The following is a 230,686-nucleotide window of genomic DNA, read 5'->3' as shown; positions in this document are numbered from 1 at the left end:
AATAGGGTAGCTAAAAATCAGCTACCCTATTTTTTATTTTGCTCCTATCCCCGCCAATGTTTTTCAATTATTCAATTTTCAATGGAGGATACGATTTATTTTCTGTAAAGACTCCTGGCTCCTTACGATCTGTTCCATTAATGTTCTATCCCACTAACACCACCGGAAACAACAAGTTTCATGGCATCGGTTGGCGACATATCCAATTTACGAACCTTGTCCGCACTAATGATAACAACCTGTCCCGCAAAAGAATAAGAGTAAGGAAAATAAACCATCACCTCGTCCTCCAGCCCAATCTTCTTTAGATCATGCTGTGTCAGAAATCCTATTTTTTTCAACCCGTATTCATTTACGGTCACCAACACAGGTTCATTGAATTTTTTAGCATCACCTACGAATGCTTCCGTAAAATCTTTGATCGAAGTATATAAGGTGTTCAGAAGCGGTATTCTTTTGATCTGGTGATTGATCCACACTTTAATCGGATCAGTCACAAAATTGGTAAATATGACCCCTGCAAGAACAAGGATCAGAATCACGGTTAAGATACCAATTCCGGGAATATATAATGGATGACCTTTTTCATCCTCCAAAAAATGTTCAGTCAGATTAAGCGCAGAGTCTATCGATGCAAAAATCCACACAATTAGAAAAACTGCACCAGCCAAAGGTACAACGACGAGGATACCCCGAATGAGATAATTAATAAATCCCCTGAATAATTTGCCAAACATGAATTAGAAAATCAAATGTATTTATACAAAAATGCAGAATATCCTTTATTATTCATAAAAATATACTCTTTTTACCCGCTGTGAAATACTCGTTAACAGTTCGTAAGGAATCGTTCCGATAGATTTGGCAGCGCGCTTAATATCAGGATAAACAATCACTTCGTCTTCTTCTGCTACTTCGATATCTGTCACGTCAAGCATACACATGTCCATACAGATATCCCCCACAGTTGGTACAAGACAACCATTAATCATCATTTTACCCACACCATTTCCAAAACGTCTGTCATAACCGTCTGCATAGCCAATTTTTATTGTCGCAATTTTGCTGTCCCGATGTAATATGCCGTGCCGATTATAGCCTACCGTTTCTCCCGCAGGCAAGTATTTTATTTGCGTCACATTGGTCTTTAAGCTGCTGACCTCCCTAAGCGGAAGATCATGTCGTTCGATATCGATACCATATAAACCGATCCCCAGTCGAACCATGTCAAAATAGGCCTGCGGCCATAGTTCGATTCCTGAAGTTGCAGCAATATGCCGTAAGAATGAATAGCCAAGGCCTTCTTCAAGACGTTTGGTAAATTGATCCAAAAGATCTATCTGCTGTTGGGTAAAAGCGTTATCCTCTTTATTTCCCGCGGAGGCCAAATGGGAAAATGCGGACTTGACTTGCAGTATCGAGTCGGCCTTTAAAGCTGCGATCAGCTTATCTACTTCGTCAGGCATAAATCCCAAACGATGCATTCCCGTGTCTACTTTGATATGAACCGGAAAAGATGAAATTCCCCGCCCTTTAAGATAATTCAGAAATGAAGCCAGTACTCTGAAGCTATAAATTTCAGGTTCAAGATGATGCTGAACGATCGATTCAAACGTATTTTCATCTGGACTCATCACAACGATAGGCAATGTTATTCCTGCTCCCCGCAGATCGACCCCTTCGTCGGCAAATGCAACAGTCAGGTAATCTACCCTATTGAACTGTAAAAGATTCGCGATCTCAAAACTACCACTGCCATAAGAAAATGCTTTGACCATCGACATCAATTTCACCTGTTTTGGCAACAGCTGGCGATAGACATTCAGATTATTTTCCATGGCATTCAGGTTGATCTCGAGCACCGTATCATGTGATTTGGCAACCAACAAGCTACTGATTCGTTCAAAGTGGAATTCTCGCCCCCCTTTTAATAAAATAGTTGAATCCTCAAATCGAATAGCCTTGATATCTTCCAAAAATGCCGTTGTGCTCGGGTAAGATACCGACGGAACATCAAATTGACCGGCCACCTGAGGTAGAATCTCCCCGATCAGGATCAGTTTGTCCAAACGGTATTCAGAAAGTAAGCGCTTCAATTTTGACAAACTTTTCTCGTCCGTTATATTCACTCCCGGTATATCGGACAAGATCAAGATTTTTCGGGGATGCTGCCCCTGTTGATTTAAAAATTCAAGCGCGATCTGCAAAGCATCCAAATCGTTGCTGTAAGAATCATCAATAATCGAACTATTTTTTTTCCCTTTTTTCAGCTCAAGCCGCATGGCAACAGGCTGCAGTTCTTTTATTCTCGATGCAATCACCTCTTTTTCATAGCCAAAACGCAACATAACCGCAACGCAGTTGATGGCATTTTCCACATTCCCTTTATCCACAAAAGGCACTTCAATAGCAAATGTCCGCCCGGCATAAAAAAGTGTCGCTACGGTATACTTATCGTCGACCTGCTTGAGCGAATAAACCTCTAATGAAAGTCCTTCATCAAATCCCCATGAAAACTTTCGGGGTCTATAAGGCAATTGAATATCTTCCAGATAACGGTTCGGAAAAATCATTGTTTCAACGTCCTTAAATAGGTTTATTTTTTCATAGACCTTTTCATTCTTCGATTCAAAACCAGCTTTGTGAGCCACCCCTATATTCGTTAGCAGGCCTATTGTTGGTTTTATCATATTTTCCAGCTTTACCATTTCGCCTTTCTCCGAAATGCCAGCTTCGATAATCGCCAAATTATACTGATCTGATAAGCCCCATAATGAAAGTGCTACGCCTAATTGTGAGTTGTAGCTTTTGGGGCTACGGTAGATCTTATATTCAGGAGACATCAGCTGATATAGCCATTCTTTGACGATGGTCTTTCCATTGCTACCGGTGATCCCTATCACCGGAAAATTAAACTTCTGCCGATGAAAAGCTGCCAATAACTGCATAGCCTGGAGGCTATCCGATACCCAGATCAAATTTGCGTCCGGAAATACCAGTTCCTGTTCTTCATCCATCTGAAGCACAAAATTTCTTACGCCCTTATCATAAGCCTCTTTGATATAATGATGGCCATCCCTGCTCTTCTGGAGCGCAAAAAACACACCATTATCTGCCTGAACGATCTTCCGGCTATCGTAGAATAAGTGCTGAACTAAAGAATTGGGATCGGTGATAAATGTGCGATTAGGGTGTAAAATCTGGACGATTTCCGATATTTTATACATTCTCCTGATATTTTGATTGGATCAAAACTGAACATTTTTTTAGTTATTTCATATTATTTTTGAAATTTTGACAATATGTTCGAGGAAGATAAAAAAAACAGGAAGATCCTAACACCGCGTCAGGCTCAGCTAAAGGCCGAAAGCTATTGTGCCTACCAGGAACGATCCCAGCAGGAAGTACGGGACAAACTTTACGGTTGGGGACTCCATGAGGCCGATGTCGAAAATATTATCGCAAATTTAATAGCAGAAAACTTCTTAAATGAGGAACGTTTTGCGATAGCCTATTGTCAGGGCAAGCTCCGAATGAAAGGATGGGGTAAAATCAAAATCAAGCAGGCTTTAAAAGGGAAACGAGTTTCTGAACCATTGATAAAAATTGCATTCAGGCAAATCGACCCCGATGAATATGAGACGATATTGGAAAATATAATTGACAAAAAAATTCGGGAAATCAACGGTAAGGATTCATTCATCGTAAGGAACAAAGTCTATCAATTTGCCTTGTCCAGGGGATTTGAAAGCGATTTAATTTTTTCTATACTGAATTCAAAGGAGTTATAAAAAACAACAAAATAAAGTAAACAAATATTTTGCAATATTAAATTTTCGCTCTATATTTGCATCACCAAAAAGGAACACGAGGTTCTTTTTAAAGTTGAAATAAAAATTCCATGCGAAAATAGCTCAGTTGGTAGAGCACAACCTTGCCAAGGTTGGGGTCGCGAGTTCGAATCTCGTTTTTCGCTCACCTGCCTAGGTGGTGGAACTGGTAGACACGCAGGACTTAAAATCCTGTTCCCGTTAAGGGAGTGCGGGTTCGATTCCCGCCCTAGGTACAAGAAAGCTCATCTCACGATGGGCTTTTCTTGTTTCATGACAACAGATAAAGCAAGCTCCCATACAGCAAACTCAAAAGTATAAGCTGTAACATTCCGACGCGATAGCTATACAATAAAAAAAGCGATACATTCTACGAACATATCGCTTTTCACCTCAGGAAAAAGCCCTGATAATATTATTTTTTATCCAAAATGGTTACTTCCACCCTTCTGTTTTTCTGACGTCCTTCTGGGGTTTTATTATCGCCCACAGGATTTGACTGACCAAAACCCTTAGCGGTAATACGAGATTCCTTTACCCCCGAATCTACTAGAAACTTCTTTACAGATGCAGCACGTTTATCTGAAAGCCATTGATTATATTCGACTGTACCGGTCGCATCCGTATAACCATCAACTTTAATTTTATTGGTATTCTCATTCAAAATTACGGCCAGCTTACTTACTTCAGCTTTTGCTTTTTCAGACAGATAGGAAGAATTTGTCGGGAACAATAGATCGGATGAAATACTGAATTTAATCCCCTCTTCTGTCCTTTTCGCATCATTAAAATCTTTTTTCACATTTTTCAGACCATCATCAGTCCCATCTTTTGTGACAACAGCGCCAGGATTAACTACAATAGCCTGTTGTTTACAAGAAAATAATGATAAACTTGCGCACAACGCGAGTAGTCCCAAATTAATTTTTCTAAGCATCGTTTTTAACGTATTTATTGTCGATTTAAGCATGGTAAATATAAGGAAAAAACTCCAAAAAGGAGCTTCTTTTCCTTATACAGCATCGTAACAAATCTATTTCTTCAAATAAACGCTATCCAATGTCTTTTTAATCTCAGGAATCCTTTCGTACAACTTCCAGATCATTCCCGAATTGGCATTTTCGAGCATTACGGCAATTGTCGCCTGATTCCTTGCTCGGTAGTTTTCAGAAACATCATTGTTTTTCAGGTCGATCCATGCCCTGAATCCATACTGCGTAAATAGCACATCGGCATATTCTTCGTAAAATTTGCGCAAGGCCTTTAGGCCGACCTCCCTTTCAAATGGATAAGAAGCAATTGAAATGGCCGGATTGACAAGATATCCCTGACCAAAATTGTCTATATGTTCAACACCCCAAATATCCGTAAACCTCGTCCCGATATTCAATTCATTGTCCCTTCGCTTATAGGCTAGTATATAATCCGACAGATACTTTTTATAATCCACAAAATTATCCACTTTTCCTCTAGGATCCATGATTAAGAACGGCCGATAAACTGACATCAGTGATTCTGTCAGATTGCCTCCGGCGATATTCTTCGCGAAGATCACCTTATCATCCGAATAAATAGAGGCAGGTGTATCCCAGCCACTACCGATCAGAGGGTTGTTACTTATAGATCGCGCGATCGAATCATTTAATTTCGTTTTTATTTCGGTAGCCAAAGGACTCAACTCATCTCCAAAATCCATTACATCTGCATGTTTGGTTGCGAATCCATTCATATAGGCTGACGCCGCTAAAGGATGTGTAGGAGAAGACATCGCCAGCAGATAAGTACTTAGGCTCTCGTTAAACCCGCCCAATGGACGCGATCTTGCCGTACTATCGATAGGTGACCATTTGTTCCAGAGGATATCTGCATTATTTCGGTCTGTAAAATAGCTCCAATTGATTCTTTCCCACAAGCTTGTAATGGATTTTCGCAAGGACTGCTCCTGCGGATCATCCTTATCAAAATATTCACGGGCAATTAGCAACGATTCCATCAAATGTGAAGTTCCTCTAACATCGTAGGTTGGTACAGAATCCCGATAATAGGGCACACCCAGTCTTCCATCATAAAAAGCAGTAAAAATACCCTGATGATTCTGCGCCGCTCCCAGGAATTTCACCATCCGTGTCATCCGCGACAATAAGGCCTGTCTGGATATGAGTTGATTTTCAGCGGCAACAAGTAGCCCCAAAATGGCGTAGCCTGTTTCATTGGTTGAAACGATAGCCTGTCTATTTCCGCGGTCAGGAAGATACATACCACTATTTACGTCGTAATTATCAATAAAATAATTGACGTGCGCATTCCGAATAAAACTCAGCATCTCAGCATCCGTCCCTTTTTTTGTCTGTATTTCTTTTACTTCCGAAAATGGCGACTCTACATAGTTGAAGTCCACCCATGCTATTTTATAATAATAATGCTTATTATACTCATTCACCCGGTCGAGACACTTCTGCACATAGACCGGCAAAATTGCAATTGGCTGAAAATTCAGTTTATCCTCTGATCTATAAATTTTCACATAGCGGATGCTTGGAGTTAACGGCAGTTGCCATACCAGTTCAACCTGTTTATCTACCGAACCTATTTTAGATAAAATCGCTGCTGACGACAGTTTTACTTTTGGGTAATTTTTTGGCAGAAACTCTATTTGATCTATAAAAAGCTGATGTGTAGTTGTGCTTGTTCCATTTTGTTCCAACAGTAACGAGGATACGGCTTTACCAATGGTAATTCCTTCAAATTTCGACACCGGGATAGAAACATTAAGCCAGGTATCATAGGCAAAATCTTCAATATAATGCGCAATATCCAAGGCAGTGCTTCGCACATCGTTTTGTTGCAGGGCAACTTTAGGCAACTGTCCTTTTTCGGTATTACTTTGGACAAACAGTTTAAAGGTTAAATGATCATCCTTCGCGATCATATACTGAAATTTTTGCTTATCACATAATATACCAGCCTCCCATGTGCCATTTGGGGAAGAAACGTAACGTAGGGAAAGCGAATTTCCAGGCGTAAAAAACAAGCTGTCCGAAACTGGAAGACTATGATTCACATTCTGGATCCAGGACTCCCCATTGTAATGCGCCATGCTTCGCGCATAACTTCCATTGATTATACTATTGTCAAAGAGCACCTCGGGATAGCTTTCTGATTTGGCGAGTATGGGTAAAATCAATAGAAAAAGAAAGTATAAGTATTTTTTCAGCATAAGTCAACATTTTTTCACAGGCTAACAATCAAAAACTAAGCCACGCCAATGATTATAACGCAAATGTAACAAAGGATTTCCAATGATATTCTACGCGCAAATTTTAATTTCGGAAAAAATGCGCTAAATTAGCCCTCTGAATATTTTCATAAAATAGATATATGAAAACCACTTTTGATTTTGAAAAGCCAATTGCAGATTTGCAATTGCAGATTGAAAAGGTAACACAGGTTGCCGAAAAAACTCAAGTTGATATGAGCGCAACCGTTCGTGAACTTGAGGAAAAACTTGCTTCTACGGAAAAAGAAATATACAGCAATTTAACAGGATGGCAGAATGTTCAAATGTCGCGTCACCCAGATCGTCCACAGACCTATGATTATATCGAAGCTATCTGCGATGAGTTTATCGAATTGCATGGTGACCGTACTGTAAAAGATGACAAAGCAATTGTGGGCGGTATGGCATCCATCGATGGTAATCCCGTTATGATCATTGGTCATCAAAAAGGTAAAAATACCAAAGAGCGTCAATACCATAATTTTGGTATGGCTAATCCGGAAGGTTACCGCAAAGCATTGCGCTTAATGAAAATGGCCGAAAAGTTCAATAAACCAGTCATTACGTTGATCGACACTATGGGGGCCTACCCAGGGCTGGAAGCTGAAGAGCGCGGTCAGGGTGAAGCTATTGCACGCAACCTTATGGAAATGGCCGTACTTAAAGTTCCGATCATCTGTGTGGTTATCGGCGAAGGTGCTTCGGGTGGCGCCTTGGGTATCGGAGTAGGTAACCGTGTATATATGATGGAGCATACCTGGTATTCCGTTATTTCTCCAGAATCTTGTTCTTCCATCTTATGGAGAAGCTGGGATCACAAAGAAAAAGCAGCAGAAGCATTGAAATTGACCTCAAGCGATATGTTAAGCAATGGCTTGATAGATGGTATCATTCCTGAGCCATTGGGTGGTGCCCATCAAGATCCAGCACAGGCTGCGGCAAATCTGAAAGAACAATTATTGAAAGATTTAGCCGAATTGACTGCGAAAGACAGCGATACATTGGTCAAAGAACGCATTGACAAATTCAGTAATATGGGTGTTGTGACTGAATAATGTTACCTCCTTTATTCCTCAAAATAAAAAAAGTTGGCAGCCCATGCCGACTTTTTTTATTTTAACGGGCTTCCAATTGCAAAAAGTACAAAAACGAGCTGATCAAAATCGCTCGATTTACAATCGAATCCACCATGGTTCAAAGGACAAACCGGACAACCAGGAAAAATAAACAGGTAATTTATAAACCGTTATAAATTATTCAAACAAAAACAACAAAAAGATTTGGACACAACCACATATTTTCATACCTTTGCATCACTTTCAAAAACAGAAAGGATTCCGTAGCTCAGCTGGTAGAGCAATACACTTTTAATGTATGGGTCCTGGGTTCGAATCCCAGCGGGATCACAAAGGAAAAGCTAATCAAATGATTAGCTTTTTTTGTTATAGAGGTAAGGATTCGAAAGAAGGGTCAGCCGGGTTCGACCTTATGGAGGCTCAGGGATACGCGCGGGAAATGTGCGGCTGAGCCAATCCCAGCGGGATCACAAAAGGAAAAGCTAATCAAACGATTAGCTTTTCCTTTTTAGTGGTATGAGGGTTCTCCTCTCCTCCTCATAAGCTATTTTAATCATTTGTTAGGACAACTTCCAAAAACTTCACCGCCTCCCCGCCTACAATATTTTTTGCACGCAGTTGCACGGATTGTTTTCCGGACGGCAAGTTTATCCGCTCAAGCTCAAGCGAGTTTCCCCGTACACTTGTAGCTGATGCGGGATCAATTGAAAAATCCAATGTTTGTCCACCAATCTCCAATACCATATCCCCACCTGTATTTTCCACATCTTTAACGTAGCGTATGACAACATCAAATTGCGCTGGCTCCAATACATCGATATTCCATCCAAGATATTGATTACTACTTTTCCATCCGGACACATAGTAACGATCTCTTTTACCGTCTCCAAACTTCATCGGTTGCCCATACTGTTTTGCATAGAAAGACAATAATCGATTTTCGGCACTATGTGCATCCACATAAATCAGATCATTGGCTTGGGGAACAATATTATCTTCTTTTAACCGGACGACAATAACTTCATCTGCTGAATCAGCGGCTATTTGATCCAATGGAATATGAAGTCCTATGGCATCTGAAGTGTATGCTTTAATATTCTTCTTTGAAGACAATAAAGAGATGGATTTGACCGCAGCAGTAAGACCGCCCACAGTCAATTGTTCTCCTTTTGGTTTATTGAATACATGCAGATACAATATATCCTTTCTTTTTGTGATCACCCCCCATTGTTGACGCGGTAGCGGAGCAGGTTCAACGCCAATAACACTCGCTTTATTTTTTGTCATCCATCCGCCTATTCCCCTTAAGATAGCCACATCAGGGGCATCAATACTACCATCTCCTTTGGGGCCTATATTCAATAAAATATTCCCTCCCATGGCCTTCGCCTTCGCCAGCAATTGAATAAAATGTGCCGTTGGTTTGTGGTTTACATCCGTTGACGAATACCCATATGAGTCATTGGTTGTCGGAATCGCTTCCCAATTAGCACCTTTAGCAACAGGATAAAACTCTTCAGGGCGGTCAGCAGTGTTTAAATAATCACCGTAATTCTTTTCTGCTGTCCGCGCTAACCGCCCATTGACAACAATCGATGGATCAGTATCCCAGATCGCTTTCAGGATCCTTAGATTTTCTGACAAAGGCAGCTTATGCGGCGTATCAAACCAAAGCAGATCAGGCCTGTACTGGTGGATCAGCTCTTTTATCTGGGGAATAGCTTTTTCGCCCACATAGCGCTGTGCCTTGGGCAACCATTCGGGATGGTTGTCAAACCAGTTTGCTCCTCCCAATAGTTTATCTCCGCCCGGATTAGCATAATCCCAGTCATTGCCGGGAGCATCAGGATGCTCCCAATCAAAAGCGTGGGAATAGTAAAATCCAAATAACAAACCATGTTTACGGCAGGCATGCGCAAGTTCGGCCAATGGATCCCGTTTGAAAGCCGTGCTCTTGACAGAATAAGTACTCGAATACCGAGATGGATATAGCGCAAAACCGTCATGATGTTTGGCCGTGATGATAAAGTATTTCATGCCTGCATTTTTCGCCAGGAGCACCCATTCCTCCGCATCAAATTTTTCTGGATTAAATCTTGCCGCCGAGTCCAGGTATTCCTGACGGGGAATCTGCATGACACGCATAAGGTGTTCGGCATAGCCACCTCCTTTTTTGCCCTTCCATTTATTACCATATTGCGAATAAACGCCCCAGTGGACAAACATGCCAAAAGCGGCTTCTTTCCACTTTTTGATACGCTGTTCCTGACCAGCCAATGACGCTTTCCACCAACCGGATTCCGCCTCAGCGATCGCGTTTCTATCCCTTGTTCCCGGGTCATTAAACATATCTGCGACTTCATTGCCCTTATTGGCATTATGAACCTGTCCCATTGCCGCCATGACAGTGATTGAAAGCATTAAAATAAGGTAATACCTGATTTTTATCATAAGTTTCGATTTCGTTATTTTAATAGCTGAACTAACATGCAAAGGAAGGCAATAGCTCAACAGAAAAATTGTAATGGTATCAAAAATAGCTCAAAAAGCGAGCGATAGGGTGCATTTTTTGTTCAATTTGGGGTAAAAACAATCAAAAGTCAAAAAAATAAAACCTATTCGTCTCTGCGATGTTTATTTTATATTATAAACTTAAGGACACATAAACAATAAGCCTACCGACCACGTTTCCCCACTGGCAGGCAGCGATGGCATTTCGGGGGGGGCAATAAGCAAATACAAAACAGCATCTTTACACGCATCTTCCTACACCGGTTTTGATTATTTTTATGCTAAACTGATACAAGCTATTGGTATTTATATAATATTTGTCTAAAATTCAGAATATGGAAAAGCTAACCGCAAAAGCAAGTATTCAGATTCAAAAACCCATCAATGAAGTTTTTGAAGCCATAGTTGATCCCAATAAAATGAATCACTATTTTATTAAGTCCTCAACAGGCCGTCTAGAGACCGGAAAAACAGTAGAATGGAATTTCCCTGAGTTCCCCGACAGTTTTCCTGTAACCGGAAAAACAATCCGTCCAGACGACTATATTTCCTTTGACTGGAGTGGCGGATTAGCAAATCAACTGGTTGAAATCAGCTTATCTTCCTTCGGCGAGGGCTCCACTGTTGTCAAAATTACAGAACATGAAATGAACAACGATGAGGAAGGCATTTTGATTATGATGCGTCAGACCGAAGGGTGGGCAAATTTTCTAGCCTGTATGAAGGCATACCTCGAATATAACATCAATCTTCGTAAGGGCGCATTTGATTTTATGTTTTGATAGCGGCAAAAAATGACAGCGAATAAAACCTTCTACAACGAAAAAAGTGTCGATGACTTTATTCAGGAAATACCTGATATACAAAAGCGGGAAGACAGCATCCAATTGATACAATTGATGCAATCTGTTTCAAAGGAGGCCCCAAAGATGTTTGGTGGATCCATTATTGGCTTTGGACAATATTATTATAAATATCCTAGCGGACACGAAGGATATGCACCTTTAATCGGATTCAGTCCTCGTAAAGCGGCCATTTCACTCTATGTATATACTGGACTTGAGGAACATCGGTCATTCATAGAACAACTAGGCAGATTTAAAATGGGTAAAGCCTGTATTTATATCAAAAAACTGAGTGATATCAATACAGCGCGTCTGATCGTATTAATGCAACAGACCATTCAATTTATAACAACGAAATACACTAGGATCAAAGATTAGAAGCAGGATTATGACAAGTAGCATTTCAACAATTGACGCATATATAGACCAATTTGAAGGCGACAAAAAAGCTTATCTCATTCAGGTCCGGCAACTGATTGCCGGAGCAGTTCCAACTGCAGCAACAGAGACCATTTCCTATCAGATGCCTACATTTCGGTACAACGGCAATCTGATCCATTTTGCAATGAATAAACAACATCTCGGACTATACCCCGGTTCAACCGCCATCGAGCACTTTGCTACAGAGCTCAAAGGTTTCAAAACCTCAAAAGGCGCAATACAGATCCCGATCGACCAACCCCTGCCCGAAAAAATCATTCTTGATATTGTAGCCTTTAACATCGAAAGGCTAAAAGATAAACAAGCTCCCAATTGGCATATCAATCGTGGAAATTGGCTCGAAGCCGAGGAGCTGATGCAACAGATTATGCTCAAAATCCCATTAAAAAAAGAGTTCAAATGGGGCAGTGACATCTATACACACAAAGGGAAAAATGTCATCGGATGGGGTGGTTTTAAAAACTTCTTTTCACTTTGGTTCTACAATGGTGTGTTTTTAGAAGATAAAGAAAATGTTCTGATCAGCGCCTCCGAAGGCAAAACCAAAGCACTTCGACAATGGCGTTTTAGGGATGTCAGCGAAATGGATAGCGCCAAAATCGAGGCTTACATCCAGGAATCTATCCGAACCATTGACGAGGGAAAAGAAATTAAACCAGCCAAAAGCGAGCTTATACCTCCCACTGGACTGCTTTTGGAAGCGCTCCAGGCAGATCCGATATTTCATGATCACTTCAAGGCCCTCACACCGGGAAGGCAAAAAGAATATATCCAATATATCGACGAAGCAAAACAGGAAAAGACCAAATTATCCAGGGTAGAGAAAATCAAACCCATGATTATCGCAAAAAAAGGATTACATGATAAATATAAATAAGTGAGTTTTAACTTAAAAATCGACGCTCATGGAAAATTCAATTATACCGTCCATCTGGTTTGATCAAAATGCGAAGGAAGCTTTTGATCTATACAGCCAGACCTTCCCGAACAGCCAAGTCACAGGCAATTCCCCGATTGTTGTTGAGGCGCAGCTCAATGGCGTAAAATTTATCGGCATCAACGGCGGGCCGATGTTCAAACCAAATCCGTCCATATCCTTTATGGTGATCTGCGAATCCAAAGAAGAGGTTGACCGTATCTGGAATGTATTTTCGCCGGATGGTAGTATATTAATGCCTTTAGACAACTATCCTTGGAGCCCTTATTATGGTTGGGTAGCGGATAAATATGGTGTAAACTGGCAATTATACCAAGGTAAAGTCAGTGACACCAATCAGCAAGCAATTGTTCCCACCCTGATGTATTGCGGCCCTCAGCAGGGTAAATGTGAAGCCGCACTAAAGTTTTACGAGGAATTATTTAAAGACTTCCGTAGCAATGGCATCATGCGCTACGCGACAGGTGAATATGATGGCCAGATCCAACACAGCCAATTCCTTGTCAACGGGTTTACCTTAATGGCCATGGACAGCGGAGTCACACAAAACTTTACTTTCAATGAAGGCATCTCCCTCACCATCATCTGCCAAGATCAGGCAGAAATTGACTATTACTGGAACCGCATTACCCAAAGGGGACAAGAAAGTCGCTGTGGCTGGTGTAAAGATGAATTTGGCGTAAGTTGGCAAATTGTACCGGCACAGATCTCCAGCTACCTTCAAAACCCAGGGGCCGGAGAAGCGCTCATGAAAATGAATAAGATCATCATTAAAGATTTATTGGGATAAGCCCGCCAAACAATGGCGATACTCATTTAGAGGCATAAATAAAGGGGATAATGATATCCCCTTTATTTATGTAGGCTAGGCATTGACTTGCAATGCCAATGCGTATAATTTCATTTGTTTGATCATCGACAATAAGCCGTTAGCACGGGTTGGCGACAAGTGTTCTTTTAAACCTATTTCATCCACAAAATACAGGTCAGCATCAACAATTTCTTTTGCCGTATGCCCAGAAAGTACTTTAACCATCAGGCTAACCAAGCCCTTGGTGATAATCGCGTCACTATCCGCTGTAAAATACACCTTTCCGTCTTTAACCTCCGGGTACAGCCATACTTTGGACTGACAGCCTTTAATAATATATTCTTCCGTCTTATATTGCTCATCAATTAAAGGAACCTCTTTCCCGAGCTGAATGATGTACTCGTATTTTTCCATCCAATCCGTAAAGAAAGCGAAATCCTCAATTAATTCATTTTGTATTTCATTAATCGTCATAACCGTTTTTATTACACCAACATATTGACTGCGCGTTGAATACCTGCAACCAAAATATCGATCTCTTCCTTTGTATTATAAAGTGCCAATGAAGCCCGGATCGTTCCAGGGATACCAAAGCGATCCATCACAGGTTGTGCACAGTGGTGCCCCGTACGCACAGCTATACCCAATTTATCCAATATTACCCCAACATCATAGGGATGTGTACCTTCAATGATAAATGAAATCACAGAACATTTCTGATCTGCGGTACCTATAAACTTCATTCCCGGAATCTGGGCTAATTTTTCCTGTGCATATTCCAGTAATTCATGCTCATAGGATTCAATATTTTTTAAGCCAATCGAATTGATATAGTCAATCGCCTCATTCAAGCAGATTCCAGCTTCAATATTTGGAGTTCCGGCTTCAAATTTAAAAGGCAATTCATTATAGGTTGTCTTTTCGAAGGTTACTTCTTTGATCATATCCCCACCACCTTGATAAGGAGGCATTGCGTTTAAGAGCTGTTCCTTACCATACAACACACCGACACCTGTAGGGCCATACATTTTATGTCCGGAGAAAACTAAAAAATCAACGTCAAGATCCTGCACATCAATTTGTATATGTTGGACAGCTTGTGCAGCATCCACCAATACCACCGCTCCTCCTTGATGTGCAATCGAGATAATCTCCTTTACAGGATTGATCGTACCTAATGCATTGGAAACATAAGTTACGGCAACTAGCTTCGTCCTTTCGTTCAGCAGTTTCCGATAGGCATCCATATCGAGCTCGCCCTTATCATTCATTGGAATAACACGGATCTTACAGCCTTTTTCATCACATAGCATCTGCCAAGGAACAATATTCGAATGGTGTTCCATCGCAGAAATAATAATTTCATCTCCAGCGTTGATAAATGCTCTACCATAGCAGGTAGCAACCAAGTTAATACTGTCTGTCGTACCTTTGGTGATAATCACCTGCTTGTCTTCAGGAGCATTGATAAAAGATTGAAGCTTTTTGCGGGTTACCTCAAAAGCATCTGTCGATATCTGACTCAGGTAATGAACCCCACGGTGTACATTGCTATTCATATCCTTATAATAGTGTGCGATAGCATCAATTACCGTTGTCGGCTTCTGTGTCGTCGCACCGTTATCCAGATACACCAAAGGTTTGCCATTTACCTGTCTTTTTAGAATAGGAAAATCTGCGCGTATTTTATCTATATTATATGTTTCCAAAGTCGTCTCCATAATTTATACAAAGTTAATAGTATTTTATCGAATACAGGGCCGACAATCTGTTTTTTATGTCATTATCAATCATCTGGATTTAATGATCAACCAAAATAAACATGACTTAATATGACAAAAGCGTCCCTTTCTACGCATCCTTTGCCATTTTAAACAATTCTATTCTGCTTTTATAATTTATTGCTGCTATTTATTTACCTTTGTATTGATATGCAAGAATTACCTCTAAATTTACCAGAAGGCTCACGTAAAGAAGTGATGGCCTACTTGGAGCCTTTCATGTTAAATGAAATGAGCGAATACCTGAAGCCTGTAGAAGAAATGTGGCAACCTGCTGATTTCCTTCCAGACGCTTCAAGGGATACTTTTTTTGAGGAAATACGAGATTTACAGGAAAGTGCCAAAGAACTATCGTATGATTTGGTCGCGGTATTGATTGGTGATACAATCACCGAAGAGGCCCTTCCTACCTATGAGTCCTGGTTGACCATGGTTGAGGATGTCGATAAAAACGAACAAGGTGGATGGATGAAATGGGTTCGTGCATGGACTGCCGAAGAAAACCGTCACGGAGACCTGTTGAACAAATATCTTTATCTATCAGGTAGAATAGATATGCGTCAGTTTGAGATGTCGACACAGTATCTGATCCAAGATGGATTCGATATCGGCACCGGAGCTGATCCCTACCGCAACTTTATATATACTTCATTCCAGGAACTTGCAACCAACGTATCCCACCGTCGGGTATCAGGACTTTCTAAAAAAAGTGGCGATAAGCTTTTGGCAAAGATGTGTGGAGTCATTGCTTCGGACGAAGCTCGTCATGCGAAGGCATATATGTCTTTCATTTCAAAAGCCATGACCGTAGATCCGAGCGAAGTGATGATTGCGTTTGAAGATATGATGCGCAAGAAAATTGTTATGCCAGCGCAGTTTTTAAGGGAAGCAGGCGAACCCCAAGGTGAAGCCTTTGCACATTTCTCGGATGCTGCACAGCGATTAGGCGTATATACTGCATTAGATTATGTTGATATCCTGAAAGAACTTAATAATGAATGGAAGATTGATCAGGTTTCGGGACTAAATGATCAGGGTGAAAAAGCAAGAGATTATCTGCTAAAATTACCGGACCGTCTAGCAAGATTGGCGGATCGTATGAAGGTTCCTGAAAAAGAATATAAATTCAAATGGATTTACGGATAACAAAAACGCTTGACCAGAAAAAGTCAAGCGTTTTTGTTTTATGGCTCGTTCTCCAATGCAGCAAAATGCAATTTCCGATCAGGTATGCTTTCCAGAAAGCAAGGATATCATACAACGATTGTTTTAGAAGCACTTATTTCGCTAAGTTATATTTATAGGTATTCTATACAATTATATAATAACACCTAAATAAATGTGTTTTATCATATATAAATAAAATACATTATTAAATTAAATAACAACATATAATCTGATATTAAAAACATCTATATTTATTTTCAGAACGGAGTCCGAGTATTATAGGAAATTCAGTTATCCTTCGCCTATTTAATGGGATCGATTCGCCCCTTATTCGGCCCTGAGAGCAGGTAAGAGCATTATGCTGCCGGGATGTCTATACCGTGAGACCGTGTTTGACACGGACTCACCACGGACTCATGGTGCTCTCATCATGGACGCATTTCGAAGCTGATACGATGTTGTCCCGAAGCAGCTGTGGACAACTAGCCTAGCAGTGTGGCGGAAACCAAATGTTTGCATATACTTGTCGTTATCCCTTTTCTCAGTGACCAACAAAGTATATCCAGTCCCAGAAAGCCATAATGAAAAATTTGCTTACAGCAAGTAGTATAAAATATGCACAATCATAAGTTTAAAAAAAGGAGCAGATTCCTGATGAATCTGCTCCTTTTTTATTGCCCTTACTATAAAGGCTGGCTCAAACTGTAAAAACGCGCTATAAGATGCGTCTTCGGTGAATATTGTGTCAGGGATTATTTTACATTTCCCATTAATTTCCGAACAACTGGTGACAATGCGATAAGTACGACACCGGCAATTAAAGAATACAGTCCCAATTGCTTATAACTTTCTGTATAAGTCATTAAGTTATCCGCTAATGAGCTTCCCGCTTTTGCTTCAGCCATACTCGCACCGATCAAACCTGCAACATATTGTCCATAGGCACTTGCCAGGAACCACATTCCCATCATAATACCCTGCAACCTTGCCGGGGATAGTTTCGTCATAATGGAGAGTCCGATTGGAGAAAGGCACAATTCCCCAATGGTAATAACCAACAGTGCAAGCGTAAAGATATCCAATGAGGTCATGCCATCGTGGGAAAAAAGGCGTGTAGCAAAAAGCACGTAATAACCTAAGCCCAGAAAAACAAAGCCCAGGCCAAACTTGATAATGGTATTCGGTTCAAGCTTACGTCTTCCAAGCCAGATCCAGAATAGACCGAATAATGGCGCCAACGCAATAATAAATAATGCACCGCCAGAATTATTCACGCCATTAGGATCGAGCGTCATTACACCAAGTAGAGAATCATTCAGGTGCTCGGCAGCGAAGATACTCAGCGAACCGCCGCTTTGTTCATATATACCCCAAAAGATAATGGAAAATAGGATGAATACCAGCGCAGCAATTAATTTGTTGCGTTCTTCCTTGGTCACTCTTGACATTTCATAGAAAAGATATAAGAGTGTCAAGGGTCCTATGGTATACATAAAGTAGTCCGTATATTGCGTTTTGGAGACCATGATCTGAATGACAGGTATAAAGATCAGGGTCAGCGCATATACAGCATATTCAACCCATTTAGGCAGAGCTTTCGTCTTTACAATAGCATCCGGATGCCCGGGCTGAAGTCCGATAGGTCCCAAATGTCTTTTGGTAAAGTGAAAATTGATCAAACTTGCCAACATCCCTATTGCGGCTAAACCAAAAGCAACATTCCAACGGTGAGGCTCGGAGATAAACGAACTCAGCATATAACCTTTACCAATGGCGACACAAACATATCCCCCCAAAAATGCACCTAGGTTAATCCCGGCATAGAATAAGGAAAAACCACCGTCACGACGGTTATCCCCATCCCGGTAGAGTTCTCCCACCATCGTAGAAATATTGGGTTTAAAGAAACCCGTACCAATAATAATAAATGAGAGGCCAAAAAAGAAATATTGATGTGGATCTGCTGCGAGGAAAAGACTTCCGACAATCATCAATAAACCGCCCCAAAATAGTGATTTTCTAAAACCTAAAATTTTATCGGCAAAAAGTCCACCAATAAATGTAAACGCATAGACAAATGCCTGTGTAGCCCCATATTGTAAATTAGCCTCTTTCTTTGCAAAGTCTAACTCGTTAATCATAAAGAACACCAACATGCCCCGCATGCCATAAAAGCAAAACCGTTCCCACATTTCCGAGAAAAATAAGCTCCAGATCTGCCTTGGGTACTTTCCCTTAAAATTTTGAATCTCCTCTAACGATTCGCGTGTACTCGCCTCCATACTGTATTTATTATTAATCAAAAAAGCTTCTTTCGTAAAAGAAGCTTATATAGTTATTATTTAATTCCGTGCATCAATCTTTTGATCAAAGGATTGAATAGTATCACTAACAATCCCGCGAAAGCTGGAATAGCTGTAAATAAAAAGAAAAAATGGCTCAATGAATATTCCTGCTGAATTGTTTCCACCTGTCCTCCCAATACCGCAGCAACTTTTTGTGCGATAGCAATAGCCAGATACCAGATACCGAACATAAAAGCCAACATCCGTGCAGGCACTAGTTTAGAAACATAAGATAAGCCCACTGGCGAGATAAACAATTCCCCCAGTGTGTGAAATAGGTAAGTCAAAACAAGAAATACCATGGAGATCTTCACTCCCGGCGCTACTCCCCATGAGCCCAGCCCGATAATCAAGAATCCGATCGCAACTAAGATCAACCCAAATCCATATTTAAATGCAGCCGAGGGATTATATTTAGACTCCCATATCTTAGATACTGTAGATGCCAGCGCAATGATAAAAAATGAGTTGAGAATTGAAAACCAGGATACTTTGATTTCTGAAGCTTCTTTATTAAATTCCTGATAAAGCATCCAGATTGCCGCACCCCAGATCAGTCCAAAACAGACAAACAATACGATATTGGAAATAGCGATCTTGTCCCAGGTCACTTTGGCCAGTTTTATTAGAACCCAGCTGATAATTGATAAAGGAACGATCGTCAATAAACCATTGACCACATTAAATGTTGTCAATGCCGTGCCTGTAAGTGCTCTATCGATATTATCACGTGCCACAATCACCAAGGAGGTGGCTCCCTGCTCGAAACTCATGAAAAAGAAGATGAGGAAAAACGCCAAAAGCATTACGGCAAACATTCTGTCCCTAACGGTTTTGTCGTAACGCAAAATCCGCGAAACGATGAGATAAATAAATAGGATCAATGCAATAATGACCATAATATACTGTCCTCTCAAAAAAGATGTATCCAATCCGGCAAAGACATCGATAATCCCATTTTTCGACAATGGATCATTAAAGGCATATACAAAACCTATTATCGATACAATACCGATCAACACATAGTCCTTTACCGTAAATGGATTTTTGGTATCTGTATCGGTCTCGGTGACTGCTTCCTTTTCGCCTACAACAGACTTGTCCAAAATACCGAGGTTACCCATGAGCGGTTTTGCGAAAACAAATTGTAATGTTCCGAGCAGCATAAAAATACCCGCCAGGCCAAATCCCCAATGCCAACCATAGGTTTCGGCAATATAACCACAGAGCATCATCCCGAAGAAAGCGCCCGCATTGACGCCCATATAAAATATGGTGTATGCGCCATCCTTCTTTTCAGGAAGGTCTTTATACATTTCGCCAAGGATTGAAGGCATGTTTGGTTTGAAAAACCCTGTTCCGATCACCAGGCAGATCAATCCCAAGAAAAACATGATTGCTGTATCAAAGGCCATTGCAGCATGTCCCAATGTCATGATTGCCGAACCGATAATAACCGCTTTTCGGGATCCAATGTATTTATCGGCAATGATTCCACCAAGTATTGGAGTCAGATAAAGCATCATGGCATATGTCCCATACAAGGCTCCAGCCTGTTGTGCTGTCCAGGCCCAACCAGAGAATGGGCTTCCCTGTATGACCGCTGCAGTTAAAAATTGCATCAATAGGACGCGCATTCCATAGAATGAAAAGCGTTCCCACATCTCCGTAAAGAAAAGTACGAACAGCCCTGAGCGCTGTCCCAGTACATTTGATTTAAAAAAATCATTCGACGGGCTAGTAGTTATATCCCCGTTTAATCTCCCCATAAGTAATCAACCTTATTTTTATAAAATACTTACAAAGAAACAAAAACAAAATCACTTTTGGCCAAAATAAAGTTGCATAAACAAAAAAAGACAATCCCTTTGGATTGCCTTTTCAGTAACATTTTTAATATGTCCTATCTTTTGTGCAATTGTTCGTAAAGATCAATGACCTTTTTCTGAAGCTCGATCACTTCGCCATCACGTTGTTGCAGCTTTTGCGTTAACGCATTGACTTCATTGACATACTCTTTATCTTCTTCTGAATCCGAAGTAGATAATAGTTGAACAACTGTCAAATTGAATAATTTTGAGATTTGATTCAAGCGCGACAGATTCACATCTGTAATTCCTGTTTCAATTTTAGAAAATGCTGGGATTGAGATATCCAATCGCTTTGCAACATCCTCTTGACTCCACCCTTTTTGGTGTCTAAGTAATCTAATTTTTTTTCCTAATGCATTCATCTGGTAGATATTTTAAACAAAAATAGCAAATAAAAATTAATTTACATTAAATTATAATATTTTCTTTAAAAATCTCTAAAAAAACGATCAGCAAGCACCGAGAGATTAACCCCATTATAATTATTTAAACTCATAAGTAGTAAATTGTAACCTCTGGACTTAACCCCATCTAAAAACGAATACAGCCCATCCAAACTCACAACAACCTCTAAATCAGGATTATTAAAGCTCCGTTTGATATTCTCAGGCACGCGTTCAATATCCTTGTTCATTTCCTTGCATGAGTTGATATTCACGTAGACTACAGAGACATCCGATTCCCGCATGGAGTCCGCATATTGTAACAAAAAGGATGAATCTAAGCTATCATATGAGTTTAATTCAATAATTGTGACCAATTTCTGATTAGGAAATTGTTCTTTTACGGCATGGATACTTGACCGAACTTTATCTGCATTGCAGGCGTAATCCTGATAGACCACTGATCCTTCCGAACTGGCCACAAACTCGAGATAACGAATAGAAGTATTAAAGCTCTTTATTGCGTCAAAGAAATCTTTCTTTTTAATTCCCAACCATTCACAGACCGTATAAGCGCCTGCAATATTGGACAGATTATGTTTTCCAAATACCTGCAAAGGAACATCTCCATCCGCAGTATTCAAATAGGTAACCCCTTTATTGATCGTATAATCAGGAATTTTATAACCATGTCTGTTGATCTTACAATCTTTAGTATCCTGCAAAACCTTTTGGAGAACGGCATCTTCTTTATTATAGATCAGTGTTCCTTTGGGAGGTATAGAATCAATAAAATCTTCAAATTGTTTAATATATTCCTCTTGAGATATTTTGGAATTGAATTCATTCCATACGATACCCGAGATTAGCGCAATATTGGGCTTATAATACAAGAATTTGGACTTGGAGTCAATTTTGGACGAAACATATTCATCTCCCTCGATAATAATAATCTTATTATGCTTGGTAATATCCACAAGTTTATCAAAGCCTCTTAATTGCGCCCCGACCAGGTAATCAAAATCTTTACCTAAGAAGCGCATGACGTGCATGACCATACTCGTAATCGTGGTTTTCCCATAGCTACCTGCAATAACCACACGGATTTTATCCTGTGAAAGTTCTTGTATAAACTCAGGAAAAGAATAGATTTTCAGGCCTAATTCCTGCGCCCTTTTTAATTCGGGATTATCTGCTTGCGCATGTGCTCCTAAAATAACAGCATCAATATCTTCTGTCACCTTATCGGCAAACCATCCCAATTGATCTGGCAATAATCCAGCTTCGATAAGATGGGAACGGGAAGGCTCCACAATCTGATCATCAGATCCAGTAATCTGGTGCCCCTGCTTTGCCAAGGAAATGGCAAGGTTGTGCATCACACTACCACCTATCGCTATAAAATGAATACGCATCGCTCTATTACCGTTTCACAAACTTGGCTGCACACCAATTATTTAAAACTTTTTTGGAGATAAATTCAAAACCTAAAGACTCAGCTGTCTCACGTAACATGGCCAAATCTTCCTGTTCATAGAATCCGCTTAAGTACAACTCTCCATTTATATTGATACTTAAAGCGTATTGGGGCAATTGTTCCAATAGAATATTCCGATTGATATTTGCTAAGATAGTATCAAAAACACGGCCTTTTAAAACCTCAAAAGAGCCACAGATAGCCTCGATATTGGTTACTGTATTAAGCGCGCTATTTTCGATCACACTGTCCACGCAGATTTCATCGTAATCTACTGCCAATAAAGCATCAGCCCCTTTTTTTGAAGCCAAGATCGCCAGGATCCCCGTACCACAGCCCATGTCCAGGACCTGTTTACCCTCAAAATCATTTTCCAGAATATACTGTAGCATCATCGATGTCGTCTGATGGTGCCCTGTACCGAAGGACATTTTGGGGTCGATGATTATTTCATAGGGAAAATCAGGCCTTGCCTCATGAAATGTAGCACGAACATAGCATTGTCCACCTACTTCAATGGGATTAAAATTACTCTCCCAGAGCTTATTCCAATTCTGATTTTCAATTTCCTGGACTTTATAGCTTACTTCAAGTCCTTCATCAAGATGTAGCATTAATGTTTCTAATGCCTGCAAATCTAGATTTGCAGCTGGAATATAAGCTGCAAATCCAGATTCGGTATCTTCAAACGTATCAAAGCCGATGTCTGCCAAATCAGATACCAATAGATCTTTTTGCCATTCCTCGCCCGATAGCATTTGAAAGATAACCTCTATGTATTTCATTTCTAAAAATTAGCCGTTAAACACTTTGGCAATATCAATAAAATCTCTCGATTTCAAAGAAGCTCCTCCAATCAAACCACCATCGATATCTGCTTGAGCAAACAGATCTTTTGCATTACCCGGATTACAAGAACCACCATACAGAATACTTGTATTATCCGCTGTTTCCTGACCATATTTCTCTGCGACGACCTGACGGATAAATTGATGAACTTCCTGTGCCTGCTCCGGACTAGCCGTAAGACCCGTGCCGATCGCCCAAACTGGCTCATAGGCCAATACCACTGTAGCGAAAGCTTCATTGGACAGATGGAACAATCCAGCAGTCAATTGTGTTTTAATTATTTCAAAGAAATCACCGGACTCGCGCTCTTCTTTGGTTTCTCCAATACAAAATATCGGCGTCAGGCCATGTTTCAACGCGATATCTACTTTCGCAGCCAACAAAGCGTCTGTTTCTCCAAAATAAGCACGTCTTTCAGAGTGACCTAAGATCACATGTGAAGCACCGACCGATTTTACCTGTCCTGCTGAAATTTCACCAGTGTAAGCTCCAGACTCCGCCTGATGAATATTTTGTGCACCGATATTCACGTTAGCCACATTCTTGGAAAGTTGCCCAAGACTTGACAAGTGAATGAAAGGGCTGCAAACAACCAGTTCCTGATTTCCAATAACTTCATCTTTGGCCATATTGATAATTTCAGAGAATAAACTTAATCCGGATTGATAGTCTAAATTCATTTTCCAATTACCAGCTACGATTTTCTTACGCATGATTTTTACGATTTAATTATATTTTTTGTTAAGTTGATTCAATTCCCTTGTGAGCCTTTCCGGCAGTTCCTCATTTTTGGACACATATAGCGTTTCCAGGTACTCCATAAACTTGTCAAAGTTATAGATCTGTGTATCCCCATTGAACAGCCAGGCAAACGACGGTACAAATTTAGCATAAAAACTTGTATCTGCCAGCATACTTGCAATTCCAATTACGGTTCCGGTATTAAAAGACGAGTTAATCCCCGTCCGTGTATAGTCACCTATAAAAACACCACACTTTAATAAGCCTGTATCCCTAAAGTCTTCGAGGCTATAATCATAAATTGATACCGTTTTTAAATTGTTTTTAAGATTCGAATTGGAGGTCCCGGCACCAAGATTACACCAGTCCCCTATGACCGAGCAGCCAAGATAACCATGATGTCCTTTTGCGGAAAAGTCCCCGATAACGGAATTTCCGACCTCACCTCCGACGACACTTTGTTTTCCCACGGACACATTGCCATAGATCGTTGCCCCCATTTTTACGACAGCTCCTTTTCCCAGATAGAGTGGCCCCCGCAGATGAGCCCCCTCCATAATCGTGGCTCCCTCGTCAATGTAAATAGGGCCAGTGGTCGAGTTGAGTGTCGCACATTCCATCGAGACCTGTTCAGCGACGTAAATATCTGTCCCCAGCAACTGGTTTGTCGGGGAGACAGCCTCAACGGCAGTCTTTTTTGCCAAAAGGTTAAAATCATTTATATTTTCTGCCCCCGTTAATACGAACAAATCTTCCACGCCTTTCAACAAAGAGATGCTATCATCTGCATCCTTTAACTTCAAAGCCCCCGCAGTATGATACCGCCAGGCAATGATCATTTCCCCCTGTCGCAGGATATCGCCTTCCTCCATCGCCAAAATAGCCTGTACCAGCAGCTCAGAGGGAACAACATGCTTGGTCACCCAAACAGCTCCTTCCTCACAACTATTGCCCTCGGCAAGCTCCAGATTGAACGCGGAAGCCAACCTATGCCATTTCTCCCTTAAGGTGAGAATACCGACACGTAAGTCTAGACAGGATTTAACGAAGGTAAAAGGATATAAACTCTTTTTATCAAAAGAAGTCAACGGGAAAGTGAGCGTATCCAACGGCCGGATAGCATCAAAACAATCTACAAAAAAGATTTTCACAAAATAAAAATAACAAAAAAAACCCGACAAATAACATTTATCGAGTTCTTAATATTGTAATATACAGATCTGCTACAATTATTTTTTGTTGTAACGGCTACGGAATTTGTCGATACGTCCAGCAGTATCAACCAATTTCATTTTACCTGTATAGAAAGGGTGTGATGTATGAGAAATCTCTAATTTTACAACTGGGTACTCATTACCATCTTCCCACTGAATAGTCTCTTTCGTGTCAACACAAGATTTAGTAATAAAAGCATAGTCGTTTGACATATCTTTAAATACAACTAATCTGTAATTTGAAGGATGCAAATCTTTTTTCATTATTATTATGATTACGTATATTCAATTATTGAGGTGCAAAGATAATTTATAAAAATGTAATTTGCAACAATTGCAAAGAATAATTCACTGAATTTTTCCACACTTTCAGTTACCTGCACTTAAACGGTTACAAATGTAACAATCTTTATTTATCCCTCAAGAATTATTTTGTTTTCCAACTTTTTTCGCTTAACTTAACTTACTACAATTAAATCATTTACATAATTATGAGCAAATTAGATGAAAAAATTGCTGCATATACTGCAGAATCAAAAAAACTAGGGTTATCACTCGATGATGCGTTTATTGCAAAAGTGACAAAAGGGATGGGACCTTCCATTTACAATGCAGATTCAGAAACTATTGCAGCGTCAGATCCCGAAGAGCTTAAACGTGTCAAGCAAAATTTTCTGATCAAAAAATTAGGGCTCAAAGATGGTCCTGATTTAGACAAAGCATTAGAAGAAGTTATTACCACTATTGGTAAATCCAATAAAAATAAATACCGTGTTTTGGTGTATGCTTTATTGGCAAAAAAATTCAAAAAAGAATCTGTTTACCAATAAGCAACAACATTTTATTAATCCAACTTCTATCCAAAAATCAGTTCGCCAAAAAACTGAGGTAAATGGAAATTAGGAGTTGGATTATCTACTTTACTCCAGGAGAGAAAATGCGGATTTTTTAGGTTGTCACCACACTTGTAAAAGTTCCCATGTATTTTCTTCCCTTTCAGCTCACTTGTATCATTAAATTTAAAGACAGCCAGTGGAATGACCTGGATCATGCTCCAGCGTCTATCTGTACCGCTATGCCGCTCGATCATGGAGAATGCCTGCACCGTCTCAATCTCTGCCGCACTGAGCCTGCTTCTCGCTGATTTATCAGGAGTACCGTAGCCGATCAACCCTGTTCCGATCAAATTAAACTCTATATTATAATAATGCTTGCGATCATCAAACGAAACGAAAAACTCTACGCAACTATCCTCCCAAACATTTTGGTTTGCTTCTGCGTAATTTCCGCGCAATTGCTCCTCAGCGACATCAAACTGTAGCAGCAATTCATTTTGCGTATAACCTATTTTAAATCGCACCTGCGGCTTATAAGGATACGAATCGCTCCAATTACTCTGCTCCAATGTATTCCACTCCAAATCTTTTAGAAGATCCGAAAGCTGATTAAAATTGTGGCTGCCGGTCAAATCTGATGCAATGGGCAGAATGGTTAGTTTCTTCATATACAGTAAAGTTAAGAAAAAGAAGCTTCATCATTAGATGGAAGCTTCTCAACATATTAAAGGTATAAAATCGTTAAATACAATCAAAAATTACCTTTCGCATAAATTCTTCATTCTTTTCCATCTCTTCCACCAATTTTAGCTGCGTATTGGTACGTACCAAATTATGTTCGTCATATTTGGTTTTATAGTAATGGTCTCCCTCAATGTAATCGGTCAGGAAGCGTACGCCTTGCATATAAGGTAATAAAAACGCCCCATCAACCAGCGTTTCTTTTTCCGCTGTGGTCAAAAACTCGTTTGCTTCTTCCAGATAGCCTTCTGCATAGGCCTTGTATAATGATAGGTTCAGCACGATTTTCGATATATCCTTTTCATCTTCGGCTACGGGATTAATAATGGTACGTATGGCATCTCCAAAATCATAGGCAACGTACCCTGGCATAACCGTATCCAGATCAATCACACATTGCATTTTATCGTGGACATCAAGTAATACATTATTAAATTTTGTATCGTTATGTGTGATACGCAAGGGCAATGCACCTTTATTTCCCAAATCCAGGATTGTCTTCATACGGTCTTCACGGCTAAAGATAAAGTCCAGTTTATCCTTTACCTGTTCCACACGTTGGCAGACATCTTGCGCAATCGCTTTTCGAAGATTATTGAGTCGGAATTCTACGTTATGAAAATTAGGCAGTACTTCAACAATACGGGAAGCATCCAGGTCAGAAAGCTGTTTCTGAAACAGTCCAAAAGCACGTCCACCCTCTGCCGCCTGCACTTCTGTTTCCACAATATCATAACTCTTTGTATCCTCAATCAGGATAAACATACGCCAGTAATTCCCTTCGCTGTCCTTCGTATATAACTTGCCTTCCAGTGTAGGAATAATCGTCAGGACATGGTCACTGACCCGCTTGCCTTCGGCAACTTTTACTTTTTTACTGAGATGTTTTGTTACGATTTCAATATTATGCATCAAGCCTTCAACATTTGGAAATACGTGATGGTTGATGCGTTGCAATAAATGCGATATCCCGCTATTTATGGAGGTAGTTACACGATAAGTATCATTGATATGACCAGAACCAAAAGGCTGCACTGAAATGATATCTCCTTCTAATGTGAATTGTTTTGCTGCGTTCTCTACTACTAATTGGTTAAAATCAGACATTAAACTATGTTTTTAAATCATCAATGTGCTTGCAATATCACAAATTGAATTAATAAATGATAATTTTTATTTCAATCAAACGTTTGCATGAAATTTAATAAATTTAAACAATCGTTTGCACTTTCTTTTATAGCAAATGAAATAATATATTTGTTGATAGGAGCCAGTCAAATAGCTGGTTCTTCACTAAGATAAATAACTAATATACAAACTCCTCATATCTCAAAACAATGGATAGAAGAAATTTCATTAAGTCAACTGCCATCACTACCGCTGGACTCGGCGTTCTTTCAAGTACTGACTTATTCGCCCAAACAAACGGGAAAATCAAAATCGGCTTTATCGGGGTAGGTCTTCGTGGACGGAATCACGTTCAGATCGCCTTAAACAGAGACGATCTAGAAATTGTGGCCGTATGTGATACACAAGAAGAATCTCTTGCACAATGCCGTAAACAGTTCAATGCGAAAGGCACCAAACTTCCAAAAGAGTATACAGGAGGCGTCGATGCTTACAAAAAAATGTTAAGCAGCGAAAAATTAGATGCAGTTATCATTGCAACACCTTGGCAATTTCACAAAGACCAAGCTATTGATGCCATGAAAGCAGGTTTATATGTAGGTTGTGAAGTTATCGCTGGCTTAACCGTACAAGATCACTGGGATGTCGTAAAAGCTTCTGAAGAAACCGGAAAACCTTACATGACATTGGAAAATGTTGCTTTCCGTCGTGATGTACTTGCGGTACTAAATATGCACAGACAAGGTTTATTCGGTGAATTGTTACATCTTGAAGGTGGTTATCAACATGATTTACGTGAAGTTTTATTCAATGATGGTAAGAGTTATTATGGCCATGGCGTTGAATACGGACCTAAGGCACTTTCTGAGGCGCAATGGCGTACACAGTTCAACATTGACCAAGATGGTGACCTTTATCCGACACACGGTTTAGGACCTATCATGCAGTTTGTTGATATCAACAAGGGCAATAGATTTACGCATATTACATCTTACTCAAGTAAGGCGCGTGGTCTAGCGGCTTATGTTAACAAAGTATCGCCCGGACACCCAAACAGTAAGCTAAACTATAAAAACGGGGATATCACTCAAACGATGCTACAATGTGCAAATGGTGAAACCATGTTGTTAACACACGACACGCATTTACCAAGACCCTATTCCATCGGTTTCCGTGTACAGGGAACGGAAGGTATTTGGATGGATGTCGCTAAAGGGATCCACATCGAAGGAAAATCAAAACCGCATACCTGGGATCCAGCAGACGAATGGGTTAAAAAATATGATCACCCGATCTGGAAAAAATACGAAGAATTAGCGACAGGTTCAGGCCACGGTGGTATGGACTGGTTTGTATTCAATGCATTTATCCAAGCTGTAAAACAAAAAGTTCAAACGCCAATTGACGTTTATGATTCAGTAACGATGAGTGCGGTATTCCCACTTTCTACAGAATCGATCAAAAAAGGTAATAAAACTTTAGAGTTCCCGGATTTCACAAAAGGAAAATGGAAAACAAAGAAAAACACCTTCATGCTTGACGATAGCGGCATGTAATCATAAAAAAAGTATAAACCAAAGAAGCTGTATCCCGAAAAGATACAGCTTTTTTCGTTAGGCTATTTAATATAATCCCAATAGTTCTACCATTTAGGCCGCCTTTTTCTTAAATTAGCTTTCACAAACAATTTTTCCATAACATTATGCTCACCGAAGCAATTATAATCTTAGTACTCATTATCTTAAATGGAATCCTTTCTGCTTCCGAAATTTCAATCGTTTCCAGTAGAAAAGCCCGCTTACAGGCGGAGAGCGACAAGGACAATCCTGCCGCCAAGATTGCGTTACATCTCAAAGAATCACCCAATAGTTTCCTATCAACCGTACAGATAGGCATCACTCTAATTGGCATCTTAACAGGTTTCTTTTCAGGCGGCAGCATTTCAACCTATCTGATTGAGATTTTTAATCAATCGAGTTTACTCGCACCTTATAGCCAACAGTTGGCAGTCATTTTGGTGGTATTCATCATAACTTATTTCTCGTTGGTTCTCGGCGAACTGGTGCCAAAACGCATCGGAATGGCTATTCCCGAAAAATATGCCATGCTCATTGCTTACCCGATGAATTTACTCAGCAAAATTGTCAGGCCGTTTGTCTGGCTATTGAGTGCTTCTACAGAATTTATTGTCAAGCTGCTCAATATCAAAAGCACGGGAAATAGTGTAACCGAAGAAGAGATCAAGGCATTGGTGGACGAGGGGGTAGATAGTGGTGTGATTGAAGGTATTGAACATGATATCGTGGATCGTCTCCTCAGTCTGGGAGACAAGAAAGCCATCAATCTAATGACCCACCGCAAGAATATTGTATTTCTGGATCTGGAAGACAGTTTTGAGGAAAACAGGCAGATTATCCTGGACAATGATCATTCCATTTACCCCGTCTGCGAAGGTGGGCTCGACAATATCAAAGGCGTCGTCCATGTTAAATCCTTGCTCAGACAATGTTTTGAAAACAAACCCTTTGACCTTCGGAAACTCCTGCTTCCGATCAAATTTGTCAATGAATTCAGCTCTTCTTATAGCATTATGAATACATTGCGAACATCTCAGGTACACCAGGCGGTTGTCATCGACGAATACGGCTCCCCTCAGGGCATTATCACCCTGCGCGATATTGTCGGCGATTTAGTTGGCAATATTACCGAAAGCGATATCAGCGTACGTCCAACAATCCGTCAGCTCGAAAGTGGCGATTATGTCGTAGATGGGCAGTATCAGATCGAGGATCTTCTGGATGAATTTGAAATAGGTCTTTCCGAGGAGGACGAGGACGACATCAACAATGTCACGACTGTAGGCGGATTGGTTTTCTTACTCTTAGACCACGTCCCAGAGGAGGGCGAACGTGTACGTTTCAAAAACATGATTTTTGAAGTATTGGATATGGATGGCAATCGTATCGACAAGCTTTTATTAAAAATAGAGGAATAAAAAGGATGCTATCCGATTTCATTTAATACACAAAGGGCCGATCAGTACTGATCGGCCCTTTGTGTAAACTATTTTTATGAGTCTATCTAATTGATGCCATGCATCATCTTTTTCAAAATCGGATTGAAAACAATCAGTAATAGCGCGGTCACGCCTGGAACAATGGCAAAAATCATAAAGAAATAAGCCATCGAGTGCTCTGCTGTAATTTTATCGATGTACGAACCTAAAAATCCACCAATGAAATTAGCGATAGCTGAAGCACAAAACCAGCAGCCAAAAAGTAAACCTAAAAACTTCTTTGGAGAGAGTTTACTGACATAGGAAAGTCCTACCGGAGATAGACAAAGTTCTCCAGCTGAATGGAAAAAATAGGCGATAACAAGCCAGATCATGCTAACTGAGGCAGTTTTCGCCCCCTGTGGGATATCACTTGCGCCATAAGCCAGCGCGGCGAAGCCAATACCGACCAAGATCAGGCCCAAAGCAAATTTTACCGGTCCAGAAGGATTCCAGATTTTTTCCCAGAATTTGCTGAAGGATGAGGCCAACGAAATAATAAAAAATGCATTCAATATCTGGAACCAAGAAGCGCCAACTTCGGAACCGGTTATACCAATCTCACGAAACACTTTCCACAAGCCCAAGCCCCAAATAATTCCAAAGGAAATCGCTGTGAACAAAATGGTCAAAGGAAATTGTTTGTAAATCTTTCTCGCAAGCGCAGTCAATACAATGGTTACTATGATAATGGGAGCGATCGTTAATATTGTATCTATCCATTTAAAGGCAACAGCTGAATCTCCCGATAACACGCGTTGTGTATAATCTTTGGCAAAAATAGACATGGACCCTCCTGCCTGCTCAAAAGACAAAAAGAATACGATACTAGCGAGCATGAATATTGTAACGACAACAAGACGGTCTCTTACAACATTTCTAGGGATAATCTCATCAACTTCCTCATTATTTTTAACCTTTGCGTCGTGATGCGCCTGTAGAGCCTTGGGTGTATCGCCAATAATTCCAAATATTTTTTGACCAAAATAGAATTGTAACATCCCAAAAAACATAAAAACTCCCGCTAGCCCAAAGCCATAATGCCAACCGATCTTCTCGCCAATATAACCGCACAAAAGCATCCCCAGAAATGAGCCGGCATTAATACCCATATAGAAAATGGTATAACCAGCATCTTTCTTCGCACTTTTATCTGGGTATAAGTTTCCAACCATAGAAGAAATATTCGGTTTAAACATTCCATTTCCCAAGATCATCAAAAGCAGACCTAAGAAGAAGAAGCCTGAATTGACAGCCTCAAATGCCATAGATAAGTGACCTAGTGTCATAATCAATGCACCGATCAGAATAGCCTTTTTAAAACCGGTTAACTTATCCGCAATCATACCACCGATCAACGGAGTCAAATAAACAAAACCTGTATATGCGCCATATAATTTCATGGCGCGTTCATTGCTCCATTCCCAGCCGCCGTCAGCGATCGTACTGATTAAGAACAACGTCAGTAACGCACGCATACCGTAATAGCTGAAACGCTCCCACATCTCAGTAAAGAATAGCACAAATAATCCGGCAGGATGCCCATTTACCATCTTGTCATCTATCCCCTGCTTGGCCAGATGTGCTACAAGAACTTGATCTTTTTCTTGATTCATATAATTTCAATAATTGTTTTATAACTCAGGTTTTGTTTTTAATTTGATAAAAATCGCTTGAAGATACACTATTTTTCTATGAATTAGTCAATACCATGCATCATCTTTTTTATTTTTTTATTTCCCAGCAGTAGGAATACAGCCGCTATCATAGGTATGATCGTAAACACGGCAAAGAAAAATGACATGGAATGTGATTCGGTAATCCTATCTATATAAGAGCCAATAAATCCACCAATAAAGTTAGCGATGGCATTGGCACAAAACCAAAAGCCAAATAGCAGGCCCAGGAATTTCTTTGGCGACAATTTACTCACATATGATAAACCTACCGGACCAATACACAACTCTCCCACCGTATGGAAAAAGTAAGCTAAAACCAACCAGATCATACTGACCGAAGCGGTCTTTGCTCCCGTTGGAATCTCAGCACTCCCTATTGCCAGGGCGGCAAAGCCAACACCAACCAACGTTAGGCCCATCGCAAACTTAATCGGCCCGGAAGGATTCCATACACGCTCCCAGATCTTGCTGAAAGAAGTGGCCAGTGTAATGATAAAGAACGAATTGAGCATTGGGAACCAAGAAACGGTCACTTCCGAATTCATACCATGATATTCGCGGTAAACCTTCCATAAACACAAAGACCAGATCATCACAAATGAGATACTGGAGCAGAGTATGATCATAGGATACTTTCGGACTATTTTTTTCGCCAAGACAAATAACACGGCGGTAATCACAACAATAGGCACAATCGTTAACGCAGAATCTGCCCATTTGAAAATGGTCGCAGCCTCGCCGCTTAATACGCGTTGGGTATAGTTTTTAGCAAATATGGTCATCGAACCTCCAGCCTGCTCAAAAGCCAAATGGAATACAATACTTGAAAACATAAAGATCGCGATAACCAATAGCCTGTCACGAACGATATGCTTTGGATGTTCGTCTTCCTGTCCCCGCTCCGCCAAAACTATATTTTCCTTTTCTGGTGTATTGCCTATTTTTCCGAAGATGCGTTGGGCAAAATAAAATTGCAACATCCCTAAAAACATAAATATACCCGCAAGTCCAAAACCATAGTGCCATCCGATTTTCTCACCGATGTAACCACATAACATCATTCCCAAGAAGGCTCCACCGTTGATCCCCATGTAAAAAATCGTATATCCAGCATCTTTTTTACCGCCTTTATCGGGGTATAGTTTCCCCACCATCGAAGAGATATTGGGTTTAAACAGGCCATTTCCCAGAACAATAAGCACCAGTCCCCCAAGAAAGAAGTTTTTATTGAATCCCTCCATAGCCATAGCAATATGGCCTAGGGTCATAATGATAGCTCCCACCATAATGGACTTTTTATAGCCTGTCAAACGATCTGCAATAATTCCGCCGAATAAAGGTGTCAAAAAGACCATCCCCGTATAAAGCCCGTACAACTTCATCGCCTCCGAATTTGTCCAGCCCCAGCCATGCTGCGCAATTGTCGAAACCAAGAAGTTTACCAATAATGCACGCATGCCATAGTAACTAAAGCGTTCCCACATCTCGGTAAAAAACAAGACAAATAAGCCAGCGGGATGCCCTTTCACCAATACTCGTTCAGCGCCCACCTGGTTTAAGTGAGCTTCCAGAACAGCATCTTTTTCAAAATTCATGTTTTTCTAATCGTTATTTTTCAATATCAGGTAGTGTGATTTCAATTTATCCATTGTTTATCCAGACCCGATCGTCCTATGTTCATAGTTCGATAACGTAGATACTGCAATCAAATCGGTTGACAAAATAATATGGACAAAATTTAGATTTACCTCAATAGGATATCGCCTATCGATTAAATTCTCGGTTAAAAACAAAGTTCTTCCCAATAGCATGAAAAGAACTTTGTTTATATCCTCATTATATTAGATCAAGGGACGCAAGCGCTCCAATAATTTTTTAGTTGCGAAGATTCCTTCCTCTTCACTCAGTTTACTTCCTTCGTATTCAATCCCAACATAACCTTTGAATTTCGCCTTTTTCACGATTTTTAACATGCGTTCGTAGTCAATCTGGGTTTCATTACCATTCGCATCAAAATCATGTGTTTTGGCACTTACACCATGCGCATAAGGCATCAGATCTGTTACCCCCTGATAACGGTCATATTCATAGAAATTACCCAAATCAGGTAAGCTTCCACAATATTTGCTTCCTACAGCTTTCAGGGTTTTAGCCAACCAGTCACCATGCGAGGAAATACCACCATGATTTTCAACGATAATACTGATACCTGCTTTCTTTCCGATATCCGACAGCGTAGTTAAACTCTCAACAACACGTTTGCTTACTTCATCAGGTGTACCTTTACCAGCTGCGTTTACGCGGATGGCATGACAACCCAAAAAGTTGGCTGCTGAAATCCATTTGTAGTGGTTCTGTACAGCCTGTTTTCTTTTGGTCTCATCTTCGTCACCAAGATTTCCTTCACCATCAACCATAATTAACACATTCCTTACACCATTATCTTTTGCACGCATGTTCAATTCAGTCAGGTAATTGTTATCATTAGCCTTATCTTTAAAGAATTGATTTACATATTCCACGCCATAGATACCATATTTTTTAGCAGCTACAACAGGGAAATCCAAATTGTTCAGATCACCTTTAAACAAAGTTTTGTGCAATGACCATTCAGCCAGGGAAATGTCAAACCAGTCTTTCTTTGCTACAGCAAAGCTCTCCAACGATGGCGCCAATGCTACACCAGCAGAAGCTAATGCAAGGTTTTTAAGAAAATCTCTTCTAGAATTCATGTGTTTAGATTTAAAGTGTGTTATTTATATATTTCCCCATCCGGTAGTCAGTACATCCACGAGATGCATGGTCTGGATGGGTAATTTATGTTTATCAATATATGCCTGCAGCTGCAACAAACAGGACGAATCTGTTGAAATTATATAGTCAGCATTCAATGCCATGGCATTTCGGACTTTTTGTTCCGCCATAGCGGCAGATATCCCTTCAAACTTAACGGCAAAACTTCCGCCAAAACCGCAACAGGTTTCACTATCTTTTACTTCCACCATTTCCAATCCCAGCACTTTGCTGAGCAGCTTTCTCGGTTCATCTTTGATCTTGCACTCACGCAGGGCTGAACAAGAATCATGATACACAGCCACGCCTTCCAATTCAGCACCAAAATAATCCTTTTTCAATACATTGACCAAGAAATCGGAAATCTCCATGACCTGTTGTTGTATTTTATGACATTGGTGGGAATCTGCAGAATTTGCGAATAGGTCGCTATAACTGTTTCTGACCATACCGGTACAGGAGGCCGAAGGAGAAATAATGACGTGATCTCCCGAAAAATCTTCTAAAAACTTTTTTCCTACCTGCTTCGCATCGTCCCAAAACCCAGCATTGTAGGCCGGTTGCCCACAACAGGTCTGATTGGGATTATAACTCACCTCACAACCTACCTTCTCCAGTAAACGAATCGTGTTAAAAGCCGTTTCCGGATAAAGCTGATCTATAAAACAAGGAACAAAAAGTTCTACCTTCATATTTAATTCAATCAATAAAATTAAGATTTATTGGATACTAATATCCGCACTAAAAGTAACAATCCAATTACAAAAAATAAAGAAAGTACCAGTGCAGAATAGCGAATATTGTGTGTGATCTGTTCTATCAGGCCAAAGGAGAACAAGCCAATGACGATAGCCACTTTTTCTGTAACATCATAAAAGGAGAAAAAAGCCGTCGTATCCTTGATATCCGTTGGGATCAATTTGGAATAGGTTGACCTCGATAAAGATTGAATTCCGCCCATGACCAAGCCGACCAATGCGGCAATAATATAAAACTGCATTGCTGTAGCCAAGTAGAATGCAGCGATACAGATCGCGATCCAGATCATTACAACGACGATCAGCACCTTAATATTTCCAAAAAGCTTGGATAAGTACGACATCAAAAACGCCCCTAAGATCGCCACAAGCTGAATTAAAAGAATTGTCGCAATCAATCGCTCAGCGCCCAGATGGAGTATTTTCTCTCCAAATGATGAGGCCACGATCATTAGCGTCTGCACCCCGATGGCATAGAAGAAAAAGGCCGGTAGAAACTGTTTTATCTCAGGTATACCTTTAATTTCCCGGATAACATGACTAAACTCATCGCGTACATTCTGTACAAAACTTTTGCCGACATTATTACCTGTTGCTTCAATTTTAGGTAAATATTTAAATGGAATCATGGAGAACCCTAACCACCAGAGTCCTACCATCAAAAACGATATGCGGGCAGGTAAAGAGGGGTCTGTAATACCAAACCAGTCAGGTTTCAATACCACGATAAAACAAAGTATCTGTAAAGTAACACAACCAATATAACCAAAAGCAAATCCCTGGGCGCTCACTCGGTCCTGTTGATCTACGGTCGCGAGCAGTGGTAAATAGGAGTTATTGAACAACACACCCCCGATATAGCCCATTGCAGCCAAAGCAAAACAGATAATACCGATCTCCAGGGTATCGAGTTTAAAGAAAAACAGGCACATGCATGAAATTGCCCCCATATAGGTAAAAAATTTCATGATCGGCTTCTTTAAGCCTTTTGCATCTGCATAGGATGAGATAAAGGGCAAAGAAAATGACATCAACAAATAAGCGACAGCCAGTGCAAAATTAGAAAGCGCAGTATTGACAATCTCCAAACCAAAAAAATTAACAACATCACCATGTTCCTTTGTCGTAGTAATTGCAGTATAATATACTGGGAATATGGTTGAGGTGATCACAAGGTTGTAAGCGGAATTGGCCCAATCAAACATCGCCCATGAGCGAATGAGTTTTTTATTGTTTTTTACAATTGCTTCCATTTAAATTGGCTTAATAAGTTTGACGAATATAAGTAATTATTTTAGCCATTTCTTTACGAATTTCACTTGCGCGATCGTCGATATAATTATTGTTCATAAAAGAGAAAGCGAGCCGTCTTCCCGACCTCGTGACTAGATAACCGCTCTGGTTATATACAGAAGTAATTGTTCCTGTTTTTGCAAAAACAAAAGCTTCGCCCTGGTCTTTACTATAGGTTCTTTTTAATGTACCATCCACTCCACCAGCGGGAAACAGTCGAAAACGTACCCGCTCGTCCGGTATCTTATTTTTCAGGAGCACCAGCAGGTCAACATTATTTTGTGGTGTGACTTTGTTATAGGAAGACAATCCCGAACCATCAAAAATAGCCACCTCGCTCGAAAAAAATTTATAAACCTTATTTTTCATCCAGTCCCGAACCAAGTAGGTGTCAAATTGACCAAACTGCTTCCATGAGCACATCATTAAGAATTGTTCAGCGATAAAATTATCGCTGGGCAGCATCATTTCCCGAAGAAGGTTTTTGGTTTCTCCGGAATATAATATCTTGGTATCATTGGGCTTTTTATAGGTCGTCAGATTTACTTTTTTGCCCAGTGTGTCGGACAGCAACTTCACAAACAGACTATCAGAATAAATAAAGGGCACCTCATTGACATAATCGTTTGGTACTGGTCGTTTTGACATCCAAAAAACATTACTTCGAAATGAGCGTGAGAGCTCAAAATCGCCGACTTTGGGTTCAGGTAGAAAATTTAGGTCTTTCTGAAAAACCCCAGGAGAAGTATTTAAATGATTATAACCTCTTTGACGGAAAGTGACCACATTGCCATAGATCGGAAAAGTGCTGATTTCGGGCTGATAGTATGCTTCGAAGTCTTCTATTGCCCAACCGTGGGCATAGAACTTATTTTTCATTGTTCCCGGCACAACGTAAATCGTTTTGTTCGTCCGTTTTAGAAAGTTGTAGACCACCCTGGTATCGAGTCTGTTATGCAAGAAAGTAGGGTCTCCCGTTCCCCAAATTAATAAGGAATCTCCCCTTTCGACATACTCCAGGCCTGGGATAGAATCTCCCAGCAGCTCCAGTGTAGCATAGGTTGTATACATTTTGGTATTCGAAGCTGGTGTAAAATGTTTATTGCCATTGATATCCAGTACATACTTATTTGCGTTTAAATCATACAGTGAAAATCCATAGAAATGATCATTTAATATTTTGGATTCCTGAAGCATCCGATAGACGTCTTCAAAATCCTGTGACTTAACAATAAGGGTAGAAAATGGGATAAGCCAAAGCAGGAATATCGTGCGCAAGAAATTTTTCATTAGTTCAAACATACAAAAAAGAGCAACAACTCTTTTTCTCTTATTGCCAAAATTCAGATACAAACTATTTAAAACGACAAAAGGAGGAAATTCACTCCTCCTTTTGCTGTCTTTATATCAACGATTAATAACCGGGGTTTTGCTTTAAAGCACCACCACTTCGGTCAATCTGTGCCTGTGGAATTGGCAGATATACATTATGATCCTTAAAATTTAATCCTTTATAACGGGCCATAAAACCACCTTCAAAATTAGCATAACTCTCCAGAACGGATTTGGCTTCGCCCCATCTTACTAAATCATAAAAACGATGTCCTTCCATCGCTAATTCCAGACGGCGTTCAAAACGGACAGCTTTGCGTGCAAAATTTTGATCCGGGAAAGATGGGTAAGGTTTCACGTCATATGCAGCAGCCGGAACATTATCTCCCGTCAGTTTCGGCGGTAAGCTAGCCGCTCTTTCTCGGATTGCATTGACCGATTTCAGTGCTCCATCCAGATCTCCCAGTTCAACCTGGCATTCGGCCGCCATCAGAATAACGTCAGCCAAGCGGATAATATTTACATCTAGATCGGTGATATAAGCTGCTCCCGCAGCTGTATGGCCACCATGTAAACTTTTTGGGATCATCGTTTTGATACCCACAAAAGGTCCTCCAGAACCTACTTCACGGATCCAGGCATCTCCCGGCATTACACCATAATCATAGAAATGTACACCTCTACGACCTACCGTATAATCCAAACGAGGGTCAAAACGCAAGGTAACATCCAATTTGTATTTTTCTTTCTCTGCTGTAGATAAACCAAAGTCAGATTTATAGGGATTATTGCGATAGGTATCGAACATTGGCAAACCTTTAGCATCAACTTTATAAGCATTGACCAAGTCTATTGTTGGTTGATAAAATCCACAACAACCAACGGGATTATTTCCGTTCAATCCGGACAGCATATCGCCTACATTGGCATTGTCGCCACTCCCGTCGGGGTTGATCGCGTGTTTTGCCACCAAAAGTGATTCAGGACCATCTTTGGTCAGCACATCGAAATTATTTTGATATGGCATTGTACGAATATCCTTCCCGCCAATGACCTCCTTAAATAAAACCAATGCTTCCGCATATTTCTTTTGATACAAATACACTTTACCTAAATAGGCCTGTGCAATGCGTTTATCCATACGCCCTGACTGCTTATTTATTTTTGTTTCGGGAAGGTTAGCGATACCAAATTTCAGGTCATCAATAATTTTAGGGACAACATCGTCTGTATTTGGTTTTACCTTAGCATCATCAACAGATGTATTTTCGTCTACATAAGCCAAATTTTTGAAAACCCGCCACAGGAAGAAGTAATAATGTGCGCGTAGCACCTTTGCCTCGGCTTCAATTTCCTTGGCTCTCGCCTCAGGCACTGTTTTGCCTTCTGCCTGATCTAACTTCAGTAGGCGTAGTGTATTATTTGCCCGTGATACCCCTTCATAATACACTTCCCACATCGTGCTCAGATTATCATTAGAGCTATTGGGCGTATGGAATTCGATCATATTCATATTGGGCTGATCCGTCGCTTCGGAGCCTTTATGTGCATTATCGGCTCCTACTTCACCAAATAACCATTGGCTCGGCGCAGAGGAGTAATTTCCCCAGGTTCCATTCACATTTCCATTCATGATGCCGTAAGCTCCTATTAAAGATCCTTCGATCCCTTTGGAATTGACAACCTGACTTTCAGGAAGCTCGCCCTGCGGATCTCTTTCCAGAAAAGATTTACCACATGAGCCCAATAACATCAATGATATACCTAGAACTGTAATTATATTTCTTTTTTTCATTTCTATCAAATTTTAACGTAATTCATTCCATGCTTAAAATCCAAGACTCACACCCAACATGTACTGACGAGCCTGCGGGTACACCCCAAAGTCAACACCCAATGCGGAATATGTTGACGGTGTCGCACTGACTTCCGGATCCAACCCTTGATATTTCGTAATGGTAAACAGATTTGTGACTCCTATATAGGCTCTTAATTTCGTTATGCCGGTATTTTTACCAAATACCTTGTTGGTATCAAAATTATATCCCACCTGAAGATTCTTTAACTTTAGAAAACTAGCATCCTGCACATAATAGCTTGAAGACGCATATTCATAGGCCGAAGCATTGTTCACCTGCGATGGTATCATACTTGAAGGATTATTCTTCGCATCCCATGCATCCAGTACACGTTCACTTTTTTGTCCTCTAAATACACCGAAATCTGTGAAATAACGCGTGGCTTCATAGTTTTTATTTCCTTTTGATCCATAGAAATAAGCCATAAAATCAAAATTCTTGTACCCCGCATTGATATTTAATGAATACACAAAATCAGGATGAGGACTGCCGATTATTGTACGGTCATTGGCATCAATTTTTCCATCACCATTAACATCTTCATATTTGAGTGCCCCCGCTCTGGATTTTCCATCTTCATACTTCGCGACCGATGTGTTGGCCATATCCGCCTCAGAATAGATTCCGATTACCTTATAGCCATAGAAAGAACCTATTGCTTCACCTGGTTTAAGGATCGAGGTTTCCATACTTCTAAAACTTCCATAGACCTGTTGGCTAACAGAAGGGGCCAATGATACAATCTTATTGACATTCCGTGAGATCGTACCTGACAAATCCAGCGTAAAGGCGCTCTCCTGACGTCTGCCATAATGATAATTTAAAGACAGTTCGATCCCTTTATTTTCCATATCACCGATGTTGACATACGGTGATGCGGCACGACCTGCCGCAACTGCCGGCAAAGGAAGTAGGTACAACATATCTTTGGTTTTTTTATTATACCAGTCGAAGGATCCATCAAAATCACCTTGCAATAAGGTAAAGTCCAAACCAAGGTTCAACGCGGAGACTTGCTCCCATTTAACATCTGGGTTGCGATAAGCATTATGCCACATTCCTGAGGCCAGATTTCCGTCGATCGGATAAGATGAGGAGTTAATTGCGACCTGATAACGATCTAAGTATTGGTTGGCGGGAATACGTTGATTTCCCGTAACCCCATAGCCGGCCCGGATTTTCAGATCAGAAAGCCAAGATATACCTTTCATAAATTCCTCTTGGGATAAACGCCAGGCTGCACTTGCTCCCGGAAAAGTACCATATTTATTGTTCGATCCAAAATTGGACGAACCGTCCCGACGTACTGTCGCACTCAAGATATAACGATCTTTGAATGAATAGTCAACTTTTCCAAAAATAGAGAATAAGGAACCTACAGAACCACCACCTTCACTCACACGGCCTGTTGATGCCGCATCCAGATAAAGGTAATCCAGGGTCGACATGGTAAAGAATCCATTTCCTTTACCCCTGATCTGTCTATTTCTATTCTGGATAGCTTCGGTACCTGCTAAGATCGCCAAACTGTGATCTTCATTAAATGTGGCTTTATAATTTAAGGTATTTGTCCAGGTCCATTCTTTATTTAATCCAAAATATTCATTAATTCCATTGTTAAAACTTCCCTCTGTAAATTCCGGATTCGGATATGTATAGGATATACCGTTGTAGTTTTCATACTTCATACCAAAACTACTGCGGAATGTTAGCCCGGAAAAGATATCATATTCCCCAAATACATTTCCAAAGAACATATTGCTCTTATTCTTATTATCCTTTGCGCGATAGGCAATAGCAACAGGATTTTCACCGTTACCAAACTGTCCACCCACAGATCCCGCGAAATTTCCGCCCATATCATAGACTGGAATAATATTATGGATACGATAAGCAAAACCAAGGGCACTTCCCTCACCGATATAGTCACCTGCGGTATTTGTATTCACCCCGACCCCGAAACCTTCTGTGAAACTATATTGCATATTTTCTCCAAAACGCAACTTGTTATTGAATGCAGAAAACCGTGTATTTGAGCGAAGATTATATTTTTCAAAGCCAGTATGGATAATGGTACCCTTTTGTTTCAGATAGCCTCCCGAAATGGCATAAGAAGCGTTCTCTCCACCGCCGAGCACACTTAACTGATGAGATTGTGTGGGCGCATTTTGGGATAATGCATCAAACCAGTTTGTACCCGCCTTATTTGCTTTTGTGATCTGAAAGAAGTCAGCACGGCTATTGGCGTCAAATTTATACTTCGACATGTCGATATCAGCATCTGTAATCACATCTTTCCCACCTACTTTCGGACCGTTTATAAGATAATCAGGCAACTTTTTACTTTCGCCGTTTAATAAATTTTCGATATCCAAGGTCTGTTGCGGAGACAACATCTTTGGAAAACGGGAGCTGTTTGGTACTTGTACACCATAGTAAGAATCAAGGTTAAATTGAGGTTTTCCCTCCTTGCCGATCTTTGTGGTAATGATAACCACACCATTATTTGCACGTGAACCATAGATAGAGGCTGCTGAGGCATCTTTCAGCACCTGCATGGATTCGATATCGCTTTGATTAAGCCAACTTAATTTTCCTTCATAAGGAACACCATCTATAATATAAAGCGGTTCATTATTGTTGATCGTACTGTAACCCCGAATCTTAATCTGTGGGGTTGATCCCGGTGCACCATCCACAACAATCTGAACGCCCGTCGCCCGTCCCTGCATAGATTCTACAGCACTGGCTGCGGGGGTTGTTTTAAGGTCTTTTACGCTAACAACCGCAACAGCACCTGTCAGATCCTTCTTGCGTTGAGCGGAATAACCGGTAACCACAACCTCTTCTAATGCCCCTTCAGTAGAATTTAATGAAATGGCCAAATCCGCCTTTCCTGAGACGGTAATTTCAGCGCTTGAGTAACCGATGTAACTAACGACCAAAACATCACCAACCTTTCCCTGGATCGTAAATGCCCCATCCGCATCGGTTGATGTTCCTTTACTGGTCCCTTTGATTTTAACTGATACCCCGGTAATCACCTGGCCTGTCGCAGCATCTTTCACTACTCCCTTAATAGGTATCTCCTGTAAACCTTTCGTTTTCACTAGTGAAACGACTTCAACTCGACCATGAGCAACAGCCCCTTTGACAGACAGCTGAGCAGTCATTCCGCCTGCGATGAGAAGAGAACTCATCAGCAAGAACCTCTTATTGAACTTTTGGCCCAATATGAGATCAAAACAGCAATTTTTGTCCGTTTTTTTCATCATAATTTTAAATAGGTGGTTTAAAAAATTTATGTTTATTTATCTGTTTGTCTATTTTTGGTATTGGTTTATTAAGTTTTGGTCGTTTAGCCCTAGCCGAAACAACACGCGTTGCTACTGACTATGAGCCACTTTGGTTATCATTTTTCAATTTCAGTTTGGTTATTTTCCAGAAATGTTAAAATCTGTTAAATAAATGTAAAGAATAAAAAATATAAAAAAAAGAAAATTTACACTTTAAATCGCAAGAAGCTATAAATCAGGTTATTGTATTTAATACACTAAGTGTACTATCAATATTTTTGTTACAAAATAAAGCCAGGCAAATTGAGGTGATTTATTTCAATGCATATGAAGCATGAATGTCAAATATTCGGCAAATACCTTTAAATACGCTAAAAGGTACTTATATTTGTTTTGATGAATGTAAGTAGTTTATTAGAACGGGCGCTCCGATTTGAGTTCCTTTCCAAGGAAGAGGGTGTATTTTTATATCACAATGCACCTACAGCTGATTTGACTTTCGTAGCCAATGAATTGCGCAAGATACAAGTACCACATGGTAAGGTAACCTGGCAGATCGACAGAAATGTCAATACGACCAATGTTTGTGTTGCAAACTGCAAGTTCTGCAATTTTTTTCGTCGCCCCGGTCATGAAGACAGTTACATCACCGATATCGAGAGTTACAAACAAAAGATCGAAGAGACCTTTAAATATGGCGGCGATCAACTTTTATTACAAGGAGGTCACCACCCTGATTTAGGTATTGAATTCTATAAAAATCTATACAAACAGTTAAAGGAACTTTACCCTACACTGAAACTCCACTCACTCGGTCCACCGGAAATTGCCCATATTTCGAAACTGGAAAATATGAGCCATATCGATGTACTGACTCAGCTGAAAGAAGCGGGGCTGGATTCATTGCCTGGAGCCGGCGCTGAGATTCTTAATGATCGCGTGCGACGTTTGATATCCAAAGGAAAATGTGGTGGTAAGGAATGGCTTGATGTAATGCGTGCGGCGCATAAGATCAATTTGCCGACTTCGGCCACGATGATGTTCGGTCATATCGAAACCATAGAAGAGCGTTTCGAACATCTGGTATGGATCAGAGAAGTGCAAGATGAAAAACCCGAAGATTCTTATGGTTTTATTGCCTTTATTCCCTGGCCTTTCCAGGATGATGGCACATTATTAAAAAGACTTCGCGGCATCACCAACGATGTAACCAGTGAAGAATATATCCGTATGATTGCACTAAGCCGGATCATGTTACCGAATATCAAAAATATTCAGGCCTCTTGGCTTACGGTTGGAAAACGTACTGCCCAGCTATGTTTACATGCTGGAGCAAACGATTTTGGATCTATTATGATCGAAGAAAATGTCGTTTCGGCAGCGGGGGCGCCCCATAGGTTTACTTCCAGATCTATACAGGAAGCTATTTTAGAAGCCGGTTTTGAACCACAGTTGAGAACACAAAAATATGATTTCAGAGAACTGCCTGCTCATATGGTCGAACAGGTCATTAACTATTAATACCCTACATTGAAAGACGTCATTAGAAATATTGAAGCAATTATTTTTGCTTCTGCGGAAGGAATAGATCTTGCCGACATCAAACAGATTCTACAGGAGGCTTTGGCTATTGAAGTATCGAAAGAAGAGCTACGTGAATTGATTAAAAAGATAGAAGACAAATATCAGGATGAAGATCATGTATTGGAATTGCGGTATATCAATAATTCGTATCAGTTTTTGACCAAAGCGGTCTATCATGAGGCGATACAGCAATTACAAAATCATAACAACAAACGCAAGCTCAGTCAATCGGCTTTAGAAACACTTGCCATCATCGCCTATAGGCAGCCAATTACCAAGCTGGAGGTCGAACAGATCAGAGGTGTCAGCTGTGATTATTCTATTCAGAGACTACTGGAAAAGAAATTGATCAAAATAGCTGGAAAGGCAGATACCATAGGTAAACCATTACTGTATGCAACCAGCCAACAATTTATGGATCACTTTGGAATCAACGGCGTTCGCGACCTTCCGCAACTAAAAGATATCGTTACGGAAGATAACGCAATTGGTGAAACAAATGAGTAAATAAAATAAAATAAATTTTTATTTTCAAAAAACAGTTCAACATATTGATTAACAGAAAAATAAAGGGCGATATTTTTTTAAAAAAAAGTTTTAAAAAATAGTTTTCTTCTCTAATTTTACAACATTGAATAAAAAACAATAAAGCATTATTTTATGAACACGGCAATATTAGCTAACGAAGATCTTGAAGAAGTAAAATTCGCGTCTTTCAATGGACCTGATGACGATGATGATGATTTCGATAACGATGATTTCGAAATCTCAGAAATTGAAGGATTAGATGACTTCGATGATGACGATGAATTTTAATATTTAGTGCATATAACACTACCTATTAAAGCCAGAGAATCATTAAAACAATAAGGCGTTCAATCAAATTGAACGCCTTATTGTTTTACCATCGATTTACTTTGCCTGGTCGATCAACTTATGCAATTCCATCTTTGGGATCATCCCACTCTGACGCCATAGCTGTTGTCCATTTTTAAACAAGATAAAAGTAGGTACCCCACTCACTTTATAAATGGAGGCTATTTTCGGATTTTTATCCACATCTATTTTGATAATAGATAGGTCCTCCTGATAAAATTCTTTTACCTCCTGTAACACCGGCGCCATTGTTTGGCATGGACCGCACCACGTTGCAAAAAAATCCACTAAAACCAGCGAATTTGATTGAATAATCTGGTCAAAAGTTGCCATTACTTAATTCTCCTTTATTTCCTCTTTCAATGCCTTATATCCACCCTGAATATTGCATATATTTTTATATCCTTTTGCACGCAAAATAGAAACCGCAACCGCACTACGATATCCCGATTGGCAATGCACATAGAGCGGCATATTATCTTTTTCTAGCGTGTTACCAAAATTAGCGAAATCTATTAACGGAATGTTCATTGCATTGTCAATATGTCCTTTATCAAATTCTTTCACTGTCCTCACATCCACAATATGACCTGAACCTGATCTTTTTCCAAATTTTCCGGCACTCAGATTTGTGATTGAATCGGTAGATTCCAGTCTCTTCCAACCATCTATCCCGCTATCCAATACCCCCATTGCACCGGTATATCCCAACTGCGATAAACGCTCAGCCACTGTAAAACGATCCTGATCCTCAGCAACAATGAGGAGCTTTTGTTTTTTATCAGGGATAACCTGTTCCAAAAAAGCATCAAATGGACCCTTAAAACCGATATTGACAGACCCTGGAATAAAACCTTTTAGGAAGTCATCACCCGAACGTGTATCCAAAACAAGTACAGAATGTTGTTTGCGTAGTTTTTTAAATTGCTTCAAAGAAAGTAAGGGCAACTCAACTATGTGGTGATGTGACTCTTGCTGCTTTATATTGAACGCTGCATTCGCTGGCAGAGCACTGGTACATATCAAGGTCGCACCCAGCAAGGCGGCTACTAAAATTCTGTTCATTTTATTTACTATTTAAAGGGGATAAGTAATTTTTCCAATTCCGTTATTTTACCATTATAGATATTCAAATCGACATTTCCACGGATACCGGTTACTGTGCCTTTTTCCGAAAACTGCCAAAATGCCCAATGGTCTTTTGGATTTTCGATCCAAAAATTGTAGTTCGCGATCCAGAGGGTATAATTCGCGAATTCCTTTTCCAAAAAATCACTATAGAATTTATCTCCGGAGTACAGGATGGGTTTAACTTTATAATGCGCTTCCACCTCATCGAGCCAGCGTTTTAATCCCACTTTCAAACTATCCATGGATTGCTGTTTCGGATGTTCTTCGATATCTAGTACAGGAGGTAGATCACCTGGATTGAGTCTTACTTTCCGAATGAAATTCTTTGCTTGTTTAACCGAATTTTCATTAGGCCTAAAGTAGTGATATGCACCCCGTAAAATTGCCCGATTATGTATTTTGGACCAATTGCGACTAAATTTATCATCTACCCCTTTCTCCCCCATTGTTGCCCGGATAAATACAAAGTCGATAGGAAATTGGTCGTTGATCGTATTCACTTTCTGCCAATCAATATCTTCCTGATAGGTCGAAACATCAATACCAAAGACCTTATCATCGTGCTTACTCATTATTTCGATGTTTCGAATATCATATTTAGCCTCCTTCGCCAGCGCTTTATTTTTTGATGTTGCTACGCGGAAGTAGTATATAATTCCAGCTTTATAATGCCAGGCAACAAGCCCTAAGAAAAACACAAGCATCCCCACGATCATCCAAATCCATTTGGCCTCTCGGGATTGCTGTTTCTTCCTAGCGGTTTTTGTTCGTTTCGATTGCTGTTGCGCCATACGATGATGAAGTTACGGGAATCGCAATTAACTCGCAAAATTTTCGTAACAATTTATATTTTTGTATATGATCGTATACAACCCTAAAGACTGGCTTTCAGCAACTTTCAAATTACATAAATCAGACACTTTTAAAAAACTGTTACCATTTCTTATTTTAATCGCTATCTACTCATGGGGTATTGCGTACCTTGAGCTGGAATACCTCAAATTAAGTGAGCGGAGTTGGGTCAAAAATATTACGATTGTTCATAATCTATTAGGTTTCGTCATCTCTTTACTATTAGTCTTTAGGACGAACACAGCTTATGACCGTTGGTGGGAGGCCCGCAAGCAATGGGGCACGTTGACGAATGTCAGTCGGGCCTTTGCGTATAAGCTCAACGCCATTCTTGATGAAGAAGACAAGGTCAACCGTAGCTTCTTTCGAAAAAGTATCCCGCTCTTCGCAGAAACCTTGTACGATTTTTTGCGATCTGACTACACAAAATTTATGCTCGATGAAAATGAGCATCCCGAACTTAAATCATTGGACAACAAGAAACATGGTCCGAATCAGGTTTCCAATATGATTTTTCAGAAGATAAACCAGCTCTATAAGGAAGGTATAGTCAGTGGAGACCAATTGATCATACTCAACGAAGAGCTGGTGTCCATGACCAATGTTTGTGGCGCCTGTGAGCGGATTAAGAATACGCCAATACCATTAGCATATAGTGCGTTTATTAAGAAGTTCATCATCTTCTATACGATGACACTTCCCGTAGGCTATGTTTTTTCAATCGGATATTTTGTTGTTGTTGCCGTTCCGTTTATCCTGTATGTGTTAGCTTCACTCGAGTTGATCGGAGAATCTATAGAGGAGCCCTTTGGTATAGACCAGGACGATCTACCTATCGATAAAATAGCTGCGAATATCAAAAAACACTGCCTTGAAATTATCCCAGCGTAGTATTTTTAAAATAATCTAGCTCATTTTCAAACCATAAGACATCGTCGCAAAAATAAGTTTTGCAAATCTATTCAGAATTTCTACTTTTGTCGCGGAGAGTTGGCAGAGTGGTCGAATGCGGCGGTCTTGAAAACCGTTAACTGTCACAGGTTCGGGGGTTCGAATCCCTCACTCTCCGCAGAACAAGCCTTTCAGCAATGAAAGGCTTTTTTCGTTGCATTCGGATTCGAACCAGAAGGGCTCGCCAGGGTTCGAACTTTATCATCGCGGGTTATAACAAGCGGATGTGGGACGCGATAAATCACTCACTTTCTGCAGTAAAAGCCCTTCAGAAATGAAAGGCTTTTTTCGTTGCATTCGGATTCGAACCAGAAGCGCTGGCCGGGGTTCGACCCTTATCATCGCGGATTATAGCAAGGGGATGTGGGAAGTGATAAATACCGACAATGGATTCACGCGTGACATTAGGCAAAAGTAAAATCAATGGTTGTATAGTATGAAAATACTTCGATACAACTATTCCTCATTGGAATGTTCCAATAGGACTTTTCCCCAATCGTTCAATTTCCAAAGCACGTCCACTAATTTTTCACCCAATGGCGTAAGTGAATATTCAACACGGGGCGGTAATTCATTGAAGATTTTTTTGCTTAAAATCCCGTCTTGCTCCAACTCTTTTAGGTGCTGGTATAAAACCCGTCTATCTACTTTGGCAATACCCCGCAACATTTCGCTCGGACGTTTTTCACCCTGGTTTATGCGCCATACAATCGGAACTTTCCATTTGCCGCTAATGGCATTTACAGCAAATTCCAATGGGCAAATCTTTTCTTCTATCGCTAGTTCCTTTGTTTTCATAAAATTGACTTTTTTATCCCATAGGGGTAATTAAATGCGGTATTGTGATTCTGAATTTACTTTCAAAACTTTGCAAAAATAGTAAACAAAATATGAAAAATTTAGCACAGCAGATTGAAGAACTAAATAGAAATTTAGCAAAACAACTTCCGACAGAAGTTTTAGAAGTATTTGGCAAATCCATTCAAGACTTCAAAGCAAAAGGCATAGGGGAACGCAGTATCAGAACCGGCGAGAAATTTCCTGATTTCATCTTGCCAAATACAAATAATGAAACAATCGCGTTAAAGGAACTTCTAAAAAAAGGGAAAGTAATTGCGGCTTTTTTTCGTGGCAGTTGGTGTCCTTACTGCAACCTCGAATTGAAAGCATTACGGGACAACCTCAGACAGATTACCGACAGAAACGCAACACTTGTGGCAATTTCTCCCCAAACCTCCGACTACAGCAAAGAATTGAAAAACGACCATCATTTAAGTTTTGAGTTATTGACGGACAAAGAAAATGTTTTGGCCAAACAGCTCGGTATTTCGTTTGGGCTTCAGGACTTCATAATCCCGACTTACGGTAATCTGGGAATTGACTTATCAGAATACAATGAGACCGATAAAAACGAACTGCCTATCCCTGCAGTTTTCGTAATAGATACCAATGGAAATATCACATACAGGTTTATTGACACCAACTATATGAACAGGATAGATATTCAAGAACTGATTGAACAATTATGAATGGAGTAAAAAGAAAAGGAGCAAGAAGTGCAAAGGATATTCCGATAGATATTTTAGCACAGCTAAACCGTGGTGAGATTGAAACCGCCAACCTTGTGGAATGGTTGGCGGTTGACCAAAAAATTCTGCTTGAAAACTTGCTGAAACAGCACAAAAGAACGAGTTATTTAAAATCTGTTCTGTCTAAAATAGGTCAACTTAAAAAGCAGACCGTAAACACGGTAAACGAAGCTATCGGAACAGGGCTTTTTGAGCAAGTGGCGCAAGAAGACGATAAGGAATTTTTGGCAATTATGTCAAATCATACTGCCGACCTCGTTCGTTGTTGGGCGACCTACGCCATCGGAAAAAATGAAAATCTGAATATAACCGAAACCCTTAATGAAATCCGATTCTTTTCGGCAGACAAACATTTTGGCGTAAGGGAAATCAGTTGGATCGCTGTTAGGAATAAAATAAACGGGGATTTAGAAAATAGCGTTGCCATTCTTGCAGAATGGACAACCAGCGAAGATGAAAATATAAGACGGTTCGCCACGGAAGCAACCAGACCCCGTGGCGTATGGTGTGCGCATATTGAGTTGTTGAAACAAAATCCTCTATTGGCTTTACCCGTCTTGGAGCCGTTGAAATCCGACCCTGCAAAATATGTACAGGACAGCGTTGGTAATTGGCTGAATGATGCCAGTAAAACCTGCCCGGATTTTGTAAAGGAACTCTGTGAGCTTTGGGGAAAAGAAAGCGGAACAAAAGAGACTAATTACATTATTAAAAAAGCATTGCGGACTATCAATAAGCAATAGAAAATATTCAAGTAACTACTTAAATTTTTATACTTCATATAATCCTGTTTTTCTCAAATTAAAAACAAACGTACTGAAATATCATCCTCTAAGCCCATACAATTAGCCGGATTGAGGTGTAATGGATTCAACAATTTTTTCGAGTTATCTAAAATCACATATGATAGGAATTTGATTATGCATTATCCCGTAAATCCAAATGACACAAAAAATAGTCTATACTTTCACACTGTATTTACTCAGCAGGGAGCTTCTCAGAGATAGATATGACTCTATCTGCAGAGCCCCATACTCCTGCTTATTTAAGCAGTGTATAAAGTCCATAAAAATACCATCAATAATCAACTGGTTTTCAAGACTTTTTTATGCAAAAAACTTCCGACAGGATCCGTTAACAAAGAAAAATGTAAAATAAGTTTTGTAAATCTGTTCAGAATTTCTACTTTTGTCGCGGAGAGTTGGCAGAGTGGTCGAATGCGGCGGTCTTGAAAACCGTTAACTGTCACAGGTTCGGGGGTTCGAATCCCTCACTCTCCGCAGAAAAAGCCTTTCAGCAATGAAAGGCTTTTTGCATTCTATCAGGATTCGAATCAGAAACGCTGGCCGGGGTTCGAACTTTATCATCGCGGATTATAGCAAGGGGATGTGGGACGCGATAAATCCCTTTTAAAAAAAATCGGAGCCTTTTCATTTAGGTATTCTTGTACTTTTTGTAGCTTTATGCAATTAACCGATTAACTTTTATGGAGTCATCCCAATCCAAATATTACCTGACCGCAAAGAAGTTCTGGAAGACAGTTGTGGACATCGAGAAAACAGCAGATAGCTATCAATTACAACAACAGATCGAATTTCATAAACGCTTATTAAATATATTTCAAGCGGGTAGCTTCTATTATTTAGTATTCAATATGTATACCGGGGATGTGGAGGTAATAAGCGAAGAATGTGAAAATTTGATCGGTTATAAACCAGATGAACTTTCTATTCCGTTTCTTATGGAGCGTATCCATCCTGACGATAAGCCTTACTTTCTCAACTTTGAATATAAAGTCGTAGAGTTTTTTAAGAGTCTACCTTATGAAAAAATAAAAAGCTATAAGGTCCAATACGACTTCAGGTTCAAAAGAAAAGATGGACATTATATTAGGATCCTGCATCAAGCTATTCAGATAGATTATGACGAAAATAACTTCTACCGGACGCTCTCTCTGCATACCGACATATCCCATATAAAACAAGAAGGAAAACCATGCTTCTCACTTATTGGGCTTGACGACGAACCCTCTTTTTTCAATATTCAACTTGATCAAGCATTTACAAAATCCTATGATATATTTACAAGGCGAGAACGAGAAATTTTAAAATGTATTGTTGAGGGCAAGATGAGCAAATCGATCGCTGACGAACTATGCATAAGTCTTCACACCGTGAATTCTCATCGCAAAAATATTCTTACAAAAGCTGGAGTAAAGACACCTGTAGACCTGATAACCAAAGCAATAAAGGAGGGGTGGGTGTAGATTAAGATATGAATTTAATCAAACAATGTCGGAGCTCGATCTTTCATTTCCAGACCAATAAGAATAGATTTATTTTTTAGGCCTCCTGCAAAACCAACCAGCTTACCGTTTCCACCGATGACCCGATGACAGGGCACAATAATGGATATCGGATTTTTGTTCAATGCACCGCCGACTGCACGTACAGCTTTGATATCACCAAGCTGGCGTGCCAGATCCCCATAGGTTTTTGTTTGGCCATAAGGAATAGCGAGCAAAGCTTCCCACACCTTCAGCTGAAAGTGAGTTCCCTGCATATCCAGCGGCAGATCAAACACAGTACGCTTGCGATCAAAATACTCCATAAGTTGCTGTTGCGCGAGTAAAAGTATAGGTGCCTGATCATTTCTATTCGGCATGTACAGCTTTGTACGGGTATAGTCCTCACCTTCCCATAGTACTGCCGTAAGACCACGCGTGGTCGCCACAAGTCTTATACTCCCTACCGGAGATGCAATATCTGTATAGACAAGTCCCTTATCCTGATCCATATTTTTTATTGGCAAGTTACTAATCTTTTTGATTTCATTTCCCGTACCGAAAACATGTTTCTAGCCAAACAGCCACAGCAACCTGTCTGTATTATATAACCACCACAATGATTTTATGATGGCCTCAACTTTTTGTGACAACCGTACCAGAGAAGACAAATTGCCAACTATAGTAGATAGTATCATTACAAATCCATTGTTAACACTGGTTAATCTTAATCATTCGTCTTCTACTAGACGATCCCTAACCTATTGTAACAGAATCGCCTAAAAAAACAAAGAAAGAAAACGCTTTTAATTGTCAAAAAAACTATGGAATAGTCCACTCTTGATCATCATATAAATGAGAATGAACAAGAGTTATAACCTAAAGACCGAGCATCATGGCAGAATTAAACCAAAAAACACAAGAAAGCGGAAAGAAAAAAGTTAGAACCCGGAAAATGGCTCCAAAGGTAGATCTGACAGCGATGGTAGACCTTGCTTTTCTTTTGATCACCTTTTTCATGCTGACCACAACCTTAAACAAGCCTGCAGCAATGGATATTGCCATGCCAGACAAAACAAAGGGCGAGGCTACCCCACAGGTACTCATTGACGAAAACCGGACAGTGACATTAATCCTTGGTAATGGAAAATTTATGTGGTATCATGGTGACTTCAAAAAGCCCATTGCTTTTTCAGCGAAATCAAGCGATATCGAGAAAACCTTACCGCAGGTGCTCGTGCAATTGAAAGCAAAGATCAGTTCCATGCCCAACAGTAAGGATATGATCGTCCTGATTAAGCCGAGCAAAGAAGCAAGGACAAAAGATGTCATCCATACAATTGATGAGATCAAACATCAAAACATCACACGGTATGTCATTGGAAAAACACAAGAAGAAGAGGAAAAACAGCTATTGGCTTCCATTCAGTAAAACACCAACAAGCCTATGTATTCAATATTCGAAACAGGACTATAGCGATACAAGCAGAATCAAAGACAGGAGAGCTATTCTATTTTTGGGTAGGCCCTCTTGTCTTTATGTTCAATATGACGGTGGACTACCTTTTGTCTAAGTTTTCCCAATAACGCTCCACGTTTTCTTTCACCTCCGCAGGCAGAGAAGCGTAGTTGTCCGAATAGGAGGTCTTATTATATCCATCCTCCGCTTCTGCACGCATCCGATAAAATTGTCCTTTATATAAAATCAGGGCAATACAGCTCAATTGTTTTTCGACATTCTCTTTGGGATGTCTGGAATAGATAAACACCGCATCCAATTTTCCATCTTTATCTGCATCAAAAAAGGCTTTTCGCGATTCCCAGACTGAAGTAATAATTCCGTCTTCTTGAATAGTTTCTTCTACTATTGGTACCCACATACCATCTATCCGCTGAAATTGCTGTGCATACAGTTTGTCCGGATCTGCTCCACGCTCCTCTTTCGAAAAAATGATGTAATTATCTTCCTTTACAGTCTGAATATGTTCAACCTGCAGTACCCGTTTGCCTTTAAACGGAAAACCTGAAGACTGAAAGTTTTCTTTATTGACTGAAATATCGGTGATCTGTGCCTGCGCAATGGAGCATCCCATCATAAACAGGATAAAAAGCATATATTTTCCCATATGTTCTCCCTAAATATGTAATTAAATTACTGACAATAAAAGAAAAATACAAAAGTTTCACATACATCTTTACATCAGCTTGATTCTATTCTCCATTATTCTCCCTAGATTTATATAATTATTCAGACTGTGGCGGTTTCCTATCAGGTAGCTGTTTCACAAAAAATAGGTAAACAATCCGATGAAGCAGGACATCCAAACCATTGAGGACATTAAAATATTAGTCGATCAGTTTTACACTACTGTTCGCGCGGATAGTCTCATTGGCCCCATTTTTCAGGAGCGCATACAGGACAATTGGAGCGTACATCTGGAAAAAATGTATCGCTTCTGGCAGACAATCCTCCTGGATGAACATACTTACTTCGGTAGTCCATTTCCACCCCATATCCCCCTACCTATTGAGGCGAAACATTTCGACCAATGGCTCCTTTTGTTTGAAGCGACGGTCGATCGTCTATATAAGGGTGAAAAAGCCGACGAAGCCAAATGGCGTGCACAGAAAATGGCACAGATGTTCCAGTTTAAAAAAGAATATTTCAATGCCAACCCTAAAAAGAAACCGCTAATATAAACATTTAGTATTCCAGGTTCAATATGCAGTCTCGCGTGATTTTCCATCAGCATTTCAAATAAATCCTCCTCAGTATCCGACAGATAATTATTTTCGCAGTCGCCACTCTCTTTTTTTATAACAATTTGTTCTACACAGGCAACAAAAACTAAAAATCAAAACAATACATTCAAATAACAAATTTTAACATTTTTTATTCTACATAATGTAGAATATATTCTATATTTGTAGTATGAATAAATTATCAGCGACTGAAGAACAATTGATGGGATACATCTGGGACATGAAAAAGGCCTTTATGAAAGATATTATGGAAGCCTATCCCGAACCCAAGCCCGCTCCAACGACAATTGCGACATTATTAAAACGGATGACCGAAAAAGGTGCTATATCGTATGTATTATATGGTAATTCGCGTGAGTATTATCCCTTGTTCGACAAAGACAGTTATTATCTTGCACACGTCAATGATATTGTTGAAACATATTTTGATAATTCAGCATTAAAATTTGCTTCTTTTTTCACAAAGCGATCGCAGTTGACCAAAGAGCAATTGGAGGAACTGAAAAAAATAATTGATTCAGAAATTAAAAATAAAGCGACATGATTATGTATTTGGGAAAATTGATCGCCTGTTCGGGTTTATTGTATCTCGTATATATTTTTCTTCTGCAACAGCAAAAACTTCTGGTCTTTAACCGATTTTATTTGCTTACCATCATCCCGATCGCACTTTTTGCGCCTTTGCTGCAAACAGCCTTACCATCTTTTATTCCTGATTTTTTTCATTTTAATGACCTACAGCCAGAAGTAGTTCCCGAGCATATGGAGGCTGTCGTCACAGCCCCTGCCGCTGTCTCACAGGAACCGATAATATCGACCAGCACAGCTATTTTCCTTGTTTATCTAATGATCGCGGTAGTACTTTTGATTAAGTATATATTGAGCTATAAAAAGTTCTTAATTTATATTCACCGCGCATCTGCAACTGACAATGCTTCAATTTATAGCATTCATGGCCTCAAAACTCCCTTCTCATTTCTCAGGCGGATCTATGTTCCCCGTAGAGCATATTTACAAGGAGAGATTGCGGCTTCGATTATTGCGCACGAGCAGGCACATGTAGACCAGCGACATTCGATAGACGTGGTGGTTATGCAGTTCGCACGCGTTGTCCTATGGTTTAATCCCTTAGTTTATCTAATCGACAGGGCCGTCCGACAAAACCACGAATACCTGGCAGATGATGCCGTCGTACAGGTTTATGAACGTACCAGTTACCAACATCTGATTATCCAGTGGAGCATGGCCTCCCCCGATATAAACGCATTACCGGCCAGTAATTTTAATTATTTAACAACAAAAAAAAGATTAATTATGTTACAGAAAAGAACCAACAGCCGTAAGCTCCTGCTGATGCCTGCGCTTACCCTCTTGCTGACGACAGCAATCAGCCTGCTGTTTTCGACCCATGTCGAAGCGCAGAAAACAACTCCGGCCAAAACAGAAAAAACTGAACCCGCGAAACCGGCCATGACTCCGCCTGCATCCAAAAAACCGGGTGCCCCAAAAGCGGTATCCAAACGGCTTGATCCTCCGAAAAGAGAAATGACTCCTGCAATGAAGCCAAAGAAAAGTCCTGCACATCAAACAGAAGAAACAATACATTTTCCAGAACCAAAAAAGACAAGTAGGAACAGCAAGAAAATAATGAAAAATAAACCGCCAATGCTTGAAGAAGTGAAGGTGGAAAAAGCTCCTAAAATAGAAGAAGTGATTTTGGAAGATGTACAAATTAAAGAACCCAAGCGAATCAATGTAAACGGTAATACAAATGGAAATGGAAACGCTACCGATAATGGCAACTCCGGCGGAGATTCAAGGGGAAAACACCAGAAACCTAAGCAGGTAACTATGCGTGGAACAGCACATGTGAGCATGGTCACATCAGTAAAATCAAATGCTCAAGTGAATAATCCTAAAACTGTTTCGATCGTAAGAACGGGAACTGCTACATCTGGCCCTGCAAAGGTATCAGAAATTAGGTCGACCGAACCCAATACGATAACGAATGTAAACGTGGGTTCTACTAATACCATCAGCTCCAAAGCAAAGGAAAACAATGGGAAGCGAGCTGCTAGGATTGTACTTAGAGGTCATCCCGCAAAAAAAGAGGTTACTTCAAACTAAATAGGATTTAAGTAAAGTGAAATCGAAATCCCATCTCAAAGCAAAAAAACCGGAGAAACAATCGTTCCTCCGGTTTCCCAGTCCAGGCTAACATACGGAAAAATCATCTAATCCGCTATACCGTCATACCATTTCAAAATTTATTGCATTCGTACCGCTTGGATCACTTTTGGTGCAGACCTTAGGTATTTCCTAAATTCCTATTATCATCTTTTACCGCTTTCCCACACTAAACCCAACCTTCCTCAATTGTTTTTTTGATCAACTGTAAGGGCGTCTTGACCCCCGCCTTCGCTAAGATATTTTTACGGTGCGTATTGATTGTATGAATACTTAGGTACAGACGGTCGGCGATCTCCTGACTATTCATGCCCTCGACTATTCCTTTTAGCACCTCTGTTTCGCGCTCAGTGAAGAGCTTCGTCCCAAAAGTTACAGCTATTGCATCGGGAATATTATACAGTGAGGGCTCTCCATATAATCCGATTATCGAACAAGTTGGTTTGCCCCGCTTTTGCAAATGCGTGATGTCTGTATGCACATGCAAACTATGGTAAAGATTATTCTCATCGTAGTCGATGATCACATATTGAAGTAAAATACGGAGATAATTACCATCCTTTCTCTTTATTCGCAAGTCATACTGGAATTTATAATGAGTTATTTTTTCCATTGGAACAGTATTGAGGAATGAGGTAATGTACTGTTCAAAATTCATAAAATAAGGCATGTCAGCTGGATGAATACTATCCATAAAAAGGCGTAAATCCATCTCTTCGGGGCTATATCCCAGCATCGCGCTCATTTCGGGACCCGCCTCGGCAATGTCTCCATTATAAATATCGAAGAGCAAAAAATAATAATCTCCGGCCTGAAATATATTGAACAGCTTTCTATAAACCTCCAGCTGCTGGTGAAGTGTTAAAGGATCAATAGTTTTCCCCTGCTGGGCGACAGTCTTCCAGTATTTTCGCACCTCTAGATAGAAAGGCGCATTAAAATCAGTTTTCATAGTTCAGTTGTATATGGTTGTTTTTTTCGGTAGCTCTACGTTTCCAAGAGAAAATCGTTATTTCGGCTATATTTCTGATTAACAAATAGGCTATTCAATTGTTTAGCCTATTTCTTTCCAGTTTACCCCCCTTCGCTTCTTTTATTTATAAGCAATTTAAGAATGATAAACAGAAAAAATACGCTATTGTAAACTTCGTTATTTCTTTGTTTTATCGCAAATCATTTAATTAAAATTGTGTGCGTGTACAGCTGCTATCCCACAGATATTTTTGTGGTTTTAAAGAATACATTATTGAAGGTTTATCGGGAGTAAGATGGATCAGGATAAGCGCACAAACGGAGAATTTGCTGCGGCCTCACACTAACCTATGAAAAACCTTTACTTTATGAAAAGTATCTATTTATGACGGTTGAGGAAGCCATTTATCCCGAAAAAAATGAAAATTAGTTTATTTCCTTTTAAGCCGCTACTAGAGAGCATCCGTGCTGTATTCAAACACCTGACAATTGGACAATAAAAACGGTGGTATGCGCCGGCTAACAAATAGGCCGCCAGTACATCGGGTACTGTGCGGCCTAAAACATCAATTAATACGAATAAGAATTTATACGTGTATCCCCTCCATTAAACTTTGATACACTACTTCATAAGACGCCCCCGCGAACAAATAGTCCCAATAGAAAAACAAAAAAGTCACAGCTAACTGGCTATTAAAATAATTCAGGTCCAATGTCGATCTGACCCTTGTCATCCGATTTGAGCTGGATCGTCTTATTGCGATAACGAACTACAACATTTCCATGATATTTCGGCTTTAAGACAGCCTGCTTTAGCTGACCTTTTCCCCAAGTGATATCCACTTCTATATTTCCCCTAGCCTTCAATCCTTTTATCTTTCCGTCGGGCATTTTATCCCCCAGTGCCGGCAAAAGTTCTATAATATAATTTTCCTCCTTGTCCCTGACATGGCTCTGCAGGCACATTTCCGCGAGCGCCGCTGTAACGCCAAAATTGCCATCAATCTGAAAGGGCGGATGATAGTCAAAAAGATTAGGTAATGTCTTATCACTGATCAGATGTTGAAAAAGCAGATACGAATGATTGCCGTCATGCAGCCTGTTCCACATATTTATCTTCCAGGCTAAGCTCCAGCCTGTCGCCCCATCGCCCCGGCTCACAAGGGTTTTCTTGGCCGCTTCTGCAAGCGCTGGTGTCTGTAGCATCGAAATTTCGCTGCTCGGATATAAGCCATAGAGATGGGATACATGCCGGTGCTGTACTTCCGTTTCAGCATAATCTTCTATCCACTCCATCACACGTCCGGTTTTGGCGCTAATTTGTGTCGGGATTAATTTCGCCAGGACATCCCGGCAGCGATTGCCTAATTCTTGATCAACCTTCAAAATCTCGGTCATTTCAATATAATGTTGCAGCAATTCGCGGATGATCTGTTTGTCCATCGTGGCATCATAGGTAAAACTGGAAACTTCTCCGTTGGGCTATACAAAGCTATTTTCTGGCGAACTATCTTGTTATCAACACACCCGTCTTTATCATACATGCTTTCATCCGCTGATAAGTTCGGTCTATATCATGGTCCAGTCCGATCGAAAAACGGATCAATCCGTCTGAGATTCCCATGCTCAGACGTTCTTCTTCCGGAATTTCAGATGAAGTCGAATTTCCCGAACACGAAAATAAAGTTTTATAAAATCCAAGGCTTACGGCCAGGTATCCAAGATTTTCCGTTTGCATCAGTTCCATAAGTTCATTGGCCTTTTCTGTCGTTCCGGCATCCAGTGTCAGTATCCCTCCAAAGCCATATTCCGAATGCATCATATTCTTCAGCAATTCATGATGTCTGTGAGAGGCCAATCCAGGGTATGAAACTTTTAGTCCATCCTGTTCAAAACGTTCGGCGAGATAATGTGCATTGTGACTATGTTGCTTCACGCGGATATGGAGTGTCCTTAGATTTTTAAGGATACTGGCTGAGCGCAGACTATCCATCGTGGGACCGAGCAGCATACAAGCACCAGAATTTACATTTTTAGTAGCATCAATAAAATCCTGTGTCCCGCAGTAAACACCACCCACCGTATCACTGCTCCCATTGATAAACTTGGTCAGGCTATGAATGACGATATCCGCGCCGAATAAAGCTGGTGAAATTGACAAGGGTGAAAACGTATTGTCCACAACAAGTTTCAGATTATACTTTTTACATATTGTACCCAACTTTCTTAAATCCGCCACTTCCAATAAAGGATTACTGACGCTTTCACAATAGATTACTTTGGTCTTGGGACCTATCGCCTGCTCAATCGCCTCAAAATTGTTGATGTCAACAAAGCTTGTTTCAATTTGAAATGGAGGCAAAAAATTCTTCAGGAAAGCATAGGTTCCCCCATAGATGGTTCGGCTGGAGATAATATGGTCACCACTTTTACATAGCTGCAGCAAGACTGTGGTAATAGCTCCCATCCCAGATGCTGTCACATTGGCTGCTGCCGTATTCTCCAACTTGGCCAGCGCCTGTGCAAGATACAAATTCATCGGTGAGGAATGCCGGGAGTATAAATAGCAACCCTCTGCATTTCCTTCAAACGTATCGAACATGGTTTTGGCGGAAAGAAAAGTATAGGTAGAGCTATCCGAAATCGAGGGATTTACCCCACCGAATTCCCCGAAATATTGCAAATCTTGTATTTCATTTGCTGCATTAAAATCTTTCATCTGCTTATAATTTGGTTTTTAAGGGTTATAAAAGCTATCCGATTTATTTGCTGAGCATTCAATTTTGCTTTTAATAAAACTGGAAGCTTCCTAATTTTTTATTTATAAAATTGGATTTTTTCAAGATGTATTACAACAATTTTTAGGTATATTAGATTATAAATCTAATATTTACAACCACAAAAGAAAATATATCTAAAACAGCTAAACTTATCGCCTTTTAACCAAAAAATTATCTATGCAGTTTGATGAAACAGATAAAAAATTGTTGCAATTTCTACAGGAGGACGCCAAACAGACCAGCAAGGAACTGGCACATCGATTAGGGTTATCTGTCACAGCAGTCTATGAACGAGTGCGCAAGCTTGAAAACACGGGTGTTATTACTAAATACGTTGCGCTGCTCGATAAGCGAAAGGTGGGCAGAGATTTTATGGTATTATGCCATGTGAAGCTTACACAGCATAAAAAAGAATTCATCCAACAGTTTGAGCGAGAGGTTATGGATTTGGAAGCCGTGACCGAATGTTTCCATGTCAGCGGAGATTACGATTATATTCTAAAAATCTGTGTACAGGATATGGAAGACTACCGTAGCTTTATCCTGAACAGGCTTACCGTCCTACAGCATATCGCCAGTACGCATAGTTCCTTTATGATTTCGGAGGTAAAAAATACGCCGACTATTCTCCTGTAGCCCAATTAAAGGAGGGGCCTTATGAGCTAAACCAAAACACCGTTCTTGGATGCTATAGGCTCCGGCAGGTTTTCCTCGCCGACCATCTGCAGCAGGTCGATTTCAATAGTACGGCAAATCGAAAGCATGGGGATATCAAACATTAGGCCGCCGAAAGGATTTTCGGTATAATCTCCTACTAGTTCCATCACGATATAGATCCAGCCAATAACCACGCAAAATGGAATACTGGTCCAGATCCCCCAGTCGCCCAATTTCGCAAATTCATTGACCAATCCCAAAGGTAGTAGTAGAATTAGAATTACGTTAAATACAAAAGCCGTACTGGCAAACTGCCGTGGTGAGGGGAACTTTTTTATTCGTTCGGCCTGCCCCTGGAAATCGTAAAACTGATTGAGACAGTTCTGGAGCTGTGTCTGATTGAAATCGGTAATCAGCTGGTCATTTTTTAATGTATTGACATCTTTGGCCTGTTGCGCGATTAGGTAAGTCGCAAAGTTTTTATATGTCGACTGAGATTCAAACTCTTCCGTTGAGAGGTACTTATGTAAAAAAATGGGGGTACGGCTATAATCCGGGAACCCTGCCTTGATCAATCTATGTCGCTTCACATTCAATGCACCGATATGTCTTTTCAGACTGATATGTTCCCATTCCGTAGGAATGAGGAGCTGTTCCCGAAGCTGGTATAGCCATGCAATATGGCGGTAGGCCATTTTCTTTCTTCTTTCATTTAGGTCGTGCTGATCGCCTTGCTCTGTATCAAATGCATACAACATAGCCCCTAATGCGCGGCTGGAGTTGACGATGGCACCCCATATCTTTCGGGCCTCCCATAACCTATCATACGCCTGGTTATTTTTAAAACCTACATAAAATGCCTCCGCTGTACCAATCAGTGCCAATGGAACCCAAGGGATAATCATCCACTGCCAGTTAAAAAAATAATAAATGACCGCCACCAATGAACACCATCCTGTCAACCAGATCAGGTGTACCCCGGCAAGATTAAAGATCTGTTTGTAATTAAAATACTTTGTTGTGATCATAATAAAATATGCTAAGCAGCTACCGATCACGCAATAATCAATACATGCTCTGGCAGGATGATATATCTTTTTTTAGCTCATTCACTGAAAAACTTATTACCAGCTGAATGTACAATTTAAATTTTTATTGTCCAATATCATGCCTTATTTTCATAAGAACTCAATTATGTAAAAAATAATTGTTCTCTTATAAAAACGTTCTGTTGAATTCCAACTATTTTTCTGTTATGCTTTAATCAAGATAGATTTGAAATAAAAATTATCTTTTTATAGAAGACAAAAAAAAGATAATTGTCCAGACAAAATGTAAAAATTTACACAATCCGAACGACCAATTGGGAATTCGTTTGCCTTGACTGTAAACGTCAAATAATGAATCTACGTTGGAATTAAAAAGATACGAAATCAAAAAATTTGCGGAGCAACCGACACAATCAAATGTAGTTTTGGTATGATTAGATTAAAAAGCCTTGCTTTTCAAATTGCTTAACCAATTTTGCTGCATCTTTTTCAGCTTCTATTTCTTCCACTTCATAGTAATCCAACAATACCGCCGTTACACTTTCGACATTAAATTCCTTACCCTGAAGCTCCAGCCATATCTGTACAGCAGTCTCATTAAAAGTATAAACTTTGGACACGTCCAATTGATCCTGTCCTGGAAAGACTAAAATATGGTCATCGCCTAATTTGCGTAATTGTAAATCTCCTCTAAGTTTCATCTGGCTATATGCTGTTTTAAATCTATGACATCCAAATATAATCTTTGGTTTGTCTTTATACGAAATATATATACTTTTTACAATTAGGTCCGATTTGCTGTCCGACTTTCTTGTGGCTTCTATTCAAAAATACAAAAGACTGTGATAAATAAAAAAACTCAGCATTGAAAAAGGAAAATAAATAATCAACCGAAAAATTCGAAATTTGGAATAAAAGTAAAATTAAGTTTCTCAACAATCTCTTGTTTTTTATACCCTTGCGGGCGCAAAAGTCTAATAGCGTCAGCTCTAGGATTGAAGTAATTAAGCAATTCCTAAGTTATGGTTGAAACCTTTCGCGATTGGGCTTTTATTTTTTATCGTACAAGAAATTAATTGTACCTATAAAATTACAAAAAAATCGGGCTATCCAAACGGAGTGGATAGTCCCGATCTCTCCGCTATAAAAAGCAACAAGTCGTGACTATGTGCGTGAGCATGTCTAAAGCTGTAACTTCAATTCAAGTTGTTGCTGGTTTCTAAAAATAATAAGTGCTGGCTGGTCGGCATGTACATGCTTTTTAACGGCTTGCTGTAAAGCCATTAAATTCACGATTTTTTCCCCCTGATAGTCTAATAATACATCGCCTACGCGCAAACCACTTTTATAAAGCGTACTATTTTCATCCAACTGAATCAGCACGGCTCCAGCAATTGACGGTAATCCAGCTGCGGACTGCTCCCCGAGACTTTCAATAGATTTGAACCGCCCCCCTTTCCAGTCCCAAATTTGCCCCTGCTCTTTTGTACCGGATTGTATTAAATGTGGTATTTCCGGTTCAGCAGCAACGGCTTTTAATTTTTTGCTGACCACACCAAAATGCAGCATATCAAAATTTTTAAATCCCTGTCCGTTCCAGTCTTTCAGACGAAAGTCGCCATGCACAGGATCAATAAAATTCAAGACAATAACACGACCGTGCTTTTCCACGCCCTTGGCCTGATCTTTTTGCAGATCTTCTGCCCTACTGTACAGATTATCATCCACTTCTTCCCCCCAGTATTTAACCTGAATATCCTGGTGGGCCTGCATAACAATATTATCTCGAAATATGTCGTGGCTATGTTGAAACCATACATGCGGATGAAAGCCGTTATTGATCATTACATTGTTATATACTTTTCGGTAAAAGCCCTCCCGCAATTTCAATCCACCGCTTAAGCAAAGGTTATTGTAAATTTCATAATTTGAAGAGCCGTCATCAAGATCAATATCCCATCCATGATCACAGCGAAATCTATTGTCATGAATCTTGGTTGTTTTGACCGCATCCAGCAAGATCAAATTAGGATGTGCTGCTGCCAGTTCATCCATCTCTTTTCGATTAGGGTGCCAAAACCGATCGCGCCCCCAGGAATTAAAAGCACCGTGATCACTAGTTTCCAATACGGTATTAAAAACATCATTGTAGGCGATTTCATGACCTCCCCAGGTACCATCACCCACATTGATACCAGCACGGGGCACATTATAAATGGTATTGTTCAAAATACGTAAGGACTCGGCCATCGAAACCTGTACACCAGCAACCTGCTTTTCTATTAAGCCAATGTGATGAATCAGATTGTCACTGGCTTCGCAGTCCATGGGGTAGTTGTTGTTTTTTGGACCTCTGGCGGTGTCCATCTGACTAAGTGGCACAAATTTTTCGTACCGGAACGCAGCTGAGCGCACAGCTTCAGGATCACCCACAAAATTTATGGCTCCCGCGCCGATCTGATTGATCAGATTGCTTCGGATCTTCACATCCCGGTTATAATTACTGACGAAAATAGCATTCCCCCCCAATTCCATAAATTCGTTATCATGGAGAACACAATTTTCAGCGCCTTCAATTTTGATCGCACCCTGACGGTAGATGGTCCAATCGCTACGCAAGAGCGGTTCGGCTGTTTTAATAAAAGTTGGCGCGGTATGCGTAAAATGCAGGCCGCTGACTTCAATATTCCGCACCGGATCGGATACTGAACCAGAAATGTTTATTATATTTTCCAGCTGTGGCGCTACGAAATTTAATTGATTGGGATTTACCCCCTTTTCGGGCATATAATATAATGTCGCTGTTTGCTTATCCAAATACCATTCCTGGAAAGTATCCAACTCTTCAAGGATATTTTCGACAAAACGATAGGTTTCGTGCATTTTGCTTGGACGGTTGTTCTGTTCCCCACCTTCGAGTGTGACCTTTGTCGCACCATCTTTCCCGGTAATACGGTAATGGAAGCCGCCCCAACGTCCCGCGTGTAGCGCGTGCACAATGCCGCCGATCGGATTTTGCCAGGTACTTACACGTTCGGGACTCAATGCATCTGCAGCATAGCCCTGAAAGGGTAGAATAGTGGCATCATAATTCGGATAACGTGCCCGCACAAGTTTTGTTTTACCCACATAAAGGCTTTGGAAACTGATGCCTACTGGAACCTTGGCTTTCCAGATATTTTTTTCGCCCTGTTCCCAACTTAACTCCAGCGGTCTTCCACCACTAAGAATAACCTGTTTTCCCTCTGATTTTATCTTTAATGGACGCTTCGGTTTACCGGATAATTCCGCTGAGAGCTGTATTGGTTTATCCAGGTAATAGATTCCGCCTTTAAAAATAATTTCAATGCCTGAAATAGTCTTATTCTTGTTGTACTTTTCTGCGGCACGAAGGGCTGCATCAGCAGTAGCAAAGGGACGTGTTGCTGTTCCCGAATTTTGATCACTGCCTTTTGTACTGATATAAAAGCGCTTGACAGTAGCTGACTGCTGCGCCTGTAGACTAAAAGTCGGTAGACAGCCCGTGCCGATTAAAAATAGCCCGGCTACCTGGCAAAATGGTATCTTCATCATATCGGTATTTCATTTGGTTAATGTTCAATCAAAATCTTTTTTGTTTAGATCAATCACAGAGACGAAAATAAACCATTTATATCTTTAAAAAAGATATATCTTTTCTTTTTTTTAAGGCCGCAAGTCGTTCCTTATAATTTTGTATCTTTAAAAGACGACCCAAAATTGAACAATCGGATTTGGCATAAAAAGTCATTTGCTTTACAAACGACTTTCTTTGAACGCGGTTTCTACCAGGTTTCTATTCGATGATATTCTCAGTTCGATAATTTTCATGCTTAGCAGGCCATTATATAGCCTTACAGGAGAAGATATTAAGAGTAGATGCACCGTACGATACTAAATCTTCAGGTCAAAAAACATCAAACCCCGTCATTAAACAATGACGGGGTTTGATGTTTTTTGATATACAAAATTCCGTGTTATGCTTTTTCTTCCTTAAGCGTTGACGATTCTTTTTTGGATTCTTTTTCCTCGAAACCCGAACGCAGGATTTCATCCCATAGCGACGAACTCACACCAAAACCTTTTTCAGGATCCGAATAGTGATGCAACATATGGTGTTGTTTAATCCGTTTGAAAATACCACTCTTAAAATTAGCATGATGCATAGCATAATGGCATTCGTCATAGATTAGGTATCCAACCATAAATCCAGAGAAAAAACTAGCTAGGATAAACTCGTTTGAAAAGAACAATGTAAATCCAAAATAAACCAGCGCTGCCAAGGGAATACTTGCCGATAGCGGCATGACCAAACGCATCCGGTCCCTTGGGTAATCATGATGTACGCCGTGAAAAATAAAAGCGATTCGTTTACCCCATTCTGATGTGGGATGGAAATGGAATACCCAACGGTGGAGCGCATATTCAAATGCTGTCCAAAATGCCAGGCCAAAAACAAAGTATCCAATATATGTCAATAGGGAAACCTCTCCCCAAACCAGAGCTTTATACGAAAAGAAAATCACTACGGGTACATAGAAAATCAGAGGTACACTCCAATGCACTTTCGTCAAAGACTCTAAAAAGTCATTTTTGAACATGCGCGTAGATTCCGTAGAATTTGAAACATAATTACGCTTTGCCATAATACTATTTTTATTATTCCCTCACAAAAATAAGTATTTTAAGCACAAATGAAGAAGGCTGTAGCCTATAAAAACAAAATATTTGACCTTTTCAACAAAAAGGTTAAACACAAGCTCAAAGTGATATTTCGTCTAAAACCTTTTATTTGATCTCTTAACTTAAACTTTCGTTGGCAATTTACCCGAACAGCCTGTAAATCTGCCCTGGTAAAATTGACAAAATCAAGACAGTTGCTTATTTAAAAATGACTGTTCCACCCGCCATTTTCTTTTCTACACGTTGTTCAGGCTTGCCATATACATCTATCGTACCGCCAGCACGTGTTTGTGTCTCAATGGAATCTACTGCATTGACCTCTGCTTTTCCACCACCATTTACGGTAACAATCGTGGTTTTCGTTTTAAAATCTTTCCCCTCATATTTACCACCAAAATTGGAGATAACTTCCTGTCTGTCTGCCTTCCCATAAAGTGCGACCGTTGCTCCTGACGTCACCTTCACTGTAGCATTTTTTGTATCCACATATAGATCCACCAATCCACCTTCAGCGGCATAAAGTTTTACCTGGTCTGATGACACCGTATTATTTGATGTAGCAAATACTTTAGCTCCTTTTTTAGCCTCTATATTTTTCAGGCTTTTATAATAAACTTTAACAGAGATATTGCCGCCCTGCAACATATTCAGGGTATTCATTTTTAAGGTCAAAGAGCCATTGGTATTAACAACCTTTACATTCTCGTAATTCTGCCCCTCAAAAGTCACCAGCGACTCATTGGATTTGATCAATTCAACCTGTATTTTATCTGTAGCGGCAACCGAACTGAAATCGCCTACATTCTGCTTCGCCTGTCCAAAACTAACTTGGGTGATTAATAAAAGAAATGCACTTATTCCTAAAAACTTCATAATGATATTAGCTATATTTTTACTTTTTGATATACCTCCCCTACGATACACCGACTTGTAATTGCCTATAGGGTTAGTATATTTATTCTAACTTATTTCAAGTTGTTGATGTCAAAAAACACGCCAATCACCCTGGCTGTTCCCCTTTTTTAACCTATTTTGACAAAAAAAGGTATCCTGATCCAGGATACCTCTAAAGAATATATTTTATTCAGCTTACAATTTGCTGTTTACATCTACTGCATTCAAATCAGCAAAAGCTTCTTTTAAGCGAGCAACAAATGCTTCTTCACCTTTACGTAACCATACACGTGGATCGTAATATTTTTTGTTTGGAGAATCTGTGCCTTCAGGATTACCGATCTGCCCTTGCAAATAATCGTGGTTTTTAGCTTCATAACCTCTTACACCATCCCAGAAAGCCCATTGCATATCTGTATCGATGTTCATTTTGATCGCACCGTAAGAGATCGCTTCAGCAATTTCCTCTGGAGAAGAACCAGATCCACCATGGAATACAAAATTCACCGGCTTTTCAGCTGCAAGGTTATATTTTTCGCGGATATATTCTTGAGAATTGTGTAAGATTACTGGTTGTAATTTTACGTTACCTGGTTTATAAACACCGTGTACGTTACCGAAAGCCGCAGCAACAGTAAATTTGTCAGATACTTTCGACAATTCTTCGTATGCATAAGCAACTTCTTCCGGTTGTGTATATAATTTGGAGCTGTCAACATCCGAGTTGTCAACACCGTCTTCTTCACCACCTGTAACACCCAATTCGATCTCAACAGTCATCCCTAGTGGTTTCATACGCGCTAAGTATTTTGCAGAAATTTCAATATTCTCCTCAATTGGTTCTTCAGATAGATCCAACATGTGTGAAGAGAACAATGGCTTACCGTGTTGTGCGAAGAATTTCTCACCAGCATCCAACAAACCGTCGATCCAAGGTAAAAGTTTTTTGGCCGCGTGATCGGTGTGCAAAATTACCGCAACACCATAGTGCTCTGCCAATAAATGCACGTGTTGTGCTGCAGATACTGCTCCTAATACACAAGCTTGCAAGTTGTCATTATTTAATGTTTTACCTGCATAGAATTGTGCGCCACCATTTGACAATTGAATAATTACTGGAGAGTTTACTGCTTTAGCAGTTTCCATTACCGCATTGATAGAATTTGTTCCGATAATGTTTACCGCAGGCAAAGCAAACCTATGTTTCTTTGCAACTTCAAACAACTCTTGTACTTGATCTCCTGTCAATACACCTTTAAAATCTTTTAGGCTCATATTACTGTTATTGATTTATTTTAATCTTTATTAACTCTTGAAGCTACTAAATTATTAAAAATAATTATTACTTCCTAATTTTTATAGTGTACTAAATACACTATCAATTATTTATTACCCTATTCCTTCTGCAGCAGAATATAATCTCTTTCACTCCACTGGAAGGACCTGAGCAATCCAGCTTTGCAAAAGCAAACTATCCTTTGGATCTGGTTTTCATCGGGGGCCACAATGACAGATCTTTTACTATATTGGATGAAACGTTGCTCAGTAGCAATCCATCGCCGTTCCGCTACCGCATCGAAAAAAATAGGTTTAATAACACTTAAAATACATCGCAGATTATTTAAATTTGATCTCACTAATATTGTAATCATTATGCTACAGGTATACGGTATCAAGAATTGTAACACAGTTAAAAAAGCCTTAACATGGTTAGAAGACAATCAGATTGCCTATCAATTTCATGACTTCAAAAAAGAAGGTGTCAGTGATGAAAAACTCAGAGAATGGGAAGAAAAAGCAGACTGGCAGTCACTGGTCAACAAAAAAGGTACCACCTGGAAAAAATTGAGTGCAGAGCAACAAGCAAGTGTCGTTGACGCAAACAGTGCCAATCAAGTTTTAAAAGAACATACCAGCATGATCAAGCGTCCTGTAATCGAACACAGTAAGGGTATCTTGCTCGGATTCAGTGAAGACGATTATAACAGCAACTTAAAATAATTGTTACAAGCTCCTTTAAAAAGGAGCTTTTTTTTTTCTTATGTACTTTTCATTGTATATTGGTACCAATAAACATAATTTAAATCAAACAACTATGATGAAAAGACTTGCATTGGCTTCGTTGAGCCTTGTTGCATTGAGCTACGCTTTTCCATCCTTTTCTCAGGAAAAAACATCCAACTATAGTTATACTGAAGCTTTTGCTCCATTGTTTTTTAAAAATAATGGAAACGAATATCGCTCCGCGGCCGGAAAACCAGGCCCGGGATATTGGCAGAATTCCGCAGACTACAAGATACAGGCCTCTTTAAACGACCAAAATGATCAGGTGACCGGTGCTGTAGAGATTACCTATAGTAACAACAGCCCGGACAATATGGATTACCTTTGGCTTCAGTTAGACCAGAACATGTTTTCACAACATGGGCGTGGTCAATTAATTTCCCCGTTAACCAATAGCCGTTATGGTGATGGAAATTCAAAATTTGACGGCGGTTACCAGATCCAGTCTGTCACTGACGCCAATGGCAAAGCCATAGAGCACATCATCGATGATACACGTATGCAGCTACGTCTGCCCGCCGCACTAAAAAGCAAGGGCGGAAAAATGACATTCAAGATTACCTACCAATATACCGTACCACAATACGGTGCTGACCGTACCGGTATACTCGATACTAAAAACGGGAAAATCTATGCCATTGCCCAGTGGTTCCCCAGACTCTGTGTATATGACGATATCAGAGGCTGGAATACCTTGCCTTATACAGGCCCTGGAGAATTCTACCGCGAATTTGGCAATTATCAGGTAGAGATCACAGCACCGGCTAATCATATCGTTGTACTTGGTGGGGAACTCTTAAATCCGCAAGAAGTATTTACTGCAGATCAGCTCAAAAGATATCAGCTCGCTTTACGCAGTGATGAAACTGTATTGATTCGTTCCGCCGAAGAAGTGACCGCAAAAAATTCCAGACCGAACAAAAAGACGTTGACCTGGAAATACCAGCTCAACAATGCACAGGACATTGCATGGGCTTCCTCTACCGCCTTTATACTGGATGGTGCCAAGATCAATCTACCCAGTGGCAAAAAAGCCCTTGCCCTTTCGGCTTATCCGGTGGAAAGTAACAGCAACAATGCCTGGGAGCGTTCGACAGAATACACCAAGGCTGCCATCGAAATTTATTCCAAAAACTGGTTTGAATACCCCTACCCGGTGGCCGTAAATGTCGCGTCTAATGTGGGTGGTATGGAATATCCGGCCCTTTCATTCTGTGGTAATCAAGCCAAGGCAGGTTCGCTTTGGGGAGTAACCAACCACGAATTTGGCCACAACTGGTTCCCGATGATTGTTGCCTCCAACGAACGTGAACACGGCTGGATGGATGAGGGTTTCAATACCTTTATCAATGAACTGGCAACACAAGAATTTAATAATGGCGAATATTATCGTGCTCAGGCGAGTCGCTCCTATATTTTCACATCGCAGAACCTTGAGCCGATTATGAGTACCCCACAAAATATGAAGGAACGTAATATCGGTGCACTCGTTTATTACAAACCAGCCTATGGACTAAAATTATTGCGCAATCAGATTATTGGCAAAGAGCGCTTCGATTACGCTTTTAAAAAGTACATCCAGGAATGGGCATTTAAACATCCAACACCAGAAGATTTCTTTAAAGCGATCGAAAACGGAACCGGCGAAAACCTGAATTGGTTCTGGCGGGGCTGGTTTGTCAACAACTGGCAAATGGATCAGGCGATCAAGTCCGTGTCCTATGTCAACAATCAACCTATGCTCGGCGCATTGGTTACAGTAGAGAATCTGGAAAGATTACCGATGCCTACTATTGTTGAGGCAACTACAGTATCCGGCAAAAAAATAAGAAAAAAACTACCCGTGGAAATTTGGGAAAGAAACAAAACATGGCAATTTAAAATCGCAACAAACGAACCTTTACAGTCTGTTCAGTTAGACCCTGATGATGTAATGCCAGATAAGAATCCTGACAATAACACATGGAAAGCAAATTAGCACAATAATTCAAAATCTATTCGTTATTTTTGATAAGGAAATGCGACGTCATGAAGCCATTATGAACGATTTTTTCGGTTCATAATGGTTTCATCGCAATAAACAAAAGGCAACAAGCTCATTATTATATATAATTATATCCCCATGAAAGTAATACAAACGATTCTAAGCTGCTTATTGATGACCTTGATCTCTGGACAACTATTAGCACAGGAAAAAACCAAAGGTATTATTATGGAGCTTGTCAGTGGAGAAAAAATAGAAGCTGCGCAGATCCAGAATTTACGGAGCAAAGTAGAAGTTCAGACCAACCGCGATGGATCATTTGCTATTGATGCTAATATCAATGATCTCTTATTGATCAAAGCGAACGGATACGAACAAGATACGGTATTTATTTATGATTCAAGTCTACGAAGAATCTATCTGAACAGAATAAACACCCCTATTGAATTAAGTCAAGTTGTCGTCGAACGGATGACCGATAGTAGACTTGCAGCAGAAATTCAACGGGAAAAAGAAGCTGGGAAATATTCTGATGTCAGTAAAAACCGCGGGGGGATCCGTATCTCTCCTAGCCGTATATTTAGCAAGGAAGGAAAACAGGCTCGCTCAAACTATAAACTTCTCGTAGCAGAAATGGAAAAAAGAGCCGTTGACCGGAAATTTACAGACAATCTCATCAAAGAGCTGACACCATTGAATGCCGCTGAACTAGCACTATTTAAAGAAAGATTTAGACCTTCTTATCAGTTTATCCAAAATAGCAGCATGGAAACATTGCGGGTCTATATCATGGATAGCTACAAAAAATTTAACGAGAAAAAATAAAAAAAAGGACTTTTTATCATATGATTGTCAGAAGGTTTTAAACTGTAATATTTTTTATTTCAGTTTAAAACCTTTCTATTACCTTTGTGTTATCAAATTAAAAAAATCAGCAACGGAATGTTACACAACTTGAGATTTGCAACAGCTTTACACATTATGGTTTTAGCACAATTGGAGGAGTCCGGACAATGGCTCTCTTCCGAATACATCGCTTCAAGCATCCAGGTAAATGCTGCTGTAGTTCGCAAGGAAATCGCTTCCCTTAAAACGGCTGCCTTATTAATCAGTAAAGAGGGCAAAGGCGGTGGGATTCGCATAAACGATGAAAAAGAACGTATCACCCTTGCGGACATTTATTTCAGTACAAAACAACAGGAGCTTTTGGGTAAATTCAACAACCCGAACCCGGCCTGTGTCGTAGGTAAAAACATCAATGCCAAATTGCAGGATCTCTATCAGGAAGTCGACACTGATATTGCCGTACGTTTGGAGAAGATAACGTTAGCTGATTTTAGTAAAACATTTAATTAAAAACACATGAAAGTAGCAGTAATTGGATCCACAGGATATGTAGGAACACATCTTGTCAAAGAATTGGTTGACCGAAACTACGAAGTTATCGCAATCGCTCGCCATACAGAAAGCATTCCATCAAATGACAATATCACAAAAGTAGAAGCTGACATCAATAACCACGAACAATTGGTAAATGCATTAACAGGTGCGGACGTCGTGATTTCAGCTTTTAATGCCGGTTGGACCAACCCCAACCTTTATGCGGATTTTACAAAGGGTGCCTTAGCTATTCAACAAGCTGTAAAAGATGCCGGTGTCAAACGTTTTATTGTTGTTGGTGGAGCAGGAAGTTTATTAATCGACGGCAATCGTTTGGTCGATTCACCTGAATTTCCTCAGGAAATTAAACCTGGAGCCCTAGCTGCAGCAGATTACCTCGATACCATTCGCAAAGAAAATCAGCTTGACTGGACAATGATCAGCCCTGCCATCGAAATGAATTCGCATGCGGGCGGTACACGGACTGGCCAATACCGTACAGGACTGGATAACCCTGTATTTGATCAAGAAGGTCGTTCCAGGCTATCTGTTGAGGACCTTGCAGTTGCCATTGTTGACGAGATCGCTAATAAACAATTTATCAACAAACGTTTTACAGCGGCATACTAACGGCTATACAATCGGTTGATTTATATTTAATACAAAATTTTATTACAAAAGGGAAGCGCAATCTTCCCTTTTGTCGTTGATATCATTTATATTTGACATTAATTAAACAATTAGAAGCTAAATAATCGTAAAGAATTAATCCTATGCTATTTAAAAAATCGATTCCTCAACTGATCGCTGAGGCAAATGAAAATGGTGAACATACGCTAAAGAGAACGCTATCCAGCACCGGCCTGATTGCCTTGGGTGTTGGAGCCATCATCGGCGCAGGACTATTTTCCTTAACCGGAATTGCTGCCGCTGAAAACGCTGGTCCCGCTGTTATCCTATCTTTCATTATTGCCGCCGTTGGCTGTGCTTTTGCAGGTCTTTGTTACGCCGAATTTGCTTCCATGATTCCGGTCGCTGGAAGTGCTTACACCTACTCTTATGCGACCATGGGAGAATTTGTAGCCTGGATCATCGGTTGGGATCTTGTACTGGAGTATGCGCTAGCAGGGGCTACCGTAGCCGTCAGTTGGTCACAATACTTTAATCAGCTCCTGATGATATTCCATATCCATTTGCCCGACATATTACTTAAGGGCCCTTGGGAAGGCGGGATGGTCAATTTACCCGCAATCATCATCGTATGCTTGCTTTCCCTGCTATTGATGAGAGGAACACAGGAATCCTCGACCGTAAATAACGTATTGGTTATTTTGAAAGTGGGTGTTGTACTGATTTTTATTGCATTGGGATGGAGCTTTATAAATCCTGCAAACCACGATCCTTTTATCCCTGCAAATGCTGGGGAGGAAATGGTAAAAAATGGACAGCAAAGCTTATGGACTTTTCTAAAGAGTGATGATTTTGGCCATTTTGGAATCAGCGGTGTATTACGTGCAGCTGGCGTTGTGTTTTTTGCTTTCATTGGTTTTGATGCGGTCAGTACTGCTGCACAGGAAGCGAAAAACCCGAAAAAAGGAATGCCAATTGGTATCATCGGATCATTGATTATCTGTACGCTTCTTTATGTACTGTTTTCCTATGTCATGACCGGTATTGAAAACTACACCATGTTTAAAGGCGATGCCAAACCAGTAGCAACAGCATTTGCGAAAACGGGATATCATTTTCTGAATACAGCTTTGATTATTACGATTATTGCAGGTTATACTTCCGTTATTCTTGTCATGCTACTCGGCCAAAGCCGTGTATTCTACTCGATGAGTAAAGATGGATTACTTCCAAAAATATTTTCTGATCTTTCCAAAAGACAGACTCCTTGGAAAACAAATGCGATCTTTATGGTGTTTGTAAGTATCTTCGCTGGATTCGTTCCGGTCTCTGATCTGGGCCATATGGTTAGTATAGGTACACTATTTGCCTTTACATTGGTTTGTGTAGGCATATTGGTGCTCCGCAAAACCGATCCGAATTTAGAACGTCCATTCAAAACACCTTTAGTGCCTTTTGTACCGATTATGGGTATCATTGTCTGTGTACTCATGATGGCCTCACTCCCTATTGAAAGCTGGGAGCGTCTAGCAATATGGTTGGCTTTAGGCCTATTGATCTACTTCGTTTATGGTAAAAAGCATAGTGTTATCCGTAAACAGCACAGGGATCAACAAGGCATACAATAACAGGGGGTAAACAACACCCTTTAGAAATAGTTATTTCTCCATAAAAATAGCGGGCTTCAAAAAATGAAGCCCGCTATTTTTATACCGACAATACGTTTTCTGAATTGATACTAGCCCCTATCCCATCGCTTAGAGGGCACTTAGTTTAAAATAGCCATTTGCGACCACATCTTCTTTCAATCCTGCTTTTGGAACAATCTGAATATGGTACTTCGCTTTGTCCACATCAAGCAACAGATCTTCTATTTCATAAATATCATCTACATCCAATCCATATTTGTCATCAATATGGGCTGTACTATGGTGTTTCCAAAAAACTGTACGTTTGGCCTTCTCCGTTGCTTTAGCCAAATTAGGGGCAACAATCAGTTCTTTATAATGGAATTCATCAAACTCGTTCGGTTTATAGCCCCCCAAGTTGACAAAAAACAATTTCAATTCCGTATCTGGCACAGCTGTAGCGTTATTTTTTTCCTGTACCGTAATTTCATACTCCCCAATCTTATTGACCACACGATAGGCATCAATATGAATTTTGCCATCAGCGTCAGGCCAAAATTCTTTAATTGGCTCTATGAAATCCTTTAGCTCATTGCCGATTCCAAAAAAAATATCGTGCTGTTCGGTGCGTCTATTTTTCGGTTTACAACCGATCAAAATCATAAATAATTTCATCTGTATAAATTTGTTTATCCATTAGTCCATTTTCCCAATAAGGCAATAGTTAAAAGCATTCATTTGCAATGGCTTTCATGAGCTCACTTCATGCGGCCTTCGGCGGTTCTAACGTTCCATGTGGAATATTCAGGCTATTTCAATTATAGTGTGCTTTCCAATCACGGATATTTTCATAACTTAAGCCCATTAAATAATAAAAATAACGATTATTCATCACATTTAATACAGATAAAAGCCTGATTATGAGTAAAATTTTCCTATCATTTACGTTACTATTCCTTTCTTTATGCTCTTTTGGACAAAAACGAAGTACAGATAAAAAGCTTGAAAAACAGATCAAACAGCTTATTCAGGGTTTTCAGGGCGAAGTAGGTATCTATGTACATGACCTCAAGAAACACAAAGAAGTTAACATCGGGGCCGACAGTATCTTTCCAACGGCAAGTGTTGTCAAGATCCCCATTTTAGTGGGTGTCTTCGATAAAATTGAAAAAGGGCAGTTACAATTGGACCAAGAGTATATCTATCGTGAAAGTCAAAAATATGGTGGTTCGGGACTGATGCAATTTTTTAAGGACAGCAGCAAGGTGGACCTTAAAACCCTGATTGCTCTCATGCTCTCCTATAGCGACAATGTCACCAGCATTTGGAACCAAAAGCTCGCTGGCGGCGGAATAGCCATCAACAGATTGATGGCCGACCTTCAATTAACCCATACCCGTGTCAACTCACAGACAGAAGGAAGAAAAGCCGATTGGGAAAAGTATGGCTGGGGACAGACCACGCCCAAAGAGATGGCCGATCTCCTGACCTTGATCCGTCAGGGAAAAGTAGTTTCAGCAAAATCCGCTGACCGGATGTACCGTTTTCTGGGGAATATGTTCTACGACGAAAGGGGGCTTTCCCAGATTCCTGCCACCGTCAAATCGGCATCCAAAACCGGATCCCTGGACGATGTCCGCAATGAAGTCATCTTGGTCAATGCCTCAAAAGGCGACTATGTATTCAGTATATTCACCAAAAACAACCAGGACAAGAGCTGGGGTAAAACCAATGCAGCGGAAGTGTTAACACGTGATCTCTCTAAATTACTATGGGATTACTTCAACAGGTAAAATTTCGGCCTGCCTGCATTTAACTGCTATCTCCCGGACTACGGTAATATCATTTGTCAATGTTAAATTGTATCCAAAAGAGGGCATGCCTGGAGGCTCATTATTGTTGTCATTTCCATGCAGTTTATTGCATTCAACAATGTAAACACTTCTTAATGGCCTGGAATATCCTGCTGCAATATCGATCAAAGCCCGCTAGGACACCTCGGTGGTACAGCGGTAAAAATTCAAGCATGAATGTCTATCAATGCCGATCAAAGGAAATAAAAAAAACGGAGCTGTTTTAGTCTCCGTTTTTTTATTTTCAACTAAGCGAATTAGTTTTTCAGCGCTTCACCAACATTTTTGGCTTTCCGGCTGATGTCTTCACCTACTTTTTTAGTACCATCAGCAACATCTTTAGCAGCCTCTTTAGTGCCGTCAGCAACATCTTTCGCTACATCCTTCGTTTTATCAACAGCGGTATTCGCAGCATCTACCGTAGCATCTTTCGCATCATTTAACCCTTCTTTCACATCCTGACCAGCTTCACGCAATGCTGCTTTGGTTTTTTCCCAAGCTGTATTAGCCTCTTCGGAAGCAGCACGTGCTTTTTCTTCGGCAGCCTTGTCACCTTTGGCGATTGCTTCATCTAAAGCTTTCTTAGCTTCCTCTGCTTTCAGACGCGCGCTTTCTTCGGCATTCTTTAAATCTGCTATTGCTGCATCCACATGTTCACCTACTGTTTGCGCAGTATCTGTCGAGTCTGACGCTTTCTTGTCCGAATTATTGCAGGAAGACATTACCAATGCTCCTGCTACTACTGCTAAAAGTGCGATTTTTTTCATTAGAATAATTGTTTTTTAATGGCAAGAATTCATCAAGAATTTATATTTGTCCATTTTCGACGCCTATCAACTGCATGATGTTTTCTATGTAAGTTTGTAATTATATGATTAACTAATCTTCAATTTACAACTTCTATGCCAAATAGAAAAACTTACGGTTTCGGATAAATGGTTCCCTTCGCCGCTTCCAATGTATTTTTCAATAATCCGACGATGGTCATCAAGCCCACACCACCTGGTACCGGAGTGATCCAGGAAGCCTTTGGTGCTACATGCTCAAAGTCCACGTCACCATATAATTTAAATCCAGATTTAGTTTCTGTAGATGTTTCTCTATTGATTCCCACGTCAATCACTACAGCCCCCTCTTTGACCATATCTGCGGTAACAAAATTCTTCCGACCGATTGCAGCTACAACGATATCAGCACGTAATACCTCGGTTTTAAGATCTTTCGTACGGCTATGCGTCAATGTAACAGTACAGTTTCCAGGAGTGGCGTTACGAGCCAATAAGATGCTCATCGGCGAACCAACAATATTACTACGGCCTACGACCACAGCATGTTTGCCCGCTGTATCGATCTTGTAATAATCCAACATCAACATAATACCATAAGGTGTCGCTGGGATAAAACATGGAAGATTACGTTGCATGCGACCAAGGTTAACCGGGTGAAATCCATCCACATCTTTACGGTAATCTATCGCTTCGGTAATTTTGTCCGGATCAATGTGTTTGGGTAAGGGCAATTGCACGATCAGGCCATCGATAGAATCATCTTTATTGATTTCCTGAACCTTGGCGATCAATTCCTCTTCAGTGATTGTCTCATCATAGCGGATGTTTGTCGATTCAAAGCCGACCAATTGGCAATTACGCATTTTGCTCGCCACATAAGTCTCGCTACCACCGTCGTTACCGACCAGGATAGCTACCAAATGTGGTTTCCGACCCGTTTGAGTTGTAAATTCAGCCGCATCCAAAGCAATCTGCTCTTTAATTTTTTCGGAAACTAGTTTACCATCTAATAGATTCATGTTTAGGAGATTTGATTGTATTTAAAAGGAGCCCAAGAGCTCCTTTATTTTGTATAATTTAAATGTTATTAATCCAATTTCAATACCGCCATAAATGCAGATTGCGGAATTTCTACGTTCCCAACCTGACGCATGCGTTTTTTACCTTTTTTCTGTTTTTCCAACAATTTACGTTTACGCGAGATATCACCACCATAACATTTCGCAGTTACATCCTTACGCAAAGCGGAGATCGTCTCACGGGCGATAATTTTCGCGCCAATAGAGGCCTGTATACGAATCTCAAACTGTTGGCGTGGAAGAAGTTCCTTTAGTTTCTCACAGATTTTCTTACCAAAATCGTAGGCATTGCTGCGGTGGATCAAAGAAGACAGAGCATCCACAGGCTCATCATTCAATCGAATATCCAGTTTAACCAGATCCGAAGTACGGTAACCGATTTGGTGATAGTCAAACGAAGCGTAACCTTTGGAAATAGTTTTCAGCTTGTCATAGAAGTCAAATACGATTTCTCCCATTGGCATTTCAAAGACCAATTCCACACGATCCGAAGTCAGGTAATGCTGGTTCATGATCGTACCACGTTTTTGAATACACAAGGACATGATCGGCCCTACGAAATCCGATTTGGTAATGATATTCGCTTTGATATAAGGTTCTTCAATTGAATCCAATTTGCTTGGATCAGGTAAGTCCGAAGGGTTGTGTACGATTACTTCTTCCTTATCTTTCGTCATATACGCTTTGTAGGACACGTTGGGAACCGTAGTGATTACCGTCATGTCAAACTCTCTTTCCAGACGTTCCTGAATAATTTCCATGTGAAGCATTCCCAAGAAACCACAACGGAAACCAAAACCTAAAGCCGCTGAGGACTCTGGTTCAAAGACCAAAGAAGCGTCGTTCAACTGCAGACGGTGCATAGATTCACGTAGTTCCTCATAGTCTTCTGTATCTACCGGGTAGATACCGGCAAAGACCATTGGTTTCACTTCCTCAAACCCTTGGATTGCCTCGCCACAAGGGCGGTCTTTATGGGTAATGGTATCCCCTACCTTCACTTCACGTGCTTCCTTGATACCAGAAATAATATAGCCTACATCCCCTGTTTTAATAACCTCTTTTGGCACCTGATTAAGTTTCAATGTACCAATTTCGTCTGCAAAATACTCTTTACCCGTCGCTACGAATTTTACGCGATCCCCTTTGCGGATTTCGCCATTTTCAACTTTGAAATAAGCCATGATTCCGCGGAAAGAGTTAAATACAGAGTCAAAGATCAAAGCCTGTAACGGTGCATCTGCATCACCGACCGGATGAGGAATACGTTCAACAATGGCTTCCAGAATATCCGGAACTCCGAGACCGGTCTTCCCAGATGCAGGAATAATCGCATCACGGTCACCACCGATCAGGTCAACGATCTGGTCTTTCACCTCTTCGGGCATCGCTCCCGGGAGGTCCATCTTGTTTAAAATAGGGATAATCTCCAGGTCATGCTCCAACGCCAAATATAAATTTGAAATTGTCTGTGCCTGAATACCCTGCGATGCATCCACGATCAACAGCGCCCCTTCACAGGCGGCAATAGAACGGGATACCTCGTATGAAAAGTCAACGTGTCCGGGAGTATCAATCAGGTTCAAGATATATTCTTGACCATCTTTTTTATAATTCATTTGGATGGCGTGACTCTTGATCGTAATACCACGTTCACGTTCCAAATCCATATTATCAAGTAATTGTGCCTGTGCTTCGCGCTGACTGATGGTATTGGTATACTCTAAAAGGCGATCTGCCAAAGTACTTTTGCCATGGTCAATATGCGCAATAATACAGAAATTACGAATGTGCTTCATATAGGATTTTTAAACTCTTTTGCTAAAAGGCAAAGATACCTTTTTTTATACATATTTATAGAATCAAGTATATTTTTCATCAGTCGACTATAGCCTAATGAAAAGTTTCGCTATACACATGAGACACAAGCAGAAAGCATTTTCATTTTTAGTCCGCCACGGCATAGGAGAAATGCTTCTGATTGCGGGTTACCTTATCCATATCCCAAGCGATCTTACCTTTAAACTGTTCCGAACGGATTGGGCAGTCCGCCACCTGGCAATAACGGCAGCATTGCGGGAGACAAGGATCCGCATGGACAAAAAACTCGGTACGCACGGACATTTCCTTGTTGACAATCTTATCGACGGCCGAAATCTCATCATGAACTTTCACCAAATCCAGGTAATTTGGTAAAGTGAGGTGACAATCCACATGCAGTTCGTTGCCATAACGCTGCACCCGAAGATTATGTACATCAATCCATTCGGCCTTACGATTACGTTCCAAGATCGCTACTACATCCTTTACAAGCTCGGTATCGGATTCATCCATCAGTCCACCGATAGACTGCCGCAACAATTTGTAACCATTAAACAGGATAAAAAGTCCCAATATAATAGAGATCACCACGTCAATCCATTGAAACCCCGTGAATTTCATCAGCAACAAACCCAAGATTAAGCCTATGGTGCTGTAAGCATCCACCTGCAGGTGTTTACCATCCGCCACCAAGGTAATGGATCCCAGCGCACGTCCCCTTTTCATGATATAAAAACCTATCGCAAAGTTGATCAGCGATGTGACACCAATCAGGTAGATTCCTTGTTCGAGATGCGTAATTTCTGCAGGGAAAAAGATATTGTAACAGGCTTTGGCTAAAATAATCGCACCAGCGATAAAGATCAGTCCCCCTTCAAGAAAAACAGAGAAAAACTCCACCTTACCATGCCCATACGGGTGATTTTCATCTTTCGGTTGTGCTGCAAGATAAATGCTATAGAAAGCGAAACCAGAGGCCACAACATTGACAATACTTTCGGCGGCATCCGTAAAGATCGCGCTTGAACCTGTTAAAAAATACGCTACAAACTTAATCAGCATTAAGCCTATTCCCGTAAACAGCGATAATAAAACCAATCTTGTTTGTCTCGACATGACCTGTATTTTGTAGGGGCAAAGGTAAAGATATAACGTCAAATCAACTTGATTAGTTTCGCACATCACCATCACAGCGGTGTCAATATTGATGTGCTAAATCGCATCAATCGCTTTTTGTTAGCAAAGCCCCAATAAAAACAGCCTTTTTCTTTGTAAATTTTCAAAAATAAAGACCATTATTTGCAACGTATATAATATCTTTGTCTTACCATGAGCACATCATCATACTTATCAGACAGGATAAATAATTTGTCCGAATCGGCTACACTTAAAATGACCAAGTTGGGCCGCGAATTAGCAGCAAAAGGCGTTAATGTAATCAGCCTTAGCGTAGGTGAACCTGATTTTAACACCCCTGAACATGTAAAAGATGCAGCAAAGAAGGCCCTGGATGAAAACTGGACACGTTATTCGCCAGTACCGGGATACCCTGAATTGCGTCAGGCGATCGTGAATAAATTGAAGACAGAGAACAATCTGGATTATGATATTTCGCAGATCGTTGTTTCAACAGGTGCGAAACAATCCTTGTCTAATGTGATCTTAACGTTGATCAATCAGGGTGATGAGGTGATTATTCCCACACCATATTGGGTGTCCTATTCAGAAATGGTCGTGTTAGCAGAGGGAAAATCAGTATTTATCAATACCGAGATCGACAACAACTTTAAGATTACCCCAGAGCAGTTGGAAGCGGCCATTACGCCAAAAACCAAATTGTTTATGTTCTCTTCACCAAACAATCCAACTGGAACGGTTTATAGTAAAGATGAACTAGCGGCATTGGCTAAAGTTTTTGAAAAACATCCACAGGTATTCATTCTATCTGATGAGATCTATGAGCACATTAACTTTGTAGACAAACACGAATCTATCGCGCAGTTTGACAGCATCAAGGATCGCGTTATTATCATCAATGGTTTCTCCAAAGCCTTTGCCATGACAGGCTGGCGTTTGGGTTATATTGCGGCCAACAAAACTATCGCGGCAGCAAATGATAAATTGCAGGGCCAGACAACATCAGGTACCTGCTCGATTTCGCAACGTGCGGGTATCGTCGCTTACGAACAAGGATTGGAATCGGTCAATAAAATGAAAGAGGCTTTTGCGCGTCGTCGTCAATTGGTTTACGATCTATTGAGTGATATCCCAGGTGTACGTACTAACCTTCCGGAAGGTGCTTTCTATTTCTTCCCTGAAATTTCATCCTTCTTTGGCAAGAAAGACCAAGATGGCAATATCATCAAAAATTCATCTGATCTAGCTTTATATTTATTGAATGTTGGTCACGTCGCAACCGTAGGCGGTGACTCTTTTGGTAATGACAACTACATTCGTTTATCTTATGCTGCTTCTGACGAAAGTCTGATCGAAGCATTAAAGCGAATCAAAGAAGCATTAGGCAAATTAGCATAATCAATACACAGTATACTGAATGGGCTATTCAATTTTCTTGGATAGCCCATTTTTTTATCAATCCCAGTTGTATCAATCTCCCTGTATTTTCCACAACGGTATATTCAAATATGTTCTTTTATTTGATATGCTCCATCACCTCGATGAATTTCTTACCCTTATTCTTCGGATCAAAAAGCATTTTTTCTACCTTATCCAGCTCAAGAGCCTCGAGATGAATAGGTAACAAACTCTCTTTCATCAACTTCAACATCTGATCCCAGTCCGCACGATTGATCTTGTGCTGAATCAACGCCATCATCTGTACGGCATTGCGGTATTCCTTACTTGTTTTCAGTTCAACCACCATATCCATCCAGTCACCATAAGTGAAAAGCCTATTTTTCACCTTTTGCAATTGTAAGGCTTTCATCTTGACCATATCATAGCCCAACAGCATCTCCGTGACGGAATCAATCTCCATACAGGCAGCGATTTTAGCATAATCTTTTGGGAACTCCAGCCGCGCATCGTCATCCAGCACCTTACAAAATGAAGGTATCTCCTTTTTTAGGGAATCACAGTTCTGCTGCCCCTGCACAGCAGTCGTTATGAAGACAAGTACAATAGCGGATATCCACGAATAAAAAGATTTTAATTTCATGCTTCGAAGATACCCATTTTTAGGAAATATCATCCCCAGCACATAATTTACATTGATTTTAGCGCTTCAGATAAATATTTATTACATTTACCTTTATGAGTATTTTAACAGAAAAATTCAAAACGAAGCATGATACCGCTCCGTTTTCACAGATAAAAAACGAAGATTATATCCCTGCGTTTGACGCAGCGATCCAAAAAACAAAAGATGAAGTTGACGCCATCGTCAACAATCCCGAAGCAGCTACATTTGACAATACCATTGCAGCGATGTCTTATTCCGGACAGACCTTAGATAGATTGTCCAGTATCTTTTTCAACCTGCATTCCGCGGAAACTAATGATGAACTGGAAAAGATCGCACAGGACGTTGCCCCAAAATTATCCGCTTTAGGTAATGATATTACCTTAAACTTTGACCTGTTCAAACGTGTAAAAGCTGTCTACGATCAAAAAGATCAACTGACGCTTACAGCAGAGCAAACAACGTTATTGGAAAAATCATACAAGGATTTTGTCCGCAATGGAGCGTTGTTGAACGATGAGCAGAAAGAACAGTTGCGTGCAATTGATGCTGAACTATCGCTTTTAAAATTAAAATTCGGGGAGAATGTCCTTGCGGAAACCAATGCTTATCAATTGCTGGTTACTGAGGAAAAAGATCTGGCTGGACTTCCGGAGGGAGCCATTGAGGCAGCCCTTGCATTGGCCAAAGCCAATGAAAAAGAAGGCTGGTTATTTACCCTGGATTTCCCAAGTTACCTTCCTTTCGTCACCTATGCCGACAACCGCGAATTGCGTCGGGAAATCACCTTGGCCGCAGGACGAAAGGCCTTTCAGGACAATGAGTACAACAACGTTCAAAATGTGTTGAAAATCGTAAAACTACGTTTTGAACGCGCCAAATTATTAGGTTATGCAACCCATGCAGATTTTGTGCTGGCTGAACGCATGGCACAGAATCCGACGAAGGTAACCGAGTTTCTGAACGATCTGCTCGGGAAGGCGAAACCAGCCGCGCAGCGGGAGTTTGCTGAATTAGCTGCTTTTGCCAAGAAACTGGACGGCATCGAACAGCTGGAGAAATGGGATGGTGCATACTATGCGGAGAAACTAAAACAAGAACGTTTTAATCTTGATGACGAGAAGCTTAAGCCCTATTTCAAGCTCGAAAATGTATTAAATGGTGCGTTTGAGGTTGCCCACCGTCTGTTTGGAATCAATTTCAAAGAAGTCAAGAATATCGAAACCTACCACGAAGAAGTACAGACCTTTGAAGTCACCAAAGATAATGGTGAATTGGTCGCTATCTTCTATGCTGATTTCTTTCCACGTAAAGGGAAACGAAATGGTGCCTGGATGACATCCTTCAAACCACAGTATGTGCAAGAAGGCAAACAAGAACGTCCGCATGTATCTATCGTATGCAACTTCACCCGTCCGACGGCAACAAAACCATCCTTATTGACCTTTCAGGAGGTAACAACCTTATTTCACGAATTCGGTCATGCGCTTCATGGCATGCTAGCTGACACGGTTTATCCAACTTTATCGGGCACCTCTGTCTATTGGGATTTTGTTGAATTGCCAAGTCAGGTCATGGAAAACTGGTGTTACGAAAAAGAGGCGCTGGAATTGTTTGCCAAACATTATGAAACCGGCGAGGTGATCCCCATGGAGCTGGTTGAAAAAATACGTGAAAGTGCATCTTTTCTGGAAGGAATGGCCACCATGCGCCAATTGAGCTTCGGCTTATTGGACATGGGCTGGCATGGGCAGGACCCGAGCGCCATTGCTGACTTAAAAGCATTCGAAGATGAACAATTCGCATCCACAAAATTGTATCCCGATGTAAAAGAGAATGCAATGAGTACGGCCTTTTCCCATATTTTCAATGGTGGCTATTCTTCAGGCTACTACAGCTACAAATGGGCCGAAGTACTGGATGCAGATGCGTTTGATTATTTCAAACAAAATGGCATTTTCAACACTGAAATTGCCCATAAATTCCAAGATAATATCTTATCCAAAGGCGGAACTGAACATCCAATGCTGCTCTATAAACGATTTAGAGGGCAGGAACCGTCTGTTGAGCCTTTACTCAAACGGGCAGGTTTACTGAAATAAGCAGCACGGAACTTTTATAAAGCCCCAGAAGATAAAAATCTGGGGCTTTCTTCTAGTGTATATCGATTCAACAGCCTCGTTCTCCTCAATTGATCGGCTAGAAAGAACCTTCTGTTGATTTATTATCAAAAAAGTCGTATCTTTGTAAGACATAATTGGGGTTGACCGGAATTGACAGGATGGAGACGGTTATGTAAGCATGTAGTGCGTTGTTAGTAGAGCACTTTAATCTGAACTTTCAGAATTATAACTGGCGAAGAAAACTACGCCTTAGCTGCTTAAGTTAGACTTAACATAGCTATTTGTCCCGTTAGATCCTGTTCTTTGGTTTAACATTCGGGGCATCGAACAATAGAACTGGCAAGTGTGATGTTGCTAAGCACTTGTGAGAAACAGCAACTACGGCGTACGGTATAGGTAAGCGACTCACCTTCCCTCGCCCGACAATCAAAGAGAAGCTAAACATGTAGAAAGCGTATACAGTACCATGACTGGACGAGAGTTCGAATCTCTCCAGCTCCACTAGAAAAGCCATATTCAACATTGAGTATGGCTTTTCTTCTTAAACTGCTATCCCACGCGAAACTGCTTTCTATATTTTAAGGGCGACACCTTTGTCACCACCTTGAATTGTTTGCTAAAATGCGCCCAGCTATTATAGCCACTATTATAACAGATATCAAGAATAGGCCGGTCTGTATCGCGCAGCAGTTTACAGGCATGACCGATCCGGAGTTCCTTGATAAAATCAAAGTAGCTCTTTTTGATATTCTTTTTGAAAAAGCGGCAAAATGACGAAACGGACATATTCGTACCGGAGGCGACCTCCTCCAGTGAAATAGGATTTAAAAAATTCTTAAAGGAATAATCTATTATTGCTTCGATAACCATGTTTTCTTCTCTACCGGCGATGGTATCGAAAGCCATCGTAATCACCTTCTGCTCATCTGATGATCCAATCCGTTCCATACAGTTCAATAATAACTGAATCCGTTGGAGTCCCTCCGCATTTTCTATTTGCCGGATCATGCGATCAATTTCTTTCGAGAGATTGCCTATCAGCTGGATTCCTGTGCTGTCATTTTTCAGCAATCCGGCGATCACATGCATCTCGGGCAGCGCCAGAAATCCCGCGCCCCAAAAGTCTTTCAGGAAATGAACCACAATAGCACTTCCCATGGCATCCGGCTTGGATTTACGAAACCAATGCGGCAGATCCGACCCAAGAAAAAACACGTCCCCTTGCTTGTAATCGCCTATATAATCACCAATAAGTGCTGTCCCATTACCTTCTGTGATCAGGATCAGCTCACATTCGGGATGTCGATGCCAGGCCGTTTCAAAAGTCGGCGTTCTGTAAGTACGACAGGCAAAAGAATACTGTTCTTCAACATGTATTTTCTGGATCAGGGTTTTCATGATAAACTTGCTATTAGCGAATACATCTGCTATCTAAACACATAAGATACAATTATAAACCTAAAAAATAGCAAGATAGCATATTTTTTCACCCAAATAGCAGTTGAAAGATGCTTGAACGATCCAGTAAATTTATCTCACACTACAGAAATATGGTTTAAACTGTAGGCGGGTATGGCAATACCCTATAAACCCAATAACTAATTATGAACACAACTCCAATAACGATCAAGTATGGAAACGAATAGGTATGACGCTATTGTCGTAGGTTCGGGTATCAGTGGCGGATGGGCGGCAAAAGAGCTTTGCGAAAGAGGATTAAAAGTCCTCATGCTGGAGCGTGGCGGTCCTTATGAACATATTAAAGATTATACCTCTGCCCTGAAAAATCCTTGGGATCTTCCGCACCGGGGAAGAACTACGCTTGAACAGCAAAAAAAATATCCTATTATCCACCGTGGTTGGGCCGCATCTGAGGCAATAATGGATGGCTGGGTCAACGAAGAAGATTGTCCCTATACCGAAGTGAAGCCATTTACCTGGTGGCGCAGCTACCGTATGGGCGGACGCTCCACCCTATGGGGCCGACAATCCTACAGACTGAGCCAGATGGATTTTGAAGCCAATGAACGTGACGGAATCGCAGTGCCCTGGCCCATTGGTTACAGGGATCTTGCCCCCTGGTATGATCATGTCGAAAAATTTGCAGGAATCAGCGGTTCAATAGAAAATATCCCGCATCTGCCAGATGGACATTTCCTTCCCCCCATGGAACTCAATTGTGTGGAAAAAGATGTGGCTAAACGCATCAAGCAAGTCTATGGCGGAAAACGTCATCTCATTATCGGCAGAACAGCGAATCTAACCGCCATGATCCCCGGCCGTACAAAATGTCAATTTAGAAACCGTTGCTGGGAAGGCTGTCCCTATGGAGGCTATTTCAGTACGCAATCTTCTACATTACCTGCGGCAATGAAGACCGGTAACCTCACTGTGCGCCCCTACTCTTTGGTTAAACAGGTATTATACGACAAGGATACCAAAAAGGCCACTGGCGTTGAGGTTTTAGATACCGAGACCAATCAAACCTATGCGTTCAAAAGTAAGGTGGTGTTTCTATGCGCATCATCCCTCAATAGCACCTGGATTCTATTTAACTCCGCCACGGATATCTGGCCCGAAGGTCTCGGTAGCAGTAGCGGAGAATTAGGCCATAATGTGATGGACCACCACTACAATATCGGCGCTTCGGGAACAATCGATGGCTTCGAAGACCGTTATGTATCCGGCCAAAGGGCCAATGGCTTTTACATCCCGCGATTCGTCAATATAGGTGAGGATAAAAGAGATTACCTGCGCGGTTTTGGCTATCAGGGCAGCGCAAGCAGGGAAGGCTGGGGCAGACATATCGCCGAACTGAATATCGGTGGCGATTTCAAAGATGCCATCAGTGAGCCCGGCCAATGGACCATCGGTGCCACAGCCTTTGGCGAGATGCTTCCCTATCATGAAAATAAAATCTCATTGGATAAAAACAAAAAGGACAAATGGGGCTTACCTGTATTATCAATGGATGCCGAACTGAAAGAAAATGAACTAAGGATGCGAAAGGACATGCTCGAAGAGACAAAAGCAATGCTCGCAGCCCTGGGAGTCAAAAATATTTCCGGCTGGGACAGCGGTCACGCTGTTGGCCACGGCATCCACGAAATGGGAACGGCAAGAATGGGACTCGATCCCAAATCTTCGGTGCTCAACAAGTGGAACCAAGTTTGGGACTGCCCCAATGTATTTGTCACAGATGGGGCCTGCATGACCTCTTCCGCATGCCAAAACCCCTCGTTGACCTATATGGCATTGACAGCGCGGGCCGTTGACTACGCCGTCAATGAATTGAAAAAAAACAATATTTAAGGCAATGGAAAGAAGAACACTTTTAAAGATGATTGCCCTGCTTACCGGAGGAGCAGTTATCGGCGGCAATGCCCTGCTGACTAGCTGTAATTCAAGCAAAACATCCGATCAAAAAAATCCCCTTGCTTTTGATCCGGAACAGGTAGCATTCTTAGATGAAGTCGCTGAGACCATACTTCCCACTACGCAAAAGAGCCCAGGTGCAAAGGCAGCCAAGGTCGGCGCTTTGATGACGGTTATCGTCAATGACTGCTATGAGTCTATGGATCAGCAAACCTTTTTAGAAGGCATCAATAAACTGGACGAAGCCTGCAACAAAATGCACCAACAGGGCTTCATGAAAGCCAGCCCCGAACAGCGGCTTGAATTATTGACTGCGATCAGTAAAGAAGCAAAAGATTTTATCGCAAAAAAAGGAGAATCCCACTATTTCACGATGTTTTATCAGCTGACCCTCTTGGGCTATTTCTCTTCCCAGATCGGTTACACCAAAGCGCGGCGCTATAATGTCGCTCCGGGCTGGTATAGTGGCGATGTACCCTATAAAAAAGGGGATAAATCCTGGGCTTAAACAACGAACAGAAAAATATAAGGTCGCCCCACGGGGTCACCTGTTTCACCAAAAAAAAGCTTTATGACAACAATTAAAGGACCGGCTATCTTTTTGGCACAATTTGCCGGCGACGACGCACCTTTCAATACACTGGACAGTATCTGTGCATGGGCAGCCTCCATCGGTTACAAGGGAATTCAGATACCCACTTGGGACGCGCGATTGATCAATCTACAGAAAGCCGCGGAAGACAAAGACTATGCACTCGAGCTTAAGGCCACCGTGCAATCCTATGGACTGGAGATCACCGAACTATCCACACATCTCCAAGGGCAGCTGATCGCCGTAAATCCTTCTTTTGACCCACTATTCGATGCATTCGCCCCACAAGAGCTGCATAATAAACCCAAAGAACGACAGCAATGGGCTGTACAACAGCTCCATTATGCGATCAAAGCCTCTCATCATTTAGGTTTGAAAGCCCTCGCAACCTTCAGCGGCGCATTTCTTTGGCCCTACGTATACCCCTGGCCACAACGGCCGGAGAATCTGATCGAAACAGGGTTCACTGAGCTTGCCAACATGTGGCTTCCCATACTGGATGTCTGCGAACAATACGATGTGGACCTCTGCTATGAGCTCCATCCGGGGGAAGACCTGCATGACGGCATCACCTTCGACATGTTCCTCGCAAAAGTCAATTATCATAAGCGGGCAAATATCCTGTACGATCCTTCACATTTTGTACTGCAATGCCTCGATTATCTACAGTTCATCGACATCTATCACGAACGTATCAAAATGTTCCATGTCAAGGATGCCGAATTCAACCCATCTGGCCGACAAGGGGTCTATGGTGGCTATCAGGACTGGCAGGCAAGAGCCGGCCGTTTTCGCTCGATTGGCGATGGGCAGGTGAATTTCAAAGCAATCTTCACCAAACTCACACAATATAACTTTCAGGGCTGGGCAGTCCTGGAGTGGGAATGTGCCTTTAAAAATTCTGAGGATGGGGCACGCGAGGGAGCCCAGCATATCAAGGAGTACATCATCCGGGTAAGTGACCAGGCATTTGACAATTTTGCTTCTGCCGGCAGCGACAATAACCTGAACCGCAAATTGATTGGTTTATCAGAGGAGTAATAGCCTAAAAATACAAGTAACATGGAAATCAGAAAAATCAGAATGGGCATGGTTGGCGGCGGCAAAAATGCATTTATCGGCGCCGTGCACCGTATGGCCGCAGGTATAGATGGACAGGTCGAACTATGTTGCGGGGCGCTAAGTTCGGATCCTGTCAAAGCAAAAGAATCCGGTCAATTACTTTCGCTCCCTGAAGATCGGATTTATACGGATTTTCGGGAAATGATCCTGCGCGAAAGTGAGTTACCGGCTGATCAACGGATGCATTTTGTAAGTATCGTAACCCCAAATGTAGCCCATTTCGAACCAGCGATGCTCGCCCTCGAACATGGTTTTCATGTGCTGCTCGAAAAGCCCATGACATTCAGCCTGAAAGAAGCGGAATTATTGCAGCAGAAAGTCAGTGAAACAGGACTGTTGCTCTGCGTCACCTATACCTATTCGGCCTATCCCATGGTCAAACAGGCACGTCAGCTCGTGCGTGAAGGCGCGCTCGGTGACATTCGCAAAATTATGGTCGAATATCCACAGGGCTGGCTCAGCACCCTGATCGAGAACGAATCTCCCTTGGCCGCCTGGCGCACAGACCCCGCAAAAGGAGGCCTAAGTAGCTGTATGGGAGACATTGGCACACATGCAGCCCATTTAGCGGAATACATTTCAGGTTTAAAAATAACCAAGGTATGTGCCGATCTCCGAACAGTTGTAGCAGGAAGACGCCTGGAAGATGACGGCAATGTATTGCTAGGATTTGAAAATGAAGCTACGGGCGTGCTCTCGGCCTCGCAGGTAGCCGCAGGCGAAGAAAATGCATTAAAAATAAGGATATACGGCGAAAAAGCCGGTTTGGAATGGAATCAGCAGGATCCCAACACCCTCTTACTGAAACCACTGAATGCGCCTGCCCAGCTGTTCCGTGCAGGACAACAGTATCTCAGCCCGCTCGCGCAACATAACAGCCGTCTACCCGCTGGACATCCAGAAGGGTATGTTGAAGCATTTGCCAATATCTATCGGAACTTTTCGGGCACAATTCTCGCGAAACTAAACGGTACTACCCCTTCCGAGGCCCTATTGGATTTTCCTACTGTGGAGGATGGAACGCGGGGTATGAAATTTATCGAAACCGTGATCGCTTCGGGGCAGTCCAGTCAAAAATGGACAGTATTCTGACCGCTAGCAAAATAAGATAGACGGCTAAGAAGCTCCCCTAACCGGAATCACTGCTTGTCAATCAAATAACCTGACAGACAAACCAGTAATTCCGGTTTTTCATTGTATCCTTAGCGAATCTTTTATCTGATGATCCCTCGATATACCGCATCCCGTAATACTCCCCCTTCTGTATCACCGGCATATTCCCAGTACATCGCCCCCAGCAGGCCCAGCTCATGTACATAAGCACATTTCAGCGCAATGGATTCCGGTGTTTCAAAAGTCAGCACCAATGTTCCCTCGGCATTGGCCAGGTAATGCGCCTTCGCTACATCATCCCATTTCTGTTCAAAGCCCTGCAAATTCAGGAGATCCTTATAGTCTATAAATCCCTTGATATCCGTTTTATTTCCCCGCCCATAAAACGGAATACCGAGCACCAGTTTTTCGGCAGGCATACCAGCAGCGATATGGGCTTTGACAGCTTCAGCACAGGTGGTACGCCCCGATAGCGCTGAACGATGCAAGCTTGCATGATGGTAGGGTGGATTTCCGGAATCATAAGTCATGATATTCACAAAATCCACATCGTTTTTAATCTGATCAAAGGCAATATATTGACCACTTGATACCGAAGCAAGTGTCAATAGCTTTTTCTTACCGATAGTTTTCCGGATATCCCGCATCAGCAGGGTGAAATTCTCCGTATCCGTCTCCCCTGCTGAAATACCCGCAGAAGAGTTGGTCGGGTATTCCCAATCGATATCGATGCCATCAAGTTTGAACTCTTTTACAACCCGTGCACAGTCTTTGGCAAATTTCTCCCGGTGAACGATATCGGCAGCCATTTCACTAAAACGACCACTCCCCCAGCCACCGATGGACAGCAGCACTTTCAAGTGCGGATGTTTCTTCTTTAGGTCAGTGATGCTTTTTAATCTTGTTTCATTATCAATACGAACGCCGTCGAAGCTATCGTTTACATGTCCAAAAGCATAGTTGATATGGGTCAAATACGCGGGATCCGGCATGACAGTTGACCAGGATGTCACATAAGCAATCACTACCTTATTATGTTTTTCTACCGCCCAGCTCCGTTGCGGACTGACGGCCATTAACCATAAGCTGATCACCATTAAGCAAACGTGTAGTAACCTGCGCGGATTTACAAGATTTTTAGGTTTCATATATATTATAATTTAGATAATAAACAGCACTGATTCTGAATCTATAAATGGATCCCCTGTTCCAGTTAACATGAAAAACAAGTAAGGACCTGGCTCCTGTTTAAAGTTTTAAATAGATATTTATCTTTTTCAATAAAATGGCATACCAGAGCATCACAAAAGCCCATACCAGCGAACCACCGACGGCCAGTAGTATATTGCCCGTTTGCTTGTAGAAAAACAAAGGAATCTGCAATCCCCAACAGATAAAATAAATTAAATCAGGTGCAAGATAAGTTGTCAAAGAATTTTTTCCAGCCTCTTCAAAGACAAATATTCCTATATGGTATTTCCGGATATCGATTATATAGTAAATAACAAGCAGTAAAAGCAGGCTAATACCACAACAGAGTAATGCCCAGCTTGGTGTGCCTTGAATCTTGGAGAATATAAACCAGGAGCGCAGTATAAATCCACCGCTCAACCATAGTAATCCAATAATCAGCATCCAAGGTAAAAGTAGTTTAGGTGTGGCAGCATACCGTTTGATCAATATACCAATGATTGTCCCCGCCAATACAATACAAGGCACATTGCCCGACAACAGCACCCCAAGGTAGTCTCCGATGATCGGAATATGCAATTTGAGCGCTGTCTGTGACAGTATATTCAGCACGAGAAACAATAACCAAAAGCATACTACAACAGGGAGCTTTCCCCGACTTAACAGAAATGTCGTGGCTGCAGCAAAATAGCCCCATCCGATCAATCCCAAGATTCCCCACCAACCGATCTCCAAGCCTTTGCCCCCGGCAGCTTTAAAGCAGTAAACCAGATAACAGATCCCCAAGACTCCGAGCAAACGCAGTCCTTTAAATAGAGCTTGATTGCCCAATGCTGTTGGATATTTATTCCAGATCAGAAACACACAAAGGTACAGGAGACCCAACCACAAAAAGCTGGACATACCCGTCAATGAAGCATCCACACGCCCACCGTTAAGAATCAAGACGCCTATAAGGATTAAACTTGCCGTGCGGGTAACCACATGCATATATATCAACCGGGTAGATTCCCCCAGCTTCTCACGGGCAGCCACTGCGTATGGCACAGCCATTCCGACCATAAAAAGAAATCCCGGAAACACCCAGTCCGCCAGTCCCATGCCATCGACATCAGCTTTGGTATGCAATAGCCATTGCGGGACACCAGGTGCGAATAGATCGTTGACAAATAACATCAGAAATAGCGTCATACCCCGCATGACATCCATTGAGCGGATTCGGATGGACTGTTTAGCTTGTTGTTGATCCATAATGATACGATAAAATCCAAAGAAATAATTGGTACAGCCCAAATATCCCGTAGAGCAATGCGGTTGGGAATTATTGAACTGCAGACATCGCTCCGCCTACATTTAGGTTTATAATTTCAGCAGACAGAATAGCTATTTGCCTTCCCTAAGATGAGTAAATTCTACCATATTCAGGAGAAATAATTGTTCAAATTAGTGTAATATTTGTTTTTATCACCTATTTCCTGAAATGTAAAACAAAAGAAAAACTTGATCAACATACAGCAACTATAAGGTAAAACCAATATTTTTGACCTAAGTTCTAAACAGCATATAACATGAGCCAGTTAAGATTTCGTGACGCTATACAAGAAGATTTACCTCGTATCGTAGCGATATACAATACCACCATTGCTTCCAGAATGGTTACTGCAGACACCAGTCCGGTAACGGTGGAAAGCAGACAGAAATGGTTTGACGAACATAGCCCGTCCAAGAGACCGCTATGGCTGGTAGAGGATCAGCATACTATTGTCGGCTGGGTCAGCTTCCAATCTTTTTACGGTCGTCCGGCATACGATGCTACGGTAGAAATAAGCATCTACCTGGATGAGCAGCAGCGTGGGCGCGGATTAGGCAAGCAAATTCTCCAATACTGTATAGAGAAAGCTCCAGGCCTGGGCGTACATACCTTATTGGGTTTTATCTTTGCGCACAACCTACCCAGCATCAGCCTATTTGAAAAAATGGGATTCCGGGAATGGGCGAACCTTCCCGATATTGCTACACTGGATGGTGTGGAACGAAGTTTAAAGATATTGGGGAAAAGAATAGACTCTACAGATCGCGAGTAACATTTATAGCTCGCACAATAAAATACCTTAATAGAAAAAGAAAGCCTGTCAAAATATATGGACAGGCTTTCATTTATTTTGAGCATAGCTATCAGAAAACAATGCTATCCTTCAGCATCTTTCACAACAATTTTGGAAGCGCTATAAAAATAGTGCAACCGGAGTTATATGGATATTGTCAACAAGGGCACATCGAGGCCAGAAGCCATCATGCGTGTTTTACTGCGATGTGTCAACGAGCTCCAGAAACCATATTTATAAGGGATCATGACCAAAAGGTCCGTCTGGCTTTCTTTGACTTCATCACGAATGGCCTTCACCACTTCATTTGACGTTACATGTTTATAGTAGTAGCTGACGATTCCCATCACATCGCTGATAGCTTCACGGGTTGCATTGCCTTTTTCTTCGTTAAGCTGTTCTACGGTTTTACGGATATTGAGTACTTCCAATACCGCGTTGAAGTCCGCCGCAAAATCTTTTACTTTTTCCAGGATCTCCTTTTGAACTCCACGAACAACGTCACAGGCGAATAAAATATGTTTAAGGCCGGTAAATTGTGCTCCCAATGGTACGGAGAGAATAGGAATTTTTAGTCTACTGATGGCTGCTGTCGTCGTATTGCCCAGCATATCCTGGTCAAATGACCGTTTTGCCATACCCATGACCAATAGATCGGCGCCTGTTTCCTGAATACATTTTGTCATCTGATCATAGAACAGCCCCGTAGCAAGGTAAGGGATGACCGGTACCCCTTTCTGTTGGGTGATAGCCTCTGCTTTATGTTGTAGAATCCTGTTTTGGTGTTCAAAGATTTTGAACATAGAATCGGGAGAAAGACGTGCATTCATCGCATGGATGGAAGGATTCTGAAGGGAAAATAAGATAATCTCATATTCCTTACCCACAAAAACTTCCATGATAAAACTCAAGGCATGTTCGGCCTCTTCCGCATAGTCTGTAGCAACAATAATCCGTTTCATATGATCCGATTTAATACGATTAAACAATTCCTTAATGATCCCATTAAGTTACCGAAAAATAATAAATCTATCAACCGGACAATTGTCTCAGCACCGTCAATTTTCTCCCGATTCAGGGCTATTTTGAATAGCTGGCTTTTACAAAGGGAGCCTTTTTGAGGTAGTCTATACTTTGCTCGAGCCCTGTGTAAATATCATTGCGTGTATCTTCCAATTCAACGAACAGATATTCAAGTCCACCTGCTTTGGTATTGTTAAAGATTGCATCAAATCCGACCATTCCACTTTGACCGATTTCGCGGTGATCTTTGATATGTAAGGCTTTAAATCTGCCTGCATACTTGTTGAAATAATCCACAGGGCTCACATCGCCGATGACAGCCCAGTAGACATCCATTTCAAAAAATACATTTTGGGGGTTGGTATGCTCCAACATGTAGTCGTACATCACCTGATCTTCCACCTTTTTAAATTCATGTGCGTGGTTGTGGTATCCATACAGAATTCCCTGTTGGCGGCATTTTGCACCCACGGCATCCAGGTAGCGGCATTGTGTTTCAAGGTCTTTGATCGTCTTGGGTACATCCATCCAAGGTGTCACAATATATTTCATACCGGCAGCTTTGTGGGCGGCGATACATTCATCCCACCATTTCAGGGATTCAGAGAAATCTCCGGATGCAAGTTCCTGCGGGGACAGTGTTTTTGTCGCGTGTGAAGACAACACCTTCATACCTGTCTTTTCCACTTTCGCTTTAAATTCCTGTGGGCTAAGGTTGTAGAATTTACCCGCTTTATAGCCCGCAGCTTCTACTCCTGTGTACCCCAGTGCAGCGATCTTTTGTAGAATTTGATCGAAATTCGGGTTCTTACTGATTTCTTCACGTACAGAGTATAACTGTAGGCCAATTTCTTTTTTTGCGGCTTTTTGTTGCGCAAAAGTCGGATTGATGGCCAATAGCATACAGCTCGCCATTAAAGATCCGATAAGTGTTCTTCTTTTCATGAGTTTTATTTATTCATAGACCTATCCAACACGAAAGCTATGGTAAACATTAGTTTACGGGCTGTTTAGGTTTATTCGTGTTAAGTGCAGCTGCAATGTATGCAAATCCGTTAAAAAACACAACGTTTTGCTTCTTTATTTATTCACATCGCTGCGATTCTCAGCCATAACGACGACCTTCGCTGAACCCGAAAATCGAACATTTTAAACGATTTGCTTCTCAAACTTGTTATAGGAGTAAAGACAACACTTAAAAAGATGGAAAATCAATTCAACACCCCGGAACATAGCCACGAGAAGCAGGAGGAGAAATTGCCTCCTGTAGCCGTTGAAGAAAAAGACGATGCACCTGCTGGCCGCAATATCAAACGAACGATTATTATTGCCGTTTGTGTGCTGATTGTATTTTATTTGATCTATTATTTTATGAGCGAGAGGTAGAATATAGAAATAGAGGTGATTGATGATTATATTATATGAGGCTCATCATTATAAATTTTGTATTTTACCGCTATGTCATCGTCACTTATCCAAGTTGGAATCCCAGAAATGCTGTCTGAAAGCTCGGAACTAACCGAACCTTTCTATTTCATTATATTAATGGAACAAGAACTTCATTTTTCAATAGATTTAGTACCTTACCGATCTGTTACGAAAAGTATTTTATTCCTGTCTCCTTTTCAGCTGTTTTCCATTAAAGAAAAGCTACCTGAACATACTCGGGTTTTAAAGTTTCATGGTGATTTCTATTGCATCGAGTATCATAAGGATGAGGTAGCTTGCAATGGTTTATTATTCAACAACATCTACCAGCAACCACATGTGGCGTTGACACAAGACGCATTTCAGGAAATTACTGCGATCATAGACAAAATAGATCATCTAAAATATTCGTCCGCTTCCTTTGATCAGGCTATTACAAAGACCTACCTCCAGCTTATCCTTGCCATTGCAAGTAAACAGAAAATATTGACCAATAAACTATCCTTGACAACCACATCACGTAAGGATCCTGTTGATGGTTTTGAGCAACTTTTGGAAAGTGAGTATAGAACCCATAAAAGTGTCGCTTTTTACGCAGAATACTACAATCTGAGTTCAGCTGCTTTTACAAAAAAAGTGAAACAAAGATGGGGTAAATCGCCCTCCACACTCATTCAGGAACGTATTGTACTCGAAAGTAAAAGACTTCTTCACTTGACCCCGAAGAGCATCAAAGAAATTGCAGCTGAACTACAGTACCTGGATGAGTTTTATTTCAGTAGATTTTTCAAAAAAATGACCGGCGTATCCCCAAAAATCTTTCGCGAACAGGTCGGACTATCTATTGTTGTCCAAAAGTCTATGTTATAACCCTATTTGTCCATGTTTTGAAGATCTAATCCTACCTAATTTTGCTTTATTCTTTAATCAAACAAAGCAAGATGGAAAAAATAGTAAACCTACTCGCCACAAGCCAAAACGGCCTGATCAATTTTGCCCGCATCGCGATATTTATCGTCATGGCCTGGATAGGTGGTTTAAAAACGTATCAATACGAAGCGGATGGCATTGTTCCATTTGTCATCAATAGCCCTTTTATGAATTTCTTTTATCACAACACCGGAAAATATGCCGAGGATAAAAATGGAAAACTAGTTCCCGAATATCAGCTATTCAAAAACCCAGAAGGTCTGATGGTTAAGAAAAATATGAGCTGGCATCAACAAAATGGGACCTATACCTTCTCTTATCTACTAGGTTTCGTAATCGTCGTCATTGGTTCGATGACTTTGTTGGGAATCTGGTTTCCAAAAATAGGTTTATGGGGTGCCCTATTTACGATCGGAATGTCCATTGTGACCCTAACTTTTCTCATGACCACACCTGAGAGCTTTGTTCCAAAACTAGATGGTGATTTACCCTCACCAAACGTTGGCTTCCCCTACCTATCAGCAGCAGGTCGTTTGGTCATAAAAGATGTTATTATGCTAGCGACAGCCTTGCTCATTGCTTCCGATAGCGCAAAGCGTATACTTGCCAATAAATAATTCACTGTTTATCTGGGCGCCTATTGTGAAGAAAGAACACGACAAGCAGGGAGATTACAAGCACCATCAAAAGAGAAATAAGTGACTTACCGCAGCCCCAGCTGAAATTGACGGATTTTGTGGAAAACCGAAGCTGGGCAAGTCGAGTTTTTCATTTGGCATGCACTAGATCAGGCCTAGCACAGGTAGATAGGGTCATTTTGCAATTTTTTAAACATATTGACAAAAACAAAATACAACATTAATAGACTATCAATAAAAGAACAAACATCTACAATTAAGACAAATACAAAATAATATCATTAAATAATATTCACAAAGAACAATTTTGACATAAAACATTCTTTTAAATCCATGTCATAACGAATTTAAAGAAAAAAAATATAATAGCAAATTTTCAAACAAAATAATATACAAATTTTTGCACAAATTGTTATTCAATTCGTTACATGACGGATTATAACAAACTTAAACTGGACTGGATTGGCTTACGCTTTCGTACAAGACGTAATGAACTGTATTATTCCTTGAGAGATGTGTCAAACCTGACAGGCATTTCAACAGGAACTTTAAATGGCATCGAAAAAGGTAGAGACCTCACCATGACCAACTTCCTGCTATTGTGCCATAGCCTTGAAATTCAACCCAGGGAATTTTTTCAGGACGACATCACGTTCAGCCCCCCATATTCCCTCTCCCCGGACGTACAAGAAAGAATCTCGATCAATAAGAAACTGGATCAACTGGTTTACCACTCTGATTTCTTTCATCAGCCCAAACGTGTTGCCGAAGTACTACATAAACTGGACGTCGATAAAAGTCATAGCAACAAGTTCTCGGTTTATCTATCCGCTTATTGCGAAGAAGGAACGCTTTCATACGAGCAACATGGCAATTACAAGGAGTACCGAAAAAGTGACTTTACTTTGAAAACTCCCGAAAACGGTTAGCCCTTTTGAAAGTACCCAGATCATTGAACCGAACACCATACTTTCGCAGCACCGCCTGTGCTTTCTTACGGCCGATATGACGCGCATAAAAAGTTTCATTGACGACAAAATGGTGGATACTGTGTGTCCAGCCAAAAAAGAAACAGAATAATTGCATCGGATAAGTCCACCAGATATTGAGCACCTGCGTCTGTTCGATCACATTTCCTTCCTCCACATCACCAAAATAATGCATGTTGGAGGTGATAAAATGTAGGCAGAACTGCCGCAGTAAATTAGGCAACAGGATCGTATAAATAATCACATGTAGACTTATCAACATGTTATCCACATAGTGTGGAAAACTAAAATCTATCACAGATCGTCCATTTAACCAGTCCATTAGCGCGTCCGCAAAAAAGAAATATAGGATAACGTGTGCAAAAATTGTCACGGGAACGATACTCAAGAACATAATCTGTTTTAATTTGGATGATGTCTCCACTTTCAGGTTTCCATTCTTCACTTCCCGATCCATATCACTAAACATACGATGCAGGCGCAACAGTCCTCCCAAAACAACATCCGGTGTTGTCAACAGCCGTTTGATTGTCCATCGTTCACCATTGGTTACGCTACGTTCCTCCACATCATGTAATGTTCCCGAAAATTTATGATGATGGTGATGTAAGGTACGCCGGATCCAGGGGTTTACGGTCAATGGGCGTAAGATCCAAACGCTAAAAAGCATAAAATGATGTACGGCTTTCTGCTTCTTAAAATATAGCCAATGAATAAGATCATGCTCAATTTCATGCAACACGCCCATAAAAAATGCATTCGCAACAATCATCAGCCAAGTGGGAACAACGGCCTTGTACCAACCGATCGATACCGCAAGGATCGCAACAATGGCCACTAAAAATATAACCAATCCAATACTGTTCTGAAGGTTTAATATCGGATAAGCCCTTTTTAGCTGCTGATAGGACAGATTGATCTCCTTTCTGATCCGACTCGACTTTTCTTGATGTGTCAATGTAATGTGATTTTAAATACAAAAATACGTTTTTTTAACGGACATCACTACCCTTTCCCATTAGAATTAAGGATCTCCCTAAACCTGGTATCAAACTAGGTATCACATTTTTTCAGCTAAAACTGTAACATAATTCGCTGCTACCATACTAATGTGGAAAATAAACATATTAAACTGAACAGTTATGGAAAAGAGATCTATTTACAACTGGAAAAACAATTTCTTGGGAAATAAATCAAAGTTATATAAACAGGATAGCCTGATAGGTTCATTGGAATCCAATGACTGGACACTGGATGCCAATGTTTCTATCCGCTCGGATCAATATCGCTTTATCAATAAAGGACTTTTCAATCCCTATACCGAAATACGAAATAAATACGGTGAACTGATCGGTGACATCGAATACAACAACTGGACAGGTGGGGCAACCATCAGTCTTATTGACAGGAAATACAAATGGAGTACTCGTAATATGTGGCTGTCGTCCTGGAAAATCGAAGATGAACAGGGCGAACTAGTTGAAATCAATCCTTCTGTCATGGGCAATGGTGGTACAATAGAGAGTAAAGCGAATAATGAACTCTTGTTATCGATCAGTCTATATCTCCAAAAGAGAACTACCGTCATGTATTCAATGATTGCACTTATTCCAGTCTTCACCATACTTCTATTTTAAGCAATCTCTACAATAGTTATTACGATATGCTACAAAACAGGCGAAATGCCTGTTTTTTTTTGCGAGATCAGCAGGAGCCCCCTGTGCTTCTTCCACACAAAAGATGGGGAACAGCAAGGATTCAACTGGGGGCTTTCTTGTAATTTAACAGGGACTTTATTCGGACATAATAGGGACCTCATTCGGACTTCATTCGGATAAAAGCGTATAAACTCCCTATTACATCCCTATTTTGTATCTATTAAATTACAATGAATCTAGGAGTTAAAGCAAACCTTTCCCCCACTTGTCTGTTAACAGCTTCAAACCAAGTATAAAAATTATGGCACGAGTAAATAATGGAGCAAACGGTGCCCCCTCCGGAAAAGTTGGCGCTGTCGTATTTTGCAAATGGAAGGATATCACCTATGTACGTTCCCTTCCTAAAGTCAGAAAAAAAAGAAAACTATCGGACAGCGAGGAAAAAAACAGGGGTAAATTTGGCTTTACACAAACTTTTCTGGCCCCGTTTACAAAATTTTTCCGCTTAGGTTTTCAGCATTATGCAGAAAACATGACCGCTTTTAATGCGGCTATGTCCTATCATCTTGAACATGCCGTCCTCATGGGGGCACAGGGGCCTGCCATCAATTATGAAAAATTTGCGATCAGTAGAGGATTGGACGATCTTATTGTTTCCACATCCACCGAGATCGTAGACCATAAACTCGAAATCAAATGGGAACCCAAAATGACTAAGGAACTGCTGAACCATGAATTAATTGACTTTAGGGCCATGGCGCTCTTACTACCTGAAAATTCAATGGATCAATCAAATGGACTGCTATTGGGTAATAGCATCGAACACCGATCCCAGTTGATCGACCTACCTAAGATCAGTGAAAGCTCAATTTTTCATGTCTATCTGGGTTTCGCAGCGACAGATGGCAGCAATCGTAGCATGAACAGCGTTTATGTCGGCAAAATTACTGCAGAAAAAGAATGATTTGGAATAAAGACAATATTGTCCTTATCAAACTGAAGAAATAGTTATGCCAAATGCGTGTTGATGATAAACAGGATTATTTCATTAATTCCTGAAAAGAAGTAAATACGCCGCTTTTGTTCAATAACCACATTCCCAGACGCTCATAGGCAATCCCGTCACTGATTTTATAGGTAAAAAAAGGTAAGCCTGCATGGTCTTTCTCAATATTCAGTCTTTTAAAACTAATGTTACTCAGCCCTTTTAGCTTTTCAGCCAACTCTGCAATATGGGAAGATACAATCGCGAATGGCCCATCAATTACAGTAAAGAATTTCATCACTTCAAATATTGCCAGTGAAGCATCTTCGTTATTCGTTCCCTTAAACAGCTCGTCCAGGATGATCAGGGCATTTGACTTAGGCTGTAGCTGATCTGCGATTTCTTTAAGCCGAATCCCTTCATTATAAAAATGACTGTAGCCCAAATCTATATTATCGTTTATATTGATTGAAGTGAATAATCCATCCAGTACATCCGTTTCCATGGCGAGGCCGGGGACAGGAAAACCGATATGGGCTAAGTAAACAGCTATTGCTATCGACTTGATTAAGGAGGATTTACCAGCCATATTGGCTCCTGTAAGAAACCAGACCTTCTCTGAGCGCGCCATAAAAATATCGTTGGGTATTGGCTTCGAGTGAAAAAGATGGTATAATCCCGCAATACAGAGTTTCCCCGTTTCCCCCTTTTTGGTAAAAACCGGGAAACAATGGGCTTTGTGCCTGAAGGATTTTGCAATTGCTAAATAGGCGTCAGTTTCGTACAAAAAGCCCAAAATGGATTTAAGTTCCTTCAATAAATCACAACGAATAATATGGTTATAAATATCAAAGTTAAAATGAGTGACATGAAGTTTAGCGCTACGGAAATTATCGGTTTTCAATATCTTTTTTAAACAGTATTTAGATTTTTCGAAATATTCGGCAATATCCGCATCGTCATTTACCTGCATTACCACAGCTAAAAATCGATGAAAGTTAAGTAATACATCAACGATTTCGATCATCGATCGCTTGGTATAAAAATACGTTGGAGAACTTACTCTGAATACGTTCAGCACATAAAGGAAAGACTTCGCGTTGGGAGTTGGGACCAAAAACTTTTCCAGGTCCAAAAGTATGGATTTATCAAAATAAAAGGAATGATCCACGAATGGTAACATACGTTTTATCTTATTATGCCTTTCCGCAATCAGGTTTAAGTTAGTCGTCGGAGATAAAAAAAAACTTTGCAATACCCGACTTCCTCCGTCCGTCGTTGTGTTGCTGAAAAAGTCAAGAACACTCCGTCCAAAAGTACTGCTGAGTTGCAGGTCTTTTTTTGTCTGTTCGTCAATTAGAAATCTGTTAGCCATTTTTTATATCTCAGGTCAGCTTTCGCAATGATCGATGCTTATACTGTTCGTTTATTTTTGATTATACCCTCAGAAAAAACCTCGCTGAGTGGCTCTACCTAAATTAACTAAAAATATGGCGAATACATCAACGTAAAAATATATTTACGGAATATTACTTCATAATAAGATAACATTGTGCTAACACAAAATCCTTGTTGTTCTGTTTAACTTAGTAAGAATGAATGATATGGCTTTGAATCGCTTTATTTATACGATACTTTTTAGTTTCAGCCTCCTGTTATGGTCCTGTGGCAATACAGATCATACCATTAAAATGAAAGGTTCGGATACGGAGGTCAATCTTGCCGTTAATCTTGCCGAAGCATATAACAGGACCGATCCAAGCTTCAGCATGGCTATTTCAGGCGGGGGCTCTGGGCTCGGCATTACTTCCCTATTGAATGGACAGGCAGATATCGCCAACTCCTCACGGCCACTGACCGAAGAAGAACAGGCGCTCTTCAGAAAGAAAAAAATAGACCTCAAAACCGTTGTCTTTGCCGAAGATGCTACCGCTTTTGTGGTGCATAGCGACAATCCGATCTCGGAGATTGATGTGAAAACGCTGTCAAAAATCATGAGTGGGGAGATCGAAAACTGGAAATCTGTTTCCAGCAGGAACATTCCGATCAATATTTATGGCAGACAGAGCAGTTCGGGTACCTATTCATTTATTCGCAAGAAACTGAAAATAGTCTACAGCCAAAAGGCCAAGGAAATGACCGGCAATGCACAGATTCTGGAAGCCATCAAAATCGACAAATCAGGTATCGGCTATGTCGGTGCGGGCTATATCTCCAAAAAAATTCAAGATAACAAGGGGATCAAGGTATTGAAAATTAAAAATGATGTCAATTCCAATGCGATATCGCCCTTAGATTCAGCAGCGATAAAAAACAGGTTATATTTCTTCCAACGCCCCCTCTATCAATTTATTCCCGAAAAGTCATGGCCAAAGGTGCTGTCGTTTATCCAATTCGAAACCAAAGGGGAAGGAACGAAGATTATTGAAAACTCAGGTTATTACCTTATTCATTAAATAACATGCAGTACAAAAAACGAATAGCCATCGATCAGATTGCCAAAATCATATTCAAGTCTACCGGATATTTGGTACTTGCGCTTCTGGGTGGTATTTTCTTTATGTTGCTCTATAACGCGGTCGCCTTCTTTCTGGAAGTTTCGCCTCTGGATTTTATCAGCGGAAGCCAATGGAACCCCACAGCAGCAGAACCCGTCTACGGCATTCTACCTTTAATTGTGAGTACTTCCATTGTCTCTTTCGGTGCGATGCTGATTGCCGTTCCACTAGGGGTGGGGACAGCAGCTTTTATTTCCGAATATGCAAGTCCCAAACTCAAGACGATTTTAAAACCAGCTATAGAGATGCTTGCAGCAATCCCTTCGGTGGTGATCGGTTTTTTGGGGATTGTATTGGTTGGTCCGGGAATAGCAGATCTAAACAATCTACCCAATGGACTGAACGCATTAAATGGTGCAATCTTATTGGCCATCATGGCTCTTCCAACCATTATTACCATCTCCGAAGATGCCATACATGCGGTACCGCAAACGTACCGTGAAGCGAGCTATGGCCTTGGCGCGTCGCGCTGGCAGACTCTCCGTAAGATTACGATCCCGGCAGCGGCCCCAGGAATCATTGCAGCAGTCATGCTTGGACTCGGAAGGGCCATCGGCGAAACCATGACCGTACTGATGGCTACCGGTAATGCCGCGATATTTCCCAAGGGATTTTTTGATTCGGTCAAAACTATTACCGCAACCATCGCTATCGAAATGGGGGAAGTCCCCTATCAGACCACGCATTATTATGCCTTGTTCGCCATAGCGATTGTCTTATTCTTTATGACCTTGGTGGCCAATCTGATTGGTGAATATTTTATTAACCGCTTTAGAAAATACCATGCTGCGTAAATTCAAAAAACTGGCACCGATCGTCGAATGGGGTACACTTCTCCTGTCCACAGGACTTGTCTGCTTCTTTTTGTGCGTGATCCTGTACGATATTTTCAGCAAGGGCTACCAGGTACTGTCCTGGGAATTTGTCGCTGAGCTGCCCACCAATGGCATGACACAGGGCGGTATCCTCACCCCGATCATCGGTACCGTATTTCTGACCTTGATCACGGCAATATTTTCCATTCCGTTTGGCATCTGTTGCGCCATTTATCTCAACGAATATGCAGAGAATACCTGGCTGACCCGTACAATCCGGGCCTCGATCCGCAATTTATCCGGTGTCCCATCCATTATCTATGGATTATTCGGTCTGGCACTTTTTGTGCAGGCCTTGAACCTCGGAACGTCGATTTTATCTGCCGGACTGACCCTAGGGCTCTTGTCCCTTCCCTATATAATCACAACGACGGAAGAGGCCCTGCTCCGTATTCCACGAAGCATGCGCGAGGCCGCACTGGCTGTGGGAGCCACCAAATTCGAATCGATCAAAGATGTGGTGCTTCCCGCCTCTTTGCCCGGTATACTAACTGGTATCGTCCTGACATTGTCCAGAGCCGCTGGAGAAACAGCGCCTATACTCTTTACGGGAGCCGCATTCTACATCACCAATTCCTTTGGCAACCTTAATCAGGAGTTTATGGCGCTGCCCTATCACCTGTATATGTTGTCAACACAACATCAGTCTATCGAAGAAGTCAGACCCATCGCCTATGGAACGGCATTGGTGCTGATTATTGTGGTCTTCCTTATGAATTTAACAGCTTTCTATATCCGGTATAAGTTTAGAAATAATGAAAAGTAAATTGGTCGCAGAACAGCTCAACCTATGGTTTGGGAGCAAACAGGTATTGAAGAATATCAATATCGAATTTGAAGAAAACAAAGTTACGGCGCTGATAGGTCCCTCAGGCTGTGGCAAGAGCACCCTTTTGCGAAGTTTTAACCGCATGCACGACCTCTATCCGGAGGCCAGAATCGAGGGACATATCAAGCTGGATGGCCGCGAGATCTATCAAAAAGATATAGAGGTTACCGATCTCCGCAAACGCATCGGTATGGTTTTCCAAAAAGCCAATCCCTTTCCCAAGAGTATTTACGAAAATATCAGCTATGGTCTTAAGATTAACAATCTGATTGCTGATAAGGCGACCGTACAAAAGGCATTGGAAGAAGCTTATATCTGGGAGGAGGTTAAAGATGATTTAAAAAAGCCCGCCACACGGCTTTCTGGGGGACAGCAACAAAGGCTCTGTATCGCCCGTGCGGTAGCGCTGCGTCCCGAAATTATTTTGATGGATGAACCTTGCTCGGCATTGGATCCGGTGAGTACCCTGAAAATCGAGGAACTTATTCATCATCTGAAAAAAAAATATACGATAGTTATAGTCACCCATAATATGCAACAGGCACAACGTGTCGCCGACAAAACGGTCTTTATGTACCTCGGAGAAATAATTGAACAGGGGGATACGCATCAGATTTTTAACAACCCGCAACATGAAACTACACGTAATTATATTAGCGGGCATTTCGGTTAATCTCTTTATCCGAAATACACCTTTTGTGTGCATATTCCATATTTTCGCTGATATTCGGTGAGTTCATATGTTGCCAAACACAAAAAAGACAAATGAGTTTAGTAATGCAACAATAGCCTGCCCCTAGCTTTCAAAAGGATCCGTCTTTTTCTCGGTTTTTAATATCCCGATCAAATGCTGTAGCGCTTTCTGCAAACGTTTGGCATCATCTTCGGTCTGGATAGCCCAGAGGATCTCTTCGGTGCTCGCGGCGGATTTATAACGGATTTGATAGCCCGATTTTACGCGTGCCACAGCAAGTGGCTCGGATTTCGATAGATCGCTTCTATAATGCTGACCAGTAGACAGAAAAACGGTCAGGACTTTGCCATCCACCGTAACCGTATCAATTTTGGTTTCTTTATAGCGATAGGCAATCTTGTAGAGCTTATTGATGTAAGCTATGGTCTGCTGCTTGTTGAGCGTTGTATTTTGGGCTTCCAACCCACTGTGCGCTCCAAAAAAGAGAAAACATATTAATAGGAAGTTCTTCATGCTTCAAATTTATTAATAAACTCCACTTTCCCCTCTTTATTATCTCAAATTTATTTATTCGTTGAATCAAAAAAACTTGATAAAGATACATTGTTTGAAAATTCGATAAAAAAACGATTAACCAATTTAACAAAAGGCCGGTAATCAACCATGGGAAGTAAAAGGGGTGTAAAGTATTTTATGGATATTCTTATTGAATGAAAGTGGATAATATTAGTGTTATAACCCAGGATTAAGAAGAAATCAAAAAGTTGAAACCGATCACTGTTTCCTTTCAAACCAATTTTCAAGCTTTAAATTTTTTATATAACGAAAATCTTTCAAATTATCAGTAACCAGAACAAACTCATTTTCTAAGGCAGTTACTGCAATTATTAAATCAAATTCATCGTTCATAGGAGTCCCTTCTTTTCTCAATCTCACTTTAGTTTTTGCATATTGTTCCACCGATCCCAATATTGGGATTACGGTCAGTCCTTTGATAAATGCATCAACAGCCTTATGAGATTTTTGAGGATTTTCACTGTTTTCCGCTCCATATTTTAGCTCAAAAACAGTAATTTCAGAAATGAAACAATTCTCAACCCCTTTTTCTTTTATTAAACTGTCGAGATTTAATTTACCACGCAAAAAGAAAATACAAATACATGTATCAAGTAAATATTGTTTCACAGGCGATGTTCCTTTTTACAATTTTAAATCATCAACTTTAAATCTTCGACTTGATTTGATTTCAGCAATAATATCTTCCGCTGATTTTTCAGAAGCAAAAGCGCCAAATGACTTAAAAAACTCATCTTCATTTGATTTTCTCTCTTTTTTTAATGACTTAGCCAAGCGCTCTAACAATTCAAGCTTCCCGATAGAACTTAAGTTTTCAAAAAGAATAGAATATGTTTTTATTATATTTTTTTCAGCATGTGTCATTTTACCCTCCTTGGCTCTCATTACTGTAAAAGCTCTATTTCAAAGATAGTTACAATTAATTTAATATCGAAATATCCCAAACACTTCATTATATTCAATTGTGTCTGGCCAGTAACTTTATTACTGATCAGACACAATTTCCTATCGGATATTAATGCGTTTTAGCTTGTATTTTAAGCCTTCTACAATTTCGCTTTCGATAAATCCCGTGCATTTTCGGCCATTCGGATAAATTCAGCACGATAACCTTCATTATCGGTTCCCTTTGCTGCCTTCGCACGTGCGATCAGACGGTCAAAATTAGCCTGTTGTTTAAAGTCCGAATCACGAAGTAACAGCCCCAGTTCGGCCACAGCCGTTGCAAAACGTAAATCTTCACTGACCTTATTCAACTCGGTTACCTTAGCTTGTACTACATGTTGCTGCAATTTACTTTTTTCGCCATCCGGTTCCTTATAACGGAATTTGACCGTTGCCAACTCTCCGTTGCCTTTGACCTCAATATACTTAGTTGAATTTTGCTGGTATTTCAATGGATCTACCGTTCCGACCATCTCGGAGTTAACGCCTACAGGAACGATTTCATACAGCGCTGTCACCACATGCCCTACGCCCATGTCGCCACCCATTTTCTGATCATTATTGAAATCTTCGGCTTCAAGCAAACGATTTTCATAGCCGACCAAGCGATAAGCCTGCACATAATTCGGATTGAACTCTACCTGAATCTTCACATCTTTAGCCACCGTAAATAATGTACCGCCAAATTCGGTCACCATGGCTTTCCGTGCTTCGGAAATATTGTCGATATAAGCGTAATTGCCATGTCCTTTATCTGCTAAAATCTCCATTTTGCTATCTTTCAAATTTCCCATGCCATAGCCAAGCACGGTCAGAAAAACACCAGACTTACTCTCTTTACTGATCAGTTCCTCCATAGACTCATCGCTGTTCTCGCCTACATTGAAATCACCATCACTGGCCAGGATAATCCGGTTGTTGCCACCCTTGACCAAGTTTTGGCGGGCAATCTCATAGGCTTTTCTGATCCCGGCGGCACCGGCAGTACTTCCTCCCGCTTCCAGTTCATCTATTGCTGTTTTGATTTTCATTTTCTGGCTACCGCTGGTACTTTCCAGTTTCACTCCGGCTGAACCTGCGTAGGTGACAATAGCCACACGATCAATATCACGCAACTGATCCACCAGCATTTTCAGGGAAGATTTTACTAAAGGCAAGCGTCCCGCGCCCATCATCGATCCTGATACGTCGATCAAGAAAACCAGGTTGGAGGCTTTGAGTTGGTCCGTCGGGATATCTTTGGCTTTTAAAGTCACTCGCATCAACTGATGTGCATCGTTCCAAGGCGCCTTGGTCAATTCGGTTACGATATTCACCGGATCACCGTTCTTTGGTCCAGCTACCTGATACTGAAAGTAATTGATCATCTCCTCAACGCGTACAGCATCCTTATCGGGTAGACTGCCCGCATTGATAAACCGGCGCACATTGCTGTATGAAGCGGCATCCACATCTGCAGCAAATGTCGACAACGGTTCCTTCATTGGATTGATAAACTTATTTTCTTTGATTTTTTGATACGATTCCTGGCTTTGCTCCGGTATATAACCGCCACGAATATAGATTCCTTGTGCCTGACCTGCTAAGGCCGAGGAGGCATTCGCCGTAAATGCGGTATTTCTTTTCGCAACTTTACCATAGCCTACAACGACAACCTCTTCCAGTGTACGGTTATCCGGTACCAGGCTAATATCCATCGTAGCCTTCCCTTTTACCTTCACCCTTTGGGTAATATAACCAAGGGACCTGAACTCCAAAGTGGTCTTACCGGATGTTACCTGGATCTGATAATTTCCGTCACGATCGGTAGCTGTACGCGCATTAGTTTCTACATTTATGACAACCACAGCACTTAACGCCATTTTAGTCTTTGCATCGGTCACTTTCCCTTTCACTTCGTATTGCTGGCCGGCGTATCCACCAAGGGATAGCAACATGCTCATTAAAAAAAGTATTGTTCTCATATCGTTCAAATTTTGTCAAGGGATGCGTCAAATATTAAATTTCCATAAACCAGAAAAAAAAAATATTTTTAGCAAATAAAATGTTCGCATTCAAGTCGTCAAAGAAGGATTCCACGCAAGACCAGGAGCTCTTGCTGCAATATCAGGAGACCACAGATCTCAAGGTATTGGGAAACCTTTATCAACGACATACCGAGATGGTCTATTATGTCTGCCTAAGGTATCTTCAAGATCCAGAACTGAGCAAGGATGCCGTGATGAATATTTTTGAAGAGCTTATCTACAAGGTTAATAAGCAAGAAATCAAAGACTTTCCGAGATGGCTTTATGTGCTGGGCAAAAACCATTGCCTGATGTATCTAAGGTCACAAAAGAACAAATCACAAATTTCTTTGGATGAATTTGTGAAATATCCCGGAGATCTGCATCAGTATGAGCAACAGGATGAAAAAGAGGAACAATTGACTGCGATGGAAGGCTGCCTGGAAAAATTACCGGACAAACAGCAACAGTCCGTCAGACTCTTTTTTCTGGAGGAAAAATGTTACAAAGAGATCAGCGACTCGACGGGATATAGCTTAAATGAAGTAAAAAGTTATATCCAGAACGGGAAGCGGAATTTAAAAAATTGCATGGAGGCTTGGAATGAGCGACAGTAATTATGACATAGCGTACTTAAAGAAATACGTCAACGGCCAACTTTCTCCCAAAGAGATGTACGCCATTGAACGTGAGGCCCAACGTGATCCCATGTTGGCGGATATTCTTATGGGTATAGAAATGGATCAAAACAGTACTGTTCCTTCCGAATTCAACGCACGTATTGCGCAACACATTGAGCATAGAAAAGAAGCAAAAATAAAAGTCTTCGACTGGAAACGACTGGCGATTGCAGCTACTGTAGTTGCTATCCTAAGTGCAGGTATCCTCTATTTCCAGCAACAGAGAAGCCCTTCTGAAGCAAAACTTACAGCAGATGTTGCTGTACCGGCTGATGTGCCCGTACTAAAATCCAAACCTCAGAACGATACAACGACTTCGTCAGCCATCGCAACGGACAGTAAAGAGCAGGACAATCCTCGATTGGCGGACAACAATAAACCCGCAGGCCTACCTCGACATACAACGGAAGAAACCGCTCCGATTCATAAGGAGTCCCCTATCCGAATCGCGCTGAGTGAAAAAATGAATAGTGGCATCCACAGGGAGCGAACTATGGGCGACTCCAAACTGCTTGACAGTGTAGAGGTATTTGGTTACGCGCCACAGGCGAAAAAAAGTATAACCGGAAGTACGGTTATGATCCGCGGGCAACAACCCAGTCAAAGCAATGCGCTCGCCGGCCGTGTAGCCGGTGTCAATGTAACCCCGCAAACCTACGGTAGTCCGTTACAGGTCACTGTTCGTGACAAAGAAACCGGCTTGCCGATATCGGGAGTTACCATTATACAGCCCAATAGTAAACTGGCGACAAATACTGATGCGCAGGGAAAAGCCACCATTCAACCAAGCACCGTAGACTCACTGGTCGATATCATGGCAGTAGGTTATAATACTGTTGCGCTGAATATGCGCCGCAACAAAAACCTAAATATTAAATTACAACCTTCCGGAGCAGTACTTGAAGAAGTCGTGGTGACGACCATGTCTGCCCGGAAAATAAAGCGCGCAGAACCTGTCTGGGGCTGGAAGTCATTTAATAATTACGTTAAAAAGAAAACAGCTAACAGCCGCTATGAGGGCACCGTACGCCTGAATTTTGATATCGATAAAGATGGATTCCCTTCCAATATTACCATCCTACAGAGTGCAAATGAGTACCTGGACAACCAGGCCAAGCAAATTTTACTCTCGGGACCAAAATGGAAAGATGGAGACAACCGGTACGTCACGCTGACGTTTGATTTTAAGTATTAGCAGCTATTTAAAGGCTACCCGATAGCAATTCAAGCAAAAAAATTAGTGTATAACATCTAAGATTATTTCATACATTAGCACTATAATTCTTAACCATATAGTGACTTTTTATGAAAGGCTTTTTCACCAGTCTGCTTATTCTCGGCAGTTTTTGGGCTCATGCCCAGGATTTTTCATTCGGTAAGGTAAAAAAAGAGGATTTCGCCATCGATATTGGCAAATTGGACACTGCAGCCAATGCTTTTGTCATTCGGGAATATGGTTCCGCACAGGTCAACTATACTGCCCAGAAAGGTCTGGTTGTCGAATTTTTAAAGCATGTCCGGATCAAAATCTTGAACAAGGAAGGTTATGCACACGCGAACTTCACGATCCCACTTTACAAAAATGGCAATGAACGCGAGGTTGTCACGGACATCAAGGGGGCTTCCTATCACCTGGAAGGGGATAAAGTCATTGAAACAGAGATGACAAAGGCCAATATCTTCAATGAAAATTCTTCGGAAAACATTTCCCTGACCAAGGCCGCTATCCCACAGGTCCAGGAGGGAACAATTATTGAATATCGCTACAAAACGGAATCCCCTTTTATTTTTAACCTCAATGCTTGGGAATTTCAGGAAGAACTCCCCAAAATCTATAGCGAATATGTCACCCGTATACCGGAAATATGCCATTACAAGTCCAATTTAAAGGGTGGATTTCCCATTAAAGAACGCAAAACCGATAATTATAACACCGGGTTAGAAAGTTCAATTGGCGAAGTCCTGGGCAACAAAACGACCTATATCATGGAGAATATTCCGGCCTTCCACAGCGAAGATTATATGACCTCCTCGAAAAACTTCCGGTCTATTCTCTTTTTTGAACTTGGGCGCTATAGCTTCCCTATGGGTCCTACAAAAGACTTCTCCATGACCTGGGAGAATGTACGGGAAAAATTGGTCGCAGACGAAAGTTTTGGTGGTCAGGTCAAGCGCAAAGGAGCCTTAAAAGAATTTATCGAACCTGTATTGCAGGGGGCGAACAATGATATCACAAAAGCATCCCGTCTCTATGCCTATTTTCAGAAACAGATCAAATGGAACAAGAAGCACTCGATATACGCGAAAAATATCAAAGAGGCGCTTGAAAAAAGAACGGGTAATAGTGCCGACATCAATCTCGGATTGGTCAATGCCTTGCGTTATGCCCAGTTAGAGGCTACCCCGATTATTTTATCAACGCGTGACAACGGCTATGCAGGCCTGTATGCACCCGCGATATCGGAATTCAACCATGTTGTCGCTCAGGTGAAAATCGGCGAAGAATACTATTTATTAGATGCAACCTCTCCCTACGAACCCTTCGGCAATATTCCCTTGAAATGCGTCAACTACCAAGGTCGTTCTATCCCTCTGACCGGAGAATCCGACTGGGTAAAACTGGAGTCCAAACTTCCCGCCTCACAAAGTAATTTCTTCTTTGGTGAGCTCATGGAAAATGGTACCTTAAAAGGAAAATGGGTAACATCCCGTAATGGTTATACGGCTTCACGCATGCGTGAACGTCTACAGGGCAGCAATTCCGAAGAGGAATTTTACGAAAAATGGGATGAGGAAAATAACCGTATCAAAATCAATAGTTTTAAAGTCTCCAACCGGGATTCTTTGGACAAACCATTCGCCGAAGAATTTGAAATTGAGATTGAAAATTTTGCCAGCCAACAAAATGATCAGCTTGCTTTCAATCCTTATATTGACAGCAAAACCACCAAAAACCCTTTTAATCTGACCGAACGGAATTATCCGATTGATTTCGGATCCCTGATACTCGAAGAAAGCTATATGGAAATCAAATTGCCAAAAGGATATACATACACCCCCGAGGCAAAATTAAAGAACATCAGTATGGCGCTACCCGAACGCGCTGCCCGCTATATTTTTAAAGTCAGCAATTCAGATCCGAATGTCCTACTTATTGAGAGCGCAACTCAATTTAACAAACCGTTGTTTCTGCCAGAAGAATATTTTGATCTAAAGGAGTTTTTTAGCCGGATCATTCAAGCGCAAAAACTGGATATTTCACTAAAAAAAATCTAGTTGCTGTCTTAACAAAAACTTCATGTTATATTGACGATAAGCTTAAATAAGGGTAATAAATTTGAATAACAAAAAAAAGAATTAAAATGATTAAAGATTCAGAATTATTCGAACTAGAGTATACCTTTCTTGGTGAAGGTTTCGAGTTAGATGGTGATGACATTATCACCGATGAAGACTAGGTCTTCACTTTTTTAAGCAAGTATTATTCCCCTTATATAATCTCTAAGCCCGGTTGATTCCTCTCCGGGCTTATTCTTTTCATAGTTGATCCTAATTCTGTCCCTACCTTCATATAGATTTCGGATTACAGACGCATCACACCTGTCTTTCTCATCGAAATCAGCAAAGCCCAACCGCAAAATCACACCGCTCACTTAGCTCCGACAGTCTCTTGATAGGCTTCATGCAACAGACTGATCGCATCCTGCATATCTTTTTCATCGAGATGAGCAAACCCCAAACGCAGGGCTGTCACCGTTCGATTCTGGTAAAGGCAGTAGCTCGGCAGCAGCAATCCCTTCCCTTTGGCTCTCGCCTGTAAAGCGATCACTGAAAAACCAACATTAAACCGTACCCAAAAAGCCAATCCCGAAACCGGAACCTCAAAAACGATCTTATTTTCAAAATAGGTACGCAGCAACTCTGCAAATAAGTCTTTCCGTTCGGCGATGACTTTTTGAAACTTCCGCTGATACCGAAAGATATCCCCTTGATGGATAATTTCACCCAATGTTTTTTCGATCATAAAATTGGGTTTACCAAAGAGATTCAGGTATTTTTTGCCCTCCTCCAAAAGATCTTGAGGAGCAATCAAAAAGTTCATTTGAAAACCTGGATCCAAAAAACGACCGAAAGTCCCTGTATAGATCACCCTATTCCCTGCATTTTTACGAAAAAGGGACTCACCCTTGTCTTTGACTAACGAAGACTCAAAATCAACATCATCTTCGATCACAATAAAATTATACTGTTCGGCCAGCTGCAACAACTGCATTTTTCTTTTTTCAGAAAGGCTTACTGTAGTGGGATATTGGCATTTCGTATTGATATAAACACACCTGATTGCTCCGGGTGCAAAATGATCTGCGATATAATCAATATCCATTCCCATTGCATCTACAGGAACCGTTTTCAGCTTAGCTCCGGCTTGGCTAAAGATCATGTTCGGCAAAAAATAGCTAAGATTTTCGACCAGTACAATATCTCCACGCTGAATCAGTAGGCGCGATAAAATAGAAAAGACCTGTTCCCTGCTGGCAATAGGCAATAGAAAGTTTCGGGAGAGATGGAATCCCCGTGTCAAATTGAGATAATAGCTCAATTGATCCCTAAAAAACAGATTTCCGTCGGCGGTAGCCAAAAATTCATTGCTCTTTTTTTTCCGCTTCATCATTGCAGCGTAAAAACGAACCAGTTCTTCTGTATCGATAACACGGTAGTCCGGGGTACCGTCTGTAAAATAATATTTTTCGGGGACTTCCATTACCGGTGTATCCAGGATCAATTCCCTTCTAAAATGATATGGAGCCCGATCTGGTGGCTGCCTAAAGACCTCAATCGCGGTCACTTCTGAGCTCAGAGGTTCTGGATTTTTTACAAAAGTACCTCTATTGGGCAAGATCTCCACCCAGCCTTGCTCCTGTAGTTCCGCTAGTGCGGCAACCACTGTTTTTCGATGCACATTCAATTCCGTCGCTATCTTTCGGCTTCCTGGGAGAAGATCCCCATCCTCCAGCAAGTTGCGCTTGACAGCATTGATAAATTGATAGACGATCTGTATATACACCGCATCTTCCTTACGGCGATCTATCTTGATAATTGAATGAAAAGCTATACTAACCGGACTACTCATTATATTTATTTCGGACTACCAAAGTTAAACTTTAAACAGTAATATTTGCAATTCAGCTGAAAAACAGCTTGCTGAAAATTTGAGGCTCACACCATATTTTTCAATAAAAACTGATTTTTCAAACGATCAAAAACAAATGTTATGCAAACTAAAAAGAAATGGACACAGGCAGAAGTTGTTGCCTTATATAACAAACCGATCATGGAATTATTGTACGAAGCGGCTACAGTCCACCGAACCCATCATGATCCCAATAAAGTACAGGTTTCTACATTGATTTCAATAAAAACCGGTGGATGTCCCGAAGATTGTGCCTACTGTCCGCAGGCCGCACGTTACCATACCGATGTTAAGGCCGAGCAGCTGATGAGCGTTGAACAGGTAAAAACGCTAGCTTTGGCAGCCAAAGCTAGCGGCAGTTCGCGGATATGCATGGGTGCTGCCTGGCGCAACGTCAAAGACGGCCCCGAGTTTGACCAGGTATTGGATATGGTACGTACACTGAACAGACTGGATATGGAAGTCTGCTGCACCTTGGGTATGCTGACCGAAAATCAGGCTCATCGCCTATCGGAAGCAGGCCTCTACGCCTATAATCACAACCTGGATTCCTCTGCTGAATACTATGAAGAAATTATTTCGACCCGAAGTTACAATGACCGTTTGCAGACCATCGAAAATGTACGCAAAACAAATATTACGGTATGCAGTGGCGGCATTATTGGTATGGGCGAGAGCATAGCCAACCGGGCGGATATGCTGATTACATTGGCATCACTTCATCCGCAGCCCGAGTCGGTACCGATCAATGCGCTGGTTCCGGTCGCGGGCACACCGATGGAAGCCATGGAGACCGTATCGATTTGGGAAATGGTACGCATGGTTGCCACCGCGCGAATTTTATTGCCACAAACGCAGGTTCGCTTATCTGCCGGCCGTACCAAGATGAGTCGCGAAGGGCAGGCCCTCTGTTTTTTTGCCGGGGCAAATTCCATTTTCGCAGGTGATAAACTGCTCACAACCGCCAATCCGGATGTAAACGAGGATATGGATATGTTCAAAACGCTGGGCTTAATCCCACAACAGCCCTTTGAGAAAAAAAGCCAGCCTGAAACTATCGCAATGGAGGATAGTCAATACCAGGCACTGGGTGAAAAACCACAATGGTCGCGACCTGACCACAAAATTCAACGCAACCTGGCCAAACAGCAAGGGAAATAATAGATCGGGGACAGCCTATCAGAGACCGAAAATCAGGAATTGAAAAAAATAATAGCATGACAGCGTATAAGACTGACGATTTCGACAGACAGCACCTATGGCACCCCTATACCAGTATCACAGCCCCACTGCCAGCCTACAAGGTGAAACGGGCAGATGGTTGTGTGATTGAACTGGAAAACGGTCAGCAGCTGATCGACGGCATGTCGTCCTGGTGGTGTACCGTCCATGGATATAACCATCCTGTATTAAATGCTGCAGTAACGGACCAGCTCAACAAGATGTCGCATGTGATGTTTGGTGGTTTGACACATGAACCTGCAATTGCCCTTGGTAAAATGCTGCTTGCGATCATCCCCCCCTCACTCAATAAAATATTTTATGCCGATTCTGGCTCCGTTGCTGTGGAAGCGGCACTCAAAATGGCTGTACAGTACTGGGGGGCACAAAAGAAGATCAACAAGACCAACTTTGTTACCGTTCGTTCGGGTTACCATGGCGACACCTGGAATGCCATGTCTGTATGTGATCCTGTGACGGGCATGCACCGCATCTTCGGCAACACCCTCCCCCTCCGTTACTTCGCAGCCGCCCCTCAAATTGGGTTTGGTGACCAATGGGATGCGAGCGATATTGCCCCCTTAGCAGCGCTTATCAAAACACATCAGGACGAATTGGCGGGCCTGATCCTTGAACCTATTGTCCAGGGTGCCGGTGGAATGCGCTTCTACCATCCCGAATATCTCCGTCAGGCAGCACGACTCTGCAAGGAGAATAATATCTTACTGATTTTTGACGAAATCGCCACCGGGTTCGGTCGCACCGGTAAGCTCTTTGCCTGTGAACATGCGGATGTAGAGCCAGATATTCTATGCCTTGGCAAGGCCTTGACAGGTGGATACATGACCTTATCCGCAGTAATCACTACTACGGCTGTTGCAGAAACCATTTCCAATGGTAATCCGGGTATGTTTATGCACGGTCCGACTTTTATGGCAAACCCGCTGGCCTGCGCCGTGGCACTTGCGTCGATCAAATTATTATTGTCAATGGACTGGAAAGCAAAGGTGAAATATATTGAAACACAGCTGACACAAGCACTTTCCCCGGCAAAAGACTTCCCCCAGGTAGAAGATGTCCGGATTTTGGGAGCTATTGCTGTCATCGAAATGAAAAATCCAGTAGACATGGTAAGTATACAAAAACGATTTGTGGAAGAAGGCGTCTGGGTCAGACCTTTTGGCAAACTGGTTTATATCATGCCTCCTTTTATTATCAATACGGAAGAGTTAAACAAACTGACACAGGCTCTACTCAAGGTCGTCAAAGAAATCGACTAATGGAAAACAATCTACTCGATAGCTTTGTGGATGAACTTCACAAACTCGAAAAACAAGGAAATAGGCGAACACTCCCCCTGATTATCCAGCAGGGAAACCACATCCAATACGAAGAGAAAAACGGTTACAACCTCTCCTCAAACGATTATCTGGATCTGGCTACGGACCTGACATTGCGTGAAGAATTTTTACAATCGGTCAACAGCGAAAATGCGCTTTTCAGCGCTTCATCTTCACGTCTCTTAACTGGAAATCATGTGCTGTATACCCAACTGGAGAAGCGGTTGAGCGCGATGTTCGGTACAGAAAGTGCGCTGGTTTTTAACAGTGGTTATCACATGAACACAGGTATACTTCCAGCCATCTGCCATGGGCGTACCCTAATCCTGGCTGACAAATGGGTGCACGCCAGTCTAATTGATGGCATCCGGCTTTCGACAGCTCAGTATTTCCGGTATCGACATGCCGACTATGCCCATCTGGAAGAATTACTAGCAAAACATGCTTCCCGTTTCGAACGCGTCATTATCGTCACTGAAAGTATTTTCAGTATGGACGGTGACTGTACAGACCTCGGTTATCTGGTTCGTCTCAAACGCCGTTATTCGAATGTCATGTTGTATGTGGATGAGGCTCATGCGATGGGCGTACGTGGCGAAAGAGGACTTGGCTGCGCTGAAGAGCAAGGTTGCATTGCGGACATTGACTTCCTCGCAGGCACCTTTGGAAAAGCACTGGCATCCTTAGGTGGTTATCTCGTCTGTCGACGGCCGATTCGGGATTACCTGATCAATAAAATGCGGACATTGCTATTCACAACTGCACTCCCGCCGATCAATCTTCTATGGAGTTTATTTATTCTGGAACGCTTGGACAGTTTTTCAGATCGACGTCAGCAATTGCGCAAAAACAGTATATTGCTCAAACAGCAGATCATCGCAAAAGGTTACGAATGCTGCTCACAAAGCCATATTCTACCTCTTATAATAGGCGATAGCAACGCGGCGTTACTGAAAGCCGAAGACCTGCAGCGAAAAGGATTTTATGTACTGCCCATCCGTCCACCTACTGTACCGGAAGGAACTTCAAGAATACGTATTTCATTAACGTCGGGTATAACGACATCGCTTATCCATCAACTTGCAGCAAGCCTATGATATTGAAAAAAATTATCCATGCACTTCATCCGGTCAACCCAGATAATTTGGTACCACTAAATAATCCAGTACCATCCAACAAAAAGCTTGTCCTATTCTTTGCGGGATGGGGAATGGATGAGCATCTGTTTTCGGGTTACGCCCGATCCGAACAGGATCTAATGATCGCATACGACTACTCCTCCTTAGCGCTGGACGAAAATCTCCTAAAGGGCTACGAAGAAATCCAGATTTTCGCTTGGTCTATGGGTGTATGGGCGGCCTCACAGGTATTACCGGAACTTCGGTTAAAGCATTATCCGATCAGTACCTGTACAGCAATCAATGGCACGCCATTTCCGATTGATGACAACAGAGGAATTCCAGTCCAGGTATTCAGGGCCACCTTGAACACGCTAAGCGAAAAAACGCTTGATAAATTCAGACTACGGATGTGTGGTTCAAGGGAGACGTTAAACCATTTTCTTGCTAGAGCCCCCAGGCGGGACATCGCGAGTCTGCAAAAAGAACTGATCGCAATTGAAGAGCGGGCGACAGTACCATCAGCAACAGCTTTCCAATGGGATGAGGCCTATATCGGAAAGCATGACCGCATTTTCAGTTCGGAAAACCAACAACGGGCATGGGCGCACACTTCTCATAAATGTGTCGACATGACCCACTATCCCGAAAAATTATTTAAACAACTTTTGCAGGAGATCTAAAATGCTTAACATCATGGACAAACAACGGATCCGATCCCGCTTTTCGAAAGCCGCAGAGAGTTACCACTCGGCCGCGGTTGTACAAGGTCAAATTGCCGAAAAAATGATCAACCTGCTTCGGAACCTTTTTCTCATCAGTCCAGACAGGGTGCTCGAAATAGGCTGTGGAACCGGACTCTTTTCCCGCCTGTTGCTCCAGTACCTTTCTCCGAAGCATACGATCTTCAACGATATCTGTCCAGAAATGATCAAAAGTATGAAGAGTATTGTCTTGTCGCAGCATAGTTCGCGACAAACTGCCTTGCAACAGTATGATTTACGGCAACAGACCATGCCGCAGCATGGTTCGCAACATTACAGCTTTATCTGTGTCGATGCCGAAACCTGTAACTTACCCGGCGGACTGGATCTCATTACCTCCTGTTCCACTATTCAATGGTTTGAAGACCCCAGCGCCTTCTTTACGCGCTGCCATACCGCACTTCATGCGCATGGTATCCTAGCATTCAGCACATTTGGCGAAGAAAATATGCGCGAGATCAGCAGTACAACAGGAGTCGGCTTAACCTATCATACCCAATCGGCACTGGTAGCGGAATTGTTGGCATTGGGCTATGAAATTCTCTCCGTAGAAGAAGAACTCCTGAGCCTCAGCTTTGAAAGCCCCTTACAGGTGCTCAGCCACCTGAAAGAAACCGGAGTGACAGGCATAAAAAATCATCGCTGGACAAAAAGCAAGCTTCAGGCCTATTGTACCGAATATATAGATCGTTATGCTGTGGGCACGCGGGTTCCACTGACTTATCACCCCATCTATATCATCGCAAAGAAAAAATGAACAATTCAACAAGTAGCGCTTTAAACCCTGGTTTAGCCGTTTCGGATTGAACAATGAACGCATTAAACAAGAGCGCCAAATAGGAAAGTGAACTGATACGTAGTAAACCTGCTCCGGAATGCGCTGACAGATGACAGATCCCTGCGAAATCTCAACAGCATGTAACACTGAATTGGCAATCGAATAAGCAGCAAAAAAAAAATAGAAATGAAAAACAACATTTATTTTGTATCCGGCATAGATACCGGAATAGGCAAAAGTTACGCAACTGGTCTTATTGCAAAGCAATGGAATGCAGACGGCCTGCGTACAATAACTCAAAAACTGGTACAGACCGGAAACACAGCGATTTCTGAAGATATTACCTTACACCGCGAACTGATGGGTATCGCCTTTACCGAAGATGACCAGGAGAAAATAACCATGCCTGAAATTTTCAGCTACCCTGCATCTCCACACCTGGCTGCACAAATAGATAAACGTGAAATAGACTTTGAAAAAATCAGGCAAGCTACAGCCCAGTTAAGCCAGCGCTATGATGCTGTATTGGTAGAAGGCGCCGGCGGCCTCATGGTACCACTCACGGAGGATTACCTGATCATAGATTATATCAAAGAAATGGGCTATCCTTTGCTTTTTGTAACCTCCGGCAAATTGGGCAGTATCAATCATACCCTATTAAGCCTGGAAGCCATTGCCAAACGAGGAATCAATCTGCATTCGGTGATATACAATACGTTCCCTGTACTCGAGGACAGTACCATCAGCACAGAAACACAGCGTTATCTCCGCAATTATATTCAAAAGTATTTTCCCGAAACCAAATTTATCACTTTATAAATATACCCAAACTCGTGCGTTCTTCCCATTGTAGCGAATCGCTTACGATGAGAAGAACGTCTAATCGCAGTTTTAAATGACCTTAGTCAAGCTGCCCCAGTCAAATTGCTGTATTACCTAAATCCTGCAACGAAAGGTCCGACCGACTGTAGCAGCGGGACTGCTCATGAAAACAGCTTTGCGTGCAAAACACTAGGCCAATAAGGGATCAGTAGTGGTTTCCACTCCGGTCTCCAACCGTCCTGCAAGCTGTACTTCAAAATCAGCCTTACCCAGTCCCTTTATCGCAAGATCGTACCAATTGCCATGCGCGGCAATATCCAAAATCAGCCGAAGCTCTTTACCGGCTCCGATTTCCTTTGTCGCAGCATAATGCTGATAATTCAAACTTTTTATCGCTAGCTGAACAGGCCCGGCATCTAGATTTCGTATCGTCAGCTGCAGCTTGCCTGTTGCTGTTCGGGTCAGTGATTTGAGTTCAGGGCCTACCGTAGCCAACACCGCGGGCGCATCTTTTTGTCCGGCATACTTGCGATAGAAACCATTTGGCCCATGCAGCTCAAAGGCATAGCGCTGCCCTTCAAACTGCCGCAGGTCCCACTGGTAGTCGAGGCGATCCCCGGCTTTCACCGCAAAATTCCAGTTTCGATAGCTTTCGCTTTTCCCCGCTCCGTCTATATAGACAAGTGGACTATACACATTGAAAGGTACACCGCTGGTCTTTTTACCAAATAGACCTGTATCCACCTGCATCGTCAGGTTAAATTGACCATTCTGCACATACCCAAAAGCGTCATGTCCGTAAGGCAATGCTGTCGATTTACGGATTCCCTTTTCCTGTACGCGATTGAATTTCGACGTCCAAACCTGCTGCTTAGCTTGGTTTAGATCCGTAATTTCGATAAAACCGCCCGGACTATCTTTGAATTGAGCATTATAAATGGTTTCTATATATTGGTTCCGTTGGAGGAAAGGAAGCTGCTCCTGCGCCTGGACAAAAGGTGTAAAAGCTGCTGTAAGGTCACCACAAATGGTTCTCCGCCATGCGCTAATATGCTCCAGATTGATATTCTTATTGTATTTATGGTTAAAGAAATACTCCAAAAACTGCAAAGTGGAAGTATGGTCAAATACCTGAGAACAGACCTTGCCACCCCGTGACCAAGGCGATGCAATGTACATCGGTACACGGAACCCCAGTCCCACTGCACCCTCACGCGCCTGTTTCTTTGGAATTCCCTGTTTAAGTTCATTCTCCAGGCGTACCATTTCCACCTCACTGTCAATTCCCGCCGAACAGGCGCCAGTATCTTTTTTCATTAGATCCGACACGAGGAAAGGTTTCACATGGTCGTAATAACCATCATTCTCATCGTAAGTGATGATAAAAATCGTTTTTTTCCAGACTTCCGGATTTTTCGTCAGAATATCCAATACTTCCGACACATACCAGGCACCGTACCAAGGGGCACTGGGATGATCCGAGAAGTTTTTGGGGCCGGCCAACCAGGATACAGCAGGTAATTTACCGCTGTCGACATCTTTTCGGAACTGATCGAGCACATCCCCTTTAGGCACTTCCAAAGTCCGTTTTTTTCCCTGGTCTTTAAATTGCAAGGTCTCCAGTTTACGATAATTCTGATCTCCCCTATTGACCGTGAAGGCTCGCTGATGTAAGGATTTGCTAAAATCAGACAGCGTACTGTAATTATCGGCACGGAACTCCTTTAGTTCAGCTTCGGCTCGCTCGAGGGCTTCACTTTTCTTACGGATATCAACCCGGATTTTTTCTGCCTGCTCCTCCGATTCGGGCGACCGCTCTTCAAGCCTGGAAATCTGTCCTGGCAGATCGCGTACCTGCGCCTCAAGGTTGCTGACATAGGTATCTTTAAACTTGACCTGATAGGCCTGAAAAAATTCCAATAGATTACAGCCGAAGTTGGACAACCAGGCACGCTCCTCGCCCGATAGTCCACCACCGCAGCTCGTTTCATTTTGATAAAAACGCCAATCGATATTGTTCTTTTCCAACAGTTCGGGAAAGGTTTGCCAGGTCATTTTGCCATAGCCAAAGTCATCATTCCGAATATTGACCTTTTGCAATCCATCCTTTATTTCGGTGATCTTTCCGGTCCAAAAGAAGGAGCGGTTGGGGGTTGTACTGGTCATGCCCGAACAGAAATTTTGATCACATACGGTAAAAGCATCGGCCAACGCATAATGGAAAGGCAAGTCCTCACGCGTGAAATAACCAAGGGTCAGTGGCATCGCTGCATATTGCTTATTGCCCGATTGCTTGGCAGTCAACCATTGGTCGTATTTCCCGTCATTGTAGGCATCCACCTGACTTGCCCTGCTATGGGGAAGTGAGCCCATCCAGGTTACCTTGCTCTCTTTGAGATTTAGCCGAAAAGGGGCAAACACCTTCCCTGCCTTATCTGTCTGATACCATACCGGGAGATCATTGGGCAAGCGCACCGCACGGGGATCATTGAACCCACGTACGCCGGAGAGACTCCCCAAAGTATGATCAAAGGAACGGTTTTCCTGCATCAGGATCACGATATGCTCGGCATCCAGAAAGCTGCTGCCGGGCGCCGGATCGATGGCAAAGGCTTTTTGGATGGAGGCCGGCATAAAATTGGCAATACCGGCAGCTCCGGAAAATAACAAGCTCTTTCGAAGAAACTCTCTTCTGCTTTCCATAATGTTTATCTATAATTTCGATTTGAATCTACTTAGATTTCTTTTTGTTTCATATTTCTTCGTGTAAATCTTGTGTTACTAAATTATTTGCAGGAGAAGAATGTGTCAAATGGAGAAGAATGTGTCCAGGGGAGGAATATCGCAAATGGGATCCGATGGACAGGGTTTACAAAATTTGCTTACTTTTACGGAAGGACAATGCATACATTTATGGTGGACATTTTGCTACTCGAAGACGACAGGATTCTTTCTACGGAAATTAAATCCTTTTTATTAAGTCAGGGTTTCTCCTGTGACCAGGCCTTTGATGGCATTGAGTTTCTCGCACAGACGCATCAAAAAAAATATGGCTTTTACCTGCTTGACATTAATGTACCCAAAATCAATGGTTTAGAAATCTGTAAAAAAATACGAAGTCACGACGCCATGACCCCGATCATGATTCTCTCGGCCTATGATGATATCGACGACAAAAAGGAAGCCTTTCTCCGTGCTGCGGACGATTACCTAGTCAAGCCCTTCGTACTGGATGAGTTGTTGCTTCGCATCAATTCACTTCTTCGCCGGCAGCAGCATAACGAAAACAATAGCCCCAAAACGCTGATTATAGATGATCTGATCATCTACCCGGACGAAGCCCGGGTACTCCGGTCAAATGAAGAAATCAACCTGACGCAGAAAGAATTTCAGTTGTTGCTAATTTTGGCGCAGGCCAATGGGCGAACTTTATCGAAGCAACATATTTCGGAGGAGGTTTGGCAAAATCAATTCCAGACAACACAAAATACCATCGAAGTTTATATCAATTTTTTACGCAAAAAAATAGACAAGAATTTTGAAAACAAACTGATCCATACCAGACCTGGATTTGGCTATTACCTCGCTGCCGATAAATGACTTTAAAAAAGAAAATAGCGATCAGTTTTAGTATTGCGTTCTCCATTTTATTTGGCATCGCAATGCTCATCATCTATTATGCCAGCGTTGACTTCAGAAACGATCAATTCCGCCAGCGTCTGGTCGATAAACTGGATTATATTTCACATTACATTGCCAATACGCCTTCTTTTGACCGCGAATCTTATAAAACTTATTTTCAGGACATTGAAGATGGGCTCTTTTATGAGGATGTCATTATCCTGGACAGGGACAAAAAACTTATTTTCAGCACGGTAAAAGACAAAACAATTACCTGGAACCAAGCGATCATCAACCGCCTGGAAAATGAAAAACGAATCTTCTATAAGCAGGATCAATATGAAATATTGGGCAAATATTACCTGATCAACAATCAGGCATATTACCTTTTGGTCAAAGCCCAGGATTATTCCGGCAACGAAAAGCTGGACCACCTGGCTATTGTATTAACGATCTTGTTCCTATTGAGTACGTCATTGATCTGGATCTTTAGCTATAACCTGATTCTCCGCTTACTGAAACCATTGGACAAACTCAAAAAGGATATCACGCAGATCAATGCCAGTAAGCTGACCAATCCGGTTAAATATGCCGGAAATACGGACGAAATCGCGGTATTGACCCAAGCATTCAATACCATGTTGAAACGGCTTTCCGGGGCATTTGAATCCCAAAAGGAATTTAATTCGAGTGCTTCCCACGAGCTGCGTACACCGCTGGCCAGAATGTCATTCCAGTTGGAGAACCTCCGGCATCAACAGCAGCTGGAGGAAGGCGTCAGTCATGTACTTGACAATATTGCAAAAGAAACACAGCATCTTTCGGAAGTCACCAACTCACTGATGCTGCTTTCGAAGTTTGATTCGGCGACGCTCCAAACGACTTATCAGGAAGAACGCATTGATGAAATCATTTTTACGGCATACGAAAAGGTTGCAAAGGCTTTCCCCGACCTGCAACTTGATTTTTCCATTAAAGGCGTCGCAGATCCCAGATTGACCCTCATTTGCTCGGCACAGTTAATTGAAATCGCTTTTGTCAATCTATTCAAAAACGCAGCACTATACTCCTATCATCCGGAGGTAAGTGTCGTTATCCATGAATCTCCGACACAGCTGAACGTATTGGTCACCAGCCATGGGGCTGCCCTGAGTGCCACTGATCAAAAGCGTATTTTTGATGCGTTCAGCCGCGGTGAGAATGCCACCGAAACCATCGGTTCGGGCCTGGGACTACGGATCGTCAAACGCATTATGGATTCCCATCAGGCTAGCATCGAATACAAAGCCAATACAGCGCATTCGGCGCATATATTTATACTCAGATTCCCGATCTCCGGTTCGATGGCCGAAGCCGACGATTCCCAGCCCACCTCTGATCGACTGAGCTGAAAAACGATTAAATTTTAAGCTTTTTTTAAGTATTTATTAAGGGGCTTTTAATCTGGGTGCTCTTTCTTTGTTGCATAAGATTCGATCATGATGACAAAGAAATCCTTGCTATTTTTACTGTTTTTAAACGCGGTTGCTTTCGCACAACAGAAACCGACGGTAGCGCTCAATGCTATTCATCCGGAAAATGCAACCGTTCGTGCTGAAACTACAATTGATAAAACAATTCCGCAGTCTTCCGGCAGAAAAATGACGCTGCTTGAATGCGAAGAAGCCTTCCGTAAGAACAACCTCTCTTTATTGGCGCAACAATACGATATCAGTCAAGCTGAAGCGGATGTCATTCAGGCCAGGATCTGGGAGCTTCCACAACTGGACGTCGCCGTCAATGCCTATGATCCACAAAATAAAAAGGCATTCCATGTGGGCGGATCAAAAGATGCCAGCATATCCCAATTGCTTTATCTGGGTGGAAAAAAGAAAAATGAGGTTGAATTCGCCAAATCAAATGTCGAACTTTCGAAATTACAATTCAGCCAGTTGCTGGCCAGTCTACGCGCACAACTAAGAACAACATTCTATTCCCTTTATTTCGAACAACATAAACTGGCCGACATCAATGTACAACTGGATTACCTCAACAGCTTATTGACCGCCTACAAAGAGGAAGGGAAAAAGGGAAATGTTTCCCTTCGGGATCAGGTTCGCCTACAGACCATGGCCATCGATCTAACCAACGAAAAAACGAGTGCCACCAATGCCATTATTGCGATGCAACAACAGTTAAGGGTGCTGCTCTCCAATCAAGAGGACGTGCTTCCCAATCTGTCAGATGCTGAAGCGGATCGGGAACTGGCCATCAGGCCAGCAATAAGCATGGACAAAATATTTGACCTGGCACTTGAAAACAATGCGGACTATCAATTTGCATTAAAAACAGCCGAAAGCTCGCAGCTGTTTACCAAGTGGCAAAAATCCCTGAATACACCGGACATCAATCTAGGCATAGAATACAGCCAGAACGGAGGTACATTTCACAATGAACTGAACCTCAAAGCAGCTATCCCACTTCCGTTATGGAAACAAAACAAAGGAAACATCATCAAGGCCAAATATGCGGAAGAAGAAGCCAAAAAAAATATCGAGGTACAGCGACAGCTGCTGGAATCACAGATCCGCGCCAACTACCAGTCCTGGGAAAATCAATACAAGCAATATTTCGCGATCACGGCTGACGACCTGCACAATATTGCTACAGTCTATGATGGTGTGTTCAGCAATTTCAGAAAAGGCAATATCTCCCTGGTTGAGTTCAGTGATTTTATGGATAGTTACCGCATATCTATCCTCAAACTTTACGATATGAAAAAAGAAATTATTCTTAATGCCGAGCAACTTAACTACTTGGCGCAAACCCCTATATTCAATTCAAGCCATGTCAACTAAACAACTTCTCCTCAGCACTGTGGCCATCGTATCCCTATACGCCTGCCAAAATCATAAAGAAACGGACAATTCAGCGATTGTCAAAGGTTTTGAAATCAGTGAAACGATGCTCAAATCGACGAGTTTCGTCCCCGTAAAAAAAGAAAATGTGACCGAGGAACTCAATTTCTTCGGTAAGATATCGGCCGATCAGAATAATTACATTGACATCTTTCCACTGGTTGGTGGAAATGTCGTATCCGTCAATGTATCCCTGGGGGATTATGTACGTAAAGGTCAGGTGCTCGCCACAATCCGAAGTACAGAGGTCGCTGGGATACAGAAAGACCTATCCGATGCAAAAACAGATCTGCTCCTTGCCGAAAAGAATTACCGTGTTGCAGAGGATATGTATAACGGCAAATTGAGTACCGATAAGGACATGCTTGAGGCCAAGGGGCAATTGGCCAAAGCCAAAGAGCAGTTGCGCCGTTCAGAAGCCGTCAGTCAGATCTACAACGTCCGTACCGGCAATATTTATTCCGTTGTATCTCCAATTGACGGGTATATTGTCCAAAAAAACATCAATAAAGATATGCAGTTGCGCAGCGACCGCAGTGACAATATTTTTGATGTAGCCAACACCAAAGATGTGTGGGCAATACTTAATGTCAATGAAACGGATATCGAAAAGATCAGTATGGGTATGCCAGCCGTTGTTTCCACATTAAGCTATCCCGATAAAAAATTCAAAGGCAGCATCGACAAGATCTTTAAAATCATTGACCCTCAGACTAATGCCATGCAGGCGCGTGTTGTACTGGACAACAAAGACGGTCTGCTTATTCCGGAGAGCAAGGCCACGATCAAACTACTCCATCATTCCAATACACAGGCCCTCGCCATCCCCTCAGATGCGGTGATTTTTGATCAGAACAAGTATTTCGTATTAATCTATAAGTCACAGAATGACATCAAGATCCGTGAGATCCAACCGCTGAAACAAAATGAAGAAATTACCTACGTCAGCTCAGGTTTACAGGAAGGCGAACAGGTGATTGTCAACAACAAGCTTCTGATCTATAGAGCATTGAATAATTAACCTGTATAAGCTTTTTCGAGCATGAACAAATTCATTAAAAATATTATTGCCTTTTCCATAAAAAATAAAGCCTTTACCTTTATTTGGGTGGGCATTTTGGCAATTGCCGGCTTTATAAGTTTCAAAAGTATGCCGATTGAGGCATTTCCGGATGTAACCAATACGCAGATCACCATCATCACCCAATGGAATGGCCGTAGTGCGGAAGAGGTCGAACGTTTTGTGACCACCCCCATTGAATTGGGCATGAGTCCTGTTCAGAAGAAGACCAGCATCCGCAGTACCACCATGTTTGGGCTTTCCATTGTTAAAATCATCTTTGATGATGGCGTAGACGATACTTTTGCACGTAATCAGGTCAACAATTTACTACGCTCGGTCAGTCTTCCTGAAGACATTGATCCGGAAGTGCAACCACCATACGGTCCAACGGGAGAAATATTCCGGTATACCCTACATAGTGACCAACGGAATTCAAGAGATCTGCTGACTTTGCAAACCTGGGTTATAGACCGGGCATTGAGAGGTGTTCCAGGGGTGGCTGACATCAATGTGTTCGGTGGGCAGGATCTGGTCTATGAGATCAGCACCGATCCCATCAAATTGGACAAATATAATCTTACGCCTTTACAGGTTTATGATGCCGTCAGCAAAAGTAACCTCAATGTCGGTGGCGATGTGATCGAGAAAAGTGGACAGTCCTATGTCGTGCGCGGTATCGGTCTGGTCAATTCGATCAATGACATCGAAAACATTACCGTGATCAACGAACGCGGCAACCCAGTATTTGTCAAAAATGTAGCGGAGGTCAAAGAGAGTTCCATGCCCCGGGTAGGGCAAGCAGGTTTTGGCAAAAGTGACGATGTTGTTGCCGGTACAGTGGTGATGCGCAAGGGAGAAAACCCCAGAGAAGTACTGACCGCTGTAAAAGCAAAAATTGCGGAACTCAACGACAAGATATTGCCCAAGGATGTCAAAATGCAAACGTTCTATGACCGTGACAACCTGATGGATTTTACGACACATACCGTGATGCATAACCTGATCGAAGGTATCGTTCTGGTCACCCTAATGGTATTGCTTTTTATGGCGGACTGGCGGACGACTGTAATCGTTTCCATCGTTATTCCCCTCGCCCTATTATTCGCGTTTTTATGCCTTAAACTGGCGGGTATGAGTGCCAATCTACTTTCTTTGGGTGCGGTGGATTTCGGAATTATCATCGACGGCGCCGTAGTCATGGTCGAAGGTATATTTGTGATGCTGGATCATAAAGCCCATAAACTGGGCATGGAAAAATTCAACAAAATGGCCAAAGCGGGTTGGATCAAACAAACCGGTACCGGATTGGGGAAAGCCATTTTCTTTTCCAAACTGATTATCATCACCTCCCTGATCCCGATCTTTTCCTTTCAAAAAGTGGAGGGCAAGATGTTCTCGCCGCTGGCGTTTACACTCGGTTTTGCCTTATTGGGGGCACTTTTATTTACACTGACCCTGGTACCGGCATTATCCCATATTCTGTTGAACAAAAATGTCAAAGAAAGACATAATCCTTTTGTGGAGTTTTGGAACCGCATAGTGGCAAAAGGCTTTGGATTTACGTTTAGAAATAAACGTCTGAGTTTACTTGTATCATTAGTTATACTGGGTACAGTATTATTTTCCGCTAAATTTCTGGGAACAGAGTTCTTGCCGACATTGAATGAGGGTTCACTTTGGGTAACCGCCGAAATGCCGATGAGCACTTCCTTAAAGGAATCCATCAAAACCACCAAAGTGTTAAAAACGACATTGGAATCTTTTCCGGAGGTAACCGGTGTATTATCACAAACCGGGCGAAGTAATGATGGAACGGATCCGAATGGTTTTGGATTTGTGCAATTTGCCGTAGCGCTGAAACCCAAGGAAGAATGGACACGAAAGATCAGCATGGAACAACTGATCGAAGAAATGGACCATAAACTCAAGCAGTACCAAGGGATCACCTACAACTATTCACAACCCATTTCGGACAATGTCGCGGAAGCTGTCGCAGGATTTAAGGCCGAGAACGGGATTAAGATCTTTGGTGACAACCTTGCTACATTGGATCGCCTATCCAAGGAGGTCTTCGCACAGATCAAAGATATACAGGGAATCAAAGAGCCCGGTATTATCCTGAATATTGGGCAGCCGGAAGTCAGTGTTATCCTGGACAGAACACGCATGGCTGCATTTAACGTGCTGCCAGCTGATGCACAGGCGGTACTGGAAATGGCTTTTGGCGGCAAGACTGCTTCAGTCTTATACGATGGTGAACGCAAGTTTGACATTCGGCTGCGGTATGCCCCGGAATACCGGAAGACAGAAAAGGATATTGCCCAGCTGATGGTGCCCTGCGGCGATGGTACGTTGATCCCGTTGAAAAGTATCGCAACCATAGAAAAGGACAATGGAGCAGCCTTTATCTATCGGGATAATATCCAACGCTATATCGGCATCAAATTTTCCATTCGCGACCGTGACCTAGGGAGTACCATAGCCGAGGCGCAGCAGAAAGTCAGCAAGATCAAATTGCCTGATGGCTATTCCATTGGCTGGACTGGTCAGTTCGAGAATCAGCAACGTGCGACACATCGACTGGCACAGGTGGTGCCGATCAGCCTGGTTTTGATCTTCTTCTTATTGTTTATTTTATTCGGAAATATCAAAGATTCCTTGCTTGTTTTAGCCAACGTTCCTTTTGCACTGATCGGCGGAATTATTGCACTGCATGTGACTGGCATGAATTTCGGGATCTCCGCGGGCGTGGGCATGATTGCCTTATTTGGGATATGTATCCAAAATGGTGTTATCCTGATTTCCGAATTCCATCAGAACAAAAAAGATGGCCTGCCCAATGATCAATCGATCTATAAGGGTGTCAAATCGCGTACGCGTCCTGTAGTGATGACCGCATTAATGGCTTCCATTGGCTTGTTGCCAGCAGCACTCTCCACCGGTATAGGTTCGGAATCGCAAAAACCTTTGGCGATTGTCATTATCGGCGGATTGATATCTGCTACCATCCTGACATTGCTCGTATTCCCGATCATCTATGATATCTTCAATCGGGGGGAAAAAGTACAACGGAGAGTAGCAGATTAATACAATCATCACCTCTGCCTACGCCATGAGGCGTAAGGCAGTATTTCTTTTCGAGATACATGTTGGTGTAACATTTGTATCTATTCGGGGCATAAAGTTTCAAAAGCAACAAAAAGCCCTTAAGTTTACAACAAATTATCGTCTGCGTGGTATTGCACCACGCAGGATCAATAGACAAAATATATGACTATTCTCACCTTTACGCTCATCCTTCTTTTGGGTGCATTTGTTGCGGGCCTCTTAGGTTCGCTGACAGGCCTGGGCGGCGGAGTGGTCGTCATTCCATTGCTGACCCTCCTCTTTCATGTCGATATCCGTTATGCCATTGGCGCCGCATTGCTGGCTTCAATTGCCACCTCTTCGGGTGCTGCCACTGCCTATGTCAAGGAGGGAATTACCAATATCCGGCTCGGGATGTTTCTGGAAATTGCAACTACGGTAGGTGCTGTTATCGGTGCTATCATTGCAATCTATATGCCCACCAATACCATTGCCATTATCTTTGGCGTAGTACTGATCTTTTCAGCGGCAATGACGGTACGCAAGAAAAATGAGCAGGCTTTTTCGGGTGGTTCGGCTTTAGCCGAAAAGTTAAAACTAAACAGTACATATCCTTTGGATGGCAAACTTGTGCCCTACAAACTGAGCAATGTTATCGGAGGTTTTTCATTGATGGGCGTCGCAGGCATCCTATCTGGCCTGCTGGGTATTGGCTCGGGTTCACTTAAAGTACTCGCCATGGATAGCATGATGAAAATCCCCTTTAAGGTCAGTACTACAACAAGTAATTTTATGATCGGGGTAACAGCAGCAGCCTCAGCCGTAGTCTATCTACAACGGGGGTATATGGATCCGGGAATCGCCTTTCCTGTTATTTTGGGTGTACTTTGTGGCGCTATTACCGGCTCAAAGCTTCTGAAAAGAATGAATCCCAAGACCTTGCGTATTATTTTTGCCGTCGCCATCACCTTGGTTGCACTGGAAATGATTTTCAATGGATTTCAACATAAATTTTAGGCGAATACATTGTAGACTTTCGAGATTCGACGGCATCACAAGAGGTGTAATCATTTTTGAACAATGGGCTTATTTGAACAAAAACGTAATGTACTCGTATTGGCAATAGACATTTTATAAGTAATTATTTGCAGATGAAACAGGTATTTTCAAAAAACTATTGGGGCGATAAAGATATCTCATTGCTAGTGGGACAGATCTTACGCACAGGTGTGATCCTGGCTTCCGCTATCCTGGTGATCGGTGGGATCTGGTATTTGATCGTGCATGGACAGGACGCAGTACCTAATTATAAAGATTTTGTCGGTGAAGGAAAAGCCAATACAACGATCAGCGGTATCATCGTGGGGGCATTTAACAAAAATATTCCCCAGATCATACAACTCGGGGTCTTACTCCTGATCTGCACGCCAATCGTACGGGTGATCGGCTCCCTATTTGGCTTCATCATCGAAAGAGATAAACTTTATATTATCATCACATTGATTGTGCTAACTGTTATCATAGGCAGCATATTGAGCGGAGTCAAGGGATAGCCCGGCAGGAGAACCCCGCGTTATCTTTTGGATCTCAGCCAGGTAGATTTCTCCAGTGCATATTCAAAATTTCTCCGCTCGGGTTCATTAACATAGGAAACCAATTTCTCGGCTACCTTGTTTGCCCCCAAGCGCTCAACAGCTTTCTGTGAACGGATATTTTCTGCGCCTACATGTAAATAGATCTTATCCACAAAATTAAAGGCAAAGTCAAACATCATTTCTTTGACCAACGGATTGATCCCGGTCCCCCAATAGGCGCGTGCATAGAACGTGAAACCAACAAAAATAGATTTTTCCGTTTCATTCAAACCATAATACCTGGTACTTCCGATGCATTCGCCCGTCGTTCTATCCAAAATAAGATAAGCTGCTTTGCTTTCCAATGCGACATCAAAAAAAGAGCGAAAAACCTCTTCTTTCCAGCGGTCTTTATTGGGATGCTGTTCCCATATCAGCGGATCTTTTGCTACTTGATAAAGTGCATCAAAATCGCTGGGATCAATCAGCTTTAATACGACCTTATCATTTTCAAGTTTATTCGGTGCTACAAACTTCATTTGAACATGTTTAACGTTGGACTTTTACCAAATTTTAAATTTTAATAAAAGATACCAATTATTGATGAAACCAAATTGAATTACACTTGCTGTTATTCAAATATTACACCAAAATGTTCAATTATCGATCAGGATTGCATTTCGATCCGATGATCATCCACAATAACTTTAGCTACAATAAGCAAGAAACGCTCAAACTGGTAAAAACGGTTGAAGTGCCAGTACCAGAAACACAAATTCGACAGGGACAAAGTTTCGCAAATTACAGGATTCCATAAAATCTTCTGCGGAATGAATATCAAATACCGCTGCGGAAATGATTATAGTTGACATATGTCCCTTTAATGCGTATAAAATTGGCAAAAAATCAGTCCGGCGATTAAATTAACATTGTAAAATTTCGTATTTTACCCCCTAATGGAACAGTTCAAGGAATTTGTAAGACAGCGGATCAATGTCAGTGAAGAGGAATTAAATGATATTGTATCACGATATCAAATCAGAAAAATCAAGAAGAAAGAATACTTTTTAAGGGCGGGTGAGGTCTGTCATTATGAAGCTTATGTCCTCAGTGGACTGTTTAAATCATTTTATGTCACGGCTGATGGTATAGAACATATCCTACAATTTGCGATTGAAGACTGGTGGGTGGGAGATATTGCCAGCTTCAACTATCAGGAACCGGCCTTGCAGAATATTCAGGCCCTAGAAGATTCTGTGGTACTGACTTTATCAAAAACAGCTAAAGATAAACTCTACGAAGACCATCCGATCTATGAGAAGCTTTCCAGAATTATGGCCCAACGGGCACAGATTGCTTCCCAACACCGTATTATATCAAGTATAGGATTTACAGCCCAGGAGCGTTATCTGGATTTTATCAAACGCTATCCTAAAATATACCCCCGGATCTCCAATATGCAGCTGGCTTCCTATCTGGGGGTAACACAGGAGTTTCTAAGCCGATTGAAAAGACAGATTTTAAAGCCTAATCGAAATTCTTGACCTACATCAATTTTTTCTATTTAAGATTATCACACCTTTGCAGAAGCTTGTTCAAACAAACATTTTGAGCAATTAGACGTTTGATAAATAAACAAATAGAAAATAACATGAATAGATTTTTCCAATTTCTGGCAGTAGCAGTATTAATGGTTAATGTTGCTGTAGCACAAGTAAAATGGTCTGCTGACCCCGGACATACCAACGCGAGATTTGACGTCAAACACCTTGGAATAAGTTTTGTCGATGGTCAGTTTACCAAAGTGGAGGGAACAGTGGAAACCGCAACTGCAACAAGTTTTAACAATGCAAAAGTAAACTTTTCCATTGATGTCAATAGCATTGACACCCGTATCGAAGCACGTGATAACCACTTAAAAACAGATGATTTCTTCGCGGCAGACAAATTTCCAAAGATGACTTTAAAATCTGTCAGCTTTAAAAATGCGAAAGCGAAAGGTAAATATATCATGGTAGCTGACCTGACCATTCGTGACGTAACTAAAAAAGTAACGTTTGATGTCACTCAAAACGGTGGCGTTATTACTGATCCTTGGGGAAAAACACGCGCTGGTTTTACAGCAAAAACAAAAATCAACCGCCAGGATTTTGGTATCAAATACAATGACAAATTACCTTCAGGTGTAGAAGCTGTTGCTTCTGATGTGGATATCATTGTCAATACAGAATTGGTCCTGAACTAAGCAACAACTTTTTACATCACACAAACTGAAATTAGCTACCCAAGATTTTGGGCAGCTAATTTTTTTACGGCTATAGCCGTAAACCAATCTTTTTTTCTCGCCTTTAACCCTTTGCCCTAATTTGACTGCAGGTATTTTCCATCTTAAAATCCCTTCAACATACCACCATCCAGCGGAATATTGGTTCCGGTGAGGTAGTTGGCATAGGCCGAGCAAATGAAAGCCACCAGGTAACCATATTCTTCGGGCTTACCCAAGCGGGCTGCCGGCACCTGCTTTAAACGCAGCTGTAACGCTTCCTCATAGGATATCCCCAATCGCTGCGCATCCATATGAGTCAAGGATTGGATCCTTTCAGTATCGAATAACCCCGTTAAGATGCTATTGACTGTCACCCCGTCCTTCGCAACATCATCCGAAAGGGATTTGCTCCAGCTGATCAATGCCGTGCGGATCGTATTTGATAAAACCAGGTTAGATACGGGCTCTTTTACAGTGGAAGACGAAACATTGATAATACGTCCATAACCATTTGCCAACATATAAGGTAAGGCACAAGATGTCGTATAACAGTGATTTTGAAATAAAAGTTCAAAGGCATGTTGGTAATCCGCCAGATTTTTCTGATCAATTGTCCCCGCCTGTGGCCCATTGGAGTTATTGACTAGAATATCCACCCTATTGGATTCAAAATAGTTGTCTATTTGTACTTTATAGTCTTCATGATCATTGTAATCCACCAGAATATATTGGTGTACCTGCCCTTTTGAGCTATCCAGGTCTGCTAGTGTATCTCGTAGCTTATTTTCATTACGGGAGGCCAGGGTGATGCTTGCACCGCAGGAGGCCAAAACTTTGGCTATTCCGGCACCGATACCGGCGGAGCTTGCACCAATCAAGGCTTTTTTTCCAATTAGATTGATTTCCATCTTTATTCGTATGCTTTTAACTTATATCAGATTATTCATTGTGTATAGTAAAGTTAGCTGAACTCCAGCAACGGATTTAATCGTTGTCCTTGGCGCGAATCATGGCGATAAACAGATAGACAGCAAAGACCCATGCCGACCCCAAGCATATCCAGGCAAAAACAGGGATTCCCAGCCATTTGGGTTCAATACGCGCGACAATCACCATTCCGCCCAATAAGTTGAGTGACATAAACATAATACCGATCACTATGCGATTGACCCCTTTACGGAGTATGGCATTGAAGGAGCGCGCACTGATCAGACGATGATTTAAAGTGAAATTACCTGTTCGGAACAACCTTACTAAAGCACGCATATCCTCGGGAAGTTTTTCGACATCACGTGCGAAAGACTCGATCTTATGTTTTCCTTTCTTGAACATCGCTTCTGGCGAAAGCCGTTCCATCATAATCCTTCGGGCAAAAGGCTTAATGCTCTCCATAATATTCAGATCCGGATAAAGCTGGCGTCCGATGCCTTCCATCAGCGAAATACCCCGCATGAGCTGATAAATATATTCAGGAAAATACAAGCGGTTGTCACCGATAATTTTCCAGAGTTTATTGAACAGTAGATCAAGACTCAGATCACCTAAGGAGACATTGTCGATCATATCAAAAATCTCATACAATGAGCGTTCAAACTGGTTTCGATCAGGGATATGGCTCACTACGGCGACATCTTCAATGACATCTGCCAGTCGGACCGCATCTTCGGAAATTGCCGATTGGATAAATTCTTCGAGCTGTCTTCGGTCAATTCCGAGCAGTTTACCCATGTTACCAAAATCCAAAAAGGCAATGCGTCCGTCGGGCATCACCATCATATTGCCGGGATGCGGGTCACCATGAAAAAAACCATGGATAATCACCTGTTCCAGATACAGATTGATTCCATTTTTCACCAAGGTTTCCACATCCATTCCCCGCCGTTTTATTTCCACGGCATCCGTTACTTTGAAACCATCGAGATACTCCATACAGAGTACACGGTCAGAGGAGAGATCGGGATAAACTTTGGGAACTTTGATCAGTTTGTTGGCTTTAAAATTTTTAGCAAACCGTTCGATATTATGGCGCTCGATGACCAGCGACATTTCCTCCTGCAGGGTCATGGCAAAGGATTCTACGATCAGGGAAAGGTTGAGATTTTCCAATGCGTCATTGTACATGGTCAGTATCTTGGCGATGTCCCGCATGAGTGCAAGATCAACGCGCATGACTTCATCTATTCCTGGCCGCCGCACTTTTAAGACAACATTTGTACCGTCTTTTAATGTCGCCCGATAGACCTGAGCAATGGAAGCGGCGGCAAAAGGTTTCGACGCAATACTTTGAAATTGTTCTGCGACATCAAGTCCCAATTCCTCGGTAAGATATTCCTGGATGTCAACTTCAAAAGGCGGAACATTATCTTCTAGCCGTTTGAGTTCCTCGACAAGATCTTTGGGAAGCAGCCCTTCACGGGTAGATGCAGATTGTCCCAGCTTGATAAAGGCTGGCCCGAGCTCTTCCAAAGCCATACGGATACGTGTATATACACTGATCTTATCAACATCTATATTACGTTCTAAACTTGCTCTTGGCCCTTTCCATGGCAATCGGGCGATGGCATCTTTGAAACCATATTTTGCCAATATGCTTAAGATCTGGGAACTCCGTTGTAACTTCTTGGTCGGATTGTACATCATGGACAAGGATTTTCGAAAACAAGATACGGAACAAAAACCTTACCTTTTTCATTCCATGGTTTATTGAAAGTAAAAATTCACTCGCCCACAGATTTTTGAACCTTCAAAATACGCTATTCTGCTTCCATCTGATCCAGGTTTTCTTTGATCTGTTTGACATAATCTCCATAATAGGCGCGGATCATAAATTCGGTGATCAAGACAATAATTAAGATGGAAACAATTGCCGAGAGCGCCATCCATGCTATAAAATTGGGATCCTGCTGGAGTGTCTGTCTAAAATGATATAATTTTTCAAACCAGGCGATGGCCCTATTTTGACCAATCATAACGAGATAAAGGAATAAACCCTGGGGGATCATCACATAAGCTACGATACGATAGGTCTCGACCGCGTATTTAAGATCGTAATAGAGCTTGAGGAGATGTTCGCGGGATGCCAGAAGATCGATCTGCTTGGCGCTTTTGATCAGGTAATAAAATCGACGGTAATAGAGCAGGCTAGACAGCGAAATCTGTACAAGAAAAAAGTAATACGCAAAAGCTGCATACCCTGAGATTTTATAAACCGGCAACATAGGCACAGCAATCAGGAAAAACATGCATACCAGCCAGGACACAAATTCCCGTTTGATATTGCGTCTCAGCTTGACCATGATATTACCGACCTCCTTATAGTGTTTGAGATTTGGATTTTGTAAATCCTCATCTGTAGGCTGTTCTTGCCACGTTTTTTTTAACTCATCAAAATTCATAATTGTATTTTTTAATGATTTGTTGAATCCGTTCTTTCGTACGATTTAATTTAACCCGGGCATTGACTTCAGATATGCCCAGATGCGCCGCAATTTCACGGTGGCTCTGACCTTCCAAAAATAAAAAGATCAATGCCTTTTCTACAGCGTTCAGTTCATGTACTGCCTGATAGAATATTTTTAGCTGTTCGTCTTTATCCGGATTATAGGATTCTTCTGCAAAGTCATGTCGTTCTTCCAGGCTATCGTAGATCCGATGTTTTTTCTCTTTCTTTAAAAATACCATCGCGGTATTCAGTGCAACCCGATACATCCAGGTTGAAAATTTACTTTGCTGCTTAAATGTTGCATAAGATTTCCAGAGCTGATATACAATTTCCTGATAAAGATCCTGCCGACTATCCTTGTCATCCATATACATACGGCTCACCTTGACGATAATTCCTTTATTTTCGTCAATCAACTGAAGAAATTCTGTTTCCGAATGGGCCAATGGTAAAATTTTATTTTAGATCTTTTCAGGTAATAAGTATTGCAAACAAACAAAGTGTTACAGCTTAATTTAAAAATATGTAAATTGTTCATAAAAAGGAGGCAAATTACAATATTAATTATGGAAAATATATTTTATGAGGGGCAGGTCATCTGGGCGCAAATAGATGCCAATAGGCATATGCGTCATTCTGCCTATGCCGATATCTGCGCGCAGGCGCGGAGCAATATGTTGAATAAAATGGGATTTTCTCTGGACAAGTTTGCCCAGTTTCAGATCGGACCGATCCTATTTCGGGAGGAACTGATCTATAGCAAGGAAGTGCATCTGGATGAATATGTTCAGGTAAAAGTAGAATTGACCAAATACAATAAGATCAATAGTCGATTTTCTTTTATCCATCAAGTTTACCGCGAAGATGGCACCCTATGCTGTACGGTTAACGTTGACGGTGCCTGGCTGGACCTTAAACTGCGAAAATTGACCAAATTGCCCGAAGAAATGGAGCCCTATCTCGCCAAAGTGCCGCGCGCAGCGGGTTATGAAGAGATCGGATAAAAAAATCCCTCGGAATACAACCTATTCCGAGGGATCAAAACATAAACTAACCTAAAAACTATCTTATTCTGAGCATCAACCGACTAGCTGTCGGGAGCTGCTAATCCTAGGATCGATATACCCATGATATGATCCGGATAAACTTATTTTACCTCGATCAAACGCTTTGCAATGATAGCGTCTTCTTTCTTACCGACAGTCAAAACCAATATTCCACCTTCGTACGCGGCTTCAATATTGCTGTAGTCAACCGTTTCGGGTAAGGTAAATGATCTTGAAAATGAACTATAGTTGAACTCCTTCTTGCTATAAAGCTTTTCTTCACTTACTTGCTCTTCTTTTTTCTCAGCTGAAATCGTAATCAGATTTTTATCCACATTGATTTTAAAATCTGATTTATCCAATCCCGGAGCAGCCATCTCGATCTTAAATGATTTTTCGGACTCCGAAATATTTACTGCTGGAACACGTGAGACCAAACGGTCTGAAATAAAATTATCGTTAAATAAATTGTCAAATACAGTATTTACAAATGGATTTACTGCGTCTGTGTTCAAACTTTTTGTAGGGAATTTAATTAATGCCATTTTTTGTCCTCCTAATTTTTTTATTTTTTGTTAAGCTTTATTTTCTAACTCTTTTGTAGGGGATATTCAATTCACGTACCAACCGCAAAACAAAGACAAAATGACATTTTTAATTAACACGAAACGCCATTTTGACACCAACGCATTAAAATAGCCGACAAAAAGGGCTTGCATTATCATTGTATTGCTCTACGCATCCCACACCTGATATAGCATTAACGTAGCAGCAGCCAAACAGTTTTTAAGACGGATTTAATTTGACAAAACATTAACCATCAAACGCTACTTTTCAACTACAGTCTTTCTTTTTCTGGTTTCTCTTTTTCTTCCAGTGCATTAATCAGCAAAGACTTAACAGCATCATAGATATAATCTTTTGCCTCCGCATAGGAAATATCATAGATCCGTGATACCAATGCATCATATTGAGGAAAAGGGGAAAATAATTTAGCGTAATAGGCATCCAGCTGCGCATGAGTGGGCAATTCAAAAGCCAGCCGAAGCTGAAATCGCCGAATAATTGCTGTATCCAATATCTCGGGATGGTTGGTTGCCGCAATTAATACAGCTTCGTTGGGAAAATAATCGATCAGTTGGATAATCGTGTTCACCAGGCGACGCATCTCCCCTACATCTTTCTCTTCGCTGATCCTTGCTTTTCCAATCTGGTCAAATTCGTCCAGAAAAAGCACTGCTTTTTCACGTCCAGCTTTGTCAAAGACCTGTTTGATATGCTGTGAGGTCTCCCCAATACGGGACGAGATCAGGTTACTCAGATTCAACACATAGATAGGTTTGTCGAGAGCCGTCGCCAGCGCCTTTGCGGTCGTTGTTTTTCCGCAACCCGAATAACCGTGCAAGAGAATCTTGTTGCTGACAGGCAGACCATATTGTGAGAGCTCTCGGATATAGCGATGTTCCTTAATCATTTGTTGCAGTTTCTGCCGGCTATCTTCCGCTAAAAAAACATCTTCTAATGCTATCTTTTCCTTATCAGCTATAACTAGATCGTAAATATTCATAGGTTAATTCAAATACTAAAAATGGTTATAAATTTTTGTAAACCATAAACTCACATTTTACACTGTATTCAGCTGAACTTAGCAGCCATATTGTAATGTACAAGCTAACATTTAAGCAGCAGGTCCTTGCTGCGAAAAAAATCTCATTATTGAATACTATATACTATATTTCAAGCCAACCTGTGAACAGGAAAGGTCTCCACCGAACGGAGGATTTGATTTGCGAATAACAACTTCGATCATTTCGGCATGCGGTACCCCTAGCCGAATCTGTTCCAATATTTCCGCCGCTGCAGATTCCAGTAGTTTCCGTTTGGGCTGCATCACCCGGGCAGTGATCTGGTACAGTTCTTCATAATTTAACGTATTACGCAAATCTTCGGTTTCGGTATTATGAAAAGGGAAAGAGACATCAATAGACACAAAAAATTCATTTCCGAGAATCTGCTCCTCCTCGTAATAGCCAATTGGCGCATAAAACCGCGCTTCTTTCAGTGAGACTGTCTGTAAAATGGTTGCCATGCACAAACCTAAGCAAATTGTTCCAAATCAAAAAACCTGCGGTTTCAGCGAATTCCAGAACTTCCCACGAAAAAAAACATCCGGATCCAGAGAGACATTTAAATCGATGCTATTCTAAAAATAAATTGTATATAAAGGTAAATTTTCCTAAGTTTAAATACACCAAAAACCAAACAGATGAATTTTACTTTACCTGCGGCACTAGCCATAGCACTCTTATGTAGTTCTAGTGCAGTTTATGCCCAAACAAATATGAAACCCAGCGATACAGAATATTACAAACCTGTTCCGCCCACTGTAACCCTTGACAGGGGTATCCCCAGCGACGCCATTGTTCTCTTCGACGGCAAGGATCTGAGCAAATGGAAAAGCGAAAAGGGGAAAGCAAACTGGACAGTGGCCAATAATACGCTTGAAGTAAAACCTGGCAGCGGAAATATCGAGACCACGGAGCATTTCAGTGACTTCCAACTCCATATTGAGTGGAAGAGTCCTGAGCTTATCAAAGGCGAGGGTCAAGGCAGGGGAAATAGTGGCATTTTCTTACAGGGGCTATATGAAATCCAGGTCCTGGACAACAACAACAATCCGACCTATGTAAATGGTGGCGCAGGAAGTCTTTATAAACAACGGCCACCGCTGGCCCAAGTCATTGCAACAGACAAATGGCATGTATATGATATCATTTACAAAGCTCCCCAGTTTAACAAAGACAGCCTGCTGATCAGCAAAGGTACCGTCACGGTACTTCACAATGGCGTCGTGGTCCAGAACAACACCCAGATTGATGGTACAACAGAATATATCGGACTTCCGAAACAAGTGGCTCATGGCCCTGGGCCCATTATCCTGCAAGATCATGGTGATCTGGTCCAATTCAGAAATATCTGGCTCCGCAAACTATAGGGCCTGACAGCAATTTCAGTTAGGCAAGCAACAATTCTGTACTAGGTTTTATAGGGCTATTTTTCTAATTTAGCCCTATAAAATTTAGAAGCCACACCCATCATAGGGGCAAAACGCCTATGATGGGCTCAGCATCATTAAAAATAAATTATTCTAATGAAAAGAATTGCGCTATTCTTCTTGTTGGCAAGTGCCCTAACCGGCCATGCCCAACGAAACCTTAATTTGGAAGAAACGGTATTCGGACCGCGCACCTATGCGCCCACATCGATTACAGCTGCTTCCTGGATCCCAAAATCAAACAGCCTCGCCTATCTCGATAAATCCTATCAAAACCTGCTCTCCAAAAGTGCTGCAAACAACTGGACGGAGACTACCTTATTATCCAAGACAGCACTCGAAGCTGCTTTAAAAACCGCTATGCCGAACGAAACGTTCAGTTTACGCATATTCCCTTACGACTACAAATGGCATGATGGCAATTCGCTCTTACTTCAGGTAGATGGAAAGGACAAGACCTATACGGTTGTTTATAACCTCAAATCCAAAAGTATTGAAAGTTTTATCGGCAACGATAGTCGGGGTGCCAACCGTGAACTGACCACAGACCTTTCTAAAATCGCCTATCTGATGGACAATAACATTTCCATCGTGGACAAAAACGGCAAAGTAACGGTAGTGACAAACGACAGCGACAAAGGTATCGTCAATGGTAGTGATTATACACACCGCCAGGAATTTGGCATAAAAAAAGGCATGTGGTGGAATGCTCAGAATGACAAGTTGCTCTACTACCGCAAAAATGAAACCATGGTCGCCAACTATCCTCTCCCCCAATGGAGTCCCAAAGTTGCCGAAATCAAATGGATAAAATACCCCATGACAGGGCAAAAATCGGAGGAGGTAACACTGGTTGTCTACAACAGTACAACAGGACAAAAAGTAACCTTACAGACCGGAGATCATAGCGAACAATACCTGACCAGCGTAACCTGGGATCCTTCAGGCAAATTCATTTACGTAGGTGTTCTCAACCGCGGTCAAAATGACCTTAAGTTCAACAAATACAATGCTGAAACCGGAGCGCTGGTTAAAACATTGTTTGAGGAAAGCGCAACAACTTGGGTAGAGCCGGAAAATCCGCTAACCTTTTTACCAAACGCTCCAGATCAGTTTCTTTACCAATCCGACAAAGAGGGCTACAACCAACTTTACCTGTACAATACGGAAGGAAAGCTGATCAAAAAATTAGGCTTCAAGGATATTGTATTGGAAAATCTATTGGATTTCTCGGCAGATGGAAACAACATAAGTTATATCGGTGTCACCAATAATGGTATGGACCGTCAATTATTTCAGGTAAATCTTAAATCCGGAAAAACCGTACAGCTAACAAATGAATCGGGTATACACCAGGCTTCTTTGAGTGCTGATGGCAAGTATATCTATGATCAATATAGCGACCTGAAGACACCAAACATGATCCAGATCAAAGAGGTTAAATCAGGCAAGGGAACTGTCCTGGTCAAAGCGGACAATCCATTCAGCGGAAAAATTAACAATCCAAAAATAGAATTCGTCCAACTGACTTCGGCTGACGGTAAATATCCGCTGACCGGTCGTATCATCTATCCAAATGATTTTGACCCTGCTAAGAAATATCCGGTCATGTATTATCTGTATGGCGGTTCTCATTCCCAATTGGTTTCCAACAAATGGCTGGGTGGAGCAGGTTACTTTGATCTTTATATGGCCCAACAGGGATATATTGTCTTTACAATGGACAATCGCGGCACCAATTACCGAGGTCGTGATTTTTATACGGCTACTCACCGTAACCTTGGCCAAAATGAAATGGCCGATCAGCTTAAAGGAATTGAATTCTTAAAATCAAAACCCTTTGTCGACCAGCAACGTATGGGCATCTTTGGCTGGAGCTTCGGTGGATTTATGACGACTTCATTTATGCTGCATCATAATGATATTTTTAAAGCGGCAGTCGCTGGGGGTCCTGTAATTGACTGGAAGTTTTACGAAGTGATGTATGGCGAGCGTTACATGGACACTCCGCAGGAAAATCCTGAGGGCTACAAATTAACCTCCCTGTTGAATAAAGCGGATCAGCTAAAAGGACGCCTGTTAATCATCCATGGCGCACAAGATCCCGTGGTCGTGCAGCAAAACAGCATGGAGTTTTTGGAAGCCTGTATTAAGGCCGGGAAACAGGTCGATTATTTCCTATACCCTACCCACGAACATAATGTGATGGGCAAGGATCGCATCCATATGTATGAGAAAATTGCAGATTATTTTAATCAGCATCTAAAAAACAAATAGTTAACAGCTCATCATACAAAGGCGCCTTTCTTTTCCGATTGGCGCCTTTGTGTTAGTAAGAACAAATTGTTCAATAGCAAACCGGGCTACTGTTTCATCATTAATTACCACTAGTCCTTTTGGACTGCAAATTCGTCGGCCATTGCATTTGTTTACCGGTTTTATCCACAGGCAATACGATTTTCTCCCTGGACACCAATTCAGGCTCTTCACAAGCGAGGTACGTCAATACCGCAACAATAATAGCATTCTGCTTGACTTCGTCGAAGACAATTTTATCGTAGGTATCCCGATTGGTATGCCAGGTTAATTTTCCATAATCCCAGGAGGTCGAGGAAAGACCAAAGGCCGGGATTCCTTTTTGGACAAAAGAAGAATGGTCACTACCGCCTGTCCCCGGCATTCCCGGAAAGCTCGTTTGGATCTCGTTACGAAATTCCTCGGGTAAATACTGCAACCAACGTCCGATATATTCATAGGCCTTTTCAAAACCACTTCCAGCAATACGAACAATACGCCCCGTTCCATTATCCTGGTTCCATACCACCTGAATATTTTTTGCGATATCGGGATGATCTTCCACAAAAGCCGACGAGCCGTTCAAACCCTGTTCCTCACTTCCCCAGTTGCCGACCAGGATCGTTCTTTTATTTTCGGGATAGACTTTTCGCAGGATACGAACCGCTTCCATCATCGTAATCACCCCCGTGGCATTGTCTGTCGCACCAGAAGCCCCATCCCATGAATCTAAATGTGCTGACAGGACCACATATTCATTTGGCTTTTCTTTCCCTTTGATTTCGGCAATGCTATTATAAGTCTTTGTCGTACCAAGCTCTTTGGATTTACCCTGCAACAGTACGCGCGGTTTAACTCCCCGTGTAGCCATGCGGTAAAGGAGACTATAGTCCTCCAACGCAATATTAAACACTGGAATCTGCTTGGATTTAGCATCAAAAATCCGCGTGAGGCCCGGCAGTTCGGTCCAATAGGAATCAATCACCCCCACTGCTCCGGCAGTTTCCAGCGCCAAGGGCAGCGTACGTCGTGTATTTCCCGTATAACTCATACTGAGCTCCCATTGTTTGAGCTGTTCATTTTTTAGGGCTTGGTATTTTTCATAACCTTTGGTCGAGGCAGATTCTTTCCAATTCGCATCTGCGCGACCCGAGACCGGGTTCATCCCGATTAGGACAATTTTACCTTTTACCGTCTTTAGCCAGGATTGGAAATCGAGCTCAGAACTAAACAAGGGCATTGCAACAACTTCTGCCTCCACACCTTTTTCCTTCGTCATCGGACTGAAAGCCAGTTGTGTTCCTTCGAGTGATTTAATCCGTGGGTAAGTCATCGTCGCTTGAGAGGTACCCCGCTCCCAAGAGCGCCATTCTCCATAAGGTTCATTACGTGCATCTGCTCCTAGTGCGACATACTGTTTGACGACCCAGTCGTGTGCCTGTTGCATCTGTGGGCTCCCAACCAAACGTGGACCGATCATATCAACTAGTTCAAAGGCGTAGTTCTCAAGCTGTGAGTTTGCCTGGGCTTCCTGGACAATTGCAGCGACGACAGCATCTTTATTTTGCGCAAAAACTGCTGAGCTGCTCAATAACATACATGCCAGCCCAAAAGACTTCAAATTTCTCTGTTTAGTATATAGTTTCATTTGTGATTTAATTCGTTCTTCTTCCTGTAGGTTCTGCAGGATTTGTTTTCCGAAAATTACTAATTTTAATTCAAAAAACATATTCAAAAAAAATAGGGGCATCCAAAGATACCCCTATAACAACATTAGTATATGGTTGGTTGATTATCTACACAGCTTCTACTTTGGATTTTTCGTAGCTCTCCTGATGTACAGAAGCTACTGCTCTTCCAGATGGATCATTCAGGTTCTGGAAAGAAGCATCCCAAGCAAGGGCTTCTGGTGTACTGCAAGCAACAGATTTCACGGAAGGAACGGTCTGTGCAGCGGCGGCAGAAGGAAAATGTGATTCAAAGATTGTACGATATAAGAACTCCTCTTTGTTTTTTGGCGTGTTGATAGGAAAACGTTCGGCAGCGGCTGCAAATTCCTGATCTGAAACCTTACTTTCAGCCTGCTCCTTTAAAGTATCTATCCAGCTATAGCCAACGCCATCTGAAAACTGTTCTTTTTGGCGCCAGGCAATGCTTTCGGGAAGATAATCTTCGAATGCTTTACGCACCACCCATTTCTCCATCCGCCCATCACGGATCATCTTGTCCGATGGATTGATGCGCATGGCAATATCCATAAATTCTTTATCCAGGAAAGGCACCCTTCCTTCAACACCCCAGGCTGCCAGCGATTTATTTGCCCGCAAGCAGTCGTAGAGGTATAGTTTTTTCAGCTTACGCACGGTCTCTTCGTGAAACTCCTGTGCATTGGGGGCTTTGTGGAAATACAGATAGCCACCGAAAAGCTCATCAGAGCCTTCACCGGATAACACCATTTTAATACCCATTGACTTGATGACACGTGCCAATAAGTACATTGGTGTTGACGCGCGCACAGTTGTGACATCATAGGTTTCGAGGTGATAGATCACGTCGCGGATCGCGTCCAGACCTTCCTGTATCGTAAAGTTGATTTCATGATGGATCGTCCCGATATGATCAGCAGCCTTTTGTGCCGCGATCAAATCCGGAGCACCTTTCAATCCTACTGCAAAAGAATGCAATTGTGGATACCAGGCATCTTCTTTATCATCGGTTTCGATACGTTTGGATGCAAATTTTTTCGTTACCGCTGCAATCACCGAAGAGTCAAGCCCACCTGAAAGCAATACACCATAGGGTACATCTGACATTAATTGCCGATGCACCGCGTCTTCCAAAGCTTTACGTAGCACAGCAATATCAGTCGCGTTATCTTTCACAGCTTCATAGCTTTCCCAATCGCGTTGGTACCAGCGTTGTGGTGTGGTACCTTCCTTACTATATAAATAATGTCCTGGAGGAAATTGCTCTATCGTCTCACAGTAGCCTTCCAGAGACTTTAATTCAGAAGCGACAAACAGTTGTCCCTGCTTATCCTTTCCGTAATACAGGGGAATAATCCCCATGTGGTCACGTGCAACAAAAAATGAATCATCACGGGAATCATATAACGCAAAACCAAAGATGCCGTTCAACTCATCTACAAACGATGGGCCTTTAGCTAAATACAATGCCAATACAACCTCCGAATCACTCTGTGTTGCGAACTCATAATCAGGAAGGCTATTCCTTAATTCATGGTGGTTATAGATTTCGCCATTTACAGCCAATACAACTTTGCCATCCGGACTGTACAAAGGTTGACTACCTGATTTCGGATCAACAATAGCTAGTCGCTCGTGGGCCAATAAAGCTTTTTCGCCCGTAAAGATGCCAGACCAATCTGGACCACGGTGACGAATACGTTTTGACATTTCCAATACTTGGGATCTCAATGAGTCTGCAGGTTGCTTCAATTCAAAAGCGCCAATAATTCCACACATATTATGAAAATTTTAAATTTTTCGTTTTTACATTATGTTCTTGACACAAAGTAAAACAATTAAAAACTAAATTCATAATAATTTTTAATTTTTATTGAGTTTTTATTAAAAAATACAAATCAAACAAATAAAATTAATAACAAAACCCTCATTTGTTTACAATAATCACACAATAGATTAACACCACAATTCAAGATTTATCTTTAAATTCACTGTGTAATCAAATAAACCAAGGACAATGGATTTAATAGGAACTTTTTATCAGGGCCTTGCTATCACAGCAGACGAACTGAATTCCATAAAAGAGAAACATCAAGCCATTACGATCAAAAAAGGTGATTTTATACTAAGCAAAGGGCAAGTATCCAATGCTTATTATTTAATAGAATATGGACTTACCCGTTCTTTTTTGCACGACTATGAGGGCAATGAAGTTACGATCGGTTTTTGCAGTGATCATGATGTGGTGATCGAGGTAGCATCTTTTTTCCAGCGCAGCCCTACAGTTGAAAATATTCAGGCACTTACCGATACAAAGCTTTGGAAAATACGATTTGAAGATCATCAGGAATTGTTTCACCGCATCCCAGAATTTAGGGAATGGGGGCGTTCATGGATGGCACAGGAACTGGTGCACAGTAAAAATAGAGCAATTGCCATGATCACCGAACCAGCAACCAGTCGATACCTGCGTCTGATTAAAGAAAAACCTATTCTAATCCAGCAGGCTCCCTTAAAACATATTGCCTCTTATCTTGGTATCACGGACACCTCATTGAGCCGTATCCGCAAAGAGATTGTACACGGGAATTAAAGATTTTCCTGTTGCGAAAGTTTATTTTCAAATCTTGCCTTAGGGCAAGATTTTTATCGAAGGTTCCGCTTAATTTTATCTTCACTTCCGAAGATAGCCCACCTGGCTGCTATGCTATAGGAAAGAAAATTTGAGAAAATACGGTATTGCGTGGATCTTTTGGAATCATCAAAAAGATAAAGATGCACGCCAAAAGAAACAATCAATATATTCAAAAATTAGAAATCATGGCAAAATTACACGCTTATTTAAATTTCGACGGCAACTGTGAAGAAGCTTTCACATTTTACGAAAGGGTTTTTAAAACAAAAAATCCAGGTTATATGCGATATGGCGATATTCCAGCGGACCCGCACATGCCTCCCATTTCGGATGAAGCAAAAACCAAGATCTGCCATACGGCCATTTCCATCAATGGCGAGAGTATGCTTATGGGGGCTGATGTCATTCCAGACTTTGGTCAGGCCTATGCGCAGGGCAACAATACCTATGTCATGTTGATGTGCGACGATCGCGATGAAGCCACAGCACTTTACGAAGCACTTAGTGTCAACGCAAAAGTAGTGGAAATGCCTTTGGGCGAAACATTTTTCGCAGAATTATACAGCTCATTTCAGGATCAGTTTGGCATCTGTTGGATGGTCTATTTCGGAGGCAATAAAGACGAAGATTGCGAAAGCAAGGGTTAAAAGCCCTGAGATTTAAATCTATGAATAAGGCTGCGGAAAGCAAAAAACGGGGCTGTCCAGTGGACTACCCCGTTTATATTTGGTGGTGCAAAACTGTATCGAAGAACTGCTGGTTCGTTTTTGACAAGGATTGTTGGTAACAGTTCCTACTTATTTATTGGCCAGCACATCCGCTTCAAAGGCAACACCACCCCAGCCATTTGCCATAAACTGCCTGATATTTTGGTGACCATCTCCTGTCGGGTTGTCAAGTACATTCTGATAATGTTCTGCAAACAGGCCCAAGGTATCCTTTTCTGAAAGATTGTTTAATCTGGCAAAATACAATACTTTCGCGCTCCCCTGGTTTTCGGTTGCCGAGTTTTTCAGGTTTCCGTTTTGAAAGGATGCCGGAGTATAGGTATACTGTTCTGCGATATGATCGAGGACTTCCTGAAACTGAAGTTGGCTTCCCTTTGACTTCGCTAATAATTCTTCTATTTTCATCAGATTTTGTATATGCTTTATGCTAATTGTTTATTAAAGTTCTTTGTATTTAGTCTTTCCTACCGAATTGTTAAATAATACCATACAGCGAGCCGCCTTTTGCCCCCAGTTGGTCCACCCGCTTTTCAACGGCTTGATCTTTAATCAATGCCGGAGCGTGATGTGGTTTCGTTCGGGCATCAATAATCATTGGGCCTTCACAGCCCCAATGTTTGAAGGAAGTAAAGCTTTTGATTCCATGGATATCAAAGGCGGGATTACTCCGCGTAAAGGTTGTCCAGACGAAGTTATTCACTGTCTCGGCTGTAAAACTGGCATCGTCGCATAGAACCAGCAGGGGAAAACCTTCCCAAGCCAATCCTTCGGCCGCATGGCACCACTGGCGAATCACCTCAGTCTCATCTGCATAGGTACTGAAGGCCTTTCCATCAATCGCCAATACACCCGGCATCACCAGCTTCGCCTGGTTAAAAGGTCGCGGCAGATCAAAATTTGCAGGCAGCGCTCTTGCCAGTTCCCTTTTCTTTGTCCCGGCAGCAGCAAACACCACCTTCGATCCGGCGTTTAATCCATCACCTGAATAATCTAAGGTATCTATCGTCGTATTTGTCTGAAAATGAAGGTCCCGTGCAGGGTCAATCCGTTCCAGGATATGTGCAAAAAACGCCGGAATATCATAGATATCCAATTTAGGATTATCCTCGTGTGCTGAAATAAAAAGATACTTCGCCAGGCTCAGTTGGTTTTTTCCAAGAATCTGATTGGCGATGGTTAAAATTTCCTGCGGCCGGTCCACACGTTGATAAGGTGTATAGCGTTCTGATCCGATAGCAAATAATAAGGGATGTACTCCAGCCGCATCCACCGCATTGACAGCATGCAAGCCTGAGATTTCCTGTGGGATGGCCGAGCCTGTTATTTCGTGAATCAGTGCCCCAAAACTGGTATCCTCCTGCGGTGGTCTGCCCACCACGGTAAAAGACCAGATCGGGTCTTTCTTATGGTATACATTATGCACTTTCATTAAAGGAAACGGATGAGTGAGACTGTAATAGCCAATATGGTCACCAAATGGCCCCTCCGGTTTATTTTCATTAGGGTACACAGTTCCCGTGATCACAAAATCCGCATCCGCAGAAATACAAAAACCTTCGTCGTCGTAAAAATAGCGGAACCGTCTATTGCCTAAAGCTCCGGCAAAGATCATTTCAGAAAGCCCCTCTGGCAGCGGCATGACCGCAGACAGGGGATGCGCAGGCGGACCACCCACAAAAATACTTACTTTAAGTGGCATACCAAGTTCATTGGCCTTGGTCTGATGTATACCGATTCCGCGGTGCAGTTGGTAGTGCAATCCTATTTCCCGATCCGGGATATAGTCATTGCCCGAAAGCTGAATCCGGTACATGCCCAGATTAGCATGCATAATTCCCGGCTTATTTACATCCTCCGTATAGACCTGTGGCATGGTCACAAAAGCACCACCATCCATAGGCCAATTAACGATCTGGGGAAGCTTGCTAATGCTTGTTTTACCATGAAGGATCGGAGCTCCTGCCTTTCTTTTCCAAGGCAGAGCGCCTAGCGCAGTCATGGATGAACCAAGATATTGGAATGGATTTTTTAGCACAGCACCTGGATTCATCTTGACATCCACTAATTTCTTAAGATGATCCAATGAGTCACGGAACATAAACTTCGAACGGTCCAATGTACCAAATAGATTGGATACAGCAGGGAATTCTGAACCTTTGATATTTTCAAAATACAATGCTGGCCCCGCCACATCAAATACCCGCATGTGAATTGCGGCCATTTCAAGGTAAGGATCGACTTCCTCTTTAATCCGGATTAAATGGCCATGTTTTTCAAGATCCGCAACACATGCCGCTAGACTATTGTATCCCATATATTAAATCTGTATCAACGCGTTAATCCACAAATTTAACAGAATATTTTAGAAGTAATAATTATTCATCCCTGTTTATCGCTATTGGAATAACACTGACAAGCTAATTTATTTCATCAGGTCAGTAAGCTAAAAAGCCTGCTTACTACCGCCTAACGCTATTCCTTAGGTAGCACTATAGTGCTACCTAAGGAATAGCGTTAGGCGAATATGAATCGATAAAAAAATAGACAATTCAGAAAAAAACTTCATGTCCTTATGAGCACCAACAGTCATGAAAATCAACTGAAGGTTCTTTCTGACAATAAAAAAAAAAATTCAAAGAAATCAGGTATCCATGCTAACATAGGCCTTCAGCGGCGTAAATTCAAAGGGCTGAACTTTCTGCCAGGTCGAATTATCTACATTTTTTTCATAATAGAGTACTCTTCTAAACTCATCAATATCTTCCTTATTGATATCGTTTAATCGGCTAAGTAGCAACTTCGCGAAGAATTTATTCACGCCTATCTCACGTTTTTGCGTGCTGGAGGTATAATTGAGAAATTGATAAAATAAGTTTCTAAACGTCACCTCTTCATGCCCGCCGAGATAGATAATCTCGGATATAAAATTTCCCTCCCAAGGCATTTCCCGCAGCCAACGGTACACATCCAGCAGGGGCAATGGATGAAATTTCAGGGAAGCAACCCAGTTCCAATAAAATATCGTTTGCCGTTTGGCCAATTTGCCAAAAATCCGGTTCAGGACACTTTCCTTTCCGATAACACTGCTTTTAACAACAATGGTATACTGTACACGCAAGGCCTCCAATAGATTACGGACAGGTTCTAAAAAATGCTCATCCATCAACCGGGCTACATAAATCACGCGGTTATTCCCTGCCCGCTTACAGATTTCAACGAAATTACGCAGGCCAAGTAGTTCCAGCTGAAGCTGTATATCGTTATCCAGCGTCGGAACCTGCGTAAAATAGATCGCGAAGTTCAGGTCTCTAATCTGAAAATTATCGTAAGCCGGCCCTTTCCGCAACAGATCAAGCTCAAATAATGTTGCCGTTACTTTCTCTTTCACAATTTTATTAAAAATAGATAAGTTGCGAACCAAACCCGTCACATCAAAATCCTCCGTCTGTAAATAGCATGACGCCCGTCGTCCCAAATAGGTATTTAGCCCACTAATTAAAACCTTCTTCATTCTTATAATTATTTATGAGCATTCGCTTTTAAGGGTATAAATGAGCCTGTTGTAGCTTTTTTTCAATATTCTATTTTGCCTAATTCAGGTAGTCATAATCCTACCTCCTCTGGTTTTCAATGAGCAGCCCGATGTTTGCCCCGGAACTCATTCCGACTATCCTATAGATTGCAAAAGTCCATGTTGGTTTCTCTTCAAATACGTTGACTAACTCATATCACGGTTTCCTAATTTTAGAACAGAGAAACCTCAAATAAGTTTAACACTATTTTTATTTTTTCTGTTGCAACAATATGTTTTTGTTGCTCAAGGAGCCATCATTGAGCACTCAGGGCTTTTTCTACACATAAAATTAAGAGAATGAAACTCCTAGCTGATTTTTTTGATATAGGACGGTTTGTCCAAAACCTCTTCTTTGTCCTTTTTGTGTCAATTCACGCCTAAATATTTTCACAAACACAATATCCTTATATATTTGTAAATCTTCTGAAAATAGGCTGCACTAAAAAGTATTTATCTTCACCTCTATGGACAAAAGGGCTACAATGATCTGGTTTAGAAATGATTTAAGACTTCATGACAATGAAGTATTTTATCAAGCCTCGGAAAAGAGTTCCTTTATCATTCCAGTCTATTGTTTTGATCCCCGTTATTTCGACCGCAATCAATTTGGCAATTTAAATACAGGTGTGCTGCGGGCAGCCTTTGTTATCGAAGCTGTCACGGCCTTAAAAGAAAAATTAAAAAGCCATGGCAGCGACCTGCTGACTTATATTGGTAAGCCAGAAGACATTATCCCACGAATTGCTCAAAAATATCAGGTCAACGAGGTCTATCACCATCGTGAAGTTGCATTGCGCGAGACTTCTATTTCAGAGAAAGTAGAGCGTAAGCTCTGGAACAGCAAAATCAACCTGCGTCATTTTATCGGGCACACACTTTACCATAAAGAGGATCTGCCTTTTCCGATCAAGGATATTCCAAATGCGTTTTCCGTTTTCAAGAAAAAGGTGGAACGGGAGAGTTCGGTACGTCAACCGATTCCATTTCCCTCAAATTTCCTGACTCCACCGCACCTTGAGGACACCAAGATCCCCACGTTAAAGGACCTGGGCTATTCAGATGAGGACATCAAGTCTGTTGATGACATCTATATATTAGGCGGTGAAGACACTGCATTGAGCATTATGCACTCAGTTTTGTCCACCTATCCAGAGACAGAGCAAGACCCGATGATATTGGGTCCTTTTATCGCTGCTGGAGCTTTGTCCCCGATTCTTCTTTACAACAACATTAAGAAATTGGAAGAAGGAAAAAAAGACAAACGATTCGAGAAAATAATAGATAGTTTACTTTGGCGGGATTATTTCCGTTTTATGCTCAAGAAATACCCCAATATATTTTTTAAGCCATTGGGCGCTAAAAATAACGGCACCGTGGATATTCCTGTACTTACGGTTAATGAAGAGTTATTTGAGCAGTGGAAATCGGGTCAGACAGCTGATGATTTCATCAATAGTACCATGATACAACTCAAAAAAACGGGTTATATTCCCTATCAGGCGGGATTGATCGCCGCAAGTTATCTGGTGCATGAATATCAGGTCAATTGGCTCAAGGGTGCTTCATGGTTTGAAGAACAGCTTTTGGACTATTCTCCGGCCACCTTGTACGGACAATGGTCCCATGTTGCTGGAGTGGGCACCAGTGATAAGGACAATAAGGCTTTGGACTGGCAGAAATTGATCAAAACCAACTTCCCCAATGGTCTTCCAAAACTGGATGAATTGCTTGCTAAATAAATCTTCGGCAGAAATAAATAATTTCAAAACAAAAGAAATTTGTAGGGCACTGCAAGGCACTTTTAAAACCTGCTAAAAATGTTAAGAATTGGATAGATTTATTGATTAAATTATTCAATTTCAGTATTAGAAACTCTTTTTTTATTCATAACTTTGACAAATTTCATAGTTTTAATTGTAAATGGACAATCTGACATATTTGAGTAATGCTGATTCGGCTTATGTCGATGGCTTATATCAATCGTACAAGCAAGATCCTCAATCGGTAGATTTCGGATGGCAAAAATTCTTTGAAGGTTTTGATTTCGGTCAACATGCTGGTGGAACAACAACTTCAGTAGGCGAAGCAACTCCTGAGCACGTATTGAAAGAAATCAATGTGCTGAACATGATCAATGGTTACCGTGACCGCGGTCACCTCTTCACACACACAAACCCCGTTCGCGAAAGACGTAAGTACTACCCTGGTAAAGAATTGGAAACTTTTGGTCTTGCTGAGGCAGACATGAGCACAGTTTTCAATGCAGGTGTTGAAGTAGGTTTGGGTCCAGCAACATTAAAAGATATCCGTCAACTGGTTGAAGATACCTATTGCCGTTCTATTGGTGCAGAATTCAAATATATCCGTAATCCGGAGAAAATAAAATGGTTACAGGACCGTATGGAAGCGGACCGTAATATGCCAAAATTCTCTTTGGACACCAAAAAGAGAATCCTAAACAAACTTAATGATGCTGTTGTATTTGAAAACTTTTTGGGCACTAAATTTTTAGGTCAAAAACGTTTCTCTCTAGAAGGTGCAGAAAGCTTAATTCCTGCATTGGATTCAGTCATCGAAAAAGGTGCGGAAATTGGTATCCAGGAGTTTGTTATCGGTATGGCTCACCGCGGTCGTTTGAACGTCTTGACCAATATCATGGGTAAATCTAGCAAATCCATTTTCTCGGAATTTGAAGGTAAAACTTATGCAGACGATCCTGAAGTAAATTTTGGTGGTGACGTAAAATACCATTTAGGTTTCTCATCTGAGGTTAAAACAAACGATGGTAAATCTGTGCATTTAAGTTTGGCACCTAACCCTTCGCACCTGGAAACAGTAGATCCTATTGTAGAAGGTATGGTACGTTCTAAAATTGACTTCAAATACGATGGTGATTCATCGAAAATTGCGCCGATCATTATTCATGGTGATGCAGCAATCGCTGGTCAGGGTGTGGTATACGAGGTAACTCAGATGTCCAAACTGGATGGTTATAAAACGGGTGGTACAGTACATATTGTCATCAATAACCAAATCGGATTTACAACGAACTATAAAGACGCACGTTCTGGAACCTATTGTACAGATGTGGCTAAAATCACTTCTTCACCTGTATTCCATGTCAATGGGGATGATGCAGAAGCTGTCGTTTATGCAATTAATTTAGCTGTTGAATACCGTCAAAAATACAAGACAGACGTATTTATTGATTTGTTATGCTACAGAAGATTTGGTCACAATGAGGCTGATGAACCTAAGTTCACACAACCTTTGTTATACAAAATCATTGAGAAACATCCGAATCCAAAAGAAGTATACGCAAAAAAATTAATCGCCGAAGGAAGTATTGATGAAGCGTATTCGAAAAATATAGAAAAGGTATTTAAAGCTGAATTGCAGACCAAACTTGAGGAAGCAAAAACAGTTGAAGTATTGACGGAAGATATTCCGATGTTTAAAGGTGCCTGGGAAGGATTGCGCCCAGCGAAGAAAGGGGAAGTCTCTACCACTACGGATAAAACTAAAGTTACAAAGGACTTATTCTTAAAATTAGCGAAAGAAATCACCACATTACCTGCGGATAAAAAATTCTTCCGTAAGATCACTCGTTTATTTGAAGATCGTGCAAAAATGATCAGCAACGATTCGTATGATTGGGCAATGGGTGAATTGATGGCGTATGCGACTTTATTGGATCAAGGAAACCGTGTTCGTATCTCGGGTCAGGATGTACAACGTGGTACATTCTCGCACCGTCATGCGGTATTGACATTGGAAGATTCGGAAGAAAAATACATTCCATTGGCAAATATCAAAGGTGGTGACAAATTCTCGATTTATAACTCCTTACTCTCCGAATATGCTGTTTTAGGTTTTGAATATGGTTATGCTTCTTCAAACCCTAATTCATTGACCATTTGGGAAGCACAATTTGGCGATTTCTACAATGGTGCTCAAATCATCGTAGATCAATATTTGTCAAGTGCTGAAACAAAATGGAAACGTTCAAACGGTTTGGTGATGATGCTTCCACATGGTATGGAAGGACAGGGACCTGAGCACTCTTCGGCGCGTATCGAAAGATTCCTTGAATTATGTGCAGATGAGAATATGATCTTGGCAAACTGTACAGTGCCGGCCAACTATTTCCACTTGTTACGTCGTCAATTGGTACGCGAATTCCGCAAGCCATTGGTGATCTTTACACCGAAATCATTGTTGCGCCATCCTAAAGTGGTTTCGCCATTGAAAGACTTCACAGAGGGTGTGTTCCAAGAGGTCATCGATGATGCAAATGTAGCGGCGAAAGATGTAAAACGTGTATTGTTCTGCTCGGGTAAAGTTTACTATGACTTATTGGAAAAACAGGAAGCTGATAAACGTAAAGATGTCGCCATCGTTCGTATCGAGCAATTGTTCCCAATTCCAACTGAGCAATTGAAGGCTATTCGTAAAAAATACAATAAAGCGAAAGAGTTTGTATGGGTACAGGAGGAAAATGAGAACATGGGCGCATGGTCTTACTATTGCCGCAAACTGATGGGCACCGAAATTGCATTCACAGGTTTCGTAGCCCGTAAAGAAAGCGGAAGTACAGCAACAGGTTATATGAAACAACACGTTGCCCAACAAGCAGAGATCTTAAATAAATCATTCGAATAAAAACAATTTAAAATCAATTGCGTCTTATGTATAGGACGCAATTGTCAATAAAGAACATTATATATGAGCTTAGAAATTAAAGTACCAACCGTAGGTGAATCAATCACGGAGGTAACCTTATCACAATGGTTGAAACAAGATGGCGATTATGTGGAGATGGATGAAAACATCGCCGAACTGGAGTCAGACAAAGCGACGTTTGAATTACCAGCTGAAAAAGCGGGTATCTTAAGAATCATTGCGCAAGAAGGCGATACTTTAGAAATCGGTGCTGTCGTTTGTACAATTGAAGAAGGTGGAGCTCCGACTGGCGATTCAGCTCCTGCTGCTGCGCCTGCTGCTGAGGCATCATCAACTGCTGCTCCGGCTGCTGTTGCTTCAAAAGACGAAGATCCAGATAGCTATGCTGCTGGCACAGCTTCTCCTGCTGCCGCAAAAATTTTGAGAGAAAAAGGAATTGATCCTTCAACTATAAAAGGAACAGGTAAAGATGGCCGCATCACAAAAGAAGATGCTGAAAAGGCTCAACCTGTTGCTAAAGCTGCAGCCCCAGCTGCGAAACCTGCTGCTCCTGCCGCTACAACAACTGCTGCGCCGGTTGCTGGTTCTAGAAATGAGCGTCGTGAGAAATTATCTTCGCTACGTAAAACTATCGCAAAACGTTTGGTCGCTGTTAAAAACGAAACTGCTATGTTGACAACTTTCAACGAAGTCAATATGCAACCGATCATGGATCTACGCGCTAAATATAAAGATACGTTCAAAGAGAAATTTGGTATCGGCCTTGGATTCATGTCTTTCTTTACAAAAGCAGTAACTACAGCATTGGCTGAATGGCCAGCAGTGAATGCCCGTATCGAAGAAAATGAAATCGTGTATTCTGATTTCGCTGACGTTTCCATCGCTGTTTCTGCACCTAAAGGTCTGGTTGTACCAGTAATCCGTAATGCTGAATCGATGTCTTTAGAGCAAATCGAAAAAGCAATTGCTACATTGGCTGGTAAAGCACGTGACAACAAATTAACGATCGACGAAATGACTGGTGGTACATTTACAATCACTAACGGTGGTGTATTTGGATCCATGATGTCAACTCCTATCATCAACGCTCCGCAATCAGCAATTTTGGGTATGCACAACATCATCCAACGTCCGATCGCTGAGAATGGTCAGGTTGTGATCCGTCCAATGATGTATATCGCGCTTTCTTACGATCACCGTATTATTGACGGCCGTGAGTCAGTAAGCTTCTTGGTTCGTGTAAAACAATTATTAGAAGATCCAGCTCGTTTATTGTTGGGTGTATAATTGTTATCAAATTATACAAAAGGACCTGTACGGTAATCGTACAGGTCCTTTTTTTTTCAGGATTTTACGAATATAAATTGGATATAATCATTATCCTCAGCCTAGCCCACCTGCTACAGCTTTTGTGGAATTTCTGACCACGAATATAGATCCATAATTTTTTTGTCCGTATAAATTTGTTTTTTTGTATTCATGAGTTCATTTGTGCATTAAACTGTATTATAAAGTGTCCGCGCGCGCAATTGTTCGGTTTACTTGCGTTGAATAAATCATGATGGTTTCTTCTTCTTATTTTATACTTTCACTTGCAGCTATTTTTTGCTGAGCGGCTTATCGGCAAGTCAAACAGCTAACAAGATTCATTTTTTGCCGGCAGTATGGATGCTATTAAACAAACAAATTATGAACAGGAAGATAATAGGTCTAACAATTATTCTTTTGCTCGCTACATTAGTACTCTCAGCCAACATGGCCAATCCTTATAGCGCCCATAGTATTACAGCGCAATTGGTTCCTTCAAGTAAAGCGAAAGTACTTCGCGAGCGCATAGATATACAGCTTGTGCAAGACACGCTGGATTATGATTACCAGAGCCAATTCAATATCGAGTATATTATCCATGCGGAGGAAAACATGGACTTCCCTTTGGTGTTCCTTGCCCTCAATCTAGATCGCTTAGAAAGGGTAAATGTTAACCAAAAAGAGGTTAAATCTATTCCATTGGATCAGCGAAAACCCCAGTTTTCCTTTTTGCGGGTCAACAATGGTTATTATGAGATCAACTACGGAAAAGAAGAATGGGAACGAATTGAGTTAAGTGACGGATTCTATTTTACAGCTAAACTTCATAAGGGTGAAAACAGTATCAAAGTTCAATACCGCGCTTTTATGGGCTATGACCGTCGGGATATCATCAGAAAATATAAAATTGAATATTTCCTATTTCCTTCCAAATACTGGTCATCCTTTGGTCCAATTGACCTATACCTACACAGGGGGAATAAAATAAAGGTATATACAGCGAATCTAGGGGCAGCCCAACAGCAAACGGACTCGCTGATTCATTGGAAAATCGAGTCTGTCGAAAAAAAAGAGAGCTTTACGATCGAAGTTGGGGAAAAATCGCCCTTACTCGCGAACATCATCCTTTGGATCCATCCAGAACTCCTTGCATTGATCGGATTCATTGTGCTATGCTGTTTACACATTAGGTATATCTACAAAAAACACAAAATAGGCGGTTACCGTTATGCTTTGTTAATTGGAAATCTGATCGTACCAGCCTCATTTAATATTTTGTGCTGGTTTTGGACCAGTGTCGCTAATTACTTGGTCAATGGGATTTTTGATCATAATGCCCGTGGATTTATCTTATTGTTTATTGTTAGCATGCCATTATATTATATCGTGTATGACTTAGTCCTCTTAGTCATCGATAGAAGCATCCGGATCAAGTTTCAAAAACAGCAATCGAATTAAGCTGACCTACTTTTTATAGGTCAGCTTATTGTCGATCATCCGATTGTTATATTGTTGAATAAAAGCTTTCATCTTGGTTTCCATGGTGTCCAAGACCGCTGGATGCTGTTTGATCAGGTCCTGTTTCATCAATCGGTCCTGTTTCATATTATAGAGGGAGACTGGTTTAAGGCCATCATAAGACATCATATAATCTTTGTAGTAAAAATTATAGCTCCCTGCATTATTATTCAGAACAAAATTATCCTTTCCCGGCTTAAATGCATCCGACCCAAAAGCAAAGTAGGGTTCATCGTAATGGAGGTAGTTTAAGACGGTAGGCATAATATCGATCTGCTGCACCAATTTGTCCGTCTTTCCCACTAGCTTATCACCCGGAGCATAAAATATAATCGGAATCTGAAATCCTCCCGCGGCAGTCTGATACTCGGGGAGATAGCTTACCGTAGCATGGTCAGCGCAGATTACAAATAAGGTATTGTTAAACCAGGGCATTTTAGATGCTGTGGCAAAAAATTCGCGAAGTGCATTGTCGGTATAGCCAATAGGTTCCTGTACGGGTAGTGGTCCTTTCGGAAATTTACCCTGATACTTTTCCGGTACCTTAAAGGGATGGTGCGAGGACAGCGAAAAGAAGCTTGCAAAAAACGGTTGTTTTAGCGTATTGATTTTATTGGCGGTAAACTGTAGAAAAGGTTCATCCCAGATTCCCCAGATCCCATCAAAATCCTGATCGTTATTATATTCGTTCTTACCAAAATAATGCTGGATTCCTGCCAATTTCATATAGGCAGAGAAGCCCATGCTACCATTCGGAGCCCCATGGAAAAATGCAGTTTCGTAGCCTTTTTTTCCTAAAAGCTTAGCCAAGCTGGTGGTTTCGTTGCCCGAATACACAGAAAGCACAAAAGGTTCGCCAATGGAAGGAATGCCCGTAATCACCGAAGGCAAGGCGTCGATGGATTTGCGTCCATTCGCATAGGTATCCGTAAAGGTATAACCGTTGCGGATCAACGAATCTAAAAAAGGCGTATATCCTTTATATTTTCCCCCTTGAATATCTTTATTCAGTTCACCGAAATGTTCCTTGGCGAAACTTTCCAGAATGAGCACAACAACATTTTTTTTATTGAAAGGCTTGTCGGTCTGTGGGAGATGGACCGGATCATACAGTTTTGTCAGTTCCTGCTCCGAGTAATAGTGCACGGGCTTGAGACTGACGGCTTTTAATGTTTTCAATATACTAAAGGGAGTATTCAGCACAATATTCATCTCTTCGGGCGTGTCTACATAATCACCAGCATTGCTCAGTGTAATCGGACGGGTACTGTGTGCCCAGCCCCCGCGGACACCACCTATAAAAAGAAAAGCAGTCAATAAAAAGAACGGCAGCTGAACCAAGAAAGATTTCCATGAATAGCTTTTCGGTTTTTCCAGTTGGATCAATCGATAAGATTTCGACAAACCATAAACAAATAATGCAAACACCAGCAGGAGATACCAGTAATCAAGACAAAAATCAAAGGCTAATTTAAAAAGATTGGATTCATTCGAAAACTGGCTCAATACCGTACCGGTAGTCCGTTTTAAGGTAAAGGGATAATAGGCATAGTCAATTAGATTCAGGGCAATCCCAAGCGAATTGACAAGCACAAAGATCCATTTGGAAATCCGTTGATAGGTCGGATTAGCTATGAATGGTCCGGGTACCGTCTGCATAACGATGTAGAGAATATTCAGATAGAGCAAAGCAACTATATCAAAACGTAGCCCACCTCCAAACATCACAACGAGTTTTCCGGCGTTTACGTTGGGAAATAATGAAGCATTCAACAGGTAAAATCCCCATCTGAGCAGGGCATAAATAACCAAAAGAAAGATAAAGCGAATGGCGACTGCAAAATAGGGAGCTAATATTCCTCTTAATTTCATATGTAAACAGTTTATTTATTCATCAGTTCATTTTTCCCCTTTTTTAAGCCTTACTATTACCTTTAGCAGTTTAAAAGGCATCCGACCCCTATATTTCCCGAATACTTTCGGTTCTCATACAAGAGGCATTTTATCAGGTTAATATTTTAGAAATTCACTATAAACCTGCTGATAATATGCCTTGGCAATATTCAATATACTATCTGTTTTGGCAGCGGGGTATTCTTTATTGGATCTATAATTAATGATCCGGCCTACATTATCAAAAGATACCGACTGCTGTGGTGTTACTGCACCGAAAGCATCTTTGGAATTATAAAAAGCAATCTGTGGCGTCGTTGGATTAAATAAATCGCGACTCCAATGGTACCTACTGGTCGGAAGTTTCAATTGTGTCAACAGTGTCGTTGCTAAATCCGTCTGGTTTCCGATGCGATTAAAGATTTTACCCCGATATTCAGGTTTAATCACGTCGCCGAAAAAGATCAACGGGATATGAAATCTATTCGGATGGAAAAGTTCCCATTTTTCCGATGGTAAACGATGACCGTGATCTGCTACAATCACAAAAAGTGTATTCTTATACCAGGCCTCTTTCTTCGCTTTACCAATAAAATCAAAAACAGCTGAGTCAGTATAATTCGCTGTACTTCGGAACTTATCGGCATTGTTTTTACTACCAAATTTATAACCATGTTTTAATTCAAATGGCTCGTGGTTGATCAATGTAAATATGGTTGAGAAAAAGGGTTGTTTCTCCTTGTTAAAATCGTTGATCATCTGATTGAATACTACATGATCGTAAACTCCCCAGGAGGCCCGCTCCGCATCTAGGCCAAAGTTGGCGTTATCCACCACTCTGGAAATACCATGGGTCAACATATAGGACTTGAAATTATAAAATTCACTTTGTCCCCCATGATAAAATGAAGTTTCATACCCCGCATGGTCAAATTCCTGACCAATGGCGGGCATATTCTCGTGTTTGTCGATGTATTTAATAATACTTTCAGGCCCCTGAGCAGGAAATCCACTCAATATGGCGACCATTCCCTTATCCGAACGGTCAGCTGCGGAATAGATATGATCAAATAAAATCCCTTCTTTGATCAGTTCTTCCATATGTGGGGTAATTCCCTTCTCCCCACCCAACGATTGGATAAGGTCTCCAACAAAACTTTCCAGCATAATGATGACGACATTGGGACGTGTGGTGGATAACACTTCAATCGCTGAATCGGCCTGACTCTGGAATGCAGGCTTGAGGAGCTCCTGAATTCCCTGTTTATCCGAACCATAGAAATCATAAGGACTTTTCAGTTTTGTACTTTTGGTGAAAAAGTCGCGCAGAAGCGACCATTGCGTATTCACAGCAGCGTGATTATAGAAAGTAACCTCAGAATAATAGGCCTTACTTGGGTTTAAAGTCGCACGGCCATAGCCGCCACGGATAAAGGTGAAGAGAACAAAAACTCCTAAAGCCAGTTTCAGTAAGTTACCAACCGGTGATTTGAGATTATAAAAGTATACTTTTTTGAACATCCAGCGGTAGAGAAAATACCCACAGCAGATGCCCACTAACATCCCCAGGATCGGAAAAAAGACCGGTGTTGATTCCGCGGAAGCGACAGCACCAGAGGGTGAAGCTAGAAAGGCATCTATCGCACGCTTAGATATTTTATCCCCCCATTCCCGATAGATATTGACATTGATAAAACTGGTCACAAAAAATAAAACCAAAACAACGATCGTGTAAATATCAAGGATGGTTCGTTTGGGCTGAATCTTTGGAAAAAATCCAAGAATACAATAAACAAGAAAGGGAAGAGCACAGATATAGGATACGGCCGAAAAATCAAGACTTAATCCATGAAAATAAATTCTAAAAATCTCGGTAAAATGGGCAGTTCCTATTTTCTCAAAAAAAGCAGAAATAAAAATAAATCTATCTATAAAACAGATAATTAGCCAAAACAAGAAATATTGTGTTAACGCTCTAAGTTCGTTCGCAAATCGTTGCATCCCTTCGTGTAAAAATAAAACAGGCAAATTTACACTAATTTACATTAAAACTAGGCTAACCAACTCGTAATATGAAGAAAAGATTAAAAAAGTATTAAGGTTTGAGTAGTTTGTATTGAGTAGTTAGTATTGAGTACTGAGATTATGTGTTTACAAGCCTTCGGCTTATTGGAAAGGTTTCTGATCTTTCATCCTTGATCTTTGATCTACAATCAACAACAAGATCAATGATAACAAGGAAAATAACGTAGAATTCCTTACTTTTGTATTCCTTAAAAAATTTGAATATAGAATTTAAAATGAGCATAGCGAAAACTTACAATCCAAAAGAAGCTGAAGAAAAATGGTACAGCTATTGGAAAGCGAACGGATTTTTCCGTTCCACTCCTGACGAACGTGAACCCTATACGATTGTAATGCCGCCACCGAATGTCACTGGCGTATTGCACATGGGCCATATGCTGAACAATACCATTCAAGACGTTTTGATTCGCCGCGCACGTATGCAGGGCAAAAACGCCTGTTGGGTACCGGGAACAGATCACGCATCCATCGCCACTGAAGCTAAGGTCGTCGCTATGTTAAAGGAGCAAGGGATTGACAAAAGATCCCTATCCCGTGAGGATTTTTTAAAGCATGCCTGGGAATGGAAAGAGAAATATGGTGGCATTATCTTAAAGCAGCTGGAAAAACTAGGCGCTTCCTGTGATTGGGACCGCACCCGTTTTACCATGGATCCTGAATTATATCAATCTGTGATCCGTGTATTTGTTGACCTTTATAATAAAGGATTAATCTATCGTGGTTACCGCATGGTTAACTGGGATCCAGAAGCAAAAACCAATATCTCTGACGAAGAAGTTGTTTACAAGGAAAAGAACGGAAAATTATATCATCTGAAATATCAGGTTGAAGGAACGGACAAATATATTGTCGTTGCGACGACACGTCCTGAAACAATCTTTGGGGATACTGCGGTATGTATCAATCCAAACGACGAACGCTACACCTGGTTGAAAGGAAAACAAGTGATCGTACCTATCGTAGGACGTAAAGTGAATATCATTGAAGATGAATATGTAGATCTTGAGTTCGGTACCGGCTGCCTTAAAGTAACTCCAGCCCACGATGTGAATGACTATGCATTGGGTAAAAAGCACGATCTGGAATTTGTGGACATCTTTACCGATGAGGCGAAGTTAAACGACAACGGCCTACATTATGCTGGCATGGATCGTTTCAAAGTACGTAAAGAGATCGAAAAAGAACTGGAAGAAAAAGGATTATTGGAAAAAGTCGAAAACTATACCAATAATGTCGGAACATCTGAAAGAACTGGTGCTGTTATTGAGCCTAAGATCTCCAACCAATGGTTCTTGAAAATGGAGGACCTGGCAAAACCAGCTTTGGATAATGTCATGGATGATACCATTAAATTTCATCCGACGAAATTCAAAAACATCTACCGCAACTGGATGGAGAATGTAACCGATTGGAATATTTCAAGACAATTGTGGTGGGGACACCAAATACCGGCTTACTTCTATGGCGATGGTAACGATGATTTTGTCGTTGCACAGACTGCCGAAGAAGCACTTTCACTGGCGCAGCAAAAATCGGGCAATGCGGGTCTAACGCTTGCAGATTTACGTCAGGATGAAGATGTGCTTGACACCTGGTTTTCAGCTTGGTTGTGGCCAATATCTGTATTTAATGGCATCAATGAACCTGAAAATGCGGAAATCAACTACTATTATCCTACACAGGATTTGGTTACTGCTCCGGATATTATTTTCTTCTGGGTAGCGCGTATGATTGTATCGGGTTATGAATTCCGTGGACAGCTCCCTTTCGAAAATGTTTATTTTACAGGTATTGTACGGGACAAGTTAGGACGCAAGATGTCGAAATCCTTGGGTAATTCACCTGATCCAATTGATTTGATGAATGAGTATGGTGCTGACGCTACCCGGATGGGAATGTTATTGACGGCACCTGCTGGAAATGACTTACCTTTTGATGTTGAGCTATGCGTACAGGGGCGTAATTTTGCCAATAAAATCTGGAATGCCTTCCGTTTGGTGAAAGGCTTAGAGGTTATTGATGCTCCGGCTTCATCCTCAGACAAAATCTCAGCTGCATGGTTTGATGCACGATTCAACCAAGCATTGACTGAAATTGAAGAAAACTTCAAGCATTACCGTTTGTCAGATGCCTTGATGACAACCTATAAATTGGTATGGGATGATTTCTGTGCCTGGTACCTTGAACTGGTCAAACCAGCTTATGGTTCGCCAATAGCTTCAGAAACTTTGGAAATGGTCAAATCTTTCTTCCAACGTATATTGACACTTGTACATCCTTTTATGCCTTTCTTAACAGAGGAACTGTGGCATGATGAGCTTTTCGGCACAAAAGAGGAAATGGACTGTATCATTGTTGCTGAATTTCCAAAAGTGGGTGCATTTAATGAGCAGATTATCAAAGATTTTGCTGTAGCACAACAGATCATTTCTGAAGTTCGTAATATCCGCAACTCGAAAGGTATCTCACCGAAGGTAGCACTACCTTTAGCGATCAACCAACAGTCTGACATTGATCTTGCGCAGTACATCGCGATCATTACGAAAATTGCCAACCTGGAGGCAGTCACATTTGTAACAGAAAAAGTAGCTGGTGCAACAAGTTTCCTAGCAGGTAAGGATGAATGTTACGTACTCCTAGAAAACAATGTCGATGTTGAAGCGGAACGCGAACGTATTACCAAGGAGTTGGCCTACCTGGAGGGATTCTTAATCTCCGTAGACAAAAAACTTTCCAATGAACGTTTTGTACAAAATGCAAAACCAGAAATCGTAGAAAACGAAAAAAGTAAGAAAGCCGATGCAGAAGCTAAAATCAAGATTCTCCAAGATAGTTTAACCACTTTAGGTTAAAAGATATAGACGATATTTCTTCATAGGGGCTGTCCAAAAAAAATAGGACAGCCCCTATTTTATTAAAACCTATTCATACTTCTCATACACGCTCCAAATATCAAGGGGTGCGTATTCACTTTTGTGAGGTTTCTCTTTTTTCACTTTCATATCCATATCTGATTCCATGGAATGATAAATATTTTGTGTCCCTGCCAACTGTCGATTTTTAACTTTATAGGAATTCCTGTAAAAAAATGAATAACTTTATAAGAGCGAACTTAAATTATAACAATATGGGATTCAAGGAGACATTTCAAATCAATGGTGAAAACCTTTTACAAAAGATCAAAGAAATCATTGCAGAGGGTAATGTGAATAAAATCAGCATTTCAGACAAACATGGCAAAGAAATCATGAGTTTTCCGGTTACCGTTGGCGCAATCGGTCTAATCTTAGCACCTGTATTTGCAGCCGTAGGTGCCGTAGCAGCCTTGCTCACCGAATGTACGATCACGGTGGAACGAAACAGCGAAAAGAAAGAGGCAGAAAAACCGGATGATTCGGCAGAACCGCCAACAACAATCACTGTCAATTAATTCGACCTTAAAATCTACGATTATGCAAACCATTAAGAATATCCTTTGCGCTTTATTTGGCCTACTTTTTATCAATGCTGGCCTGGATAAGCTCCTTCATTATATGCCTGTTCCACCCATGGATATGGATATGCAGAAGGTATTTCAAGCTTTCGGCACCATAAAATGGCTGATGCCACTGGTCGGAATCATTGAAATCCTCGGTGGCTTGTTGTTCATTCTCCCGAAGACCAGAACAGTAGGCGCACTGGTTATCTTTCCAATACTAATCGGCATTTTCACACATAATATGATTTTTTATAGCCAAATTGGATTAATTATCTGGGCTGTACTTTTCATCATTTGGTTGTGGGTGATCTTTGAAAATTGGGGAAAATACAAAAAACTAATGGAGTAATTTCTTTGACAAATTGATCGATATGGCTTGCCTTTGTTAGCATAAAATTAAAAAACAAAAAACTTTATACTCCAAAAATGGTTTGGTCAATTATTTGATGTGTTTTATAAATTATCCCTTCAATAACAATGTTTTTAGGGATGGGTGGGAAATTGTTTAAAATTTGTCGACATATGTTGCACAAATTAAACTTGCATATACAAGCAAATTTATTTTAGTTTGCTGAAATGGCGGCGATATAAGTTAATATCTGAAAAACTTTGCAAACTTTTTTCCGTTTTAATTTTTATTAATAGATACTTAAATCAAATTATACGTTGAACAGATTTACCCGAATTGCTTTCAAAACAATATTGTGGATTATTGGAGTAATCATTGCATTGGTTATTCTAATTGTATTTTTAATCCGAATACCCTCCGTTCAGAACTATATTGCTGGGAAAGTAACTCATTATGTTGAAGGAAAGATAGGCACACCGGTAAAAATCGGTTACATCAATATTGATTTTCCCAAAAAATTAGTGTTACAGGATATTTATCTGGAAGACCAGAGTAAAGATACCCTTGTCGCTGGGCAGCGCATTGCCGTCGATATCAATATGCTCAAGTTATTGAAAAATACGGTAGAGATCCAGAGCATCGAAGCAAAAGGGATGACGGCAAAAATCCGCAGAACACTACCGGACAGTTCTTTTAACTTTGACTATATCGTCAAAGCATTTGCCTCCGAAAAAGAGAGCAAGCCTACTGCCGATACGACCTCTGCCCTATTGTTCAACCTCGATAAAGTAAAGCTTGATAAATTTCATATCGTTTATGCGGATGATGTTATTGGAACAAGTGCTGACGTTTATTTGGGGACACTAAACACCAATATCAAGAAATTTGACCTGACCAAAAACATGGCCTTCAATCTACCGAAGGTAAAAATAGACGGGTTAAATGCAACGGTAAAACAGTGGCGACCAGTCGTGGATGGCACGGCACCAACGGTCAAAGATTTTGGTATCACAGACAAAACGGCACAGACAACTACCCTACTGCCGGATGTAGGGATACAGATTGCCGATCTGGCCAATATCCTCGTCCGTTATGAGGATCAATCCAGTGCACTGAAAACCAAGTTTAATATTAAAAATCTCCGCGCAGACATCAACAAGATTGATTTAAACGAGGAATTGGTGGATATTCAAACCATCCAACTGGATGGTTCCGACAATGATGTGCTTTTTGGTAAAATAGCCAAGAAAACTCCATCAAAGGACAACACGACTGCTGATACGACAAAAATCAAGTGGGTCGTCTCTGCCAAAGATATCAGGATCAACAACACAAGCCTAGCCTACCGGGATGACAACCAAGCCCGTATGAAAGGTTTTGATTATTTCAACATCAAGATTCCCGGAATAAAAACGAACTTAACGGATTTATACTACAGCGCGGACTCAATCAGTGGGTCATTGCATGAACTGACCGCATCCGATCACTCGGGCCTCGTGATCAAACAGCTCAAAGGGGACTTTAAATATACCAATACGGGGGCAGAAATTAAAAACCTCTATGCGGAGACTCCACGTACACTCATTCGGGATTACCTCAAAGTAAGCTATCCTTCATTGGATATTATTACAAAGAAACCTGAACTTATCTATGTCAATGCGACAATCAAGAAGAGCCGTGTCGATATGCGTGACATTTACTATTTTGCTCCGTTCCTCGATACGATGCAGGTTATGAAACCGCTGATGGACAAGAAGTTTAATATTGACGGTCGCGTGGTGGGGAAATTAAATGACCTAAATATTCCCAATATCGATTTCCAGACCTTATCCAATACAAGAGTTGTCGCAAGCCTGCGACTAAAGGGCTTACCCAATGTAGATAAGATGTCCATGGACCTCAATCTAAAAAAATTAACGACAGGTCGCTCGGATATTGAAAAACTGGTCGCTAAAAGTATGTTACCAACAGGCCTCCAGTTACCGAATACTATTGGATTAACTGGAACCTTTAAAGGTGGCATGACCGCTTTTGACACGAACCTCTCCCTGGTGACTGAAAAGGGAACAGCCAAATTTGATGGGAAAGTGAGCATGGCGGGCAGGGATACAACTTACGATGCTTTTGTTAGCATCCGTGATTTTGATATTGGTAAGATCATGAAAATGGATAGTACTTTGGGTATACTTTCATTTGAAGGAAAATTAAAAGGGCATGGCACAGACCCCAAAAAGCTTGTTGCCAATTTCGACGGCAAAGTAAACCGTGTAGACGCTTTAGGTTATCGTTATCAGAATATCGATATGAATCTAACCGCAGACAAAGGAGATATCAAAGCTTCTGTTGTGAGCCCTGACCCCAATATTAAACTAAAACTGGATGCTACCGCTAATATGAAATCTAAATATCCGCAGGTGGATTTTGAATTGATGGTGGACACCATCAATCTCAAAAACCTGAAACTGATGGAGGACGATTTCAAATACCATGGTAAAATGGTGGGACATTTTACTTCAGCAGATCCCAATTTTTTAAATGGGGAGGCGCATATTACCAATTCTTCTATTGCCTACAATGATGCCTATTATTCACTGGATAGTATATCATTGATAGCAAAAGCGGATACCGCAAGAAATTTACTGCTTTTAAAATCGGATTTTTTAAATGCCCACTTGGTCGGGAAGTATAAGATTCTGGAATTACAAAATGCTGTTCAAGATATTCTGCAAGTTTATTATCAACCCGGAAAACCTGTTAAGGTACCTAAATATGAACCCCAGAATATTGAATTTTCGGCGCAGCTGACCCGGACCAGGTTTGTTCAGGATTTTGTTCCGGAACTGACAGAGATGAAAGACATCACACTGGATGGGATGTTTAATAGTGAGACCAAAACAATACTGGCCAAACTGGATGCACCAAAAATAATCTATAGCGGAACAGAAATCAATAACGTGACGCTGGATATAAATACCCTGGATAGCACCTTATACTATTCGGCGCTGATCAATAAGATCAAGGTCAACAATATCGAGCTTATCAATACTGTGTTTAGTGGTTCCGTCATTCAGAATAATCTGGATTTTGGATTGTGGATAAAAGATAAAAAAGAGAAAGAACAGTACCATTTGGGCGGAGATATGGCGGTAGACAATGGTGCTTTTGTTTTCAGCCTCCATCAAGACGGCTTAATGCTGAACTATGACAAGTGGAATGTAAACCCTGCCAACGTACTTAAATTTGGAAGCACCGGTATTCAGGCAAAAGATTTTGTCCTGAGCAATAAAGGCCAGGAGCTGAATATATCTTCGCAGGACAGCGTATTGAATTCACCGGTAAATATTTCCTTTAAAAACTTCCGTATCGAAACCTTAAGTAAAATGCTGGAAAGTGATATCGTAGATCTGGGTGGTGGTATCAATGGACAGGCGACAATATCACGTCTGGAAAGCAGTCCGGTATTTGTTTCGGATCTGGTCATCGATAAATTCTATGTTGGAAAAGATACTGTCGGAAATGTGAATATCAAAGTCAACAATGAAAAAGAAAACACCTATAATGCGCAGATCAGTATTAGCGAAAATGGCAATAATGTCGTTTTAAGTGGCGATTTTATCAGTCCTCCGAAAGGCGAATCGAGCCTGGACTTCACATTGGATATCCAGCCGTTGACGATGCAGACGGTGCAGGCATTTAGTTTGGGCTATCTGAAAGATTCAAAGGGAAACCTTGAAGGTCAACTGAAAATTACCGGTTCACCATCCAAACCGCTGATCGATGGTGATGTCAGGTTTAAAGAAGCCCAGTTTAATATTGCGATGTTGAACGCTCTTTTCAAAGCAAAAGATGAGACTGTCCATTTTGATAATAGCGGAATCAGTTTCACGAAATTTGCATTGGAGGATAAGAAAGGAAATATTGCCAAAGTTACGGGTTCGATAGATACCAAAACCTACACTGATTTTGATTTTAATTTCAATGTCAATACGGACAATTTTGAGGTATTGAACTCAACCCAGACAGACAATGATATGTTCTATGGGAAGATGTATCTGACATCCAACCTCAGGATCAGAGGAAATCTGGACAAACCAGCTGTAGATGGAACAATTAAAGTCCTAGGTGATACTGATTTTACCTTTGTCATGCCAAATGAAAATCCGGGCATGGCTGACCGTAAAGGAGTGGTCGAATTTGTTGATAAGAGTGACACCGCGCGTGCGAATGTATTTGCGAAATTGGATTCGATGACTGTTACCAAATTGACCGGAATGGATGTGGATCTGAACCTACAGACAGATAAGGAAGCAAAGTTTAAGATTCTCTTGGATGCGGGTTCACAGGATGCCCTGAATATCCAGGGTCAGGCGGAATTAAATGCAGGTATAGATGCCAGCAGTAAAATTACCTTGTCCGGCACATTTACCGTAGACAAAGGAAGCTACTCCTTTAGCTTTGGCCCGGTTAAAAAAGATTTTACCTTCCAAAAAGGAAGTACGATCACGTGGAACGGGGACCCATTGGATGCGCGGCTCAATATTACAGCAGCCTATACGACCAAAGCACCTACCTTAGAGCTGGTCGCCACACAATTGGGATCTGAAAACGCAAACCTGTATAAACAACGCGTACCATTCAATGTGTTGCTAAAAATCACCGACAAACTCTTCCAGCCACAATTGGGTTTTGATATTGATCTGGATGAGAATAACTCTATTGTGTCCCAGGATGTGGTCAGCAAAGTCAACAATGCCTTGACTACCCTCCGTGAAAACCCATCGGAGCTCAATAAACAAGTATTCTCACTTATTGTATTGGGAAGATTTATGTCGACCAACCCATTTGAAAGTTTATCTGGCGGTGGTGGTACCGAGGCTATCGTCCGGAATAGCATCAGTTCATTCCTTAGTGGACAGTTGAACCGCTTGGCTTCGGAATTGATCACTGGTGTAGAGCTGGATTTCAACCTCACATCTGAACAGGATTATGCAACCGGTGCTGGACAAACACGGACCGATTTAAATATCGGCGTATCCAAAATGCTGCTGAATGATCGTCTGAAAATCACGGTAGGTTCCAATTTTGAGGTGGAAGGTAATACCAGACCGGGTGAAACCGCCAATAATATTGCCGGTGATATCCAATTGGATTATCAATTATCCCAAGATGGCCGTTATTTTGCCCGCGTCTATCGCAAAAACCAATATCAGGTAACGCTTCAGGGACAATATGTCGAGACTGGTATCGGCTTTATCATCAATATGGATTATAATAAATTTAAAGAAATCTGGATGAGTTCAAAAAAACTCAAAGAGTATTATGATACGGATAGTAAAGGCTTCAGAAAACGTTTCAATGTGGAACGTATGGAAACGGATTCGGTTTATCGGGATAGCGTAAGAACTGTCATCAGAGATAGTTTGATGCTGCATAGTCCGGAATATAGAAAACGTATTGAAGAACGCGAAAAGGAAAAACGTAAACAACAATTGGATTCGAGCAAAAGTCAGCCAAAACAGCCGAGTCCCAAAACGAATTTGGATACGATAAAAACGACTGCAATTAAAAATGAAGATGAGGAAAGGAGTTATCATGTGGGCTAAAGTGAGATCTGCCATTGGAATATTGACATTAACGACGATTATCGCGTCCTGTTCTTCCACCAAGAATCTGAAAGAAGGTGAAAGTCTATACGTCAAGGGTAATGTGATCATAGATTCGGATACAATTTCCAAGGAGAATAAGGAAAAACTGTCAACCTATCTCCAGTCATCACTGATGCCTAAACCCAATAAACGTCTGGCAGGTGTACCGTTTAAGCTATATTTTAATAATATGGCCGGTGATTCCGCCAATAAAAATATTATCAAAAAATTCTTCAAGAAAATTGGCGAAGAACCTGTCTTGTTGAGTGACGTGAATCGCGAGTACAATGAAAACCTGTTGCGTAACCGCATGGAGAATATCGGTTTTTTTAATGCGGAGGTAACATCCGATACACTGGTTGAGGAAAAAAAGGCAACTGTAAACTACACCGCCAAACCGAACCTGATCTACCGGATCAGATCGGTCAAGTTTGATGTTGACAGCACCACACAACTGGGGCGGGATATTCGTTCATCATCCGACAAAAGTTTGCTTCAAGCAGGAAAAAATTACAGTTTGGACGTCATCTTGAATGAGCGTGACCGCATAGACGTTGATCTTAAAAACAAAGGGTATTACTACTTCAGTCCTGATTATATCCTTGTACAAGTAGACAGTTCGCACCGCAATAACAGGGTCGACATGTATGTGACGGTAAAAAAGGAAACGCCAGTCCAAGCGAAGACACCCTCAAAAATCAATAAGATCTATATTTTTCCGAACTACACGGAGACCAGTTCCGGTTATCAACGATCGACCCGAAATGCCGAGCTGTACGATAGCAGTTATTATTTTATTGACCGCAGGCGCACTTTTCGGAAACCTGTTATCGCCAAGCATATCTTTTTTCATCCCGGAGATACGTACAACCGTACGGCGCACAACCAGACGATCAGCCATTTGGTCAACCTGAACAGCTGGAAATTTGTTAAAAACAATTTTGTGGATAGCAAAGAGGTGCCAAACGCACTTGATGTCTATTATTACCTAACACCGCTGCCGAAGAAGTCCCTCCGGGTAGAGCTACTGGGAAAAATGGCTTCTGTGTACAACGGTACGGAGGTCAATGTCAACTGGACACTGCGTAATGCATTTAAGGGTGCGGAGCAATTGAGCTTTAATGTCTTTGGAGGTTATGAGACCCAGACTGGAGGAAATGCAGATCTAAATTCGAGTTATTACCGTTATGGTGCAGAAGCGACATTGACTTTTCCACGTATCCTTAGTCCTTTCGGAAGCATTGATCCTTCCCGTCGTTTTATTCCCAAAACCTATGTAAAAGGGCGTTATGAATTCTTAAACCGTCGTAAAGCCTATACCTTGAATTCAATTGCATTGGATTATGGTTATATCTGGCAAGAGTCTGAAGAAAAACAACATGATCTTGCCTTGCTGGAAATTACCTATGTGCAGCCTAAAGGCATTTCGGAAAATTACCAAAAGCAGATGGATACCATTCCAGCGTTACGACATGCGATCGACCCTCAGTTTACGATTGGCCCCAACTATAACTTCACGTTCCAGAATACGATGAAGCAACATTTGAAGAACACGTTCTATTTCAAAGGCAATTTGGATCTTTCGGGTAATATCCTTGGCTTAATCAAAGGAGCCGATTTCAATAAAGGCAAGACTTTCAAATTATTCGACGCCTACTTCTCCCAATATATTAAACTAAGCGGTGACGGTAGGCATTACCTGAAATTATCCGAGAATTCGCAATTGGCATCTAGAGTAAGTCTCGGATTGAGCTATTCCTATGGTAACTCGCGTTCCCTACCCTATTTGAAACAGTATTATGTCGGTGGACCAAACAGTATCCGGGCCTTTGGTGCCCGTGCAATCGGCCCTGGGACAGTGGCTCCAGAGAAATTGAGCAATGGACTATTCTATGCCGATCAGACTGGTGACATCAAGTTGGAGTTCAACACAGAGTATCGTTCAAAACTGGCTGGGTTTGTTCATTGGGCAGCATTTATTGATGCCGGTAACGTTTGGTTGCAACGGGAAGATGTGAACAAACCTGGTGCTAAATTCAGCAAAAACTTTTTGAATGAACTCGCGGTGGGTGGTGGTGCCGGCTTGCGCTTCGACTTTACCTTCCTGATCATCCGAACGGATTTTTCGATTCCATTCCGTATCCCATATTTACCTAAAGGAGAACGCTGGGTATTTAAGGACATCGATTTTGGCAGTTCGCAATGGCGCAAAGATAACCTGATGTTCAATCTGGCAATCGGTTATCCATTCTAGTTTCCATATCGGACCGTACGGACAACCTACGCTATGCCCGAAAATCAGTCTATGACGGAAGATTCAGTAGATCAAGTGGCTTTTTCGACATGAAGAGCCTTTTATAAGGTGAACAACTTCAAGAATATAATCAATACAATGAGCTCGATATTTTATCGGGCTCATTCTTTTTATAGTTCATTTCGCTTTCTTTTCTTAAAGTCTAATCCGGTCAGCGATCTCCAAAAAGCGACCACCTTATAAGGTGGAGCGCTTTTGAGCATTAGTCGCCATAACTTTATCTCTCAAAGCAGATCAAAGAATATTATACACATGTTAAATGAATAACAATTTAAAATTCAAAAAAATTATGAAATCAAACATCATGAAGATTTGTGGACTATTGGGAATTGTATTTATCACAATCTCCACAGGCCACAATGCATTAGCGCAGTCCAAGGTAGACTATGCGCTAAATACGGCTGAAGGTGCAGCGGAAACAGTAAACAGAGCTGGCAAGACACTTAAAACAATTGGTGGTCTATTCAAGAAAAAAGACAAAAAAGAGGCCGATAGTTCCATGTCTCCTGCAACTACCATACATGTCGTAGGAATAGCATCCTATGACGATGTTGATAAATTTAAGGACAACATAGCTTCATGCAAAGGCGTAAAAGGCGCAAACCTAAAATTTAAAAAAGACAAGTCAACTATCCAAGTTGCCCATGCAGGAACTACAGAAGAATTCTTCGAAAATTTAAAGAAAACAGGTAGCCTACAAGGCAAAAACATCCTGTCATTGGAAGAGGGAACAATCGAGATCGAAGTTCCTGCAAAGTAAGCATAGGTCCAAGTGTCCGGGGTATCTTGCAGGTGAATTTTGCACTTGCAAGATACCTATCAATTAACCATCTTGTATAACAAGCATAGAAAATAGCACAATCAGTCCTTACCCCGCATTTATCTTCCTAAAAAAACAAGTTATTCCAGTGAAATTGATTGATTTACTGACAATAATTCGTTAAATTCAAGCAATATTTACTCATTCACATACATGCTCATGAAATATCCATGTCTAAAAATAGCACAAGCATTCGTGAAAATAGACTGGATATTCCATACGGCCATAAACACTGCCGAAAGCGATATGAATGTTTTAGCAGGAGAAATTAGCTCATGAATAAACAAATAATTTACATATGAAAGTAACTATTGTTGGTGCAGGAGCTGTAGGCGCAACTACAGCTGACAATTTAATCCGTCGAAATGTCGCTGAGGAGATTGTGTTATTGGATATCAAGGAAGGGTTTGCAGAAGGGAAAGCGCAAGATATGGCCCAAACAGCAGCTTTATTGGGTTTTGAATCCAAAATAAAGGGTGTTACCAATGACTATCTATCTACAGCCGGCTCTACTGTTGCGGTTATCACCTCGGGGATTCCGCGTAAACCGGGAATGACGCGGGAGGAATTGATCGGGACAAATGCAAATATTGTCAAATCAGTTGTAGAGAATTTGGTTAAACACTCTCCGGATATCATTATTGTCATTGTTTCCAACCCGATGGATACCATGACCTACCTTGCACTCAAATCGAGCGGCTTGCCTAAAAATAGGATTATCGGAATGGGCGGCACATTGGATTCAGCCCGCTTTAAATATCAATTGAGTGAAAAATTAAATGCTTCGGCAGCTGATCTCAATGCCATTGTCATTGGTGGTCACGGTGATACAACCATGATCCCGCTGATCAAGCACTCCACGTGGAACAGCATTCCGGTCAGTAATTTTCTTACGGCCGAAGAGCAGGCGGAGATAGTCCAAAAGACGATGGTGGGTGGCGCGACATTAACGAGCCTGATCGGTACGTCGGCTTGGTATGCTCCCGGTGCTGCTACAGCCGCGGTGGTAGAAAGTATAGTCCGTGACCAAGGTAAATTATTTACCGCTTCAGTATATCTCGAAGGTGAATTTGGTCAGGAGGACATTAATCTCGGTGTGCCCGTAGTTATTAACAAAAAAGGTTGGGATCGCATTATTCCCTTACAACTGGATGAGGAAGACAAGGAGAAGTTCAGCAAAAGTGCCGATGCCGTGCGCGCCATGAATAATGTATTGAAAGAGATAAAGGTATTGTAATCAACATAAACAAGTGCGAGAAGAGGCTGTTATTTGTAATAACAGCCTTTTTTCATGTTGTAGAAAAGATTTTACGTTTGCAGGAGGATAAGCCGCCGCCAACCTTCTTTTTTAATTAAATTTTTGGCTATGTTTGGGAATATGACAACAGTACCTTTTCAAATATTAGATCTTCAGGGACAAGGAACACATATTCTGGTAGATGTGACATTATACGAACGCAGCTTTAAAATGGTCATCGATACAGGAGCGTCTAAAACCGTATTTGACAAAACCCAACTGGGACATCTTTTGGAAGATCAATTGCTGTTGGAACCCTCAGAAACCTTATCTACAGGTCTTGGGACCAACTCGATGGAAAGCTTTAACATGGAAATTCCCAGTTTGACAATCGGTACCTGGCACATCCGTAAATTGAAAACCGCGGTACTTGATCTAAGTTCGATCAATTACGCCTATCAACAAATGGATCTGGATCCTGTGATCGGCGTATTGGGTGGTGATATTTTCGCCGATTATGGGGCTGTTATTGATTACGCAAAACAAACATTACGCCTGCGGGACCGAAAAATCAAAAGTAAGTAAGCCCTCGGCTCGTACTCCTAAAATCTAACTACTCTATACTAAAATCGAAAAAGCCGCTTATGAATATGCATCCGTAGATAGGTATAATAGAGCAAAGCAATGACTATTCCCAGCCCCCCCATTAGATATAAGGTTGTCCGGAGCCCACAGTAGCTAGCTAAGGAACCGATCATGAGTGTTCCTATTGGAAATATACCCTGAAAAGCCATGACATAATATGAAATAGCCCTAGCTCGATATATGGGTATGGCGTGTGTCTGGATATAGGTATTGATACTGGAATTCTGCATCATCATAGCAAAGGACACTAACATCACATAGACCAAAGCCATCTGTAACATACTTGAATGCGCTAAGAAAAGAAGCGCTAGCCCCATCAGCGCTGCAGCTCCCATCACCTGATAGCGTAGATTCGTTCCTGATTTCAGTCGCGCCATATTAAATGCACCGATCATGGCCCCCAATCCGGCAGCACTTTCAAACCAGGAAAATATACGCTCATCTCCATGAAACATTTCTTTTGCGATGGCGGGCAAAAGTGAAGTGTAAGGAATGACGATCAAACTGGAAAAGGTCATAATAATAATCAAAGAAGAGATATGCGGCGAACGTTTGAGATAGCGAAATCCTTCGACCAATCCCTCCCAGTTGCTCCCTTTGCTTAGCTGCACATGGGTTTCATCTACCCGCATCATCAGCAGCGTAATAATGACAGGTACGAAACTGATAAAATTCAGAGCAAAACAGACCAATTCACCATAGCTACTGAGTAAAATCCCGCCAATGGCGGGGCCAAGCATGCGGGCTCCGTTAAAGATGGTCGAATTGAGCGCAATAGCGTTTGGCAGATCCTTACGGTCGCCTACCAGATACATCATCAAAGACTGTCGACCGAGCACATCAAAGGAATTGATGACCCCTTGTATCAAACCCAGGGCTGAAAGCCACAGCACACTCTCCCACTTGAGGTAAACCACCATGGTCAGCATACCCGCCTGTATCATCAGGCCGATCTGCGTCAATAACACCAACTTATACTTCTTATGCTTATCAACAAAACTTCCGATAAATGGAGACAAAACCAAGGAGGGCAATAAGGAAATAAACTGAACAAAACCCAACCAAAAGACGGAACCTGTCAGTTCATAGACCAGCCAGCTGATTGCTATCCGCTGCATCCAAGTTCCCATCAGGGAAATTGCCTGGCCTATTACATGTAAACGGAAATTTCTATAATGGAGCGCCCTAAAAACCTGCATATATTATAAAGATAGACTATAAAAGTATAACAAAAAAGAACGGTAAGAGATTCTATTTTAGAAAAATAATGATTTAATTCATCGAAATAGATGTGTAATACTGGAATATAATCAATAACTTTGCGCTTATTATTTTGAACATTAAAATAATCAAATAATTATCATTCAATAACATACACAATGAAATTTTTTATTGACACAGCGAACCTAGAGCAAATTAAGGAAGCCCAGGACTTAGGCGTATTAGACGGTGTAACAACCAATCCAAGTTTAATGGCTAAAGAGGGTATCAGCGGTGATGAGAACGTAATCAACCACTACAAAGCAATCTGTGCAATTGTTGACGGCGATGTGAGCGCTGAGGTTATTTCTACAACTTATGAAGAAATGATCAAAGAAGGCGAAGCATTGGCTGCTCTGGACAGCAAAATCGTGGTAAAAGTTCCTATGATCAAAGATGGCGTGAAAGCAATCAAATATTTCAGCAAAAAAGGTATTAAAACAAACTGTACATTGGTATTCTCTGCTGGTCAAGCTTTATTGGCTGCAAAAGCTGGTGCGACCTATGTATCTCCTTTTATCGGCCGTTTGGATGATATTTCTACAGACGGATTGGCGTTAATCGAAGATATCCGTTTGATTTATGATAATTATCAATACCCAACACAGATCTTAGCTGCTTCCGTACGCCATAGCGCACACATCTTGGGTTGTGCTAAAATCGGTGCGGATGTAATGACAGGTCCATTATCAGCAATTTTATCCTTATTAAAACACCCATTGACCGATAGCGGTTTAGCAACATTTTTAGCTGACCACGCGAAAGCTGCGGGTAAATAAAATAGACTATATTTAGATATAGGTTCAAACCGATAAGGGGAAGATGACAATAATCTTAACCTTATCGGTTTTCTTATGTGGATAAATTGCTTATTTTTGTAGTTGATCTAAGGTTTAACGAAGAAGTCCATGGAACAATCCAATACCGTATATCCAGAAATTCTGAAACGAAATAGTTTAAAAGTTACCCAACCTCGTTTAAAGGTACTCGAAATTATTTCAACGAAAGATTCGGCCATTTCCCAGCCAGAACTGGAGAAATTATTGGGTAAGGATATCGACCGTGTGACATTGTATCGTGTATTGGCCAGTTTTGAGGAAAAAGGTATTATCCACAAGATCTTTGATCTGCACGGAACCGCTACCTATGCTATGTGTTCCACCAACTGCTCTGAACACGACCATCATGACCAACATGTACATTTCATCTGTCGGGTGTGCAACTCGGTCTATTGTCTGGATGAAATTACATTGCCCAAAGTGGCTATTCCGGCGGGGTTTAGTCTCGAGGCGATTGCCGTAAACGCACTCGGCGTATGTAATCATTGTAAAAAATAAATCGCAACATACAGCTTCAAAACAATTTCTCCCTTGATCTGTCTATAGTATGGGAATCGGATTAGCTCCAATTCGACCAGCTATTGTACAGCTGAATGTTGTTTTTTTCGTACCTTGTATCAAACAGCGAATCTGCGGATAAAGATTACGCAAATTGTCGGTTTATTGTATATACAGGTTTAATATCCCAGTAAAAAATGGACCTACTAGTTCGTAATGCAGGCTCAGCACAGCAGCTATCATTCAAATGACCCTGATTGCGAACACAGATGAGTAAATAATAACACGAATGAAGACAAGAAAAGAAAATCCCTATAAAGAGGTATTAACACAACTGATTATCGATATTTTCGAGAAATCAGGAAACAAGCCGCTCAACTATAAACAAGTTTCTTCCAAATTGAACCTGACGGACAACGATTCCAAAGTTGCCATTGCTGATATTTTACAGGACAATGTGCGAAGCGGGCTTTTTGTGGAAGTAGAGCGCGGAAAATTTAACCTCAAGCAGATCAAAGTGTATGTCACCGGAAAGGTGGATATGACTGCAGATGGTTCCGCCTATATTATTCCGGATGATGAATTTGAAAACGACATCTATGTTGCGCCCCGAAAACTCAGGCAGGCCCTACACGGAGATATTGTTAAAGTACACACTTTCGAAAAGAGAAAAGGTGGCCGCAAAAAAGAAGGTGAAGTTGTTGAAATCCTTCAACGTGCCAAAACCGACTTTACCGGAACGATCAGCATTTCAAATAATTTCGCATTTTTTATTGCCGATGACCGCAAGATGTTGCACGACATCTTTATTCCACTGGACAACCTAAATGGTGCCAAAGATAAAGAGAAAGTCGTGGTTTCAATCATCGACTGGCCAAGTGGCAGTAAGAATCCTGTGGGAACAGTCAAACATGTACTGGGCACCAAGGGTGAAAACAATACTGAGATGAATGCAATCTTGGCTGACTATGGCTTTCCATTGGAATTCCCAAAGAAAGTAGAAGCTGAGGCCAATAAAATCACGGAGAAAATCAGCAAGGAGGAGATCGCCAAAAGACGTGATTTCAGAACCGTCCCCACATTTACGATTGACCCTGCAGATGCCAAAGATTTTGACGATGCCCTATCTTTCCAAAAATTGGAGAACGGTAATTATGAGATCGGTGTACACATTGCCGATGTGTCTCATTTTGTGATTCCGGATACAGAGCTGGATAAAGAAGCTTTCAACCGGGCGACATCAGTCTATCTGGTTGACCGCGTTATTCCGATGCTTCCAGAGCGTTTGTCCAATGGCGTGTGTTCATTGCGTCCACATGAAGATAAACTTTGTTTTTCGGCGGTATTCGAAATGGATGAAAAAGCCAATATCCATGAGCAATGGTTTGGCCGTACGATTATCCATTCGGACAGACGGTTTAGCTACGAGGAGGCGCAGGAAGTCATCGAGACCAAATCCGGTGATTTCAGTCATGAAATCCTAAAATTGAATGAACTTGCTTATATCCTTCGCGAGCGTAAGTTTAAAAATGGTGCTATTGCTTTTGAAAGTGAAGAGGTTAAATTCACCCTGGATGAAAACGGCAAACCTACGGGGGTCTATACCAAAATACGTAAAGATGCCCACAAGCTGATCGAAGATTTTATGTTGTTGGCAAATCGTAAGGTAGCTGAATATATCGGTAAACAAGGGCGTGGCAAAAACAAACTAACCTTTGTATACCGTTACCACGATGTTCCGAACCCTGAGACGTTAACTACATTTTCGCAGTTTGCGGCACGTTTTGGCCATAAGTTGACCATTAAAACAGACAAAGAAACAGCGAAATCCCTCAATGCGATAATGACCAAGATCGAAGGCAGTAAGGAACAGAATATGCTGACCTCTTTGGCAGTACGTTCAATGGCCAAAGCCATCTATACGACTAAGAAAACAAGCCATTATGGCTTGGCATTTGACTATTATACCCACTTTACCTCCCCGATCCGCCGGTATCCGGATGTGATGGTACACCGTCTTTTGCAATTCTACCTGGATGGAGGCACTAAGGTCAATGCCGAGCACTACGAGAAGATGGCGGAGCACTCCTCGCAGATGGAGAAAAAGGCTGCTGAGGCAGAACGTGCATCCATCAAATACAAACAAGCAGAATACCTACAGGATCAGATCGGTACAGAATACACTGGTATTGTCTCGGGTGTAACTGAATGGGGTATGTATGTGGAAATTGAAGAAAACAAGTGTGAGGGCATGGTACGCTTGCGCGATATCACGGATGATTTCTATGTACTGGATGAGAAGAACTATGCAATTATTGGCCAACGGAAGAAAAAGAAATTCCAGTTGGGCGATGAGGTACAGATCCGGGTGAAGAAAGTGGATCTGGATAAACGGCAAATTGATTTTACGTTGTTGTCGTAAGCGGACCTCAATGTAATTTGTATATTATAAAAAAGCCGGCACAATACGTCCGGCTTTATATTTAATAAGGGGCTTATACAACTAAAACTTTACACTGAATATCCCTAAAAATAACTTTACAAAAATTTACGACTAAGTTTATTGAGTGCAAATACAATTATTTTTTTAGATCTTTTCAGCAGAAACTACAAGACAAAATCGTAAATATAAAACATCAAAATTATTAATTAATTCTTTTAGGAGCAACGAGTAACGAAATATTTGAATTATATGAGGTATTAAAATAATAATAAATATTTATCAGCCCATTAGCATAAACAGGTTCCATTTTATCATAAACATGATCACCGAAATACACTAAAACATCCCCCAATTCATCGGTTACATTTTGTACCGTGTATGAATGTGTTTTCGAAGAGCTTATTTCTGCACTTATCCCAAATTTTAGTCCAATTTTTGTTTTGTCGAGGCCAAAATTTGTTGCAAACTTTGATGTGTTTGTAGTACTGACAGTTGACGAACTAGCTTGATCTAGCTCCGAAACCGAAATTTTCCAACCATAGGTTAAATTTGCTAAGTCCCATGCTTGCAACGGAATATCAACTTTGGCAAATTTTGGCACTATTTTTTTTATATCATAGACTGATCCTGCTACTAACGCATATTCTATGTCAAATAAATCTTGTGGTTTAATAGATCTTACATCCATAAAACGCTCTCCCACACCATCTTTCGCATTAGATACAACATCAAATCTTAATTCAAAATACCCATCTGACCAAAAATTAGGCGAACCAACTTTTGTTCGAGTCAAAATAGGATCATCTGGATCAGAATTTGTATTTGTCATTAAATTAAAACCAGATTCAGAGATTGAAATATAATGAATAAACTCTTTAAAATTGGTCCTGAGCTTACCTGTTGTGTTAGAAGGTGTTAGAGAATAATATACAAAATCCCTCTGCCAATTGTCCGCTCCTTTGTCATTACCAACAGCACCTTTTGAAACCATTATGTCGGCAAGACCGGAAGCATTCAATTCATCGGTAGTAAGTCCAATTGATGTCAATCGCGGCCCCCATGTCACACCGGTCAATGAAGTGGAATTGGCCTTTTTTGAAATATTCAAATCTCTTTTATTAGCTGCTTTAGCTACTCCGCTCCAAATCCCTTTATTTTCAAACTCACTGGATATAAATTGATAATTACGTTTAACATTTTGACTTGATCCAGAACTTGCTAGCAATGCTTTATTCTTTACTACAATCCTCTCATTATTTTTTACAACCAACGTTGGAAAACCCGGTATTTGGTTAGCTTTTATTTTTATCTTCTCTTCTCCGTTTTGGAAAAATGCCAGTTCATTATTTTTATAATTTCCTTCCGCGACCACTGCTGGAATTTCACTCTTAGAACGCCAAGTTTCAGGAGAAAAACCACTTGGAAGAGTAGGTACATAGATAGTCAACAAAGGTAACTGGCTTTCAATCCTATTTAATGTTTCTTGATCTGTAACTTTTAATAAGTTATCCCGAAAACTTAGATTATTATCCAGAATTTCATCCTTTATAAAAGGATAGAAAACATCATAATCGTTATCCATCATTTTAAGGGCCTCTTCTTGAATAAAGTTTCTCATTGACTGATTTGAACTAACAGCCTTAGACAAAATAATCGCGAACTTCTCCTTTTCTATATTTTCATTAGCAAAACTTTCTACCTGATCGATTTTAGACGATTTTATTTCGTCCTTTGCACAAGAAAGCAGGCATATCGAAAACACAGCGATAGCAATAAATTCTCTTTTCATAATTTTCTTTTAAACATTTTAATTTATTCTTTTCACTAATTTTTTTATTCAATATACATAATTTCCCGCTAAAGGGAAAAATAAAACAAGAAAATATCCAAAATACTCAAAAACCAGTAGATTGATCCTAATTTGATTTATTATAATAGGTCTAGGATTTGGATATAACGATGTATCCATCAAATACAAACAGGCGGAATGCCAGCAGGAGCAGATCGATACAGAATATACTAGTATTATCTTTGGTGTGACTGAATGGAGTATGTTTATGGAGAATTGAAGAAAACAAATGTGAGGGCATGGTACGTTTACGTGATACCACGGATGATTTCTATGTACTGGATGAGAAGAACTATGTAATTATTGCCCAGCGGAAGAAAAAGAAATTTCAGCTGGGTGATGAGGTCCAGATCCGTGTGAAGAAAGTTGATCTGGATAAACGGCAGATTGATTTTATGTTGTTGTCTTAGTACAGTCAGATTTAAAGCCCTGTATCAGGAATACCGATACGGGGCTTTATTACTCTTGTATCGAAGGAAAACTATTGCTTAGTTCCTTCAAAAGTATAAAAAACTTCAGTTGCACTCGTCTTCTCCCCCTGGCAAAGAAGAGTTTTATTTTTCACGTCAAACAAGAATTTTCCTTCGGGAGAAACGCCTGATGTTTGAATCGATATATTCATGTTATTGACAACCTTGAACTCTTTTGCCGGAATCTTTAATGCTTTATCTCCAATCTCAACTTTGAGTGTATTGTCAGATACTTTTGTAACCGTTAAAATTTTATCAAACATAGGTCCGTTTGTATTTGATAAATCCAAACTACCCTTGTAAGTACCTACAGCTGCATCGATACTTCCACCTGTTTGAATAGGCTCATCTTTATCCTTAGAACATCCCACAAAAGCGAAGGTCACTAGCGCCAATACGATTGCATACATCAATTTCATTTTCATAATCTGAATTCTTTTAATTTATTTTTACTTTTAATTATCTGTTCGTATTTGACAAACCTCTTGCCAAAAAGAAGCATAAACACGCAAAAAAGTAAATATACTCAGAAACCAGTAGAAGAATATTTTTACCAAAAAACATAGAGTAACTAGTATTCAAGACAATAAAGATTTTTACGAGTTACACATAAAATCTCATTTTTTAGGTCCAAGGCTAGACAACGTCACTATTATTGTCCATATTTGACAACATCATATTAATCACTGTGAGCTGTTAGACTTGCTAGCGCAAGGTCGCATCACCCAGCGAAATCATTTTGGCTAAGGACAGCATGCATGAGAAGGAGCGCGAACTTGTCAATCCATGCCTGGAAATGGTTGCGCGATGCGGAAAGGAGAACATTCTTTTCGAAAAAATAATCTAAATTTTATACACTAACTATTTAATATTCAAAACGGAATCAGTATCTTTGCGAACTTAAAATAATTTAGGTATAAAATTTATAAACAAAAACAGGTAAATGCCTACTATTCAACAATTAGTTAGAAAAGGTAGAGTAGCTCTGGTTGATAAGAGTAAGTCACCAGCGTTGGACTCATGTCCACAGCGAAGAGGTGTATGTACACGTGTATATACTACTACCCCTAAAAAACCAAACTCAGCAATGCGTAAAGTAGCTCGTGTACGTTTAACAAACGGTAAAGAGGTCAACGCTTACATCCCTGGAGAAGGTCACAACTTACAAGAGCACTCGATCGTATTGATCCGTGGTGGTCGTGTTAAGGATTTACCAGGTGTACGTTACCACATCATCCGTGGTGCATTAGATACTTCAGGTGTAGCAGGTCGTAACCAACGTCGTTCTAAATACGGAACTAAGCGTCCTAAACCAGGACAAGCAGCTGCAGCTCCAGCAAAAGGTAAAAAGAAATAATTAAACGGAGGAAAGAAAAATGAGAAAGTCAAAACCGAAAAAGAGAATCATTTTACCTGATCCAAAGTTTAATGACGTTCAGGTAACACGTTTCGTAAACAATATGATGGTAGATGGTAAAAAATCTATCGCTTACGATATTTTTTACGATGCAGTAGAATTAGTAGAACAAAAAACACAAGAAAGCGGTTTAGAAGCTTGGAAAAAAGCTTTAAACAACGTTATGCCTGCTGTTGAAGTTAAATCACGCCGTGTAGGTGGTGCTAACTTCCAAGTTCCTATGGAAGTTCGTCCAGAGCGTAAAATTGCTTTGGGTATGAAATGGTTAATTTCATACGCTCGTAAACGTGGTGAAAAAACAATGTTCGAAAAATTAGCAGGAGAAATCATTTCAGCTTCTAAAGGTGAAGGTGCTGCTGTTAAGAAGAAAGAAGATACGCACAAAATGGCGGAAGCTAACAAAGCGTTCTCACACTTCAGATTCTAATTTTGAAGACATTCAAAAAAATATGATTACACCGACCTCCGATAAACGAACACTCTTTTATCAAGGTCGGTGTACTTATTTAACATTACATTTAAACACATAAGGCCCCTGTGGCCAGCTGCTTAAAAATATTATGGCAAGAGATTTAAAATTCACTAGAAATATCGGTATCGCTGCACACATCGATGCTGGTAAAACTACAACAACTGAGCGTATCCTTTATTACTCAGGTGTAAACCACAAAATTGGTGAAGTTCACGAAGGTGCTTCAACAATGGACTGGATGGAGCAAGAGGCTGAGCGTGGTATCACGATCACTTCTGCTGCAACAACTGTATTCTGGAACTACCGTAACAACAAATACCAAGTAAACGTTATCGATACACCTGGACACGTGGATTTCACGGTTGAGGTAAACCGTTCGTTACGTGTATTGGATGGATTGGTATTCTTGTTTTCAGCAGTTGATGGTGTTGAGCCTCAATCTGAGACAAACTGGCGTTTAGCTGATGGTTACAAAGTACCTCGTATCGGTTTCGTTAACAAAATGGACCGTTCAGGAGCTGACTTCTTGAAAGTTGTAAAACAAGTAAAAGATATGTTGGGTTCTGAGGCTGTAGCTTTACAATTGCCTATCGGTGCTGAAGATACTTTCAAAGGTGTGGTTGACTTGATCAACAACCGTGGTATCGTTTGGAACGAGCATGATAAAGGTATGACCTTCACTGAAGTGCCTATTCCTGATGATATGTTGGATGAGGTTGCTGAATACCGTGAGAAATTATTAGAAGCAGTAGCTGGTTACGATGAGTCATTAATGGAGAAATTCTTCGATGATCCGAACTCATTGACTGAGCGCGAAATCTTAAATGCATTACGTGCAGCCGTATTGGATAACTCTATCGTTCCTATGGTTTGTGGTTCATCTTTCAAAAATAAAGGTGTTCAAACCATGTTGGATCTAGTAATGGAGTTATTGCCTTCACCTCTAGATGTTGAGGCTGTAAAAGGTACTAACCCTGATACTGGTGAAGAAATTGAGCGTAAACCATCTGTTAATGAGCCTTTCGCAGCTTTAGGTTTCAAAATTGCGACTGACCCATTCGTAGGTCGTTTATGTTTCATCCGTGCTTACTCTGGTAAGTTAGATGCTGGTTCTTATGTATTGAACACGCGTTCAGGAAACAAAGAGCGTATCTCTCGTATCTTCCAAATGCACGCGAACAAACAAAACCCTATCCCTTTCATCGAGGCTGGTGATATCGGTGCTGTTGTTGGTTTCAAAGACATCAAAACTGGTGATACACTTTGTGACGAAAAAGCGCCTATCGTATTAGAGTCAATGACTTTCCCTGAGCCAGTAATTGGTTTAGCGATCGAGCCTAAAACGCAAGCTGACGTGGATAGATTAGGTATTGGTCTTGGTAAATTAGCTGAAGAGGATCCTACATTCGTTGTTAAATCTGACGAAGAAACTGGTCAAACAGTTATCTCTGGTATGGGTGAGCTTCACTTAGAGATCTTGATCGACCGTTTGAAACGTGAATTCAAAGTTGAGGTTAACCAAGGTGCTCCTCAAGTAGCATACAAAGAGTCTATCAATGGCACTACTGAGCACCGTGAGGTATACAAAAAACAATCAGGTGGTCGCGGTAAATTCGCGGATATCAAAGTTGTTATCTCCCCTATCGATGCTGATTACGATACAACAAAATCTGCTCTTCAATTCGTAAACGAAATTGTGGGTGGTGCTATTCCAAAAGAATACATCCCTTCAGTTCAAAAAGGATTTGAAGCATCATTGAATAATGGTGTATTGGCTGGTTACCCACTTTCTGGCATGAAAGTTCGTTTGATTGATGGTTCATTCCACGCAGTCGATTCAGATTCATTGTCATTCGAATTGGCAGCTAAAATGGCATACCGTGAGGCATTACCTAAATGTTCGCCGGTATTGATGGAGCCAATCATGAAAGTTGAAGTATTGACTCCAGAAGAGAACATGGGTGATGTAATGGGTGACTTAAACCGTCGTCGTGGTCAAATGCAAGGTTTGGATTCACGTAACGGTGCACAAGTAATCAAAGCATTGGTTCCACTTTCTGAAATGTTCGGTTACGTAACTCAATTACGTACAATCACTTCAGGTCGTGCAACATCTACAATGGAATTTGATCACTATGCTGAAGCTCCACGTAACGTTGCTGATGAAGTAATCGCAAAATCTAAAGGTAGAATCAAAGGTTCTGTTGAATAATAGAACTCAAAAATAAACCGACCGCTGGTTGTTAATAGCTCTAATCAGCGGTCATTTTTTAATAATATCATATACTATGAGCCAAAGAATCAGAATTAAATTGAAATCTTACGATTACAATTTGGTTGACAAATCAGCTGAAAAAATCGTAAAAACAGTAAAACCTACAGGTGCAGTTGTTAGTGGTCCTATTCCATTGCCTACTGAGAAAAAAATCTACACGGTATTACGTTCACCACACGTTAACAAAAAAGCACGTGAGCAATTCCAATTGTGTGCTTACAAAAGATTGTTGGATATCTATTCATCAAACGCTAAAACTGTTGACGCATTGATGAAACTTGAATTACCTTCAGGTGTTGAAGTAGAAATCAAAGTGTGATAGATTTCAGTCACTGAAAAAAGAAGGGGCCTTTCGTAAGAAAAGCCCCTTCTTTCGTTTCCTACCTTTTTTACCTCCAGCAATTCACCTGTAATTTTATAACATCAAATGAATAAATCTAGGAGAAAGGCGCTTTGAAAATTAGTTCTATGCACCAATAAATAACCAAAGCATTTTAAAGCCTTTTGAGCTGTTATTTTCTTCTATGTTCTAATTACCCGCCCTACTGTATATCATGCTACAGACGCATCGAAACGCTTTAATTTCACACGATATTCATCCGTTGTAATTACCGAATTTCTATTTTCGTTTCGAAGTAGCTCTTGCCACCGAAGATTCACCGCGACAGAGCTTGAGAGCACACCGAGGAATCAACCGTAGTTTCTGATGCTAACGACCGGCTATTTTCATGCTTTAGAGGTTGATTTTCCTGTACGATCCTTGTCTATAGGCAGTACTTAGACAGTCTTGTGCTAGGGTCAGGCTTGTCTCATCCTTGTAATTTTGTTGTGTCAAACTAGTAAGGTTCTTGTGCGGCCGTTGTATGATAAACTAAACCATCACTATTTGCTTCCTTCAATTGATAGTAGAAAATAGTGATGAAACCAAACAATTGGGGTAATAATTTGAATGAAATTACTCCTTCACCTCATCAACAATTTTCTTCTCTCTCTGGTTTAAGGACTCAAAAAGATCCCTATACAGCTCATCCTTACTATCCTCCTCCCCTAATAAGAATCCCCAAGGTTTAAGCTCCTTGATACGATCCATCACAATCTTAAGAATTGCCAATATTGGAATAGCCAGGAACATCCCAGAAATACCCCAAACCATTTCGCCAATAATAATGGAAAGCATAGCAAATAGAGAATTGACCTTTACTTTTGATCCGACAATTTTGGGAACAATAAAATTGCTGTCAATCATATGTACAATAATTAATGCTAAGATTACCAATACAACATGGGTAAAAGACGATGTAGCAAAGGTAAGGATAGCGATGATAAGCATGGAGGAGAAGATACCCACATAAGGCAATACATTGAAAACTCCTGTAATTAAAGCCAGCAACAGGCTATACTTTACACCGATCAGCGATAGGGCGATAAAGACCAACAGTGAAACCAAACTCATCTGGATCAAAAGACCGATCAAATACTTCTTAACTACATATTGAATCTGTCTGACGACATCCACAACAATCGGACGGTCTTCGACACGATTGACAAATAAAAGGAACTTCACAATATGCCCCCTATAAATTAGTAGAAAGAAAGTGTACAGGAATGTAAAAACAAATAAAATAAACAAAGAGGAAAGTGAAACCAATGCCGTTCCTAAAAACAGGGTACCGGAATCAACTGATTTGGATGCCGTCTTATTAATGAATTCCATTTGTTCCTTATGTTGTATTCCAAACTGTTGGCTGACCCAACTTTGCAATTTGCCTGCGCCATCCATAATCTGTTCTTTAAATGCTGGAAAATCTTCTTTTAACAGCGTGAGCTGAGAGGCTAATAAGAAAAGTCCGTAGCCCAGTAAACCAAAAAAAATAATCACACTGAGTATTCCAGCCAATGTCCTTGGAAAGCGTAACTTCCGCTCCATAAAATTGCTCAACGGTATCAAAAGCAGCGAGAACAGCAAACCTAAAATCATCGGAATCAGTATCGTATCGCCGATCTTCGCCAGATAGCCTAAGAGAAGGATACTAATCAATATACAGGCTAACTTTACATAGAATGGTAGGGAGAGAAATCTTTTCATTGCATATTCTTTTGAATAAAAATAACAATTTCGAATGACTTAGTTTTAGGTAAATAAAAAAGTCCCTACACATGCAGGGACTCTTTCCTCATAATAAGTTTAAGTACTTATATTTCTTATAGTCCAAAACCGATTCCCACAGACCAAACACGGTTTTTGATTGAACCACTATTAGGCGCTAAGTTTGTTAAACCTAAGCCATAACCAGCATTAATTTGGAAACCATTCGTTAACTGATAACCGGCTAAAAAGTTTACACCAAAATCAGTACGTTTCAAATCTTTTCCTTCGCCGCTACCGAAGTCGATATCTTCTTCAAATTTAACATCGCCAGCGCTGCCTTTTTGCTTACCACTCAAACCAAATCCAACATAGGGTCCTGCCCCTATAAAGAAGTTACCAGATCCCCCTGTAGGCAATTTAGCTACTAAATTTACGGGAATATCCAACGACATCACACTTTCTTTTACCTCTCCGTTAGAAGTTTCAAGCCACTTAGCTCCTTTATTCTGTAAAGACAAACCAGGTTGCACGGAAAAATATGGCGATACTGGAGCATCCAAATATCCCGTTACAAAGAAACCTGTATTGGATTTGGTATCTCCCAAACTTGTTGAATATTTAGGAATATTTACACCCGCACGTAGTCCGTATCCCAATCCGCCTTGTGCAAAAGCACCCAATGAACCAAATAAAATTGCTGCAGATAATAATAGTTTTTTCATGTTTCCTAATTTAATTTACTTTATTCTTTTTTATCATTTTCTCTCATATACTTCCTGTATGAGATTTATGACATACCCATTTGCAATATCTATTCCAAAATACGTAAGCGACTAATATTCACTTCGAAACAAAAGAAAAAAGTCAAATCTCCTTTTTTTTGATTGTCCTTTAAAAGATACAGTAAGTAGAATACTCTTCCAGTTTTTCAACTCGCGCTATCCAATTAAAACAGGCGTTTATAAAGATTGGACTATCGGCTTCCTAAAAACTACAGGCTTGGTTTTCAGAATAATGCTCAAAAACACAAAAGTTTTATCACAAAGATTTTTTAATTCCAATTATAAGTTTTATTTTTGCAGACCTTCAAAAGGAAAAAAATAGGGTCGGATGGCCGAGTGGCTAGGCTGAGGTCTGCAAAACCTCCTACAGCGGTTCGAATCCGCTTCCGACCTCGTTTTATTTTAAACAATAAAAATATTATCAAAATGGGAGTTACACGTTTAAAAAGAAAAGATAGAAGAAATAAAACTGTTTCACGTGTTGAAGTTCAGTTCTTGAAATTAGGAACTAACGTAGAGTTAGGTTCTAGATCAAAAATGAAAGCTAGCAACCAAATCGTTAAAAACGATGCTATCTTAAATCAATTAGCTGCAGAAGCTAAATAAGCAAAAAGAAACTAGCAGCCTTTAAAGTTATACTTTAAAGGCTTTTTAATAAGTCTACCATTTGGTGGACTTTTTCTTTTGAGCTTATCCACTGCGGCTCATCCATCCCCTTAACCTGATCCTGCGAAAACTGCATCTTTGAAGGCTGGCTTTCTTTTGCTGAACTGTGTATAGCAATGGCACCGGTTTCTTCCAAAATTGTCCTGATATTAGATGCGTCCACCCCTGCCCCCGGCATAATCACGATACGTCCAGCAGCCTGCTTGATCAATCGTTGCAGTAGTGGCACCCCCGATAAAGCTGAATTTCTCAAACCGGAAGTAAGTATACGATCTATACCTAGGGCAATGACATCTTCCAATGCAGCAAAGGGATCTTCGACACGATCAAAAGCACGATGGAAGGTCACATGCATAGGCCGTGCAGCATCAACTAAACGCTTCGTATTGACCTTATCCACGGTACCATCAGCATTCAACGCACCGATAACAACTCCGTCCATCCCTAATTCCTTACATAGCTCAATATCTGCGATCATTTCTAATATCTCTTCTTCGGTATATAGAAAATCTCCCCCCCGAGGCCGAATTAATACATGAACACCAATATGCACAAGTTCACGTACCAACTTCAATTGGCCAAAAGAGGGTGTCGTTCCACCGTTCTCTAAGTTTTGACAAAATTCGACACGTGTTGCTCCGCCTTTTTCAGCCTCGATCGCCGAAGCAACTGAATTGGAACAAATTTCTAATTGATAATTTCCGATAGCTTTCTCCTTCATTCAATACAATTTTAAATCCGATTTTATGCTATGCGAATAACGTAAAAAAAAAGCAGATTACCTATTTTCTCACATTGAGGAAGCAAAAACTATTTTTCCGGAACAAACTCCAACAGATAGGTTCCACCTTATATCAGGTAACATCCTCCAGGTCAGTCGTCTATTATTATTTATGGATAGGAAAACATTTCTCCAAACCATTTGTATATACCTTACATGCTTTTATTTAAAACATTAATAACCAACACTGTATAAACTTTAAGTAAAATATCATGGCAATTATATCAAGAAATATGGAGACACAGGAACGGATTATCAGTACTTTTGAGGAACTCCAATCCGCTATACAAGGTCTAAAAAGTCAGATTGTTGAATTCGAAATGCTATTTAACGAAGCATGTGATCGGCATATCGCATCTGATTTCAAAAAAGAATGGCTAATAGACCGTATTTCTTCCCGCCATACGATGATGCTGATCCGATACGATAGTTTACAGCTTATTCAGGAAACCGTCTCAGCCTACCGCGATTATGATGGTTTATTTCTGGATCACAAACAATTACTGGATGCAATCGAACTATTAATGCTTACTCATGCCGAAGAAGAAGAATATGAAATTGCTGCCATTATCAAAAAATGGCATGAAAAATTTGCCGATGCTGTCTATTTCCTGGCTGACCTCAGCTATTAAGTCATTGTTTTGTTTTACATTTGCGGCACTGTAAAATATTGAGTCATGCGCAAACCACCCGCTATAGTTGATCTACATGCAGATGCATTCCTTGAAAATTGGGAAGACTATTCTGCTGACGAACTTATGCTAGAATCCATTGATTTCTTAAGATCCAACCTGGATGCAGCTATTTATTGGGAAATGAACGAAATCAAGTTTATTCACGGAAAAGGAAAAGGTATCTTAAAAAAACTAATATTTAAAGAGCTTCAAGAATACAAAGAGAATGGTTCAATCGACCGATACTATACTTCATACCAGAATGAAGACATTGTAGTTGTGGTGATCGGTATCTAAAAAGAGACTACCCCTCGATAGACTGCTCCGGAAAAGTTAAATTCTAGCTTTGTTCAACTTTTAAGGTGCACATCAAAAAGATAGTCTCTTCTAAAATAAATTTATATTGCCCTATTTAACGGCCGGTGTAATGATTACCTTTCGGAACTCGACAGGCCCATGGTCGCCTTGAAAATAGATCGGGCCTGGTTCAGCTTCCCTACTGTCCAAAGCTCCTCCGGTGATACCAGGGATCTCTTGGTTGCTAATAACTGTTTTGCCATTGGCAACCACTGTCACCAGACGTCCGACCAATGTGATATCATAAGTCTGCCATTCTCCGGCTCCTTTGTTCACCATCTCATTTGCGGCAAGAAAACCATATACACCTGCAAACAGCACCGCATTCGGATGCGCATCTTTCGGGCTATCCTCAATCTGTACTTCGTAGCGCCCTCTTAGATAAACACCGCTATTGCTTCCGGCCGGAATTTTAAACTCAACATGCAATTTAAAATCTTCAAACTTTTGTTCTGAAACAAGATTAGATCCTGATTGAGGGCTGGTTAGTATACCATTTTTCACAACCCATTGGTTTGTTTTGCCAGTAGCTTTCCACCCCGACAGGTCCTTGCCATTAAAAAGTTGAATCGGTTTTCCCCATTTAACGGCAGCTGTTCTTTTTAATTCTGGTGCACGTACACCTTTAAAGCGGTGTGTTTTTCCATCAGGCTCTGTTATTGTGCCCTGTAATGTTCCGTTTTGAATCTCACCTTCCACACTTAAATTCATCTTTCCGCTCTCCCATTGTGGAGGTATTGCAAATTTAAACTTTCCATTTTCATAAAAAACCTGTGAAACAGGTCTTGCACTCCCCGAAGTACTCACATAGTGACCTACTAAGGTTTTGTAACCTGACAATTTCACCTCAAGCCAGGAAGGTGCAGGCGTCCCATTAACGTCAACCTCTATATCCCATCGCCCAATCAGTTCCTTTCCCTCAATCTCCTTGTCCTGGACAGTTGATTCGATGATTGAATCTTTAGCGAAAGTTGCCTGCGGTAGCGCAGCGGAAGCCAATAGCCCCAAAAGAAATGCCGCTTTTCTTTTCATATTGTTTATGTTTATATTCTAATTGACAATAAATTTCCAGCAATTTAACTGTTTCGACGCTGGTATCCAAGGGATCTCATGTTAAAAAAGCCTAAGAGCTCCATCATAATTATCGCCAGCAATTCTAGAAAAAAGCCTATTTCGATTATTAGGAGCTGAAGTTAGCTGACTATTTACGGAACTCATATTACTATCCTTACATCCATGACCTAGGCCTCAGGTTTGAATACAACTTGCTGTTGACGTGCATAGGCACTGGGAGATAGTTGGGTTATTTTTTTAAAATTTCGATTAAAGCTGGTCTTCGAATTGAAACCGCATTCGAATGCCAGCCCCAATAAAGTGTATTGTCTACTTTCTGGCCGACTCAACAACTCTTTGAAGGCTTCTACCCGATAGGTATTAACATAATCATAAAAGGATTTTTCTTCCCTCGAATTGATGATCTGCGAAAGGATAACAGGGTGCACATCTAGTATCTTAGCTAAATCACCCAATGTTAACTCCGGGTCCTGATAGCATTTCTGTTCTTTCATGATCGTATTCAGTTTCATATGAAAGTATGCGGCCTCGGATTCTTCCAGTCTCGTTTTCTCGTACTTCACCTTCTCAGTTGGTTCTGATACAAGGCTGCGCTCTTGTACTTCTTCAGCAGCTTCCAAATCCTTTAAGAGAAACACCTCATGTGATGACAACACGTGGGAAAAAATTCCGACCTGTCGAATGCCAAAATACCCAAAGAAAAATATAAATAATGTGATCACTATAAAAAAAACTGCAGGGTTAGGATCAAATATGACAACAATCCAGATTGCCCCCATCCCAGAAATAAGGTAGCGCATCCAATTGAGGGTAATTTTCTCCGTATTGGAAAACTGACCGATAATGTTCTGTTTATGTTTACGTAGAAGAATAAAGGATAAGATGATATATACAACTCCTGAAATCATAAAGCCAACCACCAGAACCATAATTAATGTATCAAACTCATGTGTCAAGTAATATTTTTCTTTATATTCCACTACTGCTACAGGTAACACGAACGCCAATATAATTGATACGATCACCGCGGGAATAAAATGCAATAGGTAAAGCCATTTATGCCGCTGTTGCCCGCTTACAAACAATATATATAGATACAAAAATGGACCATGCAAAAAAGGGAAAGGCATTTCCCAACCAAATAGTGTGGGCATTTTCTGGATCTCTCCTGAACCATACAATCCCACTAAGATAAGATCGAAAAAAGCAAAAAAAAGCCAAACGCTTAAAATTTTATCCGCGGTATTTTTTTTAGGTTTACTGACAAGCAAAATAAAAAGGAACAAAGTCATAAAAATTCCGCCGATATAAATAATATGCCAGATCGAACTCATAGAAGATGGTTAGAATAATTTAACATTAAACAGCTGTTTTGTTCCTTCAGCTATATTCATAGATATTGTCAATTTACAAACATTATAGATAAGCAATATACTTTCTTTTTTATTATCTACCAAATTGGAATTTCACTTTTGAGCACACCGAAACAAGAGGGGATTTACATACTGCTGAAGCATGTTACCCCATCCTTTTATTGAAATTTTATGGTGTTAGTTATCAATTAAAAGATTCCTTCTGAAGACAGCGCATTAAATATAATATCAGTACTCAATATTTTCAATGACTTTACCCTCCTTCCTAATGACAAAAAATACGATTCAATTAACGCGAACCAGCCGCAGTGGAAACTGCAGCTGGTCGGAACAAATTTCCTTAAATAGTATTAAAATATCCTTATTTTTTTGATTCTATTGACCAAACTGATATCTCGCTTGTCCGACAACACTAACACTATTGGAACTGGCCGTCTTATCTTCAACAAGCTTATTATCGACAAAAACCTTTACTCTTACACTTTCGCTTTCATTGTTTCGAACAGGAATAGAGCTTAATAAAGTGAAAATTTCCGCAAATTCTACTTTTTTCTTCACTTCTTTAGTAAAGGGCAAGGCAACACTCTCAATACTTGTATCTTCGCCAGTTTCGTTCGTGTAGGTTACGCTAGCCGTATTGTTTGTCGTGGAGCTCACTTCATATCTGACAGTAGCATCTTTGGGGTAACCAGCTGTTGGGTCATATGGCTTGTCATCTTTACCACAGCCAATAAACAGGGCCGACGCAAAAAACGTCAACAATACACTAAAAATTGAAATTTTTAAATTTTTCATTTTCATTCGATTTGATTTATGTGATTTTATAATAGCACTTTGCTACCGACAAAACTATATTTTAGATTCGACCCAATCGCCCCAGCTTATAAGATGGCACCTGGTTTACATTAAAAAAACGCGGGTATAAATCACATTCATTAGACACCTAAGACCTCAACAATCTTAAATACGACAAGAATATACTTTAAAAGTTTCCAAATTGCTTCAACGACACACGGTTCGCTCCACATGGCAACAAATTGATTATAAACATTTTCTCAAAGTGGCTACCTCAAAAAAGAGGACCATCTTATAAGATGAAACGTTTGATAGCAGTAAAATAGCTAGTTTCGAATTAAATCTAAAGACAATCAGTATAAGGCTATATGAAAACTTTTTTTATTAATTTTTTACTATTATTTTCTGTACCATACTATATCAAAGCGCAGAAAGCCCCCAAGGTAATTTTTCCGAAATCAACTTTTGACGTCGTGCAAGCAAAACGTATGATCAGTAGCGACGGGAAGGCCACTTTGCGTGGCACGGTATCCAGAAATAGCAACTATAAGGTCAATGTCGTCGAGCTTTATCCCTGTACTGACTATTTCTACGAATGGTACGAATTGAAAAAAAAGGACAAAAAAGGAAAAAAACATATTTATATGTCCAATGAAGCTTATAGCTATCGAATTTTAACAAAAATCCAAGACGACGGTTCTTTTGAATTTAAAGGTCTAAATCCTGGAAAATATTACATCAATACATTGGTGTATGAAACAAAATCTGGCATCGGAGAAAGACAGGTGGGAACCGAAACAGTTACAACTAAAAATGGTTACGGACATCTGCTTTCTTCCTACGACAGACCCATCATGGAAAAATACCGATTTCTGTATGAGACTGTAGACCGTCTGGAATCATTTACAGAGATTTCATCCGAGGAACAAACAGTCAATGTAACACTCTAAAACTATCACCATGTCTATCAAATTAATAACAAGCTGTTTTTTTTTATTCAATGCCTGTTTATTTGTTAATGCCCAGGAGGTCAAGATTCCAGATATCAACTTTACACGAAGCCTGATAGCCCAAGGAATCGATACCAATAACGATGGTAAAATACAACTTTCGGAAGCAAAAGCAGTTAAAGTACTTTATGTAAATGGCGCGGGCATCACTTCCCTTGAGGGAATCAAAAATTTTTCCAATGTAGAAGACCTTGGCTTCTATGAGAACAATATTAAAGAAGTTGACCTCTCCGGAATGACTAGCCTCAAATTCATCTATGGATTTGACAGCCATTTAGAATATATGAACATTAAAGGCTGCATCAATGTACTTAACGTTAGCTGCAATAAAAATAATTTACGGCACCTTGATCTGTCGGACCAGAAAAAACTTAAGGAGCTTAGCATTGGGTTTAACCAGCTTACACGTCTCGATATCAGTGGGCTTACAGAACTTAAAAAAGTTCATGCTTATTTAAATAAGATTCAGGAATTCAAATTCGACAGTTGTCCTCAGCTCGAGGAGATATGGATTAATGAAAACAGAATTAGTCACCATTTGGACCTAACAAAATTTCCAAAACTAAGATCCTTTATGGCTTTTAGAAATCCATTAACCTCTGTAAATATAGTCGGCTTGGAATATCTGGAAAATTTTAGTTGCCATGGTAGTGATATCACTACATTAAACCTAAGTGGTACGTATAATATTAAAGATCTGAGCTGGTATTAAGAAATAAGGTTGATAATCAAAGTAATCATATTGAGTCATTAATGCCTTTCCCTTGGGATGGCAGGATTGGCTCAGCCGCGCATGCCTCAGACTCTGCCCTGATCCCCCTTCAGGTCGAACCCAATAGCCTCCCTATAAGATCGTAGGTTCTCTCCCCACTTGAAAACAAAAAAAGCCCGACTGTCGTCGAGCTTTATTGTCGGGGTGGCAGGATTGGCTCAGCCGCGCATACCTCAGACTCTGCCCTGAGCCCCCTTCGGGTCGAACCCAAGAGCTCCCTATAAGATCGTAGGTTCTCTTCTCGCTTGAAAACAAAAAAAGCCCGACTGTCGTCGAGCTTTATTGTCGGGGTGGCAGGATTCGAACCTACGACCTCCACATCCCAAATGTGGCGCGATACCGGGCTACGCTACACCCCGAAAAGGTATCACCTTTGTTTTGTGTGGCACAAAAGTACACTAAAATATTTTGTTTTCAAAATTATTTTCGACAATATTGTTAACAAGCTGATACGTTGGCAAATGAATTTACAACAAACAAATTACTCCAAAAAATATTGTCGATTATTTTCGTTTAAACCATCCAATAGGCATTCAAAAAAAAAGAAAAAGCTTATTTTAAATAGTCAAAAATGTTTTCAAGTTTATATTTTGGACTCCTTTTCAAAAAATCCATAAAAAAAGCTGTATGTGTCCCTCCCATTAATATAAAGATTCGGTCATTTTTATCAACAGGAATTTGATTGAAATTTGAAAACATCACCAAATTTCTATGATAAAATTTTGCAGCTTCGTCGGCACCTTCAGCATTCCCTTTACTCGAGATATAAGTCAATAGATCGGCATTTATATTCATTAAACTTTCCAAATATTGAGGGTGGTTATTCAATTTAAATAAGTCATAGAATGAAATTTTCTCGTTTACAATGTTTTTTTGATTTTCTTCGTATAACTCCCAATACTTATTGACCGTGATTTTGTCTATGGCATTTTTCACACTACTGCCGATATTATAATTGTAACTCTCTTTAAAATCTATTCCATAAATTTTCTTTGCCCCACTCAATCGTCCAACTTCATACGCTAGCAGTTCTCTTTCATCAGGTTTTTGAAATTTTTTATCCGGATTTTCGATATAATCTAAATAATCTGCTTGTCTTATAGGGTCATTTTTGGACAAAGATTCGATGACAATTATGGTAGGCTTAAATTTCGCTAGAATGTTCGCCAACTTCTTTATTTCTATTTTGTTGTTTTCATCATTCGCATCAAATGCTAGCGAATTTGCATCGGAAGTCTCTCCCATATGAAATGTCCCAACATTCAAAACCGAGATTGCATCATCGAATTTTGTTTTTATCTTTTTTTGATTCCAAATAACGTCTTGTCCATAAAGGTTTATAGTTACAAACAGTAACAAGGTCAATAGTATTTTCATTTTTTGTGATATTTCGTTCTATCGGACCACCACAAAGAACTTGTGGTTAGCCATACTAGATAAAGATACAAAAAGTTTCACTGTACAGATTTTAATAAGTCAATTTCGTTTTTGCATGTTATTGGATGGGATACGTCGATTTATCTTTTGATATCCTATAATAGAAACAATTGATAGCCAACTGCAACGACATGTCCTGAACTTTCAACAACCCGAAGTAATGTCTGCACAAACGAAACCCTTCAAATGTTATAAATTTGAAGGGTTTTGACTTTAATTTTATAAACATGCTTGAGGTGACAAGATTCTAATCTATGCTCTCCTATTTACCAACTTCTCTTGATTACCATCGTTGTTTTAATTGCCCCTTGCTGATTAACTAATGTTAGCTTGGAGACTGTAGAAACAATATTTTCTTGTATTTTATATTCAACACCATCAAAAATCATCGTTTTTCCATCAGGCATACTGTAGTCGTAAGAAACTGCAGTATTATCTTTTTTCTTATGCCAAGCACCGTCTTTATCAAAATTAAGTGTCTCTCCCTGCTCCATCATTTCACGGGTCACATTTAGCTCAGCAACACTATTACCTTCAACAGTTTTAGTCCAGCGTTCCCAATTACCTGTACGGATTATATTCAATGCGGCATCTCTTCCGATGCTATCAACGGTTTCCTTACTACAAGACGTCATTCCCACCGCAATTACTCCAAGCAATAGCAGCATCCAATTCTTAAAAGTCATTTTTAATGTGCTCATAATTTATTTTTTTGGGTACACTTACAAGTATTATACCAAACTACGTGAACTTCGCTGCGTCAAGAAAAAACAGCTTTTTTTAACCTGAGTGACATTGAGATTGCAAAAGAATGCAAAATACGGTCCGACACATTAACCATTGCATCAATAAACCATGACATCATGATAGCGAAGATAATAAAGGGGGCGGGCGTTTGGCCGATGGCTATTATACATTAAAAAAGATAGTAAAATTACCCGCTCGTGGAATAGCCGGGCAATACTCTATTTTCATTTTCTAGACAGTTTCATGTTCAACGTTTTCTGCTTTATCCATTGAACTGAAATATCGAAGGGTTCTGAAATATTTTCAGATGAAGTATCATGTCCTAATGTTGGAAATAACGTGTATTCAAAAGGTTTGCCTTGTACTTTAAATGAGTTTAATTGTTCTATACACAACTTTACGGGAATTTGTATATCCTTCTCTCCAAAAAGCCAAAGTCCAGGAACTGAAAGCATATTCAAAGAAATTTTTGGGTCAGTCGCTACAAATTGATATTTGTCTGGGTCATTTTTAGTATGCTCACGGGCATCGGCATCTGTATGATGTTCCCAAAAGTTATTATTGCCATTTGTATAAAACTGAAATCGGAGTTGTTCTAGAGTTGTTATCGTAGGACAACTAAATAAAACCATAAATTCAATCTGTTGGTTCTTACTTGCAGTAATCGGAATTATCCATCCTGCCTGACTAAACCCGACTAAACCAATTGGTGTCTTTTTGTCTTTCAAATAGGTTCTAAATGTTTTTACTGCTTCATTTGCATCGTTAGATAATAAATTAAGGTTAGTTGTATCTATATTATTCGTACCAACAGATGGTCCAACATATACACCTCCAGACTCTCCAACTCCACGTTTGTCATAGGTCAATACAGCAATACCTTCTTTAGCAAGACGTTTTGCAAACTCTATTTCTCTTTTTACCGGGTCAGACCCGTGAACAATCACAACCGCTGCAAATGGGTTTTTAGGCCCTAAAATTGACCCCGCGAGAGTAACACCCTGACTTTCAAACTTAACCTCTTGGATAGTAAAATCAGTTGATTGAGAAAAGACCATTTCTGGTAAAATCAATAATAAAAACGAAAAAAATAAGTTAAAAAAAAAGTTAATATTCATTTTAGTTCAATCAGAAAAATTTTATACAATGGGTTCCGTTGGCATTGATTACAAGCGAAAATACATTGGCGCAGTAGTGGGTAAATTAGACGAAAGTTCAATTTAGCAGGAACGTAACTGATGTATTTTCAAAGCACTAAATTACAAATTTCTAGGGAATGTGAAATACATGTAGCGACCAAATGTATTCAATATTTTAATTTAGCTGTTAACCCGCTATTTTGTCAACTAGATATTCATGTACAGCTTATTTTGATAATTCGTTAGCAAAAGTAAACATTAAAAGGAAGGTACAGGTTCATACCTTATGAGACTCGTGCAACAAAAAAAGCCCTAACTTTCGTTAGAGCTTTTCTGTCGGGGTGGCAGGATTGGCTCAGCCACGCATACCCCAGACTCTGCCCTGAGCCCCCTTCGGGTCGAACCTAATAACTTCTTTAAAAGTCGTAGGTTCTCTTCCCGCTTGAAAACAAAAAAAGCCCGACTGTCGTCGAGCTTTATTGTCGGGGTGGCAGGATTCGAACCTACGACCTCCACATCCCAAATGTGGCGCGATACCGGGCTACGCTACACCCCGAAAAGGTATCACCTTTGTTTTGTGTGGCACAAATATACGCTTATTAGGCATTCTTTGCAAGCAAAAATGCAAAAATAAAACTAATCAGCTGATCTATTGAAAGATATTAGCTAGCTCCTATATTTAATTTAAAAGTTAAATATAAGCCAATAAGCAAAATAGAATACTACACGCGTCAGTAACCATATCCATTCTATTAAGACTCAAAGAAGTGTATACAAATAATGTAAAAATATAAGATGACAACCTATTTACAGTAAAACACAATTAAAAAGCCTTTTGAGATAAAATTATTCCTTTAGTTATTCACACATAAAATAAATAGTTATTTTTTTCGAAACATACATTTAAAAAACGGACTATAACTGATTTTCAACAAATTTGTAGCCTCATGGTTAATAATACTCAGGCGTTTACTACTTTTTTGTTAAAAAATCATTATTAAATTACCTTTGTTGTTAAAAATATAATAAAAATTAATTACTTTTATTACAACATAACAGCCCTCCCGTCAACACCACTACGGTTTTGATTTCTGTTATGGGATCTCCTGCTATTATATTTTCAAGATCATCAATGCATGAAAAATTTAACCATTATTGGATTAACGCCTTTTGAAAAGCCTGACGTAAATCTCATGCCCAAACTCCATCAAGCGGGTGCATTTCCCGTATTAAGTTTGGGACACAACTTAGCCAACGCTCAGGAAGCACTGAATCAACTTGATCAGACTGCTCTATTTACTTATGGAATTTATTTTCCAAATGATAAACTTCTATCCCTTGAAATTCCGGAGAAAGTAAGTGTCATCATTCTTCCTTTTGGAAGCCCAGCTCCCACGGCTCCGCACCTATCCATAGTGTATCAGGTCAGCACTATGGAAGAAGCCAAACAAGCGGAACAGCTTAACGCAAAAGGAATTATCATAAAAGGAAATGAAGCTGGAGGTGTCGTTGGATATGAATCCACGTTTGTACTCTTCCAACGGATTATCAAAGAAATTCAGTCCATCCCAGTTTGGGTACAGGGCGGCATAGGTTTGCATACTGCTGCTGCTGCAAAATCCCTCGGTGCCACTGGAATTGTGTTGGACAGCCAACTTGCGCTGTTTCCGGAAAGTGCGGTTCCCCAAGACTTCAAAACGCTCTGTGGAAAATTAAACGGGACGGAAACCAAGATCATCGCCAATCACCGTGTACTGGTACGTCCAAACTCGCCAGCCTTGTCGGACCAGGTTGATACGACCGAACTCCGAGCATATTTTACCGACCTAAATCCTGCTATGAGTTATATCCCGATGGGGCAAGATATCTCTTTGGCCATTGATCTCTACGAAGATTTCAGGACACTAAAAAAACTTGTTTTCGGGTTCAAGGAAGCCATGTACGGTCATTTAAAACAGGCAAAAGCGTTGCAGCCGATTGACCGTGACAACGAATTGGCAAAACAATTAGGCCTACGTTATCCGATCGCACAGGGTCCCATGACCCGTGTTAGCGATGTCCCTGCTTTTGCCAATGCCGTAGCGGAAGCTGGAGCACTCCCTTTTGTTGCCCTGTCTCTGATCCGTGGTGAACAAGCGAAAACCTTGGTTATGGAAACCAAACAACTCGCTGGAAACAAAGCTTGGGGAGTGGGTATCTTAGGCTTTGCGCCGCAGGAACTGCGCGAAGAACAGACCGCCTACATTCTGGAAGCTAAACCACCCGTTGTGCTGATTGCCGGTGGTCGACCTGCCCAGGCTAAAGTATTTGAAAAAGCAGGCATAACAACGTTTCTACACGTGCCGTCTCCTGCCCTGCTCGACATGTTTCTAAAGGAGGGTGCCAAAAATTTCATTTTCGAAGGTCGCGAATGCGGTGGCCACGTAGGTCCTCTTTCGAGCACTGTGCTCTGGGAAAAACAGATCGAACGCATCTTAAAAGAGGATCACCCGGAACAGATCAGTGTTTTCTTTGCCGGCGGCATCCACGATGCATTCTCATCAGCATTTGTTTCCATTATGGCGGCTCCTTTAGCCGCCCGCGGCGTAAAAGTCGGTGTATTGATGGGAACTGCGTATCTCTATACACAGGAAGCAGTCAGCACTGGCGCAATTCAGGAAGAATTTCAGCGACAAGCGATGCAAGCCAAAGATACGGTCCTCCTGGAGACTGCACCAGGACATGAAACCCGTTGCTTGAATACAGCTTTTGCACAACACTTCAACCAAGAAAAATCCAAATTATTGGCTGCTGGTGTCGATAAGAAGGAAGTCTGGGAAAAATTGGAAAAATTAAACGTCGGTCGCCTACGGATCGCAGCCAAAGGCGTGGACCGTCAAGGTGACAAATTAGTCACTATCCCGAAAAGTAAACAATTGGATCTCGGCATGTATATGATCGGTCAGATCGCAACCATGCATGACCGGGTCATCTCTTTGGAGTCCCTGCATCAATATGTTAGCATCGATAACCAGCAGTATATCCAGAACGCGCTACTACCTGAAGAACCTCTATCAAGCGAAAAACCCTTAGATGTTGCTATTGTCGGGATGGACTGTATATTTCCAGGGGCCAAAAATCTGGAAGAATATTGGCGCAATATTATTCTTGGGAAAGACAGTGTAACCGAAGTTCCGGACGAACGCTGGAATAAAGAATTATACTATAAACCCGACTCGGATGGCCCGGATGTATCCCATTCCAAATGGGGTGGCTTTATTCCGAAAATTGATTTTGATCCCTTGGCTTTCGGGATTCCACCACAGTCACTCGCAGCGATTGAACCAACACAGTTGTTGACATTATTGGTCGCCAAGCGTGCCATGGAAGATGCCGGTTATGGCGAAAAACAAATCAACCGCGAAAATATTTCCGTGATCATCGGTGCCGAAGGGGGCAATGATCTTGCCAACAGCTATAGCTTTAGAGGATACTACAAACAGGTATTCGGAGAACTTCATGAGGAAGTGAAAGAGGCATTGCCTCATACCACAGAAGATTCTTTTCCCGGTATTTTGGCCAATGTTATCGCTGGTCGGATCACAAATAGACTGGATCTTGGCGGTCGAAATTTTACAGTGGATGCTGCATGTGCCTCATCGCTCGCAGCGATTGACCTTGCTTGCCAGGAACTCATCCTGGGTAAATCAGATATGGTGCTTGCCGGTGGAGCAGATCTGCATAATGGCATTAACGATTACCTGATGTTCTCCAGCACACATGCGCTCTCGCGGAAAGGGCGATGTGCCACATTTGACAGTGATGCTGACGGCATTGCCCTTGGCGAGGGGGTCGCCATATTGGTACTCAAACGCTATGAAGATGCTATACGCGATGGCGATCGTATCTACTCTGTCATCAAAGGCGTCGGCGGCTCCAGTGATGGTAAAGCCTTAGGCCTCACCGCTCCCCGAAAAATCGGTCAGGTACGCGCACTGGAACGCGCCTATAACCAAGCCGGTATCAGTGCAGCATCCGTTGGCCTTGTTGAAGCGCATGGTACAGGAACAGTCGTCGGTGATAAAACAGAACTGAGTGCGCTGACCAATTTATTCAGCCGTTCAGGTGCCTTACCAGCACAAACGCATTTAGGTTCGGTCAAAACCCAGATCGGCCACACCAAATGTGCGGCTGGATTGGCAGGTCTTATCAAAGCTTCCCTAGCAGTATTTCATGGTGTAAAACCACCAACACTTCACCTCCAACAGCCGAATGCCTATTATAATGCACAAACAAGTCCTTTTGCTTTCCATGCCAAAACAGGTTTATGGTGCGAAAAAAGACGTTATGCTGGCATCAGCGCCTTTGGTTTTGGCGGAACAAATTTCCATGCCGTTATTGCGAATCATCCGCAGGAAGATCGTACAATTGCTTTGCAATCCTGGCCATCAGAACTATTCGTTTTCCGTGGCGACAGCTACGACGAAGCAAAAGGGCAACTGGGCCAGGTAAAAGCACTTTTAGATATCAACGATAGCCTCCCGCTAAAAGATATCGCCTACAGTTTAGCTGTTGCATCTGAAAAAACGATCCAGCTCAGCATCGTGGCCGATACAGCGGAAGATCTGATGATGAAAATCGAACTGGTATTATCCGGTATTGAAAGCAAAGACACTTTTATTGTCAATAAACGTGAAGGTAAAACAGCATTCTTATTTCCGGGACAAGGTAGTCAGCGCATTAATATGGCGCGTGATCTCTTTGTGGTATTCCCTGAAATGCGAAAGCTTATCTCGCAGTATCCAGAATTGGAAAAAGTGCTTTTTCCTTCAACTAGGTTTGATGCTGACTCTTTAAAACAACAAAAAGAAACCATTAAAGATACACGTCTGGCACAGCCACTTTTGGGTATCGTTGACCTGGCCTTGGCCAAATTCCTCCATTCACTCGGTATCGTCCCGGATATGCTGGCGGGACACAGCTATGGTGAACTACCAGCATTATGTTTCGCTGGTGTGTTTGATGAAGATCAATTGGTCGAACTGAGCAGCAAGCGTGCCCAATCCATCCTGGATTCAGTAGAAAATGGCGACCCGGGTACCATGGTTGCCGTCAATGCAGATGCGGAACGATTAAAAATACTCCTAGGCCGTGTGGAAGGTGTTTATCCCGTAAACTACAATGCACCGACACAATGTGTTGTCGCCGGCAGCACAGCAGCTATCGGGAAACTCATGGAACTGTTAAAACAGGAACGAGTCTCCGCTAAAAAACTGGAAGTGGCCTGTGCTTTCCATAGTCCTTTAGTCGCTAAGTCAAAGCAACTTTATGCAAATGTGTTGAAGGATGTTCCTTTCCAAGAAATGCGACTACCAGTTTGGTCAAACACTACAACAAGCTTATATCCTACTTCAGCTTCAGAAATAAAAGCAAGATTGACGGAACATTTGGTTCAACCTGTCCGCTTTGTAGAGGAACTCCAGGCCATGTATGCAGATGGCGCACGGATATTTATCGAAGTAGGTCCTGGCAAAGTACTGACTGGCCTGACCAAATCCTGTCTAGAGCAGGACCAAATCACCCTGTACGTAGAAGACAGCAACCGCAACAAATTGACGCATCTACTCTGTATGCTTGCGCAATATTTGGGAACTGGTCGCAATTTCGCTATTGATAAACTTTTTGAAGGCCGTCAGGTTCAACCAATCCAGCTAGATCAACCAAATTTATATAAGAAAAACCCTACGATCTGGCGTGTCAACGGACAGGCTGCACATCCAACCACCGGATCTTTACCTGTCAATGGTGCATTGCCCATCATAAGCCCCATCAAAATGAGTAACCTTAACAACCCTATAGCGGCAACAACGGAAGCACAGCCTGCTGCTGAGCGTATGCTACAAGAATATTTAAACAGCATGAAAATGCTGATCCAGGCGCAACGTGATGTCATGCTTTCCTTTTTGGGGCAAACCCCACAAGTAGCACCTATGCCGATTTATTCAAGCCCCACACCAAATGTGACTGTAGATCTTTCAAGCCCCATTACGGTTCAACCCACGCTCAGCGAAAATTCCACTGTCGCAACAGCTGTACAAACACCAATGAAAGACATTAAAACTCTATTGTTACAGGTAGTAAGCGACAAAACCGGTTATCCACATGAGATGTTAGGTATGGAAATGGATCTGGAAGCCGATCTCAGCATTGATTCAATCAAGCGGGTCGAAATTATCGGCACCCTACGTACTGAACTTGGCACACTGAAATTCGACCATACCAATGAAGATATGATCATGGAACAATTGGCCGCCATAAAAACCTTAAATGGGCTGGTTTCCTGGTTAACCGAGTTCAGTGGAACAACAACGGAGTCAGCAACCAGCATTCAAACAGCAGTATCACCCCCCACAACATCAAATCAGTCTGCGCTCTCCCTTGCGGAATTACAAACAGCAATATTGGATATCGTCAGTGAAAAAACCGGTTATCCCAAAGAAATGTTAGGATTGGATTTGGACCTGGAAGCTGATTTGAGCATAGACTCGATCAAACGGATGGAAATCATTGCTGAACTGAAGACCAAAATTGGTTTTGGGAAGGATCTCGAACATGCCGAAGATCTAATGGAAACCTTAGCAGCGATTAAAACCCTTAACGGTCTTGCTTCCTGGATCAGTGAAGTTAGTGAAACAGCTCCCGAGCAGAGGCTCTTGTCCAGACTTCGTTTTGACCTGACACCAGCAGATGCAGCCTCAGCGCAAGATACAGAAATTCTACAGGGCAAACGTTTTGCCATTGCTCCTGATCATGGACAACAGACACTGGCCATCAAAACCATGCTCGAAAAACATGGTGCCATCGCCGAATTGGTCAATCCAGAACAGGATCTCGCCGTCTTCGATGGGCTGATCATTACAGATACCTATTCAGCAGCCATCAAACATAATATTATCGACCAGGTTGATCTGATCAAAAAGATGGATCTGGACCGGGCCAAATGGGTTTATTTAATCTCTGATATTCCGGCACATGTAGAAAAAACAAATGATACACATGCCTTACGCCACTATCAGGGGTACCCAGGCCTGTTTAAAAGTCTGGCCCGTGAGTTTGAGCAGACCAACTGTCGATTGATCAGCCTAAGCACCCCACAGGAAACGGATCAAATTGCTGAAATTGCACTAAAAGAGATCTTGACGACCGATAAAACCGTAGAGGTTATCTACAAAAATGAACAGCGGCATACGGTCGATATCATACCTTCGCCACTTTCTACAGGCAGCGAAGAAGTCCAAATCCAACTGGATGAAAAATCTGTTGTTCTTGTACTTGGCGGTGGACAGGGGATTACCGCCGAGCTGGTAAAACATATGTCAGCCTCCTACCCTTGTACCTACATCCTTGTAGGCAGATCGGCAGATCCAAGGAAAGATACCCCGATCCCGAAAGAACTGGAAACAATGACCTCCAAGGAGCAGATCAGGGCGCACCTTATTCAATCCGGACTATTCCATGCACCAGCACAAATTGAGAAAGAGACTCTCCGTATCTATAAGAACAATCAGATCCTACGGACTATCCGCGATATGGAACGTTTAGGAAACACCGTCATTTATGAATCACTGGATCTCTGTGATGAGGCCGGATTAACAGCCTTGCTCCACCAGATTTATGAACAGTATGGACAGCTCGATGGTGTGATCCATGGTGCCGGCCTGCTGGAAGATAAACTCTTCAAACAGAAAACAACCAGTTCTTTCGGACGCGTCTTTGACACCAAAGTAAAACCCTTACGTGTATTGGCGGAACAATTACGTTCGGATTGCCAATTTGTCGTTTTATTCTCCAGTATAGCATCTGTTTATGGCAACAAGGGCCAGACAGATTATGCCGCAGCAAACAGCGTATTGGATGACTATGCCAATGTATTGAATAAGCGACTGAAAGGAAAAGTTATTTCGATCAACTGGGGGCCGTGGAAAGGTGCCGGCATGGTTTCACAGACATTGGAAACAGAATATGAACGCCGGGGCATCTCCCTTATTCCTTTGGATGAAGGGAAGGAAATTTTCCTTAACGAGATCAGGTATGGTACGGAAAGCCAAGTGTTAATTATGTCAGGCAACAATTGGTAAACCGTCATATCCATTCATTATGAAGAAAACAGATGTTGCCATCGTTGGTTTATCTTGTGTCTTTCCAGGGGCACAGGATGCCAATATGTTCTGGCAAAATATCATCAATAAAGTCGATTCGACGGAGGTCGCTCCGGCTGACCGCATTGACCCGGTCCATTTTAGTGATGGTCCGGGGACTGTAGATCGCTTTTATTGCAAACGTGGTGGGTTTATCTCTGACTATGTGTTCGATCCAACGGCATTTGGCATTTTACCACTTGCCGTTGAGGGAACCGAGCCGGATCACCTGTTAACGCTTGATCTGGTACAGAAAGCACTGGAAGATGCTGGCGTATTTCAAAAACAGATATCACTGGAAAAAGCGGGAATTGTCATCGGGAAAGGAAATTATACTGGCCCGGGAGCTACCCGTGCCATAGAAATCGTACGTACCGGCGAGCAGATTTCCTCCCTTTTACAGGAACTTTTACCGCAGGTGCCAGCTGCTGATATCGAAAAGGTAAAACAAGTATTCCAGGAACGCAAGGGGCGCTTTGCCGCTGATACGGCTATGGGCTTAATCCCTAATCTTGTGGCTTCGCTTGTTGCCAACCGCTTCAATCTTGGCGGTGTGGCCTTTACTGTAGATGCAGCTTGTGCCAGCGCCCTGATCGCTGTAGACCATGCCGTACAGGAACTGCAGCGTGGCCGTAGTGACATCATGATTGCAGGCGGAGTACATATGGGACAAAATGCTGCCTTTTGGAGCATTTTTGCTCAATTGGGAGCCTTGTCGCGCAAACAGCAAATCAAACCTTTCAGCATGGATGCCGATGGCTTACTCATCGGTGAAGGCTGTGGTTTTGTTGTATTAAAGCGACTCGAAGATGCTGTACGTGACCAGGATAAAATCTATGCGGTCATCAAAGGTGTAGGCGTGAGCAGCGATGGTCATGGCACAAGCGTCATGAGTCCATCGGTGAAGGGACAATTAAAAGCGCTACAGCAAGCCTGGATCAATGCTGAACTGGACGAAAAACAGATCGGTTACCTGGAAGCACACGGTACAGGGACACCTCTTGGAGATAAAACTGAACTACAGACGCTGTCGCAGTTTTTCGGTAAAGAAGACACTACTCCAGTGGCTGGAATCGGTTCGGTCAAATCCAATATCGGTCATGCCATGCCGGCTGCAGGAATCGCGGGGCTGATAAAAACCTGTCTGGCCCTATACCATGATACATTGCCACCAACGCTTTATTGCGAAAATCCGACCGCTGACATGCAGACAACGCGATTTACTCCCGTGCAGGAAGCAAAAAGCTGGTCAAAGACAGGTCTGCCCAAGGTGGCCGCGGTAAATGCTTTTGGTTTCGGCGGTATTAACGCACACGTGGTCTTGACAGGCTATGATATGCCGAAAAAAGATCCAGTGCTATTACTAGCCCGGCCAACTCATGCGGAATTATTATCGGCTTTACGGAATAACGACAACATAGTAGGTGTAGGCAATTATCGTCTAGCACTATTTGACCCTACCCCAGAACGGATTGAAAAGGCTATCAAAATCGTTTCGAAAGATAAAGCCTGGCGCAATAAGCAGGATATCTGGTATACCTCAGCCCCATTATTACAAGAGGGAGGCAAGGTTGCTTTCGTCTTCCCTGGTCTAGACGGCTTAGCCAAGGGAGAGATTGACTCGGTCAGCCGCTATTTTGGATTATCAGCACCTATACAAACCGAAGGTGAAGGACTACTGAATGATGCCTTGGCTATTTTCAATTCTTGCAGCATTTTGGACAATTCCCTAAAAAAACTGGGAATATATCCGGACATGAATGCCGGGCATAGCTTAGGTGAATGGCTGGCGGGCTATTCTTCGGAACTGGCGGAAGCAAGTTCGGTCAAGGATCTGATTGATGTACTTCACCCGCAGACTTTTGAACTCAAGGATTCCAAATTTATTGCCATTGGGACAGGGCTGCAGGAAATTACACCTTTGATTACTGGAATTCCCAATATTTATGTTTCCAATGACAACTGTCCACATCAGGTCATTCTATGCGGTAGCAATACCGCTTTAAAAGAACTGGTACCTCAGTTGAAAGCGAAACAGATATTCCATCAGATCCTGCCATTCCAGTCGGGTTTTCACTCTCCTTTTGTGGCCGACAAGCTGGATCTGATCCTAGCAGGTATGGAAAAAGTACAATTTCAGCAAACAAAGATTCCTTTGTGGTCGGCAACAACATTAAAGCCCTACCCTTCGGATCAACAGGCCATCCGTCACTTGAGTGCCGAACACCTTGTACAACCAGTCCGTTTCCGCGAGCTAACGGAAAAGCTTTATGACGAGGGAGTCCGGTTCTTCATCCAGGTGGGTACCGGTGGACTGACCGGTTTTATTGACGATACCTTAAAAGGGAAAGCTTTCAGCACCTTAGCATCCAGTGTGGTAACACGTTCAGCACTTGCTCAGCTACAACGTGTCGTTGCGGCTTTATTTGTAGAAGGAAAAACGGTGGCGCTGGATTTTCTGGCGGTACATAACCATATAAAAAAGACGACAAGCAAAGGCATGAAGCTACAGCTCGGTTCCCCTATCGTCCGTAATTTTGATGCGGTCAAGAGCTTAGAAAAGTCTTTTGGTACCGTTCAACCACAACTAACCGCCGGAACAGCTGTAAAGGGCAATCATCCATTGGTTCAGGCATTTCAGGAGAATATCGCCGATATGATCCGGATGCAGGAAGAAGTATTGACACTCTTTCAGAACCGGGCGGCCTCTGGCATTACAACAGCCGTTGCCGCCCCACCTATCCTAGAAAAAACGGTTGAAAGACATTTCGAAAAAATGCTGCAGGTCAATTTGGACAGTCATCCCTACCTGATTGACCATAGCCTGCTACGACAGCCAAAGGGATGGTCCGAAGTAGCGGACATGGAACCGGTGATTCCGATGACTATGATCTTTGAGTTGCTCGCGGAAATCGCCCTGGCAGAACAACCCGCAGCCAAGATTCATAAGATTATGCACGTAAGTGTATTTCAATGGATGAACGTGGCCAAACCATTTGAAAAAATGGTTAAGGGGGAATGGCGTAGACCGCAGCTAGCCTATCTGGATATCGAAAATTTTGCAAATGCGGAGGTAGCGCTGACTGCAGCACATCCTGCGCCCCCACAAGCTGACCTTTCCATTGGTGAGCAGCTTCCAATCACGCGAACTTCCGAAGAAATCTATGATAAGCATATGTTCCATGGAGCAGCCTATCAGGGCATTGTGGCGGTGACGGCTGTAGGTAAAAAAGGGATCACAGGCAAGATCAAGGGTAATGGTGGTAAAGGTTCATTACTGGATAATGCTGGACAGTTGTTCGGTTTATGGCTGCAACTTACGCTGACCAAAGATCGCATTGCATTTCCGGTTAAAATCAAAGAAATTGAGTTTTTCGACGACATGCATGACCAAGATGGTTTGTTTGAGTGCACTTGCATGTTTACTGAGCTCAACGATGAGTTCGCCATCGCTGACATCATGCTCGAACGAAATGGGAAAGTATGGTGTGCGATCCGGGGCTGGCAAAACAGAAGGCTGGAAATCGACGAAGCACTATGGAATGTGTCGATGTCACCACTGCACAACCGTCTGTCAACGGAAATCGCACCAGATGTTTTCTTCTTTCACCAAGCCTACACCCGGGTTGCTTCTTGGGACTTTATTCTGAAACGCTATTTCAACCAAACGGAAAAACAGCACTACCATCAGCTGCTACCCAATCGACGAAAAGGTTGGATGGTAAGCCGTGTCGCCGTAAAAGATGCGGTACGACAGTTGCTAAGCCGTGAGAAAAACCATCCCGCTTATCCCATTACCTTTGAGATCCGCTCGGATGAAGTCGGCAAACCATATCTTTTAGGGGATATCACAAAAGATATCCATGTTTCGCTGGCCCATAAAGGAAAAGATGCCGTAGCAATAGCCCGTCAAGATCGACCTGTCGGCATTGATATCGAACTCATTGCGGAACGGAGTACTGGTTTTTACCCACTAGTTTTTACCGATGCAGAAATGGAGTTGCTCAAAGACCGGGAACAGGCGGAATGGACAACCCGTTTTTGGGTGGCGAAAGAAGCTTATGGAAAATTTCTAGGGACTGGCCTACAAGGCAACCCAAAAAGATATGAAGTAGAACACATCCAGGGAGATCATCTCTGGATCAATCAAATAGAAATAAAAACAATCAAACACCAAAATTATATTATCGGATGGACACTGTAAACACGACATCAAAATTGAATCACGAAGAATTATTCTCTTTATTAAAAGGCTTTATAACAGAAGTTATCGGCGAAGAATTTGTAGAAGAGATGGATATCACACCAGAAAGTTCCTTTACAAAGGACCTTGAAATGGACAGTATTGAAATTGTTTCTTTTTCAGAGAAAATCAAAGCGCATTTTGGTGAGCAGATTGATTTCACTGGCTGGTTATCTTCGATGGACCTGGACCAGTTGATTAATCTTGACCTCCGCATGATCATCAATTATATCCACGAATGCCAATAATTACGGTCAACAATAGGAAAGTTCATATACAGGAACTAAACAAAGGTGCTGAACAAACCGTGGTACTGATCCACGGCATGTTCAGCAACCTCTCTATTTATTATTTTAATATTGCTCCAATCCTAGCGCAGCATTTCCACGTCGTTATGTATGATCTCAAAAGTCATGGCATGAGTGAACGTGTATCGGAAGGCTATGATCTTGAGAATATGTCATTCGATCTGATTGCTTTGTTGGATAGTCTACAACTTCAAAACGTCCATCTGCTGGGTTACAGTTTTGGTGGACTAATCGCGTTGAAAACCGCATTGCAGATCCCAACCCGTGTGGAACGACTCGTCGTTATGGAGGCTCCGGATCCACAGGATGAGAAAGCACGCAACATCATCGATGAGTATAGCAAGGAATTTCTGGAGCATTATATCGCCAATTTCACCGATACCACAAAGATGAAAATGGGTAAGCGACAATTTGAAAAAAATCATCGCCTTTACGAGTTTTTATTCAACCAGACGAGTATCAAAGCGGATATGATCAAGGAAAAATATTTCCTCCATGAAATGGATACTGCAACATTACCGCCATCCACCTTACTGTTGTATGGAGATACATCAAACTGTAAACCAACGGGGGAATGGCTGCAAACAAAAATATCTGGCGCTCAACTTGAACTCATTCCGGGAGATCACAATATCCCCATACAAGAACCTACACAGATAGCTGAAACTATCGTTGATTTTTTATCTAACCCTTTATTACAAAACCATGGCTAAATTTGTGTTTGTTGTCCCCCCACTGACAGGTCATGTCAATCCGACGTTGAGCATTGGTGCTGAACTATTGGAAAGAGGACATGAGGTGGCCTGGATCAGTCTCGACAAAAACTTAACCGATAAACTTCCGGCTGGCGGAAAACTATTGCTCATTCAATATGACCAGACGGATGAAGAAAAAAAAGAAAGCGAACAATACCTCGATATCATCTCCAAAAAGATCGTTTATGGTATTGATAGCATCAAATTTCTTTATGAAGATGTACTTATCCCTTTAAATAGACATTGTTATAAAGGCATCCTTACCTTATTGGAAACATTTACGCCTGATATCGTGATTGGCGACCATCAATTATTTGCTGCATCCATCGCTGCAAAAAAACTTGGGCTCCGCTATGCAACTACTGTCACAGCCCCTGCCGCGATCAAAATTGTCAGCGAGCTTCCGAAAGTACACGAGTGGGAAGAAAAACAGATTGTTGCCCTACAGCAGGAACTCGGGGTTGTGGGTGATAAGCCGTTGGACTGCTCAGATCTACTTACGCTAGTCTTAACCTCCCGTTATTTTTTTGGCGAAATGGATCTCAGCTCAAACTATCAGTTCACAGGACCTGTCCTGGCCGAACGTCGGGGATCGGCTGTATTTGACTGGGATAAATTGCATGCTAGCAATCGAAAAAAAATCCTGGTCAGTATTGGTACTACCTTTGACCATGAGCATAAGAAAGCATTTTTCCAAAAGGTTATCGATGCGTTTGCTGGAGCGGAGCTCACTGTCGTCGTCGTTTCGGATCCGCAGCTATTTGATGCCTGGCCTGAAAATTTCATGGTTTATCCACAAATCCCACAATTGGACCTGTTACCATATCTAGATGCTGTTGTATGTCATGGTGGCCATAATACGGTTTCCGAAACTCTTTCACAGGGTCTGCCACTTGTGGTTATCCCGATCGCTTACGATCAGTCACATGTCGCGGGTCGCGTAGTACGTACCGGTGCCGGTGAACGACTGAATTTCAATCGCTTTAAAGCACATCATTTAAAAGATAGTGTCCATACCATCTTGAATAATCCAACCTATCGTGAAGCTGCACATACCGTACGTCAATCTTTTGTCGATGCGGGTGGCACGAAAACCGCTGCAGACCTCTTGGAACAAACTGCCACTCCTATCGCTTCAAGAGCGGATGTACCGGCGAAGTTCCTCTTTGTTGTTCCACCATTTTTTGGACATATCAGCCCAACGTTAAGTGTAGGTGCAAGCCTCCTTGCCCGTGGGCATGAAGTCCGGTGGTTTGGCATAACGCCATTAGCTGATCATCATATCCCTGCAGGTGGAAGTTATATCTATCCTGAAGCGGATCTGCTACCTTTTCAGGAGGAACTCCAACAGCTATTGAAACGTCAGGATGATGGCCCCTCCTGTTCGGGCCCCGAAGTCATGAAATTGGCGCTGGAAGAAACCTACGTCCCCATCGCGAAAATGATGATGCCCGGATTGGAACGTCTTCTTGGCCAATGGCGGCCCAACGTCATCATCAATGACTGCATTACTTTTGGGGGAGCGTTATTCGCGCATAAACACCAGATCCCCTGTGTGACGACGACGCCCGTTCCACCAGATGTCATGGGCGACACAGAGAAGAGTGCTCCTAAGATATTTGAGTGGCAGCAAAATCTGATCAAAGACCTTCAAAAGGCTGTGGGAATTTATGATCAAGGAATCTTTATACATTCCCATCAGCTCAACCTGATATTTACGTCACAAGCTTTTGCCGGTTTTGAAACGGTACCGCCACACATGAAATTTGTCGGACCGGTCAAAGGTCGTCCAAACAATACCCCTTTTGACTGGGAGCGTTTGGCCGCCAGCACTACTCCAAAAGTATTTGTATCCTTAGGTACACTGCTCGTGGATATTCGAAAAGCATTTTTTGGCAAACTGATCGAGGCCTTTGCCGATCAACCCGTTACCATTATTGCTGCAACTCCGCCAGAAATATTCGAGGAATGGCCTTCCAATTTTATTGTGAGTGGCTTTGTCCCACAATCCGACCTGATGCCACACATGGATATGGTTATTTGCCATGGGGGCTTCAATACGGTGAACGACACCTTTACAAATGGTTTACCCATGCTGATCACACCGATCGCCTACGATCATTTTCATACAGCCAAACTTATTGAGCAGGCGGGTTGCGGGCTTAGCATCCGATACAAACGTATGCGTATAGATGCCCTGCGGGACACTGTGTTTGAATTGTTGGAAAATCCCAAGTACCGAAATGCCGCCAAAGAGGTACAAAAGACCTTTCTAACCGCTGGCGGTAACGACCAGGCGGTAGCGCTATTGGAAGATTTTGTGAAACAAGAATGTTTGACATTGGTACAGGTGTAGGCGATGAAAAGAAAACTATTATTTGGTGAGCGCATGCTATTGGGGGATGGAACTGAACCCTTCAACGCCGTCATTCCCTTTCGGCTACGTGGTGTTTTCAGCGAAGAAGATATCAAATACGCCTTGAGCCGATTACAGGAAAAACATCCCTGGCTGCGGGCACTTATCCAACATGATGAGCAGAATGTACCTTGGTTTCAGGTTCCGGAACTAACTGTATCGATTCCGATACGGTTAGTAAACCGAAAAAGTGAAGACGACTGGCAAGAGGAATCCAAAAAGGAATGGCATTCGACCTTCGATCATCAGACGAAACCTTTAATCCGATTTGTCTGGATTAAGGGGGAAGAAGTCTCAGATATGCTCTTTGTTTTCCATCATTGCTTATGTGATGGAGGCTCGGCCATGGCATTATTGTATGAATTTCTAAAACTACTGGAAAATCCGGCTGCGGAAATCGGATTGGAAAATCCGATCCTTGGTATTGAGGATGTCGTACCCGAACAAATCTTACAGAGTGGTAAGAAGCGATTTAAGGCAAAAGCCATTGGCAGACTAGCAGCTTTAGCGATAAAATGTATTCCGGTCAGTAAAAGGGCGATTGACAGACAGACTGATTATCTCATCCATTGGAAGCTAGACGAAACCACCAGCAAGCAACTGATTTCCTTTTGCAAGTCTTCAGGAGTAACCGTCAACACCTTTTTGGGTGCAACAGTATTGGAGGCATTTAAAAAAGTACGTGGCTCGTCGGCATTCAATAAAGTTTCCTGTCCAGTAGATATCAGGCGTTTTGCACCACAGATAAAAGATGACCATATTTTTGCTTTCGGATTAATGATTGTCATGTCTTCGAACCAGAAAATGAGCTTTTTGGATAACCTCCGGTTGATGCAGGATGAAGTGGAACGCAAAACAGCGAAGCTCAATCCTTATATCACCATGATGGTGATGGAATCTGCCCACGATGCGCTAAAGAACTTTACCAGACTTTTAAAACGAGGTAAGTCATCCAACGATTGCATGTTTTCAAACTTGGGATGCATACAGATCCCTGATCAATATCAGGAATTCAACCTGGAGACCATTTTCAGTCCATCCGTTATTGGGCCATTAGGCAATACGACGACCATGGTCACTTCGACCTATCGCGGGCAAATGGACTTTTCGTTTGTGGGAAGCGAAGGCTATTTACCAGAAACAGAAGCGTTGGCGATCCGTGATGAGATCATAGATCGCATCAAGCAGCAACTAGATTATCAGGAGGCATCATGATCGAACGGAAATTAATGCTGGTGGAAAGGATCATGTATGTTGATCCCGAAACACCTTTAAACTGTATATTTACGGCTAAAATCCAAGGGAAGATTGCTGAAGAACATATTCGGAATGCCCTGGTAAAAATTCAACGGAAACATCCTTTGCTCCGCTCGGTTATAGAGATAATCGATGCCAAACAGCCCCATTTTGTTGTCAAGGAATGCATGGAATCTATTCCACTCCATGTTATCCAACGTCAAACGGATATGGATTGGCTGACAGCGTCGGAACGGGAATGGTATCGCCCCTTTAAAGCGGACAACAAGCCGCTGGCTCAATTGGTCTGGATCAAAGGCGAAGATGTATCGGAACTGCTTTGGGTATTGCCGCATTGTATCTGTGATGGAACCAGTATTGTCACGTTGATGCGGGAGCTCCTTAGTTTGTTGGATGATCCTAATCAGGAACTCCAGCCCTATCCACTTTTTAAATCGGTTAATGATTTCCTTCTGCAGGGCTTTGAGCCACAGAAAAAATCGCGTAAGGCTAAACGCTATTTACTGTTGGCAAGGCTCTTTTTTTTCCTGCAACGGAAGAGCAGAAAAAGAAATTCAGGGAAGAACTATGCAATTCATTGGAAACTAGATACGGAAACAACGGTGGCCTTAACCAAAGTCTGTAAAATGCAAGGTATTTCGGTCCACGCAGTCTTATGTACAGCATTTATGCAGGCTTTTAGGGAGGTACGGGGTAAGTTGGCAAAAAATAAAGTAATCAGTCCTGTTGATATACGCCATTTTATTCCAGAGATCAAACAGGACCATATGTTCGCATTTGCCCCAACGGTGGAACTTTCCCTAAAAAAGAGGAAAGAGAATATCTTGGCCAATGCGAATGCCATCAAATCAGAACTAGCACAGAAAATGGAAAAAGTCAATGCGCAGGAGCTACTCTGGATGGGCGAGCAGATGCATCCGCTCGTGGAGCGCATGATTACTATGCTAAAATCTAGTCCAGGCGGGCATGACATCACACTTTCCAATATGGGTAAAATCCAAATGCCAAGTGCCTACAAAAATTTCACCTTGGAAACCCTCTACAGTCCAACAGTAGCTTTCCCCTGGTTGAATTCCAACACCTTGGTCACAACAACGTTTAATCAACAAATGGATTTTACGTTTATGTCCAATGAAGATTTCCTGCCCAAAGAAGAAGCGATTAAAATAAAAGATAAGGTTATCGGCTTTTTGGCCTTATCATTATAGTATTATACATGACAAAACTTGCTCAAACCAAGAAAATAAAAAAAACAACACTTAATCGCTTTTTAAGAAAGCGCGCGATTTATTACATACTTCCCAATGTATTCTTCAATTTCCTGGTGGCTTATGCCAGCTTTCAGGAAATTGGATATACCCATTTTTTTGCTGGACCTCAAAGTTTGGCCCGTTTGACACTTCCCATGGCCATATTTTTACCGGTCGTCCTTACCATGGATATCATCAAGCGGGTGATCGCGGCCATCGAACAGGAATCCATCGAATTAATCGTAAACAGCGAGCTGAACAAGAATAGATTTATGACGAAGCTGTGTATCCTCCATGGTTTCGTAACAGGCTTACTTGTGTTGGCATGCCTGCTATTGGCACAATATAGTCTGTCTACGCATTACAAATTAAATGCTACTGCAATGGCTATTCTGGACGCTATTCTTGCAGGCGTACTATCAATTGTATTTACATATCTACCAATCAGGAAATTAAAAAAACATTTGTATGAACCTTCATTAGTCATTCAGGAAATAGAACGAAATTAGCTTCTCTTGGTGGGAAGCTCGCTCTTATAACATTTGCTACCTAAAGTCAGTAAATGTTTTTTCCGAAATACTGTCGCTGTAGTTTACTGATTTTTTTGTTTTATATACTGTTAGGAATAGACAAAAGGGCCGTATCAAAATAGCTATTTTGATACGGCCCCTTTTACAAAAAAATTGCTGCTACTTATTGGTCAATTTCTGTAAACGTTCTTTTGCTGCGGGGACAATATCGTCCTTTTTTTCATAATTTTCAATCACACTTTTCAATGTACTTTTCGCCTGAAAGATATTGCCTTTACGCGCATAAGTCTCAGCAAGCAATATGAAACTCTTGGCTACCCAGTATTCATGTTCCTCCCGAGTGTTGATGACATCAAAGGCGGTTTCCTGGGCTTTATCGTATTCCTTGTTATCATACTGCAGCTGTGCTACACGGTACCTTGCTTCTGCGCCGAGTGCCGTTTGGCTCTTTAGGGCCGCCAGATTGAATTCTTTCATGGCAGAGGCGATGTTCTTTTCTTGTAGAAAGGCCTTGCCACTGTATAAGTGTGCTTTGGCAATTTCCTCTTCTGTCGCGCCATCGTAATCCTTTAGCAACTGTACATATTTGGCCATCTGTTCCATATCGCCAAGTTCGAAATAACAGACCATCAAGTTACTTACCGCATAGCCATAGTTTTTTCTGTATTCATTATTGAGCTCCAGTTTTTTGAGGTGCACAATGGCTTCATTATATTGCTTTAGCTCCAGATATAGTGCGGCTACCGTCAATAGGGTATTCTCCGTATATTTGCTCGTCCAGTCGTTCAGGATAATATTCAGATCGTGCAGCGCTTCCTGTGGGTGACCCGTCTTGTAAGAACTCACTCCACGGATGTAACGTGCGAATTTTTCTTGTTTGGGTTTCGGGAATTTATCAAAATAGGCATTAATAGCTTCCACTGCGGCGGCGTATTCCCCCCGTGCAAAAAGGGAGTGTGCTGCCTGGAAAGCCTGATTATCCTGTTCCGCAGGGCTCAGATTTCCCACATTGCTACCGATGGCATAGCGGATATAGCTCGTCGCATCGCCCTGATCGAGGTAGATGTTTTCAATGAAACGCATCGCCTGCTCTGCTTCGGCAGTTCGCGCATATTTCTCCACCACCTGTTGGAAAGTAGCCTTCGCTGGTTCGGGTTCATCGTTATTGTACTGTACAAGCCCGATGGTCATTAGCGCACGAGGGACATAGCTGCTACGTGGATACTTTTCGATCATTCCTTGGAGTCCATTTAGCGCATTATCATAATCTCCGGTCGTAAAATAGGTATAGGGGATTTCAAAGGCCGCATCATCGGCATAGTTCGAAGATGGAAATTGTTTGAGAACAGACCGCAAGGTACTGAGCTTGGTTTCATTGTCGCCCTGTAATCCAAAGAGTATACCGCGTTGGAATAATGCATAGTCTTGATTAGGCGCTTTGCCATCGATCAGCCTGTCATAGTAACTGTTGGCCCGGCCGTAATCGCGCAGACACAGATACGAATCGCCCAGACGTGCGATGACGTCATATCGTATATTTTCATCCACTGTATTTCCTCCGGCCTTCAGAAAGCGCTCAAAGTAATCGGCGGCCAGTGCAAACCGATTATTTCTATAGGCAGCATAGGCCAGACCATAATTAGCATAATTATAGACCTCGTTGTTTTTTGCCGCAGGCAAGCTCAGGAAACGGGAGAAATTTTCCACCGCTTCTCCGAATTTGCGTACTTCATACATCGCTTCGGCTTTCCAGTAAGTAGCCAGGGCAGCCATTTCTGCGTCGATCGGAAACTTTTCTGAACGCATAAATATGGATATGCTATTTTCGAAAGCGCGCTCATTATAAAACTCCAGTCCGCGGTAGTAAGTAACC

The 230,686-nt window shown here is 41.4% G+C and carries 189 protein-coding genes, 8 tRNA genes, 1 other RNA gene and 2 pseudogenes (1 of these 200 only partly in view); 109 read left to right on the top strand and 91 right to left on the bottom strand.

Going from position 1 to position 230,686, the window contains the following annotated elements:
* Positions 1–137: 137 nt before the first annotated feature.
* Entirely contained in the window at positions 138–737 is a 600-nt protein-coding gene (locus ACK8HY_RS16930) for a DUF502 domain-containing protein (protein ID WP_077437460.1), read from the bottom strand.
* A 48-nt stretch (positions 738–785) separates the two neighbouring features.
* Positions 786–3,227: a bifunctional UDP-N-acetylmuramoyl-tripeptide:D-alanyl-D-alanine ligase/alanine racemase gene (locus ACK8HY_RS16925; protein ID WP_416134286.1), complete on the bottom strand. Its 2,442-nt coding sequence runs from the start codon at positions 3,225–3,227 to the stop codon at positions 786–788.
* A 75-nt stretch (positions 3,228–3,302) separates the two neighbouring features.
* Between ACK8HY_RS16925 and ACK8HY_RS16920 the strand changes: the two genes are divergently transcribed.
* The 3 genes from ACK8HY_RS16920 (at position 3,303) to ACK8HY_RS16910 (ending at position 4,066) form a co-directional block, all read left to right on the top strand.
* On the top strand, positions 3,303–3,791 hold the full coding sequence (locus ACK8HY_RS16920) for a regulatory protein RecX (RefSeq protein WP_416134285.1): 489 nt from the start codon (positions 3,303–3,305) through the stop codon (positions 3,789–3,791).
* Positions 3,792–3,903: 112 nt separating this feature from the next.
* Positions 3,904–3,976: transfer RNA gene (locus ACK8HY_RS16915), tRNA-Gly, on the top strand.
* A 5-nt stretch (positions 3,977–3,981) separates the two neighbouring features.
* Positions 3,982–4,066 (top strand) — tRNA-Leu (locus ACK8HY_RS16910).
* 179 nt (positions 4,067–4,245) lie between these two features.
* Here the strand turns inward: ACK8HY_RS16910 and ACK8HY_RS16905 are convergent.
* Positions 4,246–4,767, bottom strand: a complete 522-nt coding sequence (locus ACK8HY_RS16905; RefSeq protein WP_077437748.1) for an OmpA family protein — start codon at positions 4,765–4,767, stop codon at positions 4,246–4,248.
* Positions 4,768–4,863: 96 nt separating this feature from the next.
* Complete coding sequence (locus ACK8HY_RS16900; protein WP_416134284.1) at positions 4,864–7,047, bottom strand: glucoamylase family protein; 2,184 nt, start codon at positions 7,045–7,047, stop codon at positions 4,864–4,866.
* A 161-nt stretch (positions 7,048–7,208) separates the two neighbouring features.
* Here ACK8HY_RS16900 and ACK8HY_RS16895 point away from each other — a divergent pair, with 161 nt between their 5' ends.
* Both ACK8HY_RS16895 and ACK8HY_RS16890 read left to right on the top strand, forming a co-directional pair.
* On the top strand, positions 7,209–8,162 hold the full coding sequence (locus ACK8HY_RS16895; RefSeq protein ID WP_077437464.1) for an acetyl-CoA carboxylase carboxyltransferase subunit alpha: 954 nt from the start codon (positions 7,209–7,211) through the stop codon (positions 8,160–8,162).
* A 278-nt stretch (positions 8,163–8,440) separates the two neighbouring features.
* A tRNA-Lys gene (locus ACK8HY_RS16890) sits at positions 8,441–8,513 on the top strand.
* A gap of 219 nt (positions 8,514–8,732) precedes the next feature.
* Here the strand turns inward: ACK8HY_RS16890 and ACK8HY_RS16885 are convergent.
* Positions 8,733–10,634 (bottom strand): alpha-L-fucosidase, encoded by a 1,902-nt coding sequence (locus ACK8HY_RS16885; protein WP_416134283.1) that lies wholly within the window; start codon positions 10,632–10,634, stop codon positions 8,733–8,735.
* A 395-nt stretch (positions 10,635–11,029) separates the two neighbouring features.
* On the opposite strand from ACK8HY_RS16885, the gene ACK8HY_RS16880 reads away from it, so the two are divergent.
* From ACK8HY_RS16880 to ACK8HY_RS16865, 4 genes are read left to right on the top strand one after another with little or no spacing between them, the layout of a single operon-like run.
* Complete coding sequence (locus ACK8HY_RS16880; RefSeq protein ID WP_077437466.1) at positions 11,030–11,476, top strand: SRPBCC domain-containing protein; 447 nt, start codon at positions 11,030–11,032, stop codon at positions 11,474–11,476.
* Between the two features lie 12 nt (positions 11,477–11,488).
* Positions 11,489–11,917 carry a DUF1801 domain-containing protein gene (locus ACK8HY_RS16875; RefSeq protein ID WP_077437467.1) on the top strand — a complete coding sequence of 143 codons (429 nt, stop codon included), beginning with the start codon at positions 11,489–11,491 and terminating at the stop codon, positions 11,915–11,917.
* A 10-nt stretch (positions 11,918–11,927) separates the two neighbouring features.
* Positions 11,928–12,857: a DUF1801 domain-containing protein gene (locus ACK8HY_RS16870; protein WP_077437468.1), complete on the top strand. Its 930-nt coding sequence runs from the start codon at positions 11,928–11,930 to the stop codon at positions 12,855–12,857.
* Between the two features lie 28 nt (positions 12,858–12,885).
* Positions 12,886–13,707, top strand: coding sequence for a VOC family protein (locus ACK8HY_RS16865; protein ID WP_077437469.1), 822 nt, complete (start codon positions 12,886–12,888; stop codon positions 13,705–13,707).
* 75 nt (positions 13,708–13,782) lie between these two features.
* On the opposite strand, the gene ACK8HY_RS16860 is transcribed toward ACK8HY_RS16865, so the two are convergent.
* Together ACK8HY_RS16860 and ACK8HY_RS16855 are read right to left on the bottom strand one after the other, a co-directional pair.
* Positions 13,783–14,202, bottom strand: coding sequence for a SufE family protein (locus ACK8HY_RS16860; protein WP_108636977.1), 420 nt, complete (start codon positions 14,200–14,202; stop codon positions 13,783–13,785).
* A gap of 11 nt (positions 14,203–14,213) precedes the next feature.
* Positions 14,214–15,449, bottom strand: a complete 1,236-nt coding sequence (locus tag ACK8HY_RS16855) for a cysteine desulfurase (protein WP_175992079.1) — start codon at positions 15,447–15,449, stop codon at positions 14,214–14,216.
* 210 nt (positions 15,450–15,659) lie between these two features.
* Between ACK8HY_RS16855 and ACK8HY_RS16850 the strand changes: the two genes are divergently transcribed.
* Positions 15,660–16,655: an acyl-ACP desaturase gene (locus ACK8HY_RS16850; RefSeq protein ID WP_077437471.1), complete on the top strand. Its 996-nt coding sequence runs from the start codon at positions 15,660–15,662 to the stop codon at positions 16,653–16,655.
* 773 nt (positions 16,656–17,428) lie between these two features.
* Here ACK8HY_RS16850 and ACK8HY_RS16845 read toward each other — a convergent pair.
* The 8 genes from ACK8HY_RS16845 to ACK8HY_RS16810 all read right to left on the bottom strand — a co-directional run bounded on the left by ACK8HY_RS16845 (position 17,429) and on the right by ACK8HY_RS16810 (position 25,820).
* Positions 17,429–18,958, bottom strand: a complete 1,530-nt coding sequence (locus tag ACK8HY_RS16845; RefSeq protein ID WP_077437472.1) for a peptide MFS transporter — start codon at positions 18,956–18,958, stop codon at positions 17,429–17,431.
* A gap of 56 nt (positions 18,959–19,014) precedes the next feature.
* Positions 19,015–20,790, bottom strand: a complete 1,776-nt coding sequence (locus tag ACK8HY_RS16840; RefSeq protein WP_077437473.1) for a peptide MFS transporter — start codon at positions 20,788–20,790, stop codon at positions 19,015–19,017.
* Positions 20,791–20,924: 134 nt separating this feature from the next.
* A complete protein-coding gene (locus tag ACK8HY_RS16835; protein WP_070566095.1) occupies positions 20,925–21,254 on the bottom strand; it encodes a helix-turn-helix domain-containing protein in 330 nt (109 codons plus the stop codon).
* Positions 21,255–21,319: 65 nt separating this feature from the next.
* Positions 21,320–22,690, bottom strand: a complete 1,371-nt coding sequence (locus ACK8HY_RS16830) for a Mur ligase domain-containing protein (protein WP_077437474.1) — start codon at positions 22,688–22,690, stop codon at positions 21,320–21,322.
* Positions 22,691–22,697: 7 nt separating this feature from the next.
* Positions 22,698–23,537, bottom strand: coding sequence for a 50S ribosomal protein L11 methyltransferase (gene prmA / locus ACK8HY_RS16825; RefSeq protein WP_077437475.1), 840 nt, complete (start codon positions 23,535–23,537; stop codon positions 22,698–22,700).
* A gap of 9 nt (positions 23,538–23,546) precedes the next feature.
* A complete protein-coding gene (gene tpiA, locus ACK8HY_RS16820) occupies positions 23,547–24,314 on the bottom strand; it encodes a triose-phosphate isomerase (RefSeq protein WP_077437476.1) in 768 nt (255 codons plus the stop codon).
* A 12-nt stretch (positions 24,315–24,326) separates the two neighbouring features.
* A complete protein-coding gene (locus ACK8HY_RS16815) occupies positions 24,327–25,493 on the bottom strand; it encodes a putative sugar nucleotidyl transferase (protein ID WP_416134282.1) in 1,167 nt (388 codons plus the stop codon).
* Positions 25,494–25,571: 78 nt separating this feature from the next.
* Positions 25,572–25,820: a type B 50S ribosomal protein L31 gene (locus ACK8HY_RS16810; RefSeq protein WP_077437478.1), complete on the bottom strand. Its 249-nt coding sequence runs from the start codon at positions 25,818–25,820 to the stop codon at positions 25,572–25,574.
* Between the two features lie 227 nt (positions 25,821–26,047).
* Here ACK8HY_RS16810 and ACK8HY_RS16805 point away from each other — a divergent pair, with 227 nt between their 5' ends.
* Complete coding sequence (locus tag ACK8HY_RS16805; RefSeq protein ID WP_077437479.1) at positions 26,048–26,386, top strand: DUF2853 family protein; 339 nt, start codon at positions 26,048–26,050, stop codon at positions 26,384–26,386.
* Positions 26,387–26,412: 26 nt separating this feature from the next.
* Here ACK8HY_RS16805 and ACK8HY_RS16800 read toward each other — a convergent pair whose 3' ends face one another.
* Both ACK8HY_RS16800 and ACK8HY_RS16795 read right to left on the bottom strand, forming a co-directional pair.
* Positions 26,413–27,060 (bottom strand): carbohydrate-binding family 9-like protein, encoded by a 648-nt coding sequence (locus ACK8HY_RS16800; RefSeq protein ID WP_077437480.1) that lies wholly within the window; start codon positions 27,058–27,060, stop codon positions 26,413–26,415.
* Between the two features lie 73 nt (positions 27,061–27,133).
* Entirely contained in the window at positions 27,134–28,240 is a 1,107-nt protein-coding gene (locus ACK8HY_RS16795) for a phosphotransferase enzyme family protein (RefSeq protein ID WP_077437481.1), read from the bottom strand.
* Between the two features lie 230 nt (positions 28,241–28,470).
* Here ACK8HY_RS16795 and ACK8HY_RS16790 point away from each other — a divergent pair, with 230 nt between their 5' ends.
* Positions 28,471–29,817, top strand: coding sequence for a Gfo/Idh/MocA family protein (locus tag ACK8HY_RS16790; RefSeq protein ID WP_077437482.1), 1,347 nt, complete (start codon positions 28,471–28,473; stop codon positions 29,815–29,817).
* A gap of 146 nt (positions 29,818–29,963) precedes the next feature.
* Positions 29,964–31,256, top strand: coding sequence for a hemolysin family protein (locus tag ACK8HY_RS16785; protein ID WP_077437483.1), 1,293 nt, complete (start codon positions 29,964–29,966; stop codon positions 31,254–31,256).
* An 86-nt stretch (positions 31,257–31,342) separates the two neighbouring features.
* Here the strand turns inward: ACK8HY_RS16785 and ACK8HY_RS16780 are convergent, their stop codons facing one another.
* The 8 genes from ACK8HY_RS16780 to ACK8HY_RS16745 form a co-directional block, all read right to left on the bottom strand.
* A complete protein-coding gene (locus ACK8HY_RS16780; protein ID WP_077437484.1) occupies positions 31,343–32,932 on the bottom strand; it encodes a peptide MFS transporter in 1,590 nt (529 codons plus the stop codon).
* Between the two features lie 83 nt (positions 32,933–33,015).
* Positions 33,016–34,590 (bottom strand): peptide MFS transporter, encoded by a 1,575-nt coding sequence (locus ACK8HY_RS16775; RefSeq protein WP_077437485.1) that lies wholly within the window; start codon positions 34,588–34,590, stop codon positions 33,016–33,018.
* A 246-nt stretch (positions 34,591–34,836) separates the two neighbouring features.
* Positions 34,837–35,727, bottom strand: coding sequence for a TIM barrel protein (locus tag ACK8HY_RS16770; RefSeq protein WP_077437486.1), 891 nt, complete (start codon positions 35,725–35,727; stop codon positions 34,837–34,839).
* 24 nt (positions 35,728–35,751) lie between these two features.
* Entirely contained in the window at positions 35,752–36,480 is a 729-nt protein-coding gene (locus tag ACK8HY_RS16765) for a (Fe-S)-binding protein (protein WP_077437487.1), read from the bottom strand.
* A 20-nt stretch (positions 36,481–36,500) separates the two neighbouring features.
* Positions 36,501–37,799, bottom strand: a complete 1,299-nt coding sequence (locus ACK8HY_RS16760) for an MFS transporter (protein ID WP_077437488.1) — start codon at positions 37,797–37,799, stop codon at positions 36,501–36,503.
* A 10-nt stretch (positions 37,800–37,809) separates the two neighbouring features.
* Entirely contained in the window at positions 37,810–39,129 is a 1,320-nt protein-coding gene (locus ACK8HY_RS16755) for a D-alanyl-D-alanine carboxypeptidase (protein ID WP_254846254.1), read from the bottom strand.
* 124 nt (positions 39,130–39,253) lie between these two features.
* A complete protein-coding gene (locus tag ACK8HY_RS16750) occupies positions 39,254–40,966 on the bottom strand; it encodes a RagB/SusD family nutrient uptake outer membrane protein (protein WP_416134281.1) in 1,713 nt (570 codons plus the stop codon).
* Positions 40,967–40,999: 33 nt separating this feature from the next.
* Positions 41,000–44,305, bottom strand: coding sequence for a SusC/RagA family TonB-linked outer membrane protein (locus ACK8HY_RS16745; RefSeq protein WP_416134280.1), 3,306 nt, complete (start codon positions 44,303–44,305; stop codon positions 41,000–41,002).
* 417 nt (positions 44,306–44,722) lie between these two features.
* On the opposite strand from ACK8HY_RS16745, the gene mqnC reads away from it, so the two are divergent.
* The 3 genes from mqnC to ACK8HY_RS16730 all read left to right on the top strand — a co-directional run bounded on the left by mqnC (position 44,723) and on the right by ACK8HY_RS16730 (position 46,726).
* Complete coding sequence (gene mqnC, locus ACK8HY_RS16740; RefSeq protein WP_077437491.1) at positions 44,723–45,847, top strand: cyclic dehypoxanthinyl futalosine synthase; 1,125 nt, start codon at positions 44,723–44,725, stop codon at positions 45,845–45,847.
* 9 nt (positions 45,848–45,856) lie between these two features.
* The gene (gene scpB, locus ACK8HY_RS16735) at positions 45,857–46,417 is read left to right on the top strand and encodes an SMC-Scp complex subunit ScpB (RefSeq protein ID WP_077437492.1); all 561 of its coding nucleotides are present in this window, start codon (positions 45,857–45,859) and stop codon (positions 46,415–46,417) included.
* A 153-nt stretch (positions 46,418–46,570) separates the two neighbouring features.
* Complete coding sequence (locus ACK8HY_RS16730) at positions 46,571–46,726, top strand: hypothetical protein (RefSeq protein WP_175992081.1); 156 nt, start codon at positions 46,571–46,573, stop codon at positions 46,724–46,726.
* 96 nt (positions 46,727–46,822) lie between these two features.
* On the opposite strand, the gene trxA is transcribed toward ACK8HY_RS16730, so the two are convergent.
* The 3 genes from trxA to ACK8HY_RS16715 are packed head-to-tail and all read right to left on the bottom strand — an operon-like array spanning position 46,823 to position 48,708.
* Positions 46,823–47,119, bottom strand: a complete 297-nt coding sequence (gene trxA / locus ACK8HY_RS16725) for a thioredoxin (protein ID WP_077437493.1) — start codon at positions 47,117–47,119, stop codon at positions 46,823–46,825.
* 3 nt (positions 47,120–47,122) lie between these two features.
* Positions 47,123–47,851, bottom strand: coding sequence for a rhodanese-like domain-containing protein (locus tag ACK8HY_RS16720; RefSeq protein ID WP_416134279.1), 729 nt, complete (start codon positions 47,849–47,851; stop codon positions 47,123–47,125).
* Positions 47,852–47,859: 8 nt separating this feature from the next.
* Positions 47,860–48,708, bottom strand: a complete 849-nt coding sequence (locus ACK8HY_RS16715; protein WP_416134278.1) for a glycoside hydrolase family 25 protein — start codon at positions 48,706–48,708, stop codon at positions 47,860–47,862.
* Between the two features lie 67 nt (positions 48,709–48,775).
* Between ACK8HY_RS16715 and ACK8HY_RS16710 the strand changes: the two genes are divergently transcribed.
* A complete protein-coding gene (locus ACK8HY_RS16710; RefSeq protein WP_077437496.1) occupies positions 48,776–49,660 on the top strand; it encodes a bestrophin family protein in 885 nt (294 codons plus the stop codon).
* Positions 49,661–49,753: 93 nt separating this feature from the next.
* Positions 49,754–49,838: transfer RNA gene (locus ACK8HY_RS16705), tRNA-Ser, on the top strand.
* Between the two features lie 338 nt (positions 49,839–50,176).
* On the opposite strand, the gene ACK8HY_RS16700 is transcribed toward ACK8HY_RS16705, so the two are convergent.
* Entirely contained in the window at positions 50,177–50,518 is a 342-nt protein-coding gene (locus ACK8HY_RS16700) for a winged helix-turn-helix transcriptional regulator (RefSeq protein WP_416134277.1), read from the bottom strand.
* Positions 50,519–50,610: 92 nt separating this feature from the next.
* Here ACK8HY_RS16700 and ACK8HY_RS16695 point away from each other — a divergent pair, with 92 nt between their 5' ends.
* The 4 genes from ACK8HY_RS16695 (at position 50,611) to ACK8HY_RS16680 (ending at position 53,575) form a co-directional block, all read left to right on the top strand.
* Positions 50,611–51,249: a peroxiredoxin-like family protein gene (locus ACK8HY_RS16695; RefSeq protein ID WP_077437498.1), complete on the top strand. Its 639-nt coding sequence runs from the start codon at positions 50,611–50,613 to the stop codon at positions 51,247–51,249.
* Positions 51,246–52,052: a DNA alkylation repair protein gene (locus tag ACK8HY_RS16690; protein WP_416134276.1), complete on the top strand. Its 807-nt coding sequence runs from the start codon at positions 51,246–51,248 to the stop codon at positions 52,050–52,052. Before ACK8HY_RS16695 ends, ACK8HY_RS16690 begins: the two co-directional genes overlap by 4 nt.
* A 452-nt stretch (positions 52,053–52,504) precedes the next feature.
* Positions 52,505–52,589 (top strand) — tRNA-Ser (locus ACK8HY_RS16685).
* 206 nt (positions 52,590–52,795) lie between these two features.
* Complete coding sequence (locus tag ACK8HY_RS16680) at positions 52,796–53,575, top strand: LuxR C-terminal-related transcriptional regulator (protein WP_416134275.1); 780 nt, start codon at positions 52,796–52,798, stop codon at positions 53,573–53,575.
* 14 nt (positions 53,576–53,589) lie between these two features.
* Here the strand turns inward: ACK8HY_RS16680 and ACK8HY_RS16675 are convergent, their stop codons facing one another.
* A complete protein-coding gene (locus tag ACK8HY_RS16675; RefSeq protein ID WP_416134274.1) occupies positions 53,590–54,105 on the bottom strand; it encodes a methylated-DNA--[protein]-cysteine S-methyltransferase in 516 nt (171 codons plus the stop codon).
* 383 nt (positions 54,106–54,488) lie between these two features.
* Here ACK8HY_RS16675 and ACK8HY_RS16670 point away from each other — a divergent pair, with 383 nt between their 5' ends.
* Entirely contained in the window at positions 54,489–55,025 is a 537-nt protein-coding gene (locus ACK8HY_RS16670; RefSeq protein ID WP_416134273.1) for an ExbD/TolR family protein, read from the top strand.
* 127 nt (positions 55,026–55,152) lie between these two features.
* On the opposite strand, the gene ACK8HY_RS16665 is transcribed toward ACK8HY_RS16670, so the two are convergent.
* Positions 55,153–55,719, bottom strand: a complete 567-nt coding sequence (locus tag ACK8HY_RS16665; protein WP_077437502.1) for a hypothetical protein — start codon at positions 55,717–55,719, stop codon at positions 55,153–55,155.
* 181 nt (positions 55,720–55,900) lie between these two features.
* Here ACK8HY_RS16665 and ACK8HY_RS16660 point away from each other — a divergent pair, with 181 nt between their 5' ends.
* The 3 genes from ACK8HY_RS16660 to ACK8HY_RS16650 all read left to right on the top strand — a co-directional run bounded on the left by ACK8HY_RS16660 (position 55,901) and on the right by ACK8HY_RS16650 (position 58,483).
* Complete coding sequence (locus ACK8HY_RS16660; RefSeq protein WP_077437503.1) at positions 55,901–56,293, top strand: group III truncated hemoglobin; 393 nt, start codon at positions 55,901–55,903, stop codon at positions 56,291–56,293.
* Between the two features lie 232 nt (positions 56,294–56,525).
* Positions 56,526–56,900 (top strand): BlaI/MecI/CopY family transcriptional regulator, encoded by a 375-nt coding sequence (locus ACK8HY_RS16655; RefSeq protein ID WP_077437504.1) that lies wholly within the window; start codon positions 56,526–56,528, stop codon positions 56,898–56,900.
* A complete protein-coding gene (locus tag ACK8HY_RS16650; protein WP_077437505.1) occupies positions 56,897–58,483 on the top strand; it encodes a M56 family metallopeptidase in 1,587 nt (528 codons plus the stop codon). Before ACK8HY_RS16655 ends, ACK8HY_RS16650 begins: the two co-directional genes overlap by 4 nt.
* Before the next feature lie 229 nt (positions 58,484–58,712).
* Here the strand turns inward: ACK8HY_RS16650 and ACK8HY_RS16645 are convergent, their stop codons facing one another.
* The 4 genes and pseudogenes from ACK8HY_RS16645 to ACK8HY_RS16630 form a co-directional block, all read right to left on the bottom strand.
* Positions 58,713–59,495, bottom strand: coding sequence for a LuxR C-terminal-related transcriptional regulator (locus tag ACK8HY_RS16645; protein ID WP_217700092.1), 783 nt, complete (start codon positions 59,493–59,495; stop codon positions 58,713–58,715).
* 713 nt (positions 59,496–60,208) lie between these two features.
* Positions 60,209–60,481, bottom strand: coding sequence for a glycoside hydrolase family 95-like protein (locus ACK8HY_RS16640; protein ID WP_410528292.1), 273 nt, complete (start codon positions 60,479–60,481; stop codon positions 60,209–60,211).
* Positions 60,482–60,490: 9 nt separating this feature from the next.
* Positions 60,491–60,982 (bottom strand): annotated as a pseudogene (locus tag ACK8HY_RS16635) (glycosyl hydrolase family 95 catalytic domain-containing protein); the annotation flags it as partial.
* 40 nt (positions 60,983–61,022) lie between these two features.
* Complete coding sequence (locus ACK8HY_RS16630) at positions 61,023–62,234, bottom strand: aminotransferase class I/II-fold pyridoxal phosphate-dependent enzyme (RefSeq protein WP_416134272.1); 1,212 nt, start codon at positions 62,232–62,234, stop codon at positions 61,023–61,025.
* Between the two features lie 238 nt (positions 62,235–62,472).
* On the opposite strand from ACK8HY_RS16630, the gene ACK8HY_RS16625 reads away from it, so the two are divergent.
* Positions 62,473–62,931, top strand: a complete 459-nt coding sequence (locus tag ACK8HY_RS16625; RefSeq protein ID WP_077437508.1) for an Lrp/AsnC family transcriptional regulator — start codon at positions 62,473–62,475, stop codon at positions 62,929–62,931.
* A 26-nt stretch (positions 62,932–62,957) separates the two neighbouring features.
* On the opposite strand, the gene ACK8HY_RS16620 is transcribed toward ACK8HY_RS16625, so the two are convergent.
* From ACK8HY_RS16620 to fbaA, 6 genes are all read right to left on the bottom strand, one after another.
* On the bottom strand, positions 62,958–63,980 hold the full coding sequence (locus ACK8HY_RS16620) for a bestrophin family protein (RefSeq protein ID WP_077437509.1): 1,023 nt from the start codon (positions 63,978–63,980) through the stop codon (positions 62,958–62,960).
* 455 nt (positions 63,981–64,435) lie between these two features.
* Positions 64,436–64,702 (bottom strand): PqqD family protein, encoded by a 267-nt coding sequence (locus tag ACK8HY_RS16615; protein ID WP_077437510.1) that lies wholly within the window; start codon positions 64,700–64,702, stop codon positions 64,436–64,438.
* 481 nt (positions 64,703–65,183) lie between these two features.
* Complete coding sequence (locus ACK8HY_RS16610) at positions 65,184–67,574, bottom strand: peptide-binding protein (RefSeq protein WP_416134271.1); 2,391 nt, start codon at positions 67,572–67,574, stop codon at positions 65,184–65,186.
* A 422-nt stretch (positions 67,575–67,996) separates the two neighbouring features.
* Positions 67,997–68,665 carry a sterol desaturase family protein gene (locus ACK8HY_RS16605; RefSeq protein WP_254846256.1) on the bottom strand — a complete coding sequence of 223 codons (669 nt, stop codon included), beginning with the start codon at positions 68,663–68,665 and terminating at the stop codon, positions 67,997–67,999.
* A 235-nt stretch (positions 68,666–68,900) separates the two neighbouring features.
* Positions 68,901–69,575 (bottom strand): head GIN domain-containing protein, encoded by a 675-nt coding sequence (locus ACK8HY_RS16600; protein ID WP_416134270.1) that lies wholly within the window; start codon positions 69,573–69,575, stop codon positions 68,901–68,903.
* Positions 69,576–69,791: 216 nt separating this feature from the next.
* The gene (fbaA, locus tag ACK8HY_RS16595) at positions 69,792–70,871 is read right to left on the bottom strand and encodes a class II fructose-bisphosphate aldolase (protein ID WP_077437513.1); all 1,080 of its coding nucleotides are present in this window, start codon (positions 70,869–70,871) and stop codon (positions 69,792–69,794) included.
* Positions 70,872–71,249: 378 nt separating this feature from the next.
* Here fbaA and ACK8HY_RS16590 point away from each other — a divergent pair, with 378 nt between their 5' ends.
* The 6 genes from ACK8HY_RS16590 (at position 71,250) to ACK8HY_RS16565 (ending at position 77,282) form a co-directional block, all read left to right on the top strand.
* Positions 71,250–71,597 carry an ArsC family reductase gene (locus ACK8HY_RS16590; protein WP_077437515.1) on the top strand — a complete coding sequence of 116 codons (348 nt, stop codon included), beginning with the start codon at positions 71,250–71,252 and terminating at the stop codon, positions 71,595–71,597.
* A 94-nt stretch (positions 71,598–71,691) separates the two neighbouring features.
* Positions 71,692–73,638, top strand: coding sequence for a M1 family metallopeptidase (locus ACK8HY_RS16585; protein WP_254846257.1), 1,947 nt, complete (start codon positions 71,692–71,694; stop codon positions 73,636–73,638).
* Positions 73,639–73,782: 144 nt separating this feature from the next.
* Positions 73,783–74,469 carry a hypothetical protein gene (locus ACK8HY_RS16580; RefSeq protein WP_077437516.1) on the top strand — a complete coding sequence of 229 codons (687 nt, stop codon included), beginning with the start codon at positions 73,783–73,785 and terminating at the stop codon, positions 74,467–74,469.
* Positions 74,470–74,586: 117 nt separating this feature from the next.
* Entirely contained in the window at positions 74,587–75,000 is a 414-nt protein-coding gene (locus ACK8HY_RS16575; protein WP_077437517.1) for an Rrf2 family transcriptional regulator, read from the top strand.
* Between the two features lie 6 nt (positions 75,001–75,006).
* A complete protein-coding gene (locus ACK8HY_RS16570) occupies positions 75,007–75,654 on the top strand; it encodes an NAD(P)-dependent oxidoreductase (RefSeq protein ID WP_416134269.1) in 648 nt (215 codons plus the stop codon).
* Between the two features lie 143 nt (positions 75,655–75,797).
* Entirely contained in the window at positions 75,798–77,282 is a 1,485-nt protein-coding gene (locus ACK8HY_RS16565; RefSeq protein ID WP_077437519.1) for an amino acid permease, read from the top strand.
* A gap of 129 nt (positions 77,283–77,411) precedes the next feature.
* Here ACK8HY_RS16565 and ACK8HY_RS16560 read toward each other — a convergent pair whose 3' ends face one another.
* Positions 77,412–77,957, bottom strand: coding sequence for a DUF1543 domain-containing protein (locus ACK8HY_RS16560; protein ID WP_077437520.1), 546 nt, complete (start codon positions 77,955–77,957; stop codon positions 77,412–77,414).
* A 245-nt stretch (positions 77,958–78,202) separates the two neighbouring features.
* Between ACK8HY_RS16560 and ACK8HY_RS16555 the strand changes: the two genes are divergently transcribed.
* Positions 78,203–79,075: a serine hydrolase gene (locus ACK8HY_RS16555; RefSeq protein WP_077437521.1), complete on the top strand. Its 873-nt coding sequence runs from the start codon at positions 78,203–78,205 to the stop codon at positions 79,073–79,075.
* A 317-nt stretch (positions 79,076–79,392) separates the two neighbouring features.
* Here ACK8HY_RS16555 and ACK8HY_RS16550 read toward each other — a convergent pair whose 3' ends face one another.
* From ACK8HY_RS16550 to ACK8HY_RS16535, 4 genes are all read right to left on the bottom strand, one after another.
* Entirely contained in the window at positions 79,393–79,902 is a 510-nt protein-coding gene (locus ACK8HY_RS16550) for a hypothetical protein (protein WP_077437522.1), read from the bottom strand.
* Positions 79,903–80,054: 152 nt separating this feature from the next.
* Positions 80,055–80,942, bottom strand: coding sequence for a bifunctional 5,10-methylenetetrahydrofolate dehydrogenase/5,10-methenyltetrahydrofolate cyclohydrolase (locus ACK8HY_RS16545; RefSeq protein ID WP_077437523.1), 888 nt, complete (start codon positions 80,940–80,942; stop codon positions 80,055–80,057).
* A gap of 68 nt (positions 80,943–81,010) precedes the next feature.
* A complete protein-coding gene (gene lepA / locus ACK8HY_RS16540; RefSeq protein WP_077437524.1) occupies positions 81,011–82,801 on the bottom strand; it encodes a translation elongation factor 4 in 1,791 nt (596 codons plus the stop codon).
* A 148-nt stretch (positions 82,802–82,949) separates the two neighbouring features.
* The gene (locus ACK8HY_RS16535) at positions 82,950–83,939 is read right to left on the bottom strand and encodes a cation diffusion facilitator family transporter (protein WP_416134268.1); all 990 of its coding nucleotides are present in this window, start codon (positions 83,937–83,939) and stop codon (positions 82,950–82,952) included.
* 213 nt (positions 83,940–84,152) lie between these two features.
* Here ACK8HY_RS16535 and ACK8HY_RS16530 point away from each other — a divergent pair, with 213 nt between their 5' ends.
* Positions 84,153–85,358, top strand: a complete 1,206-nt coding sequence (locus ACK8HY_RS16530; protein ID WP_416134267.1) for a pyridoxal phosphate-dependent aminotransferase — start codon at positions 84,153–84,155, stop codon at positions 85,356–85,358.
* A 118-nt stretch (positions 85,359–85,476) separates the two neighbouring features.
* Here ACK8HY_RS16530 and ACK8HY_RS16525 read toward each other — a convergent pair whose 3' ends face one another.
* A complete protein-coding gene (locus ACK8HY_RS16525) occupies positions 85,477–86,001 on the bottom strand; it encodes a hypothetical protein (protein WP_416134266.1) in 525 nt (174 codons plus the stop codon).
* 95 nt (positions 86,002–86,096) lie between these two features.
* Here ACK8HY_RS16525 and ACK8HY_RS16520 point away from each other — a divergent pair, with 95 nt between their 5' ends.
* Positions 86,097–88,127, top strand: coding sequence for a M3 family metallopeptidase (locus tag ACK8HY_RS16520; RefSeq protein ID WP_416134265.1), 2,031 nt, complete (start codon positions 86,097–86,099; stop codon positions 88,125–88,127).
* 157 nt (positions 88,128–88,284) lie between these two features.
* Positions 88,285–88,652: a transfer-messenger RNA gene (gene ssrA, locus ACK8HY_RS16515) on the top strand.
* Between the two features lie 45 nt (positions 88,653–88,697).
* Here ssrA and ACK8HY_RS16510 read toward each other — a convergent pair.
* The gene (locus tag ACK8HY_RS16510; protein WP_077437529.1) at positions 88,698–89,546 is read right to left on the bottom strand and encodes an AraC family transcriptional regulator; all 849 of its coding nucleotides are present in this window, start codon (positions 89,544–89,546) and stop codon (positions 88,698–88,700) included.
* 234 nt (positions 89,547–89,780) lie between these two features.
* Between ACK8HY_RS16510 and ACK8HY_RS16505 the strand changes: the two genes are divergently transcribed.
* From ACK8HY_RS16505 to ACK8HY_RS16490, 4 genes are all read left to right on the top strand, one after another.
* On the top strand, positions 89,781–91,460 hold the full coding sequence (locus ACK8HY_RS16505; RefSeq protein ID WP_416134264.1) for a GMC oxidoreductase: 1,680 nt from the start codon (positions 89,781–89,783) through the stop codon (positions 91,458–91,460).
* 4 nt (positions 91,461–91,464) lie between these two features.
* Positions 91,465–92,031, top strand: coding sequence for a gluconate 2-dehydrogenase subunit 3 family protein (locus ACK8HY_RS16500; RefSeq protein WP_077437531.1), 567 nt, complete (start codon positions 91,465–91,467; stop codon positions 92,029–92,031).
* Between the two features lie 63 nt (positions 92,032–92,094).
* Positions 92,095–93,156, top strand: coding sequence for a sugar phosphate isomerase/epimerase family protein (locus ACK8HY_RS16495; RefSeq protein ID WP_077437532.1), 1,062 nt, complete (start codon positions 92,095–92,097; stop codon positions 93,154–93,156).
* A gap of 21 nt (positions 93,157–93,177) precedes the next feature.
* Positions 93,178–94,329, top strand: coding sequence for a Gfo/Idh/MocA family protein (locus ACK8HY_RS16490; RefSeq protein ID WP_416134263.1), 1,152 nt, complete (start codon positions 93,178–93,180; stop codon positions 94,327–94,329).
* A 122-nt stretch (positions 94,330–94,451) separates the two neighbouring features.
* Here ACK8HY_RS16490 and ACK8HY_RS16485 read toward each other — a convergent pair whose 3' ends face one another.
* Both ACK8HY_RS16485 and ACK8HY_RS16480 read right to left on the bottom strand, forming a co-directional pair.
* On the bottom strand, positions 94,452–95,498 hold the full coding sequence (locus ACK8HY_RS16485) for a glycoside hydrolase family 18 protein (protein WP_416134262.1): 1,047 nt from the start codon (positions 95,496–95,498) through the stop codon (positions 94,452–94,454).
* 100 nt (positions 95,499–95,598) lie between these two features.
* Positions 95,599–96,792 (bottom strand): DUF5009 domain-containing protein, encoded by a 1,194-nt coding sequence (locus tag ACK8HY_RS16480; protein ID WP_416134261.1) that lies wholly within the window; start codon positions 96,790–96,792, stop codon positions 95,599–95,601.
* A gap of 317 nt (positions 96,793–97,109) precedes the next feature.
* Between ACK8HY_RS16480 and ACK8HY_RS16475 the strand changes: the two genes are divergently transcribed.
* Positions 97,110–97,625 carry a GNAT family N-acetyltransferase gene (locus ACK8HY_RS16475; RefSeq protein ID WP_416134260.1) on the top strand — a complete coding sequence of 172 codons (516 nt, stop codon included), beginning with the start codon at positions 97,110–97,112 and terminating at the stop codon, positions 97,623–97,625.
* 164 nt (positions 97,626–97,789) lie between these two features.
* On the opposite strand, the gene ACK8HY_RS16470 is transcribed toward ACK8HY_RS16475, so the two are convergent.
* Together ACK8HY_RS16470 and ACK8HY_RS16465 are read right to left on the bottom strand one after the other, a co-directional pair.
* Complete coding sequence (locus tag ACK8HY_RS16470; protein ID WP_077437537.1) at positions 97,790–98,608, bottom strand: universal stress protein; 819 nt, start codon at positions 98,606–98,608, stop codon at positions 97,790–97,792.
* 118 nt (positions 98,609–98,726) lie between these two features.
* A complete protein-coding gene (locus tag ACK8HY_RS16465; RefSeq protein ID WP_077437538.1) occupies positions 98,727–99,614 on the bottom strand; it encodes a sugar phosphate isomerase/epimerase family protein in 888 nt (295 codons plus the stop codon).
* A 258-nt stretch (positions 99,615–99,872) separates the two neighbouring features.
* Here ACK8HY_RS16465 and ACK8HY_RS16460 point away from each other — a divergent pair, with 258 nt between their 5' ends.
* The 4 genes from ACK8HY_RS16460 to ACK8HY_RS16445 all read left to right on the top strand — a co-directional run bounded on the left by ACK8HY_RS16460 (position 99,873) and on the right by ACK8HY_RS16445 (position 102,594).
* Positions 99,873–100,055 carry a hypothetical protein gene (locus tag ACK8HY_RS16460; protein ID WP_077437539.1) on the top strand — a complete coding sequence of 61 codons (183 nt, stop codon included), beginning with the start codon at positions 99,873–99,875 and terminating at the stop codon, positions 100,053–100,055.
* A 159-nt stretch (positions 100,056–100,214) separates the two neighbouring features.
* Positions 100,215–100,967: a helix-turn-helix domain-containing protein gene (locus ACK8HY_RS16455; RefSeq protein WP_175992082.1), complete on the top strand. Its 753-nt coding sequence runs from the start codon at positions 100,215–100,217 to the stop codon at positions 100,965–100,967.
* Between the two features lie 71 nt (positions 100,968–101,038).
* Positions 101,039–101,644, top strand: a complete 606-nt coding sequence (locus ACK8HY_RS16450) for a DUF417 family protein (protein ID WP_416134259.1) — start codon at positions 101,039–101,041, stop codon at positions 101,642–101,644.
* Positions 101,645–102,093: 449 nt separating this feature from the next.
* Positions 102,094–102,594 (top strand): helix-turn-helix domain-containing protein, encoded by a 501-nt coding sequence (locus ACK8HY_RS16445; protein WP_077437542.1) that lies wholly within the window; start codon positions 102,094–102,096, stop codon positions 102,592–102,594.
* Here ACK8HY_RS16445 and ACK8HY_RS16440 read toward each other — a convergent pair.
* Positions 102,566–103,612 carry a fatty acid desaturase gene (locus tag ACK8HY_RS16440; RefSeq protein ID WP_416134258.1) on the bottom strand — a complete coding sequence of 349 codons (1,047 nt, stop codon included), beginning with the start codon at positions 103,610–103,612 and terminating at the stop codon, positions 102,566–102,568. The genes ACK8HY_RS16445 and ACK8HY_RS16440 overlap by 29 nt on opposite strands.
* Before the next feature lie 184 nt (positions 103,613–103,796).
* Between ACK8HY_RS16440 and ACK8HY_RS16435 the strand changes: the two genes are divergently transcribed.
* Together ACK8HY_RS16435 and ACK8HY_RS16430 are read left to right on the top strand one after the other, a co-directional pair.
* The gene (locus tag ACK8HY_RS16435) at positions 103,797–104,291 is read left to right on the top strand and encodes a hypothetical protein (protein ID WP_416134257.1); all 495 of its coding nucleotides are present in this window, start codon (positions 103,797–103,799) and stop codon (positions 104,289–104,291) included.
* A 322-nt stretch (positions 104,292–104,613) separates the two neighbouring features.
* A complete protein-coding gene (locus ACK8HY_RS16430; RefSeq protein WP_077437545.1) occupies positions 104,614–105,276 on the top strand; it encodes a DUF6266 family protein in 663 nt (220 codons plus the stop codon).
* Between the two features lie 76 nt (positions 105,277–105,352).
* Here ACK8HY_RS16430 and ACK8HY_RS16425 read toward each other — a convergent pair whose 3' ends face one another.
* Entirely contained in the window at positions 105,353–106,672 is a 1,320-nt protein-coding gene (locus tag ACK8HY_RS16425; protein WP_416134256.1) for a MutS-related protein, read from the bottom strand.
* Positions 106,673–106,892: 220 nt separating this feature from the next.
* Between ACK8HY_RS16425 and ACK8HY_RS16420 the strand changes: the two genes are divergently transcribed.
* The 4 genes from ACK8HY_RS16420 to pstB are packed head-to-tail and all read left to right on the top strand — an operon-like array spanning position 106,893 to position 110,232.
* A complete protein-coding gene (locus tag ACK8HY_RS16420) occupies positions 106,893–107,753 on the top strand; it encodes a PstS family phosphate ABC transporter substrate-binding protein (RefSeq protein ID WP_254846259.1) in 861 nt (286 codons plus the stop codon).
* 5 nt (positions 107,754–107,758) lie between these two features.
* Positions 107,759–108,649, top strand: coding sequence for a phosphate ABC transporter permease subunit PstC (gene pstC, locus ACK8HY_RS16415; RefSeq protein WP_077437547.1), 891 nt, complete (start codon positions 107,759–107,761; stop codon positions 108,647–108,649).
* Positions 108,639–109,496 carry a phosphate ABC transporter permease PstA gene (pstA, locus tag ACK8HY_RS16410; RefSeq protein WP_077437548.1) on the top strand — a complete coding sequence of 286 codons (858 nt, stop codon included), beginning with the start codon at positions 108,639–108,641 and terminating at the stop codon, positions 109,494–109,496. The genes pstC and pstA overlap by 11 nt, the downstream gene beginning before the upstream one ends.
* Positions 109,486–110,232, top strand: a complete 747-nt coding sequence (pstB, locus tag ACK8HY_RS16405) for a phosphate ABC transporter ATP-binding protein PstB (protein WP_077437549.1) — start codon at positions 109,486–109,488, stop codon at positions 110,230–110,232. Before pstA ends, pstB begins: the two co-directional genes overlap by 11 nt.
* Positions 110,233–110,355: 123 nt before the next feature.
* On the opposite strand, the gene ACK8HY_RS16400 is transcribed toward pstB, so the two are convergent.
* The 4 genes from ACK8HY_RS16400 to ACK8HY_RS16385 form a co-directional block, all read right to left on the bottom strand.
* On the bottom strand, positions 110,356–110,766 hold the full coding sequence (locus tag ACK8HY_RS16400) for a hypothetical protein (RefSeq protein ID WP_077437550.1): 411 nt from the start codon (positions 110,764–110,766) through the stop codon (positions 110,356–110,358).
* A gap of 261 nt (positions 110,767–111,027) precedes the next feature.
* Entirely contained in the window at positions 111,028–111,438 is a 411-nt protein-coding gene (locus tag ACK8HY_RS16395; protein ID WP_416134255.1) for a PIN domain-containing protein, read from the bottom strand.
* Between the two features lie 15 nt (positions 111,439–111,453).
* Positions 111,454–111,714 (bottom strand): hypothetical protein, encoded by a 261-nt coding sequence (locus ACK8HY_RS16390; protein WP_217700094.1) that lies wholly within the window; start codon positions 111,712–111,714, stop codon positions 111,454–111,456.
* Between the two features lie 161 nt (positions 111,715–111,875).
* Positions 111,876–113,738, bottom strand: coding sequence for a YfbK domain-containing protein (locus ACK8HY_RS16385; RefSeq protein WP_416134254.1), 1,863 nt, complete (start codon positions 113,736–113,738; stop codon positions 111,876–111,878).
* 80 nt (positions 113,739–113,818) lie between these two features.
* Here ACK8HY_RS16385 and ACK8HY_RS16380 point away from each other — a divergent pair, with 80 nt between their 5' ends.
* The 3 genes from ACK8HY_RS16380 (at position 113,819) to ACK8HY_RS16370 (ending at position 117,736) form a co-directional block, all read left to right on the top strand.
* Positions 113,819–114,397: an RNA polymerase sigma factor gene (locus ACK8HY_RS16380; RefSeq protein WP_416134253.1), complete on the top strand. Its 579-nt coding sequence runs from the start codon at positions 113,819–113,821 to the stop codon at positions 114,395–114,397.
* Positions 114,384–115,655, top strand: coding sequence for a TonB family protein (locus ACK8HY_RS16375; RefSeq protein WP_416134252.1), 1,272 nt, complete (start codon positions 114,384–114,386; stop codon positions 115,653–115,655). Before ACK8HY_RS16380 ends, ACK8HY_RS16375 begins: the two co-directional genes overlap by 14 nt.
* Before the next feature lie 110 nt (positions 115,656–115,765).
* Entirely contained in the window at positions 115,766–117,736 is a 1,971-nt protein-coding gene (locus ACK8HY_RS16370) for a transglutaminase domain-containing protein (protein WP_416134251.1), read from the top strand.
* 373 nt (positions 117,737–118,109) lie between these two features.
* Here ACK8HY_RS16370 and ACK8HY_RS16365 read toward each other — a convergent pair whose 3' ends face one another.
* Complete coding sequence (locus ACK8HY_RS16365; protein ID WP_416134250.1) at positions 118,110–119,591, bottom strand: PLP-dependent aminotransferase family protein; 1,482 nt, start codon at positions 119,589–119,591, stop codon at positions 118,110–118,112.
* Between the two features lie 141 nt (positions 119,592–119,732).
* Here ACK8HY_RS16365 and bioB point away from each other — a divergent pair, with 141 nt between their 5' ends.
* The 6 genes from bioB to bioD all read left to right on the top strand — a co-directional run bounded on the left by bioB (position 119,733) and on the right by bioD (position 125,691).
* Complete coding sequence (gene bioB / locus ACK8HY_RS16360) at positions 119,733–120,812, top strand: biotin synthase BioB (protein WP_416134249.1); 1,080 nt, start codon at positions 119,733–119,735, stop codon at positions 120,810–120,812.
* A 56-nt stretch (positions 120,813–120,868) separates the two neighbouring features.
* Positions 120,869–122,152 carry an adenosylmethionine--8-amino-7-oxononanoate transaminase gene (bioA, locus tag ACK8HY_RS16355; protein ID WP_077437557.1) on the top strand — a complete coding sequence of 428 codons (1,284 nt, stop codon included), beginning with the start codon at positions 120,869–120,871 and terminating at the stop codon, positions 122,150–122,152.
* On the top strand, positions 122,152–123,309 hold the full coding sequence (locus ACK8HY_RS16350) for an 8-amino-7-oxononanoate synthase (protein ID WP_416134248.1): 1,158 nt from the start codon (positions 122,152–122,154) through the stop codon (positions 123,307–123,309). Before bioA ends, ACK8HY_RS16350 begins: the two co-directional genes overlap by 1 nt.
* Positions 123,306–124,013 (top strand): DUF452 family protein, encoded by a 708-nt coding sequence (locus ACK8HY_RS16345; protein ID WP_416134247.1) that lies wholly within the window; start codon positions 123,306–123,308, stop codon positions 124,011–124,013. The genes ACK8HY_RS16350 and ACK8HY_RS16345 overlap by 4 nt, the downstream gene beginning before the upstream one ends.
* A 13-nt stretch (positions 124,014–124,026) precedes the next feature.
* Complete coding sequence (gene bioC / locus ACK8HY_RS16340) at positions 124,027–124,851, top strand: malonyl-ACP O-methyltransferase BioC (protein WP_416134246.1); 825 nt, start codon at positions 124,027–124,029, stop codon at positions 124,849–124,851.
* 207 nt (positions 124,852–125,058) lie between these two features.
* The gene (bioD, locus tag ACK8HY_RS16335) at positions 125,059–125,691 is read left to right on the top strand and encodes a dethiobiotin synthase (protein WP_416134245.1); all 633 of its coding nucleotides are present in this window, start codon (positions 125,059–125,061) and stop codon (positions 125,689–125,691) included.
* A gap of 192 nt (positions 125,692–125,883) precedes the next feature.
* Here the strand turns inward: bioD and ACK8HY_RS16330 are convergent, their stop codons facing one another.
* Positions 125,884–128,397 (bottom strand): phosphocholine-specific phospholipase C, encoded by a 2,514-nt coding sequence (locus ACK8HY_RS16330; RefSeq protein WP_416134244.1) that lies wholly within the window; start codon positions 128,395–128,397, stop codon positions 125,884–125,886.
* 72 nt (positions 128,398–128,469) lie between these two features.
* Between ACK8HY_RS16330 and ACK8HY_RS16325 the strand changes: the two genes are divergently transcribed.
* The 7 genes from ACK8HY_RS16325 to ACK8HY_RS16295 all read left to right on the top strand — a co-directional run bounded on the left by ACK8HY_RS16325 (position 128,470) and on the right by ACK8HY_RS16295 (position 137,915).
* Complete coding sequence (locus tag ACK8HY_RS16325; RefSeq protein ID WP_416134243.1) at positions 128,470–129,294, top strand: response regulator transcription factor; 825 nt, start codon at positions 128,470–128,472, stop codon at positions 129,292–129,294.
* Positions 129,291–130,706: an ATP-binding protein gene (locus tag ACK8HY_RS16320; RefSeq protein ID WP_416134242.1), complete on the top strand. Its 1,416-nt coding sequence runs from the start codon at positions 129,291–129,293 to the stop codon at positions 130,704–130,706. Before ACK8HY_RS16325 ends, ACK8HY_RS16320 begins: the two co-directional genes overlap by 4 nt.
* Before the next feature lie 87 nt (positions 130,707–130,793).
* Positions 130,794–132,152, top strand: coding sequence for a TolC family protein (locus ACK8HY_RS16315; protein ID WP_416134241.1), 1,359 nt, complete (start codon positions 130,794–130,796; stop codon positions 132,150–132,152).
* The gene (locus ACK8HY_RS16310; RefSeq protein WP_416134240.1) at positions 132,142–133,233 is read left to right on the top strand and encodes an efflux RND transporter periplasmic adaptor subunit; all 1,092 of its coding nucleotides are present in this window, start codon (positions 132,142–132,144) and stop codon (positions 133,231–133,233) included. Before ACK8HY_RS16315 ends, ACK8HY_RS16310 begins: the two co-directional genes overlap by 11 nt.
* Before the next feature lie 21 nt (positions 133,234–133,254).
* A complete protein-coding gene (locus ACK8HY_RS16305; RefSeq protein WP_416134239.1) occupies positions 133,255–136,362 on the top strand; it encodes an efflux RND transporter permease subunit in 3,108 nt (1,035 codons plus the stop codon).
* 183 nt (positions 136,363–136,545) lie between these two features.
* Positions 136,546–137,379 carry a sulfite exporter TauE/SafE family protein gene (locus tag ACK8HY_RS16300; RefSeq protein ID WP_416134238.1) on the top strand — a complete coding sequence of 278 codons (834 nt, stop codon included), beginning with the start codon at positions 136,546–136,548 and terminating at the stop codon, positions 137,377–137,379.
* 134 nt (positions 137,380–137,513) lie between these two features.
* Positions 137,514–137,915, top strand: coding sequence for a DUF1634 domain-containing protein (locus ACK8HY_RS16295; protein WP_416134237.1), 402 nt, complete (start codon positions 137,514–137,516; stop codon positions 137,913–137,915).
* A gap of 20 nt (positions 137,916–137,935) precedes the next feature.
* Here ACK8HY_RS16295 and ACK8HY_RS16290 read toward each other — a convergent pair whose 3' ends face one another.
* The gene (locus ACK8HY_RS16290) at positions 137,936–138,475 is read right to left on the bottom strand and encodes a GNAT family N-acetyltransferase (RefSeq protein ID WP_416134236.1); all 540 of its coding nucleotides are present in this window, start codon (positions 138,473–138,475) and stop codon (positions 137,936–137,938) included.
* Positions 138,476–138,667: 192 nt separating this feature from the next.
* Complete coding sequence (locus tag ACK8HY_RS16285; protein ID WP_416134235.1) at positions 138,668–138,808, bottom strand: hypothetical protein; 141 nt, start codon at positions 138,806–138,808, stop codon at positions 138,668–138,670.
* A gap of 84 nt (positions 138,809–138,892) precedes the next feature.
* On the opposite strand from ACK8HY_RS16285, the gene ACK8HY_RS16280 reads away from it, so the two are divergent.
* Together ACK8HY_RS16280 and ACK8HY_RS16275 are read left to right on the top strand one after the other, a co-directional pair.
* Positions 138,893–139,480 (top strand): Crp/Fnr family transcriptional regulator, encoded by a 588-nt coding sequence (locus tag ACK8HY_RS16280; protein ID WP_416134234.1) that lies wholly within the window; start codon positions 138,893–138,895, stop codon positions 139,478–139,480.
* Between the two features lie 107 nt (positions 139,481–139,587).
* A complete protein-coding gene (locus ACK8HY_RS16275; RefSeq protein WP_416134233.1) occupies positions 139,588–140,181 on the top strand; it encodes a YceI family protein in 594 nt (197 codons plus the stop codon).
* Positions 140,182–140,324: 143 nt separating this feature from the next.
* On the opposite strand, the gene ACK8HY_RS16270 is transcribed toward ACK8HY_RS16275, so the two are convergent.
* The 4 genes from ACK8HY_RS16270 to ACK8HY_RS16255 all read right to left on the bottom strand — a co-directional run bounded on the left by ACK8HY_RS16270 (position 140,325) and on the right by ACK8HY_RS16255 (position 144,090).
* The gene (locus tag ACK8HY_RS16270) at positions 140,325–141,110 is read right to left on the bottom strand and encodes an SDR family oxidoreductase (RefSeq protein WP_416134232.1); all 786 of its coding nucleotides are present in this window, start codon (positions 141,108–141,110) and stop codon (positions 140,325–140,327) included.
* Between the two features lie 76 nt (positions 141,111–141,186).
* On the bottom strand, positions 141,187–142,842 hold the full coding sequence (locus ACK8HY_RS16265) for an ABC1 kinase family protein (RefSeq protein ID WP_416134231.1): 1,656 nt from the start codon (positions 142,840–142,842) through the stop codon (positions 141,187–141,189).
* Positions 142,843–142,955: 113 nt separating this feature from the next.
* Positions 142,956–143,597 (bottom strand): hypothetical protein, encoded by a 642-nt coding sequence (locus ACK8HY_RS16260; RefSeq protein WP_416134230.1) that lies wholly within the window; start codon positions 143,595–143,597, stop codon positions 142,956–142,958.
* The gene (locus tag ACK8HY_RS16255) at positions 143,587–144,090 is read right to left on the bottom strand and encodes an RNA polymerase sigma factor (RefSeq protein WP_416134229.1); all 504 of its coding nucleotides are present in this window, start codon (positions 144,088–144,090) and stop codon (positions 143,587–143,589) included. The genes ACK8HY_RS16260 and ACK8HY_RS16255 overlap by 11 nt, the downstream gene beginning before the upstream one ends.
* Before the next feature lie 120 nt (positions 144,091–144,210).
* On the opposite strand from ACK8HY_RS16255, the gene ACK8HY_RS16250 reads away from it, so the two are divergent.
* On the top strand, positions 144,211–144,648 hold the full coding sequence (locus tag ACK8HY_RS16250; protein ID WP_416134228.1) for an acyl-CoA thioesterase: 438 nt from the start codon (positions 144,211–144,213) through the stop codon (positions 144,646–144,648).
* A gap of 143 nt (positions 144,649–144,791) precedes the next feature.
* Here the strand turns inward: ACK8HY_RS16250 and ACK8HY_RS16245 are convergent, their stop codons facing one another.
* From ACK8HY_RS16245 to ACK8HY_RS16235, 3 genes are all read right to left on the bottom strand, one after another.
* Positions 144,792–145,235, bottom strand: a complete 444-nt coding sequence (locus tag ACK8HY_RS16245) for an Hsp20/alpha crystallin family protein (RefSeq protein ID WP_077437576.1) — start codon at positions 145,233–145,235, stop codon at positions 144,792–144,794.
* Positions 145,236–145,528: 293 nt separating this feature from the next.
* The gene (locus ACK8HY_RS16240; RefSeq protein WP_416134227.1) at positions 145,529–146,257 is read right to left on the bottom strand and encodes an AAA family ATPase; all 729 of its coding nucleotides are present in this window, start codon (positions 146,255–146,257) and stop codon (positions 145,529–145,531) included.
* A 156-nt stretch (positions 146,258–146,413) separates the two neighbouring features.
* On the bottom strand, positions 146,414–146,779 hold the full coding sequence (locus tag ACK8HY_RS16235) for a dihydroneopterin aldolase (RefSeq protein WP_077437578.1): 366 nt from the start codon (positions 146,777–146,779) through the stop codon (positions 146,414–146,416).
* 177 nt (positions 146,780–146,956) lie between these two features.
* On the opposite strand from ACK8HY_RS16235, the gene ACK8HY_RS16230 reads away from it, so the two are divergent.
* Positions 146,957–147,685 (top strand): DUF1080 domain-containing protein, encoded by a 729-nt coding sequence (locus ACK8HY_RS16230; protein ID WP_416134226.1) that lies wholly within the window; start codon positions 146,957–146,959, stop codon positions 147,683–147,685.
* Positions 147,686–147,841: 156 nt separating this feature from the next.
* Positions 147,842–150,022: a DPP IV N-terminal domain-containing protein gene (locus tag ACK8HY_RS16225; RefSeq protein ID WP_416134225.1), complete on the top strand. Its 2,181-nt coding sequence runs from the start codon at positions 147,842–147,844 to the stop codon at positions 150,020–150,022.
* A gap of 100 nt (positions 150,023–150,122) precedes the next feature.
* On the opposite strand, the gene ACK8HY_RS16220 is transcribed toward ACK8HY_RS16225, so the two are convergent.
* Entirely contained in the window at positions 150,123–151,688 is a 1,566-nt protein-coding gene (locus ACK8HY_RS16220; RefSeq protein WP_416134224.1) for a M20/M25/M40 family metallo-hydrolase, read from the bottom strand.
* Between the two features lie 148 nt (positions 151,689–151,836).
* Positions 151,837–153,525 (bottom strand): asparagine synthase B, encoded by a 1,689-nt coding sequence (gene asnB / locus ACK8HY_RS16215; RefSeq protein ID WP_416134223.1) that lies wholly within the window; start codon positions 153,523–153,525, stop codon positions 151,837–151,839.
* A 238-nt stretch (positions 153,526–153,763) separates the two neighbouring features.
* On the opposite strand from asnB, the gene ACK8HY_RS16210 reads away from it, so the two are divergent.
* Together ACK8HY_RS16210 and ACK8HY_RS16205 are read left to right on the top strand one after the other, a co-directional pair.
* Positions 153,764–154,339 (top strand): Crp/Fnr family transcriptional regulator, encoded by a 576-nt coding sequence (locus tag ACK8HY_RS16210; protein WP_077437582.1) that lies wholly within the window; start codon positions 153,764–153,766, stop codon positions 154,337–154,339.
* A 227-nt stretch (positions 154,340–154,566) separates the two neighbouring features.
* The gene (locus tag ACK8HY_RS16205; RefSeq protein WP_416134222.1) at positions 154,567–155,028 is read left to right on the top strand and encodes a VOC family protein; all 462 of its coding nucleotides are present in this window, start codon (positions 154,567–154,569) and stop codon (positions 155,026–155,028) included.
* Between the two features lie 150 nt (positions 155,029–155,178).
* Here ACK8HY_RS16205 and ACK8HY_RS16200 read toward each other — a convergent pair whose 3' ends face one another.
* The 3 genes from ACK8HY_RS16200 to ACK8HY_RS16190 form a co-directional block, all read right to left on the bottom strand.
* On the bottom strand, positions 155,179–155,514 hold the full coding sequence (locus ACK8HY_RS16200; RefSeq protein WP_416134221.1) for a HopJ type III effector protein: 336 nt from the start codon (positions 155,512–155,514) through the stop codon (positions 155,179–155,181).
* A gap of 70 nt (positions 155,515–155,584) precedes the next feature.
* On the bottom strand, positions 155,585–157,423 hold the full coding sequence (locus ACK8HY_RS16195; RefSeq protein ID WP_416134220.1) for a UbiD family decarboxylase: 1,839 nt from the start codon (positions 157,421–157,423) through the stop codon (positions 155,585–155,587).
* A gap of 327 nt (positions 157,424–157,750) precedes the next feature.
* A complete protein-coding gene (locus tag ACK8HY_RS16190) occupies positions 157,751–158,620 on the bottom strand; it encodes a hypothetical protein (protein ID WP_416134219.1) in 870 nt (289 codons plus the stop codon).
* A gap of 527 nt (positions 158,621–159,147) precedes the next feature.
* On the opposite strand from ACK8HY_RS16190, the gene ACK8HY_RS16185 reads away from it, so the two are divergent.
* The 4 genes from ACK8HY_RS16185 to ACK8HY_RS16170 all read left to right on the top strand — a co-directional run bounded on the left by ACK8HY_RS16185 (position 159,148) and on the right by ACK8HY_RS16170 (position 166,132).
* Positions 159,148–160,422 (top strand): deoxyribodipyrimidine photo-lyase, encoded by a 1,275-nt coding sequence (locus ACK8HY_RS16185; protein WP_077437586.1) that lies wholly within the window; start codon positions 159,148–159,150, stop codon positions 160,420–160,422.
* 181 nt (positions 160,423–160,603) lie between these two features.
* Positions 160,604–163,345: a 2-oxoglutarate dehydrogenase E1 component gene (locus tag ACK8HY_RS16180; RefSeq protein ID WP_077437587.1), complete on the top strand. Its 2,742-nt coding sequence runs from the start codon at positions 160,604–160,606 to the stop codon at positions 163,343–163,345.
* Between the two features lie 63 nt (positions 163,346–163,408).
* The gene (gene odhB / locus ACK8HY_RS16175) at positions 163,409–164,653 is read left to right on the top strand and encodes a 2-oxoglutarate dehydrogenase complex dihydrolipoyllysine-residue succinyltransferase (protein WP_416134218.1); all 1,245 of its coding nucleotides are present in this window, start codon (positions 163,409–163,411) and stop codon (positions 164,651–164,653) included.
* 402 nt (positions 164,654–165,055) lie between these two features.
* Positions 165,056–166,132, top strand: coding sequence for a hypothetical protein (locus ACK8HY_RS16170; RefSeq protein ID WP_416134217.1), 1,077 nt, complete (start codon positions 165,056–165,058; stop codon positions 166,130–166,132).
* Between the two features lie 6 nt (positions 166,133–166,138).
* Here ACK8HY_RS16170 and ACK8HY_RS16165 read toward each other — a convergent pair whose 3' ends face one another.
* Both ACK8HY_RS16165 and ACK8HY_RS16160 read right to left on the bottom strand, forming a co-directional pair.
* Entirely contained in the window at positions 166,139–168,064 is a 1,926-nt protein-coding gene (locus ACK8HY_RS16165; RefSeq protein WP_416134216.1) for an LTA synthase family protein, read from the bottom strand.
* 138 nt (positions 168,065–168,202) lie between these two features.
* Positions 168,203–170,086 carry an LTA synthase family protein gene (locus ACK8HY_RS16160; protein ID WP_416134215.1) on the bottom strand — a complete coding sequence of 628 codons (1,884 nt, stop codon included), beginning with the start codon at positions 170,084–170,086 and terminating at the stop codon, positions 168,203–168,205.
* A 299-nt stretch (positions 170,087–170,385) separates the two neighbouring features.
* Between ACK8HY_RS16160 and ACK8HY_RS16155 the strand changes: the two genes are divergently transcribed.
* The 8 genes from ACK8HY_RS16155 to ACK8HY_RS16120 all read left to right on the top strand — a co-directional run bounded on the left by ACK8HY_RS16155 (position 170,386) and on the right by ACK8HY_RS16120 (position 184,598).
* Entirely contained in the window at positions 170,386–173,022 is a 2,637-nt protein-coding gene (locus ACK8HY_RS16155; protein WP_416134214.1) for a valine--tRNA ligase, read from the top strand.
* Positions 173,023–173,258: 236 nt separating this feature from the next.
* On the top strand, positions 173,259–173,600 hold the full coding sequence (locus tag ACK8HY_RS16150) for a DUF4342 domain-containing protein (protein ID WP_416134213.1): 342 nt from the start codon (positions 173,259–173,261) through the stop codon (positions 173,598–173,600).
* A 22-nt stretch (positions 173,601–173,622) separates the two neighbouring features.
* Complete coding sequence (locus ACK8HY_RS16145) at positions 173,623–173,997, top strand: MauE/DoxX family redox-associated membrane protein (protein ID WP_416134212.1); 375 nt, start codon at positions 173,623–173,625, stop codon at positions 173,995–173,997.
* A 317-nt stretch (positions 173,998–174,314) separates the two neighbouring features.
* The gene (locus tag ACK8HY_RS16140; protein ID WP_416134211.1) at positions 174,315–179,600 is read left to right on the top strand and encodes a translocation/assembly module TamB domain-containing protein; all 5,286 of its coding nucleotides are present in this window, start codon (positions 174,315–174,317) and stop codon (positions 179,598–179,600) included.
* A complete protein-coding gene (locus ACK8HY_RS16135) occupies positions 179,566–181,896 on the top strand; it encodes a BamA/TamA family outer membrane protein (RefSeq protein ID WP_416134210.1) in 2,331 nt (776 codons plus the stop codon). Before ACK8HY_RS16140 ends, ACK8HY_RS16135 begins: the two co-directional genes overlap by 35 nt.
* A gap of 349 nt (positions 181,897–182,245) precedes the next feature.
* Entirely contained in the window at positions 182,246–182,716 is a 471-nt protein-coding gene (locus tag ACK8HY_RS16130) for a hypothetical protein (RefSeq protein WP_077437596.1), read from the top strand.
* A 358-nt stretch (positions 182,717–183,074) separates the two neighbouring features.
* A complete protein-coding gene (locus tag ACK8HY_RS16125) occupies positions 183,075–184,013 on the top strand; it encodes a malate dehydrogenase (RefSeq protein WP_077437597.1) in 939 nt (312 codons plus the stop codon).
* A gap of 129 nt (positions 184,014–184,142) precedes the next feature.
* The gene (locus ACK8HY_RS16120; RefSeq protein ID WP_254846263.1) at positions 184,143–184,598 is read left to right on the top strand and encodes an aspartyl protease family protein; all 456 of its coding nucleotides are present in this window, start codon (positions 184,143–184,145) and stop codon (positions 184,596–184,598) included.
* A 38-nt stretch (positions 184,599–184,636) separates the two neighbouring features.
* Here ACK8HY_RS16120 and ACK8HY_RS16115 read toward each other — a convergent pair whose 3' ends face one another.
* The gene (locus ACK8HY_RS16115) at positions 184,637–185,857 is read right to left on the bottom strand and encodes an MFS transporter (protein ID WP_416134209.1); all 1,221 of its coding nucleotides are present in this window, start codon (positions 185,855–185,857) and stop codon (positions 184,637–184,639) included.
* Positions 185,858–186,037: 180 nt separating this feature from the next.
* On the opposite strand from ACK8HY_RS16115, the gene fsa reads away from it, so the two are divergent.
* From fsa to rnr, 3 genes are all read left to right on the top strand, one after another.
* On the top strand, positions 186,038–186,697 hold the full coding sequence (gene fsa / locus ACK8HY_RS16110; protein WP_077437599.1) for a fructose-6-phosphate aldolase: 660 nt from the start codon (positions 186,038–186,040) through the stop codon (positions 186,695–186,697).
* A gap of 129 nt (positions 186,698–186,826) precedes the next feature.
* Complete coding sequence (locus ACK8HY_RS16105; protein ID WP_416134208.1) at positions 186,827–187,255, top strand: Fur family transcriptional regulator; 429 nt, start codon at positions 186,827–186,829, stop codon at positions 187,253–187,255.
* 289 nt (positions 187,256–187,544) lie between these two features.
* Positions 187,545–189,677, top strand: coding sequence for a ribonuclease R (gene rnr, locus ACK8HY_RS16100; protein ID WP_416134207.1), 2,133 nt, complete (start codon positions 187,545–187,547; stop codon positions 189,675–189,677).
* Positions 189,678–189,900: 223 nt separating this feature from the next.
* Here rnr and ACK8HY_RS16095 read toward each other — a convergent pair whose 3' ends face one another.
* The gene (locus tag ACK8HY_RS16095) at positions 189,901–191,487 is read right to left on the bottom strand and encodes a hypothetical protein (RefSeq protein WP_416134206.1); all 1,587 of its coding nucleotides are present in this window, start codon (positions 191,485–191,487) and stop codon (positions 189,901–189,903) included.
* 175 nt (positions 191,488–191,662) lie between these two features.
* Here ACK8HY_RS16095 and ACK8HY_RS16090 point away from each other — a divergent pair.
* A pseudogene (locus tag ACK8HY_RS16090) lies at positions 191,663–191,957 on the top strand (S1 RNA-binding domain-containing protein); the annotation flags it as partial.
* Between the two features lie 71 nt (positions 191,958–192,028).
* On the opposite strand, the gene ACK8HY_RS16085 reads toward ACK8HY_RS16090, so the two are convergent.
* On the bottom strand, positions 192,029–192,442 hold the full coding sequence (locus ACK8HY_RS16085; RefSeq protein ID WP_416134205.1) for a hypothetical protein: 414 nt from the start codon (positions 192,440–192,442) through the stop codon (positions 192,029–192,031).
* 518 nt (positions 192,443–192,960) lie between these two features.
* On the opposite strand from ACK8HY_RS16085, the gene rpsL reads away from it, so the two are divergent.
* From rpsL to rpsJ, 4 genes are all read left to right on the top strand, one after another.
* Complete coding sequence (gene rpsL, locus ACK8HY_RS16080; protein ID WP_002993550.1) at positions 192,961–193,374, top strand: 30S ribosomal protein S12; 414 nt, start codon at positions 192,961–192,963, stop codon at positions 193,372–193,374.
* A 19-nt stretch (positions 193,375–193,393) separates the two neighbouring features.
* Entirely contained in the window at positions 193,394–193,861 is a 468-nt protein-coding gene (gene rpsG / locus ACK8HY_RS16075) for a 30S ribosomal protein S7 (RefSeq protein ID WP_077437603.1), read from the top strand.
* 133 nt (positions 193,862–193,994) lie between these two features.
* On the top strand, positions 193,995–196,118 hold the full coding sequence (gene fusA / locus ACK8HY_RS16070; RefSeq protein WP_416134204.1) for an elongation factor G: 2,124 nt from the start codon (positions 193,995–193,997) through the stop codon (positions 196,116–196,118).
* A gap of 76 nt (positions 196,119–196,194) precedes the next feature.
* A complete protein-coding gene (gene rpsJ, locus ACK8HY_RS16065; protein WP_028070501.1) occupies positions 196,195–196,500 on the top strand; it encodes a 30S ribosomal protein S10 in 306 nt (101 codons plus the stop codon).
* A 636-nt stretch (positions 196,501–197,136) separates the two neighbouring features.
* On the opposite strand, the gene ACK8HY_RS16060 is transcribed toward rpsJ, so the two are convergent.
* Both ACK8HY_RS16060 and ACK8HY_RS16055 read right to left on the bottom strand, forming a co-directional pair.
* A complete protein-coding gene (locus ACK8HY_RS16060; protein ID WP_416134203.1) occupies positions 197,137–198,267 on the bottom strand; it encodes an AI-2E family transporter in 1,131 nt (376 codons plus the stop codon).
* A 116-nt stretch (positions 198,268–198,383) separates the two neighbouring features.
* A complete protein-coding gene (locus ACK8HY_RS16055) occupies positions 198,384–198,992 on the bottom strand; it encodes a porin family protein (protein WP_416134202.1) in 609 nt (202 codons plus the stop codon).
* Positions 198,993–199,374: 382 nt separating this feature from the next.
* Here ACK8HY_RS16055 and ACK8HY_RS16050 point away from each other — a divergent pair.
* Positions 199,375–199,445, top strand: a tRNA-Cys gene (locus ACK8HY_RS16050).
* Between the two features lie 33 nt (positions 199,446–199,478).
* Entirely contained in the window at positions 199,479–199,658 is a 180-nt protein-coding gene (locus tag ACK8HY_RS16045; protein WP_077437607.1) for a spore protein, read from the top strand.
* 34 nt (positions 199,659–199,692) lie between these two features.
* On the opposite strand, the gene ACK8HY_RS16040 is transcribed toward ACK8HY_RS16045, so the two are convergent.
* Positions 199,693–200,439 (bottom strand): copper homeostasis protein CutC, encoded by a 747-nt coding sequence (locus ACK8HY_RS16040; RefSeq protein WP_416134201.1) that lies wholly within the window; start codon positions 200,437–200,439, stop codon positions 199,693–199,695.
* 272 nt (positions 200,440–200,711) lie between these two features.
* Here ACK8HY_RS16040 and ACK8HY_RS16035 point away from each other — a divergent pair, with 272 nt between their 5' ends.
* Together ACK8HY_RS16035 and ACK8HY_RS16030 are read left to right on the top strand one after the other, a co-directional pair.
* Positions 200,712–201,131, top strand: coding sequence for a hypothetical protein (locus tag ACK8HY_RS16035; RefSeq protein ID WP_077437609.1), 420 nt, complete (start codon positions 200,712–200,714; stop codon positions 201,129–201,131).
* Between the two features lie 45 nt (positions 201,132–201,176).
* Positions 201,177–201,470, top strand: a complete 294-nt coding sequence (locus ACK8HY_RS16030; protein WP_416134200.1) for a hypothetical protein — start codon at positions 201,177–201,179, stop codon at positions 201,468–201,470.
* A 111-nt stretch (positions 201,471–201,581) separates the two neighbouring features.
* On the opposite strand, the gene ACK8HY_RS16025 is transcribed toward ACK8HY_RS16030, so the two are convergent.
* The 3 genes from ACK8HY_RS16025 to ACK8HY_RS16015 form a co-directional block, all read right to left on the bottom strand.
* Positions 201,582–202,562 carry a DUF1080 domain-containing protein gene (locus ACK8HY_RS16025; protein ID WP_416134199.1) on the bottom strand — a complete coding sequence of 327 codons (981 nt, stop codon included), beginning with the start codon at positions 202,560–202,562 and terminating at the stop codon, positions 201,582–201,584.
* Between the two features lie 209 nt (positions 202,563–202,771).
* On the bottom strand, positions 202,772–203,938 hold the full coding sequence (locus tag ACK8HY_RS16020; protein ID WP_416134198.1) for a helix-turn-helix domain-containing protein: 1,167 nt from the start codon (positions 203,936–203,938) through the stop codon (positions 202,772–202,774).
* 414 nt (positions 203,939–204,352) lie between these two features.
* Positions 204,353–204,778, bottom strand: coding sequence for an MmpS family transport accessory protein (locus ACK8HY_RS16015; RefSeq protein ID WP_416134197.1), 426 nt, complete (start codon positions 204,776–204,778; stop codon positions 204,353–204,355).
* Positions 204,779–205,140: 362 nt separating this feature from the next.
* On the opposite strand from ACK8HY_RS16015, the gene ACK8HY_RS16010 reads away from it, so the two are divergent.
* On the top strand, positions 205,141–205,722 hold the full coding sequence (locus ACK8HY_RS16010; RefSeq protein ID WP_416134196.1) for a hypothetical protein: 582 nt from the start codon (positions 205,141–205,143) through the stop codon (positions 205,720–205,722).
* 10 nt (positions 205,723–205,732) lie between these two features.
* Positions 205,733–206,494: a leucine-rich repeat domain-containing protein gene (locus ACK8HY_RS16005; RefSeq protein ID WP_077437615.1), complete on the top strand. Its 762-nt coding sequence runs from the start codon at positions 205,733–205,735 to the stop codon at positions 206,492–206,494.
* A 345-nt stretch (positions 206,495–206,839) separates the two neighbouring features.
* Here ACK8HY_RS16005 and ACK8HY_RS16000 read toward each other — a convergent pair.
* From ACK8HY_RS16000 to ACK8HY_RS15980, 5 genes are all read right to left on the bottom strand, one after another.
* Positions 206,840–206,913, bottom strand: a tRNA-Pro gene (locus ACK8HY_RS16000).
* A 193-nt stretch (positions 206,914–207,106) separates the two neighbouring features.
* Positions 207,107–207,931 carry a DUF5694 domain-containing protein gene (locus ACK8HY_RS15995; protein ID WP_416134195.1) on the bottom strand — a complete coding sequence of 275 codons (825 nt, stop codon included), beginning with the start codon at positions 207,929–207,931 and terminating at the stop codon, positions 207,107–207,109.
* Between the two features lie 326 nt (positions 207,932–208,257).
* Positions 208,258–208,692, bottom strand: coding sequence for a hypothetical protein (locus tag ACK8HY_RS15990; RefSeq protein WP_416134194.1), 435 nt, complete (start codon positions 208,690–208,692; stop codon positions 208,258–208,260).
* A gap of 270 nt (positions 208,693–208,962) precedes the next feature.
* Positions 208,963–209,856 (bottom strand): alpha/beta hydrolase family protein, encoded by an 894-nt coding sequence (locus ACK8HY_RS15985; protein ID WP_416134193.1) that lies wholly within the window; start codon positions 209,854–209,856, stop codon positions 208,963–208,965.
* A gap of 503 nt (positions 209,857–210,359) precedes the next feature.
* Positions 210,360–210,433, bottom strand: a tRNA-Pro gene (locus ACK8HY_RS15980).
* A gap of 580 nt (positions 210,434–211,013) precedes the next feature.
* Between ACK8HY_RS15980 and ACK8HY_RS15975 the strand changes: the two genes are divergently transcribed.
* The 8 genes from ACK8HY_RS15975 to ACK8HY_RS15940 are packed head-to-tail and all read left to right on the top strand — an operon-like array spanning position 211,014 to position 228,792.
* Positions 211,014–217,994 (top strand): SDR family NAD(P)-dependent oxidoreductase, encoded by a 6,981-nt coding sequence (locus ACK8HY_RS15975; protein WP_416134192.1) that lies wholly within the window; start codon positions 211,014–211,016, stop codon positions 217,992–217,994.
* A 19-nt stretch (positions 217,995–218,013) separates the two neighbouring features.
* Positions 218,014–222,258: a beta-ketoacyl synthase N-terminal-like domain-containing protein gene (locus ACK8HY_RS15970; protein WP_416134191.1), complete on the top strand. Its 4,245-nt coding sequence runs from the start codon at positions 218,014–218,016 to the stop codon at positions 222,256–222,258.
* Complete coding sequence (locus ACK8HY_RS15965; protein ID WP_416134190.1) at positions 222,246–222,545, top strand: acyl carrier protein; 300 nt, start codon at positions 222,246–222,248, stop codon at positions 222,543–222,545. The genes ACK8HY_RS15970 and ACK8HY_RS15965 overlap by 13 nt, the downstream gene beginning before the upstream one ends.
* Positions 222,536–223,318, top strand: a complete 783-nt coding sequence (locus tag ACK8HY_RS15960) for an alpha/beta fold hydrolase (RefSeq protein ID WP_416134189.1) — start codon at positions 222,536–222,538, stop codon at positions 223,316–223,318. Before ACK8HY_RS15965 ends, ACK8HY_RS15960 begins: the two co-directional genes overlap by 10 nt.
* Positions 223,311–225,716: a glycosyltransferase gene (locus ACK8HY_RS15955; RefSeq protein WP_416134188.1), complete on the top strand. Its 2,406-nt coding sequence runs from the start codon at positions 223,311–223,313 to the stop codon at positions 225,714–225,716. Before ACK8HY_RS15960 ends, ACK8HY_RS15955 begins: the two co-directional genes overlap by 8 nt.
* Before the next feature lie 3 nt (positions 225,717–225,719).
* Complete coding sequence (locus ACK8HY_RS15950) at positions 225,720–226,991, top strand: condensation domain-containing protein (protein ID WP_416134187.1); 1,272 nt, start codon at positions 225,720–225,722, stop codon at positions 226,989–226,991.
* The gene (locus ACK8HY_RS15945; RefSeq protein WP_416134186.1) at positions 226,988–228,241 is read left to right on the top strand and encodes a condensation domain-containing protein; all 1,254 of its coding nucleotides are present in this window, start codon (positions 226,988–226,990) and stop codon (positions 228,239–228,241) included. Before ACK8HY_RS15950 ends, ACK8HY_RS15945 begins: the two co-directional genes overlap by 4 nt.
* An 8-nt stretch (positions 228,242–228,249) precedes the next feature.
* Entirely contained in the window at positions 228,250–228,792 is a 543-nt protein-coding gene (locus ACK8HY_RS15940) for a hypothetical protein (RefSeq protein WP_416134185.1), read from the top strand.
* A 180-nt stretch (positions 228,793–228,972) separates the two neighbouring features.
* On the opposite strand, the gene ACK8HY_RS15935 is transcribed toward ACK8HY_RS15940, so the two are convergent.
* Positions 228,973–230,686, bottom strand: partial view of a tetratricopeptide repeat protein gene (locus ACK8HY_RS15935; RefSeq protein WP_416134184.1) — the 3' portion only. Its footprint extends 851 nt past the window's final position; the window shows 1,714 of its 2,565 coding nt (coding positions 852–2,565); its start codon lies off the right edge, out of view; the stop codon is at positions 228,973–228,975.

Source organism: Sphingobacterium sp. NGMCC 1.201703 (genome assembly GCF_047784615.1).
In the GTDB taxonomy this organism is placed as follows: Bacteria; Bacteroidota; Bacteroidia; order Sphingobacteriales; family Sphingobacteriaceae; genus Sphingobacterium.
This window is presented reverse-complemented; position numbering and strand designations above follow the sequence as displayed.

Coding starts and splice junctions, on each gene's coding strand:
- ACK8HY_RS16930 (WP_077437460.1), bottom strand. CDS start 737: ATGTTTGGCAAATTATTCAGGGGATTTATTAATTATCTCATTCGGGGT.
- ACK8HY_RS16925 (WP_416134286.1), bottom strand. CDS start 3,227: ATGTATAAAATATCGGAAATCGTCCAGATTTTACACCCTAATCGCACA.
- ACK8HY_RS16920 (WP_416134285.1), top strand. CDS start 3,303: ATGTTCGAGGAAGATAAAAAAAACAGGAAGATCCTAACACCGCGTCAG.
- ACK8HY_RS16905 (WP_077437748.1), bottom strand. CDS start 4,767: ATGCTTAGAAAAATTAATTTGGGACTACTCGCGTTGTGCGCAAGTTTA.
- ACK8HY_RS16900 (WP_416134284.1), bottom strand. CDS start 7,047: ATGCTGAAAAAATACTTATACTTTCTTTTTCTATTGATTTTACCCATA.
- ACK8HY_RS16895 (WP_077437464.1), top strand. CDS start 7,209: ATGAAAACCACTTTTGATTTTGAAAAGCCAATTGCAGATTTGCAATTG.
- ACK8HY_RS16885 (WP_416134283.1), bottom strand. CDS start 10,634: ATGATAAAAATCAGGTATTACCTTATTTTAATGCTTTCAATCACTGTC.
- ACK8HY_RS16880 (WP_077437466.1), top strand. CDS start 11,030: ATGGAAAAGCTAACCGCAAAAGCAAGTATTCAGATTCAAAAACCCATC.
- ACK8HY_RS16875 (WP_077437467.1), top strand. CDS start 11,489: ATGACAGCGAATAAAACCTTCTACAACGAAAAAAGTGTCGATGACTTT.
- ACK8HY_RS16870 (WP_077437468.1), top strand. CDS start 11,928: ATGACAAGTAGCATTTCAACAATTGACGCATATATAGACCAATTTGAA.
- ACK8HY_RS16865 (WP_077437469.1), top strand. CDS start 12,886: ATGGAAAATTCAATTATACCGTCCATCTGGTTTGATCAAAATGCGAAG.
- ACK8HY_RS16860 (WP_108636977.1), bottom strand. CDS start 14,202: ATGACGATTAATGAAATACAAAATGAATTAATTGAGGATTTCGCTTTC.
- ACK8HY_RS16855 (WP_175992079.1), bottom strand. CDS start 15,449: ATGGAGACGACTTTGGAAACATATAATATAGATAAAATACGCGCAGAT.
- ACK8HY_RS16850 (WP_077437471.1), top strand. CDS start 15,660: ATGCAAGAATTACCTCTAAATTTACCAGAAGGCTCACGTAAAGAAGTG.
- ACK8HY_RS16845 (WP_077437472.1), bottom strand. CDS start 18,958: ATGGAGGCGAGTACACGCGAATCGTTAGAGGAGATTCAAAATTTTAAG.
- ACK8HY_RS16840 (WP_077437473.1), bottom strand. CDS start 20,790: ATGGGGAGATTAAACGGGGATATAACTACTAGCCCGTCGAATGATTTT.
- ACK8HY_RS16835 (WP_070566095.1), bottom strand. CDS start 21,254: ATGAATGCATTAGGAAAAAAAATTAGATTACTTAGACACCAAAAAGGG.
- ACK8HY_RS16830 (WP_077437474.1), bottom strand. CDS start 22,690: ATGCGTATTCATTTTATAGCGATAGGTGGTAGTGTGATGCACAACCTT.
- prmA (WP_077437475.1), bottom strand. CDS start 23,537: ATGAAATACATAGAGGTTATCTTTCAAATGCTATCGGGCGAGGAATGG.
- tpiA (WP_077437476.1), bottom strand. CDS start 24,314: ATGCGTAAGAAAATCGTAGCTGGTAATTGGAAAATGAATTTAGACTAT.
- ACK8HY_RS16810 (WP_077437478.1), bottom strand. CDS start 25,820: ATGAAAAAAGATTTGCATCCTTCAAATTACAGATTAGTTGTATTTAAA.
- ACK8HY_RS16805 (WP_077437479.1), top strand. CDS start 26,048: ATGAGCAAATTAGATGAAAAAATTGCTGCATATACTGCAGAATCAAAA.
- ACK8HY_RS16800 (WP_077437480.1), bottom strand. CDS start 27,060: ATGAAGAAACTAACCATTCTGCCCATTGCATCAGATTTGACCGGCAGC.
- ACK8HY_RS16795 (WP_077437481.1), bottom strand. CDS start 28,240: ATGTCTGATTTTAACCAATTAGTAGTAGAGAACGCAGCAAAACAATTC.
- ACK8HY_RS16790 (WP_077437482.1), top strand. CDS start 28,471: ATGGATAGAAGAAATTTCATTAAGTCAACTGCCATCACTACCGCTGGA.
- ACK8HY_RS16785 (WP_077437483.1), top strand. CDS start 29,964: ATGCTCACCGAAGCAATTATAATCTTAGTACTCATTATCTTAAATGGA.
- ACK8HY_RS16780 (WP_077437484.1), bottom strand. CDS start 32,932: ATGAATCAAGAAAAAGATCAAGTTCTTGTAGCACATCTGGCCAAGCAG.
- ACK8HY_RS16775 (WP_077437485.1), bottom strand. CDS start 34,590: ATGAATTTTGAAAAAGATGCTGTTCTGGAAGCTCACTTAAACCAGGTG.
- ACK8HY_RS16770 (WP_077437486.1), bottom strand. CDS start 35,727: ATGAATTCTAGAAGAGATTTTCTTAAAAACCTTGCATTAGCTTCTGCT.
- ACK8HY_RS16765 (WP_077437487.1), bottom strand. CDS start 36,480: ATGAAGGTAGAACTTTTTGTTCCTTGTTTTATAGATCAGCTTTATCCG.
- ACK8HY_RS16760 (WP_077437488.1), bottom strand. CDS start 37,799: ATGGAAGCAATTGTAAAAAACAATAAAAAACTCATTCGCTCATGGGCG.
- ACK8HY_RS16755 (WP_254846254.1), bottom strand. CDS start 39,129: ATGAAAAATTTCTTGCGCACGATATTCCTGCTTTGGCTTATCCCATTT.
- ACK8HY_RS16750 (WP_416134281.1), bottom strand. CDS start 40,966: ATGAAAAAAAGAAATATAATTACAGTTCTAGGTATATCATTGATGTTA.
- ACK8HY_RS16745 (WP_416134280.1), bottom strand. CDS start 44,305: ATGATGAAAAAAACGGACAAAAATTGCTGTTTTGATCTCATATTGGGC.
- mqnC (WP_077437491.1), top strand. CDS start 44,723: ATGAATGTAAGTAGTTTATTAGAACGGGCGCTCCGATTTGAGTTCCTT.
- ACK8HY_RS16730 (WP_175992081.1), top strand. CDS start 46,571: ATGAACACGGCAATATTAGCTAACGAAGATCTTGAAGAAGTAAAATTC.
- trxA (WP_077437493.1), bottom strand. CDS start 47,119: ATGGCAACTTTTGACCAGATTATTCAATCAAATTCGCTGGTTTTAGTG.
- ACK8HY_RS16720 (WP_416134279.1), bottom strand. CDS start 47,851: ATGAACAGAATTTTAGTAGCCGCCTTGCTGGGTGCGACCTTGATATGT.
- ACK8HY_RS16715 (WP_416134278.1), bottom strand. CDS start 48,708: ATGGCGCAACAGCAATCGAAACGAACAAAAACCGCTAGGAAGAAACAG.
- ACK8HY_RS16710 (WP_077437496.1), top strand. CDS start 48,776: ATGATCGTATACAACCCTAAAGACTGGCTTTCAGCAACTTTCAAATTA.
- ACK8HY_RS16700 (WP_416134277.1), bottom strand. CDS start 50,518: ATGAAAACAAAGGAACTAGCGATAGAAGAAAAGATTTGCCCATTGGAA.
- ACK8HY_RS16695 (WP_077437498.1), top strand. CDS start 50,611: ATGAAAAATTTAGCACAGCAGATTGAAGAACTAAATAGAAATTTAGCA.
- ACK8HY_RS16690 (WP_416134276.1), top strand. CDS start 51,246: ATGAATGGAGTAAAAAGAAAAGGAGCAAGAAGTGCAAAGGATATTCCG.
- ACK8HY_RS16680 (WP_416134275.1), top strand. CDS start 52,796: ATGGAGTCATCCCAATCCAAATATTACCTGACCGCAAAGAAGTTCTGG.
- ACK8HY_RS16675 (WP_416134274.1), bottom strand. CDS start 54,105: ATGGATCAGGATAAGGGACTTGTCTATACAGATATTGCATCTCCGGTA.
- ACK8HY_RS16670 (WP_416134273.1), top strand. CDS start 54,489: ATGGCAGAATTAAACCAAAAAACACAAGAAAGCGGAAAGAAAAAAGTT.
- ACK8HY_RS16665 (WP_077437502.1), bottom strand. CDS start 55,719: ATGGGAAAATATATGCTTTTTATCCTGTTTATGATGGGATGCTCCATT.
- ACK8HY_RS16660 (WP_077437503.1), top strand. CDS start 55,901: ATGAAGCAGGACATCCAAACCATTGAGGACATTAAAATATTAGTCGAT.
- ACK8HY_RS16655 (WP_077437504.1), top strand. CDS start 56,526: ATGAATAAATTATCAGCGACTGAAGAACAATTGATGGGATACATCTGG.
- ACK8HY_RS16650 (WP_077437505.1), top strand. CDS start 56,897: ATGATTATGTATTTGGGAAAATTGATCGCCTGTTCGGGTTTATTGTAT.
- ACK8HY_RS16645 (WP_217700092.1), bottom strand. CDS start 59,495: ATGAAAACTGATTTTAATGCGCCTTTCTATCTAGAGGTGCGAAAATAC.
- ACK8HY_RS16640 (WP_410528292.1), bottom strand. CDS start 60,481: ATGTGCCTGCAGAGCCATGTCAGGGACAAGGAGGAAAATTATATTATA.
- ACK8HY_RS16630 (WP_416134272.1), bottom strand. CDS start 62,234: ATGAAAGATTTTAATGCAGCAAATGAAATACAAGATTTGCAATATTTC.
- ACK8HY_RS16625 (WP_077437508.1), top strand. CDS start 62,473: ATGCAGTTTGATGAAACAGATAAAAAATTGTTGCAATTTCTACAGGAG.
- ACK8HY_RS16620 (WP_077437509.1), bottom strand. CDS start 63,980: ATGATCACAACAAAGTATTTTAATTACAAACAGATCTTTAATCTTGCC.
- ACK8HY_RS16615 (WP_077437510.1), bottom strand. CDS start 64,702: ATGAAACTTAGAGGAGATTTACAATTACGCAAATTAGGCGATGACCAT.
- ACK8HY_RS16610 (WP_416134271.1), bottom strand. CDS start 67,574: ATGATGAAGATACCATTTTGCCAGGTAGCCGGGCTATTTTTAATCGGC.
- ACK8HY_RS16605 (WP_254846256.1), bottom strand. CDS start 68,665: ATGGCAAAGCGTAATTATGTTTCAAATTCTACGGAATCTACGCGCATG.
- ACK8HY_RS16600 (WP_416134270.1), bottom strand. CDS start 69,575: ATGAAGTTTTTAGGAATAAGTGCATTTCTTTTATTAATCACCCAAGTT.
- fbaA (WP_077437513.1), bottom strand. CDS start 70,871: ATGAGCCTAAAAGATTTTAAAGGTGTATTGACAGGAGATCAAGTACAA.
- ACK8HY_RS16590 (WP_077437515.1), top strand. CDS start 71,250: ATGCTACAGGTATACGGTATCAAGAATTGTAACACAGTTAAAAAAGCC.
- ACK8HY_RS16585 (WP_254846257.1), top strand. CDS start 71,692: ATGATGAAAAGACTTGCATTGGCTTCGTTGAGCCTTGTTGCATTGAGC.
- ACK8HY_RS16580 (WP_077437516.1), top strand. CDS start 73,783: ATGAAAGTAATACAAACGATTCTAAGCTGCTTATTGATGACCTTGATC.
- ACK8HY_RS16575 (WP_077437517.1), top strand. CDS start 74,587: ATGTTACACAACTTGAGATTTGCAACAGCTTTACACATTATGGTTTTA.
- ACK8HY_RS16570 (WP_416134269.1), top strand. CDS start 75,007: ATGAAAGTAGCAGTAATTGGATCCACAGGATATGTAGGAACACATCTT.
- ACK8HY_RS16565 (WP_077437519.1), top strand. CDS start 75,798: ATGCTATTTAAAAAATCGATTCCTCAACTGATCGCTGAGGCAAATGAA.
- ACK8HY_RS16560 (WP_077437520.1), bottom strand. CDS start 77,957: ATGAAATTATTTATGATTTTGATCGGTTGTAAACCGAAAAATAGACGC.
- ACK8HY_RS16555 (WP_077437521.1), top strand. CDS start 78,203: ATGAGTAAAATTTTCCTATCATTTACGTTACTATTCCTTTCTTTATGC.
- ACK8HY_RS16550 (WP_077437522.1), bottom strand. CDS start 79,902: ATGAAAAAAATCGCACTTTTAGCAGTAGTAGCAGGAGCATTGGTAATG.
- ACK8HY_RS16545 (WP_077437523.1), bottom strand. CDS start 80,942: ATGAATCTATTAGATGGTAAACTAGTTTCCGAAAAAATTAAAGAGCAG.
- lepA (WP_077437524.1), bottom strand. CDS start 82,801: ATGAAGCACATTCGTAATTTCTGTATTATTGCGCATATTGACCATGGC.
- ACK8HY_RS16535 (WP_416134268.1), bottom strand. CDS start 83,939: ATGTCGAGACAAACAAGATTGGTTTTATTATCGCTGTTTACGGGAATA.
- ACK8HY_RS16530 (WP_416134267.1), top strand. CDS start 84,153: ATGAGCACATCATCATACTTATCAGACAGGATAAATAATTTGTCCGAA.
- ACK8HY_RS16525 (WP_416134266.1), bottom strand. CDS start 86,001: ATGAAATTAAAATCTTTTTATTCGTGGATATCCGCTATTGTACTTGTC.
- ACK8HY_RS16520 (WP_416134265.1), top strand. CDS start 86,097: ATGAGTATTTTAACAGAAAAATTCAAAACGAAGCATGATACCGCTCCG.
- ACK8HY_RS16510 (WP_077437529.1), bottom strand. CDS start 89,546: ATGAAAACCCTGATCCAGAAAATACATGTTGAAGAACAGTATTCTTTT.
- ACK8HY_RS16505 (WP_416134264.1), top strand. CDS start 89,781: ATGGAAACGAATAGGTATGACGCTATTGTCGTAGGTTCGGGTATCAGT.
- ACK8HY_RS16500 (WP_077437531.1), top strand. CDS start 91,465: ATGGAAAGAAGAACACTTTTAAAGATGATTGCCCTGCTTACCGGAGGA.
- ACK8HY_RS16495 (WP_077437532.1), top strand. CDS start 92,095: ATGACAACAATTAAAGGACCGGCTATCTTTTTGGCACAATTTGCCGGC.
- ACK8HY_RS16490 (WP_416134263.1), top strand. CDS start 93,178: ATGGAAATCAGAAAAATCAGAATGGGCATGGTTGGCGGCGGCAAAAAT.
- ACK8HY_RS16485 (WP_416134262.1), bottom strand. CDS start 95,498: ATGAAACCTAAAAATCTTGTAAATCCGCGCAGGTTACTACACGTTTGC.
- ACK8HY_RS16480 (WP_416134261.1), bottom strand. CDS start 96,792: ATGGATCAACAACAAGCTAAACAGTCCATCCGAATCCGCTCAATGGAT.
- ACK8HY_RS16475 (WP_416134260.1), top strand. CDS start 97,110: ATGAGCCAGTTAAGATTTCGTGACGCTATACAAGAAGATTTACCTCGT.
- ACK8HY_RS16470 (WP_077437537.1), bottom strand. CDS start 98,608: ATGAAACGGATTATTGTTGCTACAGACTATGCGGAAGAGGCCGAACAT.
- ACK8HY_RS16465 (WP_077437538.1), bottom strand. CDS start 99,614: ATGAAAAGAAGAACACTTATCGGATCTTTAATGGCGAGCTGTATGCTA.
- ACK8HY_RS16460 (WP_077437539.1), top strand. CDS start 99,873: ATGGAAAATCAATTCAACACCCCGGAACATAGCCACGAGAAGCAGGAG.
- ACK8HY_RS16455 (WP_175992082.1), top strand. CDS start 100,215: ATGGAACAAGAACTTCATTTTTCAATAGATTTAGTACCTTACCGATCT.
- ACK8HY_RS16450 (WP_416134259.1), top strand. CDS start 101,039: ATGGAAAAAATAGTAAACCTACTCGCCACAAGCCAAAACGGCCTGATC.
- ACK8HY_RS16445 (WP_077437542.1), top strand. CDS start 102,094: ATGACGGATTATAACAAACTTAAACTGGACTGGATTGGCTTACGCTTT.
- ACK8HY_RS16435 (WP_416134257.1), top strand. CDS start 103,797: ATGGAAAAGAGATCTATTTACAACTGGAAAAACAATTTCTTGGGAAAT.
- ACK8HY_RS16430 (WP_077437545.1), top strand. CDS start 104,614: ATGGCACGAGTAAATAATGGAGCAAACGGTGCCCCCTCCGGAAAAGTT.
- ACK8HY_RS16425 (WP_416134256.1), bottom strand. CDS start 106,672: ATGGCTAACAGATTTCTAATTGACGAACAGACAAAAAAAGACCTGCAA.
- ACK8HY_RS16420 (WP_254846259.1), top strand. CDS start 106,893: ATGAATGATATGGCTTTGAATCGCTTTATTTATACGATACTTTTTAGT.
- pstC (WP_077437547.1), top strand. CDS start 107,759: ATGCAGTACAAAAAACGAATAGCCATCGATCAGATTGCCAAAATCATA.
- pstA (WP_077437548.1), top strand. CDS start 108,639: ATGCTGCGTAAATTCAAAAAACTGGCACCGATCGTCGAATGGGGTACA.
- pstB (WP_077437549.1), top strand. CDS start 109,486: ATGAAAAGTAAATTGGTCGCAGAACAGCTCAACCTATGGTTTGGGAGC.
- ACK8HY_RS16400 (WP_077437550.1), bottom strand. CDS start 110,766: ATGAAGAACTTCCTATTAATATGTTTTCTCTTTTTTGGAGCGCACAGT.
- ACK8HY_RS16390 (WP_217700094.1), bottom strand. CDS start 111,714: ATGAGAGCCAAGGAGGGTAAAATGACACATGCTGAAAAAAATATAATA.
- ACK8HY_RS16385 (WP_416134254.1), bottom strand. CDS start 113,738: ATGAGAACAATACTTTTTTTAATGAGCATGTTGCTATCCCTTGGTGGA.
- ACK8HY_RS16380 (WP_416134253.1), top strand. CDS start 113,819: ATGTTCGCATTCAAGTCGTCAAAGAAGGATTCCACGCAAGACCAGGAG.
- ACK8HY_RS16375 (WP_416134252.1), top strand. CDS start 114,384: ATGAGCGACAGTAATTATGACATAGCGTACTTAAAGAAATACGTCAAC.
- ACK8HY_RS16370 (WP_416134251.1), top strand. CDS start 115,766: ATGAAAGGCTTTTTCACCAGTCTGCTTATTCTCGGCAGTTTTTGGGCT.
- ACK8HY_RS16365 (WP_416134250.1), bottom strand. CDS start 119,591: ATGAGTAGTCCGGTTAGTATAGCTTTTCATTCAATTATCAAGATAGAT.
- bioB (WP_416134249.1), top strand. CDS start 119,733: ATGCAAACTAAAAAGAAATGGACACAGGCAGAAGTTGTTGCCTTATAT.
- bioA (WP_077437557.1), top strand. CDS start 120,869: ATGACAGCGTATAAGACTGACGATTTCGACAGACAGCACCTATGGCAC.
- ACK8HY_RS16350 (WP_416134248.1), top strand. CDS start 122,152: ATGGAAAACAATCTACTCGATAGCTTTGTGGATGAACTTCACAAACTC.
- ACK8HY_RS16345 (WP_416134247.1), top strand. CDS start 123,306: ATGATATTGAAAAAAATTATCCATGCACTTCATCCGGTCAACCCAGAT.
- bioC (WP_416134246.1), top strand. CDS start 124,027: ATGGACAAACAACGGATCCGATCCCGCTTTTCGAAAGCCGCAGAGAGT.
- bioD (WP_416134245.1), top strand. CDS start 125,059: ATGAAAAACAACATTTATTTTGTATCCGGCATAGATACCGGAATAGGC.
- ACK8HY_RS16330 (WP_416134244.1), bottom strand. CDS start 128,397: ATGGAAAGCAGAAGAGAGTTTCTTCGAAAGAGCTTGTTATTTTCCGGA.
- ACK8HY_RS16320 (WP_416134242.1), top strand. CDS start 129,291: ATGACTTTAAAAAAGAAAATAGCGATCAGTTTTAGTATTGCGTTCTCC.
- ACK8HY_RS16315 (WP_416134241.1), top strand. CDS start 130,794: ATGATGACAAAGAAATCCTTGCTATTTTTACTGTTTTTAAACGCGGTT.
- ACK8HY_RS16310 (WP_416134240.1), top strand. CDS start 132,142: ATGTCAACTAAACAACTTCTCCTCAGCACTGTGGCCATCGTATCCCTA.
- ACK8HY_RS16305 (WP_416134239.1), top strand. CDS start 133,255: ATGAACAAATTCATTAAAAATATTATTGCCTTTTCCATAAAAAATAAA.
- ACK8HY_RS16300 (WP_416134238.1), top strand. CDS start 136,546: ATGACTATTCTCACCTTTACGCTCATCCTTCTTTTGGGTGCATTTGTT.
- ACK8HY_RS16295 (WP_416134237.1), top strand. CDS start 137,514: ATGAAACAGGTATTTTCAAAAAACTATTGGGGCGATAAAGATATCTCA.
- ACK8HY_RS16290 (WP_416134236.1), bottom strand. CDS start 138,475: ATGAAGTTTGTAGCACCGAATAAACTTGAAAATGATAAGGTCGTATTA.
- ACK8HY_RS16285 (WP_416134235.1), bottom strand. CDS start 138,808: ATGTCAACTATAATCATTTCCGCAGCGGTATTTGATATTCATTCCGCA.
- ACK8HY_RS16280 (WP_416134234.1), top strand. CDS start 138,893: ATGGAACAGTTCAAGGAATTTGTAAGACAGCGGATCAATGTCAGTGAA.
- ACK8HY_RS16275 (WP_416134233.1), top strand. CDS start 139,588: ATGAATAGATTTTTCCAATTTCTGGCAGTAGCAGTATTAATGGTTAAT.
- ACK8HY_RS16270 (WP_416134232.1), bottom strand. CDS start 141,110: ATGGAAATCAATCTAATTGGAAAAAAAGCCTTGATTGGTGCAAGCTCC.
- ACK8HY_RS16265 (WP_416134231.1), bottom strand. CDS start 142,842: ATGATGTACAATCCGACCAAGAAGTTACAACGGAGTTCCCAGATCTTA.
- ACK8HY_RS16260 (WP_416134230.1), bottom strand. CDS start 143,597: ATGAATTTTGATGAGTTAAAAAAAACGTGGCAAGAACAGCCTACAGAT.
- ACK8HY_RS16250 (WP_416134228.1), top strand. CDS start 144,211: ATGGAAAATATATTTTATGAGGGGCAGGTCATCTGGGCGCAAATAGAT.
- ACK8HY_RS16245 (WP_077437576.1), bottom strand. CDS start 145,235: ATGGCATTAATTAAATTCCCTACAAAAAGTTTGAACACAGACGCAGTA.
- ACK8HY_RS16240 (WP_416134227.1), bottom strand. CDS start 146,257: ATGAATATTTACGATCTAGTTATAGCTGATAAGGAAAAGATAGCATTA.
- ACK8HY_RS16235 (WP_077437578.1), bottom strand. CDS start 146,779: ATGGCAACCATTTTACAGACAGTCTCACTGAAAGAAGCGCGGTTTTAT.
- ACK8HY_RS16230 (WP_416134226.1), top strand. CDS start 146,957: ATGAATTTTACTTTACCTGCGGCACTAGCCATAGCACTCTTATGTAGT.
- ACK8HY_RS16225 (WP_416134225.1), top strand. CDS start 147,842: ATGAAAAGAATTGCGCTATTCTTCTTGTTGGCAAGTGCCCTAACCGGC.
- ACK8HY_RS16220 (WP_416134224.1), bottom strand. CDS start 151,688: ATGAAACTATATACTAAACAGAGAAATTTGAAGTCTTTTGGGCTGGCA.
- asnB (WP_416134223.1), bottom strand. CDS start 153,525: ATGTGTGGAATTATTGGCGCTTTTGAATTGAAGCAACCTGCAGACTCA.
- ACK8HY_RS16210 (WP_077437582.1), top strand. CDS start 153,764: ATGGATTTAATAGGAACTTTTTATCAGGGCCTTGCTATCACAGCAGAC.
- ACK8HY_RS16205 (WP_416134222.1), top strand. CDS start 154,567: ATGGCAAAATTACACGCTTATTTAAATTTCGACGGCAACTGTGAAGAA.
- ACK8HY_RS16200 (WP_416134221.1), bottom strand. CDS start 155,514: ATGAAAATAGAAGAATTATTAGCGAAGTCAAAGGGAAGCCAACTTCAG.
- ACK8HY_RS16195 (WP_416134220.1), bottom strand. CDS start 157,423: ATGGGATACAATAGTCTAGCGGCATGTGTTGCGGATCTTGAAAAACAT.
- ACK8HY_RS16190 (WP_416134219.1), bottom strand. CDS start 158,620: ATGAAGAAGGTTTTAATTAGTGGGCTAAATACCTATTTGGGACGACGG.
- ACK8HY_RS16185 (WP_077437586.1), top strand. CDS start 159,148: ATGGACAAAAGGGCTACAATGATCTGGTTTAGAAATGATTTAAGACTT.
- ACK8HY_RS16180 (WP_077437587.1), top strand. CDS start 160,604: ATGGACAATCTGACATATTTGAGTAATGCTGATTCGGCTTATGTCGAT.
- odhB (WP_416134218.1), top strand. CDS start 163,409: ATGAGCTTAGAAATTAAAGTACCAACCGTAGGTGAATCAATCACGGAG.
- ACK8HY_RS16170 (WP_416134217.1), top strand. CDS start 165,056: ATGAACAGGAAGATAATAGGTCTAACAATTATTCTTTTGCTCGCTACA.
- ACK8HY_RS16165 (WP_416134216.1), bottom strand. CDS start 168,064: ATGAAATTAAGAGGAATATTAGCTCCCTATTTTGCAGTCGCCATTCGC.
- ACK8HY_RS16160 (WP_416134215.1), bottom strand. CDS start 170,086: ATGCAACGATTTGCGAACGAACTTAGAGCGTTAACACAATATTTCTTG.
- ACK8HY_RS16155 (WP_416134214.1), top strand. CDS start 170,386: ATGAGCATAGCGAAAACTTACAATCCAAAAGAAGCTGAAGAAAAATGG.
- ACK8HY_RS16150 (WP_416134213.1), top strand. CDS start 173,259: ATGAATAACTTTATAAGAGCGAACTTAAATTATAACAATATGGGATTC.
- ACK8HY_RS16145 (WP_416134212.1), top strand. CDS start 173,623: ATGCAAACCATTAAGAATATCCTTTGCGCTTTATTTGGCCTACTTTTT.
- ACK8HY_RS16135 (WP_416134210.1), top strand. CDS start 179,566: ATGAAGATGAGGAAAGGAGTTATCATGTGGGCTAAAGTGAGATCTGCC.
- ACK8HY_RS16130 (WP_077437596.1), top strand. CDS start 182,246: ATGAAATCAAACATCATGAAGATTTGTGGACTATTGGGAATTGTATTT.
- ACK8HY_RS16125 (WP_077437597.1), top strand. CDS start 183,075: ATGAAAGTAACTATTGTTGGTGCAGGAGCTGTAGGCGCAACTACAGCT.
- ACK8HY_RS16120 (WP_254846263.1), top strand. CDS start 184,143: ATGTTTGGGAATATGACAACAGTACCTTTTCAAATATTAGATCTTCAG.
- ACK8HY_RS16115 (WP_416134209.1), bottom strand. CDS start 185,857: ATGCAGGTTTTTAGGGCGCTCCATTATAGAAATTTCCGTTTACATGTA.
- fsa (WP_077437599.1), top strand. CDS start 186,038: ATGAAATTTTTTATTGACACAGCGAACCTAGAGCAAATTAAGGAAGCC.
- ACK8HY_RS16105 (WP_416134208.1), top strand. CDS start 186,827: ATGGAACAATCCAATACCGTATATCCAGAAATTCTGAAACGAAATAGT.
- rnr (WP_416134207.1), top strand. CDS start 187,545: ATGAAGACAAGAAAAGAAAATCCCTATAAAGAGGTATTAACACAACTG.
- ACK8HY_RS16095 (WP_416134206.1), bottom strand. CDS start 191,487: ATGAAAAGAGAATTTATTGCTATCGCTGTGTTTTCGATATGCCTGCTT.
- ACK8HY_RS16085 (WP_416134205.1), bottom strand. CDS start 192,442: ATGAAAATGAAATTGATGTATGCAATCGTATTGGCGCTAGTGACCTTC.
- rpsL (WP_002993550.1), top strand. CDS start 192,961: ATGCCTACTATTCAACAATTAGTTAGAAAAGGTAGAGTAGCTCTGGTT.
- rpsG (WP_077437603.1), top strand. CDS start 193,394: ATGAGAAAGTCAAAACCGAAAAAGAGAATCATTTTACCTGATCCAAAG.
- fusA (WP_416134204.1), top strand. CDS start 193,995: ATGGCAAGAGATTTAAAATTCACTAGAAATATCGGTATCGCTGCACAC.
- rpsJ (WP_028070501.1), top strand. CDS start 196,195: ATGAGCCAAAGAATCAGAATTAAATTGAAATCTTACGATTACAATTTG.
- ACK8HY_RS16060 (WP_416134203.1), bottom strand. CDS start 198,267: ATGAAAAGATTTCTCTCCCTACCATTCTATGTAAAGTTAGCCTGTATA.
- ACK8HY_RS16055 (WP_416134202.1), bottom strand. CDS start 198,992: ATGAAAAAACTATTATTATCTGCAGCAATTTTATTTGGTTCATTGGGT.
- ACK8HY_RS16045 (WP_077437607.1), top strand. CDS start 199,479: ATGGGAGTTACACGTTTAAAAAGAAAAGATAGAAGAAATAAAACTGTT.
- ACK8HY_RS16040 (WP_416134201.1), bottom strand. CDS start 200,439: ATGAAGGAGAAAGCTATCGGAAATTATCAATTAGAAATTTGTTCCAAT.
- ACK8HY_RS16035 (WP_077437609.1), top strand. CDS start 200,712: ATGGCAATTATATCAAGAAATATGGAGACACAGGAACGGATTATCAGT.
- ACK8HY_RS16030 (WP_416134200.1), top strand. CDS start 201,177: ATGCGCAAACCACCCGCTATAGTTGATCTACATGCAGATGCATTCCTT.
- ACK8HY_RS16025 (WP_416134199.1), bottom strand. CDS start 202,562: ATGAAAAGAAAAGCGGCATTTCTTTTGGGGCTATTGGCTTCCGCTGCG.
- ACK8HY_RS16020 (WP_416134198.1), bottom strand. CDS start 203,938: ATGAGTTCGATCTGGCATATTATTTATATCGGCGGAATTTTTATGACT.
- ACK8HY_RS16015 (WP_416134197.1), bottom strand. CDS start 204,778: ATGAAAATGAAAAATTTAAAAATTTCAATTTTTAGTGTATTGTTGACG.
- ACK8HY_RS16010 (WP_416134196.1), top strand. CDS start 205,141: ATGAAAACTTTTTTTATTAATTTTTTACTATTATTTTCTGTACCATAC.
- ACK8HY_RS16005 (WP_077437615.1), top strand. CDS start 205,733: ATGTCTATCAAATTAATAACAAGCTGTTTTTTTTTATTCAATGCCTGT.
- ACK8HY_RS15995 (WP_416134195.1), bottom strand. CDS start 207,931: ATGAAAATACTATTGACCTTGTTACTGTTTGTAACTATAAACCTTTAT.
- ACK8HY_RS15990 (WP_416134194.1), bottom strand. CDS start 208,692: ATGAGCACATTAAAAATGACTTTTAAGAATTGGATGCTGCTATTGCTT.
- ACK8HY_RS15985 (WP_416134193.1), bottom strand. CDS start 209,856: ATGAATATTAACTTTTTTTTTAACTTATTTTTTTCGTTTTTATTATTG.
- ACK8HY_RS15975 (WP_416134192.1), top strand. CDS start 211,014: ATGAAAAATTTAACCATTATTGGATTAACGCCTTTTGAAAAGCCTGAC.
- ACK8HY_RS15970 (WP_416134191.1), top strand. CDS start 218,014: ATGAAGAAAACAGATGTTGCCATCGTTGGTTTATCTTGTGTCTTTCCA.
- ACK8HY_RS15965 (WP_416134190.1), top strand. CDS start 222,246: ATGGACACTGTAAACACGACATCAAAATTGAATCACGAAGAATTATTC.
- ACK8HY_RS15960 (WP_416134189.1), top strand. CDS start 222,536: ATGCCAATAATTACGGTCAACAATAGGAAAGTTCATATACAGGAACTA.
- ACK8HY_RS15955 (WP_416134188.1), top strand. CDS start 223,311: ATGGCTAAATTTGTGTTTGTTGTCCCCCCACTGACAGGTCATGTCAAT.
- ACK8HY_RS15950 (WP_416134187.1), top strand. CDS start 225,720: ATGAAAAGAAAACTATTATTTGGTGAGCGCATGCTATTGGGGGATGGA.
- ACK8HY_RS15945 (WP_416134186.1), top strand. CDS start 226,988: ATGATCGAACGGAAATTAATGCTGGTGGAAAGGATCATGTATGTTGAT.
- ACK8HY_RS15940 (WP_416134185.1), top strand. CDS start 228,250: ATGACAAAACTTGCTCAAACCAAGAAAATAAAAAAAACAACACTTAAT.